This is a genomic window from Azospirillum doebereinerae (assembly GCF_003989665.1).
GTDB classification, from domain to species: domain Bacteria; phylum Pseudomonadota; class Alphaproteobacteria; order Azospirillales; family Azospirillaceae; genus Azospirillum; species Azospirillum doebereinerae.
Window position 1 is genome coordinate 1 of sequence record NZ_RZIJ01000004.1, and the last position, 221,940, is coordinate 221,940.

At 69.0% G+C, this 221,940-nt stretch carries 219 protein-coding genes, 7 tRNA genes and 2 pseudogenes (1 of these 228 only partly in view); 134 read left to right on the forward strand and 94 right to left on the reverse strand.

Going from position 1 to position 221,940, the window contains the following annotated elements; all coding sequences use genetic code 11:
* Positions 1 to 73: 73 nt before the first annotated feature.
* The 6 genes and pseudogenes from EJ913_RS06475 to EJ913_RS06495 form a co-directional block, all read right to left on the reverse strand.
* Positions 74 to 1,140 (reverse strand): IS630 family transposase gene (locus EJ913_RS06475; RefSeq protein WP_126996003.1). Its coding sequence is split into 2 segments (ribosomal slippage): positions 74 to 654 and positions 654 to 1,140, totalling 1,068 coding nucleotides; the frame shifts between segments, so codons are not numbered across the junction.
* Positions 1,141 to 1,627: 487 nt separating this feature from the next.
* Positions 1,628 to 2,467, reverse strand: coding sequence for an IS4 family transposase (locus EJ913_RS32095; protein ID WP_211098897.1), 840 nt, complete (start codon positions 2,465 to 2,467; stop codon positions 1,628 to 1,630).
* Positions 2,427 to 2,861: a hypothetical protein gene (locus tag EJ913_RS32100; protein WP_211098898.1), complete on the reverse strand. Its 435-nt coding sequence runs from the start codon at positions 2,859 to 2,861 to the stop codon at positions 2,427 to 2,429. Before EJ913_RS32100 ends, EJ913_RS32095 begins: the two co-directional genes overlap by 41 nt.
* Positions 2,858 to 3,094 carry an IS4/Tn5 family transposase DNA-binding protein gene (locus EJ913_RS32105; RefSeq protein ID WP_211098899.1) on the reverse strand — a complete coding sequence of 79 codons (237 nt, stop codon included), beginning with the start codon at positions 3,092 to 3,094 and terminating at the stop codon, positions 2,858 to 2,860. Before EJ913_RS32105 ends, EJ913_RS32100 begins: the two co-directional genes overlap by 4 nt.
* A gap of 74 nt (positions 3,095 to 3,168) precedes the next feature.
* Positions 3,169 to 3,426 (reverse strand): annotated as a pseudogene (locus EJ913_RS06490) (ISL3-like element ISAzs13 family transposase); the annotation flags it as partial.
* Positions 3,427 to 3,620: 194 nt separating this feature from the next.
* Positions 3,621 to 3,845, reverse strand: a complete 225-nt coding sequence (locus tag EJ913_RS06495; RefSeq protein ID WP_126996007.1) for a helix-turn-helix domain-containing protein — start codon at positions 3,843 to 3,845, stop codon at positions 3,621 to 3,623.
* 129 nt (positions 3,846 to 3,974) lie between these two features.
* On the opposite strand from EJ913_RS06495, the gene EJ913_RS06500 reads away from it, so the two are divergent.
* From EJ913_RS06500 to EJ913_RS06525, 6 genes are all read left to right on the forward strand, one after another.
* Positions 3,975 to 4,481: a DUF4365 domain-containing protein gene (locus EJ913_RS06500; RefSeq protein ID WP_126996009.1), complete on the forward strand. Its 507-nt coding sequence runs from the start codon at positions 3,975 to 3,977 to the stop codon at positions 4,479 to 4,481.
* 270 nt (positions 4,482 to 4,751) lie between these two features.
* Positions 4,752 to 6,059 (forward strand): site-specific DNA-methyltransferase, encoded by a 1,308-nt coding sequence (locus tag EJ913_RS06505; protein ID WP_126996011.1) that lies wholly within the window; start codon positions 4,752 to 4,754, stop codon positions 6,057 to 6,059.
* Positions 6,060 to 6,110: 51 nt separating this feature from the next.
* Complete coding sequence (locus EJ913_RS06510; RefSeq protein ID WP_126996013.1) at positions 6,111 to 6,581, forward strand: DUF5681 domain-containing protein; 471 nt, start codon at positions 6,111 to 6,113, stop codon at positions 6,579 to 6,581.
* Between the two features lie 143 nt (positions 6,582 to 6,724).
* Complete coding sequence (locus tag EJ913_RS06515) at positions 6,725 to 6,988, forward strand: DUF3489 domain-containing protein (protein WP_126996015.1); 264 nt, start codon at positions 6,725 to 6,727, stop codon at positions 6,986 to 6,988.
* The gene (locus tag EJ913_RS06520; protein WP_126996017.1) at positions 6,988 to 7,461 is read left to right on the forward strand and encodes a DUF2924 domain-containing protein; all 474 of its coding nucleotides are present in this window, start codon (positions 6,988 to 6,990) and stop codon (positions 7,459 to 7,461) included. Before EJ913_RS06515 ends, EJ913_RS06520 begins: the two co-directional genes overlap by 1 nt.
* On the forward strand, positions 7,458 to 9,104 hold the full coding sequence (locus EJ913_RS06525; RefSeq protein ID WP_126996019.1) for a recombinase family protein: 1,647 nt from the start codon (positions 7,458 to 7,460) through the stop codon (positions 9,102 to 9,104). Before EJ913_RS06520 ends, EJ913_RS06525 begins: the two co-directional genes overlap by 4 nt.
* Before the next feature lie 184 nt (positions 9,105 to 9,288).
* Here the strand turns inward: EJ913_RS06525 and EJ913_RS06530 are convergent.
* Together EJ913_RS06530 and EJ913_RS06535 are read right to left on the reverse strand one after the other, a co-directional pair.
* A tRNA-Ser gene (locus EJ913_RS06530) sits at positions 9,289 to 9,379 on the reverse strand.
* A gap of 84 nt (positions 9,380 to 9,463) precedes the next feature.
* The gene (locus EJ913_RS06535; protein ID WP_126996021.1) at positions 9,464 to 10,255 is read right to left on the reverse strand and encodes an alpha/beta fold hydrolase; all 792 of its coding nucleotides are present in this window, start codon (positions 10,253 to 10,255) and stop codon (positions 9,464 to 9,466) included.
* 64 nt (positions 10,256 to 10,319) lie between these two features.
* Here EJ913_RS06535 and EJ913_RS06540 point away from each other — a divergent pair, with 64 nt between their 5' ends.
* Together EJ913_RS06540 and EJ913_RS06545 are read left to right on the forward strand one after the other, a co-directional pair.
* Entirely contained in the window at positions 10,320 to 11,537 is a 1,218-nt protein-coding gene (locus tag EJ913_RS06540) for a glycosyltransferase family 4 protein (protein ID WP_126996023.1), read from the forward strand.
* A gap of 38 nt (positions 11,538 to 11,575) precedes the next feature.
* Positions 11,576 to 12,454, forward strand: a complete 879-nt coding sequence (locus EJ913_RS06545) for a TIGR01459 family HAD-type hydrolase (RefSeq protein ID WP_126996025.1) — start codon at positions 11,576 to 11,578, stop codon at positions 12,452 to 12,454.
* Positions 12,455 to 12,517: 63 nt separating this feature from the next.
* Here EJ913_RS06545 and EJ913_RS06550 read toward each other — a convergent pair whose 3' ends face one another.
* Both EJ913_RS06550 and EJ913_RS06555 read right to left on the reverse strand, forming a co-directional pair.
* The gene (locus EJ913_RS06550; protein WP_244939269.1) at positions 12,518 to 13,420 is read right to left on the reverse strand and encodes an NAD(P)-dependent oxidoreductase; all 903 of its coding nucleotides are present in this window, start codon (positions 13,418 to 13,420) and stop codon (positions 12,518 to 12,520) included.
* Between the two features lie 8 nt (positions 13,421 to 13,428).
* On the reverse strand, positions 13,429 to 13,845 hold the full coding sequence (locus tag EJ913_RS06555; protein ID WP_126996027.1) for a tellurite resistance TerB family protein: 417 nt from the start codon (positions 13,843 to 13,845) through the stop codon (positions 13,429 to 13,431).
* A gap of 119 nt (positions 13,846 to 13,964) precedes the next feature.
* On the opposite strand from EJ913_RS06555, the gene EJ913_RS06560 reads away from it, so the two are divergent.
* Entirely contained in the window at positions 13,965 to 14,933 is a 969-nt protein-coding gene (locus EJ913_RS06560; RefSeq protein WP_244939270.1) for an AEC family transporter, read from the forward strand.
* Positions 14,934 to 15,429: 496 nt separating this feature from the next.
* Positions 15,430 to 17,121 (forward strand): methyl-accepting chemotaxis protein, encoded by a 1,692-nt coding sequence (locus tag EJ913_RS06565; protein WP_126996029.1) that lies wholly within the window; start codon positions 15,430 to 15,432, stop codon positions 17,119 to 17,121.
* A gap of 205 nt (positions 17,122 to 17,326) precedes the next feature.
* Here EJ913_RS06565 and EJ913_RS06570 read toward each other — a convergent pair whose 3' ends face one another.
* Positions 17,327 to 20,092: an ATP-dependent DNA helicase gene (locus EJ913_RS06570; RefSeq protein WP_126996031.1), complete on the reverse strand. Its 2,766-nt coding sequence runs from the start codon at positions 20,090 to 20,092 to the stop codon at positions 17,327 to 17,329.
* A gap of 104 nt (positions 20,093 to 20,196) precedes the next feature.
* On the opposite strand from EJ913_RS06570, the gene mtgA reads away from it, so the two are divergent.
* On the forward strand, positions 20,197 to 20,871 hold the full coding sequence (mtgA, locus tag EJ913_RS06575; RefSeq protein WP_126996033.1) for a monofunctional biosynthetic peptidoglycan transglycosylase: 675 nt from the start codon (positions 20,197 to 20,199) through the stop codon (positions 20,869 to 20,871).
* Positions 20,872 to 20,878: 7 nt separating this feature from the next.
* Here the strand turns inward: mtgA and EJ913_RS06580 are convergent, their stop codons facing one another.
* Complete coding sequence (locus tag EJ913_RS06580) at positions 20,879 to 21,379, reverse strand: GAF domain-containing protein (RefSeq protein ID WP_126996034.1); 501 nt, start codon at positions 21,377 to 21,379, stop codon at positions 20,879 to 20,881.
* A 295-nt stretch (positions 21,380 to 21,674) separates the two neighbouring features.
* Here EJ913_RS06580 and EJ913_RS06585 point away from each other — a divergent pair, with 295 nt between their 5' ends.
* Positions 21,675 to 24,353 (forward strand): EAL domain-containing protein, encoded by a 2,679-nt coding sequence (locus tag EJ913_RS06585; RefSeq protein ID WP_126996036.1) that lies wholly within the window; start codon positions 21,675 to 21,677, stop codon positions 24,351 to 24,353.
* Between the two features lie 52 nt (positions 24,354 to 24,405).
* Here the strand turns inward: EJ913_RS06585 and EJ913_RS06590 are convergent, their stop codons facing one another.
* Positions 24,406 to 25,203, reverse strand: coding sequence for a DUF2189 domain-containing protein (locus EJ913_RS06590; RefSeq protein WP_126996038.1), 798 nt, complete (start codon positions 25,201 to 25,203; stop codon positions 24,406 to 24,408).
* Positions 25,204 to 25,415: 212 nt separating this feature from the next.
* The gene (locus EJ913_RS06595; RefSeq protein ID WP_126996040.1) at positions 25,416 to 25,739 is read right to left on the reverse strand and encodes a DMT family transporter; all 324 of its coding nucleotides are present in this window, start codon (positions 25,737 to 25,739) and stop codon (positions 25,416 to 25,418) included.
* 155 nt (positions 25,740 to 25,894) lie between these two features.
* Between EJ913_RS06595 and EJ913_RS06600 the strand changes: the two genes are divergently transcribed.
* From EJ913_RS06600 to EJ913_RS06610, 3 genes are all read left to right on the forward strand, one after another.
* On the forward strand, positions 25,895 to 27,463 hold the full coding sequence (locus EJ913_RS06600) for a lysine--tRNA ligase (RefSeq protein WP_126996041.1): 1,569 nt from the start codon (positions 25,895 to 25,897) through the stop codon (positions 27,461 to 27,463).
* Positions 27,464 to 27,937: 474 nt separating this feature from the next.
* Entirely contained in the window at positions 27,938 to 28,846 is a 909-nt protein-coding gene (locus tag EJ913_RS06605; RefSeq protein ID WP_126996043.1) for a hypothetical protein, read from the forward strand.
* A 225-nt stretch (positions 28,847 to 29,071) separates the two neighbouring features.
* Positions 29,072 to 30,262 (forward strand): DUF2336 domain-containing protein, encoded by a 1,191-nt coding sequence (locus EJ913_RS06610; protein ID WP_238519534.1) that lies wholly within the window; start codon positions 29,072 to 29,074, stop codon positions 30,260 to 30,262.
* Positions 30,263 to 30,320: 58 nt separating this feature from the next.
* Here EJ913_RS06610 and EJ913_RS06615 read toward each other — a convergent pair whose 3' ends face one another.
* The gene (locus tag EJ913_RS06615; RefSeq protein WP_126996045.1) at positions 30,321 to 30,791 is read right to left on the reverse strand and encodes a hypothetical protein; all 471 of its coding nucleotides are present in this window, start codon (positions 30,789 to 30,791) and stop codon (positions 30,321 to 30,323) included.
* A 269-nt stretch (positions 30,792 to 31,060) separates the two neighbouring features.
* Between EJ913_RS06615 and mdh the strand changes: the two genes are divergently transcribed.
* The 6 genes from mdh (at position 31,061) to EJ913_RS06645 (ending at position 39,527) form a co-directional block, all read left to right on the forward strand.
* Positions 31,061 to 32,029: a malate dehydrogenase gene (mdh, locus tag EJ913_RS06620; RefSeq protein WP_126996047.1), complete on the forward strand. Its 969-nt coding sequence runs from the start codon at positions 31,061 to 31,063 to the stop codon at positions 32,027 to 32,029.
* A gap of 115 nt (positions 32,030 to 32,144) precedes the next feature.
* Entirely contained in the window at positions 32,145 to 33,341 is a 1,197-nt protein-coding gene (gene sucC / locus EJ913_RS06625; RefSeq protein WP_126996048.1) for an ADP-forming succinate--CoA ligase subunit beta, read from the forward strand.
* A gap of 1 nt (position 33,342) precedes the next feature.
* Positions 33,343 to 34,218, forward strand: a complete 876-nt coding sequence (gene sucD, locus EJ913_RS06630) for a succinate--CoA ligase subunit alpha (protein ID WP_126996050.1) — start codon at positions 33,343 to 33,345, stop codon at positions 34,216 to 34,218.
* Positions 34,219 to 34,369: 151 nt separating this feature from the next.
* Complete coding sequence (locus EJ913_RS06635; RefSeq protein WP_126996052.1) at positions 34,370 to 37,276, forward strand: 2-oxoglutarate dehydrogenase E1 component; 2,907 nt, start codon at positions 34,370 to 34,372, stop codon at positions 37,274 to 37,276.
* Between the two features lie 43 nt (positions 37,277 to 37,319).
* The gene (gene odhB, locus EJ913_RS06640; RefSeq protein ID WP_126996054.1) at positions 37,320 to 38,570 is read left to right on the forward strand and encodes a 2-oxoglutarate dehydrogenase complex dihydrolipoyllysine-residue succinyltransferase; all 1,251 of its coding nucleotides are present in this window, start codon (positions 37,320 to 37,322) and stop codon (positions 38,568 to 38,570) included.
* 231 nt (positions 38,571 to 38,801) lie between these two features.
* Positions 38,802 to 39,527, forward strand: a complete 726-nt coding sequence (locus EJ913_RS06645; RefSeq protein ID WP_126996056.1) for an alpha/beta hydrolase family protein — start codon at positions 38,802 to 38,804, stop codon at positions 39,525 to 39,527.
* A gap of 60 nt (positions 39,528 to 39,587) precedes the next feature.
* On the opposite strand, the gene EJ913_RS06650 is transcribed toward EJ913_RS06645, so the two are convergent.
* Entirely contained in the window at positions 39,588 to 40,262 is a 675-nt protein-coding gene (locus EJ913_RS06650; RefSeq protein ID WP_126996058.1) for a YopT-type cysteine protease domain-containing protein, read from the reverse strand.
* Positions 40,263 to 40,710: 448 nt separating this feature from the next.
* On the opposite strand from EJ913_RS06650, the gene EJ913_RS06655 reads away from it, so the two are divergent.
* Entirely contained in the window at positions 40,711 to 41,139 is a 429-nt protein-coding gene (locus EJ913_RS06655) for a PAS domain-containing protein (RefSeq protein ID WP_126996060.1), read from the forward strand.
* Positions 41,140 to 41,205: 66 nt separating this feature from the next.
* Entirely contained in the window at positions 41,206 to 42,456 is a 1,251-nt protein-coding gene (gene frc / locus EJ913_RS06660; RefSeq protein WP_126996062.1) for a formyl-CoA transferase, read from the forward strand.
* A 203-nt stretch (positions 42,457 to 42,659) separates the two neighbouring features.
* On the opposite strand, the gene EJ913_RS06665 is transcribed toward frc, so the two are convergent.
* The gene (locus tag EJ913_RS06665) at positions 42,660 to 43,145 is read right to left on the reverse strand and encodes a hypothetical protein (RefSeq protein WP_126996064.1); all 486 of its coding nucleotides are present in this window, start codon (positions 43,143 to 43,145) and stop codon (positions 42,660 to 42,662) included.
* Positions 43,146 to 43,402: 257 nt separating this feature from the next.
* Here EJ913_RS06665 and EJ913_RS06670 point away from each other — a divergent pair, with 257 nt between their 5' ends.
* Genes EJ913_RS06670 through EJ913_RS06685 form a run of 4 tightly spaced genes read left to right on the forward strand, consistent with a single transcriptional unit; the run spans position 43,403 to position 47,049 of the window.
* Positions 43,403 to 43,855 carry a MarR family winged helix-turn-helix transcriptional regulator gene (locus tag EJ913_RS06670; RefSeq protein WP_126996065.1) on the forward strand — a complete coding sequence of 151 codons (453 nt, stop codon included), beginning with the start codon at positions 43,403 to 43,405 and terminating at the stop codon, positions 43,853 to 43,855.
* A 55-nt stretch (positions 43,856 to 43,910) separates the two neighbouring features.
* Positions 43,911 to 44,801 (forward strand): efflux RND transporter periplasmic adaptor subunit, encoded by an 891-nt coding sequence (locus tag EJ913_RS06675; protein WP_126996067.1) that lies wholly within the window; start codon positions 43,911 to 43,913, stop codon positions 44,799 to 44,801.
* A complete protein-coding gene (locus EJ913_RS06680) occupies positions 44,798 to 46,846 on the forward strand; it encodes an FUSC family protein (RefSeq protein ID WP_126996069.1) in 2,049 nt (682 codons plus the stop codon). The genes EJ913_RS06675 and EJ913_RS06680 overlap by 4 nt, the downstream gene beginning before the upstream one ends.
* On the forward strand, positions 46,843 to 47,049 hold the full coding sequence (locus EJ913_RS06685; protein ID WP_126996071.1) for a DUF1656 domain-containing protein: 207 nt from the start codon (positions 46,843 to 46,845) through the stop codon (positions 47,047 to 47,049). Before EJ913_RS06680 ends, EJ913_RS06685 begins: the two co-directional genes overlap by 4 nt.
* On the opposite strand, the gene EJ913_RS06690 is transcribed toward EJ913_RS06685, so the two are convergent.
* Together EJ913_RS06690 and EJ913_RS06695 are read right to left on the reverse strand one after the other, a co-directional pair.
* A complete protein-coding gene (locus EJ913_RS06690; protein ID WP_126996073.1) occupies positions 46,998 to 48,302 on the reverse strand; it encodes a CmpA/NrtA family ABC transporter substrate-binding protein in 1,305 nt (434 codons plus the stop codon). The genes EJ913_RS06685 and EJ913_RS06690 overlap by 52 nt on opposite strands.
* Positions 48,303 to 48,371: 69 nt before the next feature.
* Positions 48,372 to 48,752 carry a ribbon-helix-helix domain-containing protein gene (locus tag EJ913_RS06695; RefSeq protein ID WP_338019156.1) on the reverse strand — a complete coding sequence of 127 codons (381 nt, stop codon included), beginning with the start codon at positions 48,750 to 48,752 and terminating at the stop codon, positions 48,372 to 48,374.
* 220 nt (positions 48,753 to 48,972) lie between these two features.
* Between EJ913_RS06695 and EJ913_RS06700 the strand changes: the two genes are divergently transcribed.
* From EJ913_RS06700 to EJ913_RS06715, 4 genes are all read left to right on the forward strand, one after another.
* A complete protein-coding gene (locus EJ913_RS06700) occupies positions 48,973 to 50,112 on the forward strand; it encodes a hypothetical protein (RefSeq protein ID WP_126996077.1) in 1,140 nt (379 codons plus the stop codon).
* Positions 50,112 to 51,029 (forward strand): SH3 domain-containing protein, encoded by a 918-nt coding sequence (locus EJ913_RS06705; RefSeq protein WP_244939271.1) that lies wholly within the window; start codon positions 50,112 to 50,114, stop codon positions 51,027 to 51,029. The genes EJ913_RS06700 and EJ913_RS06705 overlap by 1 nt, the downstream gene beginning before the upstream one ends.
* A gap of 72 nt (positions 51,030 to 51,101) precedes the next feature.
* Entirely contained in the window at positions 51,102 to 52,199 is a 1,098-nt protein-coding gene (locus EJ913_RS06710; protein ID WP_244939272.1) for a CocE/NonD family hydrolase, read from the forward strand.
* Positions 52,200 to 52,247: 48 nt separating this feature from the next.
* Positions 52,248 to 53,429, forward strand: a complete 1,182-nt coding sequence (locus tag EJ913_RS06715) for a glycosyltransferase family 4 protein (protein ID WP_244939273.1) — start codon at positions 52,248 to 52,250, stop codon at positions 53,427 to 53,429.
* 77 nt (positions 53,430 to 53,506) lie between these two features.
* Here EJ913_RS06715 and thrS read toward each other — a convergent pair whose 3' ends face one another.
* A complete protein-coding gene (gene thrS / locus EJ913_RS06720; RefSeq protein ID WP_185909701.1) occupies positions 53,507 to 55,459 on the reverse strand; it encodes a threonine--tRNA ligase in 1,953 nt (650 codons plus the stop codon).
* 320 nt (positions 55,460 to 55,779) lie between these two features.
* Here thrS and EJ913_RS06725 point away from each other — a divergent pair, with 320 nt between their 5' ends.
* Positions 55,780 to 56,265, forward strand: a complete 486-nt coding sequence (locus EJ913_RS06725; protein WP_126996084.1) for a response regulator — start codon at positions 55,780 to 55,782, stop codon at positions 56,263 to 56,265.
* Between the two features lie 84 nt (positions 56,266 to 56,349).
* Here EJ913_RS06725 and EJ913_RS06730 read toward each other — a convergent pair whose 3' ends face one another.
* The 3 genes from EJ913_RS06730 to EJ913_RS06740 form a co-directional block, all read right to left on the reverse strand.
* Positions 56,350 to 57,555 (reverse strand): EAL domain-containing protein, encoded by a 1,206-nt coding sequence (locus EJ913_RS06730; protein ID WP_126996086.1) that lies wholly within the window; start codon positions 57,553 to 57,555, stop codon positions 56,350 to 56,352.
* A gap of 286 nt (positions 57,556 to 57,841) precedes the next feature.
* Positions 57,842 to 58,915, reverse strand: coding sequence for a quinone-dependent dihydroorotate dehydrogenase (locus EJ913_RS06735; protein ID WP_126996088.1), 1,074 nt, complete (start codon positions 58,913 to 58,915; stop codon positions 57,842 to 57,844).
* Entirely contained in the window at positions 58,912 to 59,286 is a 375-nt protein-coding gene (locus EJ913_RS06740) for a DUF952 domain-containing protein (RefSeq protein ID WP_126996090.1), read from the reverse strand. Before EJ913_RS06740 ends, EJ913_RS06735 begins: the two co-directional genes overlap by 4 nt.
* Before the next feature lie 276 nt (positions 59,287 to 59,562).
* Here EJ913_RS06740 and EJ913_RS06745 point away from each other — a divergent pair, with 276 nt between their 5' ends.
* Entirely contained in the window at positions 59,563 to 59,784 is a 222-nt protein-coding gene (locus EJ913_RS06745) for a hypothetical protein (RefSeq protein ID WP_126996092.1), read from the forward strand.
* Positions 59,785 to 59,902: 118 nt separating this feature from the next.
* On the opposite strand, the gene EJ913_RS06750 is transcribed toward EJ913_RS06745, so the two are convergent.
* Positions 59,903 to 61,024 (reverse strand): response regulator, encoded by a 1,122-nt coding sequence (locus tag EJ913_RS06750; protein ID WP_126996094.1) that lies wholly within the window; start codon positions 61,022 to 61,024, stop codon positions 59,903 to 59,905.
* Positions 61,025 to 61,209: 185 nt separating this feature from the next.
* Between EJ913_RS06750 and EJ913_RS06755 the strand changes: the two genes are divergently transcribed.
* From EJ913_RS06755 to EJ913_RS06770, 4 genes are all read left to right on the forward strand, one after another.
* A complete protein-coding gene (locus tag EJ913_RS06755) occupies positions 61,210 to 61,782 on the forward strand; it encodes a peroxidase-related enzyme (protein WP_126996096.1) in 573 nt (190 codons plus the stop codon).
* A 36-nt stretch (positions 61,783 to 61,818) separates the two neighbouring features.
* On the forward strand, positions 61,819 to 63,555 hold the full coding sequence (gene sppA / locus EJ913_RS06760; RefSeq protein WP_126996098.1) for a signal peptide peptidase SppA: 1,737 nt from the start codon (positions 61,819 to 61,821) through the stop codon (positions 63,553 to 63,555).
* A gap of 141 nt (positions 63,556 to 63,696) precedes the next feature.
* Entirely contained in the window at positions 63,697 to 64,539 is an 843-nt protein-coding gene (locus EJ913_RS06765; RefSeq protein WP_238521426.1) for a CheR family methyltransferase, read from the forward strand.
* Between the two features lie 118 nt (positions 64,540 to 64,657).
* Positions 64,658 to 66,202 (forward strand): MDR family MFS transporter, encoded by a 1,545-nt coding sequence (locus EJ913_RS06770; protein ID WP_126996102.1) that lies wholly within the window; start codon positions 64,658 to 64,660, stop codon positions 66,200 to 66,202.
* A 4-nt stretch (positions 66,203 to 66,206) separates the two neighbouring features.
* Here EJ913_RS06770 and EJ913_RS06775 read toward each other — a convergent pair whose 3' ends face one another.
* The 5 genes from EJ913_RS06775 to EJ913_RS06795 form a co-directional block, all read right to left on the reverse strand.
* Positions 66,207 to 67,280 (reverse strand): AI-2E family transporter, encoded by a 1,074-nt coding sequence (locus EJ913_RS06775; protein WP_126996104.1) that lies wholly within the window; start codon positions 67,278 to 67,280, stop codon positions 66,207 to 66,209.
* 361 nt (positions 67,281 to 67,641) lie between these two features.
* Positions 67,642 to 69,096: a HAMP domain-containing sensor histidine kinase gene (locus EJ913_RS06780; RefSeq protein WP_238521427.1), complete on the reverse strand. Its 1,455-nt coding sequence runs from the start codon at positions 69,094 to 69,096 to the stop codon at positions 67,642 to 67,644.
* On the reverse strand, positions 69,093 to 69,770 hold the full coding sequence (locus EJ913_RS06785) for a winged helix-turn-helix domain-containing protein (protein WP_126996106.1): 678 nt from the start codon (positions 69,768 to 69,770) through the stop codon (positions 69,093 to 69,095). The genes EJ913_RS06780 and EJ913_RS06785 overlap by 4 nt, the downstream gene beginning before the upstream one ends.
* Positions 69,771 to 69,851: 81 nt before the next feature.
* Positions 69,852 to 71,420 carry a DegQ family serine endoprotease gene (locus EJ913_RS06790; RefSeq protein ID WP_126996108.1) on the reverse strand — a complete coding sequence of 523 codons (1,569 nt, stop codon included), beginning with the start codon at positions 71,418 to 71,420 and terminating at the stop codon, positions 69,852 to 69,854.
* Between the two features lie 144 nt (positions 71,421 to 71,564).
* Positions 71,565 to 71,984 carry a secondary thiamine-phosphate synthase enzyme YjbQ gene (locus EJ913_RS06795; RefSeq protein ID WP_126996110.1) on the reverse strand — a complete coding sequence of 140 codons (420 nt, stop codon included), beginning with the start codon at positions 71,982 to 71,984 and terminating at the stop codon, positions 71,565 to 71,567.
* 70 nt (positions 71,985 to 72,054) lie between these two features.
* On the opposite strand from EJ913_RS06795, the gene EJ913_RS06800 reads away from it, so the two are divergent.
* On the forward strand, positions 72,055 to 72,531 hold the full coding sequence (locus tag EJ913_RS06800; RefSeq protein ID WP_126996112.1) for an SRPBCC family protein: 477 nt from the start codon (positions 72,055 to 72,057) through the stop codon (positions 72,529 to 72,531).
* A gap of 81 nt (positions 72,532 to 72,612) precedes the next feature.
* A complete protein-coding gene (locus EJ913_RS06805) occupies positions 72,613 to 73,242 on the forward strand; it encodes a nitrogen fixation protein NifQ (RefSeq protein WP_126996114.1) in 630 nt (209 codons plus the stop codon).
* 4 nt (positions 73,243 to 73,246) lie between these two features.
* Here the strand turns inward: EJ913_RS06805 and EJ913_RS06810 are convergent, their stop codons facing one another.
* The 8 genes from EJ913_RS06810 to EJ913_RS06845 all read right to left on the reverse strand — a co-directional run bounded on the left by EJ913_RS06810 (position 73,247) and on the right by EJ913_RS06845 (position 81,748).
* Complete coding sequence (locus tag EJ913_RS06810; protein ID WP_126996116.1) at positions 73,247 to 73,585, reverse strand: hypothetical protein; 339 nt, start codon at positions 73,583 to 73,585, stop codon at positions 73,247 to 73,249.
* Positions 73,586 to 73,595: 10 nt separating this feature from the next.
* The gene (locus EJ913_RS06815) at positions 73,596 to 74,000 is read right to left on the reverse strand and encodes a response regulator (protein ID WP_126996118.1); all 405 of its coding nucleotides are present in this window, start codon (positions 73,998 to 74,000) and stop codon (positions 73,596 to 73,598) included.
* Between the two features lie 163 nt (positions 74,001 to 74,163).
* Complete coding sequence (locus tag EJ913_RS06820) at positions 74,164 to 76,650, reverse strand: methyl-accepting chemotaxis protein (protein WP_126996120.1); 2,487 nt, start codon at positions 76,648 to 76,650, stop codon at positions 74,164 to 74,166.
* Between the two features lie 331 nt (positions 76,651 to 76,981).
* On the reverse strand, positions 76,982 to 78,322 hold the full coding sequence (accC, locus tag EJ913_RS06825) for an acetyl-CoA carboxylase biotin carboxylase subunit (protein ID WP_126996541.1): 1,341 nt from the start codon (positions 78,320 to 78,322) through the stop codon (positions 76,982 to 76,984).
* Between the two features lie 19 nt (positions 78,323 to 78,341).
* A complete protein-coding gene (gene accB / locus EJ913_RS06830; protein ID WP_126996122.1) occupies positions 78,342 to 78,794 on the reverse strand; it encodes an acetyl-CoA carboxylase biotin carboxyl carrier protein in 453 nt (150 codons plus the stop codon).
* Between the two features lie 40 nt (positions 78,795 to 78,834).
* On the reverse strand, positions 78,835 to 79,284 hold the full coding sequence (gene aroQ, locus EJ913_RS06835; protein ID WP_126996124.1) for a type II 3-dehydroquinate dehydratase: 450 nt from the start codon (positions 79,282 to 79,284) through the stop codon (positions 78,835 to 78,837).
* A gap of 95 nt (positions 79,285 to 79,379) precedes the next feature.
* Positions 79,380 to 80,288, reverse strand: a complete 909-nt coding sequence (locus tag EJ913_RS06840) for a substrate-binding periplasmic protein (protein WP_244939274.1) — start codon at positions 80,286 to 80,288, stop codon at positions 79,380 to 79,382.
* Positions 80,285 to 81,748, reverse strand: coding sequence for a dynamin family protein (locus EJ913_RS06845; protein WP_126996126.1), 1,464 nt, complete (start codon positions 81,746 to 81,748; stop codon positions 80,285 to 80,287). Before EJ913_RS06845 ends, EJ913_RS06840 begins: the two co-directional genes overlap by 4 nt.
* 138 nt (positions 81,749 to 81,886) lie before the next feature.
* Between EJ913_RS06845 and EJ913_RS06850 the strand changes: the two genes are divergently transcribed.
* Both EJ913_RS06850 and EJ913_RS06855 read left to right on the forward strand, forming a co-directional pair.
* A complete protein-coding gene (locus EJ913_RS06850; protein WP_185909702.1) occupies positions 81,887 to 82,522 on the forward strand; it encodes a hypothetical protein in 636 nt (211 codons plus the stop codon).
* A 546-nt stretch (positions 82,523 to 83,068) separates the two neighbouring features.
* A pseudogene (locus EJ913_RS06855) lies at positions 83,069 to 83,324 on the forward strand (helix-turn-helix domain-containing protein); the annotation flags it as partial.
* A gap of 543 nt (positions 83,325 to 83,867) precedes the next feature.
* Here the strand turns inward: EJ913_RS06855 and mepK are convergent.
* A complete protein-coding gene (gene mepK / locus EJ913_RS06860; RefSeq protein ID WP_126996128.1) occupies positions 83,868 to 84,482 on the reverse strand; it encodes a peptidoglycan L,D-endopeptidase MepK in 615 nt (204 codons plus the stop codon).
* 349 nt (positions 84,483 to 84,831) lie between these two features.
* Between mepK and EJ913_RS06865 the strand changes: the two genes are divergently transcribed.
* Positions 84,832 to 86,013: a L,D-transpeptidase family protein gene (locus EJ913_RS06865; RefSeq protein ID WP_126996131.1), complete on the forward strand. Its 1,182-nt coding sequence runs from the start codon at positions 84,832 to 84,834 to the stop codon at positions 86,011 to 86,013.
* Between the two features lie 125 nt (positions 86,014 to 86,138).
* Here EJ913_RS06865 and EJ913_RS06870 read toward each other — a convergent pair whose 3' ends face one another.
* Both EJ913_RS06870 and EJ913_RS06875 read right to left on the reverse strand, forming a co-directional pair.
* Positions 86,139 to 86,471 (reverse strand): HPF/RaiA family ribosome-associated protein, encoded by a 333-nt coding sequence (locus tag EJ913_RS06870; protein WP_126996133.1) that lies wholly within the window; start codon positions 86,469 to 86,471, stop codon positions 86,139 to 86,141.
* Between the two features lie 24 nt (positions 86,472 to 86,495).
* Positions 86,496 to 86,873 (reverse strand): DUF2934 domain-containing protein, encoded by a 378-nt coding sequence (locus EJ913_RS06875; RefSeq protein ID WP_126996135.1) that lies wholly within the window; start codon positions 86,871 to 86,873, stop codon positions 86,496 to 86,498.
* Positions 86,874 to 87,155: 282 nt separating this feature from the next.
* On the opposite strand from EJ913_RS06875, the gene EJ913_RS06880 reads away from it, so the two are divergent.
* On the forward strand, positions 87,156 to 88,736 hold the full coding sequence (locus tag EJ913_RS06880) for a polysaccharide deacetylase family protein (protein WP_126996137.1): 1,581 nt from the start codon (positions 87,156 to 87,158) through the stop codon (positions 88,734 to 88,736).
* 13 nt (positions 88,737 to 88,749) lie between these two features.
* Here EJ913_RS06880 and EJ913_RS06885 read toward each other — a convergent pair whose 3' ends face one another.
* The 8 genes from EJ913_RS06885 to EJ913_RS06920 form a co-directional block, all read right to left on the reverse strand.
* Positions 88,750 to 89,103, reverse strand: coding sequence for a hypothetical protein (locus EJ913_RS06885; protein WP_126996139.1), 354 nt, complete (start codon positions 89,101 to 89,103; stop codon positions 88,750 to 88,752).
* Between the two features lie 129 nt (positions 89,104 to 89,232).
* A complete protein-coding gene (locus EJ913_RS06890; RefSeq protein ID WP_126996141.1) occupies positions 89,233 to 89,565 on the reverse strand; it encodes a hypothetical protein in 333 nt (110 codons plus the stop codon).
* A 481-nt stretch (positions 89,566 to 90,046) separates the two neighbouring features.
* The gene (locus tag EJ913_RS06895) at positions 90,047 to 92,086 is read right to left on the reverse strand and encodes an amylo-alpha-1,6-glucosidase (protein ID WP_126996143.1); all 2,040 of its coding nucleotides are present in this window, start codon (positions 92,084 to 92,086) and stop codon (positions 90,047 to 90,049) included.
* Positions 92,087 to 92,112: 26 nt separating this feature from the next.
* On the reverse strand, positions 92,113 to 93,993 hold the full coding sequence (gene treZ / locus EJ913_RS06900) for a malto-oligosyltrehalose trehalohydrolase (RefSeq protein WP_126996145.1): 1,881 nt from the start codon (positions 93,991 to 93,993) through the stop codon (positions 92,113 to 92,115).
* Between the two features lie 223 nt (positions 93,994 to 94,216).
* Positions 94,217 to 95,923, reverse strand: coding sequence for a methyl-accepting chemotaxis protein (locus tag EJ913_RS06905; RefSeq protein ID WP_126996147.1), 1,707 nt, complete (start codon positions 95,921 to 95,923; stop codon positions 94,217 to 94,219).
* Between the two features lie 311 nt (positions 95,924 to 96,234).
* On the reverse strand, positions 96,235 to 96,489 hold the full coding sequence (locus EJ913_RS06910) for a hypothetical protein (RefSeq protein ID WP_126996149.1): 255 nt from the start codon (positions 96,487 to 96,489) through the stop codon (positions 96,235 to 96,237).
* A gap of 13 nt (positions 96,490 to 96,502) precedes the next feature.
* Positions 96,503 to 97,684 (reverse strand): zinc-dependent alcohol dehydrogenase, encoded by a 1,182-nt coding sequence (locus EJ913_RS06915; RefSeq protein WP_126996151.1) that lies wholly within the window; start codon positions 97,682 to 97,684, stop codon positions 96,503 to 96,505.
* Complete coding sequence (locus EJ913_RS06920) at positions 97,681 to 98,457, reverse strand: SRPBCC family protein (protein WP_126996153.1); 777 nt, start codon at positions 98,455 to 98,457, stop codon at positions 97,681 to 97,683. Before EJ913_RS06920 ends, EJ913_RS06915 begins: the two co-directional genes overlap by 4 nt.
* A gap of 218 nt (positions 98,458 to 98,675) precedes the next feature.
* On the opposite strand from EJ913_RS06920, the gene EJ913_RS06925 reads away from it, so the two are divergent.
* The 10 genes from EJ913_RS06925 (at position 98,676) to EJ913_RS06970 (ending at position 107,939) form a co-directional block, all read left to right on the forward strand.
* A complete protein-coding gene (locus tag EJ913_RS06925; protein ID WP_126996155.1) occupies positions 98,676 to 99,050 on the forward strand; it encodes a CidA/LrgA family protein in 375 nt (124 codons plus the stop codon).
* On the forward strand, positions 99,047 to 99,766 hold the full coding sequence (locus EJ913_RS06930; protein WP_126996157.1) for an LrgB family protein: 720 nt from the start codon (positions 99,047 to 99,049) through the stop codon (positions 99,764 to 99,766). Before EJ913_RS06925 ends, EJ913_RS06930 begins: the two co-directional genes overlap by 4 nt.
* Positions 99,767 to 100,160: 394 nt before the next feature.
* Positions 100,161 to 101,858, forward strand: coding sequence for a 2-isopropylmalate synthase (gene leuA / locus EJ913_RS06935; RefSeq protein ID WP_126996159.1), 1,698 nt, complete (start codon positions 100,161 to 100,163; stop codon positions 101,856 to 101,858).
* A gap of 74 nt (positions 101,859 to 101,932) precedes the next feature.
* Complete coding sequence (gene rfaD / locus EJ913_RS06940; protein WP_126996161.1) at positions 101,933 to 102,919, forward strand: ADP-glyceromanno-heptose 6-epimerase; 987 nt, start codon at positions 101,933 to 101,935, stop codon at positions 102,917 to 102,919.
* Between the two features lie 11 nt (positions 102,920 to 102,930).
* Positions 102,931 to 103,743: a prolipoprotein diacylglyceryl transferase gene (lgt, locus tag EJ913_RS06945; protein ID WP_126996163.1), complete on the forward strand. Its 813-nt coding sequence runs from the start codon at positions 102,931 to 102,933 to the stop codon at positions 103,741 to 103,743.
* Complete coding sequence (locus tag EJ913_RS06950) at positions 103,740 to 104,861, forward strand: class I SAM-dependent methyltransferase (RefSeq protein WP_126996165.1); 1,122 nt, start codon at positions 103,740 to 103,742, stop codon at positions 104,859 to 104,861. Before lgt ends, EJ913_RS06950 begins: the two co-directional genes overlap by 4 nt.
* A 62-nt stretch (positions 104,862 to 104,923) precedes the next feature.
* Positions 104,924 to 105,691, forward strand: a complete 768-nt coding sequence (pgeF, locus tag EJ913_RS06955) for a peptidoglycan editing factor PgeF (protein ID WP_126996167.1) — start codon at positions 104,924 to 104,926, stop codon at positions 105,689 to 105,691.
* 122 nt (positions 105,692 to 105,813) lie between these two features.
* On the forward strand, positions 105,814 to 106,248 hold the full coding sequence (locus EJ913_RS06960) for a bacteriohemerythrin (protein WP_126996169.1): 435 nt from the start codon (positions 105,814 to 105,816) through the stop codon (positions 106,246 to 106,248).
* A gap of 208 nt (positions 106,249 to 106,456) precedes the next feature.
* Positions 106,457 to 107,395 (forward strand): ribose-phosphate pyrophosphokinase, encoded by a 939-nt coding sequence (locus tag EJ913_RS06965; RefSeq protein WP_126996171.1) that lies wholly within the window; start codon positions 106,457 to 106,459, stop codon positions 107,393 to 107,395.
* A gap of 223 nt (positions 107,396 to 107,618) precedes the next feature.
* Positions 107,619 to 107,939: a hypothetical protein gene (locus tag EJ913_RS06970; protein WP_126996172.1), complete on the forward strand. Its 321-nt coding sequence runs from the start codon at positions 107,619 to 107,621 to the stop codon at positions 107,937 to 107,939.
* A 30-nt stretch (positions 107,940 to 107,969) separates the two neighbouring features.
* Here the strand turns inward: EJ913_RS06970 and EJ913_RS06975 are convergent, their stop codons facing one another.
* Entirely contained in the window at positions 107,970 to 108,188 is a 219-nt protein-coding gene (locus EJ913_RS06975; RefSeq protein WP_126996174.1) for a hypothetical protein, read from the reverse strand.
* 208 nt (positions 108,189 to 108,396) lie between these two features.
* On the reverse strand, positions 108,397 to 109,023 hold the full coding sequence (gene phaR / locus EJ913_RS06980) for a polyhydroxyalkanoate synthesis repressor PhaR (RefSeq protein ID WP_126996176.1): 627 nt from the start codon (positions 109,021 to 109,023) through the stop codon (positions 108,397 to 108,399).
* A gap of 532 nt (positions 109,024 to 109,555) precedes the next feature.
* On the opposite strand from phaR, the gene EJ913_RS06990 reads away from it, so the two are divergent.
* The 4 genes from EJ913_RS06990 to fldA all read left to right on the forward strand — a co-directional run bounded on the left by EJ913_RS06990 (position 109,556) and on the right by fldA (position 113,705).
* Positions 109,556 to 110,785 (forward strand): alpha/beta fold hydrolase, encoded by a 1,230-nt coding sequence (locus EJ913_RS06990; RefSeq protein WP_244939275.1) that lies wholly within the window; start codon positions 109,556 to 109,558, stop codon positions 110,783 to 110,785.
* Between the two features lie 111 nt (positions 110,786 to 110,896).
* On the forward strand, positions 110,897 to 112,072 hold the full coding sequence (locus EJ913_RS06995) for an acetyl-CoA C-acetyltransferase (RefSeq protein ID WP_126996178.1): 1,176 nt from the start codon (positions 110,897 to 110,899) through the stop codon (positions 112,070 to 112,072).
* A gap of 155 nt (positions 112,073 to 112,227) precedes the next feature.
* Positions 112,228 to 112,950 carry an acetoacetyl-CoA reductase gene (gene phbB / locus EJ913_RS07000; protein WP_126996180.1) on the forward strand — a complete coding sequence of 241 codons (723 nt, stop codon included), beginning with the start codon at positions 112,228 to 112,230 and terminating at the stop codon, positions 112,948 to 112,950.
* A gap of 272 nt (positions 112,951 to 113,222) precedes the next feature.
* Positions 113,223 to 113,705, forward strand: coding sequence for a flavodoxin FldA (gene fldA / locus EJ913_RS07005; RefSeq protein WP_126996182.1), 483 nt, complete (start codon positions 113,223 to 113,225; stop codon positions 113,703 to 113,705).
* A gap of 40 nt (positions 113,706 to 113,745) precedes the next feature.
* On the opposite strand, the gene EJ913_RS07010 is transcribed toward fldA, so the two are convergent.
* The 4 genes from EJ913_RS07010 to EJ913_RS07025 all read right to left on the reverse strand — a co-directional run bounded on the left by EJ913_RS07010 (position 113,746) and on the right by EJ913_RS07025 (position 116,927).
* A complete protein-coding gene (locus EJ913_RS07010; RefSeq protein WP_126996184.1) occupies positions 113,746 to 114,147 on the reverse strand; it encodes a DUF4345 domain-containing protein in 402 nt (133 codons plus the stop codon).
* A 40-nt stretch (positions 114,148 to 114,187) separates the two neighbouring features.
* Complete coding sequence (locus EJ913_RS07015; RefSeq protein ID WP_244939276.1) at positions 114,188 to 114,640, reverse strand: hypothetical protein; 453 nt, start codon at positions 114,638 to 114,640, stop codon at positions 114,188 to 114,190.
* 9 nt (positions 114,641 to 114,649) lie between these two features.
* On the reverse strand, positions 114,650 to 115,891 hold the full coding sequence (locus tag EJ913_RS07020; RefSeq protein WP_211098901.1) for an MFS transporter: 1,242 nt from the start codon (positions 115,889 to 115,891) through the stop codon (positions 114,650 to 114,652).
* A gap of 115 nt (positions 115,892 to 116,006) precedes the next feature.
* Positions 116,007 to 116,927 carry a LysR family transcriptional regulator gene (locus EJ913_RS07025; RefSeq protein ID WP_126996188.1) on the reverse strand — a complete coding sequence of 307 codons (921 nt, stop codon included), beginning with the start codon at positions 116,925 to 116,927 and terminating at the stop codon, positions 116,007 to 116,009.
* Positions 116,928 to 117,029: 102 nt separating this feature from the next.
* On the opposite strand from EJ913_RS07025, the gene EJ913_RS07030 reads away from it, so the two are divergent.
* On the forward strand, positions 117,030 to 117,500 hold the full coding sequence (locus EJ913_RS07030) for an NUDIX hydrolase (RefSeq protein ID WP_126996190.1): 471 nt from the start codon (positions 117,030 to 117,032) through the stop codon (positions 117,498 to 117,500).
* Here the strand turns inward: EJ913_RS07030 and EJ913_RS07035 are convergent.
* The 14 genes from EJ913_RS07035 to EJ913_RS07100 form a co-directional block, all read right to left on the reverse strand.
* Positions 117,463 to 118,299: an EAL domain-containing protein gene (locus EJ913_RS07035; RefSeq protein WP_126996192.1), complete on the reverse strand. Its 837-nt coding sequence runs from the start codon at positions 118,297 to 118,299 to the stop codon at positions 117,463 to 117,465. The two genes, EJ913_RS07030 and EJ913_RS07035, sit on opposite strands and share 38 nt — an antisense overlap.
* 208 nt (positions 118,300 to 118,507) lie before the next feature.
* Positions 118,508 to 119,608, reverse strand: a complete 1,101-nt coding sequence (gene ychF, locus EJ913_RS07040) for a redox-regulated ATPase YchF (protein ID WP_126996194.1) — start codon at positions 119,606 to 119,608, stop codon at positions 118,508 to 118,510.
* Positions 119,609 to 119,702: 94 nt separating this feature from the next.
* Positions 119,703 to 120,872, reverse strand: a complete 1,170-nt coding sequence (locus EJ913_RS07045; RefSeq protein WP_126996196.1) for an acyltransferase family protein — start codon at positions 120,870 to 120,872, stop codon at positions 119,703 to 119,705.
* Positions 120,873 to 120,884: 12 nt separating this feature from the next.
* On the reverse strand, positions 120,885 to 121,457 hold the full coding sequence (pth, locus tag EJ913_RS07050) for an aminoacyl-tRNA hydrolase (RefSeq protein WP_126996198.1): 573 nt from the start codon (positions 121,455 to 121,457) through the stop codon (positions 120,885 to 120,887).
* A gap of 77 nt (positions 121,458 to 121,534) precedes the next feature.
* Positions 121,535 to 122,131 carry a 50S ribosomal protein L25/general stress protein Ctc gene (locus tag EJ913_RS07055; protein WP_126996200.1) on the reverse strand — a complete coding sequence of 199 codons (597 nt, stop codon included), beginning with the start codon at positions 122,129 to 122,131 and terminating at the stop codon, positions 121,535 to 121,537.
* Between the two features lie 114 nt (positions 122,132 to 122,245).
* Positions 122,246 to 123,412: a glutathionylspermidine synthase family protein gene (locus EJ913_RS07060; RefSeq protein WP_126996201.1), complete on the reverse strand. Its 1,167-nt coding sequence runs from the start codon at positions 123,410 to 123,412 to the stop codon at positions 122,246 to 122,248.
* A gap of 285 nt (positions 123,413 to 123,697) precedes the next feature.
* The gene (locus EJ913_RS07065; protein ID WP_126996203.1) at positions 123,698 to 124,069 is read right to left on the reverse strand and encodes a hypothetical protein; all 372 of its coding nucleotides are present in this window, start codon (positions 124,067 to 124,069) and stop codon (positions 123,698 to 123,700) included.
* Between the two features lie 189 nt (positions 124,070 to 124,258).
* A tRNA-Ala gene (locus EJ913_RS07070) sits at positions 124,259 to 124,334 on the reverse strand.
* A gap of 3 nt (positions 124,335 to 124,337) precedes the next feature.
* Positions 124,338 to 124,424 (reverse strand) — tRNA-Leu (locus EJ913_RS07075).
* A 117-nt stretch (positions 124,425 to 124,541) separates the two neighbouring features.
* Positions 124,542 to 124,617 (reverse strand) — tRNA-Ala (locus EJ913_RS07080).
* A 3-nt stretch (positions 124,618 to 124,620) separates the two neighbouring features.
* A tRNA-Leu gene (locus EJ913_RS07085) sits at positions 124,621 to 124,707 on the reverse strand.
* Between the two features lie 120 nt (positions 124,708 to 124,827).
* Positions 124,828 to 125,763: a class I SAM-dependent methyltransferase gene (locus EJ913_RS07090; protein WP_185909703.1), complete on the reverse strand. Its 936-nt coding sequence runs from the start codon at positions 125,761 to 125,763 to the stop codon at positions 124,828 to 124,830.
* A 190-nt stretch (positions 125,764 to 125,953) separates the two neighbouring features.
* Positions 125,954 to 126,883 (reverse strand): penicillin-insensitive murein endopeptidase, encoded by a 930-nt coding sequence (mepA, locus tag EJ913_RS07095; RefSeq protein ID WP_244939277.1) that lies wholly within the window; start codon positions 126,881 to 126,883, stop codon positions 125,954 to 125,956.
* 159 nt (positions 126,884 to 127,042) lie between these two features.
* Entirely contained in the window at positions 127,043 to 128,176 is a 1,134-nt protein-coding gene (locus EJ913_RS07100; protein ID WP_126996209.1) for an ABC transporter permease, read from the reverse strand.
* Here EJ913_RS07100 and EJ913_RS31545 point away from each other — a divergent pair.
* Both EJ913_RS31545 and EJ913_RS07105 read left to right on the forward strand, forming a co-directional pair.
* Positions 128,139 to 128,342: a hypothetical protein gene (locus EJ913_RS31545; protein ID WP_185909713.1), complete on the forward strand. Its 204-nt coding sequence runs from the start codon at positions 128,139 to 128,141 to the stop codon at positions 128,340 to 128,342. The genes EJ913_RS07100 and EJ913_RS31545 overlap by 38 nt on opposite strands.
* On the forward strand, positions 128,339 to 128,707 hold the full coding sequence (locus EJ913_RS07105; protein ID WP_126996211.1) for a hypothetical protein: 369 nt from the start codon (positions 128,339 to 128,341) through the stop codon (positions 128,705 to 128,707). The genes EJ913_RS31545 and EJ913_RS07105 overlap by 4 nt, the downstream gene beginning before the upstream one ends.
* A 53-nt stretch (positions 128,708 to 128,760) precedes the next feature.
* On the opposite strand, the gene EJ913_RS07110 is transcribed toward EJ913_RS07105, so the two are convergent.
* The 3 genes from EJ913_RS07110 to EJ913_RS07120 are packed head-to-tail and all read right to left on the reverse strand — an operon-like array spanning position 128,761 to position 131,365.
* Positions 128,761 to 129,714, reverse strand: a complete 954-nt coding sequence (locus EJ913_RS07110) for an ABC transporter ATP-binding protein (protein WP_126996213.1) — start codon at positions 129,712 to 129,714, stop codon at positions 128,761 to 128,763.
* A complete protein-coding gene (locus tag EJ913_RS07115) occupies positions 129,711 to 130,679 on the reverse strand; it encodes an HlyD family secretion protein (protein WP_126996215.1) in 969 nt (322 codons plus the stop codon). The genes EJ913_RS07110 and EJ913_RS07115 overlap by 4 nt, the downstream gene beginning before the upstream one ends.
* Positions 130,676 to 131,365 carry a TetR/AcrR family transcriptional regulator gene (locus EJ913_RS07120; RefSeq protein WP_126996217.1) on the reverse strand — a complete coding sequence of 230 codons (690 nt, stop codon included), beginning with the start codon at positions 131,363 to 131,365 and terminating at the stop codon, positions 130,676 to 130,678. Before EJ913_RS07120 ends, EJ913_RS07115 begins: the two co-directional genes overlap by 4 nt.
* A gap of 343 nt (positions 131,366 to 131,708) precedes the next feature.
* Here EJ913_RS07120 and nifA point away from each other — a divergent pair, with 343 nt between their 5' ends.
* The 13 genes from nifA (at position 131,709) to EJ913_RS07185 (ending at position 142,576) form a co-directional block, all read left to right on the forward strand.
* Positions 131,709 to 133,568, forward strand: coding sequence for a nif-specific transcriptional activator NifA (gene nifA, locus EJ913_RS07125; protein WP_126996219.1), 1,860 nt, complete (start codon positions 131,709 to 131,711; stop codon positions 133,566 to 133,568).
* Between the two features lie 121 nt (positions 133,569 to 133,689).
* Positions 133,690 to 134,574: an adenylate/guanylate cyclase domain-containing protein gene (locus EJ913_RS07130; protein WP_238519719.1), complete on the forward strand. Its 885-nt coding sequence runs from the start codon at positions 133,690 to 133,692 to the stop codon at positions 134,572 to 134,574.
* Positions 134,575 to 134,779: 205 nt separating this feature from the next.
* Positions 134,780 to 136,339: a nitrogenase cofactor biosynthesis protein NifB gene (nifB, locus tag EJ913_RS07135; protein WP_126996223.1), complete on the forward strand. Its 1,560-nt coding sequence runs from the start codon at positions 134,780 to 134,782 to the stop codon at positions 136,337 to 136,339.
* A gap of 43 nt (positions 136,340 to 136,382) precedes the next feature.
* Positions 136,383 to 136,574 (forward strand): 4Fe-4S dicluster domain-containing protein, encoded by a 192-nt coding sequence (locus tag EJ913_RS07140; protein ID WP_126996225.1) that lies wholly within the window; start codon positions 136,383 to 136,385, stop codon positions 136,572 to 136,574.
* 150 nt (positions 136,575 to 136,724) lie between these two features.
* The gene (locus EJ913_RS07145; RefSeq protein WP_126996227.1) at positions 136,725 to 137,264 is read left to right on the forward strand and encodes a hypothetical protein; all 540 of its coding nucleotides are present in this window, start codon (positions 136,725 to 136,727) and stop codon (positions 137,262 to 137,264) included.
* Positions 137,261 to 138,073 carry a 4Fe4S-binding leucine-rich repeat protein gene (locus EJ913_RS07150; RefSeq protein WP_126996229.1) on the forward strand — a complete coding sequence of 271 codons (813 nt, stop codon included), beginning with the start codon at positions 137,261 to 137,263 and terminating at the stop codon, positions 138,071 to 138,073. The genes EJ913_RS07145 and EJ913_RS07150 overlap by 4 nt, the downstream gene beginning before the upstream one ends.
* A gap of 14 nt (positions 138,074 to 138,087) precedes the next feature.
* Positions 138,088 to 138,402, forward strand: a complete 315-nt coding sequence (locus EJ913_RS07155) for a nitrogen fixation protein NifZ (RefSeq protein ID WP_126996231.1) — start codon at positions 138,088 to 138,090, stop codon at positions 138,400 to 138,402.
* Positions 138,403 to 138,451: 49 nt separating this feature from the next.
* Entirely contained in the window at positions 138,452 to 138,760 is a 309-nt protein-coding gene (locus EJ913_RS07160) for a nitrogen fixation protein NifZ (protein ID WP_126996233.1), read from the forward strand.
* On the forward strand, positions 138,757 to 139,908 hold the full coding sequence (locus tag EJ913_RS07165) for a cysteine desulfurase family protein (protein WP_126996235.1): 1,152 nt from the start codon (positions 138,757 to 138,759) through the stop codon (positions 139,906 to 139,908). The genes EJ913_RS07160 and EJ913_RS07165 overlap by 4 nt, the downstream gene beginning before the upstream one ends.
* A gap of 53 nt (positions 139,909 to 139,961) precedes the next feature.
* Positions 139,962 to 140,171 (forward strand): putative nitrogen fixation protein NifT, encoded by a 210-nt coding sequence (gene nifT, locus EJ913_RS07170; protein ID WP_126996237.1) that lies wholly within the window; start codon positions 139,962 to 139,964, stop codon positions 140,169 to 140,171.
* A 6-nt stretch (positions 140,172 to 140,177) separates the two neighbouring features.
* A complete protein-coding gene (locus EJ913_RS07175) occupies positions 140,178 to 140,462 on the forward strand; it encodes a hypothetical protein (protein ID WP_126996239.1) in 285 nt (94 codons plus the stop codon).
* Positions 140,463 to 141,659, forward strand: a complete 1,197-nt coding sequence (locus tag EJ913_RS07180; protein ID WP_126996241.1) for a DegT/DnrJ/EryC1/StrS family aminotransferase — start codon at positions 140,463 to 140,465, stop codon at positions 141,657 to 141,659.
* 11 nt (positions 141,660 to 141,670) lie between these two features.
* Entirely contained in the window at positions 141,671 to 142,576 is a 906-nt protein-coding gene (locus tag EJ913_RS07185) for an SIR2 family protein (protein ID WP_126996243.1), read from the forward strand.
* A 275-nt stretch (positions 142,577 to 142,851) separates the two neighbouring features.
* On the opposite strand, the gene EJ913_RS07190 is transcribed toward EJ913_RS07185, so the two are convergent.
* The 5 genes from EJ913_RS07190 to EJ913_RS07210 all read right to left on the reverse strand — a co-directional run bounded on the left by EJ913_RS07190 (position 142,852) and on the right by EJ913_RS07210 (position 146,871).
* Positions 142,852 to 143,475 carry an FMN-dependent NADH-azoreductase gene (locus EJ913_RS07190; protein ID WP_126996245.1) on the reverse strand — a complete coding sequence of 208 codons (624 nt, stop codon included), beginning with the start codon at positions 143,473 to 143,475 and terminating at the stop codon, positions 142,852 to 142,854.
* Between the two features lie 136 nt (positions 143,476 to 143,611).
* On the reverse strand, positions 143,612 to 144,382 hold the full coding sequence (locus EJ913_RS07195; RefSeq protein ID WP_126996247.1) for a class II glutamine amidotransferase: 771 nt from the start codon (positions 144,380 to 144,382) through the stop codon (positions 143,612 to 143,614).
* 243 nt (positions 144,383 to 144,625) lie between these two features.
* Positions 144,626 to 145,051 carry an ArsC/Spx/MgsR family protein gene (locus EJ913_RS07200; protein WP_126996249.1) on the reverse strand — a complete coding sequence of 142 codons (426 nt, stop codon included), beginning with the start codon at positions 145,049 to 145,051 and terminating at the stop codon, positions 144,626 to 144,628.
* Positions 145,052 to 145,054: 3 nt separating this feature from the next.
* Entirely contained in the window at positions 145,055 to 145,948 is an 894-nt protein-coding gene (draG, locus tag EJ913_RS07205; protein WP_126996251.1) for an ADP-ribosyl-[dinitrogen reductase] hydrolase, read from the reverse strand.
* A 62-nt stretch (positions 145,949 to 146,010) separates the two neighbouring features.
* Positions 146,011 to 146,871, reverse strand: a complete 861-nt coding sequence (locus tag EJ913_RS07210) for an NAD(+)--dinitrogen-reductase ADP-D-ribosyltransferase (RefSeq protein WP_126996545.1) — start codon at positions 146,869 to 146,871, stop codon at positions 146,011 to 146,013.
* A 200-nt stretch (positions 146,872 to 147,071) separates the two neighbouring features.
* On the opposite strand from EJ913_RS07210, the gene EJ913_RS31550 reads away from it, so the two are divergent.
* From EJ913_RS31550 to nifK, 4 genes are all read left to right on the forward strand, one after another.
* On the forward strand, positions 147,072 to 148,388 hold the full coding sequence (locus EJ913_RS31550; protein ID WP_185909704.1) for a hypothetical protein: 1,317 nt from the start codon (positions 147,072 to 147,074) through the stop codon (positions 148,386 to 148,388).
* A gap of 386 nt (positions 148,389 to 148,774) precedes the next feature.
* On the forward strand, positions 148,775 to 149,677 hold the full coding sequence (nifH, locus tag EJ913_RS07220; protein WP_126996253.1) for a nitrogenase iron protein: 903 nt from the start codon (positions 148,775 to 148,777) through the stop codon (positions 149,675 to 149,677).
* A 172-nt stretch (positions 149,678 to 149,849) separates the two neighbouring features.
* On the forward strand, positions 149,850 to 151,289 hold the full coding sequence (nifD, locus tag EJ913_RS07225) for a nitrogenase molybdenum-iron protein alpha chain (RefSeq protein WP_126996255.1): 1,440 nt from the start codon (positions 149,850 to 149,852) through the stop codon (positions 151,287 to 151,289).
* A gap of 31 nt (positions 151,290 to 151,320) precedes the next feature.
* Positions 151,321 to 152,898 carry a nitrogenase molybdenum-iron protein subunit beta gene (nifK, locus tag EJ913_RS07230; protein ID WP_126996257.1) on the forward strand — a complete coding sequence of 526 codons (1,578 nt, stop codon included), beginning with the start codon at positions 151,321 to 151,323 and terminating at the stop codon, positions 152,896 to 152,898.
* A gap of 125 nt (positions 152,899 to 153,023) precedes the next feature.
* On the opposite strand, the gene EJ913_RS07235 is transcribed toward nifK, so the two are convergent.
* Positions 153,024 to 153,527, reverse strand: coding sequence for a hypothetical protein (locus EJ913_RS07235; protein ID WP_126996259.1), 504 nt, complete (start codon positions 153,525 to 153,527; stop codon positions 153,024 to 153,026).
* 246 nt (positions 153,528 to 153,773) lie between these two features.
* Between EJ913_RS07235 and nifE the strand changes: the two genes are divergently transcribed.
* From nifE to fdxB, 6 genes are all read left to right on the forward strand, one after another.
* On the forward strand, positions 153,774 to 155,180 hold the full coding sequence (gene nifE / locus EJ913_RS07240) for a nitrogenase iron-molybdenum cofactor biosynthesis protein NifE (RefSeq protein WP_126996261.1): 1,407 nt from the start codon (positions 153,774 to 153,776) through the stop codon (positions 155,178 to 155,180).
* 5 nt (positions 155,181 to 155,185) lie between these two features.
* The gene (gene nifN / locus EJ913_RS07245) at positions 155,186 to 156,580 is read left to right on the forward strand and encodes a nitrogenase iron-molybdenum cofactor biosynthesis protein NifN (protein WP_126996263.1); all 1,395 of its coding nucleotides are present in this window, start codon (positions 155,186 to 155,188) and stop codon (positions 156,578 to 156,580) included.
* The gene (gene nifX, locus EJ913_RS07250) at positions 156,559 to 157,029 is read left to right on the forward strand and encodes a nitrogen fixation protein NifX (protein WP_238519707.1); all 471 of its coding nucleotides are present in this window, start codon (positions 156,559 to 156,561) and stop codon (positions 157,027 to 157,029) included. Before nifN ends, nifX begins: the two co-directional genes overlap by 22 nt.
* A 4-nt stretch (positions 157,030 to 157,033) precedes the next feature.
* Positions 157,034 to 157,507 carry a NifX-associated nitrogen fixation protein gene (locus EJ913_RS07255; RefSeq protein WP_126996265.1) on the forward strand — a complete coding sequence of 158 codons (474 nt, stop codon included), beginning with the start codon at positions 157,034 to 157,036 and terminating at the stop codon, positions 157,505 to 157,507.
* 23 nt (positions 157,508 to 157,530) lie between these two features.
* The gene (locus EJ913_RS07260; RefSeq protein ID WP_126996266.1) at positions 157,531 to 157,731 is read left to right on the forward strand and encodes a CCE_0567 family metalloprotein; all 201 of its coding nucleotides are present in this window, start codon (positions 157,531 to 157,533) and stop codon (positions 157,729 to 157,731) included.
* 69 nt (positions 157,732 to 157,800) lie between these two features.
* Positions 157,801 to 158,094, forward strand: coding sequence for a ferredoxin III, nif-specific (fdxB, locus tag EJ913_RS07265; protein WP_126996268.1), 294 nt, complete (start codon positions 157,801 to 157,803; stop codon positions 158,092 to 158,094).
* A 222-nt stretch (positions 158,095 to 158,316) separates the two neighbouring features.
* On the opposite strand, the gene EJ913_RS07270 is transcribed toward fdxB, so the two are convergent.
* Positions 158,317 to 158,811 (reverse strand): hypothetical protein, encoded by a 495-nt coding sequence (locus EJ913_RS07270; protein WP_126996270.1) that lies wholly within the window; start codon positions 158,809 to 158,811, stop codon positions 158,317 to 158,319.
* Between the two features lie 309 nt (positions 158,812 to 159,120).
* Between EJ913_RS07270 and EJ913_RS07275 the strand changes: the two genes are divergently transcribed.
* The 7 genes from EJ913_RS07275 (at position 159,121) to EJ913_RS07305 (ending at position 165,080) form a co-directional block, all read left to right on the forward strand.
* On the forward strand, positions 159,121 to 159,513 hold the full coding sequence (locus tag EJ913_RS07275; RefSeq protein ID WP_126996271.1) for a HesB/IscA family protein: 393 nt from the start codon (positions 159,121 to 159,123) through the stop codon (positions 159,511 to 159,513).
* Positions 159,514 to 159,555: 42 nt separating this feature from the next.
* Positions 159,556 to 160,488 (forward strand): Fe-S cluster assembly protein NifU, encoded by a 933-nt coding sequence (gene nifU / locus EJ913_RS07280; protein ID WP_126996273.1) that lies wholly within the window; start codon positions 159,556 to 159,558, stop codon positions 160,486 to 160,488.
* Between the two features lie 14 nt (positions 160,489 to 160,502).
* Positions 160,503 to 161,717, forward strand: coding sequence for a cysteine desulfurase NifS (nifS, locus tag EJ913_RS07285; protein WP_126996275.1), 1,215 nt, complete (start codon positions 160,503 to 160,505; stop codon positions 161,715 to 161,717).
* Between the two features lie 267 nt (positions 161,718 to 161,984).
* Positions 161,985 to 163,130, forward strand: coding sequence for a homocitrate synthase (nifV, locus tag EJ913_RS07290; protein WP_126996277.1), 1,146 nt, complete (start codon positions 161,985 to 161,987; stop codon positions 163,128 to 163,130).
* Between the two features lie 32 nt (positions 163,131 to 163,162).
* The gene (cysE, locus tag EJ913_RS07295; RefSeq protein ID WP_126996279.1) at positions 163,163 to 164,011 is read left to right on the forward strand and encodes a serine O-acetyltransferase; all 849 of its coding nucleotides are present in this window, start codon (positions 163,163 to 163,165) and stop codon (positions 164,009 to 164,011) included.
* Positions 164,012 to 164,024: 13 nt separating this feature from the next.
* Positions 164,025 to 164,357 (forward strand): nitrogenase-stabilizing/protective protein NifW, encoded by a 333-nt coding sequence (gene nifW / locus EJ913_RS07300; RefSeq protein ID WP_126996281.1) that lies wholly within the window; start codon positions 164,025 to 164,027, stop codon positions 164,355 to 164,357.
* A 126-nt stretch (positions 164,358 to 164,483) separates the two neighbouring features.
* Positions 164,484 to 165,080: a hypothetical protein gene (locus EJ913_RS07305; RefSeq protein WP_126996282.1), complete on the forward strand. Its 597-nt coding sequence runs from the start codon at positions 164,484 to 164,486 to the stop codon at positions 165,078 to 165,080.
* A gap of 16 nt (positions 165,081 to 165,096) precedes the next feature.
* Here EJ913_RS07305 and EJ913_RS07310 read toward each other — a convergent pair whose 3' ends face one another.
* Positions 165,097 to 165,396 carry a hypothetical protein gene (locus tag EJ913_RS07310; RefSeq protein ID WP_126996284.1) on the reverse strand — a complete coding sequence of 100 codons (300 nt, stop codon included), beginning with the start codon at positions 165,394 to 165,396 and terminating at the stop codon, positions 165,097 to 165,099.
* 220 nt (positions 165,397 to 165,616) lie between these two features.
* Here EJ913_RS07310 and EJ913_RS07315 point away from each other — a divergent pair, with 220 nt between their 5' ends.
* Positions 165,617 to 166,048, forward strand: a complete 432-nt coding sequence (locus EJ913_RS07315) for a response regulator (protein WP_126996286.1) — start codon at positions 165,617 to 165,619, stop codon at positions 166,046 to 166,048.
* Between the two features lie 122 nt (positions 166,049 to 166,170).
* Here EJ913_RS07315 and EJ913_RS07320 read toward each other — a convergent pair whose 3' ends face one another.
* From EJ913_RS07320 to EJ913_RS07340, 5 genes are all read right to left on the reverse strand, one after another.
* A complete protein-coding gene (locus EJ913_RS07320) occupies positions 166,171 to 166,464 on the reverse strand; it encodes a ferredoxin family protein (RefSeq protein ID WP_211098902.1) in 294 nt (97 codons plus the stop codon).
* On the reverse strand, positions 166,461 to 167,762 hold the full coding sequence (locus EJ913_RS07325) for an FAD-dependent monooxygenase (protein ID WP_126996288.1): 1,302 nt from the start codon (positions 167,760 to 167,762) through the stop codon (positions 166,461 to 166,463). The genes EJ913_RS07320 and EJ913_RS07325 overlap by 4 nt, the downstream gene beginning before the upstream one ends.
* A gap of 28 nt (positions 167,763 to 167,790) precedes the next feature.
* Positions 167,791 to 168,870, reverse strand: a complete 1,080-nt coding sequence (locus tag EJ913_RS07330) for an electron transfer flavoprotein subunit alpha/FixB family protein (RefSeq protein ID WP_126996290.1) — start codon at positions 168,868 to 168,870, stop codon at positions 167,791 to 167,793.
* 25 nt (positions 168,871 to 168,895) lie between these two features.
* Positions 168,896 to 169,747: an electron transfer flavoprotein subunit beta/FixA family protein gene (locus EJ913_RS07335; RefSeq protein ID WP_126996292.1), complete on the reverse strand. Its 852-nt coding sequence runs from the start codon at positions 169,745 to 169,747 to the stop codon at positions 168,896 to 168,898.
* Positions 169,748 to 170,120: 373 nt separating this feature from the next.
* The gene (locus tag EJ913_RS07340; RefSeq protein ID WP_126996294.1) at positions 170,121 to 173,084 is read right to left on the reverse strand and encodes a hybrid sensor histidine kinase/response regulator; all 2,964 of its coding nucleotides are present in this window, start codon (positions 173,082 to 173,084) and stop codon (positions 170,121 to 170,123) included.
* A gap of 151 nt (positions 173,085 to 173,235) precedes the next feature.
* Between EJ913_RS07340 and EJ913_RS07345 the strand changes: the two genes are divergently transcribed.
* The gene (locus EJ913_RS07345; protein WP_126996296.1) at positions 173,236 to 174,081 is read left to right on the forward strand and encodes a BglII/BstYI family type II restriction endonuclease; all 846 of its coding nucleotides are present in this window, start codon (positions 173,236 to 173,238) and stop codon (positions 174,079 to 174,081) included.
* A gap of 138 nt (positions 174,082 to 174,219) precedes the next feature.
* On the opposite strand, the gene EJ913_RS07350 is transcribed toward EJ913_RS07345, so the two are convergent.
* The 3 genes from EJ913_RS07350 to EJ913_RS07360 all read right to left on the reverse strand — a co-directional run bounded on the left by EJ913_RS07350 (position 174,220) and on the right by EJ913_RS07360 (position 176,870).
* Positions 174,220 to 175,584, reverse strand: a complete 1,365-nt coding sequence (locus EJ913_RS07350) for a glutamate--cysteine ligase (protein ID WP_126996298.1) — start codon at positions 175,582 to 175,584, stop codon at positions 174,220 to 174,222.
* 43 nt (positions 175,585 to 175,627) lie between these two features.
* Entirely contained in the window at positions 175,628 to 176,416 is a 789-nt protein-coding gene (locus EJ913_RS07355) for a 16S rRNA (uracil(1498)-N(3))-methyltransferase (RefSeq protein WP_126996300.1), read from the reverse strand.
* Between the two features lie 73 nt (positions 176,417 to 176,489).
* Complete coding sequence (locus tag EJ913_RS07360; protein ID WP_238519696.1) at positions 176,490 to 176,870, reverse strand: response regulator; 381 nt, start codon at positions 176,868 to 176,870, stop codon at positions 176,490 to 176,492.
* 167 nt (positions 176,871 to 177,037) lie between these two features.
* On the opposite strand from EJ913_RS07360, the gene ubiA reads away from it, so the two are divergent.
* Positions 177,038 to 177,961, forward strand: coding sequence for a 4-hydroxybenzoate octaprenyltransferase (gene ubiA, locus EJ913_RS07365; RefSeq protein ID WP_126996304.1), 924 nt, complete (start codon positions 177,038 to 177,040; stop codon positions 177,959 to 177,961).
* A gap of 118 nt (positions 177,962 to 178,079) precedes the next feature.
* On the opposite strand, the gene EJ913_RS07370 is transcribed toward ubiA, so the two are convergent.
* Complete coding sequence (locus EJ913_RS07370; protein WP_126996306.1) at positions 178,080 to 178,913, reverse strand: CHAP domain-containing protein; 834 nt, start codon at positions 178,911 to 178,913, stop codon at positions 178,080 to 178,082.
* Between the two features lie 141 nt (positions 178,914 to 179,054).
* Here EJ913_RS07370 and EJ913_RS07375 point away from each other — a divergent pair, with 141 nt between their 5' ends.
* The 4 genes from EJ913_RS07375 to EJ913_RS07390 all read left to right on the forward strand — a co-directional run bounded on the left by EJ913_RS07375 (position 179,055) and on the right by EJ913_RS07390 (position 183,568).
* Entirely contained in the window at positions 179,055 to 179,711 is a 657-nt protein-coding gene (locus EJ913_RS07375) for a class I SAM-dependent methyltransferase (protein WP_126996308.1), read from the forward strand.
* Positions 179,712 to 179,961: 250 nt separating this feature from the next.
* Positions 179,962 to 181,473: a UbiD family decarboxylase gene (locus EJ913_RS07380; RefSeq protein ID WP_126996310.1), complete on the forward strand. Its 1,512-nt coding sequence runs from the start codon at positions 179,962 to 179,964 to the stop codon at positions 181,471 to 181,473.
* A gap of 142 nt (positions 181,474 to 181,615) precedes the next feature.
* Positions 181,616 to 182,080: a DoxX family protein gene (locus tag EJ913_RS07385; RefSeq protein ID WP_126996312.1), complete on the forward strand. Its 465-nt coding sequence runs from the start codon at positions 181,616 to 181,618 to the stop codon at positions 182,078 to 182,080.
* A gap of 132 nt (positions 182,081 to 182,212) precedes the next feature.
* Positions 182,213 to 183,568, forward strand: a complete 1,356-nt coding sequence (locus tag EJ913_RS07390; protein WP_126996314.1) for a TldD/PmbA family protein — start codon at positions 182,213 to 182,215, stop codon at positions 183,566 to 183,568.
* A gap of 37 nt (positions 183,569 to 183,605) precedes the next feature.
* Here the strand turns inward: EJ913_RS07390 and EJ913_RS07395 are convergent, their stop codons facing one another.
* The gene (locus EJ913_RS07395; protein WP_126996316.1) at positions 183,606 to 184,556 is read right to left on the reverse strand and encodes a diacylglycerol/lipid kinase family protein; all 951 of its coding nucleotides are present in this window, start codon (positions 184,554 to 184,556) and stop codon (positions 183,606 to 183,608) included.
* A 230-nt stretch (positions 184,557 to 184,786) separates the two neighbouring features.
* On the opposite strand from EJ913_RS07395, the gene EJ913_RS07400 reads away from it, so the two are divergent.
* The 11 genes from EJ913_RS07400 to EJ913_RS07450 all read left to right on the forward strand — a co-directional run bounded on the left by EJ913_RS07400 (position 184,787) and on the right by EJ913_RS07450 (position 193,507).
* Positions 184,787 to 185,608 (forward strand): UDP-2,3-diacylglucosamine diphosphatase, encoded by an 822-nt coding sequence (locus EJ913_RS07400; protein ID WP_126996548.1) that lies wholly within the window; start codon positions 184,787 to 184,789, stop codon positions 185,606 to 185,608.
* Positions 185,605 to 186,624 carry a glycosyltransferase family 4 protein gene (locus tag EJ913_RS07405; protein ID WP_126996318.1) on the forward strand — a complete coding sequence of 340 codons (1,020 nt, stop codon included), beginning with the start codon at positions 185,605 to 185,607 and terminating at the stop codon, positions 186,622 to 186,624. The genes EJ913_RS07400 and EJ913_RS07405 overlap by 4 nt, the downstream gene beginning before the upstream one ends.
* A gap of 165 nt (positions 186,625 to 186,789) precedes the next feature.
* A complete protein-coding gene (locus EJ913_RS07410) occupies positions 186,790 to 188,073 on the forward strand; it encodes a 3-deoxy-D-manno-octulosonic acid transferase (RefSeq protein ID WP_126996320.1) in 1,284 nt (427 codons plus the stop codon).
* Positions 188,074 to 188,088: 15 nt separating this feature from the next.
* A complete protein-coding gene (gene lpxK, locus EJ913_RS07415; protein ID WP_126996322.1) occupies positions 188,089 to 189,096 on the forward strand; it encodes a tetraacyldisaccharide 4'-kinase in 1,008 nt (335 codons plus the stop codon).
* Positions 189,080 to 189,976 (forward strand): LpxL/LpxP family acyltransferase, encoded by an 897-nt coding sequence (locus EJ913_RS07420; RefSeq protein ID WP_126996324.1) that lies wholly within the window; start codon positions 189,080 to 189,082, stop codon positions 189,974 to 189,976. Before lpxK ends, EJ913_RS07420 begins: the two co-directional genes overlap by 17 nt.
* Positions 189,977 to 190,003: 27 nt before the next feature.
* Positions 190,004 to 190,666, forward strand: coding sequence for a LysE family translocator (locus EJ913_RS07425; protein WP_126996326.1), 663 nt, complete (start codon positions 190,004 to 190,006; stop codon positions 190,664 to 190,666).
* 150 nt (positions 190,667 to 190,816) lie between these two features.
* The gene (locus tag EJ913_RS07430; RefSeq protein WP_126996328.1) at positions 190,817 to 191,209 is read left to right on the forward strand and encodes an NADH:ubiquinone oxidoreductase subunit NDUFA12; all 393 of its coding nucleotides are present in this window, start codon (positions 190,817 to 190,819) and stop codon (positions 191,207 to 191,209) included.
* Between the two features lie 29 nt (positions 191,210 to 191,238).
* Entirely contained in the window at positions 191,239 to 191,736 is a 498-nt protein-coding gene (mlaD, locus tag EJ913_RS07435; protein WP_126996330.1) for an outer membrane lipid asymmetry maintenance protein MlaD, read from the forward strand.
* Between the two features lie 103 nt (positions 191,737 to 191,839).
* Entirely contained in the window at positions 191,840 to 192,598 is a 759-nt protein-coding gene (locus tag EJ913_RS07440) for a class I SAM-dependent methyltransferase (protein ID WP_211098903.1), read from the forward strand.
* Positions 192,599 to 192,669: 71 nt separating this feature from the next.
* Positions 192,670 to 193,005 carry a hypothetical protein gene (locus EJ913_RS31555; protein ID WP_185909705.1) on the forward strand — a complete coding sequence of 112 codons (336 nt, stop codon included), beginning with the start codon at positions 192,670 to 192,672 and terminating at the stop codon, positions 193,003 to 193,005.
* A 73-nt stretch (positions 193,006 to 193,078) separates the two neighbouring features.
* On the forward strand, positions 193,079 to 193,507 hold the full coding sequence (locus tag EJ913_RS07450; protein ID WP_238519687.1) for a DUF2155 domain-containing protein: 429 nt from the start codon (positions 193,079 to 193,081) through the stop codon (positions 193,505 to 193,507).
* Between the two features lie 93 nt (positions 193,508 to 193,600).
* On the opposite strand, the gene EJ913_RS07455 is transcribed toward EJ913_RS07450, so the two are convergent.
* Positions 193,601 to 194,272, reverse strand: coding sequence for an alpha/beta hydrolase (locus EJ913_RS07455; protein WP_126996334.1), 672 nt, complete (start codon positions 194,270 to 194,272; stop codon positions 193,601 to 193,603).
* A 308-nt stretch (positions 194,273 to 194,580) separates the two neighbouring features.
* On the opposite strand from EJ913_RS07455, the gene cysE (EJ913_RS07460) reads away from it, so the two are divergent.
* From cysE (EJ913_RS07460) to EJ913_RS07490, 7 genes are all read left to right on the forward strand, one after another.
* Positions 194,581 to 195,303 (forward strand): serine O-acetyltransferase, encoded by a 723-nt coding sequence (gene cysE / locus EJ913_RS07460; RefSeq protein WP_126996336.1) that lies wholly within the window; start codon positions 194,581 to 194,583, stop codon positions 195,301 to 195,303.
* On the forward strand, positions 195,300 to 195,782 hold the full coding sequence (locus EJ913_RS07465) for an Rrf2 family transcriptional regulator (protein WP_126996338.1): 483 nt from the start codon (positions 195,300 to 195,302) through the stop codon (positions 195,780 to 195,782). The genes cysE (EJ913_RS07460) and EJ913_RS07465 overlap by 4 nt, the downstream gene beginning before the upstream one ends.
* Before the next feature lie 5 nt (positions 195,783 to 195,787).
* On the forward strand, positions 195,788 to 196,942 hold the full coding sequence (locus tag EJ913_RS07470) for a cysteine desulfurase family protein (protein WP_238519686.1): 1,155 nt from the start codon (positions 195,788 to 195,790) through the stop codon (positions 196,940 to 196,942).
* Positions 196,943 to 197,101: 159 nt separating this feature from the next.
* Positions 197,102 to 197,791 (forward strand): molecular chaperone DnaJ, encoded by a 690-nt coding sequence (locus EJ913_RS07475; RefSeq protein ID WP_126996340.1) that lies wholly within the window; start codon positions 197,102 to 197,104, stop codon positions 197,789 to 197,791.
* Positions 197,792 to 197,825: 34 nt separating this feature from the next.
* Entirely contained in the window at positions 197,826 to 198,155 is a 330-nt protein-coding gene (locus EJ913_RS07480; protein WP_126996342.1) for a ferredoxin family 2Fe-2S iron-sulfur cluster binding protein, read from the forward strand.
* Between the two features lie 114 nt (positions 198,156 to 198,269).
* Complete coding sequence (gene mnmA, locus EJ913_RS07485; RefSeq protein ID WP_126996344.1) at positions 198,270 to 199,394, forward strand: tRNA 2-thiouridine(34) synthase MnmA; 1,125 nt, start codon at positions 198,270 to 198,272, stop codon at positions 199,392 to 199,394.
* 91 nt (positions 199,395 to 199,485) lie between these two features.
* Positions 199,486 to 199,560 (forward strand) — tRNA-Met (locus EJ913_RS07490).
* A 56-nt stretch (positions 199,561 to 199,616) separates the two neighbouring features.
* On the opposite strand, the gene EJ913_RS07495 is transcribed toward EJ913_RS07490, so the two are convergent.
* The 3 genes from EJ913_RS07495 to EJ913_RS07505 all read right to left on the reverse strand — a co-directional run bounded on the left by EJ913_RS07495 (position 199,617) and on the right by EJ913_RS07505 (position 201,230).
* Positions 199,617 to 200,075, reverse strand: coding sequence for a hypothetical protein (locus EJ913_RS07495; RefSeq protein WP_185909706.1), 459 nt, complete (start codon positions 200,073 to 200,075; stop codon positions 199,617 to 199,619).
* A 13-nt stretch (positions 200,076 to 200,088) separates the two neighbouring features.
* Positions 200,089 to 200,928, reverse strand: coding sequence for a TIGR02587 family membrane protein (locus tag EJ913_RS07500; protein WP_126996351.1), 840 nt, complete (start codon positions 200,926 to 200,928; stop codon positions 200,089 to 200,091).
* Positions 200,929 to 201,140: 212 nt separating this feature from the next.
* Positions 201,141 to 201,230: transfer RNA gene (locus tag EJ913_RS07505), tRNA-Ser, on the reverse strand.
* Positions 201,231 to 201,438: 208 nt separating this feature from the next.
* Here EJ913_RS07505 and rplU point away from each other — a divergent pair.
* The 5 genes from rplU (at position 201,439) to EJ913_RS07530 (ending at position 205,308) form a co-directional block, all read left to right on the forward strand.
* A complete protein-coding gene (rplU, locus tag EJ913_RS07510) occupies positions 201,439 to 201,756 on the forward strand; it encodes a 50S ribosomal protein L21 (RefSeq protein ID WP_126996353.1) in 318 nt (105 codons plus the stop codon).
* 37 nt (positions 201,757 to 201,793) lie between these two features.
* Positions 201,794 to 202,081 carry a 50S ribosomal protein L27 gene (rpmA, locus tag EJ913_RS07515; protein WP_126996355.1) on the forward strand — a complete coding sequence of 96 codons (288 nt, stop codon included), beginning with the start codon at positions 201,794 to 201,796 and terminating at the stop codon, positions 202,079 to 202,081.
* A 125-nt stretch (positions 202,082 to 202,206) separates the two neighbouring features.
* Complete coding sequence (gene obgE / locus EJ913_RS07520; RefSeq protein ID WP_126996357.1) at positions 202,207 to 203,508, forward strand: GTPase ObgE; 1,302 nt, start codon at positions 202,207 to 202,209, stop codon at positions 203,506 to 203,508.
* Positions 203,498 to 204,646: a glutamate 5-kinase gene (gene proB, locus EJ913_RS07525; RefSeq protein WP_126996359.1), complete on the forward strand. Its 1,149-nt coding sequence runs from the start codon at positions 203,498 to 203,500 to the stop codon at positions 204,644 to 204,646. The genes obgE and proB overlap by 11 nt, the downstream gene beginning before the upstream one ends.
* Positions 204,643 to 205,308 carry an HAD family hydrolase gene (locus EJ913_RS07530; protein ID WP_244939278.1) on the forward strand — a complete coding sequence of 222 codons (666 nt, stop codon included), beginning with the start codon at positions 204,643 to 204,645 and terminating at the stop codon, positions 205,306 to 205,308. Before proB ends, EJ913_RS07530 begins: the two co-directional genes overlap by 4 nt.
* On the opposite strand, the gene EJ913_RS07535 is transcribed toward EJ913_RS07530, so the two are convergent.
* Positions 205,295 to 206,038, reverse strand: a complete 744-nt coding sequence (locus tag EJ913_RS07535; protein WP_126996361.1) for a sulfite exporter TauE/SafE family protein — start codon at positions 206,036 to 206,038, stop codon at positions 205,295 to 205,297. The genes EJ913_RS07530 and EJ913_RS07535 overlap by 14 nt on opposite strands.
* Positions 206,039 to 206,230: 192 nt before the next feature.
* On the opposite strand from EJ913_RS07535, the gene EJ913_RS07540 reads away from it, so the two are divergent.
* The 14 genes from EJ913_RS07540 to EJ913_RS32945 all read left to right on the forward strand — a co-directional run.
* The gene (locus EJ913_RS07540) at positions 206,231 to 207,505 is read left to right on the forward strand and encodes a glutamate-5-semialdehyde dehydrogenase (RefSeq protein ID WP_126996363.1); all 1,275 of its coding nucleotides are present in this window, start codon (positions 206,231 to 206,233) and stop codon (positions 207,503 to 207,505) included.
* 171 nt (positions 207,506 to 207,676) lie between these two features.
* Positions 207,677 to 208,294 (forward strand): nicotinate-nucleotide adenylyltransferase, encoded by a 618-nt coding sequence (locus tag EJ913_RS07545; protein WP_244939279.1) that lies wholly within the window; start codon positions 207,677 to 207,679, stop codon positions 208,292 to 208,294.
* Positions 208,291 to 208,737, forward strand: a complete 447-nt coding sequence (rsfS, locus tag EJ913_RS07550; RefSeq protein WP_126996367.1) for a ribosome silencing factor — start codon at positions 208,291 to 208,293, stop codon at positions 208,735 to 208,737. Before EJ913_RS07545 ends, rsfS begins: the two co-directional genes overlap by 4 nt.
* Positions 208,738 to 208,765: 28 nt before the next feature.
* Entirely contained in the window at positions 208,766 to 209,224 is a 459-nt protein-coding gene (rlmH, locus tag EJ913_RS07555; RefSeq protein ID WP_126996369.1) for a 23S rRNA (pseudouridine(1915)-N(3))-methyltransferase RlmH, read from the forward strand.
* Positions 209,225 to 209,292: 68 nt separating this feature from the next.
* Positions 209,293 to 210,867 (forward strand): 2,3-bisphosphoglycerate-independent phosphoglycerate mutase, encoded by a 1,575-nt coding sequence (gene gpmI, locus EJ913_RS07560; protein WP_126996371.1) that lies wholly within the window; start codon positions 209,293 to 209,295, stop codon positions 210,865 to 210,867.
* A gap of 181 nt (positions 210,868 to 211,048) precedes the next feature.
* A complete protein-coding gene (locus EJ913_RS07565) occupies positions 211,049 to 212,464 on the forward strand; it encodes a murein hydrolase activator EnvC family protein (RefSeq protein ID WP_244939280.1) in 1,416 nt (471 codons plus the stop codon).
* Entirely contained in the window at positions 212,465 to 213,937 is a 1,473-nt protein-coding gene (locus EJ913_RS07570) for a S41 family peptidase (protein WP_126996375.1), read from the forward strand.
* Positions 213,938 to 213,955: 18 nt separating this feature from the next.
* The gene (locus EJ913_RS07575) at positions 213,956 to 215,230 is read left to right on the forward strand and encodes a divergent polysaccharide deacetylase family protein (RefSeq protein WP_126996377.1); all 1,275 of its coding nucleotides are present in this window, start codon (positions 213,956 to 213,958) and stop codon (positions 215,228 to 215,230) included.
* An 11-nt stretch (positions 215,231 to 215,241) separates the two neighbouring features.
* On the forward strand, positions 215,242 to 215,733 hold the full coding sequence (locus tag EJ913_RS07580; RefSeq protein ID WP_126996379.1) for an RNA pyrophosphohydrolase: 492 nt from the start codon (positions 215,242 to 215,244) through the stop codon (positions 215,731 to 215,733).
* Between the two features lie 174 nt (positions 215,734 to 215,907).
* Positions 215,908 to 216,219 carry an STAS domain-containing protein gene (locus tag EJ913_RS07585; RefSeq protein WP_126996381.1) on the forward strand — a complete coding sequence of 104 codons (312 nt, stop codon included), beginning with the start codon at positions 215,908 to 215,910 and terminating at the stop codon, positions 216,217 to 216,219.
* Positions 216,204 to 216,581, forward strand: coding sequence for a response regulator (locus EJ913_RS07590; protein WP_126996555.1), 378 nt, complete (start codon positions 216,204 to 216,206; stop codon positions 216,579 to 216,581). The genes EJ913_RS07585 and EJ913_RS07590 overlap by 16 nt, the downstream gene beginning before the upstream one ends.
* A 32-nt stretch (positions 216,582 to 216,613) precedes the next feature.
* Positions 216,614 to 218,908, forward strand: coding sequence for a chemotaxis protein CheA (locus EJ913_RS07595; RefSeq protein ID WP_126996383.1), 2,295 nt, complete (start codon positions 216,614 to 216,616; stop codon positions 218,906 to 218,908).
* A 21-nt stretch (positions 218,909 to 218,929) separates the two neighbouring features.
* The gene (locus tag EJ913_RS07600) at positions 218,930 to 219,454 is read left to right on the forward strand and encodes a chemotaxis protein CheW (protein ID WP_238522307.1); all 525 of its coding nucleotides are present in this window, start codon (positions 218,930 to 218,932) and stop codon (positions 219,452 to 219,454) included.
* 66 nt (positions 219,455 to 219,520) lie between these two features.
* On the forward strand, positions 219,521 to 221,940 hold the 5' portion of the coding sequence (locus EJ913_RS32945; protein ID WP_126996387.1) for a methyl-accepting chemotaxis protein. 145 nt of this gene lie beyond the right edge of the window; 2,420 of the gene's 2,565 nt are visible here — the first part of the coding sequence; it begins with the start codon at positions 219,521 to 219,523; its stop codon lies beyond the right edge, outside the window.

Sequence of the window (221,940 nt, forward strand, 5' to 3'; positions counted from 1 at the left end):
CACCTCCAACTACGGTGAATCACGCCCACAAACCAAGCGCAAGCTCTCAGATTCGGATTTCAGGCGCGATGCTCTAAATGCTGACCTGCGCCCATGGCCTTGAGGCAATGGAGCGAATTCTTTCTGTCTCCTGGACGAGAGCGTTCCATGCCTTGCAGCAGGCGTGGACGATATCGTCATAGGAATCGAAGATCCTGTGTGAGAGGTGGTTCTGGCGAAGGAATTGCCAGATGTTCTCGACGGGGTTGAGTTCCGGGCAATAGGGTGGCAGGTGCAGGAGGCTGATGTTCTCGGGCACGATCAGCTTGTCGCCTGGCTGGTGCCAGCCCGCCCCGTCGAGGATAAGCACGGCATGGTGGCCTGCCACGACCTGGCGGCTGATCTCGGCCAAGTGCAGGTTCATGGCTGTGGTGTTGGCCTTGGGAAGAACCAGGGCCGCTGCCACGCCTCGGTTTGGACAGACCGCGCCGAACAGGTAGGCCCAGGTGTAGCGCTGGTCGCGCGGCGCCCGCGGTCGGCTGCCCTTGTCGGCCCATACCCGGGTCAGAGTGCCTTGCTGGCCGACCCTGGCTTCGTCCTGCCACCAGAGTTCGAGCGGCTTGCCCTTGGCGGCTTCGGGGATGGCGCCGGCGACCAGAGCGGCAAAGTTTTTTTGTGCGCCTCGAGCGCCTCGGCATCCTGTTGGGGATGCTGGGGGCGAACTGACAGACGGCGGAAACCCAAGCGCCGGAGCAGGCCCCCGACGCTGCGCTCGGCCAGGATCACCCCGAACTGGCGCTCGATCTTGCGCGCCAGATCGCAACGCCGCCACCGCACGACACCATCCTCGGCCAAGTCCGGGCCGGCGCGAACCCAGGAGGCCACCTCCGCTTCCTGGGCCGCCGACAATTTCGGTTTGGCTCCGGGAGCTTTCCGGTCCGAAAGCCCCGCCACGCCCTGGGCGTTGTAACGATGGACCCAGTCCCGCAGCGTCTGCCGGTCCATCCCGCAGGAGTGCGCGGCATCCGCACGGGACCGACCCTCCAGAACCAGCGCCAGAGCCAGAAGACGACGCGCGACGTCTGGATCGTTCACCCGCACCGCCCGACGACGCAACTCCTGCGAACCAAACTCCAAACGCGTGATCGCCAAACCCGCCATCGCGATTTTCCCCCGTGCTCAAGGGGAAAGCGAATCACGGTTCGGGGGGAAATGGAATCCAAAGGTGGCGAGTCAGCCTTCAAAGCCGTTAGTATCACATCGCTTTTGCCATGAAAAGACATTTAATAGGTCCGGACCCTAATGCTTAGCCGGTACAGGGGTACTCTACACGCAAGCAACCGGCCTTATGGAGCAATTGCCACCAAGGTTTCACTGGTCTGGCCTGCAAACGGACCTCACGTGAACAAATAACGAACATTGTGATTCACACGCGACTCTGCGAGGGATAGACTCGACTGATCCCCTGTCTGGAGATCGTCATGCCCCGTCGGCCCCAAGGTCAGCATTTCCTGCTCACGGCGGCGGCGCGCACAGTGTCGCTGGCGACGGTGATGCGGATGTCGCCCAGCGAAGCGGAGAAGCTGTTCGCCGCGATCCGATGGTCGGCAACCGGTGGACAACCATGCGTAACCGTCCGACGATGCTTTCAATTATCCACAAGCTGGGGAGCGATCTCCGCGCCCAAGGTGATGTCGATCAGGCGGGCTATGCCCCGCCACATGACAGTGTTCCCCGGTGGCGGATCACAGCCACGAGCGAGATAACCGCCGAGCTTGGCGACTTTGGTGAGATAAATTCCCAGGGTGTTGCTACCCGGCAAAGCTGGCGTCTTGTTCGGGATCAGAAAATCGAGGACCTCCTGTTCTCGCTTCGTGAAGACGATCCCCGCATCGATATCCGGCGCCGACCGATTGATCATCGTCAACCAGAAGACCCGCCAACTTACCAAGCAGTAGACGGCAATCAACTTGACGAGACGATCCGCGCTTCGCAGCCTCGCTTCCTCAGCCTTGCAGCCCGATTTCAGGATCTTGTGAAACACCTCGATCTTCCATCGGACAGCGTACCAGCGCAGCTTTTCGATGGCCGCTCCCGGGGAGAGGACGGGCAGATCGGTGAGCAACTTCCAATCGATGCGCGGCCGGTCGGCCGGTTCTTCTCGTTCCCGGGCATGCAGGACGGTCAGCGTAAGCGCCGGATAGCGCTTCTGTTTCCCGATCGGCGGCAGGATCCGCAGGCTGCGGTAGGTCAATTCGACCTCCGTCGTGCTGACGTGACCGTGGCCGTCCCGGACATCGACGGCATGCACGCCTTGGACGGCGACTTCGCCCATTACGGCATCGATGGTGGTGTCCCCGCCCAGAGCAAGCCGATCGACGCAAGTCCGGACCAGGAAGTGTGTCCCCATCTCCCGAGCCAAGCAGAAAAGTTCGTAGATGTCGCTTTCACGGTAAACCAATATGAATACAGCGGTCTGGATCGCCAAACAGTTCCGTGGTCCGGCGCAGATTTTCCAGCCAGCGGACACTCTCCTTCTGCTCGATGGGGACGCGCGTCGGATTGATCTTCTTCTTCAGAGCGGCGGTGCTCTTGAACTTCGTCCGGGTCCAGAACTTAACCGCACCAAGACCCAAGGGCAGACCATCGGTCGTGACCGCCAGACTGGCATGCATCAGCAGCCCGCACACGGTGTGCATGCGGAACCGGCCGTCCTTGTCCTGGCCGCTGTTCACCCGGCAGGTCTGGCCGATCTTCTCCGGGTGCTCGCGTTGGAAGGAGAACTCGGTGGTATCCTGAAGAATCAGGATGGGACCGGTGGTCGCGCCGACACGCTGACGTGTCGCGTCGAAGTGCCCGGAGAGGATGTCCCCTTCGCTCACCCGGTCGTTGGAGAAAACCGGTAGGCCGCCTTGGTGTTGGCCCAGTCCTGGCAAGCCAGAGGGATGCTGTCCCCCATTGCCCCGGCCATCTGATCGAGCAACGTGCTCAGGCGCCGCTCCAGCCGCTCGTCGGCAAGACGGCACCCGGCGAGTTCATCCTCGATCCAGGCGTTGGTTCCCGTGACCATCGGCACCTCCCAAACATCGTTCAGGATCAACAGACCGATGGTCACGTCGTCTGGGCTGGCAGACATTATCCCGCCCCGGCGCTGACATGTGGGTAATTGAAAGGCTCGCCGGACGCTTACAACCATGCCGCCCGTCGCCGCGATGGCACCCGCCATGAGGCCGAGACTGTGGAGGCCATGCCTGGGATGGTCTGTCGCAGAGGCCGTGCCCAGTCCCGGACCATGGTCTGCTGACCGGCGAAGCCGAGAGCCTTGATCTCCCGCCAGGGCCGTGCGGCATTGTGGCAGCCTTCGTCCCAGCGCCGCCGCAGATGATCGAGGAACGGGTCGACTTGGCTGCCTTTGGCCGGCTGGCGCCAAGGTGGTGGCTGCCCGGAAGGTATTCACGAAACCGCTTCCTCTACCGCGTGAGCGGTTTAGTCCTCTGGCGCAAAGCGGACAGTCTTTAGATGCCGTGATGGACCTTGCCTCAAGCTCTGGCTTGGACGAGCAGATGAACCGCGCCGTGAAACGTCCTGAGGTTCCCGGAGGCCTCTTTTCTTAACTGGACTGTGGCTCTGGAGAGGGCTTATTAATTTCCAACTTCATCTTGCTCAATCAACAGGTCTGCAGCTCTGATATCTAGAACGGATGCAAGGTCCTGCAGGACAAGCACCGTTGGATTGCGGATCCCTCGCTCCATACCACTCACATAAGTCCGATCCAGACGCGCTTGATGGGCCAACTCCTCCTGTGAGAGGCCGGCAGCCTTCCGATAGCGGCGAAGATTGCTGCCGACCAGCCTGCGTACATCCATCCACGCAGGCGGCCATTTTGTGGTTTATCTTACCACGGACTATAGTCCACATTTATCGTTGACTACCGGTGCACGCCAAGCCCAACTCAGGCCACCGCAGAGGCCCTGATACGAAGGAGGCTTGTACAAATGTCGTCCGCACTCACCTCGACCCAGATCGGCAAGGTCGGCGAAACCATCGTCGGAGCGCAGCTCATGCTCGCCTCGGCCGGCCGGCTGTCCCCCTTCCTGCCAATCGCCGACGATGGCGGCATCGACCTCGTCGTCCACGACAAGGTCACCGGCCGCTCCCTCACCATTCAGGTCAAGGGCCGCGTCGCCAAGGAGGAGGACACGCTCGGCTACACCCAGTTCGACGTCCGCACCGCCACTTTCCGCGAGGAGGATGGCATGTTCCTGCTTGCCGTCCTGCTCGACCTCGGCAAGGGGGGGATCCAACGCGCATGGCTCATCCCCATGGCCGAACTGGCAGCTGTGTCCATGCGCAAGGCGGAAAAGCTCACCATCACTCCCAGCCCGAACCCCGCTTCCAAGGATCGCTATACGCCTTACCGTTGCCTCGACATGGCAGACGTCGCCACACGCCTGATCGACCACTTTGACGCCGCACACCTCCCTCAGACGCCGCTGGTCTAAAAAACAGCGAGCGGCAAACTTGATGGTTTTCTTCGAACCGCGCTTATGGTTCAGTCTCAGGTGCCTGAAGTGAGACCCGGCTGGGGGGACGTGATGTCCCCTAGTGTGATGCGATACGGCGGGGAAGTAGCTTCGAGATGAGGGCGCGACGCCCGATGGGCTCGTGATCCGGTCGAGTGATTCGACCGGGGTCCGAGGTTTGCCATCGCGGGTCGCGCCATTTTTGTTTTCATTGGCGCGGTCCCGCTTAACCTCAGCGGGAGCAACCCCATGACTGCCCTGACGATTGAATACCGTTCGCTGGCTTCGTTTCTGCCACGCGAGCGCACCCCGCGCACGCACAGCAAGAAGCAGATCCGCCAGATCGCCGACAGCATCACCGCCTTCGGCTGGACCAATCCCATCCTGATCGACGGCGACGGCCGCGTCGTTGCCGGCCATGGCCGCCTCGCCGCCGCCAAGCTCCTCGGCATCGACAGTATCCCGACGATCTGTCTGTCCGACATGACCCAGGCCCAGTTGCGCGCTTACGCCATCGCCGACAACCGGCTCGCCGAGAATGCCGGTTGGGATCGTGATCTCCTCGCCATCGAGTTCCGCTACATCGCCGAGCTCGACGCCTCCTTCGACCTCCCCCTCACCGGCTTCGATCTCGGCGACATCGAGTTCATGCTCGACGGCGAGACGGTCGCGAACGATCGGGACGACGCTGTTCCCGATCCCGATTCCACCCGGCCGGCGGTGTCCCGGCCGGGTGACCTCTGGCAACTCGGTCCGCACCGTCTGCTGTGCGGTGATGCCCGCGATCCCGAGGCCTACCGCCGCCTGCTCGAGGGACGGACAGCCCAGATGGTCTTCACCGACCCGCCCTACAACGTCCCGATCGACGGCCATGTCTGCGGCGGCGGTAGCGTGCACCACGACGAGTTCATCATGGCCTCCGGCGAGATGGACGAGGCCCAGTTCACCAGCTTCCTCACCACCGTCCTGCGCAACCTCGCCGCCCACAGCCAGGACGGCTCGATCCACTATGCCTGCATGGACTGGCGCCACATCGGCGAGCTGCTCGCCGCCGGACGCGCCGCCTATGCCGAGCTGAAGAACCTGTGCGTCTGGAACAAGGACAACGGCGGCATGGGCAGCTTCTACCGCTCCAAGCATGAGCTGGTCTTCGTCTTCAAGAACGGCACCGCGCCACACATCAACAACTTCGAGCTCGGCCAGAACGGCCGCTACCGCACCAATGTCTGGGACTATCCCGGCGCCAACTCCCTCAAGGCGGAGCGGATGGAGGAGCTGCGGATGCACCCCACCGTCAAGCCGGTCGCCTTGGTGGCCGACGCGATCCGCGACTGCTCGCACCGCGGCGGGCTGGTCCTCGACCCCTTCGCCGGCAGCGGCACCACCCTGATGGCAGCCGAGCGCACCGGGCGCGAGGCCTGCGTCCTGGAGCTCGATCCGCGCTACGTCGACACCATCATCCGGCGCTGGCAGACGGCGAGCGGCCAGGACGCCGTGCATGCCGATAGCGGCGAGACCTTCGCCGGGATCGCCGATTGGCAGCGCGTGCTCGCCTGAGCCGCCCTTCCACCTTCGTAAACATTCACGAACCCAACAGGGAAAACGACCATGTCGGATAAGTACGATGTCGGCTATGGCAAGCCGCCGCGCCACAGCCGGTTCAAGAAGGGCCGCTCGGGCAATCCCGCCGGCCGTCCGAAGGGCAGGCGGCGCATCGAGCAGACGTTGCTGAAGCTGGCCATGCAGGTCTGTACCATACGCCGCAATGGAGAGATTGAGCAGGCCAACGTGCTGGAGGCGTTGTTTCATGTGATTGTTGTGCAAGCCAGCAAGGGGAACGCCGGCATCGCGATAAAGCTGACGGAACTCCTGCTCAAGGTGGAGGAGCGCGCCGAGAGCCGTGCTGCCACCACTGTATTTGCCCAGCCCACCGGGGTGCTGGTTGTTCCCGGCATGATGGAGATCGATGATTGGGAGAAGGCGGCGGAGAAGCAGCAGGCTCAGTACCGCAGCGCAGTCGGCGACCCGCCGGGAGAGGAGGCGGAACTGGAACTCGCCGACCCCGGAGAGTATCGCTGACGGCACCGGGGCCTTCGTCCCGCCGGGGCTGCGGATAGCGTCACGAGGCCCCGGATAAGGAGTGGATCGCAGCGGCAAAGAGAGCGTGTCTGGACGGAAGGGGCGGTCAGCGGGACCCCCCCCCCAACCGGAAGGACAACCTCATGCCCAGTCCCCATTCCACTGCCGTCCCGACTCCCGACGACGCGGCCGGACCGCCCAAGCCCGGCTCCAAGGAGGCGCTCCTGATCGCCCTGCTGCGCCGGGACAACGGCGCCACCCTCGACGATCTCACCGCCGCCACCGGCTGGCAGAGGCATTCGGTCCGCGGCGCCATCGCCGGCCGGATCAAGCGCCGTCTCGGTCTCGCCATCCGGTCGGAGAAGACTGAAGCGGGCCGCCGCTACCGTATCGTCGAGGCCGGCTGATGGCGAAGGTCACGCCGCTCTCCACCGAGGCGATCGACACCCTCCTCGCCAGCCTGCCCACCCTGTCGCTCGACGAGCTACGCCGGGAATGGAAGCACCACCTCCACAGCCCGCCTCCCGCCGGCCGCAGCCGCGAGCTGCTCCGCGGCCTGATCGCCTGGAAACTTCAGGATGCTGCCTTCGGCGGCCTCTCCCCTGACGCCAAGCGCCGGCTGGTTCGCCTCGCCGACAGCCTGGAGCGCAGGCCCGGCCACAGCCCGCCGCCCAAACCCACCCTCCGGCCCGGCACCGTCCTCACCCGCGAATGGCGCGGCGTCCTCCATCAGGTCCGCGTCACCGCCGACGGCTTCGAGCACCTGGGCACCCGATTCGCCAGCCTCTCCGAAGTCGCCCGCGCCATCACCGGCACCCGCTGGTCGGGACCCGCCTTCTTCGGCCTGACCGCGCCCACCAGCCGGAAAGCCAAGCCATGAAGAAACCGCCGCTGATCCGCTGCGCCATCTACACCCGCAAATCGTCGGAGGAAGGGCTGGAACAATCCTTCAACTCGCTCGACGCCCAGCGTGAGGCCTGCACCGCCTACATCGCCAGCCAAGCCCACGAGGGCTGGCGCCTGATCGATGCCGCCTACGACGACGGCGGCTTCTCCGGCGGGTCGATGGAACGCCCCGGCCTGCAGCGCCTCCTCGACGACCTCGGGCGCGGCCGCATCGACGTGGTCGTCGTCTACAAGGTCGACCGGCTGACCCGCTCGCTCGCCGACTTCGCCCGCATCGTCGAGATCCTAGACGCCCGCGGCGCCTCCTTCGTCTCGGTCACCCAGCACTTCAACACCACCTCCTCGATGGGACGGCTCACCCTGAACGTGCTGCTCTCCTTCGCCCAGTTCGAGCGCGAGGTCACCGGCGAGCGCATCCGCGACAAGTTCGCCGCCTCGCGCCGCAAGGGCTTGTGGATGGGCGGCAACCCGCCGCTCGGCTACGATGTGGCGGACCGCAAGCTGGTGGTCAACGACGAGGAGGCCGAACGGGTCCGCGCCATCTTCGAGCGCTACGCCGAGCTCGGCTCGGTGAAGCTCTTGGCCGCCGACCTCCAGGAGCGGGGCGTGACCAGCAAGCACTGGACAACCCAGGGCGGGGCAACCCGCGGCGGCGTGGCCTTCAGCCGGGGCGCCCTGTACAAGCTGCTGAACAACCGGGTCTACCGCGGCGAGGCCATGCACAAGGGCACCGCCCATCCCGGCGAGCACGCGGCCATCGTGCCGGACGCGCTGTGGGAGCGAGCACAGGCGGTGATGGAGGAGAACCGGGTGGAGCGCGAGACGGCCGAACGGGTGACGGCGCCCTCGCCGCTGGCCGGGCTGCTGTTCGACGACCGCGGCAACCCGATGAGCCCGTCGCATGCCAGCAAGAAGGGGCGGCGCTACCGCTACTATGTCAGCCAAGCAGTGCTGAACCATCGCCCGGAGGCCGCCGGATCGCTGACCCGGGTTCCGGCGCAGGCGGTGGAGGAGCTCGTGCTCGACCGGGTGTCGGCGCTGCTGACCGCCGCCGAGCAGCGGCGCTGGACGGCAGCGGCTCCGGTCGAACGGACTGAACGACTCGCCGCCCTGCTGCAGCGGGTCGAGCTTGGAAGCGACCGGGTGCGGATCACGGTGCGGCGCCTGGACGGGGTCGAGGCGCGGGCCGCGGCCCGGATCACGTCGCCGCACGACCGTCTCGTCGAGAACGGCGACACGCTGGTGCTGGAGGTGGCGGCGCGGCTGAAGACCTGGGGCGGGGAGCGGGTGATCGTCGGGCCGGATGGGCGGGAGCTCCGTGAGCAGCCGCAGGTCGACGACACGCTGATGAAGGCGCTGGCGCGGGCGCACCGCTGGTGTCGGCAATTGGCCTCGGGCGAGGTCGCCTCGGTGGCGGCGCTGGCGGAGACGGCCGGCTGCACCCCGGCCTATGTGACCCAGCTGCTGTCGTTGGCCTTCCTGGCCCCGGACATCGTGGAACTGATCCTGCGCGGCGCCCAGCCGAAGCGGCTGACGCTGGCGGCTCTGCTGGCCGCGAAGCTTCCTCTCTCGTGGCGGGAGCAGCGCCGGGTTCTGGGGCTGCCGCCGGCCCAGTAACGTTTGGCCCCGGAAACCGAAGTCTTTGGCGGACCGCCGGAGAAACGGCCGAACTCAGGGAATAAAATGGGGCTGTTTTTCGCTCCGGAACGGCGGCCGAACAGACACAGAGCGCCGACAAGTCACCGTATACACGGTGCTCTTCGGCGCTGGTGTCGATCAGAGCGAATTTGCACTGAGTTGGTGGCGGAGGGAGAGGGATTCGAACCCTCGATACGCTTTTGACGTATACACACTTTCCAGGCGTGCGCCTTCAACCGCTCGGCCACCCCTCCCCGGAGGACGGCGTTATAGCCAGCCAAGGCGGGGCACGCAAGCCCCGTTTGCGCTCCGTGCAATTTTTTTCCATCCCGGCCGGCTCACCCGAGTTCGCGGACCAAATCCTCGACGGTGCGGCACAGCAGCGTGATGTCCTGCGGACGTGACAGCCGGTGGTCGCCGTCCTTCACCAGGGTCACCCGTATGTCGTCGCCCGTCAGCGCTTCAGCCAGAGTCAGGCTGACGCGCCACGGCACGTCGGGGTCGCGCTGGCCATGCAGCAAGCGCACCGGGCCGGTGAAGGCGATGGGGCCGCGCAGCAGTAGGTGGTTGCGGCCATCCTCGATCAGGGCGCGGGTGATCGGCTGAGGTTCCGGACCATACTCGGATGGGCGGTTCCAAACGCCGTTTTCCAGGATCTCCCGTCGCACCTCCGCATCGAACAGGTCCCACATCAAGTCCTCGGTGAAGTCGGGGGCGGGGGCGATGCCCACCAGTCCCGCCACACGCTCGGGCCGGCGCAGCGCGGTCAGCAGCATCGTCCAGCCGCCCATCGAGGACCCGACCAGGATCTGTGGACCGCTCGTCACGGCGTCCAGCACCGCCAGCGCGTCGTCGGCCCACAGGCCGATGGTGCCGTCGGCGAAGTTTCCGCTGGAGGCGCCGTGCCCCTGGTAGTCGAAACGGGTGAAGGCCAAGCCCTGCGACACCGCCCAACTTTCCAGAGCCAGCGCCTTGGTGCCGGTCATGTCCGACATGAAGCCGCCCAGGAACATCACGCCGGGCCGTCCCCGTCCCGCTTCGCTGGCTGGGATGTGATGATAGGCTATGGTCGCGGCACCGTGCGTTAGGCTATGGTGCGCGCCGCCCGTGGCGGCTGCGGTTTCGTTCATGGGGTCACCTGTTGGACGGACAGCCGTGGACAAGCCGGGCCGACCCTTTCGAGCAGCCGGCGCCATGGATTTCGATCCCCAGTTTACCATCGACGACCCCGCGCGCAACGACGCCCGCCCCGACCGGGATGCCCCCTGGCCAGGCGGCCGGGCGCCGACCGTGCTCCAGGTGGTGCCGACGCTGGTCACCGGCGGGGCGGAGCGCGGCTGCATCGACATGGCGCTCGCCTTGGCCGAGGCCGGCGGCACGCCGCTGGTCGCCTCGCAGGGCGGGCCGATGGTGCGCGAGCTCGACCGCGCCGGCATCCCCCATCTGACGCTGCCGCTGGCCTCCAAGAACCCGCTGACCATCCGCCGGAACGCGCGCAAGCTGGCGCGCGTCATCCGCGAACGCCGGGTCGACATCGTCCACGCCCGCTCCCGCGCACCGGCCTGGAGCGCGTGGCTCGCCTGCAAGGAGACCGGCGCGCGCTACATGACCACCTTCCACGCTCCCTACAATTTCGGCAACGGGCTGAAGCGCTGGTACAATTCGGTGATGGCGCGGGGCGAGCGGATCGTCGCGATCTCCGACTTCATCCGCCGCCACATCCTGGACAGCTACACGGTCGATCCCGACCGCATCCGCACCATCCACCGCGGCATCGACCGCGCGGTCTTCGCCCCCGACCGGGTCAGTTCGACCCGGCTGGTGCAGTTGTCAAAGCAGTGGCGCCTGCCCGATGACCGGCCCGTGATCCTGCTGCCCGGCCGGCTGACCCGCTGGAAGGGCCAGACCGTGCTGATCGAGGCGTTGGAGAAGCTCGGCCGCAAGGACGTGGTCTGCCTGCTGGTCGGCTCCGACCAGGGTCGGTCGGCCTACCGGCAGGAACTGGAGGCGCGGGTCGCGCGCGCCGGGCTCGGCGGCGTCGTGGTGATGACCGACCATTGCAGCGACATGGCGGCGGCTTATCTGCTGTCCACCGTCGTCGTCTCCGCCTCGCGCGAGCCGGAGGCGTTCGGGAGGGTCATCGTGGAGGCGCAGGCGATGGGCAAGCCGGTGATCGTCTCGGCCATCGGCGCCTACCAGGAAACCGTCATCCCCGGCGAGACCGCCTGGGTGGTGCCGCCGGCCGACCCGGACGCGCTGGCGAATGCCCTGCGCGAGGCGCTGTCGCTGACGCCCGAGCAGCGCGACGCCATCGGCGCCCGCGCCCAGGCCTTCGTCGCCGACCGCTACACCAAGGAGCGCATGTGCGCCGACACGCTGGGCGTCTACGCCGAGCTGATGGCGGAACGCTGACGCCTTCCTTCCCTTCCCTCCGCACCCCATCGGGCATCATGGCCGACATCCAGCAGCTTTCCGGCATCGCCGCCGTCATCGACCGCTACGACGGGTTCATCCTCGACCTTTGGGGAGTCCTGCACGACGGGGAGCGCGCCTATCCCGGCGTTCCCGATTGCCTGGACCGCATGAACGCCGCCGGCAAGACGATCTGCCTGCTGTCCAACGCGCCGCGCCGCACCGGCGGAGTGATCGCCAAGCTGGACGGCATGGGGCTGGGGCGCGACCGCTACCACCACGTCATGACCTCGGGCGAGGCGACCTACGAGGCGCTGAAGCGGCGTGACGATCCGTGGCACGCGGCGTTGGGGCGGCGGCTCTACCACATCGGGCCGGAGCGCGACGTCGACGTCTTCGAGGGGCTGGGCTACACCGTCGCCGCGACGCCGGAGGAGGCCGACTTCGTGCTGAACACCGGCATCGTCGTGTTCGGCGAGACGGTGGAGGATTATCAGCCGCAGCTCGACGCCTGTCTGGCCGCCCGGCTGCCGATGATCTGCGCCAACCCGGACCTGATCGTGATGGTCGGCCCGCAGATGGTGATCTGCGCCGGGACGCTGGCCGCGCGCTACGAAACGATGGGCGGCGACGTGCGCCAGCACGGCAAGCCCTACGCCCCGGTCTACGACCGCTGCCTGTCGCTGATGGGGCTGGCCGACAAGAGCCGCATCCTGGCGGTGGGCGACAGCCTGCGCACCGACGTGGCCGGCGCCAACGCCGCCGGGCTGGACGTGGCGCTGGTCACCGCCGGCATCCATCAGGAGGAGTTGGGCGGCGCCGCCTGGGGGGAGGCCGTCGATGCGGCCAATCTGCGGGCCATCGCCGATGCGGCGGGGCATGTCCCGACCTACGCGCTCCCCAGCCTCCGGTGGTGAGGAGGGGGCGTCCGTCGCCCCCTTCCCGCTGAATGCATGGAAGGGGGAAGGACGCTTCCTCTCCTACCGCGCGAACAGCCGGTACAGCGCCGAATGGTCCAGACCGCCGTCGCCCTGGTCGGCCAGCATCTCGAACAGCTCCAGCGTCAACCCCAACGCCGGCAGGTCGATGTCGCACTGCTCGGCCAACTGCTCGGCTTGACGCAAGTCCTTGATCTGGGTGGTCACGCGGCCGCCCGGCGTGAAGTCGCCGGACACCATCCGCCCGCCGTGCAGGTCGAGGATGCGCGACTCCGCGAAGCCGCCCCGGATGGCGTCGCGCACCCGCGCCGGATCCGCGCCGGCCGCCTTGGCGAGCGCCAGCGCCTCCGCCACCGCGCCGATCGTCAGGCCGACGATGACTTGGTTGGCCGTCTTGGCGATCTGCCCGGCGCCGCTGTCGCCGACATGGGTGACGCGGCGGCCCATCGCCTGGAACAGCGGCAGGGCGCGGGCGAAGGACGCCTCCGTGCCCCCGGCCATGATGGTCAGCGTCGCCGCCTCCGCCGCGACCGTGCCGCCGGACACCGGGGCGTCGACCCAGTCGGCGCCGGCCGCGCGCACCCGCGCCGCAAGGGCGCGCGTCGCCTCCACGGCGGTGGTGCCCATGTCCACGACCAGATGTCCGGGGCGCAGGGCCGGCAGCAGCGCCTCGGTCACGCTCTCCACGGCGACCGTGTCGGTCAGCGTCAGAACGATGGTCTCGGCCTGCCCGGCGACCGCCAGGGGGCCGGTGGCGGCCAGCATGCCCTCGGCCGCCAGTTCGGCGACCGGGCCTTGGCTGCGGCTGGCGATCACCAGCGAGGCGCCGGCCCTGGCGAGCGCGCGGGCCATCGGCTTGCCCATCAGGCCCAGCCCGATGAAGCCGACGGTCTGCCCCGACAGGTCGGGGCGGAAAGTCTCGTCCGTCACGGTTCTGTCCGTCATGGCCGCCCTCACAGGCGCATGTGGCGGGCGCGGGCGCCACGCTCGATGGCGGCGGCGCACAGGCGGTCGACGCCCAACCGGTGGCGGATCATCTCCAGCATGCGCAGTTCCTCCTGCGAGGCCTTGGCGTCGGCGGCGGCGATGTCGCAGGCCACCGCGTAGGCGGTCTCGCGCAGCTTGGCCGGCACCGCCTGCTCGACGATGGTCAGCACGGTGTCCAGCCCGTCGTTGTCGGACAGCATGGCCGTGCATTCGCGGGTCGCGGCCATCACCTGATCGCCGTTGAAATCGCGGAAGATGGGCAGGTAGCGGACGTTCTCGCCGATGGTCTGGAGCTCGTCGTCGGTCATGTCGCCGTCGCAGGCCGACACCAGGACCATGACGTAGATCAGCGCGCTGTGGTGGTCGATCATTGGCTTTCTCATGGAGCGGGCCGTCCTCCGAACCGGGAGGCCCCGTCGCGGCCTATCTTGCCCGGTGGCGGCGCCCCGTCAAGGGTGCCATGCCCCAGGCGGGAGGATCGCCGGCTCGACAGGAACCGTTCGTGACTTCTATTGTCCGCGCCATGTCCGTCGTGTTCAATGTCGCTCTTCCCGTATTCGCCATCATCCTGGCCGGAGTCCTGGCCGGAAAGGCGAAGCTGCTTGGCCCCGCCGCATCGGAGGCGTTGAACAAGTTCGTCTACTGGATGGCCCTGCCCCCGGTGCTGTTCCTCGGCACCGCGCGGCGGTCGCTGCCCGAGATCTTCAACGGGCCGTTCATCGGCGCCTTCCTGGGCGCGATGCTGGCGGTCTACGCGCTGGGCGCGCTGGCCGGCCGGCTGATCCGCCGCGAGCGCACGCAGATCCACTGCATGCAGGGGCTGAACGCCAGCTTCTCCAACACCGGCTACATGGGGATCCCGCTGTTCCTGGCCGCCTTCGGGCCGGACCATCTGGCCCCCACCATCCTGGCCACCGTCATCATGAGCGCCGTCATGGTCGGCATCGCGGTGATCTGGCTGGAGTTCGCCAACAGCCACGGCAACGGGCTGGGCAAGGCGCTGCGCGACGTCGGGAGGGCGCTGGCGAAGAACCCGCTGATCGTCGCGACGGCGCTCGGCATCGCGTGGTCGGCGCTGTTGCCCGGCGTGGCGGTGCCCAAGCCCGTCGCCACCTTCTGCGAGCTGATGGGCGCGCCGGCCGGTCCCTGCGCGCTGTTCGCCATCGGCCTGTTCCTGGCCACCCAGAGGCTGACCGCCGGGCTGGCCGAGGCCGGCTGGATCAGCGCCATGAAGCTGCTGGTGCAGCCGGCCCTGACCTGGGCGCTGACCCAGACGCTGTTCCCGATGGATCCCTTCTGGACGGGATCGGCGGTCATCCTGGCGGCGCTGCCCACCGGCGCCCTGACCTTCGTGGTCGCTCAGCAGTACCAGATCTACGTGGAGCGCACCTCGTCGGCGATCCTTGTCTCGACGGTGCTGAGCGTCGTCACGCTGTCGGCGCTGCTGGCGGTCTACGCGCCCGCGGGATGAGCGGGGCCGGGCGCCTTGCCGTCCGGGGAAACCCGCATCGTCCCGCTTTGCAGATCGTGATATTTTCAGGATTCTTGCTGTTGCCAGCCTCACCTGAAAAGCAGGATGGGGAATCGCGGAAAATTTCTCGGAAGCGCTTGAAATCAATGACTCTTTCAAGAAGGAAGGCCTGTATTTTCATTAACCCTTCGCATTCATAATCTCCCATCTACCGGAGAAATATTTCTTATATTGTAGATATATAGTATTATTTTTGTTAAAATACATCTTGAGGATTTATATCAGTCATAACATTTGGGTATATCACTCCACAAACAAACTAATATGCGGAACATTTATTGACGATGTCTCGTCAATGACACATTTAGTCATAGAACCATCGTTGTGGTCGCATACCACTGTATGCTAGCAGTGCCTCACCCGCATGCCGTGAGCAGAAAATTCCAAATTCACCACGGCCTGTTAGGCACCGGCAATGAAAATTGGATTTTCGTAAATGAACAGCTTTGAAAACTTGACGATCCGGACGAAGCTCCTGGCTATCCTCGGCTCGCTCCTTTTCCTCGTCGTTGGACTTGGAGTGTTTTCGCTCGATCGTCTTTCGGTCGTCAACGATCAAGCTGCTGAAATTCGTGACAACTGGCTGATCGGCGTCGGTCTCCTGGGCGACATCCGAGCCACCACCCAGCATTACCGCTCCCAGGAAGCCACCCACATCCTCTCGATCACGCCGGCCGACCAGCAGCTTTCCGAGGAGCGTTTGGCCGGCTATGGCAAGACGGTCGAGGAAAAACAGCGGGATTACGAGAAGACCATCCTTCTTCCCCAGGAAAAGCAGCTCTACGCCAGCTTCGCGACCGCTTGGGAGGAGTACCTCAAGATCAGCCGCGAGAAGGTGATCCCGGCTTCGCAAAAGAACGAAAACGAAAAAGCCGCCGCCCTCTTCCGCACCGAATCGCGAGAAGCGATCTTCAAGGTCGTCGGTATCCTGCAGGATCTGACCGCCCTCAACACCAAGATGGGCGGCGCGGCGGCCGATCGCGGGGAAGAGGCCTACACCAACGCCGTCTTCTGGATCGCCGGCGCCATCGTGCTGGCCCTGATCCTCGGCATTGTCGCCGCCATGGCGGCGGTGGCGACCATCTCGCGCCCCATCGACCGGCTGACCGGCGTCATGCACCGCCTGTCCAAGCGCGACTACGCGGCCGAGGTGGCCGGCGGCGAGCGCCGGGACGAGATCGGCGCGATGGCTCGCGCGGTTCAGGTCTTCAAGGACGGGCTGATCGAGACCGACCGGCTGACCGCCGTCCAGGCCGCCGAGCAGGAGCAGAAGCAGCGCCGCGCGGAAGCCGTCGACCGCCTGATCCGCGGCTTCGAAGCGGAGGCGGCCGACGCGCTGCGCACCGTCGCGGCGGCGGCCACCGAGTTGGACAGCACCGCCCAGGGCATGGCGCGGACCGCCACCCAGACCCGCGAGCAGGCGACCTCCGCGTCCGCCGCCGCCGAGCAGACCAGCGCCAACGTCCAGACCGTCGCCAGCGCGTCGGAGGAGATGTCGACCGCGATCCGCGAGATCGGAACGTTGGTGACCCGCTCCACCGGGATCGCCAGCCAGGCGGTGACCGAGGCCAGCCAGACCAACGATACCGTGCGCGGCCTCGCCGACGCCGCCCAGCGGATCGGCGCGGTCGTCCAGCTCATCACCAGCATCGCCGGGCAGACCAACCTGCTGGCGCTGAACGCGACCATCGAGGCGGCGCGTGCGGGTGAAGCCGGCAAGGGCTTCGCCGTCGTCGCCAGCGAGGTCAAGGGCCTCGCCAACCAGACCGCCCGAGCCACCGAGGAGATCGCCGCCCAGATCGCCGCGATCCAGGAGGCCACCGGCGGTGCCGTGAAGGCCATCGAGAGCATCAGCGGCACGATCACGTCGATCAGCGACATCTCGACCTCCATCGCCGCCGCCATCGAGGAGCAGGGGGCGGCCACCGCCGAGATCTCGCGCAACGTCCAGCAGGCCGCCATCGGCACGCAGCAGGTGTCCTCGACCATCGGCGACGTGACCGAAGCGACCGGCGAGACCGGCGCCGCCGCCAACCAGGTGCTCGGCGCCGCCGGCAGCCTGTCGCAGCAGGCCGAGAACCTGCGCCGCGAGGTGGACCAGTTCCTGGCGGCCATCAAGGCGGCGTAGGGGTACCGCGCGGGGCGTCCCGCTGGAGCACGCCATCAGGGCAATCGCTTAGAGCCCCTCTCCCCCTGCGGGAGAGGGGTTGGGGTGAGGGGGCGCAAACGTCTCCTTCGCCTTCGGCGAACACCCCTCATCCCAACCCTTCTCCCGCAAGGGGAGAAGGGCTCTTTTCATGGTGTGGAGAGTCTTCCAGCGTCTGCCCCGGCTCTCACCAGCCCCGTAGAAACTCCGCCGTCTCCGTCACCGCCTGCTTCAGCCCGACCCGCTTGACCTCCACCCCCTCGGGGAAGGCGCCGAACAGGCGGCTCGGCATCATCGGGTCGAGCAGCACGAAGACGCCGGTGTCGTCGGCCCGGCGCACCAGACGGCCGAAGGCCTGCTTCAGCCGCAGGCGGGCGATCATGTCCTCGTAGCGGCGGCGGCCGAAGGCCTCGCGGCGGGCGCGGTGCAGGATGTCGGGGCGCGGCCAGGGCACGCGGTCGAACACGATCAGCCGCAGGGACCGCCCTGGCACGTCCACCCCGTCGCGCACCGCGTCGGTGCCGAGCAGGCAGGCGTGCTCCTCCCCCCGGAAGATGTCGATCAGCGTCGCCACGTCGAGCGGATCGACGTGCTGGGCGTAGAGCGGGATGCCGACCGCGTCGAGCGGCTCGGCGATGCGGTCGCGCACGGCGCGCAGGCGGCTGATGGCGGTGAACAGCCCCAGCCCCCCACCGCCGGCCGCCAGGAACAGCGACTTGTAGGCCGCCGACACCTGACCCAGATCGTCCTTGCGCACGTCGGTGACCACGAAGACGCGGGTGCGGCTGGGGTAGTCGAAGGGCGACGGCACCTGGGCGCGGATCGCCGGCATCGGCAGATGGGTGGCGCCGCAGCGGTCCTCCGCCGCGCGCCAGTCCTGCCCGACGTCGCCGGTGCCGTCGGTCAGCGTCGCCGAGGTCACCACCATGCCATGCGCCGGCCCGGCCAGCGCCTCGGCGAAGGGAACCGTCGGGTCGACCCAATGGCGGTAGAGGCCGACGTCCACGTCGCGCCCCTCGATGCGCTCCACCGCGAACCAGTCGACGAACTGCGACGGCGTCTCGCTCGGCAGGGTGCGCAGCATCGAGCGCCACGCCTCCACCGTCATCGTGCCGCGCCGGTGCAGGCCGCGCGACAGCGCGTCGATGCGGCGGCGCTGGTCGGATTCCAGCTCGGCCGACTCGTCCTCCAGCCGCTGGGCCAGCCGGCGCGACAACGCTTCGAGCGGTTCGGACAGGCGGACCAGCGCCTGCTCCAACTCCGCCGCCGCCTCGACCAGACCGTCCACCGGGTAGGCCTTGTCGGCCTCCAGGCTGTAGACGCCGCCCTGCCCGGCGGTGCGGGCGTAGACCTGCTGGCGGGCCAGCGTCAGGAAGCGCTCGGTCGGCCCCTGCGGGTTGTCGGCCGACAGCCGCGCCCCCCAGCCGTCCGACGGCAGCACGCGGGCGCCGATCAGCACGGCGTCGAGATGGGCCAGCGCCTCCTCGTCCCCGGCGACGATGTCCTCCAGCCGGCGCTTCAGGCCGCGCGCCCGGCTGCGCCCGGTCTCCTCGGCGCCGAGCAGCCAGCGCCGCAGCTCCTGCGTCTCGCGCCCGGTCAGGTGGCCGGCGAAGGCGCTGTCGGCGGCGTCGAAGACGTGGTGCCCCTCGTCGAAGACGTAGCGGCTGGGCAGCGTCGGTTCCTCGCCGCCGCCCAGCGCCGCCTGCACCATCACCAGCGCGTGGTTGGCGATCACCACGTCGGCGCGGCGCGCCCGGCGGATGCTTTTCTCAACGTAGCAGCGGCCGTAATGGTCGCAGGCCGAATAGATGCACTCCCCGCGCCGGTCGGCGAGGCCCAGCGTCGGCCCGCGCCCGGCGATGTCGACCAGCCAGCCGGGGAAGTCGCCGCCGGTCATGTCGCCGTCGCGGGTCGCCGCCGCCCAGCGCGACATCAGCCCGACCCCCACCGCGTGGTGCGGCTGGAAGGCCATGGCGCGGATCGCCTCCTCCAGGTTCAGCAGGCAGAGGTAGTTCTCGCGCCCCTTGCGCAGCACGACCTTGCGCGCCTTGGTCGCCGGATCGGGGTAGAGCCGGTCCAGCTCCGCGTCGATCTGGTGCTGGAGGTTGCGGGTGTAGGTGGAGATCCAGACCGTGCCGCCGTTCTTCTCCGCCCACACCGTCGCCGGGGCGAGGTAGCCGAGCGTCTTGCCCACCCCCGTTCCGGCCTCCGCCAGCACGACGGTCGGGGTGTCGGGCGCGGAGCGCGGGGCGAAGGCGGCGGAGACGGCGCTGGAGTAGTCGGCCTGCTGCGGGCGCGGCTCCGCCATCTTGCCCGGCACCGAGGCCGACAGCATGACGGCGAGACGCCGGCGCGCCTCGTCGGGATCGACCGAGTTCTGGGCCGGAGGCGGCGGCGGCGCGCCCTCCTCCCACTCCTTGATGCGGGTCCAGACGCGCAGGCCCGCGCGGCCTCCCTTGTCCGGCCCGTCCGGTTTACCGAGCGCGGCCATCACCGGCGGCGCCCAAAGCCAGCCGGCGCGCCCCATCTCCCAGGCGAAGGCGACAGGGTCGGACGCTTCCTCGCGCCCCGCCGCGCCGAGATCGCCCAGCAGGCGCCGCACCACGCGTTGCAGGGCCAGCGCCTCGGCCTCGTGGCCCTCGGGGATGGGTAGGTCGAGCGCCTCGGCCAGACCGCGCGGGGTCGGCACGCAGAAGCGCGCGGGATGCACGAAGGCGAATAGCTCCAGCGCGTCGAAGGCCGGGAAGGGCTCGATGCCCAGACGGCGGGCGAAGGCGCGGGCGTGGCAGACCAGCGGGGCCACCCGGCGGCGCACCCGCGACGCGGCGGCGGCCAGCGTCAGCTCCTCCACCTCGCCGTCGAGGGAGAGCGCCACGACCTTCCGCGCGCCGGCCACCATGGCGGGCGCGTCGTCGAGCCGGGGAAGCTGTTCGGGATCCGTGCTGATGTCCATCGCGCGCACTATAGGAGGAGGATGCCGGCCAAAGCGAGCGCCGCTTGTTGACGGACGGCGCCGCCACCCCCATTGAGAAGCGGCGTGAACGGAGCGGGGACGGCATGCGGCGCGTGTTGCGGTGGGCGTTGGTCGGGACGCTCGGTCTGGTGGCCCTGACGGTGGCCTGGGCGCTGCTCTACCGGGTGGCTCCGGTGCCCGGCACCCCGCTGATGCTGATCCGCGCGATGGGCGGGTCCGGGATGGACCGCAGTTGGGAACCGCTCGACGCGATCTCTCCCCACCTCGCCCGCGCGGTGATCGCGTCGGAGGACACCGCCTTCTGCGGCCATGGCGGTTTCGACTGGACCGCCATCGGCACCGCATTGGAGGACAACGAGGAGGGCAAGTCCTTGCGCGGCGGCAGCACCATCAGCCAGCAGACCGCCAAGAACGCCTTCCTGTGGCCCGCCCGCAGTTGGCTCCGCAAGGGCGCGGAGGCGTGGTTCACCCTGCTGATCGAGAGCCTGTGGCCCAAGCGCCGGATCCTGGAGGTCTATCTGAACATCGTCGAGTGGGACGACGGGGTCTATGGCGCCGAGGCCGCCGCCCGTCACCATTTCCGCAAGCCCGCCGCCGCCCTGACCCGGCGCGAGGCCGCCCTGCTGGCGGTGGTGCTGCCCAGCCCGCGCCACTGGTCGCCGAGCAGCCCCGGCCCCTACGTCGCCCGCCGGGCCGGGATCATCGAACGGCGGATGGCCGTCGTCGAACGCGGCGGTCTGGCCGACTGCGCGCGCTGACCCGATTTTAGGGCGACGTTTCCGAGGCCGGAAGCATCGTGCCGAGCAGCATCGCCAGGGATTGCAGATAGGCCATGTCGGCGGCGCTCCACTCCCGCATCGTGCCGGACTGCTCGCAGCACAGCACGCCGAACGGCGCGGTGTCGTGCATCAGAATGACATCCAGCAGGCTGCGCACCCCGGCCTGCTTGAAATAGCCGTCGGCGAAGCCCTTGGTGGCGGGGTGGTTGAGCGCGTCGGGAACCACCAGCCGGGCGTTGTTGGTGATGGCGCGGAAGTAATCCGGGTGATCGGCGCGGGCCAGGGTCTGGCCGGAGCTGTGCGTCCGCTCCCTGGCGTCGAAGATCGTGCGGCAGACCAGGAGATCCTGCCCGTCCTCGAAGATCCAGACGCTGGCGCGGAACACGCCGAGATCCTCGACGATGTCCTCGCAGGCCGCCTTCCAGACATCCCCGGTCGTGGCATGCCCGACGCGCAACCCGAACACCGCCGCCCGTGTCTTGTCCATTGAAACGCTCCGCCGCCTCTCTTCGGCATCTTAGGCGTCACAGTAACGGTGCAGCAATGGGTTGTTGTTGGCTGCCCTATCTTTAAGCAGATCGGCACCCGCAACCCGGTCGACTGGTTCGGCATAGACACAAGCTGGCCGGAGCCCCGGCGTGACCTTGATCGGCCCCAATGATCCTTGCGTTGCCGCGTCGGGGTGAACGAGGTAGGCTTGCCCGTCGGCACCGAAAGCACGCCAAGGTCTCGCTCCGCAACGCCCGCCCGCCTTAATCCGCACCGAAAAGTTGCAAGCACGCATGTCAAAGCCGACCGGGCATCGACCATTCCCCGTCCTTCCGCGCCTGCGGCCGGGGTTGCGCCGCGCGGTCCTCGCGCTGTGCGCCCTCGCGGTCCTCGCCGCGCCTGCCGACGCGGCGGACGTCGTGACGCCGGAGGTCCCGGCGACGGCGGCCCCGATGGCCGCCCGGCCGCCCGTCCGCGTGACGATGGACGACAACTACCCGCCCTTCAGCTTCCGCGACGCCCACGGCACCCACATGGGCCTCGTGCGCGACCTGTGGAAGCTGTGGTCGCAGCGGACCGGCGTGCCGGTGGAGTTCCTGGCGACCGACTGGGCGTTGGCCCGCAACCTGATCGAGACCGGCGGGGCCGACGTCATCGAGACCTTCTTCCGCAGCCCGGCCCGCGACCGCGTCTACAGCTTCTCGGAGCCCTACGCCACCATCGACGTGCCGATCTGGTTCAACGCCGATCTCGGCGGCATCACCGGGCCGGACTCCCTGCGCGGCTACAACGTCGGCGTCAAGGAGCGCGATCTTTGCGCCGACTGGCTGGCCGACCGTGGTCTCACCGGGTTGCGGAATTTTCCCAGCTACGAAGCGCTGCTCGACGCCGCCGCCGCCCGCGACGTGGTCGTCTTCTGCATGGACGATCAGGCCGCGCGCTATTTCATGACCAAGCGCGGCATCCAGGACCGCTTCCGCTACACCGACCCGCTCTACACCGGAAAATTGCACTGGGCGGTGCGCAAGGAGGAGACCGCGCTTCTGGCCCTGGTCGCCGACGGCTTCGCGCGGGTCACCCCGGACGAGCGCCGCGCCATCGAGGAGCGCTGGTACGGCCGCCGGATCAGCGGGGTGGTCGATTCCAACCTGCTGTCCCGTCTGGTCAAGATCCTGCTGGGGGCGCTGGCGCTGGGCGCCATGGCGCTGGTCTGGGCCGCCATGCTGCGCCGGCAGGTCGCCGCCAAGACCGAACGGCTGAGCGAGGCGATGGCGGCGCTGTCGATCGGCGAGGAGCGCTTCCGAACCATCTTCGACAACGTCAACGACGCCATCTTCATCCACGACCTCGACACCGCCACGATCATCCACGCCAACCGGCGGATGCACGAGATGTACCGGATCGGCGACCTGCCGCTCGCGGCGCTCGACATCGGGATGATCAGCTCCGGCGTGCCGCCCTACACGATGGAGGACGCCGTTGCCTGGGTGCGCCGCGCGGCGGCCGGGGAAACGCCCCTGTTCGAATGGCACGCGCGCCGGTTGGACGGCAGCCTGTTCTGGGTCGAGGTCAACATCCGCCGCGCCCTGCTGGAGGGCAGCGACCGCCGCCTGCTGGTGGTGGTGCGCGACATCACCGAACGCCGGGCCACGCAGGAGCGGATGGACTTCCTAGCCCAGCACGACCCGCTGACCCTGCTGCCCAACCGCCTGCTGGTGCGCGACCGCGCCGACCAGGCTGTGGCCCACGCCGAGCGCGACGGGGTCATCGTCGCGCTGCTGGTCTGCGACCTCGACCAGTTCAAGACGGTCAACGATTCGCTGGGCCACGCGGCGGGCGACGCCCTGCTGCGCGCGGTGGCCGGGCGGTTGACCGCCTGCGTGTGCGACACCGACACGGTCAGCCGGCCGGGCGGCGACGAGTTCATCCTGCTGCTGTCCGGCCGCCCCGACACCGACGCCGTGGTCGAGACCGTCGCCTCCCTGCACGAGGCGCTGGCCGAGCCCTTCGACGTCGACGGCACCGAGGTGACCGTCACGCTGTCCACCGGCATCGCGCTGGCGCCGGCCGACGGGCGGGACTTCGCGGCGCTGATGAAGAACGCCGACACCGCCATGCACCACGCCAAGGCGAGCGGCCGCAACACCCACCGCTTCTTCGCCGAGGCGATGAACGCCGAGGCGGTGGCCCATCTGTCGATCCGCGGCGGGCTTCGCCGGGCGTTGGAGCGGGGCGAGTTCCTGATCCACTACCAGCCGCAGGTCAACCTGGACAGCGGAATGGTGTTCGGGGCGGAGGCGCTGATCCGCTGGAACCACCCCGAACGCGGCATGATCCCGCCGGGCGCCTTCATCCCCATCGCCGAGGACAGCGGGCTGATCGTGCCGATCGGCGACTGGGTGCTGCGCGAGGCCTGCCGGCAGGCGGCGCAATGGCAGGCCGCCGGGCTGCCGCTGACGGTGGCGGTCAACCTGTCGGCGCGCCAGCTCCAGCGCCCCGATCTGGCGCGGACGGTCACCGACGCGCTGACCGACAGCGGCCTCGACCCGCTGTTCCTGGAGCTGGAGCTGACCGAATCGATGCTGATCCAGAACACCGACGCGGTGCTGGAAAACATCCGCCGGGTCAAGGCGCTGGGCGTGCAGTTGTCGATCGACGATTTCGGCACCGGCTACTCGAACCTGTCCTACATCGGCCGTCTGGCGGTGGACAAGCTGAAGATCGACCGCTCCTTCATCATGGATCTGTGCCGCAACCACGACAGCGCCCGGATCACCGCCGCCGTCATCCAGATGGCCCACAGCCTGAACCTGACCGCCGTGGCCGAGGGGGTGGAGGACGCCGAGACGCTGGAGCAGTTGCGTCAACTGCGCTGCGACGTCGCCCAAGGCTATTTCCTCGGCCGCCCCGGCCCGGCCGAGGCGGTGGAGCGCGCCGCGCGGCAGGCCAACCCGTTCCACATCGGGGCGTGAACCGGCCCGTCCACAGTCCCGCCGCGGGCCGGAGGCGCAGTCGAAGCGGGGATCACGCGTCCGGCTTCACCAGATCGCGGTAGGCGTGCCAACTGGCGTGGCCGATCAACGGCAACGCGACGATCAGGCCCAGCATCGCGGTCGCCAGCCCGATGCCGATGATCAGCACGATCAACCCCGCCCACAGCGCCATGGCGCGCGGATTCCGCAGAACCGCCATGACCGACACGAGGGCCGCCGCGAAGATGTCCTCCTGGCGGTCGAGCATCATCGGCAAGGCCGTCACGTTGGTGACGAAGGCGATGGCGGCGAAGGCAAAGCCGAGCGCCGTGACGAACAGCGTGAAGGCGATGCCGTCCAGCGTGAGGGTCTGCGCCAACAGGCTGGACACGCTCATCGACACGTAGGGGAAAAACAGCGCGAAAGCGATGACGTTGAGCCGCACCCAGATCATCATGAACAGCATCAGCACCAGCCCGGCCGTCAGGATGTGATAGGGATTGGCCCGCCACGCCATCAACGCCCGCCCGAATCGCGGCTTGCGGCCCTCCTCAACGTCCTTCGACACCTGATAGAGGCCGAGCGTCAGCAGCGGCGCCACCAGCAGAAAGGCGCCGATCATCGGCGCGATCAGATAGGCCATCCCTGCCAGCGTCAACCCCATCGTCAACGCGAAGCCGCTGGCGACGAACAGGGCGCCGTAGGCCGGGCTGACCCAGCCCGCCGTCCTCATGTCGGCCCAGCCCTTCCACAGCCAACCGACGACCTGCGAAGGCTCGATCCTGCGCACGCGGTCCTCATAGGGAAGGCCCGCCAGGGACGAAGAAGCGGTCGGTCGGGTGTTGCTCATGTCCTGTCTCCGCCAAGCCGAAGGGGTCCTCGTATTGGGAAGGAATCCGATGCGCCAGGAAAGCGCTAAAAGTCGGTATGGCGGATTATCCGTATCTCATGCTTAATGACCACCCGGCGACGGAAAGGACCGCGGCACGGCGGGCAGGTGCCGTGACGACACACCCATGCCCCGCATCGGGACTGCGGATGGACCCGTGAGCCGGCCGCTCCTTAGGCGTGCCCGCCTGCAGCGTGCAGACTGATCACCCCGGCGACGATCAGCGCGAGGCCGAGAAGCTTCATCAGGCTCACCGTCTCGCCGAAGATCAGCACGCCGATGGCGGCGATGGCGGCGGTCCCGGCCGCCGACCAAATGGCGTAGGCGATGCCGACTTCCATCGTCTTCAAGGCCTGCGCCAGCAGCGCGAAGGCCGACAGATAGCCCAGCACCACGACGACGACCGGTCCAGGGCGTGTCAGCCCGTCGGACATCTTCATCGCCGAGGTGGCGATGACCTCCAGCGTGATCGCGCCGCCCAGGTAAAGCCAGTTCATCGCACGCACCCGCTGGAAAAGCCGAAAAAGCCGGGCGAGCCTAACCGCGCCCCCTCACCACGACAAGCCCGGCGGTTGACGCCGCCCACCGCCCGCCCTAGGGTCGTTGCCCTCTTCCATTCTTTGTATTTCTTGGTGTCGAAAGGGTCCGATCCATGACCGGCGAACGGGATTTGGCGTTGCAGGCGAAGGCATGGCCGTTCGAGGAGGCGCGCAAACTGGTCGCGCGCTTCGCGAAAGCGCCGCCCGCCAAAGGCTACGTCCTGTTCGAGACCGGCTACGGCCCCTCGGGCCTGCCGCATCTCGGCACCTTCGGCGAGGTGGCGCGCACCAGCATGGTGCGCCACGCCTTCCAGACCATGAGCGACATTCCGACCAAGCTGTTCTGCTTCTCCGACGACATGGACGGGCTGCGCAAGGTTCCCGACAACATCCCCAACAAGGAGATGGTGGCGGCCAGCCTCGGCAAGCCGCTGACCCAGGTGCCCGACCCCTTCGGGACCCACGACAGCTTTGGCGCCCACAACAACGCCCGTCTGCGCGCCTTCCTGGACGGCTTCGGCTTCGAGTACGAGTTCCAGTCCTCGACCGACTGGTACAAGTCGGGCCGCTTCGACGACGCGCTGCTCGGAGTCCTGCGCCATTACGACGAGGTGATGGGCGTCATGCTGCCGACGCTCGGCGCCGAGCGGCAGGCGACCTACAGCCCCTTCCTGCCGGTCTCGCCCTCCACCGGCCGGGTCCTTCAGGTTCCGGTGTTGGAGCGCAACCTCGACGCCGGCACCATCGTCTTCCAGGACGAGGACGGCACGAAGGTCGAACTGCCGGTCACCGGCGGCCATGTGAAGCTGCAATGGAAGCCCGATTGGGGCATGCGCTGGTTCGGGCTGGGCGTCGACTACGAGATGTACGGCAAGGATCTGATCCCGTCCGCCGAACTGGCGGGGAAGATCTGCCGCATCCTCGGCGGCACCCCGCCAGAGGGCTTCAATTACGAGCTGTTCCTCGACGACAAGGGCCAGAAGATTTCCAAGTCGAAGGGCAATGGCCTGACCATGGAGGAATGGCTGGCCTACGCGCCGCCGGAAAGCCTCGCCCTCTACATGTTCCAAAAGCCGAAATCGGCCAAGCGCCTGTATTTCGACGTGATCCCGCGCGCGGTCGACGAATATCTGACCTTCGTCGACAAGGTCCATGGCGAGGAGCCGGCCCGCAAACTGGAGAATCCGGCCTGGCACATCCACAACGGCAAGCCGCCCGCCGTGCGCTCGGACGTGTCGTTCAACCTGCTGCTCAACCTGGCCGGCGCCGCCAACGCCGAGACCAAGGAGACCATGTGGGGCTTCATCCGCCGCTACGCGCCGGACGCCACGCCGGAGAACAGCCCGTTCCTCGACCGCCTGATCGGCTACGCCGTCCGCTACTACCAGGATCAGGTGAAGCCGACCAAGCGGTTCCGCGCCCCGACCGACGCGGAGCGCGCGGCGCTGGAGGCCCTGCTGGTCAAGCTCGACGACCTCCCCGCCGACTCCAAGGCCGACGTCCTTCAGAACGAGGTTTTCGAGGTCGGCAAGGCCCACGGCTTCACCGAACTGCGCGCGTGGTTCCAGGCGCTCTACGAGGTGCTGCTGGGCCAGACGACCGGTCCGCGCATGGGCTCCTTCATCCAGCTCTACGGCGTGGCCGAGACCAAGGCGCTGATCCGCGGGAAGCTGGCGGACTGACCGGCGGTTTCCGATGACCAGGAAGGGGCGCCGAAAGGCGCCTTTTTCGTTTCCGAAAGCAAACGCTCACGGCACAGTTCCAGCCGCACTCTGTTTGTCTGACCAATCAAGGGCGATTTGTCCGCCATTTGGGCAGAGAGCGGTTCAAAAGCCCAATTCCTGCGCAAAAAAAGCCCTATTGCATGCTGGGCTATGCGAACACCGCACCGCACCAATTCGAAAACCGTGGTACCGCTAACAGGGAGAAACCCATACACTCCGACTCGTTACTGCATTTTGCAGTGCGTTTCCTCCCTAGACTTCAAAGGCCGCGCCCTTCCGGGTTGCGGCCTTTTTTTCTGCCCGAACCGCCGTTCGTCCGCCCTCTGTGACCGCCGTCACAGCGTCAAATGCATAAAATACGAGATAAATTGTTTCCAGCGCCGTTGCGCTTCCGCAACCGGGCCGATCCGGCCACAGGGGGAGCTTTCCGGGATGACGACCGATCAACCGCCTTTCGCGCGCCACCACCGCACCGCCCAGGCTCTGGTCAGCACCTTCCAAGAAGCGCTGGAGCCACAATTCTCCGCAAAGGGCGCCCTGTCGCGCGAGGATTTCACCCGCGCCATGAACCTGATGATGGCGCATTGGCCGACCGTGCTGCCGCTGTTCGCCAGCATCTGCCAATCCTGCACGCAGGCGGCCGGCTGTCGGGAAGGCGCCGGATGCGGCGGTGGCTGCGTGCCGCGCGCGGTGTTCAAGCCGGATGGGCGGCGGCGGGATTTCGTGACCCGGCTGCTGTTCTCCACCGTGCGGATGAAGGTGCCGGAGATCGTCGATCCGATCAGCGGCGCGGTCTTTCCCCAGATCATTGCCGGCGGCCTCCAGACCAGCCTCAACGGCCTGTTCTACGACAAGGAATGGGAGGCGCTGAACGCCGACGCCATCGCCATCTACAACCACCTCGGCACCGACCAGGACGCCGAGGTCTGGAAGCGCATCGCCGGCCAGGACACGCTGGCGGTGCTGACCGACACCCTGTTCGTGCGGGTGATGCTGCGCTTCCGCCAGTTCCACCAGCAGCGCCAGACCTTCACGCGGCGGATGACCGACCTTCTGCGCGACAAGCGCTTCGTCTTCGCCGACGGCCATTTCGAAACCCTGTTCGACACCCTGTTCGGCCGGCTGCGCGAGGGCTTGCGGACCGAGTTGGACCGCGCCCGCCTGGACATCCATTACGGCGAGGGCACCGCCGACGCCCTGATGCGCATCTTCGACCAGTTCGACAAGCATCGTCTGGAGCAGTCGTTGCCGGTGCGGGTGCTGGGCGGACGCAGCGCGTCGCGCCCGATGCTGGCCCAGCGCAGCATGCTGGGCGCCACCCCGGCCGCCAAGCGGCGTTGACCGGAAACCCCCAGGCCGAAAAATTCGCAGGACAAAGCGCATCGGGCCGTAGCCGAATTAGTTGACCGTTAACCGAAGCTGCGGTTGCATGGTGGAAGCGTGCCATCCGTCGCCTGCCCACCCGCCAAGTCGCTGGGCTCTTCAATCGAGGTTTTTGGTTCGGTGACACACCGGCGTTCCCCCTCGCGGCTTTCCTCCGCCCCGGCCTCCCCAGCGGAACCGGCGATGGAGACCGATGGCGGCGTGGCGCCCGAACTGATGGACTATCTGTTCGACGGACCGCCCGAATCGTCCACGGCCTCTCCTGCCCCTGCTTCCAACGTGGCGCCGCCGCCCGCCCGGACGGTGACGCAACGGGTCGGCGCCGCGCTGGTCGAGTCGCGGCTGGCCGGAATGGGCGACGCCGGGGTCCGCGCCTCGCTGGCGCGCACGCTGTGCCGGCTGCTGCCCGACCTGCCGCCGGGCGGGGCCGAAACCGTCAGCACCGTCGCCATCCGCGCCCTGGAGCAGTTGGCCCGCGACCACATCGTCCGGGTGCGCGAGGCGTTGGCGACCTCGATCAAGGACGTGGCCTGCGCGCCGCCCGCCGTGGTGGCGACGCTGGCGCGCGACATCGAGCGTTCGGTCGCGGAGCCGGTGCTGCGCTGCTGCGCCGCCTTGTCCGACGAGGATCTGCTGGACATCGTCGCCAACGCCCCGGCCGGCTGGGCGCTGTCGGCCATCGCGCGACGGCACCAGGTCGCGGCCGCCCTGTCCGACGCCATCGCCGGGACCGGCGACGCGGCGGCGACCGGCGTGCTGCTCGACAACAGCGGCGCCGTGATCGCCGAACACACTTTGGAATCGCTGGTCGATGAGGCCGCCCACCACCCCGACTGGCAGGAGAAGCTGGCCCGCCGCCCCACCCTGCCCCGCCGGCTGGCGGTGCGTCTGGCCGATTTCGTCGATCTGACGGTGGTCGAGGCGCTGCGCCGCCGCCCCGATTTCGACGCCGCCACGGTGGCCGACATCGCCGCCTGCACCCGCCGCCGCATCGACTGGGCCGAGGACGCCGCCCAGGAGACCGAGACGCCGGAACGCCGCGCCGTCCGCCTGCACCGCCAGGGCAAGCTGGACGAGACCGCGCTGGGCGACGCGCTGTCGTGGAACGAGACGGGCTTCGTGCGCGCCGCCCTGACGTTGCGCGCCCGCGTGGCGCCCGACGTGGTGGATCTGATCCTCGACGCGCACGACGCGACGGCGGTGACCGCCCTGGTCTGGCGCGCCGGGCTGTCGATGCGTTGCGCCATGCAGATCCAGGCGCGCGTCGCCGCCATCAACCCGCGCGCCATGCTGAACGCCCGCCAGGGCAGCGGCTTCCCGCTGTCCCCCGCCGCGATGGCGCGGCACCTGGAACGCTACGGCGTGCGCAACTGATCGTTCCTGTGTGGGGTGGGGGCAACCGTGGCCGCACCCACCCCACTCCACTCCGCCCTTACTGCGACGTCGCGCCGCCACGCGGCATCGGCTGGCGCGGGGTCGCGCGGCCGGTGTGCGGGGCCTGGAAATCGGCGGCCGGATCCTTGTAGTACGGCCCACGGTCGGTCGGCCCCTCCATCGCCTCGGCGGGGGTGACGATCTGCTGGCCGGTGCCGCCGTCGAAGGCGATCAGGGCCTGCTTGCGCACCTCGCCGCAGGCGGCGCGCTTGTCGGCGATGCCGGGGCCGTCCGCGCCGTTGAAGGTGTAGAGCGGCAGCACCAGCCCGCTGCGCTCGCCGCCGGGGATCGAGGTGAAGACGTAGTTGGTCAGCGGCCGGCAATAGGCGACGCTGTCGGCGCTGATCGCGTCCGAGACCGGAGCCGCCGCGAGGGCCGCCTCGTAGTCCGCGACGGTTTGTCCCAGGGCGCCGCCGGCGAGCAGCGCCAGCGGCAGGGACACGGACAGGAGTGTGGTGAAACGGGCCATGGACGCTCTCCCTTGAGCCTTCGTGAAGTCGCCGAGCGACCGGATATCCTACGTATAGAACCGTCTGGTCCTGCCTTGCGCAACGAAGATCGGCATCGCGACGCTGCGCCGCAAGGACAGGCTCGCGGTCACGCTTGCTCTCCGCGACAAAACGCGCTACCAACCGTTCCGAAATCTCGGGGCGCTGGATCCCTAAGACGTTAGAATGACCATTGGTTCTAGTCTCCCGCTGAATGGGGGACGCTCAACGTTTTAGGGAACGCTCCAAAATGGCTCGCAAGAAGATTGCGCTCGTCGGTGCCGGCCAAATCGGCGGCACGCTGGCCCTGTTGGCTGCCCAGAAGGAACTGGGCGACGTCGTCCTGTTCGACATCGCCGAAGGCATGCCGGCCGGCAAGGCCCTGGATCTGGCCGAGACCGCCCCGGTCGAGGGCTTCAACGCCAGCCTGACCGGCGGCAACGACTACTCGGTCATCGAGGGCGCCGACGTCGTGATCGTCACCGCCGGCATCCCGCGCAAGCCGGGCATGAGCCGCGACGACCTGATCGGCATCAACAGCGGCGTCTGCAAGACCGTCGGCGAGGCCATCGGCAAATACGCCCCCAACGCCTTCGTCATCGTCATCACCAACCCGCTCGACGTGATGGTGTGGGTGCTGCAGCAGGCGTCCGGCCTGCCGCCGGAGCGCGTGGTCGGCATGGCCGGCGTGCTCGACTCGGCGCGCTTCCGCTTCTTCCTGGCCGAGGAGTTCAAGGTCTCGGTCGAGGACGTCACCGCCTTCGTGCTGGGCGGCCACGGCGACACCATGGTCCCGCTCGTCCGCTACTCGACCGTCGCCGGCATTCCGCTGCCCGACCTGGTCAAGCTCGGCTGGACCACCCAGGAGAAGCTCGACCAGATCGTCCAGCGCACCCGTGACGGCGGCGCCGAGATCGTCAAGCTGCTGAAGACCGGTTCGGCCTTCTACGCCCCGGCCGCCTCCGCCATCCAGATGGCCGAGTCCTACCTCAAGGACCAGAAGCGCGTCCTCCCGGTCGCCGCCCATCTGACCGGCCAGTACGGCCAGGACGACCTGTACGTCGGCGTTCCCGTGATCATCGGCGCCGGCGGCGTCGAGAAGATCATCGAGATCGAGCTGAACGACGAAGAAAAGGCGATGTTCCAGAACTCGGTCGACGCCGTGAAGACCCTGGTCGACGTCGTCAAGAAGCAGGAAGCCGACAAGGCCGCCTCCTAAGGCCGTGTTCCGCTCCCCGGCCGCAGCCCCTCGCGGGCGCGGCCGGGGAGCGGAGCTTCCTTCGCGTCAGTCGATCCGTTCTCGTCAGCCGAACCAAAAAACAGATGGACGCCCGATGAACATCCATGAGTATCAGGCCAAAAGCCTGCTGAAGAAGTACGGCGTCGCGGTTCCCCGCGGCGGCGTCGCCTACACCCCGCAGGAGGCCGAGACGGTCGCCCGTGAACTCGGCGGTCCGGTCTGGGTCGTGAAGTCCCAGATCCACGCCGGCGGCCGCGGCGCCGGTCGCTTCAAGGGCAACCCCGAGGGCAAGGGCGGCGTCCGCGTCGTCAAGTCCATCGAGGAAGTCGGCAAGAACGCCGGCGAAATGCTCAACAACGTCCTCATCACCAAGCAGACCGGCCCCGAGGGCCGCGAGGTCAAGCGCCTCTACGTCGAGGAAGGCGCCGACATCAAGCGCGAGCTGTACCTCGGCCTGCTGACCGACCGCGCCACCGGCCGCGTCACCATCATGGCGTCCACCGAGGGCGGCATGGAGATCGAGGAGGTCGCCCACAACACGCCCGAGAAGATCGTCAAGGTCGCGATCGACCCGGCGACCGGCGTCCAGGGCTACCACACCCGCAAGATCGCCTTCGCCCTCGGGCTGGAAGGCAAGCAGGTCGGCTCGGCCGCCAAGTTCATCACGGCCGCCTACAAGGCATTCATCGATCTGGACTGCGCCATCGTCGAGATCAACCCGCTGATCGTCACCGGTGCCGGCGACATCCTGGCGCTCGACGCCAAGATCAGCTTCGACGACAACGCGCTCTTCCGTCACAAGGACATCGAAGAGCTGCGCGACGAGGCCGAGGAAGATCCGTACGAGATCGAGGCGGCCAAGCACAGCCTCAACTACGTCAAGCTCGACGGCAACATCGGCTGCATGGTGAACGGCGCCGGTCTGGCGATGGCCACCATGGACATCATCAAGCTGTACGGCGGCGAGCCGGCCAACTTCCTCGACGTCGGCGGCGGCGCCACCAAGGAGCGCGTCACCGCGGCCTTCAAGCTGATCCTCTCGGACAGCAACGTCGAAGGCATCCTGGTGAACATCTTCGGCGGCATCATGCGTTGCGACGTGATCGCCGAGGGCGTGGTGGCTGCCGCGCGCGAAGTGCACCTGCACGTTCCGCTGGTCGTCCGCCTGGAAGGCACCAACGTCGATCTGGGCAAGAAGATCCTGGCCGAATCCGGCCTGCCGATCCTCTCGGCCGACAACCTCGCCGACGCCGCCGAAAAGGTGGTCAAGGCCGTGAAGGAGGCCGCGTGAAATGGCTGTTCTCGTCGATAAGAACACCAAGGTGATCTGCCAGGGCTTCACCGGAGCCCAGGGCACCTTCCACTCCGAGCAGGCCATCGCCTACGGCACCAAGATGGTCGGCGGCGTGACTCCGGGCAAGGGCGGGGCCAAGCACCTCGACCTGCCGATCTTCGACACCGTCGCCGACGCAGTCCACAAGACTGGCGCCAACGCCTCCGTGATCTACGTGCCGCCGCCCTTCGCGGCCGACGCGATCCTGGAAGCCATCGACGCCGAAATCGCTCTCGTCGTCTGCATCACCGAGGGCATCCCGGTGCTCGACATGGTGCGGGTCAAGCGGGCGCTGGCCGGTTCGGCCACCCGCCTGATCGGCCCGAACTGCCCCGGCGTCATCACGCCGGACGAGTGCAAGATCGGCATCATGCCAGGCCACATCCACAAGCGTGGCAAGATCGGCATCGTCTCGCGTTCGGGCACGCTGACCTATGAGGCCGTCGCGCAGACCACGGCGGCGGGCCTTGGCCAGACCACCTGCATCGGCATCGGCGGCGACCCGGTCAACGGGACCAACTTCGTGGACAGCCTGGAGCTGTTCGTGAAGGATCCGGAGACCGAGGGCATCATCATGATCGGCGAGATCGGCGGCGACGCCGAGGTCAAGGGCGCCGAGTTCCTCAAGGCGTCGGGCACCAAGAAGCCGGTCGTCGGCTTCATCGCCGGCCGCACGGCCCCGCCGGGCCGCCGCATGGGCCATGCCGGCGCGGTGATCTCGGGCGGCAACGACACCGCCGACTTCAAGATCGACTTCATGAAGTCGGTCGGCATCGCCGTCGCCGACAGCCCCGCCTCGCTTGGCTCGACCATGCTGAAGGTGTTCAAGGGCTGAGGAGACAGGCGGGGGACGCCGTCCCCCGCCACCCCCTGCCAAGGACCGGGGGCCCTTGGATCCCGACTCGCACCGGGTTCCAAGAGCCGGCCGGTCTTTCAGCGCACAAAAGAACCCCCATAGGGAATCGGGCGAGAGCCCGAAGTGAATCATGTCGGCAAATTTGGAGCAGACCTCGTTCCTCTTCGGATCGAACGCCGGTTACGTCGCCGAACTCTACGCCCGCTTCCTGTCGGAACCCTCCGCGGTCGATCCGAGCTGGAGCGGCTTCTTCCAGGATCTGGATGACGATTCGCGCGCCGTCCTCGACGAGCTGCGCGGCGCCTCCTGGACCCTGCGGGACGACGAGGCGAACGGGGCTGCCCCCGAGGCCGCCAACGGCAACGGTTTCGCCGGTCCCGGCAACGGCGCCATGGTGGCCCACGCCCAGCAGGTCTACGGCGGCATCAGCCCGCAGCAGCTGCGCGCGGCGACCCTCGACAGCATCCGCGCCCTGATGCTGATCCGCGTCTTCCGCGTGCGCGGCCACATGAACGCGCATTTCGACCCGCTGGGCCTGGAAAAGCGCGAGCCGCACCCGGAACTCGATCCGGCGACCTACGGCTTCGGCCCCGGCGACCTCGACCGCCCGATCTTCCTGAACTACTCGCTCGGCCTGGAAACGGCGACGCTCCGCCAGATCCTCGACATCCTGCACAAGACCTATTGCGGGACGATCGGCGTCGAGTTCATGCACATCCAGGACCCCGAAGAGAAGGCCTGGATCCAGGAGCGCATCGAGGGCGGCCGCAACCACACCGACTTCACGGTGAACGGCAAGCGCGCCATCCTGGAGCGCCTGACCGCCGCCGAGGGCTTCGAGAAGTTCCTCCAGCTGAAGTACACCGGCACCAAGCGCTTCGGCCTTGAGGGCGGCGAGTCGATGATCCCGGCGCTGGAGCAGATCCTCAAGCGCGGCGGCCAGCTCGGCCTCAAGGAGGTCGTCGTCGGCATGGCCCACCGTGGCCGCCTGAACGTGCTGACCAACTTCATGGGCAAGCCCTTCTCGGCGGTGTTCTCCGAGTTCCAGGGCAACCCGTCGAGCCCGACCGACGTCCAGGGCTCGGGCGACGTGAAGTACCACCTCGGCACCTCGTCGGACCGCGACTTCAACGGAAACATCGTCCACCTGTCGCTGACCGCCAACCCGTCCCACCTGGAATGGGTCAACCCGGTCGTGCTGGGCAAGGTGCGCGCCAAGCAGCAGCAGCGCCGCGACCTCGACCGCGAGCAGGTGATGGGCGTGCTGATCCACGGCGACGCCGCCTTCGCCGGTCAGGGCATCGTCGCCGAGACGCTGGGCCTGTCGGAGCTGCGCGGCTACCGCACCGGCGGCACCATGCACTTCATCATCAACAACCAGATCGGCTTCACCACGAACCCGACCTACTCGCGCTCGGGCGTCTACTGCTCCGACATGGCGAAGATGGTGCAGGCGCCGATCTTCCACGTGAACGGCGACGACGCCGAGGCGGTCGTCCACGTCAGCCGCATGGCCATCGAGTTCCGCCAGAAGTTCAAGCGGGACGTCGTCATCGACATGGTCTGCTACCGCCGCCACGGCCACAACGAGGGCGACGAGCCGGGCTTCACCCAGCCGCTGATGTACAAGAAGATCCGCGCCCACGCGACGACGCGCGAGATCTACGCCAAGCAGCTGGTCGACGAGAACGTCATCACCCAGGCCGAAGGCGACCAGATCAACGCCGACTTCATGAAGAAGCTGGAAGGCGAGTTCGAGGCGTCGAGCACCTACAAGCCCAACAAGGCCGACTGGCTGGAAGGCAAGTGGTCGGGGCTCCAGCAGCAGAACGAGACCACCGGTCACCGCAGCGACACCGGCGTCGCCCTGGATCTGCTGAAGGAGATCGGCCTCAAGCTCTCCCAGTACCCGAAGGACTTCGCGATCAACCCGAAGATCGCCCGCCAGCTCGAAGCCAAGAAGAAGGCCATCGAGTCGGGTGAGGGCATCGACTGGGCGACCGCCGAGGCGCTGGCCTACGGCTCGCTGGTGGTCGAGGGCACCGCCGTCCGCCTGTCCGGCCAGGACTCCGGGCGCGGCACCTTCTCGCACCGCCACGCGGTGATGTACGACCAGAACACCGAAGAGAAGTATCTGCCGCTGACCCACCTGCACCCGGAGCAGGGCGTCTTCGAGGTCCATGACAGCCCGCTGTCGGAAGCGGCCGTCGTCGGCTACGAATACGGCTACTCGCTGGCCGAGCCGCACAGCCTGACCCTGTGGGAGGCGCAGTTCGGCGACTTCGCCAACACCGCGCAGACCATCATCGACCAGTTCATCTCGTCGGGCGAGTCCAAGTGGCTGCGCATGTCCGGCCTGGTGATGCTGCTGCCGCACGGCTACGAGGGTCAGGGTCCGGAGCACTCGTCGGCCCGTCCGGAGCGCTTCCTCCAGAACTCCGCCGAGGACAACTGGCAGATCTGCAACGTCACGACGCCGGCCAACCTGTTCCACGTCTTCCGCCGTCAGTTGCGCCGGTCCTTCCGCAAGCCGCTGGTGCTGTTCACGCCGAAGTCGCTGCTGCGCCACAAGCTGTGCATCTCCGACCTGTCGGAGCTGGGGCCGGGCACGCAGTTCCACCGCGTGCTGGGCGAGACCGCCAACGATCTGGTCGAGAACGACAAGATCCGCCGCGTCGTGGTCTGCTCCGGCAAGGTCTACTACGACCTGCTGCAGGAGCGCATGAGCCGGAACATCAAGGACGTCGTCCTGATCCGTCTGGAGCAGCTGTACCCGTTCCCGAAGATCACCCTGTCCGAGGAGTTCGCGAAGTACCCGAACGCCGAGGTCGTGTGGTGCCAGGAGGAGCCGGAGAACCAGGGCGGCTGGACCTTCGTGGACCGCCGCCTGGAAGGCAGTCTGGCGGCGATCGGCCACAAGGCCGGCCGTCCGGTCTACGCCGGCCGCCCGGCCACCGCCTCGCCCGCCACAGGTCTTCTCAAGCGCCACAACCAGGAGCAGGCCAAGCTGCTGGACGACGCGCTGACGGTCCGGTAATCCGTTCACCCAAGCGACCAAAAAAAGACGAACTGAGGAAGTCATGGCTACCGAAATCAAGGTCCCCACGCTGGGTGAATCCGTCTCCGAGGCGACCATCGCCCGCTGGCTCAAGAAGGTCGGCGACGCCGTCGGCGCCGACGAGGCGCTGGTCGAGCTGGAGACCGACAAGGTCACGCTGGAAGTCAACGCGCCGGCCGCCGGCGTGCTGGCCGAGATCGTCGCCGCCGAAGGCGACAACGTCGGCGTCGGCGCCCTGCTGGGCGTGATCACCGAGGGCGCCGGCGCGGCCGCCGCCCCGGCCGCTGCGGCCCCCGCGCCGGCTCCGGCCGCCGCTCCCGCTCCCGCTCCGGCGGCGGCTCCGGCCCCCGCCGCCGCTCCCGGCAACATCGCCGCCTCCGGCCCGGCCGCCCGCAAGCTGGCCGACGAGAAGGGCGTCGACACCGCGTCGATCTCCGGCTCCGGCAAGGACGGCCGCATCACCAAGGGCGACGTGATCGCCGCCCCGGCCGCCAAGCCCGCCGCTCCGGCTCCCGCCCCGGCGGCGCCGAAGATGGTGTGGGCCGCCGGCACCCAGGGCGACCGCCCGCGCGCCGCGCAGGAGGAGCGGGTCCGCATGACCCGCCTGCGCCAGCGCATCGCCGAGCGCCTGAAGGAGGCCCAGAACAGCGCCGCCATGCTGACCACCTTCAACGAGGTGGACATGAGCGCGGCGATGGCGCTCCGCGCCGAGTACAAGGACTTCTTCGAGAAGCGCCACAAGGTGCGTCTCGGCTTCATGTCCTTCTTCGTGAAGGCCGCCATCCAGGCGCTGAAGGAAATCCCGGCGGTCAACGCCGAGATCGACGGCACCGATCTGGTCTACAAGAACTACTACGACATCGGCGTCGCCGTCGGCACGCCGCAGGGTCTGGTGGTTCCGGTCATCCGCGACGCCGACAAGCTGGACTTCGCTGGCGTCGAGGGCACCATCGCGGCGCTGGGCAAGAAGGGCCGCGACGGCAAGCTGTCGATGGACGAGCTGACCGGCGGCACCTTCACCATCTCGAACGGCGGCGTCTACGGCTCGCTGATGTCGACCCCGATCATCAACCCGCCGCAGTCCGCCATCCTCGGCATGCACAAGACCATGGACCGCGCCGTCGTCATCGGCGGCAAGATCGAGGTCCGGCCGATGATGTACCTCGCGCTGTCCTACGACCACCGCATCATCGACGGCAAGGAGGCGGTGACCTTCCTCGTCCGCGTCAAGGAGCTGATCGAGGATCCGCGCCGCCTGCTGCTGGAAGTCTGATCGGCATAAGGGAAGGCGGAACGGTTTCTGCCGCTTCCGCACCCGATCCCCAGGGGAGGATACTTCCCTGGCCCCCCTGAAGGGCGCCGCGAGGCGCCCTTTTTCTTTGACGGACCGGGTGCCCGGAAAGGCGCACGCGAAAATCAATTCATGCACAGTCGCCACGGTGCGTTGACAGCGTCCCGTTGCTCCGCTTGGCTCTCAGCCTACCCAATCGTTCGGTGGGCCGACATGCATGTGACTGTTCTGGATTTGGCGGTTGCCGCCAACACCGTCTACAACTTCAACAAAGGGCGCGGCAACGACGCCGACACCTTCGCGTCCGCAGGCACGGCGCAGCGCGCGCCCGACGGTTACCAGACCGTCCTCACCGAGGAGGAGATCGACGTCGGATTCTTCGGCGCGGTGTACCAGCGCCCCGGCGCGGCGGAATACATCCTGTCCTTTCGCGGCACCGTGGCCGGCGAGGGGTCGAGCGGCCGGCTGGTCGGCAACAAGAACATCGTCACCGACATCGGCCTCTACGCCATCGAAAAGCTGCCGTCCTGCCGCCAGGCGGCGCATCGGCTGCTGGAACACGCCCAACTCGTGCTGCGCAACGCCACGCCGATCCTGTGCGGCCATTCGCTGGGCGGCGCCATCGCCACCGTCATCGCGGTCGAGACCGCCTCGCCCTGCTGCGCCTTCAACGCGCCGACCGTGTCCAAGATGGTGCGCGGCGGCACCATCCACGGCCCCTTCGTCCGCGTGACCAAGGAGAGCCTCCCCGCCATCGAACGGCAGATCATCAACTTCAACCTGCAATGGGATCCGATCAGCAAATCCTCCAAGGCGGTCGGCAAGGTGATCAAGCTGCCGGCGACCCTGTCGGCCGGCGGCCACTCCCAGGACAAGGTCGTCGCCAACATCCGGTCGAGCTGCTACGCGTCGATGTCCTTCTTCGATCTGGTCGAGTGATCGCGGGCGGAACCGGCGCCGCCCCATCCCCGAGGATGGGCGGCGCCGGCCCGGCTTCCCTCAGGCGAACGTGATGCTCTGCACCACGAATTGCTGGACCTTGTAGTCCTTGAGCGCGCCGCTCTTCGTCTCGTAATGGCGGTAGCGGTCGATCAGCCCGTTGAACAGGTCGATGACGCTGCCGGCGGACGCCTTGAACTCGCCGTAGTTCGGGTCGAAGAAATACAGATGCGCGCCCATGCCGAACGCCTTCCCGCTCGACTTGTAACAGCAGGTCGCGTGGGAGCCGCCGTTCCGCCCTTCGAAGTTCAGCGTGATGATGTGGTAGGTGTGGGCGCCCGCCGTCGCGACGCTGATCGCCTTCAGCACCTCCTTGACGTTTTCCGGGCTTTCCACACTCACCCACTGCGTGCTGCTCGATTTGACGGACAGGCCGAGCAGCTTCAGCGCCTCGTTGCGTGAGCCGGTCTGCTCCGCGCTCTGGTCGAGCTGGTGCGACAACTCCCGGCCATAGAGCCGCTGCTTGATGCTGGCGTGCAGGATCGTGTTGTCGTTTTCGATGTAGGCGATGCGCGTCGCCGGCTTCTCGCCCTTGTTGGCCCGGTGCCGCGCGATCCACTCGCTGCTGAGCCCGAAGCAAATCCCAGCCTTCACCTCGTGATCCTCCGGAAACAGCTTCCGGATCGGGTAGCGCTGCTTGAACGGCGCCACGCAATAGCTGTCGAACGACGCCATCGGTTTCCTCGCTTGGTCGGTTGGGTCTGGTCGGTTGGCGCGGAACCGGCGGCGCCGGGTCGGGCATGCGCGCAGACTACCGCACACGAACTACCCCGTACAGGCGGACACTCCGCGCCGCGAACCGTCATGCCCTTGCCGGACGGGGCCTCTGTTCGCGTGCGCAATAGTTCGCAACACTCCCAATTCCTTGTTGCCGGCATTAGGTATCTGGTATACGGTATCGATAATGTCAGTGCGGGCGGATACGGAGCCGCCACGTCACCGGCAAGAAGTCGCTGCGGCCCCAGGGCGGCGCCCATCACAGGGCGCGACGGTCGGGGGAACCGAAAAGCGTCGAGGAGATCGGAATGAAGCCAACGCCGAAAAGCGCACGAACGCTCGGCATCACCTTGCACCAGCCCGCCTCCGTCACCGGGCCGCGTCCCCAGCAGAAACGAGGCGCGTCATGACCACGGACATCGATTACGCCCAACTGGTCGCGGCGATCGGCGACGCGGTGATCGTGTCCGACGCCGACGGCGCCATCACCCTGTGGAACGCGGCGGCCGAACGCATCTTCGGCTTCACCCCGGCCGAGGCCATGGGCCGATCGCTGGATCTCATCATTCCGGAACGCCAGCGTCAGCGTCACTGGGACGGGTACGCCAAGACCATGAGCACGGGACAGACGCGCTACGGCAGCGACGTGCTGCGGGTTCCGGCGGTGCACAAGGACGGCCACGCCCTGTCCATCGCCTTCACCGTGGCGCTGCTGCACGACGCCGGCGGGGCCGTCACCGCCATCGTGGCGGTCGTCCGCGACGAGACCGCCCGCTTCACCGAGGACCGGAAACTGCGCCGCCGGCTGGCCGAACTGGAAGCCGCCACGGCCTGAACGACAACACCCGCCGGACATTCGGCACCGCGACAACACCGAACGATCAAAGGGAGTGTAGACCTCATGAGCAAGCCACTGGACGGGATCAAGATCATCGACTTCACCCACGTTCAGGCCGGCCCGGCCTGCACGCAGCTCCTCGCCTGGTACGGCGCGGACGTCATCAAGGTGGAGCGTCCCGGCGCCGGCGACGTCACCCGCTCCCAGTTGCGCGACATCCCGGAAGCGGATGCCCTGTACTTCACGATGCTCAACAGCAACAAGCGCTCGCTGACGCTCGACACCAAGACCGCCGAGGGCAAGGAGGTGCTGGAGCGCCTGATCCGCGAATCGGACGTGCTGGTCGAGAATTTCGGCCCCGGCGCGCTGGACCGCATGGGCTTCACCTGGCCGCGCATCAACGAGCTGAACCCCGGCCTGATCGTCGCCTCCGTCAAGGGCTTCAGCGACGGGCACCATTACGAGGATCTGAAGGTCTACGAGAACGTCGCCCAGTGCGCGGGCGGCGCCGCCTCGACCACCGGCTTCTGGGACGGCCCGCCGACCGTCAGCGCCGCCGCTCTGGGCGACAGCAACACCGGCATGCATCTCGCCATCGGCATCCTGACGGCGCTGATGCACCGCACCAAGACCGGCAAGGGCCAGAAGGTCGCCGTGTCGATGCAGGACAGCGTGCTGAACCTCTGCCGCGTCAAGCTGCGCGACCAGCAGCGCCTGGACCGCGTCGGCTACCTGGAGGAATACCCGCAGTACCCGCACGGCACCTTCTCCGACGTCGTGCCGCGCGGCGGCAACGCGGGCGGCGGCGGCCAGCCGGGCTGGGTGCTGAAGTGCAAGGGCTGGGAGACCGATCCCAACGCCTACATCTACTTCACCATCCAGGGCCACGCCTGGGCGCCGATCTGCAAGGCGCTGGGCCGTCCGGAATGGATCGACGACCCGGCCTACAACACCGCCCAGGCCCGCCAGGACAAGATCTTCGACATCTTCGCCTTCATCGAGGAGTGGCTGTCGAACAAGACCAAGTTCGAGGCGGTGGACATCCTGCGCAAGTTCGACATCCCCTGCGCCCCGGTGCTGTCGATGAAGGAGATCGCCAATGACCCGTCGCTGCGCGCCAGCGGCACCGTGGTCGAGGTCGACCACAAGCAGCGCGGCAAGTACCTGACGGTCGGCAGCCCGATCAAGTTCTCCAACCTGTCGGTCGAGGTCACCGGCTCGCCGTTGCTCGGCGAGCACACCGACGAGGTGCTCGGCGGGCTGGGCTACAGCAAGGACCAGATCGCGGCGATGCATGAGGCGCGCGTGGTCTGAGGAGGCGCTTGCCCCCACCCTAACCCTCCCCCGCTGGGCGGGGGAGGGGACTGCCGCAGCATTCCGGCAAGGTTCCTACCCCCTCCCCCGCTCAGCGGGGGAGGGATGGGGTGGGGGCACGTGGCAGAATCTCACCACCATGCAGACACGAAAACGGCGCCCCACCCCCGGAGCGCCGTTTTCTTTTTCCAAAACCCACCCCGTCAGGACGCCTTGCGCAGCCCCGCCATCCCCGTCATCGACCGCGCCGGGAACGCCACCACCGTGCCGGCCGGGACGCCATGGGCGTGGCACGGCTCCGTGCCGTTCAGCGTCCAGCCATAGGCCGCCGCAATCTGCACCCGGTCGCGGCCTTCCACCGCCAGCACGCGCAGCTTGCGCCCCGGATCGCGCCCGCCGGACGCCTGCCCGAAGCGCTCCGCCTGCCCGTCCTCCGCCGCGATCACCGCGCCGCGCTCCAAATCCGGGCGCTCCGCCAGTTCGGTCAGCGCCGCCGCGACGGCGGCTCCCTCGGCCGGGGTCAGCGCGCGGATGTCGGCGATCACGCCCCAGCGACGGCCACTGGCGCCGCAGCGGACGGCGGCCTCCCGCAGGGCGGTCTGCCAGCCGGTGAGTTCGGCGGCGCCCAGGCCCTTGTGGAGAACGGTGTGGATGCCCCACGCGTTGCCGGCGATTGAGAAGCCCGTCACGATCCCATCTCCTCGACTGTCCCGTGGGCGGACCGCCGCCCCTCTTGCGGGTGTTGGAATACGGGGCTTCGATGTCACCCCGATGTCGGTCGCATCAAGAATTGAAAACATTGGATTTCGCGGTTGACACGCGGCCCGTGCCACGGCCCCCGCGATGCCGCCCTCGCGGGACAGGCATGCGGCCTTGCTTCCCAGGATCGGGCAAATCCCCGACGTTGACTCTTGCAAAAAACCGATAGCAAACCTATCAAATAGGGATGCTACCGAATGACGCACCCGATCTCTCCCCCAGCTTCGGCATCCATTTGTTCCGCGCCGCCCGGCTGTGGCGGCGCGAGGCGAACAAGGCGCTGGCCGATTGCGGCTTCTCCTCCTCGGTCATCACGCCGTTGATGCTGCTCGCCGAACTGGGCGACGGCATGCGCCAGCGCGAACTGGCCGAGGAGATGGGGGTGGAGGGGCCGTCCGTGGTCCGGCTGCTCGACAGCCTGGAAGCCGCGAAGCTGGTCGAGCGCCGCGAGGCCCCGGACGACCGGCGGGCCAAGACCCTGCACCTGACCGACCAGGGTCGCGACCTTCTGGTTCAGGTGAACCGCGCGCTGAACGGCCTGCGCCGCCGCCTGCTGGCGGGCACCGACGCGGCGGACATCGACGCCTGCCGCCGCGCCATGGCGGTCATTGAAACCAACGCCAAGAACGAACAGCCGTAACGGATGCCGGCCCATCGCCGTTGATCGTCCTGCCCGGCCTCTCAGGAACCATATTTTGAAAACCCTTTCCCTCCTGTCCCGCTTCGCCGTCACCCTCACCGTCGTGGCCGCCGCCGCCCTGGCCGGCGCGTGGCTGTGGGACTACTACATGAACGAGCCCTGGACGCGGGACGGCCGGGTGCGGGCCGACGTCGTCCAGGTCTCGCCCGACGTGGCCGGTCTGGTCACCGAGGTCCGGGTCGCCGACAACCAGCCGGTCCGCAAGGGCGACGTGCTGTTCGTGGTCGATCCCGGCCGCTACCGGCTCGCCGTCGAACAGGCCGAGGCCAATCTGCAAAGCGCGCAGGCGGAACTCAGCTTCCGCAAGGCCGATTCGAACCGTTACGAGCAGTTGGGCAGCGGCGTCGTCTCCACCGCGCAGCGGCAGGAGGTCGCCTCGGTGATGGCGAAGGCCGCCGCCGCCGCGCGTCAGGCCGAATCGGCGCTCGACCTCGCCCGCCTGAACCTGGAGCGGACGGAGATCAAGGCGGTGGTCGACGGCTTCGTCACCAACCTGCAACTGCGGCCCGGCAACTACGTCTCGGCGGGACAGGCGGTGATCGCGCTGATCGACCGGCATTCCTTCTACGTGATGGGCTATTTCGAGGAGACCAAGCTGCGCCGCATCCGCATCGGCGCGCCGGTCGCCGTCACCATCATGGGCGCCTCCGCCCCCCTCAAGGGCCATGTCGACAGCGTCACCCAAGCGATCGTCGACCGCGACCGCACCGAGGGGACCGGGTTGCTGCCCAACGTCAACCCGACCTTCAACTGGGTCCGGCTGGCCCAGCGCATCCCGGTGCGCATCGCGCTGGAAGGCGACATCGACCCCGCCGATCTGGTCGCCGGCCGCACCGCGACGGTCGAGGTGCTGGGGGATCGGCCGCCGCGCGTGGCCGGGCTATGAAACCGCCCAGCCTGGCCGAGGCCGTTTTCTCGGTGAAGTCCTTCGCGGCCTCGATGGCGGCGCTCTACATCGCCTTCGGGATGGGGCTGCCCCGGCCCTTCTGGGCGATGATGACCGCCTACGTCGTCTCCAGCCCGCTGTCCGGCGCCGTACGCTCCAAGGCCGTCTTCCGGGTCGCCGGCACCGTGCTGGGCTCGGCGGCCTCGGTGGTGATGGTGGTGGGGCTGGTCAACGCGCCGGAGCTGCTGGTGCTGGCGGTCGGGCTGTGGGTGGCGGGTTGCCTCTACCTGTCGCTGCTCGACCGGACGCCGCGCAGCTACGTCTTCATGCTGGCGGGCTACACCGCCGGCCTCGTCGCCTTCCCCGGCGTCGCCGATCCAAGCGCCATCTTCGACACCGGGCTGGCCCGCGTCGAGGAGATCGTGCTCGGCATCGTCTGCGCCACCGTCGTCCACAGCGTGGTGCTGCCGCGCGGCGTCGGCCCGGTGCTGCTCGCCCGGCTCGACGCCACGCTGCGCGACGCGGAGCGCTGGACGCTCGACGCCCTGTCGGGAAGCGGCGACGCCAAGACGGCGGTCGACCGGCAGAAGCTGGCGCGCGACCTGACCGAGTTGCGGGTGATGGCGACGCATCTGCCCTACGACACCTCCGAGGTGCGCTGGATGACGCGGCCGGTCCGCGCCCTGCAGGACCGCATGACCTATCTGTTGCCGGTCCTCGCCGCCGTCGACGACTGGATGGCATCGGTGCGCGGGCCGGACGGCGCGCTGCCGCCCGACCTCGTCCCGGTCGTCGAGAACCTCAAGCGCTGGATCGCCGACGACGAATCGGTCGGCGGCGCCGAGGCCCAGCGTGCGGCGCTCGACGCGCTGGCCCCGGCGGTGAACGCGGACTCGACGTGGCGCGACGCGACCCGGCTCGGCCTGCTGGCCCGGCTGCGCTCGTTGGTCGACATCCACCAGGATTGCCGGGAACTGCGCGCGCACATCCGCTCCGGCGACCGCCGGCTGCCCGAGCGGCTCGACCCACTGACCCGCAGCCGGTCTCGCGGCGTCTTCCACCTCGACCACGGCATGGCGCTGTGGTCGGGGGCCTCGGCCATCCTCGGTCTGGCCGTCATCTGCGCGTTCTGGATCGCCACCGGATGGTCGTCCGGGGCGGCGGCGGCGATGATGGTGGCGGTGTTCTCCTGCTTCTTCGCCTCCTTCGACGACCCGGCGCCGGGCATCCGGATGTTCCTGGTCTTCACGCTGCTGTCGCTGCCGGTCGCGGCCTTCTACCTGCTGATCGTGCTGCCCTCCTTCGACAGCTTCACCATGCTGGCCGCCAGCCTCGCCCCGACCTTCCTGCTGCTGGGCGCCTATGTGGGGAGGCCGGCGACCTTCGGGCAGGCGATGGCGCTGCTGTTCGGGGTCGGCGGGGCGCTCAGCCTGCTCGACACCAGCACCGCCGATTTCGCGTCCTTCCTGAACAGCAGCATCGGGCAGATCGTCGGCATCGTCACCGCCCTGATGGTGACCCGGCTGTGCCGCTCGGTCGGCGCGGCGTGGAGCGCCCGGCGCCTGCTGCGCGCCGGCTGGCGGGAGATCGCCACGTTGGCCGATTCCCGGTCGGCCCCGCCGCGCGGCAACTTCGAGAACCGCATGCTGGACCGCGTCGGCCTGCTCTCCACTCGTCTGGCCCAGGCCGGACCGCAGGACGATTTCGCCGTCGCCGACGCGGTGAACGACCTGCGGGTCGGGCTGAACGTCGCCGATCTCCAGCGGGTGCGGCCGATGTTGGGCAAAAGCTCCGAATCGCTGGTGGGCGCGCTGCTCGCCGAGGTGGGGCGGCATTACCGCGGCCTGTCGACTCGACGCCTGGAGCCGCCCCGGCCCGGCGTGCGCCGCGCGATGGACACGGCGCTGGCCGGCATCGCCGCATCACCGCCGGCCCCGGAGCGGGACCGCGCGGTGATCGCCCTGGTCAGCCTGCGGCGTAGCTTGTTCCGCGAGGACGCAACCCCCGGCGCCACCCCCGCCCTTCCCGAACTGGTGACGACATGATCGGTGACATCGACGTCTACGGGCTGTTCCTACCCCCGCTGCTGATCCTGGCCATCCTGGCCTGGATGCTGTCGGGGCTGGTTCAGCGGGGTTTGCGCGCCGCCGGGCTCTACAAATGGGTCTGGCACCCGCCGCTGTTCGATCTGGCGCTCTACGTGCTGCTGCTTTGTGGTTTGACAGCGCTGTCGTCGCTGCTGCGCTGACCGGAGGCGCCCGGCCGTAGCCTCGCCAGCGGCGCGCCGGGGTCGAAGAGCGAGCGGTCGAAAAACAGGTCCGGCCCCATCGGGATCGGCGCCGTCGCCTCCTCCAGCAGCCAGGGCGCGGCGTGGGCACCCTCCAGCTTGGTGTCGATCAGCGGCACCGCCCCGCCCAGATCGCGCTGGGCCTGCCGGTGAAGCTCGGCGTCGTAGACCCCGGCGGCCAACGCCTGCAGATCGGCGGCGGGGTCGAGTTGGCCCCAGCGCACCATCTGCGCGAACAGCCACAGCGCGTGCGAGCGCCACGGAAAGCTGGCGGCGTAGCGGTGGAAGACGTGGAAGTCCGGCAGTTCCACCGCTGCCTCCCCCGGTCCGAAGAGGAAATGGCCGGTCAGCGAGCGCTCCAGCACCGCCTGCGGCAGCCCGAGATAGCGCGGCTGCGCCAGCAGGGCCGCCGCCTCCATCCGGTTGGCGGGGTCGGCGTCCAGCCAGGCCTGCGCTTGGATCAGCGCGCGGACCAGCGCGCGGTGGGTGTTGGGGTGCGCGTCGGCCCAGGAGGCCAGCACCCCCAGCACCTTTTCCGGCCCGTTGTTCCAGAAGGCGTGACCGGTCAGCAGGACCCGCCCCACCCCCTCGGCCACGGCCAGGCTGTTCCACGGCTCGCCGACGCAGAAGCCGACGATGTCGCCGGCCTTCAGGCTCGCCACCATGCGCGGCGGCGGCACGGTGATCAGGCGCACGTCGCGGTCCGGGTCGATGCCGGCCGAGGCCATCCACGCGCGCAGTTGATAAGCGTGGTTGGCGACCGAGAAGACCACCCCGAAGACCGGCGGCGGCAGACCGGCGGCGCGGTCGGCATCGATCCCCCGTTTCAGCGCGCGGGCGGTCATCGGCTGTTCCGCCATCGCCGCCGGATCGGCGGCGGCCATCCGCTCGTGCAGCGCGGCGGACACGGTGATGGCGTTGCCGTTCAGGCCCAGCGCGTGGGCGGTGCGGGTCGGCGTCGGGAAGGTGCCGACTCCGGCCGTCATCGCCAACAGCAGCCCGGTCAACGCGTGGGCGCCGTCGAGCAGCCCGACCATCAGCTTGTCGCGGATGTTCGACCAGGACGGCTCGCGCGACAGCGTGACCTCCAGCCCCTGGGCCGCGAAAAAGCCCTTCTCCACCCCCACGGCCAGCGGCGCGCAATCGGTCAGCGGCACGAAGCCGAGGGTCAGCGCGGTCTTTTCCAGCGGATCGGTGCGGCGGGCGGCGGGCATGGCGAACTCCCTGATCGGGAGCCATTGTACCGCAAGCGCGCGCCCTGCCAACCGGGCAAGGGCGCCCCCTCAATCCTCCAGCGGGACGGCGTCGTCCAGGGCCTTGCGCAGGATCGGCGACGGGCCGTCGTCCTCGGCGAAGCCACGACTGCCGATGGCGGTGCGGTAATAGCTGACGATGAAGACGCGAATCGACGCCGTCAGGTTGGCCTCGCCGCGCCGCTCGTCGATCCGTGTGCAGACCTCGTTCAATGTCAGCCGTTCGCGCTCGCAGATTTCCTTCAGCGAGTCCCAGATGTACGGTTCCATGCGCAGACTCGTGCGCCGCCCGTTCACCTTTACGTTACGGCAGACCAGGGCCGGCCCCTCCCTACCCTCGCCAGTGCCCGCCATGTGACGTCCTGATCCCCATCGTTGCGAAGCCGCCGCCCCCTCGTGGCGAGCATACATCCATTTGTATGAGGATATTGCAAGAAGCGTGTGCCATCCAAGCCAATTTCGACCACTGGTCGCGAAGCGACGCGACAAAAGGGCGCATTCGGGAAAGCTCTTTTCGGTTGTGCCGGTTGCGTGCGGCCAAAACCCGCTTCCCTTCCCAACCGCTTCGCGATACCAGTGCCCGAAAGGGTGGCGGCCTCCCAGGGGCGGCCGGCAGGGGAGAGAATCGGTTATGATGCGACCGGCGAGGGCACGATTCGCGGCGGCGCTGGCGATGGGAGTCGCGGCGGGGCTCGCCACGATGACGCCGTCCGGCCCGGCCCGCGCGGCCGAACCCTTCTCCGAAGAGGCGATCCACGCCGAGATCGTCCGCCTCGCCGGGCCGCTGTGGCGCCTGGAATCCTTGACGATGGAAACGCTCACCGTACCCGGCAGGGATTCCGGCCAGCGCGCCGCCGCGCGGATCGCCGCGCGGATGACACTCGCCGTCCCCACCTTCGTCGTGGACAGCAGGGAGGGCGCCGTCACCTTCCTGCGCCCGGCCGCCGAGACCGGGCTGGAAAAGACGCTGACCGCCATCGCGCTCGCCGCCCGCAGCGGCGCCGGCTGGACCGTGAAGATCGAGCCGCAGAACCCGGAGATCCTCGACGGCGTCGGCAAGCCGGCCGCCGAGCTGCCCGGCCGCACCGTGCTGGCCGGCTCGGAGGAGGCGCGGAGCCTGCGCGAACAGCTCGACCGCGAGGCGCAGCAGCGTCTGGCCGACGAAACCGCCCGGCGGACGCGGGCGGAGGAACTGCTGGCCCAGCAGGCCGCCACCGCCAAGGCGGAGGTCGAGCGCGCCGAGCGGGGGCGCGCCGCCGTGGACGCGCGCGCCACACAGATCGCCGATCTGCGCGCCAAGCTGCTGGGTCCGGACCGCCCGGCCCGGATCGCGGCCTACGAGGCGGCCCTCGGCGGCAACGACGCGGCGCTGCGCCAACTGGCGATCGAGGCGGCGTTGCAGAGCCGCGACCCGGTGCTGGCCAATCTGGCGCTGAAGGACTGGATCGCCCGGCGCCGCGCCGTGCCGGTGCAGATCTTCGCCACCAAGGAGGATCCCAGCTCCGAGGCCGTTGTCCAGAATCTGGGGCCGATGACGCTGGAAATCGAGGGTTTCAACCCCGCCGACGGCGCCGTGGCCGGCCGGCTGGGCGCCCCCGGCTACAGCATCGCCAAGCCGTCGAGCATCATCGGCACGCTGGCCCAGACGGAACTGGCGCTCAACTCCTACGGCTGCGCGCTGACCTTGCGCCTGACCGAGCATCGGACGCTGGACGGGCTGCTGCGCTGCCAGACCCTGCCGACGCTGATCGCCCGGATCACCCTGGACTGATGGGCGCGGCGATGGCCTGGACGGACCGCCCCACCCGCCGCCGGAGCCGTCCGTGGGCGCTCCTCGCCGGGGCGGCGCTGCTCGCCGCGATGGCGCTGCCCTGGCCGGACGCCGCCGCGCAGAAGCCGAACGAGCGCTTCACCCCCCTGCCCGCCCCCACCGTGTCGCTGCCCCGCCTGACGCCTTCGGGAAATGTGCAAGTCCAGGGGCTGGCGCCCGGCGCGGCCTTGCGACCGGCCCCGGTCGTCACCCCGCTCCTGTCGGCGATCCAGGGTCCCGGCGCGCCACCCACCGCCACACCGCCCCAGCCCGCCGCGAGGACGGAGCCGGTTCCGCCGCCGTCCGCTCCGCCAATGGCCGCTCCAGAGAAACCCGCTCCGGAGAAGCCCTCCACATCGCCCCGGACCGCGACCGCCACGGTCGTCACCACCGCCGGGGTCAGGCTGCGCGCCGCTCCCAAGTCCGGCGCGAGGGTGCTGGACACGGTCGAGCGCGGCGAGACGCTGGAGGCGTTCGGCCCACCGGCCGATGGCTGGGTGCGGGTCGGGCGCGGCGGCAGGCCGCTGGGCTACATCGCCGCCGACCACCTCGCGGAGACCGGCGCCGGCAAGGCGGACCACCCGGCATCCGGCCGCTACGCCAAGGCGGCGCCCGAGGATCGCGGCTGCGCCCTGCCCGACGATCTGCCGGGGGAGACGCGCCGCCCGCTTCTGCCCGCCGGCACCGTCGCCCGCGTGCTGGCCGACGCCAACCTGCGCGTGGCCCCGGCCTGCGACGCCAAGGTCGAGGACGTGCTGGAGCGCGGCGAGCGCGTCACCGTGCAGGACTCCACCGGGTCCTGGTACCGGGTCGGTCGCGAGGGACGGAGCCTGGGCTATGTCGGGGCGGCGCTGCTCGTCCCCGTCAAGGGGCGCTGACCCCGACTGGCGAAGCCCGCGCCGAGCACGTAGTAAAGATCCCCTCATCCGCCGATCCGGGAAATGCGCGTCATGATCTTGCGCCTTTTGGCTCTTCTGCTTCCCCTGCTGTGGATGGCCGCGACGGCCCGTGCCGACGGTCTGATCCAGACGCCGACGCCGGTTCCGGCCAGTTTCGACGGCGGCGGGAGCGTGACGCTGGAAGGGCTGTTGATCCGCCCGAACGGCCCCGGCCCCTTCCCCGTCGCCATCGTCACCCACGGCGCCCCGCGCGACCCGGCGGACCGGCCGGGCATGACACCGCTGCGGCTGGCGCCCCAGGCGCGGGAGTTCGCCCGGCGCGGCTGGGCCACGCTGGTGGTGATGCGGCGCGGCTACGGCGGATCCGGCGGCCCCTACGCCGAAAGCAGCGGGGCCTGCAACAACCCCGACTACATCCAGGCCGGCGAGCGCAGCGCCGAGGACATCCGGCAGGCCATCCGCTTCATGGCGCGCCAGCCCTTCGCCGACGCCAGCCGCGTCATCAGCGTCGGCGTGTCGGCCGGCGGCCTCGCCAGCGTGGCGCTGGCCGCTAACCCGCCGCCGGGCCTGCGCGCGGTGATCAGCTTCGCGGGCGGACGCGGGTCGCGCGGCGACGACGACGTCTGCACCGCCGACCGGCTGGTCGCCGCCTTCGGCAACTTCGGACGCGGCTCGCGCCTGCCGAATCTGTGGATCTACGCGGAGAACGACCTGTTCTTCGGCCCGGCGCTGGCCCGGCGCTTCCACGAGGCCTTCACCAAATCCGGCGGCCGGGCGGAGTATGCGCGGATGCCGGCCAACGGCAAGGACGGGCACTTCCTGTTCTCGGCCGACATCGCGGCCTGGACGCCGGTGGTCGACCGCTTCCTCGCCGAGCAGAAGCTGGCGCCCCGCTCGGCGCCCATCGCCCTGCCGGTGTCCGCTTTGGCCCCGCCCTCCGAGCTGTCGGAACGCAACCGCGCCAGCTTCAAGGACTACGTCGCCGCCCCGGACAACAAGGCCTTCGCCGTGTCGCCCGACGGCGCCTTCGGCTGGAAGTCCGGCCGACGCGACGAGGCGGAGGCGCGCCAGGGCGCGCTGGAGAACTGCGGGAAGCACACGCAGAAGACCTGCCGGATCGCCATCGTCAACGACACCCCGGTCCGCTGAGACCGAACCGCACAGCCCCATGGGGGCAGCCTGAAAGGAAACGCCATCTTGCCGAACCTGGCGCTCACCTGGCAGCTCAGCGAAATCCATGGATGGGGTCTGGTCGGCGTCCACACCGCGCTCCATCTGGCCGCGCGGGGGTGCCCGCCGCTTTTGCTGGAAGCCCCCGCGATGGACACGCTGCGCCCGGCGAACCGGGCCGCGCTGCACGGGCTGGAGGAAAGCCACCGGCACGTCATGGAGTTGGCCGCTTCGCACGCCGGAAAGCTCCTGCACCTGGAAGGCTGGGACGTGTTGCACGGCCTGGGAACCGACTTCGGCGCCGGCCCCGCGTCCGAACGGTTCCGCGGACGGGCCAACATCGGCGTGGTCGCCTATGAGGACACCCGGTTCGACTCCGCCGTGCTGGAGCGCGCGCGCCGCTACGACAAGCTGGTGGTCCACTCCACCTACAACCACCGGCTCCTGGCCGAGCAGGGCTTCGCCAACGTCGGCTTGGCGTTCCAGGGCATCGACCCGGAGGAGATCGGGCCACGGCCGCCGAGCGGGCGCTTCGGCGACCGCTTCGTGGTGTTCTCGGGCGGCAAGCTGGAGTTCCGCAAGGCGCAGGACGTGGTCCTCACCGCCTTCCGCCTTTTCCAGAAACGCCATCCGGAAGCGCTGCTGGTGACCGCTTGGCACAACCCGTGGCCGGCCTCGGCGCAGACCATCGCGGAATCGCCGCTGACCCGCCTTCCGCCGGAAATCGGGAGCGACGGGCTCCTGCGGATCACGGACTGGGCGCTGCGCTACGGCGTCCCGGCCGACGCCTTCGTCGATCTTGGCTTTCTCGGCCGCGACCGGATCGCCCCGCTCCTGGCCGACTGCCACGCCGCCGTCTTTCCCAACCGCTGCGAGGGCGGAACCAACCTCGTCGCCATGGAGGCGATGGGCTGCGGCGTGCCGGTGGTGCTGTCGGCCAACACCGGCCACCTCGACCTGATCGGCCCCGGCCCGGACGGCGCCCCGCGCTGCTGGCCGTTGACCCGGCAGACGCCGCTGTTCAACCCCGGCCGGAACCGCGCCGGCTGGCGCGAGTCCTCGGTCGAGGAGCTGGTCGAGGCGCTGGAGGCGATCCATCGCGACCGCGCCGAGGCCAAGGCGCGGGCCGACCGCGCGCTCGCCTTCATCCACGGCGAGCGGACGTGGAGCGCCTTCGCCGAAAGCTTCGTGGCGGTCTGCGCGGTTTGAGGGAACGGCTCCGGGTGCGGCCTCGTCCGCCCCCACCCTGACCCTCCCCCGCTGGGCGGGGGAGGGGACTGGCCCGATCAGAACGACAGGTCGTTCGCCGGCTCGCCGGCGGGCGAGCGGGTCTCGGCGACCAGCTTCGCCACGGCGGCGTCCAGCGCCATGACCTCCTGGTCCTTGCCGCCGAGCACGCGGAGCGCCACCGTGCGCTCCTCCGCCTCGCGCTTGCCGACCACCAGCATCAGCGGCACCTTCTTCAGGCTGTGCTCGCGGACCTTCAGGTTGATCTTCTCGTTGCGGATGTCCAGCTCGACCCGGATGCCCTTGCGCTTCAACAGCGCCGCGACCTCGGTGGCGTAGTCGTTGGCCTCGCTGGTGATGGTGGTCACCACCGCCTGGACCGGCGACAGCCACAGCGGGAACTTGCCGGCGTAATGCTCGATCAGCATGCCGATGAAGCGCTCCATCGAGCCCAGGATGGCCCGGTGCAGCATGATCGGGCGGTGCCGCGCCCCGTCCTCGCCGATGAAGCTGGCGTCGAGGCGTTCCGGCAGGTTGGGGTCGTACTGCAGCGTCCCGCACTGCCAAGTGCGGCCGATGGCGTCGGTCAGGTGGAACTCCACCTTGGGACCGTAGAAGGCGCCCTCGCCCGGCAGCTCCTCGTACTCAAGGCCCGCCTCGCGCAGCGCCTGGGCCAGCCCCTGCTCGGCCCGGTCCCACAGCTCGTCGGAGCCGGTGCGCACGTCGGGACGCAGCGCCAGCTTCACCGAAATCTGGTCGAAGCCCAGATCCTTGTAGACGCCGAGCTGGAGCTTGAAATACTCCGCCGCCTCGGCCGGAACCTGCTCCTCGGCGCAGAAGATGTGGGCGTCGTCCTGAGTGAAGGCGCGCACGCGCATGATGCCGTGCAGCGCGCCCGAGGGCTCGTTGCGGTGGCAGGCGCCGAACTCGGCCATGCGGATCGGCAGGTCGCGGTAGGAGCGCAGGCCGTGCTTGAAGATCTGGACGTGGCCGGGGCAGTTCATCGGCTTGACGCCGAGCATCTTCTCGCCGCCGTCGGCCTCGACCTTGAACATGTTGTCACCGTACATGTCCCAGTGGCCCGACGCCTTGAACAGCGAGCTGTCGATCAGCTGCGGGGTCTTCACCTCGACGTAGCCGGCGGCCTGGAGCTTGGTGCGGATGTAGGTCTCCAGCGTCCGGTAGAGCGTCCAGCCCTTCGGGTGCCAGAACACCGAGCCGACCGCCTCCTCCTGCACGTGGAACAGGTCGAGTTCCTTGCCGAGCTTGCGGTGGTCGCGCTTCTCGGCCTCCTCGATCTGGTGCAGGTAGGCCTTCAGCTCCTTCTCGTCGCGCCAAGCGGTGCCGTAGATGCGCTGGAGCATGGGGTTGCGGCTGTCGCCGCGCCAATAGGCGCCGGCCACCTTCATCAGCTTGAAGCCCTGGCCGACCTTGCCGGTGGTGGGGGCGTGCGGCCCCCGGCACAGATCCAGCCAGTCGCCCTGGCGGTAGATCGACACCGGCTCGGCCTGCGGGATCGCCTCGATCAGCTCGGCCTTGTAATGCTCGCCGAGGTTCTTGAAGTAGGCGACCGCGTCGTCGCGGCTCCACACCTCGCGCACCAGCGGCACGTCGGCGGCGACGATCTCGCGCATCTTCGCCTCGATCTTCTCCAGATCGTCGGGCGTGAACGGCTCGTCGCGGGCGAAGTCGTAGTAGAAGCCGGTGGCGATCGACGGACCGATCGTCACCTGCGTGCCGGGGTAGAGCTTCTGCACGGCGTCGGCCAGCACATGGGCGGCGTCGTGGCGGATGACCTCAAGCGCGTCGGGATGGCTGCGCGTGACGATCTCGATCTTGGCGTTGGTGGTGACGGTGGTGGTGAGGTCCTTGACCTCGCCGTCGATCTTGACGGCTAGGGCATCTTTTGCAAGGCGCGGCCCGATGGAGAAGGCGATTTCCGCCCCCGTTACCGGCCGGTCGAACTCCCGCACGCTGCCATCGGGAAGCGTGATGGCGATGTTGGACGTCACCGAAGTCACCGTATCTTAAGTGTTGCGTTGCACCCGGCACCAAACCGGGAACGCGAAACTTCCAATGGGACATGGGCGGCTGTCAAGCGTGGCGGCGACCGCTCGCAGGCCGCGGACACCGCAACCCAGCCCTTCCCCGGGCGCCGAGGCTCGAACGCGCGCAAGCCCCGGCGAGACTGTTCGGCATCCAGGCTATGACAAACCATCCATTAAGAGAGACTTAATTCAAACGAACGATAATACAGGGTGGTGAGAAAGCGCAGGCAGATAGGGATGCTGGACAGCCTCCGATTTGCAATGCTGGGAATCAGGGGTGAACAATGACAATGATCTTAGAGGAAACGGTCTGCACAAGAAGCTGCAACCTGAAAGAAGCCTGCGTTCTCATTGTCGACGACAACGCCCCGACCGCGTCTCTCATCGAGAAGATCGTTCAAAGAATGCCGGTCTCGAAAACGCGAATTGCGACCTCCGTGAAAAACGCGCTCGCAATCATGTTCCAGGAGCGGATCGACTTCATCATAAGCGACTACAAGATGGACCTGATCGACGGCCTTTCCTTCTTGAGATTGCTGCGATCCGGCGCCTCATCGGATCCCCAAACCAAGATGAAGCTTCAGCCATACAGGAACGTGCCGTTCCTTATCCTCACAGGTTACGCGACGAAGGACGTCATTGACTCCGCCCTCGACTGCGGAGCCTTCGCCGTCATGTCGAAACCCGTGATGCCAGCCGTTCTCCTCGAAAGGATGAAGAGCATCTTTTATGTTCATTGTTCGACGAATTGTTTTCACATGACGCGATGACGGCGAACCGGCTTGGGAGTTCCAACCATCGCGCCTTCGTGTTTGGGTGGCTGAAACCCCTTTTCCATTCGACGGCGACCGGCGTCACCCCGGCTTGCGGCTGAGGCGCGGTTCGCCGAACAGGTAGCCCTGGCCGAAGTCGAAGCCGGTGTCGAGCACCTCGATCAACTGGTTCTCGGTCTCGATCTTCTCGACGATCAGGTCGATGCCCTCGGCGGCGAAGCGGCGGCGTAGGTCCTTCACCCGCGCGGTCTGGTCGGGGTCGAGCACCAGCGCGCGGTCCAATTTCACGTAGCGGAACTGGTGGCGCAGCAGCATCTCCACGTCGATGTCCAGGCTGGTCACCTGATCCATCGAGAAGTGGAAGCCCAGCCGCGACAGCTGCGACAGGATGCCCAGAGTCACCGCGCCGCCGGTCCGCAGATCCTCCTGGCTCAGTTCGAAGACCAGCTTGGGCACAAGCGCCTGGTTGCGGGTCATCAGCTCCAGGAAAGGGCGCATGAAGTCGCCGTCGCTCAGCGTCGCGGCGGAGATGTTGGAGAAAAAGACGATGGAGTGCTGGCGCCGCTCGGTCTCGCGGATCAATTGGATGCAGCGGACCAGCAGCAGGTTGTCGATGGTGGCGATCAGCCCCTCGCGCTCGGCGATGTCGAGGTAGCGGTCGGGCATGATCAGCTGCCCGTCGGCCGAGCGCACGCGCGAGAACACCTCGTAGAAGCGGTGCTTGCGCTGCGGCAGGCTGACGATGGGCTGGAGGTAGATGTCGATGCGGTCGGCCCCCAACGCGTCGCGCACCGCCTCCAGCACCGAGCTGTCGTTCATCGGCCCGGCGGCTTGCACCGGCGGCGGGGCGGGCGCCAACGCCTCTCCGCTGGCCGGGGCGCGGCGATCGCCCGCGGCCAGCCCGGCGGGCGGGCGCGGCGCGCGGCGTTCGGTCAGGCGGGTGACCAGCGATTGCAGCAGCTTCACCTCCTGCATCACCGCGTCGTAGCCCATCGCGGCACCGTGCCGCTCGCCCTCCTCGGCCACCGTCGCGCGGTGGCGGGCCAGCTCCTCGGCCAGCGCCTCGACGGTGGCGTGCAGGCGGTGGATGCGGCGCGAGGCCAGCCTTTCGCGCTCCAGCCGGGTGACGACGTCGTGGATCAGGGCGCCGCCCAGGATCGTGACGACGCCGGCCAGCCAGCCGAGCAGCGGGTCGCTCGCCGGGAGGACGATCGGCAGTGTCACCCCGATGGACAGCCCGGCCACGATGTAGGCCAGCGCGTAGACGATGTGCGTCAGGACGGTCATGGGCCTCACGGAAATCGGCGGGCGGTTCGAGGGAGTTTGCGGAAGGGTGTTATGCCAGAAGCTCTGAACGCGCTCAGTTAAAGCCCTTCTCCCCTTGCGGGAGAAGGGTTGGGATGAGGGGTATTCCGCCAAAGGCGGAAAGATTTGCTTTCCCCCTCACCCCACCCCCTCTCCCGCAAGGGGAGAGGGGCTAAGTTGGTGCCTGTACACCTTCGCGCTGACGGGCGCAGAGTTATTAAGGGTTCACAGCCGCTGGTGTTACGGCAGAGCCCCGCCCGCCCTGCGATCAGCGGTGGTCGGCCCCCACCGCCTCGGCGACCGACTCGAAGCCGTCGCGGCGCAGCAGCCCAGCCAGCTCGTCGCGGATGCGGTGGACCAGCGCCGGACCGCCATAGACCATCGCGGAGTAGAACTGCACCAGCGAGGCGCCGGCCCGGATCTTCGCGTAGGCGTCGGCCCCCGACGCGATCCCGCCCGCCCCCACCAGTGGCAGCTTGCCGCCGGTCAGGCCGTAGATCTCCTTCAGCACCGCCGTCGACGGCCCGAACAGCGGACGGCCCGACAGGCCGCCGGCCTCGGCGCGCAGCGGCTCGGGGATCTCGGCGGGCCGCGCGATGGTGGTGTTCGACACGATCAGCCCGTCGATGCCCGATTCCAGCGCCACGGCGGCGATGTCGGCCTTGTCCTCGGCGGTCAGGTCGGGGGCGATCTTGAGGAGCAGCGGGGGGTTGCGCGCCAGCTTGCAGGCCGCCCGCGCGTCCAGCACCCGGCCCAGCAGTTCGCGCAGCGGCGCGCGCCCCTGGAGCGCGCGCAGGCCCGGCGTGTTGGGGGAGGAGACGTTGACCACCAGATAATCGGCCAGCGGCGCCAGCCGGCGCGCGCCGATCACGTAGTCGTCGGCGGCGTCCACCGTGTCCTTGTTCTTGCCGAGGTTGGCGCCGACGATGCCGGCCGCGCGGCGCGGGTTGTCGCGGCGTCGCTCCAGCCGTTCGGCGAAGGCGTCGAGCCCCTGGTTGTTGAAGCCCATGCGGTTGATGACGGCACCCTGCTCCACCAGCCGGAACAGGCGCGGGCGCGGGTTGCCGGGCTGCGGGCGGGGCGTGACGCTGCCCGGCTCGACGAAGCCGAAGCCCAGCCGCAGCATGGCGTCCACCACCTCGGCGTTCTTGTCGAAGCCGGCGGCAAGGCCGACCGGGTTGGTGAAGTCCAGCCCCCAGACGCGGCTGCGCAAGGACGGCTCGTCCCGGCCGCGCGGCGCCGGGACCAGCCCGGTCTTCAGCGCCTTGATGGTCAGCCCATGCGCGGTTTCCGGATCGAAGCGGAACAGCAGCGGAGCGGTGATGGGGAACAGGTCGATCACGACGCGAAATCCTCGATGGCGAAGGGAAAGCCCTGGGGGAAGACGTGGCGCCCGTCGGGGCCGAGCGGCAGCGGGTCGGCGCGCAGCACCGCCCCCACCGGCAGCGCCGCGTAGAGATGCGGGAAGAGCTGCCCGCCGCGCGACGGCTCCCATCTCAGGGCCTCGCCCAGCCGGTCGGTGTCGACCGTCAGCAGCACCAGCCCGTCCTGGCCGGCGCGGTGCTTGGCCGCGCTCTCCCCGACCTGGGCGGCGGTGGAGAAATGGATGAACCCGTCCTTCGCATCCTGCGACGAGCCGGGGTAGGAACCGGCCGAGCGGGCGGCGTCCCACTCGTCCGCGCGGCACATGTGATGGATGATTCGGTCGGTCATGATGCGCGGACACTAGCCGAAGCCAGTCCCAGCGGCCAGCGCTTCGCCGAATGCGACTCCCCGAATGCAACGAAACGGTGGAGAGCTTTGCATTTTGCAAACGACCAACGAAATTAAACGGCATTTTGCAGGTATTTTCGCTTTCTCAAGCGAGAGGAAAGGAGGCGATTCCAGGGCTTTCTCCGCCGCACCCCTTGCAAGCCCTCGATTCCCACGTCGCAGCTTCGGTTGGCACCGCTTTTGCTGATGGGAGGACAACGCAACGGAGTGCCCGTCATGAACGCGATTTCGATGAGCCCGCTGATGAAGACCCGCCAGCCGCTGGACAGCACGATCAACGCCTCGGTGACTGCCATGGGCGCCCTGTGCGAGCCGGGTCACACGACGGTCCCGCTCAAGCCCAGCGCCACCATGCTGGCGGCCGGCGCGCGGGCCGGCGGCGTGTCGGTCGAAGTCGCGTGGAAGATCTACCAGGCGATGATCCATCACGTCGACTGAGCGCAGCCTTTTGGAACAGGCGGCCCGGACACCGGCTAGGGGCCGACCGCCTCCCTTCCGGCTTGCACCGACGCCGGCCGGGCGTTGCGAAGGGTAGGCCCGCCGAACCCGCAGCGCCTCACCCCCCGGCGCCGTTCCCGTCCGTCTTCGCGTATTTCCGCTTCGCCACCTCCAGCGACGCCAGCAATTGCTGGCCGGTAACCCCGCCGTCGCCGCTGATGCGGGCGTTCATCACGGCGCGGATGGCGTCCACATGCGCCTTGAACAGCTGGTGTTCGTTCGCCGTCACCGCTCCGGCCACGCCGCCGCGCGTGGCCTCGTAGAGCGACTTGGCGACCTGGGTGATCAGCGGGTAGCCGAAGATGCCGCCCTGCCCGCGCATCTCGTGCGCCGCGCGGTTGACCTGGGCCAGCAGGCCCGTCACCGCGTCGGGCTCGCGCACCAGACGGTCGATGCGGCGGCTCATCTCCTCGACCTCCCCGGCGATCCAGCTGGCGTAATCGCCGGCCCGGTTCAGGATTTCCTGTTCGGCGGCGGCCAGCACGTCGGGCGGCAGGGTCGGGACCGGCCCCTTGGGCGCGATGCCGATCTTCGGGCCCAGCCGGTTGGGAAGCTCGAAATACACCACCGGGAAGCGGTCGATTCCCGCCGCCTTCGAGGCGCTGTGGACCACCAGGATCTCCGACCCGCCGGTCATCCGGCAATCCAGGGCGACCGGCTTGTCGGTCCGCCGCCGGTCGGGGCCAAAATACCCCGCCGCCAGCACGAAGCGGCGCGGCCTTGCGACCGCGAACAGCAGCCGGCTGGCGATGGTCTGCGCGGAAAAGGGCTTGGCGATGAAGTCGGTGGCGCCCAGGTCGCGGGCCTGCTCCACGTATTGGCGGTCGGCGGCGCCCGACAGCATCAGCACCGGCAGGAACTTGTCGGGGCTCCGGGGGCTGGCGCGCAGCCAGCGCAGCAGCATCAGCCCGTCCACCTCGGGCATCACCAGATCGGAGATGACCAGATCGACCGGCGCGGCGCTTGGCGCTGCCCCCGGAGGCCGCCCGGCGCGGCGGCCTTCGAAAAACCGGATCGCCGCCGCCCCGCTGGTCACCGCGTGGACCGTGCCGACGCCGATGGCGCGCAGCGTGGCGGTCAGGACCGTGCGGATGAACGCGCTGTCCTCCACCACCAGCACCGACAGCAGGCCGAGCTTCGGCACCCCCGACACCGCAGCGCCGGCCACCCCTCGAGTCATCGCGAACGCCATATCCCCGCATGCATCACGCCCGTTTTGGCACGTCCGCCGCCGGTTTGCGAGAGTCAACCGCGTTCATCGGGCGCCGGAGCCGTGCCGGCGCGACTTGGCCGCAAGGGGGGCTTTCCGTCGCGTGCCGGCGCGGTTACGCTCGGCGGCAACGACAACCGGAGGAACCCCGAGCGATGCCGCAGCCCGATCACGTCATGGCCCTGCCCGTGCCCGACCCGTCCAATCTCGACGCCGACATGGCCGCGCTGTTCGACAAATGCACCGAGAAGCTGGGCTTCGTCCCCAACGTCCTGCAGGCCTACAGTCTGCGCCAGAAGAAGCTGCGCAACTTCGCCCTGCTCTACAACGAGCTGATGCTGGGCGAGAGCGGCCTGTCCAAGCTGGAACGCGAGATGATCGCGGTCGTCGTGTCCTCCGCCAACCATTGCTACTACTGCCTCGTCGCCCACGGGCAGGCGGTGCGCAAGCTGTCGGGCGACCCGCAACTCGGCGAGATGCTGGTCGCCAACTACCGCGTGGCGCCGCTGGAGCCGCGCCAGCGCGCCATGCTCGACTTCGCCTGGAAGATGACCAAGGAGCCGTGGACGATGGGCGAGCCCGACCGCGAGGCCTTGCGCGCCGTGGGATTCAGCGACGCCGACGTCTTCGACATCGCCGACACGGCCGGCTTCTACAACATGTCCAACCGGGTGGCGACCGCGGTGGACATGATCCCCAACCCCGAGTACCACAAGCTGGACCGTTAAAAGCCCTTTCGCCGTACAACCGACCGGAGCGCCGGAATGCTGAGGTTCCTCGTCCGCCTGTTCGCCACCATCGGCCTGTTGGTGGTGATCGCCCTGGTCGCCGGCGTGACGCTCGCCGTCCGCCACCAGCCGAGCCTGCCCGACGCGGTGGTGCTCGACCTCGACCTGACCCGCTCGTTGTCGGAGGGCGGGTCGGACCGGCTGGGCGGGCTGCTCGGCCACGAGGCGAGCTTCCGCGAGGTGCTCGACGCGCTGGAGCGCGGGCGGGGCGACCCGCGCGTGAAGGGCGTGCTGGCCCGGCTGGGCGGCGATTCGGTCGGCTTCGCCCAGACCCAGGAGCTGCGCGCGGCCGTCGAGCGCTTCCGCGCGTCCGGCCGCTTCGCCGTCGCCTTCTCCGAGAGCTACGGCGAGGGCGGGGCCGGCAACCGCGCCTATCTGCTGGCCAGCGCCTTCGACGAGGTCTGGCTGCAGCCGCTGGGCATGGTCGGGCTGACCGGCCTGTCGGCGGAGGTCCCGCTGGCCCGCGCCGCGCTCGACATGCTGGGGGTGCAGCCACAGCTCATGCAGCGGGAGGAGTACAAGAGCTTCGCCGAGACCTTCACCCGCAGCGAGCTGACCCCCGCCAACCGCGAGATGCTGCAAGGCTTGGTCGGCGACCTGACCGAGCAACTGGTGGACGGTGTCGCCAAGAGCCGCCGCCTGCCCCCCGCCACGGTGCGCGCCGCGCTGGACCGCGCGCCGCTGCTGGAGGGCGAGGCGCTGGAGCTGAAGCTGATCGACCGCATCGGCTACGCCGACCAGGCGCGCGACGCCGCCGTGGCGCGGGCCGGCTCCGGGGCCGAGGCGCTGGAAGTCGCCGATTACCTGAACGCCGCCGGCGGGCCGCACGACAGCGGGCCGACCGTGGCGCTGATCCACGCGGTCGGCACCATCACCGGCGGCAAGAGCGGCCGCCCGGCGCTGGGCGAGGTCACCGCCGGGTCGGAGACCATCGTCCAGGCCATCGAGGAGGCGGTGGACGACCCCGACGTGCGCGCCATCCTGTTCCGCATCGACAGCGGCGGCGGCTCGGTCTCCGCGTCGGAGGCGATTTACCGTGCCTTGGCCAAGGCACGCGAACGCGGCAAGCCGGTGATCGCCAGCATGGGCGACGCCGCCGCGTCGGGCGGCTACTGGATCGCGCTGGCGGCCGACCGCATCGTCGCCTCCCCGGCCACCATCACCGGCTCCATCGGCGTGGTCGCCGGCAAGATGAGCTTCGCCGGGCTGTCCGAGAAGGTCGGCGTCCAGTGGGGCCGGGTGGCGGCGGCGCGCAACGCCGGCATGTGGTCGCCGATGCACCCCTTCTCGCCCAGCGAGGAGGAGCGGATGACTGCCATCATCGACGCCACCTACGCCAGCTTCCTCAAGCGGGTGGCCGACGGGCGCAAGCTGACCGCCGAGCAGGCCCGCGCCGCCGCCAAGGGCCGCGTGTGGAGCGGCCAGCAGGCGCGCGAGCTTGGGCTGATCGACGCGTTCGGCGGCCAGGAGGAGGCGCTGACGCTGGCCCGCACCGCCGCCGGGCTGGCCGCCGACGCCGAGGTCACGCTGACCCCCTACCCCGCGCCCAAGTCGATGACCGAGGAGTTGCTGGGCCTGCTGTCCGGCAAGGGCGAGCTGGTCGGCGCGCTGGCCGCCGTGGCGGAGCTGCGGCCGCTGGCGGCGTCGCTGCGGCCGCTGCTGGGCGGTGAGGGGGTGCGGGCGGCGATGCCGGCGCTCGATCTGGGGCGTTGAGGCTGTCAGGCAAACCTGTGAAAGTCCCGGCAGGCTTGCCCCCACCCCGGCCCTTCCCCGCTGGGCGGGGGAGGGGGACTGTGGGAGCTTTGCCGAAATGCGGCGGCAGTCCCCTCCCCCGCCCAGCGGGGGAGGGTTAGGGTGGGGGCAAGCGGAGCGAGGGGCCTCGACGACCCGCTGGCCCGGATCGTCGGCGCGGTCCGCGCCGCCACCGGCGTGGATTTCTCGCATTACACGCCCGCCACGCTGCGGCGCCGGATCGAGCGGCGGATGCGCGCCGCCGGGCTGACGACGATGGACGGCTACGCCGCCCTGCTGGACCGCGATCACGGCGAGGCGGCCGGGCTCTGCAAGGAGATGCTGTTCGCCGTCACCCGCTTCTTCCGCGACGAGGCCGCCTTCCGGGTGCTCGCGGGCCGGGCGGTGGAGGGGCTGATGGCTGGCCGGGAAGGCCCCGGCGCGATCCGCGTCTGGGTCTGCGGCTGCGCCACCGGGGAGGAGGCCTATTCCATCGCCATCCTGTTCGCCGAGGCGCGGGAGCGTCTGGGCCGCGACGACGGCGTGACGATCCTCGCGACCGACATCGACCGGCGCGCCCTCGAACTGGCCAGCCTCGGCGCGTATTCGGACGCCATCGCCGAGGAGGTCTCGCCGGAACGGCTGGCCCGCTTCTTCGTGCGGCAAGGTGAACGCTACACGGTCGCGCCGGACATCCGCCGCACGGTGGATTTCGCGCCCCACGACGTCACGCGCGACCCGCCCCTCACCGGGATCGCTCTGGTGAGCTGCCGCAACCTGTTGATCCATAGGGACCCGCCCGAGCGGCGCGGCATCCTGGAGCGGTTCCGGCAGGCGCTGCGACCGGACGGGTTCCTCTTCCTGGGCACCGGCGAGACGCCGGACGGCCTCGAACCGGACTTCCACCTTCTGGAACCCCGCGCCACGCTGTTGCGAAGGTCACCACCGCCCCCGCCTTCGTCCTGACCGCCGCGACGAAGGCCGGGCAGCCCGCCCAGAAACGCGGGGCTCCGCCCTTGCGCCGAATCCTCCGCCGACTATGGTGGGGCGCTTTCCGGATCCGTTCCACCGAGACGCCGCCGCCATGCCCGACACCGCCCCGCCCGTCTTCACCCACCGGGAAATCCTCCAGGTCTTCAGCGGGGTGGCGCTCGCCATGCTGATGGCGGCGATGGACCAGACCATCGTCGCCACCGCTCTGCCGACCATGGCCAGTGAATTCGGCGGGCTGGACCTGCTGCCCTGGGTGGTCACCGCCTATCTGCTGGCCTCGACCGCGACGACGCCGATCTACGGCAAGCTGTCGGACCTCTACGGACGCAAGCGGGTGCTGCAGGTCGCCATCCTGCTGTTCCTCGCCGGGTCGGTGCTGTGCACGGCGGCGCAGAGCATGACGCAGATGATCGTCTTCCGCGGCATCCAGGGCCTGGGCGGCGGCGGGCTGATGTCGCTGGCCTTCACCATCATCGGCGACGTGGTCGCGCCGCGCGAGCGCGGGCGCTACCAGGGGATGATCGGCGGCGTCTTCGCGCTGGCCAGCGTCGCCGGGCCGCTGCTGGGCGGGGTGTTCACCGAGACCATTGGCTGGCACTGGATCTTCCTGATCAACCTGCCGCTGGGCGCGGCGGCCCTGGTGATGACCCACCGGGCGCTGGACCGGTTGCCGGCCGGGCGGGCGAAGCCCCGCATCGACCTTCTCGGCGCGGCGCTGCTGGCCGGGGCGGTGACCAGCCTGCTGGTGGTGGCGACGCGCGGCGGCGGCCCCGGTTTCGGCTGGACCTCGTCCGGCTGCCTGGGGCTGGCGGGCCTGGGGGCCGTCCTGCTGGCGGTCTTCCTGTGGCACGAGCGGCGGACGGAGGAGCCGATCTTGCCGATGCATCTGTTCCGCCTGCCGGTGGTCGCAATCGCCAACCCGGTGGTCGCGGTCTCGGCGATGGTGCTGTTCGCCGGGATCGTCTTCCTGCCCTTGCACCTGCAATTGGTGCAGGGCGCCGGCGCCACGGCGTCGGGCCTGTTGCTGCTGCCGCTGGTGCTGGGCATGACGCTGGGCTCCGTCGGCTGCGGGCGGCTGATCGCCCGGACCGGGCGCTACAAGACGTTCCCGCTGGTCGGGCTGACGCTGGCGGCGGCGATGTATCTGGTGCTGGGGCTGTTGCCGGCCATCGCCGGGGACGGGCTGTGGTCCACGCTGGTGCTGGTGCCGCTGGGGATGGGGCTGGGTCTGGTCATGCCGGTGATGACGGTCGCCGTGCAGAACGCGGTGGCCCAGCGCGATTTGGGGGCGGCGACGGCGTCGGTCGGGTTCTTCCGCTCGCTGGGCGGGTCGGTCGGGGTGGCGCTGTTCGGCGCCGTCTTCAACACCGCTGTGTCGGGAGAGCTGGAGAGCGCCGGCCTGTCCGGTCGCGCTGTGCTGGAGCATGGCGCGGCGGCGCTGAACGGCCTGCCCGCCGAGGCCAGGGCCGGGGTGACCGCCACGCTGGAGCGGGGCTTCGCCACGCTGTTCCTGCTGGCCGCCGCGCTGGCGGTGGTCGCCTTCGCGCTCACCCTGTTCCTGAGGGAGGTGCCGCTGCGCTCCGCCGCCGCGGGCAGGGAGCCGCCGGGCAAGGATCAGCCCGCTGGAGCGGCGTAGGCCCTTATTCCTTCCTAGGGTCGGGGAAGTGGCGCTCCTCCCCCAGCTTGTCCTCGATGTAGAGCATGTTGACCATCACCAGCGCCACCACCGCCAGCGGCGTCGCCAGGAACATCCCCATCAGCCCGAACAGCACGCCCCCGGCGGCGATGGCGCCGATGGTGACGACGGGGGGCAGATCGACCACGCTCTTCTGGAGCAGCGGGGTGATCAGGTTGCCCTCGACCTGCTGGATGACGAGGTAGAGCCCGGCGACCCACAGCGCGTCCTGCGGCGACTGCGCGAAGGCGATCAGCACCGCCGGCACCGCCGCCAGGAAGGGGCCGATCAGCGGCACGAACTCCAGGATCCCGGCGACCATGCCGAGCGCCGGCGCCGCCGGCATGCCGAGCAGCCACAGCCCCGCCGTCGTCATGACGCCGACCGCCGCCATGGCCGCCATCTGGCCGAGAAGCCAGCGCCACAGCGCGTTGCCGGTGACGTCCAGCACCTCGCGCGCCCGGTCGTGGCCGCGCGGCGGCACCAGCAGCACCACGCCGCGCCGGTAGACGCCGGGCGAGGCCGCGAGGTAGATCGCCGCGAACAGCACGACGATGGCGTCGCCGATGAAATAGGCGACGCCGGAGGCGACGCTCTGCAGCCGCGTCATCCAGGGCCACTGCTTGCCCTGCTCGACCAACTGGTCGTGGATCGGCGCCGGGAGCTGGCCGATGGCGTGGGTGACCTGCTCGCGCAACTGGTCGACCTGCGACGCCACCGACTGGCCGAGCAGGAAACCGCCGCCGCCGATCAGCGCCACCAGCGCGACCAGCACCACGGCCAACCCCCAGCCCTGCGACAGCCCGGTGAAGCGCCGCACCAGCCCGGCCAGACGTTGCAGCAGAATGGCGAACAGCACGCCGGTGAAGATCAGCAGCAGCGCGTCGGCGACGCGCCACGCGAACAGCGCCAGCGCCGCGACCCCGGCGACGATCAGCACTTTCCAAGTGAAGACCGCCAGCTCGCCCCGGCCCGCGCGGGCGGGCGGATCGCCGCCGATGCGGATCGCCGCCTCCGCCGCCTGCCGTGTGCTGTCCATAGCGCGTCCTCCGTCTTCCGCAACCAGGATGCAACGCGGCGCAGGCACGGCGGTTGCCGGACGTCGAGAGCCTAGGCCGTCGGCGGTACTCCGAAGTTCGGAATGGTGGATGCGATTTCGCGCCCCATATCAGGTTGGACGCCAAGGAGTCATTCTCGCTGATGTCACCTTCAAGCCCGCCGCAAGGCGGGCTTTCTTTTTGGGGGTGCGTTGGGACGTGCGAGGCTGGCGATGCCCCCACCCTGACCCTCCCCCGCTAACGCAGGGGAGGGGAGTGCCGCTGGATTTTCACAAGGGTCCGGCCTCCTCCCCCGCCCAGCGGGGGAGGAATGAGGTGGGGGCAAACCACCCGCCGCACCCTCTACCCCCCCGCCGCCTCTGCCGCGAACACCAGCGCCACCTTCAGCCCCGGCTCGTTGTCCGACAGCTCCAGCCGGGCGCCGTGCAGCGTCGCCACCGCGTCCACCAGGCTCAGCCCCAGCCCGTTGCCGGGCGAGGCCCGCGCCGTGTCGAGGCGGACGAAGCGTTGCAGCACCTTGTCCCGCGCCTCGGCCGGGATGCCGGGACCGCTGTCGGCCACGGTGACGCGCGCCGCCTGCCCCGGCCCGGCGCCGTCGAGCACCAGGTCGATTCGCCCACCTTCCGGCGTGTACTTGATCGCGTTGTCGAGCAGGTTGGACACCGCCTGCGCCAGCAGTTGCCCGTTGCCGCGCACCGTCGCGCCTTTGCGGATCTCCATGGCCAGCGTCTGCCCGCGCTCCTCCGCCACCGGCTCGTAGAGGTCGGCGGCGAGCTGCACCACCTCGGTCAGGTCGACCGGCTCGAAATCCTGGCGCTTGGCCCCGGATTCGGCCTCGGCGATGGAGAGCAGCGCGGTGAAGGTGGCGAGCAGCCGGTCGGCCTCGGCGATGGTGTCCTGCAACACCCCGCGGTAGACCTCCGGATCCTCGGTCTCGTGGATCAGCGCCAGCTCGATGCGCGAGCGCAGGCGGCTCAACGGCGTGCGCAGGTCGTGGGCGACGCTGTCGGTCACTTGCCGCATGCCGGTCATCAGCCGTTCGAGGCGGTCGAGCATGGCGTTCAGGTTGCCGGCCAGCCGGTCGATCTCGTCGCCGCCGCCAAAGCGCGGCACCCGGTCGCTGAGGTCGCCGGCCATGATCTGGCGGGTGGTGCGGTTGATCGCCTCGATCCGCCGCATGGCGCCCCGGCTCAGCAGCAGCCCTCCCCCCAACCCCAGCATGGCGGTGACGCCCAGGATCCAGCCCAGCGAATGCACCATGCGGTCGCGCAACTGGTCGATCTCGCTCATGTCGCGGCCGACCAACAGGCGGAACTGCCCCGGCAGGGTGAAGGTCACCGCCTGCGCGGTGGAGGGGCGTTCGGTGGTGCCGCCGTAATCGGCGACCTTGAAATGGGTCCAGCCGCTGGCGCTCGGCACGGCGCTGGGCCAGCCCGACAGGTTGCCGGCGAGGATGACGCCCTGCGGCGTGGTCAGCAGGTAGATGGAGTTGTTGCCGGCGACCGCGCTGCGCCCGCGCACCACCTCGACCAGCCCGGTCAGCCCGTAGCCCCGGTAATGGTCCTGAAGCCCGGCGACCTCCAGCGCGATGGTCTCGCCGATCTCCTGCTCCAGGAACCCGGCGGTGGTCCGGTAGACGACCAGCAGGATGACGCCGACCGACAGCACGAACAGCGCCAGATACAGCAGAGCCAGCCGGAAAGCCGTGGTGCGCAGCAGCCGCGACCCCACGGCGACGCAGGCGGCCAGCCGGCCGTGGGGGCCGGTGGTGCCGGCCTCCTCCGCCGTCGCGGTCACTCCGAGGCCCGCAGGCTGTAGCCGGCCCCGCGCACGGTGTGGATCAGCGGGGTGGGGAAATCCTTGTCGATCTTCTGGCGCAGCCGCGCGATGTGCACGTCGATGACGTTGGTCTGCGGGTCGAAGTGATAGTCCCACACGTTTTCCAGCATCATGGTGCGGGTCACCACGCTGCCGGCGTTGCGCATCATGTATTCGAGCAGGGCGAACTCGCGGGGCAGCAGCTCGATCGTCCGGCCCGCCCGCTTGACGCTGCGCGACAGCAGGTCAAGTTCCAGGTCGGCGACGGCCAGCCGGGTCTGCGGCTGCGCGGCGCCCCGGCGGCGGACCAGCACCTCGATGCGCGCCAGCAGTTCGGAGAAGGCGAAGGGCTTGGTCAGGTAGTCGTCGCCGCCGGCCTTCAACCCCTTCACCCGGTCGTCGACACTGCCCAGCGCCGACAGGAACAGCACCGGGGTGTCGTTGCCGGCGGCGCGCAGCACCTGGACCAGCGAGAGCCCGTCGCGCCCCGGCAGCATGCGGTCGACGACCATGACGTCGTAATGCTCCGCCCCGGCAAGGTACAGGCCCTCCTTCCCGTCGTTGGCGACGTCCACCACGTTGCCGGCCTCCTTCAGCCCCTTGGCGAGGTAGCTGGCGGCCTGCTGATCGTCTTCGATGACAAGGATCTTCATGTCCAACACTGTAACCTCCCGGAACGGTCCGGCCAAGGGCGGGGGTTCACCCCGCCCTCGGGACCGGACGCGCCCGCGCGCTCAGGCGTGACCCAGCTTCAGGGCGACGAAGGTCTCGTTGCCTTGGCGGTTGATCAGCACCAGCACCGCCTTCTGCCCGGCCTTCTCGGCCTCCGCCACCTTGCGGGAGACGTCGGCCGGGGTCTTCACCGTCTCGTCGCCGACCCGGACGATGACGTCGCCGGGACGGATCGGGGTCTCGGTCTTGGGCGCCAGGCCGGTGACGACGACGCCCTTGACCGCCTCGTCCATGCCCAGCCGCTTGCGCGCCGCCTGGTCGAGCGTCGCCAGCTTCAGCCCCTTCACCGCCTCGGCGGCGGAGTTTTCCGCCTTGCCGCCCTCGGCGGAGGCGACCTGGGTGGCGTCGGCCAGACGGTCGATATGGACGGACACGGTCTTTTCGCGGCCCTGGTGCAGGATCTTCAGGTCGACCGTGCCGCCGGCCTTGGTCTCGGCGACGCGGCGGGTCAGGTCGCGCAGGGTATCCACCGGCTTGCCGTCGTAGGACAGCACCACGTCGCCCTGGCGCAGGCCCGCCTTGGCGGCCGGGCTGTCGGGGGTCACCTCGGCGACCAGCGCGCCCTTGGCGCCGGGCAGGCCGACGCTGTCGGCGATCTCCGGCGTGACCTCCTGGATCTTCACGCCGAGCCAGCCGCGCTCGACCTTGCCGTTGTCGCGCAGCTGCGCCACGACCTCCTTGGCGAGGTTGGAGGGGATGGCGAAGCCGATGCCGACCGAACCGCCGTTGGGCGAGTAGATCGCGGTGTTGATGCCGATCACGTTGCCGGCGAGGTCGAAGGTCGGCCCGCCGGAATTGCCCCGGTTGATCGCCGCGTCGAGCTGGAAGTAGTCGTCGTAGGGGCCGCTGTGGATATCGCGGCCGCGCGCCGAGACGATGCCCTTGGTCACCGTGCCGCCCAGACCGAACGGGTTGCCGACCGCCATCACCCAGTCGCCGACGCGGGTCTTGGCGCTGTCGGCCCAGTCGACGGCGGGCAGCGGCTTCTCGGACTTCACCTTGAGCAGGGCGATGTCGGTCTTGGCGTCGCGGCCGACCAAGGTGGCGGGCAGCGCGGTGCCGTCCTGGAGCGTCACGGTGATCTCGCTGGCGCCGTCGATGACGTGGTTGTTGGTCACCACGTAGCCCGACGCGTCGATGATGAAGCCGGAGCCGAGCGCCCCGGTTTTGCCGCGCGGGCTCCCTTGCGGGGGCGCGCCGTCCTCGTCGTCGTCCGGCGCGTTCTGGCCCTGGGGGCCGCCTTGCGGATTCTGGAACTGGCGGAAGAACTCCTCGAAGGGCGAGCCGGGCGGGAAGGCCGGCATGCCGCGCGGCTGGGCGCGCTCGGGCTTGGCCTCCTGCGTCGCGGCGATGTTGACGACGGCCGGGCTGACCTTGGCGGCGAGGTCGGCGAAGCTGGCCGGCGTGTCCTGCACCATGGTCACGGCGGGCGGGGTGGCCTGCGCGTGGGAGGCGGACAGGCCCGAGAGCGCCGATCCCGTCAACACCGTCGTGCCGAGCAGCACGGCGGCGATCGTCCGGCGCAGACGGCGCGTGCGCGACGGACGGGCGGTGGAGAGGGTGGTGGTCATGCGGAGGCACTCCATGGCGACGCTCCGAGAGCGGGGCCGGAAAGAAATTGGCGTCCCGGCGATGCTGCCAATCTAGGGAACGGCCGCTCACCGGGGCCTTGCGGATGGATGAAAACTTTGTCAGGGAAGGGGCAAGCGTGGCCACTACTCGCCCAAAAAATGCAGGGCCAGTTCGCGCCGGTGCGGGCGGGCGCGGTGCTCGAACAGGTAGAGGCCCTGCCATGTGCCCAGCGCGGGCGCGCCATCCAGCACCGGGATCGACAGGCTGACCCCGGTCAGGGCCGAGCGGATGTGCGCCGGCATGTCGTCCGGCCCCTCGGCGGTGTGGGCGTAGAGCGACGGGTCCTCCGCCACCAGGCGGCGGAAGAAGCGCAGCAGATCGGCCTGCACGTCCGGATCGGCGTTCTCCTGGATGGTCAGCGAGGCCGAGGTGTGGCGGCAGAACACCGTCAGCAGGCCGGTCTCCATCCCCTGCTCCGCGACCCAGCGGCGGACCGGGCCGGTGACCTCGACCAGCCCGGCCCCACGGGTCGGCACGGTCAGCGTGGTGGCGGCCTGTCGCATGACGCTCTCCTTCTCGCTTGGCGGCAGCGGGTATGCGTACCAAATCTGGAGCCGAGAGGGAGGATCGTCCATGGAATTGACCGGCACCCACAGCGTTCCGGGATCGCGCGACCGCGTCTTCGCCGCCTTGTGCGACCCGGAGATCCTGCTGCGCTGCATCCCCGTGCTGGAGGAGATCGACCGGCTGTCGCCCACCGACTACGCGGCGCGGGTGCGCGCCTCGGTCGGGCCGCTGAAGGCGCGCTTCGCCGGCCGCCTGACCCTGGAACCGGAGGACGCGCCGCGCCATTACCGTCTGCTCGCCCAGGGCAGCGGCGGGCTGGCCGGCGCGGTGAAGGGCGAGGCGCGGGTGACGCTGGAGGAAGCGGACGGCCGCACCCATCTGACCTACCGCCTGTCGGTGGCGCTGGGCGGCGCGGTCGGTCGGCTGGCGGCCGGGCTGGTCCAGGGCAAGACCGACCGGGTGATCGCCGCCTTCTTCGACCGCTTCGCCATCGAGATCGGTGAGAGCGCCGAGCCGCGTGACGAAATGCCGCAGTCCGGATGAGGGCCGAGCGTCTTTCGCACATGCAGCATGCTGAGTCACGATGCGGGAGCGACGACCTCCCCCCGTGACGGAGCGCAAGCCATGGCCGACCCTGCCGGGGTTCCCGCCCCTCTCGACGCCGTTGCCGATCCGGCCCCCCTTGCCGACGATCCCGCGCTCGACCGAATGATCTTCGGGCGCATCCTCGATCTGGCGGCCAACGACCCGCTGCGCAGCCTGCCCCAGGCTCTGGCCCTGACGAAGAAAGAGCTGGCAACGCTGGCCGCCCGCCACGCCCCCGGCCACGCGCCGGCCGTCGCGGCGCTGCCGGACGCCGCCGCCGACACCGGGGAGGAGGCCATCGAGGAGGCGGATCTCCGCGCCTACATCGCCGAGCACGGCGCGCGCGGGTCGACGGAGGAGCGCTGGCTCGCCGCCGTCCTGGCCCGGCGGTCGCTGGAGCCGAACCATCTCTGGCAGGACATGGGCTTCCACGACCGGGGGGAGCTGAACGCCATGTTCCGGCGGCATTTCCCTGCGCTGGTCGCGCAGAACGCCAACGACATGAAATGGAAGAAGTTCTTCTACCGCCAGCTCTGCGAGCGCGAGGGGATGATGCTGTGCAAATCCCCCAACTGCGACGTGTGCGAGGACGTGACGCTCTGCTTCGAGGAGGAGTCCGGCGATCCGCTGAACGCGCTGGCCCGGCTGGCCAACGGGAAGGCGGCGTGAGGCGTCAGCGCGGCTGGGCGCCCAGATCCTCGAAGGTCAGGCCCTTGTCGCCGCTGGTGAAGCGGCCCTTGCCGTTGACCGTCATCGGCGGCTGGCCGGGCTGGGGCACGAAGGTTGCCGCGTAGTAGCAATCGAACTGGCCGCTCTTGCCGGTCTTCTTCGCGGCGTCGACGCAGCCCTGCTTGCGGAAGACGTCGAAGGCCTGGAAGCCGCCCTGCCCCTGGCGCTCCAGCGCGCGGCGGGTGTGGGTTTCCACCAGCCGGCGCATGTCGGCCTCCGACGGCTCGCCCGAGCAGCCGGCCAGAAGGGGCAGCAGGCCGAGGACCGCGAGCGCGCGCTTCATCGCCCGCGCGTCACCGGCCGCCGAGCAGGCGGTCCACCCGTTCCTTCAGCGCGGCGAAGGAGGGCGGCTTGACGACGAAGCCGTTCACCCCCAGCGCCATCGCCTGCTTCACGATTTCCGATTCGGTGTGGTTGGTCAGGAAGACCACCGGCGCGCGCGGGTTCGCCGCCTCGGCGCTGGAGCGCAATTGCTCCAGGAATTGCAGGCCGGAGACCGGCTTCATGTCGATGTCGCAGACGATCAGGTCGGGGTTGGTACGGATGCATTCCCGCATGCCGGTCTCACCGTTGTCCGCCTCGGCGATCTCCTGGAAACCGATCTGCATCATGATCTGCATGATGGTCCGGCGGACGAAGGGCTGGTCCTCGATCACGAGGATCCGGTACCGCGCGTAATCGACCGGCTGCTTGTCCATCGTCGCTCCCCGTTTCGGCTGTCAGGACTTCTTCGTGTCCACCGACGCCAACCACTGATACTGGTTGGCGCGGCGACGAGCAACCGTCACCGGATTGCAACCACATGGAATGTGTGTTGGGTTTAAGGAGGAACGGCGGCGCGGGTCCGCCGCCTTCTCTCCCCTACGCCGCGACGTCCACCGGCGTCATCCCCTTGGTCGCCGCTTCCACGGCGCGGGCGAACTCCGCCGGCACGTCGCCGTTCTGGCCGAAGGCGAGGTGGACGCGGTTGTGCTCCACCGCCTTGACCAGGGCCGGGGTCTCGGCGCCGAAACGGTCGAGCCGCAAGTGCCCCGGAAGCCCGCCCGACAGCAGGCCCTCGGCCCCGGCGATCGGGTCGATCGACGCGCCGCCCAGCGACAGGTTGCGAACGGTGACGGCGTGGCGGGCGCCGCCGACGGTCAGCGTCCCGGACTCCTCCACACGGAAGCGCGGCTTGCGGCGGCGGTCGGCGTCGCTGGTCGAGGTGCGGACGACGCGCACCAGCACCTGGCGCAGGTTCTCGATGGCGCGGGCGACCTCGACGGAGCCGAGCTTCACGTCGCCGGCCTGCTCGCCGGTGTGGTCGGCCTCCTCGGAGACGGCGGCGATGCGGCGCGAGACCTCCTGCGCGGCGGTCGAGGTCTCGACCACGTTGCGGCTGATCTCCTGGGTGGCGGCGGTCTGCTCCTCCATCGCGGCGGCGATGGAGCCGGAGATGTGATCGATCTCGGCGATGGTGACGCCGATCTCCTCGACCGCCGCGACCGCCTTGGCGGTCACCTCCTGGATGGCGGCGATCTGGCGGGTGATCTCCTCGGTCGAGGCCGCCGTCTGGTTGGCGAGGTTCTTGACCTCGCTCGCCACCACGGCGAAGCCTTTTCCAGCTTCGCCCGCGCGGGCCGCCTCGATGGTGGCGTTGAGCGCCAGCAGGTTGGTCTGGCCGGCGATGGACTGGATCAGGTTGACCACCTCGCCCACCTTGGCGACGGTCTCCGACAGCGAGCGGATGGTAAGCTGGGTGTGCTCGCCGCTTTCCACCGCCCGGCGGGTGACCGCGCTGGAATGGGCGACCTGCGCGGAGATCTCGCGGATCGACGCCGCCAGCTCCTCGCTGGCCGCCGCGACGGTCTGGGCGTTGGCCAGCGCGATCTCCGCCGCCGACGACACGGTCTGGGCGTTGGTGCTGACCCGCTCGGCGGCGCCGGCCATGCCCTCGGCGTCGCTCGCCATGGTGCCGGTGCGGCTGGCGACCTCCTCCACGGCGCGACCGGCCTCGCGTTCCACGGTGGAGGCCATGTTCTCGAGCGCGCTGCGGCGTTCCTCGTCGGCGTGGCGGGCGCGCTCGGCGCGCTCCTGCACGGCGTAGCCGAGCCGGGCCTTCAAGCCGCGCAGTTGGGCGGTCAGCGGCTGGAACTCGGCCGCCGCCGGCAATTCGATGATGTGGGTCTGGTCGTTGCGGGCGATGGCGTCGAAATCGACGCTGAAACGGTCGAGCGGCCGGCGCACCGTGCGCAGCAGCGCCAGCCCGCCCAGCAGCGCCAGCAGCAGGATGCCCAGCCCGGCGGCGCCGATGAAGGCCAGCTGCTTGCGGAAGGCGGACGCTGCCCCCTCATACTCCTCCTTCGCCACGCGGAGTTGGAGCGCAAGCAGCTCGCGGTTGGTGGCGTAGGCGGCGTCGAACAGCGGGCGGGCGGTGTCGCGGACCAGCACCTCCAGCCGCAGCGAATCGCCGGCCTTGGCGAGGCCCAGCGCCGGGGTCAGCGCGTCGTTCTGGAAGGCGGCGCGCTGGGCCGCGAAGCGGTCGGCCAGCGCCTTCTCCTCGGGCGTCAGGGCGGTGGCGAGGAACTGCGCCCATTGCCCGTCCATCGCCTTGGCGTCGGCGGCGATGCGGGCCTCGCGCGTGTCGGTCACCTTGCGGTCGGCACCGTCGCGGGCGTCGAGCACCAGGGTCTGGAGCGTCTGCACCTGGTCGCGCAGGTGGTCGAGGATGTCACCGATCTGCACCGCCGGAACCGTGCGGTCCTCGTAGACCGTCTTCAGCGAGGCGTTGGAGTCGGCCATGCCGCCGAGCGTCACGCCGCCGACCGCCATCACCGCGACGACCATCGCGGCGAAGACGACCGACAGCCGCCCGGTGACGCTGGCCGACCAGCGTCGCAGGCCCGCGACCGCGCCCAGCCGGACCGCCTGCCCGTTGCGCACCGCCAGATGCGGCGCGCGGCCCTCGCGGATGTCGGCGTAGAGCGCCTCCGCCCCGGCGATCTGCGCGCGCGACGGCTTGGTGCGGATGGAGATGTAGCCGGTGACCTGCCCGTTCTCGACCACCGGCGTGACGTTGGCCCGCACCCAATAGAAGTCGCCGGTCTTGGTCCGGTTCTTTACCAGCCCTTCCCACGGGCGTCCGTCCTTCACCGTCGCCCACAGGTCGGCGAAGGCCGCCTTGGGCATGTGCGGGTGGCGGATCAGGTTGTGCGGCGACCCGATCAGCTCCGGTTCCGCAAAGCCGCTGATGTCGATGAACGCCTTGTTGACGAAGGTGATGCGGCCGCCCGTGTCGGTGCGCGAGACCAGCAGGACGCCGTCTTCCATCTCGATTTCGCGGTTGGTGATCGGTTCGTTCAGGCGCATGGGGGCGTCTCGCAGATCGAAGGGGTACGAGCGGCGCAAGCCGGGCGGAAAACGGGCATTGGACAAGCAGTCGTATGCATTTTGGTCAGGGCGGGCGCCGGGTCGCACTGACGTGGATCAAATTTTAGGAAAAGACGCTTCATAATGAGAAATGTGCGCCCGACCGAATATCAGGATATGCGCGGAATTGCGTTTGTCTTCCTCTCCCGCCCCGGGAGAGGGCTTTGTCGCCTCCCCGCACGCGCCCCCAAAGAAAAAGCCCTCCGTCCGGCGAGGACGAAGGGCTTCTTTTGACCGAAACGACCGGAAACCGCCGCAGGGACGGCCCCGTTCAGGACTTCGCCATCAACTGTTCGAGCCAGTGGATGTCGTAGTTCCCGTCGATGAAGGCCTGCTCGGCGATGATGCGCTCGTGCAACGGCAGCGTGGTCTGGATCCCGCCGATGACGTACTCCTCGATGGAGCGGCGCAGGCGCATCAGGCACTCGTTCCGGGTGTTGCCGTGGACGACCAGCTTGGCGATCAGGCTGTCGTAGTGCGGCGGCACGCGGTAGCCGTCGTACAGCGCCGAATCGACGCGCACGCCCAAACCGCCCGGCGCGTGGTAGCCGTCGATCTTGCCCGGCGAGGGCAGGAAGGTCTCCGGGTTCTCGGCGTTCACCCGGCATTCGATGGCGTGGCCCTCGAAGCGGATGTCGGCCTGCCCGTAGCCCAGCGGCGCCCCGGCGGCGACGCGGATCTGCTCGCGCACCAGATCGACGCCGGTGATCATCTCGCTGATCGTGTGCTCGACCTGGAGGCGGGTGTTCATCTCGATGAAGTAGAACTGCCCGTCCTCGAACAGGAACTCCATCGTGCCGACGCCGCGGTAGCCGATGGCCGCCGTGGTCTTGGCCGCCAGCTCGCCGATGAAGCGGCGCTGCTCGGCGTTCAGCGCCGGGCTCGGCGCCTCCTCGATGACCTTCTGGTGGCGGCGCTGGACCGAGCAGTCGCGCTCGCCGAAATGCACGCAGTTGCCGTGGCTGTCGGCCAGAAGCTGGATCTCGATGTGGCGGGGCCGCCCGAGATACTTCTCCAGATAGACCTCGTCGTTGCCGAAGGCGGCGCGCGCCTCGGCACGGGCGAACTGGTAGGCCTCCTTCAGCTGGTCGGGGTTGCGGGCGACCTTCATGCCCTTGCCGCCGCCACCCGCCGCCGCCTTGATCAGCACCGGGTAGCCGGTGGCGTGGGCGACCGCCTCGGCGTCCTCCAGCGTCGTCACCGGACCGTCGGAGCCGGGCACCACCGGCAGCCCCTGCTCCATCACGGTCTTCTTGGCCGTCACCTTGTCGCCCATGATCCGGATGTGCTCCGGGGTGGGGCCGATGAAGGTGAAGCCGTGCTCCTCCACCATCTCGGCGAAGGTGGCGTTCTCCGAGAGGAAGCCGATGCCGGGATGGATGGCGTCGGCGTTGGTGATCGACGCCGCCGACAGGATCGCCGGGATGTTGAGGTAGCTCTCGCGGGCGGACGCCGGACCGATGCAGACGCTCTCGTCCGCGAGGCGGACGTGCATGGCGTCGGCGTCGGCGGTGGAGTGCACCGCGACGGTCTGGATCCCCATTTCGCGGCAGGCGCGGTGGATGCGGAGCGCAATCTCACCACGGTTCGCGATCAGGATCTTTTCGAACATGGCCAAGGGTTTGCCCCGTTCACTCGATGATGAGAAGAACTTCGCCGAACTCGACCGGCTGGGCGTCGGAGATCAGGATCTCGGTCACGGTGCCGCTGCGCGGCGCCTTGATCGGGTTCATGACCTTCATCGCCTCGATGATCAGCACGGTCTGCCCGGCCTTGACGGCGTCGCCGGGTCGCACGAAGGGCGTGCCGCCCGGTTCCGCCGCCAGATAGCCGGTGCCGACCATCGGCGAGGTCAGGGCGCCCGGATGGTTGACCGGCCGGCCGGCCGGGGCCGCCGCGGCGACCGGGGCCGGAGCGGCGGCGGCGACCGGGGCCGCGTGGACCGCGAGCGCCTGCGGCGCCGTGGGGCGGGTGACGCGGATGCGCTTCTCGCCCTCGGCGAATTCGATCTCGCTCAAGCCCGTCTCACTCAGGAGTTCCGCCAGCTTGCGGACCAGATCGCCGTCGATGTCGAAGCTCGCCATGATGTCAGTCGTTCCCGTTTCCTTAATCGCGCCCGGTGACTCAGTCGCGGCCGATGATGGTCGCGACGGCGTCGAGCGCCAGTAGATAGCCGTGCGGCCCGAACCCGCAGATCATGCCCGTCGCCACCGGCGAGATGTGGGAATGATGACGGATCGGCTCGCGCTTGAAGATGTTGGACAGGTGAACCTCGACGACCGGCAGCTCCGACAGGATCAGGGCGTCCATGATCGCGACCGAGGTGTGGGTGTAGGCGCCGGCGTTGATGACGATGCCGTCGTTCTCCGTCCGGGCCTGCTGGATCCAGGAGACCAGCTCGCCCTCGTGGTTCGACTGCCGGAAGTCGACGGTCAGGCCGAGCCGCTCCGCCCGCTCGTGGCAGGCGGCCTCCAGTTCGTCGATCGTCGTCGAACCGTAGATTTGCGGTTCGCGCACTCCCAGCATGTTCAGATTGGGTCCGTTCAGGACCAGAATCGACGCGTCGATGGCCACGCCCCGCGCCCCTTTTCCAAGATCGAAACCGCGCGTTTATAGCATGACGCACCGTCCTGTCCATGGCGACGGGGTCCGGGCCGCCGGAAATCCTCTCAACGCGGCGTTTTGGGCGGCGCAATCGCGGTGTGACGCGCCACCGTCTCGTCGTACGCGCCGCTCTCCTTCAGGTTTTTCAGCCCTGCGTTGAACGCGTCGATGACTCCGGTGGCGCCGGGGGTGCCGCGGCCGACGATCAGGTGTTCGGTCACCACGGCGTAGGGCTTTTCGGCGGCGCGGACGCTGTCCTGCGCCTCGGCCTGCGCCACGGCGGCGTTGCCGGCGTGCTCGTTGATGACGAAGGCGTCGGCCCGCCCCAGCGCCACCATCCGCACGCAGGCGCTCAAGCTCGACGGCGTCTCGCGCGTCAGCGCGCCCTGGCGGAACAGCGCGTCCAGCTCGGCCGGCAGGGCGTAGCCGCCGGGCGCGCAGACCACCCGTCCCCGGAAATCGGCCGGGCCGTTGAACGCCATGCGCGGCTTGGCGGACAGGTAGACGAGCTGGCGCATGGTGATCACCGGCTCGGAGAACAGCGCGTCGCGCTCCCGCTCCGGGGTGCGGACATAGGGGAAGGTCGCCAGGAAGCGCCCCGACACCACCCCGTCGTAGCCGCGCCGCCACGGGATGAAGCGCAGCTCGTGGGTCTGCCCGACCGCCGCGAAGGCGCGCTGGACCAGTTCGGTGATCAGCCCGCCGTTGGGCAGGTCGTCGCCGGTGAAGGGCGCGAAGTCGGTGCCGGTCACCAGATCCAGCTTGGCGCCGGTCCGCCGGCCCTCGTCGGCGCGGTCGGACTTGTCCGCCGGCTCGGGCTTGTCCGCCTTGTCGGGCGCGTCCGCCCCCTGTTCCGGCCCAGCCTGAGCCGAGGCCGGGTGGATCGGGAAGGCCGCCAGCCCGGCGGCCAGCCACAGGGCACAGAGGGCGCCCGTCCAGCGCCGCGTCGGACCGAAGTCGTGAAGATGGGTCACAGCGGCGCCCCCTCCCCGGCCTTCCGCCGACCGGCGGGATCGGTGTAGAGGTCGTTGATCCGCTGGACATGCTCGGCCAGGGACTCGCGGATCCCGAAGATCTTGCGCTTGGCCCGCGCGCTCCAGCCCGAGGGGTTCTTGGCAAAAACGCTGCGGAAGAAGCGCGTGTTCTTCAGGAAGCCGTGGCGCAGGTTCAGCTCCACGTCGCCGAAGCGCTCGGGCAGCGCCGCCGCGACCCGGCGGGCCAGCACGCCGCGCAGCCAGAAATGCCCGGCCAGGAACAGCCCGCCGAACACGGCGACCACTCCCGCCAGCCCCATCGGCACCACGCCGAACAGCGGCGGCGACAGGAGCAGCCCGCCGACGAAGGTCAGGACCCCGTCGGCGACGATCTGCCCGATCCCGACGAACAGCAGCAGAAGCAGCGCCGCCAGCACCCCGTCGCCGATCAGGACCAGACGGCGCCAGCGGGCCATCGCCTCGCGCAGCTTGGGCACCACCTCGCCCTCCAGCTCCTTCACGAGGCTGTCGATGGAGCCGACGACGCGATAGGCGCGCGCGACCTCGACCTCGTTGATGCGGGTGTGGATCTCGGCGAGGTCGGCGTCGCGCCGCGCCTCGTAACGGGCGCGGCGGGCGTCGTCCTCGATGGCGACGGCGGATTTCGAATCGTAGATGGCGTAGAAGCGGCCCGACACCAGACCGGCCTGGGCGATGGCGCGCTGCCAGGCGCCGAACACCGCCTCCAGATTGTCCTCCTTGGCAGTGGTGTCGACCTGGTTCAGGATGTAGCAGACCTTGCGCGCGTCGGCCCGGTTCACCGTCTTGGCGACCAGATGGCGCAGCGTGTCCTGCATCGCGCCCGGCTCCGGGTGGCGGCCGTCGAAGAAGACCAGCACCAGATCCGACAGCTCGACGATATGGTCGACCAGACGCAGCACAGAGCGGCGCTGGTCGTCGGCGTCGAAGCCCGGCGAGTCGATGAAGATCTTGCCCTTGGCGCGCGGTCCGCTCAGCGTCTTCAATTGGAGGTAATTGTCGATGCGCTTGCCCTCGCCGGCCGACACCTTCTCGATCTCGTCGGAGATGCGGTAGAAGGGAAAGCGCGGGTCGGCGTTCAGCGCGGTGCCGGGCAGCGCCTCCTTGCGGGATTGCGGGCCGTGGCAGATCACGGTGAACTTGTCGTCCACCGCCTGGTTGCCGGTGCTCTGCAGCGGCTCGCCGAGATAGCCGTTGAGAAAGGTCGACTTGCCGGCCGAGAAGGTGCCGAGCACCGCCACCATCGGCCACCACGGAATCCGCGTGGTCAGCGATTCGTAGGGGCCGATCAGGCCCAGCCCGGCCAAGAGCCGGTCGAAGGCGCGGAAGGTCGGAAGAACCGGCAGCAGGTTCGGGTTTTCCGCGCGCAGATGCGCGTCCAAAGCCGCAAGACGCTGCTGAAGGGCTTGCCTGGGGGTCATGGCCGAGGATGGTCCCACATGGTTCGGCGAAGAAACGTCACGCCTTCTCTAGCACGGTGGGCGCGGCCCCTGACCAGGAAATCGCGCCCCCGCCCCCGTGGCCGGGAGCAAACGCCACGCGCGCGCGTTTGAGGCGTCATGGGCAAGCACAAGGAACCGCCGGAACCCGACGCCGACGTCGCCGTCCCCGAGGACGCGCGGCTGACCGCCGACGAGCTGGCCTTCCTGCTGCGCGATCCGGCCGACCAAGCCCGCAAGGCCGAGCGCGCCGTCCGCGCCAACCAGGCCCGCACCGAACGCCGCCAGGACGACCCCGCCTACGCCGAGCGCCTGCGCATCGCCGACCGCGAACGCCAGCGCCGCCGCCGCGCGCGCGCCGCCATCGGGCGGGACGAGGTGCCGGAGGCGGCTCCCGCCGCCCTGCCCGACCTGAGCACGGAGGCGGCGGCGGAGCGGCTGTCCAAGCATCTCGACCGCAGCGCGTCGCCGCAGGCCGCCCAGCTGCGGGGCCGCCCGGACCGCATCCAGGGCTACGCCGAGGCGTTCACCGTTTACCGGACGCTGGCCGAGGACGGCGCGCGCCCGACGCGGGGCGCCATGGCCGCCATGCTGAAATCCCGCTTCGGCCGCAGCCTGACGCCCTCGCAGATCCAGAAGCTGCGCGACCACATCGAGGGCTTCGCGGTGGCTGGCGGCCCATGGCACGCGGGGCGGCCGGCGGGGCGACGGCCGGGCGATACAGTGAGTCACGCACCCGCCCCGAATCGTGGCTGATCCCCCTCGCCGGACGGCGTTCAGACCCCCCCAATCATGGTTAATAATACATTAATGATGCGCGGACGGACGAATCGGCCCGCCGGAGCCGCAGCAAAAGCCGCGTGACGCGGTGTATCGGCCTTAACCCATGATGAAAATTTCTGGGCATCGGTTCGAATATTTGCTTCGACCTTGACGTTTCTAAGTCTCGCAAGGCTTTCAAGAGAAACAATCCGAACTCGGCCACATGGTGGTAGGCGACCCGAAAAATTCAAAATTGTAACAATTCGCACCGGAAGATATCGAAGCAATGACCATGCGCGGCATAGCCGATCCAGGGATCATGCATCGCATACAAATCAAAATTCACGCCAGAATAATTCAATTCTGTAATGCGATTACGACCACCGAATGTTGCTCTCTCGCCCCAGACCTATCGGAATATGACCAGGAATGCTGAATACTCGTGAGTTTCCTCTTGAAAGCCACCAAAGGACGTGCAAACAATCCTTCCGTCCTTGCAAAGAGCTGGTGACTGTTTCAAAGCATTGGAGACCTAGGGAAATGAATGGCCCGACGGCGCGCAAGAGAGGGCGACGCGGATCGCCGGAATCCTGGTCCGTGGACGCCCACGTGGGGCAGCGGGTGCGGATGCGACGCACGCTGCTGGGGATGAGCCAGGAAAAGCTGGGCGAGGCGATCGGCCTGACGTTCCAGCAGGTCCAGAAATACGAACGCGGCTCCAACCGGATTTCCGCCGGCACGCTCTACCGGCTCGGCCAGGTCCTGGACGTTCCGGTCAGCTTCTTCTTCGATGCCTACGACGACGACGCCACGTCGCACCGGAACGCGCGCACGGACGATTCCGCGCCGTCGACCGACAGCCAGATCAGCCGGCGCGAAGCGCGGTTGCTGCGCTTGTGGCGCGCCGCGCCGACCCATGTCTCGGACGAATTGCTGTTGCTGTTGTCCTCGCTGTCCCCCAACCTGGATGAGCCGACGGACGGTCCCGGGGAGGCGGCGGCGGACGAGGACCAGAACGACCCGTCCGAAACGGACGGCAGTGGCGACGACGCCGTCGCGCCGCCGGCATCCCTGGAGGGGGCCGGTCGCTCATCGCGGCACAACCGCGCCAAGCCGGCGGCAATGGATGGGGGCAACGGCAAGCCCCGACGTCGCCACGGGGCCGTCTGGGATCCGACCGACATCGTCCGCGCCTCGAAGAACACCCCGCGCGAGGGATAAGGCGCGGGTCCGGCCGGGCCGCAAACGAGCCGGGCGCCACCGATGGCGCCAACGACAAAAGGGGACCGGCCCCGCCTCAAAGCGTCAAAAAGCTCACGGCGTCAAAGCGGACCGGCGATCACCAGCTCCGCACCGGCCCCACGTCCAGATGCACGAAGCCGCTGCGCGGGTAGAACCCGACGCCGCCGCCGTGCATGCCCTTCGCCGTCTCGGAGATGGCGCGCAGTTGCGTGTCGGGCAGGCGGATGTCGATGGCCATGCCGCGCGTGTGATAGCTTTCCTTGGCGACCCCGCGCGAGCGGCGGCGCGCCATCGCGTTGGTGCGGCGCGAACGGAACCCGCAGATCACCTCGAAAGGATCCTCGGAATCCAGCGTCTGGTGGACGCGCGCCAGAAGGTCGAAGAGGCGCGGATCGTAGCGGCAGACCTGCTTGGCGCGGTGGTCGCGCAGCAGAACGTCCAGCTTCTTGAGCGCGTCGGGCTTATAGTTGCCGTCGGCCCAGTAGACCCCGTCGAAGCGTTCGTTGGTGTTGATGTTGTGCAGCGCAAGGCGCCGCACCCCGCCGGCCAGGGGAGCCGCCTCGACCGGTGACGATCCCAGCAGGACCGGAGCCACCGTCGCGACGCTCGTCATCACCGGAACCGTCGCGACCGACAGGGCCGCTGCGGCAAAACCCAGGAACCCGCGCCGCCCCATCACCGGAGCGGCACGCTCGTCATCCCCAAAAAGCATCCCCGAACCTCTTTTTATGCGTCTTTTGGCGAGCCGCAGGCGCTTTGCACCGGCCTGCGGCCGACGGTCTCAACGCCTTTCCGGGTGTTCCTGATGGGCGAAACTTCCCCGGACGGTTATTCGTATAGGGAAGGGTTAGGGCCTCCGCAATCGAAAAATTTTCCAACTGTGTTCGAAATGCATAGGTCCGCATAGGCGATCTGGCAGGAAGGTCACACAAGAGGAAAGATCACGCGAAATTCGCGTTCTACGCCTCGCCATCGCCGCGTGCGATGCATAGATTGAGTGAAACGCTTTGTTTTTAAGGGTTCCGCCCCCGCCCTAGCACCCGGTTGAGAAGGACAGCTCCATGACCGCAGCCGCCCCTGCCCGCAAGACCCGCGCCCTCGCCACCCTTCTGCTGGCGGCCTCGGCCTTCGTGGGATCGGCCGTGGCCTTCCTTCCGGCGGGCGCGGAGGCGGCGCCCTACCGCGACACCTTGACCCAGTGGTCCGACCGCTTGGACACGGTCGCGGCGGAGCTCGACAGCGCGGCGGCCCCGCTGTCGCCGCGAATCGGCAGCGGCACCCTCCTGAAGAAGGGCAGTTCGGGCGAGCGCGTCGGGCGGCTGGCCCAGCGCCTGATCGAACTTGGACTGCTGGCCCCCGAACAGGCGACCGACCAGTTCACCGAGGCGGTGGACGCCGGCGTGCGCGCCTTCCAGGTTTCGCAGCGGATGAAGCCCGATGGGCTGGTCGGCGGCGGCACCCGCGCCGCGCTCGACCGCAGCCCGGCCGACGCCGCGGCGCAGATGCGCCAGACCGCCGCCGCGATGCGCGGCTTCCGCGACACGGCGCCCGACACGGTCGTGCTGGTCAACCTGCCCGACCAGACGACCACCTTCGTCCGCGCCGGGGAGACCGCGCTGCACATGCGCGCCATCGTCGGGCGCCCATCGCGCGAGACTCCGCTGCTGCACGACCAGATCACCCATGTGATCGTCAACCCGACCTGGACCGTTCCGCCGACCGTGATGAAGGAGGACAAGCTCCCCATGCTGCGGTCGCGCGGCACGCCGGGCATCCAGCACGCCGTCGTCTATCTGGACGGGGCGGAGGTCGCGCCCGAGACGGTCGACTGGAACGGCGTCACGCCGGGCCGGGTGCGCATCGTCCAGCAGCCGGGCGACCACAACGCGCTGGGGCGGTTCCGCTTCAACCTGACCAACCCCTACAACATCTACCTGCACGGCACCAACGAGCCGCGCCTGTTCGACCGCGAGGTGCGGACGATCAGCTCGGGCTGCGTGCGGTTGCAGGACGCGCGGCAGATGGCGGAAGCGCTGCTGGCCGACACCACCGTCACCCCGCAGCGGATCGACCGCATGCTCGACAAGCCCGAGCCGCAATGGGTCAAGCTGGCCCGGCCGGTGCCGGTCGAGTTCGTCTATTGGACCGCCACGGTGGAGGAGGACGGCAGCGTCCGCCTGCATCCCGATGTCTACGACCGCGGCGATGAGACCGCCGCCGCTCCGGCGGGGTCGCGGGCGTAAAATCCTCGTCCGGCCTCGGCCGGACCTCTCGAAGCCGCATGTCCGGAAAGGTGTCCCTTTCCAGCCACGCGGCTTTCGTCGTTTCAAGTCACGGCGTTGCCATTGCCAGCCGCGAGCGGCCGTGGTCAGCGCTTCCGCTCCTTGTAGTCCTTCAGCCGCCGCTCCGCCGCCTCGAAGGCGTCGCGCACCGAGGTCAGGGCGTCGGGGCTGGCGTGGCGCTCCCTGGCGTGGTGGGGCGGGCGGCTGACCACCAGTTCGTCGCCCGGCACCCTCATCTCGATGTGAACGTCGTAGAGGTTGCCGGTGCGGTGCTGGCGATGCTGGCTTTCCACCGCCACCCGCAGGCCGACCATGCGGTCGTACAGGCGCTCCAGCTTTTCCGCGCGCTCGCGGATGCAGCTCTCCACATCCGGCAGGGGAGTCATGTTGTGGAAGGTGATTTCCAGATTCGTGTCCATGGGGGCTCCTCGGCCTGAGGACGATCAGGCGCCGCGACGCCCACGGCGACCGCCACGAGCCGGCGGCGTCGAGGGAGCGGTGGCTTCGGCCGGTTCCGGCCATGGTTCCTCGGAAGCGCCGGGAACGTGGAAATCCTCGCCCTGGTCGGCAAGGCCGGGCTGCTCGCCCTGGTTCGCCATGGCCAGCGCCGGCTCCACCGGTTCGGTGTGTTCCGCGACGTCGTCGGGACCGTGCGACGGGTTGGGCTTCAGCGTGGCGGCGTAGTTGTCCTCGACGGCGATCTCCTCGCTCGCCAAGCCCCAATGGGCGTCTTCCCGACCCTCGGGGCGGCCTTCCCGCTCCCAGATCGCGTGGGCACGCTGGCGGATGCGCTCGTTCAAAGCCTCGAAATCAATGGCCATTCGGCTCGTCTCCTCCGCTGCGGCTGTGTGGGCGGCGGGGATGCCCCCGCCTCGTCCGCTCAACCGCCGTGGCAAGGCTTGGTTCCCTCGGCCCCCGTTATCGGCCACAGACTTCACCCGCGCCGGGCAGCGTTCCACAAAGGCCACGCTCGTCCGGGAAATCGCCATGATTGCCCCGGTTTTGCCGCTTGTCGTTTGAATTAGTACCAATGGGGTGGTATTGCACCGACACCTTATGAGCGGTCCTGCGGATAGTGGCTGGGCCAGCAGATGGGACACAACATGTTGCGTATTCCCGCGTCGGCCGCCCCGTTGACCCACCGCCGGCCCGGCCGTGCGGCGCTGCGACGCTCGGTTGCGGCGACGGTGCTGGGAGTTCTGCTCGCCCTGCCCGCGCTGTCGCCGGACGCCACGGCCCAGACGCGGGGCCCAGACAAGAAACCAGTCCAGACCCAGACGGCGGCGAAGCCTTTCCCGCCGCCAGCCGAGAAGCCCGGTGCCAAGGCGGCCGGGCCGGCCCTGCAACTCGGCCTGTTCCCGCGCGAGAGCGACGCGTGGCTGGCCTGGGAGACGCTGCAACGCCGCCAGCCGGAGTTGACCAAGGGGCTGAACGCGGCCGTCTCGCGGCTCGACGGCAAGACCGAAGCCGGCGGCATGGTCCTGCGCGCGACGCTCGCCGAGGGGATTGACGCCCAGCGCCTGTGCCGTCGCATCGTCGGCGCCGGCTTCGGCTGCCTGATCATCGACACGCCACCCGCCACCACCGCCAAGGGTGACCCGGCCAAGCGCGAGACCGCCGCCCCGGCAGCCGCCGCAGCGGCGGTTCCGACGGCTCCTCCGGTGGCCCCCGCTCCAGCCGCCCCGGTCACCGTCGCGGCGGCGCCGCCGAGCGCGCCCGTGGCTCCGGTGGCGCAGACGGCGGTGACGGCCCCCGCCCCCGTCGCGGCGATGTCGGCCGTGTCGGCGCTGGCCCCCATCGGGTCGGCCGCCGCCGCGCCGGCCGTGCCGCCGCCGCTGTCCGCCGCCAACGCGGTGGCGCCGGTCGACGGCTTGGTGATCTACACCGAGGAGGACGCCCGCACGATGGCGGACATCGAGCAGCACAGCCGCCGCAAGGGCCGCCTGCGCTCGGTGATGCCCAACGCGCGGCTCGACGTGATGCCGGCGACGCTGAAGCTGGAGAACTGGAACCTCTGCGCCCTGACCTTCGACGACGGTCCCCACCGCACCGTGACCCGGCAGGTGCTGGACGTCCTGAACAAGGAGGGCGTGCGGGCGACCTATTTCCCGGTCGGCAAGATCGCCCAGAACTACGGCGACCTGATCCGCGACTTCGTCGCTGGCGGCCACGAGATCGGCAACCACAGCCTGACCCATTCCGATCTGCGCGCCATGGACGCCGAGGGGCAGCGCTACGAGATCGCCGAGACCAACCGCATCCTGCGGAGCTTCGGCGCCAACCCGGTGCTGTTCCGACCGCCCTACGGCCGTTACTCCAACGAGATGCTGAACGTCGCCCGCGAGGAGCGGATGGGTTCGGTGCTGTGGACGGTGGACACGCGCGACTGGAAGGTCCGCGACGCCGACAAGATCGTCCAGCACATCAAGACGGCCGGCGGCACCGGCAACGTCTTCCTGATGCACTCCACCTACCCGACGACGGCGCTGGCCCTGCCCCGCGTGATCGCCGAGTTGCGCGCCAAGGGCTGCGAGTTCGTCACCCTGTCGGAATGGCTGGAGCGCCTGCAGACGCTGGCCCTGCCCAAGATCGTCAACGCCGGCATGCCGACGCCGTCCCCCATGCCCGTCTCCGCGACGGCAAATCTAACCGCCGTTGTTCCGGCCTCCGTCACGCGGAACTGACCGCGCGGCGGGCTTATTTTCCGGCCTGCTGCGCGCGCAGTTGGGCGTATTTGCGGATCACGCCGTCCACCTCGGTCGGCAGGATGGTCCAGGTGCCGACCAGCTTGGACCCGGCGGTGTCGGCCACGGTGATGGTCGCGGTGAAGGTGAACTTCCCGGCAGGATCGTCCACCCGCACGGTCACGCGGGCGTTCTGCCCGGCGATCAACGACCCGTCGAAGCTTTTGGTGACGAAGCCCTTGGTGGTGAGGGAAGCCAGCGGAAAGCTGCGGCCGTCGAACTCGACAATGCTGACCGGCATGCGCTGCGCGGGCTTGGACGGCTTCTTTTCGGGCACCGCGACCTTGAGAAAATCGAAAAGGCCCATTCATCCGCTCCAACGCTGCGCCATCGCCACGGCGCGACGCCGCAGGTTCGCGGATTAAACCCGCAAGCCGCCATGGGGAGCAACCGAAACCGGCCAAGCAATCGAATCAGCCGGGCAACCCAAACCGGCTCAGCCCAGGCGACGACGCTCCGGCGCCGGCCAGTCGGCGGACCACGCCCGCTGCGCGCGGCGCGCCCACAGCACGGTGAAGGGAAGCAGCGTGACCAGAACCGCCGCCATCCCGACCAGCACCGACACGGCGCCCAGCGCATCGGCCACCGGCAGAAGCAGCGCCAGCTCCGTCAGCAGATGAAGAATCAAGGCCGTCGCCACCGTCGCCGCCAGCGCGGGCGCGACGAAGGAAGCGACTCGGCGTCGTTCGCCCACCGGCCGGGCCCGCATCCAGCGATTGCGGCCCGGCACGCCCACCATGCCGGCGACGTCCTGCATCGGCACCTCCATCAGGGCACCTCCGGCACGGCGGGGTCGCGGCACCGGAAAAAGCAGGGTGAACTATAGGCCCGTTTTGCGGATTGAACTAAAATCCAAACTGTTTAATCCATTGGGCGCAATCTCGCGCCAAAGGGCCTGCCACCATAGGCATACCGCAGTGCGGCGAGACTCTCTCCACAGACTCTGTGGATAAGTGTGTTGAAAAGACCGTGGTATGTCCGATTCGCCACAGGGGATTCAAGGGTCAGGGGGTGTTTGCCTGTTTTCTAGGCAAACATATTAAGCCATTGATCTGCATGGAAAAACCACCTTTAGCCCTGCCCCGGCCACCCCAGACGTGTCAATCGGATTCTGGACCACACCCCACAATGTGAAGATTCAGAGTCACACTGTGCCCTGTTGACAACTGTGGACGGAAGGCATTCCACCAACGGCCCAGTTTTTCCGGACCGTCGGCGGAAGGCTATGACGTTCGAATTGCCCCCTTCGTTTACGTCGGTTCGGTCTTCACCCAGCAGCGCAGAACCTCCGCCACGCTCCAAGCCTGCGAGATGCAGCCGCGCGGCTGGAACGGCGCCTCGGCGTCGAAGATCTCGCTGATGGTGCCGATGCCGGCCTCGTCCAGATGGGGCAGGAAGCCTTCCAGGAAGCCGCGCGCGCCCGCCTTGTCCTCCGGGTGCAGCTTCAGCCACGCGTCCACGAAGGGGCCGATCAGCCAGCCCCAGACGGTGCCCTGGTGATAGGCGGCGTCGCGGGCGCGCAGGTCGCCGAAATACTTGGCCTTGTAGTCCCGGCAGCCGGGCGCCAGGGAGCGCAGGCCGAGCGGCGTCAGCAGCCGGCTCCGCACCGTCTCCACTACCGGGTCCCAGCGCTCGCGGTCGAGCACCGGGTTGTCGAGCGACACCGCGAAGATCTGGTTGGGGCGGCAGGCCACGTCGTTGCCGTGCTCGCCGTCCACCACGTCGAACAAATGGCCGGCGGACGCGCACCAGAAGCGCTCGTTGAAGGACACCCGCGCCTGCTCCGCCATGCGGTCGAGCGGCTGCGCCTCGTCCTCGCGGCCCTCCTCGCGCAGCCAGCCGGCCATCAGGCGCAGGGCGTTGTACCACAGCGCGTTGATCTCCACCGCCTTGCCCCGGCGGGGCGTGACCACCCAGTCGTCGACCTTGGCGTCCATCCAGGTCAGCTGGTAGCCCTCCTGCCCCTGGCGCAGCAGCCCGTCCTTGGAATCGACGCCGATGCCGAAGCGGGTGCCGCGCCGGTGGTGCTCGATCACGTCCAGCAGCTTCGGGATCAGCAGCCGCAGCGTGTCGCGGTCGCCGGTGGCGCGCAGGTAGCGGTTCAGCGCGTGGAAGAACCACAGCGTCGCGTCGGCGGTGTGGTAAAGGCCCCGGTCCTTGCCGTCGGGGAACATGTTGGGGATCAGCCCGTCGCGGATGTAATGGGCGAAGGTGCGCAGGATCCAGCCGGCCTCGCTCTGGCGGCCGGTGGACAGCGTCAGCCCCTCCAGCGCGATCATGGTGTCGCGGCCCCAGTCGGTGAACCAGTGATAGCCGGCGATCACCGTGCGCACCTCATCGCCCTCGGCGCGCGCGCGCATCTGGTCGGCGACGCGGCCGGCGGGCACGAACAGGAAGCTGTCGGCCGACAGCACCAGCTCCGCCATCGGGCCGTGGCGCAGGGCCGGGTGGGCGTTGGCGGCGATGCGGCGGCGCCGCTCCGCCTCGAAGCCCAACACGTCGGACGGCGGCAGCGCCTCCAGCCGCCACCACTCCTCGGTCGCGGCGGCGAAGGTGATGCTCTGGCCGGCGGCGATCTCGCCGCTGAAATAGCCTGGCGTCCACAGCGACCCGTGCGAGGTGTAGCCGCGCTCGGCCTCGACGCTGTAGAACACCTCGCGCCGGATGCCGCCGTCCAGCGTCATCGGAAAATCGGCACCCTCGATGATCATGCGCAGCACCGGCAGGTCGGGACCGGCCGAGACCTCGTAGCGCTGCCCGGCGGCGGTCACCCGGTAGTCGCGGGCCAGCGGGTGGTCCACCGCCGATTCCAACGCGCGGAAGGCCAGCACCGGGCGCAGGCGGAGCTGCACCGGCTTTTCCGCCTCGATCACCCGGTAGGTGACGTGGACGATGTTCTGGCCGTGCGGCAGGACGATCTGCTTCTCGATCACCGCCCCGTCGGCGCGGAAGCGCCAGACCGGCAGCCCTTCCTCCATGCGGAATTCCAGCAGGGTGGCCGGCTTCTCCACGGCGCGCGGGTCGGGGCCGGGGTCGTGGCCGCTCAGCCAGTATTCGGAGCCGTCGGCCTCGACCACGATCTCGCTGAGCTGGCTCAGCATCAGCACGCGGCCGAGCGGCGCCGGGAGGGCGGCGACCAGCAGCCCGTGGTAGCGGCGCGTCACCGCCCCCGACACGGCGCCGGAGGCGTAGCCCCCCAGCCCGTTGGCGACCAGCCACTCGCGGGTCTGCGCGGCCTCGGGACCGGCGGTCAGGACGTCGCGCGACAGGGTACGAACGAAATCAGCCATGATGCTCCCGCTTCGTTGTGGCGAGTTCAGGGGGTGGGGGTAGCCTGCACGACCGGCACCAGAACGAGAGCGGCGTGGCCCGGCAGACGCCAGGACCGATCCTCGCCCTCCAGCGGCGCCGCGCCGCAGCCGCCGTAATCCGGCGCCTCGCTGGACCACAGCAGCGACCAGCGCTTCCCCAACGGCGGCGCCAGCAGCGGCTCGGCCAGGACCCGGAGAATCAGGTCGCGACCGAGATTGACCAGCAACAGCCGGTCGCCCGCATCCTCACGGTCTTCGCTGCCCCCGAAGAAACGCAGGACGAAGGCCTCCTCCCCCAGAACCGCGCCGTCCAGCCCGCCGGGACGCTGGGCGGCGAAGGCCGGATCCTCCCGGCGCAGGCGCAGGAGGTCGCGGTGCAAGGCCCAGGTCTCGGCGTGGGCGGCGCGTTCGCCATGGTCGATCTTGGAGCGGCGGAAGCTCTCCTCGGCGGCGGGCGGCGCCAGCCGGGCCTGCATCTCCGGGCTGGACAGGCTGGGGAACTGGGTCAGGAACTCGGCGCGGCCCTTGGCGACCAAGGCGGCCAGCTCGGGCGTGTGGTCGGCGAAGTAAAGGAAGGGCGCGCTGGCAGCGAACTCCTGGCCCTGGAACAGCATCGGCGTGCCGGGGCCGAGCAGCGTCAGCGCGGTCATCGCCCGCAGCCGCCCCGGCGAGGTCAGCGCGTGCAGGCGCAGGCCCCGGCCGGAGTTGGCGATCTGGTCGTGGTTCTGCAGGAAGGTGACGAAGGCCGGGCGCGGCACCCCGAAGGCCGGCATGCCCCGGTCCTGCTTCTGCCAGCCGTACCATTGGCCCTGGAAGAGGAAGCCGTGCTTCATCGCCGAGACGAACTCCTGCGGCGTGCCCCGGTAGTCGCTGTAATAGGCCTCGCTCCGCCCGGTCAGGGCGACCATGGCCGAGTGATGGAAGTCGTCGTTCCACAGCGCGTCCAGCCCGCAGCCGCCGTCCTCCACCGGCCGGACCAGGGAGGCGTGCTGCGGCTCGTTCTCCCCCACCAGCAGGGTGGCGCGGCGGCCGGCGGCCCTGCGCACGGCGCGGGAGATCTCGGCCATGATGTTCGGGGTGCCGCTGTCGAAGATCTGCTGCGTGGCGTCGAGCCGCAGACCGTCGAGGCGGTACTCGTCGATCCAATAGGCCGCGTTGGCGATGAAGTACTCGCGCACCGGCCCGGAATCGGGGCCGTCGAAGTTGATCGCCTCGCCCCATTCGTTCTTGTAGCGGTCGGAGAAATAGCCCTCGGCGAAGCATTTCAGGTAATTGCCGTCCGGCCCGAAGTGGTTGTAGACGACGTCCAGGATCACCGCGAGGCCCAGCCCGTGCGCCGCGTCGACGAAGCGCCGCATCGCGTCCGGATCGCCGTAGAGCCGCGTCGGCGCGAAGAGGTTGACCCCGTCGTAGCCCCAGCCGAAGCGGCCGGGAAACTCGGACACCGGCATCAGCTCCAGCACCGTCACGCCCAGCTCGGCCAGCGCCGGCAGCTCGCGCAAGGCGGCGTCCCAGGTGCCTTCGGGCGTGAAGGTGCCGATGTGCATCTCGTAGACGACCTGACCGGCGATGGAGCGGCCGGACCAATCGCCGTCGGTCCAGGCGAAGCCCGCCGGATCGACCAGTTGCGAGGGGCCATGCGGCCCGTCCGGCTGGAAGCGCGAGGCCGGGTCGGGGTAGAGCGTGTCCTTGCCGTCCAGGCGGAAGCGGTACAGCCCGCCCACCGGCAATCCTGGAACCGGGCCGGCGAAATATCCGTCGCTTTCGGGATTCAGGGCGACGGCGCTTTCCTCCTCCCCGCCCTTCCCTTCCACGACCAGATCGACGCGCCTGGCCTTGGGCGCCCAGACGCGGGCGTGGACGGTACCACCGGGCAGAATTTCCACGCCGATGGGCCGGCGACGGATCGCCGGCCCCGATGTGGCGGAAGTCTCTCGAACGGGCGACGCGACGGGGGAGCGATCCACGGGGGCTTGACCTTCGTTGGGGGGTGCCCGCCGATGGGAGAACGGCGCGTCACCGGTTCCCCACAACAGGCGCCAACCGCCGAAGGTCTCGCTTGTCCCGGAATCTCCTTATGATATCCGTCCGGTAGGCCAATCGGCCCGGTCAGGCGGCTCGGATGCGCGCGACGAAGCCGTCCAGTTCGCTGGTCAGGCGCTCGGCGTCGCGGCTCAGGCTGTCGGCGGCGGTCAGCACGTCGGACGAGGCGGCGCCGGCGTCCTCCGCCGCGCGGCTCACCCCGGTGATGTTGTTCGCCACCTCCTGGGTGCCCTGGGCGGCCTGCTGGACGTTGCGGCCGATCTCGCGGGTCGCGCCGGCCTGCTGCTCGACCGCCGTGGCGATCATGTTGGCGATGCCGTTGACCCGCACGATGGTCTGGCCGATGCCCCGGATCGCGCCCACCGCCCCGCCGGTCGCGGTCTGGATGCCCGACACCTGGGTGGCGATCTCCTCCGTCGCCTTGGCGGTCTGGCTGGCCAGCGCCTTGACCTCGTTGGCGACCACGGCGAAGCCCTTGCCGGCCTCGCCGGCGCGGGCGGCCTCGATGGTGGCGTTCAGCGCCAGCAGGTTGGTCTGGGCGGCGATGTTCTGGATCAGGCTGACCACGTCGCCGATGCGCTGGGCGGCGGCGGCCAGCCCCTCCACCGTGCTGTTGGTCTGCTCGACCTCGTGGACCGCGTCCTGCGAGATGCGCGAGGATTCCGACACCTGACGACTGATCTCGGTGATCGAGCAGCCCATCTGCTCCGAGGCGGCGGCGACCGTCTGCACGCTGGCCGAGGCCTGCTCGGTCGCGCTGGCGACGGCGGAGGATTGCCGGGCGGTCTCCTCGGCGGTCGCCGACAGCGATTCCGCGTTGGCCTGGAGCTGCGTCGCCGCCGCCGAGACGGTCTCGGCGATGCCCTTGATGCTCGCCTCGAACTCGTCGGCCAGCGTCTTCATCATATGGCGGCGTTCGATCTCGTTGCGGCGGGCGGTCTCGGCGGCGTCGGCCTCGAGCTGGCGGTTGCGCTCCAGGTTCTCCTTGAAAACGGTCATCGCGCCGGCGATGGCGCCGACCTCGTCCCCGCGCCCGGCGCCGTAGACCGCCACCGAGGACTCGCCCGACACCAGACGGCGCAGGCAGTCGACCGAGGCGGCCATCGGCTTGGCGATGGTGAAGCGGGCGATCGACCAGCCGGCCAGCCCGCCCCCCAGCACCCCCAGCCCCGCGACCATCAGCATCAGCCGGTAGGTGTCCTCGGCGGTGCGGTGGGCGGCGGCGGTCACCTCGTCGCTGAAGCTGTCGGCCTTGTCGGTGTAGGCGCGCATCACCTTCACCAGCTCGTTGGCGAGCAGCCGGCTGCGCATCACCGCGTCGCGGATCGTCTTTTGGGCGTCGTTGTTCTCGGCCTGGGCGCCGAGTTGGCGGCTGACCCGCAGCGATTCCTCCAGCGCCGGGACATAGGCGTTGTAGGCGGTCTCCAGCGCCGCGATCTGCTGCATCTGGCCGGCGTCGGCGGTGGTCTTCAGCGTCGCCACGCGCTCGGCGATCTGCTTGCGCTGGTCGTCGATGACCTTCTGCACGTCGGCCACCTGCTCGGGCGAGGGATCGAGGGCGAGGCGGAACTCGTTGCGGCTGATCGACAGGATGTTCTGGCTGAGGCGGGCGCCGAGCACGGCCTCGCTTCCCGCCACGTTGATCTCCTCGGCGGCGTTGCCGAGCCGGTCGACGCCGCCCAGCCCGACCGCGCTGACCAGCGCGATCACCGCCGTGAAGACACCGATAAGAAGATAAAGCTTCTGCGCAATAGACCAGTTGGTGATCGCCATGGAGGTCCTCCGCTGCATTCCAGCGTATGCAGTCGCATTCGGCCGAATTGTTCGGTTCTTCGGCCGGCCACGACAAGAATGGGTGGTGATGATTCGATCATTACCGCCAATTCTTTCGAAAGGATTACCCTCTTGCGTTGCGGCGTCCGAAAATTACGAGGGCCGGCAAGAAAAAATACCGCGAAAATGGAGATTGTTTCGGAGCATCCCTCCATTTTCCACGGCAAATCAGATCGTTAGAACAACCAATGGGACTCTATGACGCAGCCATTAGGGGAAACCCTATCGGGGCTGCACGCTCACACACCCGCTCAGAACCGCTCGCCGAAGCTGTGGGCCGCCGCGTCGATCACCAGCGGGTGCGCCCTCAGCGCCTCGAGCGCCGCCTCGGCGCGGTCGTCGTTGACCTCCAGCGTCACGAACACGTCGGTGCGGTCGCCGTGCTCGGCGTCGCGCTCCTCGCGGGCGGTCTGGGCGACGGCGCCGAAGCGGTCGCGCAAGGTTCCGACGATCTCGGCTTCGACGCCCTGGCCCTTCTCGGCGGGATAGGCGTAGATCAGATCCATGGTTTCCCCTCCGTCACGCGTGCGGCGCGAAGACCACCCGCAGGCAATCGTCCGCCTTGTCCTTGAACATCCGGTAACCCTTCGGCCCGTCGTCGAGCGACCAGCGATGGGTCATCAGGTAGGACGGGTCCAGCTCCCCCTTCACGATGTGCCCGAACAGGCGCTCGGCGTAGCGCTGGCCGTTCTGCTGGCCCATGCGGAAGGTCAGGCCCTTGTTCATCGCCGCGCCCATCGGGAACTTGTCGATGACGCCGCCGTAGACGCCGACGATCGACAGGGTACCGCCCTTGCGGCAGGCCTCGATCATCTGGCGCAGCACCGCCGGACGGTCGCTTTGCAGGCCGACCACCTGTTTGGCGCGGTCGTAGAGGTCCTCCAGCGCGTTGGCCCCGCTGTCGGCCTCCATCCCCACCGCGTCGATGCAAACGTCGGGGCCGCGTCCGCCAGTCATCGACTGGAGCGCGTCGAACACGTCCACACGGGTGTAGTCCAGCGGCTCGGCCCCCGCCTTCATCTGGGCGGCGCGCAGCCGGTCGGGGAAGCGGTCGATGCCGATGACCCGCTCGGCGCCCAGCAGATAGGCGCTGCGCATCGCCATCTGGCCGACACCGCCGCAACCCCACACCGCCACCACGTCGCCCGGCTTGATGCCCGCCATGTCGGCGGCCATGTAGCCGGTCGGCACCGCGTCGGACACGAAGACCGCCTGCTCGTCGGTGATCCCTTCCGGCACGCGGAAGCCGTTGAAGTCGGCGTAGGGGACGCGGACGTACTCCGCGTGGCTGCCGGCGTAGCCGCCGAAGGCGTGGCTGTAGCCGAAGATGCCCGCCCCGCAATGGCCGTAGGCGGCGCGCGCGGCCTCCGGCTTGGGGTTGGAGTTGTCGCACAGCGAGGAGTCGCCGTGCTGGCAATGCCCGCAATGGCCGCAGCCGATGATCGACACGGTGACGATGCGGTCGCCCCGGTTGAGGTAGCGGACCTCCGGCCCCTTCTCCACGATTTCGCCGAGGAACTCGTGGCCGATGATGTCGCCCGGCTGCATGGTCGGCACGTAGCCGCCCAGCAGGTGCAGGTCGGAGCCGCAGACCGACGACAGCGACACCTTGACGATCACGTCGTGCGGGTTGACCAGCACCGGGTCCGGCACGCGCTCCACCCGCAGGTCGTTGGTGCCGTTCCAGCAGAGCGCCCTCATTCCACCCCCCCGAGGCGGGAGGCCGGGTTGAGGCCGAGCCCCCGGTTGCCGTGCGGCTGGCGGTCCAGGGTGGAGAGCTCGCCGGTCTCGATGCGCTGCTTCAGCCGCAGCAGGGCGTCGTGGGCTTGGCGTTCGGGCGTCAGGCCCAGCAGGCGGGCGACCTCGGCCGGCGGGTGGCGGTGGACCAGGGTCAGACGCACCTCGGTGCCGCGGTCGCCGGGGGCGGGCTTGAGCATCAGCGAGGCGCGGTGCGGCAGCGGGGTCTCGCCCGCGGTGTGCCACGTCAGCAGTTCGTTCTCGTCGACGCGGTCGAGTGCCACGCGCCAGCGCACCGGCTCGCCGTCCGTGCCCTTGGCGATCCACTGGCTCTCGGTCGCCGACAGCACGTCGACCCGGTCGAGCCACGGCATCAGCTTGGGCAGGTTCGCGAAGTTGCGCCAGAACCGGTAGACCTCCTCCGCCGGGGCGGCGATGGTAACGACGCTCTGGGTGCGCTCGGGCGTGCGGTGCGGGCGACGCCGGGGCAGGATCCCGGCCGGAAGCACTACGGTCGGCAAGGCCAGGGGTCCGCCGGTCGCCCCGGCCAGGAACAACCCGGCCCCGACCGCGCCCAGCGCGATGCCGCCCCAACCGCCGCGCCGCGCGCCGAGCAGCCCCAACGCCGTGCCGCCCAGCATCGCGGCCCAGCGCCCCGCCATCCCGGCGCGGCCGGATGCGCGCAACGCCGGCCCAACGGCCGCTCGATGCGACGCGGACAGACTGTTCGACGCCATGCCATTCTCCCTCTGTCAGCCTTCAATCCCTGCGGATGAAGAACAACAGCCGGGCTGCGGCTTCGTTTCCCCGATTTCGCGGCGGCACCCCCGACGAAGCCGCCGAAACCGCATGGCTGATCGACCGGCGGCGGGACGGTCCGCCGGTGCAACGGCGGCCGGTTGCGGTGCAATATCGTCCGCATCCCCCGCCAGCCAGCCCCCGGAGCCCGCCGCCCATGCTTGGAACCTTGACCATTCTGCTGCTCTGCCAGTTGGCGGGGGAGCTGATCGCCCGCGTGGCGCATCTGCCGGTGCCGGGGCCGGTGCTGGGCATGCTGATCCTGTTCGCCGGGCTGATGCTGCGCGGCGGCGTGCCGAACGCGGTGCAGGAGACGGCGGGCGGCATCCTGCGCCACTTGTCGCTGCTGTTCATCCCGGCCGGCGTCGGCGTCATGGCCCACATGGAGCGCCTGGGTGCCGAGGCCCTGCCCATCGTCGTCGCCCTGTTCGGCAGCACGCTGTTCGGCGTCGCCGTGACCGCGAAGGTGATGGCGGCGCTGGTGCGGCCCACCCCCGATGCCGAGACGAGCGCGACGGAGGACCGGCCGTGAACGGCGACCTCTACGAAATCTGGGTCTACATGTCGGCCAGCCCGCTGGCCGGGCTGACCGTCACGCTGGTCGCCTATCAGGCGGGGCTGTGGGTGTTCGAGCGGTTCGGCCGGCGCCCGGTGCTGAACCCGGTGCTGATCGCCGTTCTGCTGCTGGCGCTGGCGTTGAGCGTCTCGGGGATCGACTACCGCACCTATTTCGCGGGCGCGCAGTTCGTGCATTTTCTGCTGGGACCGGCGACGGTCGCGCTGGCGGTGCCGCTCTACAACCAGTTCCGCGAGGTCCGCCGCTCCGCCCTGGCGATGGCGGTGGCGCTGCTGGTGGGGTCGGCCGCCTCGGCGCTGAGCGCGGTGGCGCTGGCCTGGGCCTTCGGGGGGTCGAAGGCGACGCTGCTGTCGATGGCGCCGAAATCGGTCACCTCCCCCATCGCCATGGGCGTGGCCGAGCAGATCGGCGGCCTGCCCTCGCTGACCGCCGTCTTCGTCATCCTGACCGGGATCATCGCCGCCACCTTCGGCACCTGGGTGCTGAACCTCGTGCGGGTGAAGGACTGGCGGGCGCGCGGCTTCGGCATGGGGGTGGCGGCGCACGGCATCGGCACCGCCCGCGCGCTCCAGGTCAACGAAGTGGCCGGCGCCTTCGCGGGGCTCGGCATGGGGCTGAACGGGCTGGCGACGGCGCTGCTGCTGCCGACGCTGTATCACCTTTTCTGGTGACGCTCTTTTCCGGCAATGATTGGCGAAGCCCGCAATCCGGCGCTTGACAGCGATGCCGCACCTGCGCACAGTGCGCGCCATGACCTGCATCGACCGCACGACCGCTCTTCTTCTTACCTGCCCGGCGCTCTGAAGCGTCCGGGTAAGCGCGTTCGTCCTCCTGCCGTCACTGGTCGAAGTTCTTCCATATCATGAGCGATCCCCGCACCCGCTCCGCCCGGCCGAGGCCGGGGCTGCGACTTAGCAGCGGTCGTTGAGCCACACCCGGCGGCTCGACGGCCGTACGCCTCGCCGGCCCCAACCTTTTCCGCCGAAGACGCCCCGTCCGATCCGCACCCCAGGACACAATGATCCGGGCACCGCGATCCGGGGCACACAGGAGCCAGACGCCATCATGACCGCCACCACCGCCTTCGCCGCTCCCAAGACCAAGTCCGCCGACAAGTACACCCCCTTCGCGCCCGTGCCGCTGACCGACCGCCAATGGCCGTCGCGCGTGCTGGACAAGGCGCCGGTGTGGTGCTCGGTCGACCTGCGCGACGGCAACCAGGCGCTGATCGAGCCGATGGGGCCGGACCGCAAGCGCGCCATGTTCGACACGCTGCTGCGCATGGGCTTCAAGGAGATCGAGGTCGGCTTCCCGGCCGCCTCGCAGACCGATTTCGACTTCTGCCGCGAGATCATCGACGGCGGCAAGATCCCCGACGGCGTCACCATCCAGGTGCTGACCCAGGCGCGCGAGGAGCTGATCCGCCGCACCTTCGAGGGCATCAAGGGCGCCAAGCGCGCCATCGTCCACCTGTACAACTCAACCTCCGAGTTGCAGCGCCGCGTCGTCTTCGGCATGGACCGCCAGGGCATCGTCGACATCGCCGTCCAGGGCGCCAAGCTGATCAAGCAACTGGCCGACGAGACGCCGGAGACCGAGATCGTCCTGCAATACTCGCCGGAAAGCTTCACCGGCACCGAGCTGGACTTCGCCGTCGAGATCTGCGAGGCGGTGATGGCGGTCTGGCAGCCGACGCCCGAGCGCAGGATCATCCTGAACCTGCCCTCGACGGTCGAGATGTCGATGCCGAACGTCCACGCCGACCAGATCGAATGGTTCTGCAAGACGATGAAGAACCGGGAGAGCGCCATCATCTCGCTGCACCCGCACAACGACCGCGGCACCGGCGTCGCGGCGGCCGAGCTGGGCCTGCTGGCCGGCGCCGACCGCGTCGAGGGCACGCTGTTCGGCAACGGCGAGCGCACCGGCAACGTCGACGTGGTCACCCTGGCGCTGAACATGTTCACCCAGGGCGTCGATCCGGGCTTGGCCATCGACGACATCAACGAGATCGTCCGCGTCTCGGAATACTGCACGCAGCTGCCGGTCCACCCGCGCCACCCCTACGCCGGCGAGCTGGTGTTCACCGCCTTCTCCGGCTCGCACCAGGACGCGATCAACAAGGGGCTGAAGGCGCTGACCAAGTCCAACACCGGCAAGTGGGAGGTCCCCTACCTGCCCATCGACCCGCAGGATCTGGGCCGCAGCTACGAGGCGGTGATCCGCATCAACAGCCAGTCGGGCAAGGGCGGCATCGCCTACGTGCTGGAGAAGGACTATGGGCTGCAGATCCCGCGCCGTCTGCAGATCGAGTTCTCCAAGATCGTCCAGCGCGTCGCCGACGAGACCGGCAAGGAGCTGTCGCCGACCAACATCCACGCCGCCTTCAAGGCCGAGTACCTGGACGCCGAGACCCCGCTGGCCCTGATCGAGCATTCGACCGAGCCGCGCGGCCCCAACTCCGGCCCGCGCGTGCTGAACGCGGTGGTGGAGCGCGACGGCAAGGTCTCGACCATCAAGGGCTCGGGCAAGGGGCCGATCGACGCCTTCGTGGACGCGTTGCGCCAGGGCTGCGGGCTGGACCTGCACGTGCTGGACTACCGCGAGCACGCCATCGGCGAGGGCGAGGACGCCCAGGCCTGCGCCTATGTCGAGGTCAAGACCGGCGACGACCGCACCCTGTTCGGCGTCGGCATCGACGCCGACATCGTGACGGCGAGCCTGCGCGCGCTGGTCAGCGCGGCGAACCGGGCGGTGCGGTAAGTCCGGCAGCGGTTGCCCCCACGCCCCGCCCCGCCTATAAGACCCCGAAGCGTCAAGCAACAGCGGGCAGCGGCATGATCGTGGTCACCGGCGGGGCCGGCTTCATCGGCTCCAACCTCGTCGCGGCGCTGGCGGCGCGCGGGATCGTCAACGTCGCGGTGGTCGACCGTTTCCGCGACGGCGACAAATGGCAGAACCTCGCCAAGCGCGAACTTGCTACCCTGGTCCGGCCCGAGGACACCCTGGCCTTCCTCGACCAGCACGCCGCCGAGATCGACACGATCTTCCACCTCGGCGCCATCTCCGCCACCACCGAGCGCGACGTCGACAAGATCGTCGCCAACAACGTCGCTCTTACGCTGGATCTGTGGCGCTGGTGCGCGTGGCGCGGCTGCCGGCTGATCTATGCCTCCTCCGCCGCGACCTACGGCGACGGCTCGGCCGGCTTCGACGACGACGGCTCCTGCGAGGGGCTGGCGAAGCTGCGCCCGCTCAACGCCTATGGTTGGTCCAAGCACCTGATCGACCGCCGCGTCGCCCGCACCGTGGCCGAGGGCGATCTGGTGCCGCCGCAATGGGCCGGGCTGAAGTTCTTCAACGTCTACGGCCCCAACGAGGCCCACAAGGGCGACATGATGAGCGTGGTCGCCAAGCTGCACCCGCAGCTCGTCGCCGGCCAGCCCGCCCGCCTGTTCAAATCGCACAAAGACGGCTTCGCGGACGGCGGCCAACTGCGCGACTTCATCCACGTGGACGACTGCGTGGCGGTCATGCTTTGGCTCTACGACCACGCCGACGTCAGCGGCCTGTTCAACGTCGGCACCGGAAAGTCCCGCAGTTTCAAGGACTTGGCCTTGGCGACCTACGACGCATTGGGGATCCCCCCCCGTGTGGAGTACTTCGACATGCCCGAGCATCTGCGCGGCAAATACCAATATTTCACGCAAGCGAAGACGGAGCGTCTGCGCGCCGCCGGATTCGACCAGCCCTTCACCGAGCTGGAAGAGGGCGTCCGGCGCTACGTGCAGGATTTCCTGTCGCAACCCGACCCGTACCGCTGAGCGGAGTTTCCATGCTGGCCATCCCGTTTCCCGCCATCGACCCGGTCGCCCTCGCGGTCGGGCCGGTCGTCATCCGCTGGTACGCGCTGGCCTATCTGGCCGGCTTCGTGCTGGGCTGGCGCTACTGCCTGCGTCTGGCCCGGCTCGACGACGGCAAGCCCTCGCCGGAGGATTTCGACGACTTCCTGACCTGGGCGGTGATCGGCACCATCCTGGGCGGCCGGCTGGGCTACGTGCTGTTCTACAACTTCCCCTACTACGCGGCGAACCCGCTCGACGCGCTCCAGGTCTGGCACGGCGGCATGTCGTTCCACGGCGGGATGACCGGGGTGCTGCTCGCCATCGCGCTGTTCTGCTGGCGCCGCAAGGTCTCGGCCTTCGTCTTCGGCGACATCGTCGCCGCCTGCGCGCCCATCGGGCTGTTCTTCGGCCGCATCGCCAACTTCATCAACGGCGAGCTCTACGGCCGCCCGGCCCCCGATTTCGCCTGGGCCATGGTGTTCCCGCGCGATCCGCTCCAGGTGCCGCGCCACCCCAGCCAGCTCTACGAGGCCGGGCTGGAAGGGCTGGCCCTGTTCATCCTGCTGGCAATCGCCATGCACACCCCGGCGATCCGCCACCGCCCCGGCACGGTGGGCGGGCTGTTCTTCATCGGCTACGGCCTGTCGCGCATCGCCGTGGAGTTCTTCCGCGAGCCCGACCCGCAGCTGGGCTTCCTGTTCGCCGGGGCGACGATGGGCCAGATCCTGTCGCTGCCGATGCTGGCGGTCGGGCTGTGGCTGGTGCTGCGCAACGGGCGCCGCGGCACCCCGCTGCCGGCATGAGCGGCGAGACGCTCGCCCGGCTGCTGGCCCGCCGGATCGTGGTGGACGGGCCGCTCAGCGTCGGCGCCTTCATGGGCGAGGCGCTGGGGCACCCGCGTTTCGGCTACTACATGCGCCAAGACCCCTTCGGGGCGGGCGGCGACTTCACCACCGCGCCGGAAATCAGCCAGATGTTCGGCGAACTGGTGGGGCTGTGGTGCGTCGACACCTGGGCGCGGCTGGGCGGCCCCGCCCCCTTCCACCTGATCGAGCTCGGCCCCGGACGCGGCACCCTGATGCGCGACGCGCTGCGCGCCGCCGCCATGGTCCCCGCCTTCGCCCAGGCCGCCACGGTCCATCTGGTCGAGACCAGCCCGAGCTTGCGCGCCCGCCAGCGCGAGACACTGAGCGGAGTCGCGGTCCACTGGCACGACCGGCTGGAGGACGTGCCCGAGGGCCCCACCCTGCTGGTCGCCAACGAGTTCTTCGACGCCCTGCCGATCCGCCAGATCCAGAAGACCCCCCATGGCTGGTTCGAGCGGCTGGTCGATCTCGACCCGGCCGGGACGGAGGACGCTCCCCGCTTCCGCTTCGTGCTGGAGGCCTTCGGCAGTTCCGGCAACCGGCTGGTGCCCGAATCCCTGCGCGACTCGCCCGACGGCAGCGTCGTCGAGGTCTCCCCCGCCTCGCTCAGCGTCGCCGGCACCATCGGCGCACGGCTCGCGGCGCATCCCGGCGCGGCGCTGGCCATCGATTACGGCTACACTCACGGGCCGGCGGTGGGCGACACGCTCCAGGCATTGCGCCGCCACGCCTACGCCCCGGTGCTGGACGATCCCGGCGAGGCCGACCTGACCGCGCATGTCGATTTCGCGGCGCTCGCCGCCGCCGCGCGAGCGGCCGGGGCCGACGCCTTCCTGCCGGTGGACCAGGGGGAGTGGCTGGAACGGCTCGGCATCCGCCAGCGCGCCGCCGCCCTGTCGGCCAGGGCGACGCCGAAGCAGGCGGCCGACATCCGCGCCGCACTGGCCCGCTTGATCGAACCGGAACAAATGGGCAAGCTGTTCAAAGCGCTCGCTTTTGCCACACCCGGCCTGTTCGCCCAGGGGAACGCCCCGGCGGGCTTCGCGTTGGCCTGAGGGAAGCCGAAACGGGGGGCCGAGGCAATCGGCTCCGGGACTGACAGGGAAGGACGGCGTTCGTGATCACACTCGGCGCGCTGAACGACATCACCCACATCCGCCACGCCTTTTTCACCCGCACCGGCGGGGTTTCGACCGGGCTCTACGCCTCGTTGAACTGCGGCCTCGGCTCCTCCGACGCGCCCGCCGCCGTGCATGAGAACCGCGCCCGCGCCGCGACCCGGATGGAGGTGCCGCCCAGCCACCTCGTCACCTGTCATCAGGTCCACAGCCCGACCTGCGTCGTGGTGGACGAGCCGTGGGCTCCCGATTCCGCGCCGCGCGCCGACGCCATGGTGACCCGCCAGACCGGCATCGCACTGGGCATCCTGACGGCCGACTGCGCGCCGGTGCTGTTCGCCGACACCAAGGCCCGCGTCATCGGCGCCGCCCACGCCGGCTGGAAAGGCGCCAGGGGCGGCGTGCTGGAGGCGACCGTGGCGCAGATGGTCGAACTGGGCGCCAAGCCCAACCGCATCGTCGCCTGCATCGGCCCCTGCATCGCCCAGCGCTCCTACGAGGTCGGCCCCGAATTCCCCGCCCCCTTCCTGGAGGAGGACGAGCGCAACCGCGACTATTTCGCCCCCGCCCGCAAGCCGGGGCATTTCCTGTTCGATCTGGCCGCCTACGTCACCCGGCGGCTGGGCGACGCCGGAGTCGCGGTGGTCCAGCGCTGCCCCAACGACACGGTGGCGGAGGAGGACCGCTTCTTCAGCTACCGCCGCTCCTGCCTGAAGGGCGAGGCGGATTACGGGCGCGGCCTGTCCTCCATCGTGTTGCAGGCCTGACGCCGGCCCGCTGTCGTTCGGCATATTAGCAATAGGCGTTTCAAGCGATTGCGACCCATCCGGTTTCGCGCGATGATGCGGGTCTGCCGCATCCTGCGCGATGCCGGACGGGAGGGCCGTGGATGCTGGAATGGCGCGACGCGATGTCCATCGACCGGGGCGCCCTCGATGACGACCACCACCGGCTGCACGAGCTGATCCGCCATTTCCTGGCCCTGCCCGGCGAGGACGACCAGCGCCTGCGGGCCGTGGCGCTGCTGGAGCGGATGCGCGACCTGTCCTTCCGCCATTTCGAGCGGGAGGAAAAGCTCCAGACCGTCATCCGCTACCCCCAACTGGCCGAGCATCGCATGCAGCATCGCCGGCTGATCGTGCTGCTGGGCGACATCATCGCGCAGGTCGAGGCGCGGGAATCGGCCTTCGCCTTCGGCTACGCCAAGGGCAAGGCGGACCAACTCCTGCCGTTCTGGTTCATGGATCATTTCGTCAAGGGCGACCTGCCGGTGAAGCGGTACATCGCCAGGACACCGGGACTGATGCAGGCGCTCTGCCGATAAGCGGAGCCGGTAACCGACCGCACCGCCCGGCCGGCGGCCGGCCATGCCGCCGACGCAGGGCGGCATCCTTCGCCCGACCCGCGCGCACCGTCATGGAACGTTTACATAGGCACCACCCTTTGTTATGGTCCGCCCCGTTTTCAAGGGGCGACGGCGCGGCAGCGGCGGGCGCACTTGAGCCGTTTCCCTGCAAAGAGAGCCGACTCCGATGAAGGTGCTTGCCGGCAACAGCAACCGTCCGCTGGCCGAGGCGATCTCCACATGTCTGGGCGTCCCGCTGACCAAGGCCAGCGTGCGTCGCTTCTCCGACATGGAGGTGTTCGTCGAGATCCTGGAGAACGTGCGCGGCGAGGACGTGTTCGTCGTCCAGTCGACCTCGTTCCCGGCCAACGACAACCTGATGGAACTGCTGGTGACCATCGACGCGCTGCGTCGCGGGTCGGCCCGGCGCATCACGGCGGTCATTCCCTATTACGGCTACGCCCGCCAGGATCGCAAGACCGGCCCGCGCACGCCCATCTCGGCCAAGCTGGTCGCCAACCTGATCACCCAGGCCGGCGCCAACCGCGTGCTGACGATGGATTTGCACGCTGGCCAGATCCAGGGCTTCTTCGACATCCCGACCGACAACCTGATGGCCGCCCCGGTCTTCGAGAAGGACATCCGCCAGTCCTTCGAAGGCAACGTGGGTGAGGTCACCATCGTGTCGCCGGACGTCGGCGGCGTGGTGCGCGCCCGCGCGCTGGCCAAGCGCCTGGACGCCGACCTCGCCATCATCGACAAGCGGCGCGAGCGCGCCGGCGTGTCGGAGGTGATGAACATCATCGGCGACGCCAATGGCCGCCGCTGCATCCTGATCGACGACATCGTCGATTCGGGCGGCACGCTGTGCAACGCCGCCGTCGCGCTGATGGAGGCCGGGGCCAAGTCGGTCCACGCCTACTGCACGCACGGCGTCCTGTCGGGCGGTGCCGTCGCCCGCGTCGCGGTGTCGCCGCTGGAGAACCTGATCACCACCGACAGCATCCAGGCGACCGAGGCGGTGCGCGTGTCGCGCAACACCCGTCAACTGACCATCGCCCCGCTGATCGCCGAAGCCATCGCGCGCATCAGCGAGGAGCGTTCGGTGTCGAGCCTGTTCTCGTAAACCGTTCGTTTCCTCGCCAGTTCAAGCGGCCCCTCCTCCCCACGCCGGGGAAGAGGGGCCGTTTTCTTTTGGTTACGAAGCAATTGCCGTAAATCCCGATTGCGGCGGTTCGATTGTATGGAAGACAATCGGTCCCGGACCTGTTCATCCGTTGAACAAGCCGACGAGGACCGGACCCATGCGCTTCAGAGCACTCACCATCGTTGCGCTTACGGCCTCCTTGATGACGTCGGCCTGCGCGAACAACGGGTCCGACGACACGGCCGGAGCCCTGCTGCTCGGCGCGGCCGTGGTCGGCATCGGGCTGCTGGCGGTGACCGCCGGCGATTCCGACGACGACGACAACCGCTACGACCGGCGGGATTACGGCCACCGCAAGGGATACAGCGGCGGCTACGGCCGTGAGCGGGACTACCGGGACGAGCGGCGCTACGCCAACAACGGGCAATGCGACGACCCCGGCTACCGCACCTCCAACGGCGGCCGGGCCGAACGGGGAAGCGACGAGCGCGACTGCCGCCGCTACGGCGACGGCCGGAAGTAACCGCGTCCCGGACGCAATCGGACCGGCGCTTTACGGCGCGAACGGATTTTTCAGGCTGGGGCCGAAGGCCTCCTTGCGGGCGGCGCGCCAGACATGCGCGTTCGCCGCCTCGCCGCCCGGCTCGGCGACGGCCATGCCGGTCACCCCCGGCTGCCGTGCAAGCCAGTCGCGCAACGCGTTCTCGAACCGGCTGGCGGCGTGCGGGTCGTCGGATTGCAGGCTGATGGACACGGTGAGTTCGGTGGTCATGATCGGTTCCTTCTGGGTACCGGCGTCCGCCGCCGGTCTCTTCGACCGACAACAGCGCGTGGAAGAAAACGCTGCCCCTGTGCCCGAACGCTGCGCCGATGCCCTATCCCGCGCAACAAAAAAGGCGGGGTATGATCCCCGCCTTCGCTCGTGCCCCCGGCCGTGACCAGGATCACACCAGCCGATTCCGCCCCCGCCTGAAAACCGGCTATTTCGTGTCGGTCTTGACCGGCTTGGCGATGCTGGCGATCTGCTTCTGCAATTCGTCGATCTGCTTCTGAAGCTCATCGAAGGTGTGGCCGCCAGCCGTCGTCGGCGGGGCGGCCGGACGGGCGGCGCCGGGGGCCGCTGGCGGATCCTCCGAACCGGCGACGCCGAAGGGGGTGAACATGCGCATGGCGCGCTCGAACAGCGCCATGTTCTGCTTGCTCACCTCGTCCAGCCGGCCGAAGGGGAACATGCCGCCCAGCGTGTTCTGGAAATAATCGCGCACCTGCTCCTGGTTGCGGGAGAAGGCCTGCATCGAATATTCCAGATAGCGCGGCACCACCGACTGCATGTTGTCGCCGTAGAAGCCGATCAACTGGCGCAGGAAGCTGATGGGCAGAAGGTTCTGGCCCTTGCTCTCTTCCTCGACGATGATCTGGGTGAGCACCGAACGGGTGATGTCCTCCCCCGTCTTAGCGTCGTAGACCACGAAATCAAGACCGTCCTTGACCATCTGGCAAAGATGGTCGAGCGTCACGTAGCTGCTGGTCGCCGTGTTGTAGAGCCGGCGGTTGGCGTACTTCTTGATCGTGATCAGAGCGGACTTCTGGTCTTCCTTGTCGGCCATCGCGGAGTCTTTCAAGAAGGGACGTTCGGCGGAAATCGTTCCGTGCTTAGGACTACTCGAAGGGATAGCAATTTGTCCAGCGTTGCGCCGCCACATGGGGCGTGCGGTCGCACCCGCCCAGGCTTTTGCCAGACTTTTGTATGACGGTTGTGGGTCGCTCGATGCGACGCTGGTCAAGTTCACACCGCATTGCCTATACTGATGGTCATGGCCGACCCGTCCGATCCCGACCTCCCGTCCCTGGAAACGCTGGCGCGCCGCTATCTCGACCTCTGGCAGGACCAATGGTCGGCGACCGCCGCCGATCCCGAGACGGCGGACATGATGGCCCGGCTGTTCCAGATGATGGGCCAGGGAGCGGCGGCGCTGGCGCCCCTCGCCTTCGGACCGGCGGGTTTCGGCCTTTCCGGAACGCCCGGAACCGGCTGGGACCCGCGCCCGCCCGTCAACCCAGCGCCGTACCACGCATGGCCGCAGACCACACCACACCCCGCACGGGAGGAGGCCGCACCGGCGGCCAAAGGGCAACCCGATGACGGCGCAGCCGCGGCGGCTCGGTCCGCGCCCGCTCGGCCTGCACCTGAATCTGGTGATGGCGACGCTGCTCAGCTCCTCGGGCGGATTGCCGCTCTTGAGGAGCGGCTCGCTGCCATGGAAGCCGCCGCTGCGCGGCCGGGCGGAGGAACTGCGCCGCCAGATCGCCCAGCGGGAAAGCCGGCCCGGCGCCGCCGAGGATCTCAACCGGGCGGTTGACGCCGAGACGCGGCGGCGGATCGACGCCTTCCTGACCGGGATCGAGCGTTACCGCCACCACCCCTACCGCCGCGACCTGCCCGACCCGCCGGTGCTGTGGACGGAGGGCGCCACCCGGCTGCTCGACTACGGCCCGCCGTCCGGGCGGCCGGTGCTGTTCGTGCCCTCGCTGGTCAACCGCCACTACATCCTCGACCTGTCGCCGGGCAAGAGCCTGATGCGCTGGCTGTCGGGCCGGGGTCTCCGCCCGCTGCTGGTCGACTGGGGCACGCCGGGGCCGCTGGAGCGCCGCTACACCCTGACCGACTACATCGCCGGCCGGCTGGAGCGCGCGCTCGACGTCGTGGTCGAGATGCATGGGCGCCCGGTGCCCATCGCCGGCTATTGCATGGGCGGGCTGCTGACCGCTGCGCTGGCCCTGCGGCGGCCCAAATCGGTCGCCGGGCTGGTGCTGCTGGCGACGCCCTGGGACTTCCACGCCGAGGACGCCGCCACCGCGCGCCGCGCCGCCGCCTTCTTCCAGCCCTACGGCCCGGCGCTGGAACGCTGGGGGGAGCTGCCGACCGACGCGCTCCAGGCCCTGTTCGCCCAGCTCGACCCTCTGCTGGCGCTGAAGAAGTTCGCGCAGTTCGCCCGCATGGACCCGGCCAGCCGGGGCGCCCAGGGCTTCGTCGCGCTGGAGGACTGGCTGAACGACGGCGTGCCGCTGGTCGCCGGGGTGGCGCGCGACGCGCTGGCCGGCTGGTACGGGCGCAACGACACGGCGGCGGGCAACTGGCTGGTCGGCGGGCTGCCGGTCGATCCGACCCGCATCCGGGTCCCGACGCTGGCGCTGATCCCGGAAAAGGACCGCATCGTTCCGCCGGCCTCGGCGATGGCTCTGCCAAAGGTCATACCCGGTGCGCAAGTCCTCGTGCCGCCACTGGGACACATCGGCATGGTGGTGAGCGCCGGCGCCGAGACGGGAGTGTGGCGACCTCTTGCCGATTGGCTGACTGCGACAGGATAGCCGCCCCCTTTCTGGCACCTTGCATTGGGCGGGTTGAGCGTCTTAAGGTGGATGCACTCCGAGCGTCCAATCAGCGCCATAATAAAACTGTCCCATTTGAGGAGCGTTACCATGACCGAGGTCGTCATTGCCGGTGCCGCGCGCACGCCCGTCGGCAGCTTCAACGGCGCGCTGAGCAGCGTCCCCGCCCATGTCCTGGGCGAGGTCGCGATCCGTGAGGCGCTCGCCCGCGCCAAGACCGACGCCGCGGAGGTGGATGAGGTCATCCTGGGGCAGATCCTGACCGCCGGCCAGGGCCAGAACCCGGCCCGCCAGGCCGCCGTCAACGCCGGCATCCCCGTCGAGGCGACCGCCTTCGGCATCAACCAGCTCTGCGGCTCCGGCCTGCGCGCGGTGGCCCTGGGCTATCAGGCGATCAAGAACGGCGACGCCGAGGTTCTGGTCGTCGGCGGCCAGGAGAGCATGAGCCAAGCGCCGCACGTCATGCACCTGCGCAACGGCACCAAGATGGGTTCGGCGGAGCTGCTGGACACCATGCTGAAGGACGGCCTGACCGACGCCTTCAAGGGCTACCACATGGGCACGACGGCGGAGAACGTCGCCACCAAGTGGCAGCTGACCCGCGACGAGCAGGACGCCTTCGCGGCCTCCTCGCAGCAGAAGGCCGAGGCCGCCCAGAAGGCCGGCCGCTTCAAGGACGAGATCGTCCCGGTCACCATCAAGGGCCGCAAGGGCGACGTCGTCGTGTCGGAGGATGAGTATCCCAAGCACGGCACCACCGCCGAGAGCCTGGCCAAGCTGCGCCCGGCCTTCTCCAAGGACGGCACCGTGACCGCCGGCAACGCCTCCGGCATCAACGACGGCGCCGCCGCCCTGGTGCTGATGAGCGCGGAGAACGCGGCCAAGCGCGGCGTCACCCCGCTGGCCCGCATCGTCTCCTGGGCCACGGCCGGCGTCGATCCGTCGATCATGGGCACCGGGCCGATCCCGGCCTCGCGCAAGGCGCTGGAAAAGGCCGGCTGGACCGTCGACGACCTCGACCTGATCGAGGCGAACGAGGCCTTCGCCGCCCAGGCGCTGTCGGTCAACAAGGATCTCGGCTGGGACACGGCCAAGGTCAACGTCAACGGCGGCGCCATCGCGCTCGGCCATCCGGTCGGCGCGTCCGGCGCCCGCGTGCTGACCACGCTGCTGTTCGAAATGCAGAAGCGCGACGCCAAGAAGGGCCTCGCCACGCTGTGCATCGGCGGCGGCATGGGCATCGCCCTCTGCGTCCAGCGCGACTGATCTGACGATTTGGGCCGCCTGCCTCCCAAAGACGGGCGGGCGGCCCCGACGGAACGCCGGGGCCGCAGCGTGACGGTGACCGGCGGGGCGCAAGCCCGAACCAAGAGCAAGAAAAAACCAACCAAAACAGACCGTTTACACTGGGGAGAAACACAATGGCTCGTGTTGCAGTCGTCACGGGTGGCACCCGCGGCATCGGCGAGGCTGTCGCCGTCGCCCTGAAGGGCGCCGGCTATGCCGTCGCCGCCACCTACGCCGGCAACGACGAGGCGGCGAAGGAATTCACCGCCCGCACCGGCATTCCGGCCTACAAGTTCGACGTATCGAGCTTCGACGCCTGCAAGGACGGCATCGCCACGATCACGGCCGATCTCGGCCCGGTCGACGTGCTGATCAACAACGCCGGCATCACGCGCGACGGCGTCATGCACCGCATGACCTACGAGCAGTGGGAGGCGGTGATCCACACCAACCTGTCCTCCTGCTTCAACATGTGCCGCAACGTCATCGACGGGATGCGCGAGCGCAATTTCGGCCGCATCGTCAACATCGGTTCGGTGAACGGCCAGGCCGGCCAGTACGGTCAGGTCAACTATGCCGCCGCCAAGTCGGGCATCCACGGCTTCACCAAGGCCCTGGCGCAGGAAAGCGCCGCCAAGGGCATCACGGTGAACGCCATCGCCCCCGGCTACATCGACACCGACATGGTGCGGGCGGTTCCGGCCAACGTGCTGGAGAAGATCGTCGCCCGCATCCCGGTCGGCCGTCTCGGCCGCGCCTCGGAGATCGCCAAGGCGGTGTTGTATCTGGTGGACGACGACAACGGCTTCATGACCGGCTCGACCCTGTCGGTCAACGGCGGCCAGCACATGTACTGATCCCGGCGTCTCCGCGCACGCGCGGGGTACCGGGTTCCACAGCGACACTCGACCTTCGAAGCCCCTTCCCCGCGCCTTGCGGGGGAGGGGTTTTTTCTTGGCCGGATCGAAGCGCCGCGCCGCCACCAGATGCCGCCCACAGCATCCATAATTTTCTTAAGGATATTTATTGCGACTGACTCGCACTTGCATTATTGTCAAGAGGTCGGCGCCGCTCCGAGCCTCGACCGCGCCGCATCCGCCCGACAACCTCTGTGCAGAGAGAGCAAGGTATGAGCATCACCGTGATTTACGGGTCCGATTCCGGCGCGACCAAGCAGGTTGCCTCCCGCATCGCCAAGAAGATCCAGGGCATCGCGCTGGACATCAAGGCGGCGAGCGTGTCGGATTTCGAGAACAGCGACCTGCTGATCCTCGGCGCCCCCACCTACGGCAACGGCGACCTGCAATCGGATTGGGACGCGAATCTGGAGACGCTGAAGTCGGCCAACCTGACCGGCAAGAAGGTGGCGCTGTTCGGCACCGGCGATCAGGTGAACTACCCGGAGTCCTTCGTGGACGCCATGGGCATCCTCTACGACCACGTCGTGGCGCAGGGCGCCGTCGTCGTCGGCTTCACCGACACGGACGGCTATGACCATTCGGCCTCGACAGCCGAGCGCGACGGGCGCTTCGTCGGCCTGGCGCTGGACCAGGACAACCAGTCCTCCAGAACCGACAAGCGGATCACGGCATGGATCGGCCAGTTGACGTGAACCCGGCGACGCTGCGGTCGAGGGGGCCGGCGCGACCCCTTCAGCGCTTGGCGGCGACGCGCGCCTGCCACAGAACGAGCAGCGGCGTCACAACCAGTTCGAGACCCAGCCCGGCCAGATGCGGTGCCGAGGGCGCCCCGGTCTGCGCCAGGGACAGGGCGCGGGCGAGGCCGCCGACGACCACCAGAGCGGCGGCGAGGCGGAAGCGGCCGGTGGACCGCTCGATGGTCGGAACCGTGGAGACGAACAGCAGCCCGACCCCCAGGAAGATCCCCGACAGATAGCGGAAATGGCTGTCGAGATCGGCGAAAGGCGCCGGATCGGCAGTGGCGGTGAGGTTCGGGAACACGAATCCCGGCCCCAGGACCACACCGGCGGCCCCCGCGCTCAGAGGGACGAGGCACAGCAGCGCCACCACCACCTGAAGAATCCGCCTCTCCATCTTTTCCTCAACCAAAGAGGTCAGGCTTCCTCAACCGCCCTCACTGCAACTTCGTCGCGGCGAGCGCCGCCGTGTCCACCGGCATCGCGGCGCATCCGCCGAGCGTTGGGCCGACCGGCAGCTCCCCAAACGCGGCGAGCGCGCCCTCCGCCTTCAGCCGGCCGACGAAGCCCGGCTCCAGCCCGCGCGCGACATAGGCGAAGCCGAGCCACGTCGTGCGCACCGGCTCGCCCCCGGCCCGCACCATGGCGGTGAAGGCCTCGGCGTCGCTGGTTCCCGGATGAAAGACCGCCAGCATCAGTCCGGCGGTCTCCTCCGGCAGGGCCGCCTGCCGCAGGGACACCCCCATCATCGCCGCCCACACCGCCAGCACCACCGCGAAGAAGGCAGCCGCGAGTCCATGGCCGGCACCGAAGCCGGAGCTGGAGCTGGAGCTGGAGCTGGAGCTGGAACCAGGCGGGGAAGGTGTGGAGGGGGTGGGATTTTCCATCATGGCGACAGCTTACGCCTTTGCCTCGGCCGCCGCCAGAGACGGCGCGGGCTTTTCGGCGATCGGCCAATGGACGATGGTCGCGAACATCGCCAGCGCCACGCCCAGCCACCACACCACGTCGTAGGACCCGGTCCGCTCGTACAGCACGCCGCCCAGCCAGACGCCGAGGAAGCCCCCGACCTGATGGCTGAAGAAGGCGAAGCCGTAGAGCGTGCCCATGTAGCGCGTCCCGAACATCAGCGCGACGAGGCCGGAGGTCGGCGGCACGGTGGACAGCCACAGCAGCCCCATCATGGCGGCGTAGATCAGGACCGTCGCCGGGCTGATCGGCAGCAGGATGAAGGCCGCCGTCGACACGCCGCGCAGGAAGTAGTTGGCGCAGAGCAGGTAGCGCTTGCTCATCCTCCCGGCCAGCACGCCGGACGCGTAGGATCCGACGACGTTGAACAGCCCGATCAGCGCCAGCGCCCAGGCGGCCAACGACGGGCTGATGCCGGCGCCGACCAGATAGGGCGGCAGATGGGTGGTGATGAAGGCCAGTTGGAAGCCGCAGACGAAGAAACCGGAGATCAGCAGCACGTAGCTGCGGTGCTGGAACGCCTGCCGCACCGCCGCCGCGAAGCCGATGTTGGCGCCGGTCACCGCCGGGGCGGTCGCGTTCGACTCCTTGGCTCCGGGAAAGACGCCGGCCAGGACCGGCACCAGCAGCATCGAGCCGCCCATCAGCATCAGCGCCGTCTGCCAGCCGAAGCCGGCGATGAAGGCTTGGCCCAGGGGCGCGAACAGGAACTGGCCCATCGATCCGGCGGCCGTCGCGATGCCGATCGACCACGTGCGCTTCTCGGGCGGCAGCAGCCGGGTGAAGCCGGCGATGATGGTGCCGAAGGACGCGCCGGCCAGCCCCAGCCCGATCATGACGCCGGCCGTCAGATAAAGGCCCGCGTGGGTTTCGGCGTAGGGCATCAGCGCCAGCCCGGCGGCGTAGAGCAGCCCGCCGCCCGCGATCACCGGGGCCGGGCCGTAGCGGTCGGTCAGCGCCCCGGCGAAGGGGCCGCCGGCCCCCCACAGCAGGTTCTGGATGGCCATGGCGAGCGCGAAGACGTCGCGCCCCCATCCCTTGGTCTCGGACAGCGGGCCGATGAACAGCCCCATGCTCGACCGCGGACCGAAGGCCAGCATCGAGATCAGGCAGCCGCAGACGACGACGAGGGCCGGTGTGCGCCAGGACGGCGCGGAAGAAGCGGTGGTCAAGGGTCCCTCCATCGGGCGCGCTGTGCGGCACGGGTGCGTGCGTGCCGCCGCGTTGGTCATCGGGGGACGATAGGCGTGCCTCAACAATCCGACAAATTCATAATCGGCACACGGGTCATTCCGCGGCGGAATGCAGCCCCGCCGTCCGCGCGGTCAGGTGCCGGCCCAGGCTGTCCTCCAGCCGGTCGAAAACCGGGCCGATGCGCCCGACGACCCGCGCCCGCACCAGCCACACCGTCACCGTCAGGTTGAAGCCGGGCAGGTCCACCGGCTGGAGCGGCGCGGCGGCCTCGACCGGAGCGATGAGCCGCATCGGCGCCAGACCGAAGCCGACCCCGCGCGCCACCAGCGAGGCCAGCAGCGTCTGGTCGTAGGCCTCGACCGTCACGTTGGGCCGCAGCCCGAGCGGCGCCAGCGCCAGCCCCAGCGCGTTGCGATACTTGCAGCCGTCCGGCTGCAGCACCCAGCCGACGGCGTTCATGGCGGCGAGGCTGCCGGGACCGGCGGCGGCCCGCTCGGCCGAGGCGACGACGCTGACCTCCTCGCGGCTCAGCAGGCGGGACGGCAGGTCGTCGGGCGGCGTTTGCCCCTCCCCCAGCAGCACCACCGCCCCGTCGAGCGCTCCGGCGCGGAGCTGCTCGATCAACGGCGCGCTCCAGTCGGAATGGATGCGCACGGTCAGGCCGGGGAAGCCGGCGCGCAGATCGTCGAGCGGGCAGCCGGCGGCCAGCGCGGTCAGCACATGGGCGACGCCAAGCCGCAACAGCCCCTTGGGCTCGGCCGAGCCGGCGAAGGCGTCGGAGAAATCGGTCGCGGCCCCCAGGATGCGGCGCGCGTGGGCCAGCGCAACCTCGCCGTCGCGGGTCAGGGCCAGCGGCTTGGTCTGGCGGTCGAACAGGGTGACGCCCAGTTCGGCCTCCAGCCGCTGGATCAGGCGCGACACCGCCGACTGGGTCAGCCCCAGCCGGTTGCCGGCCTCCTGCACCGACTGCGCCTCGGCCACCGTGACGAAGGTGCGGATCTCGTTGAGCTTCATGGTTCGGCGCTTTGCAAGGGGCTGACCTCTGGTGCGCAAGTCTCGAACTGCGGTAGCGTCCGGTCAAGCCAGACCCGATCGACCCGGAGAGGAGTCGCCGACATGACCGCCATCCAGCCCTCCCCCCTGCCCGACCGCTCCAGCCGCGAATACCCCGACCGCCCCTGGGTCGGGGTGGGGGTGATCGTCTGGCGGGGCGACCGGGTGCTGCTGATCCGGCGTGGCAAGGCGCCCCGGCTCGGGCAATGGAGCCTGCCGGGCGGCGCCCAGTCCGTCGGCGAGACCGTGTTCGAGACCGCCGCGCGCGAGGTGCTGGAGGAAACCGGGTTGGTGGTGGTGCCGACCGGGATCGTCACCGTGGTGGACGCCATCACCCCCGACGCCGAGGGCCGCGTCCATTACCATTACACGCTGGTCGAGGTCTCGGCGGAAAGCGCGGAGGGCGAGCCGGTCTGCGCCGACGACGCGCTGGAGGCCGTCTGGGCGACGCCCGACGAGGCCGGGGAACTGACGGAGTGGGACGAGACCCGCCGGGTCATCGCTCTGGCGGCGGCACGGCGTTCCGCTGGATGAAGTCCGGCACCTCGCCCGCCGGCAGCGGGCGCGCCAGCCAATAGCCCTGCAGCCGGTCGCAGCGGTAGGCCTGGAGGAACAGCCGCTGTTCGGGCGTCTCCACCCCCTCGGCGACCACGCTGAGGCCCAGCGCGTGGGCGAGCGCGACGATCGCCTGGACGATGGCGGCGGCGTCACGGTCCTCGACCATCGCTTGGGTGAACTGCTTGTCGATCTTCAGGCTTTCCACCGGCACCCGCCGCAGCAGCGCCAGCGAGGAATAGCCGGTGCCGAAATCGTCCAGCACCAGCCGCACCCCGGCGCCGCGCAATTGCATCAGCGTCTCGCGCGCTTGGGCGTTGTGGTCGTAGAGCGCGGTCTCGGTCAGCTCCAGCTTCAGGTTGGCGGCGGGCAGGCCGGTCTCGGCCAGGATGCGCAGGACCGTCCGCGCGAAGGCCGGATCGTCGAGCTGGCGGGGCGACAGGTTGACCGCCACCGGCGCGTCGGTCAGGCCGGCGTTCATCCAGCCCGCCGCCGCCGCGCAGGCGGTGCGCAAGGCCCATTCGCCCAGCACGTGGATCGCCTCGCCGGTCTCGGCCATCGGCACGAAGACGTCGGGCGGGATCATGGTGCCGTCGCCCAGCCGCCAGCGGGCCAGCGCCTCGAAGCCGGTCAACCGCCCGGTCGCGACGTCGGCCTGGGGCTGGTAGGCCAGCGACAGCTCATCCTGCGCGATGGCGTCGCGGACGCGGTCGGCGAAGCCCTCGTCGGTCAGCGCCGCTGTGCCGCCGCCCTGCGCCACTGTCTTCTCCGCCGCCATGCCACCTCCCTGGAACCGGCCGGTCCAACCAACCGCCTCCCCGCCATAACACCACAGGAAAGGATTTGTTAACCATGTTCCAAAAGATCTTGGCGGATTTGATTTGGTTACGAAAGGATTAACGACGCTGCCCGCGGTGACAAGAAAAAGGCCGGCGCTCCTGGTGGAGCGGCCGGCCCTTGCCCTCGTCTTGGGGTCTCTTGAAGGATCAGACGTTGAAGCGGAAATGGAAGATGTCACCGTCCTGGACGACGTATTCCTTGCCTTCCTGGCGCATCTTGCCGGCGTCCTTGGCGCCCTGCTCGCCGCCCAAGGTGACGTAGCTGTCGTAATCGATGGTCTCGGCGCGGATGAAGCCGCGTTCGAAGTCGGTGTGGATGACGCCGGCCGCCTCGGGGGCCTTGGCGTGGCGGCGCACGGTCCAGGCGCGCGCCTCCTTCGGGCCGACGGTGAAGAAGGTGATCAGGTCCAGCAGCTTGAAGCCGGCGCGGATCAGCTTGTTCAGGCCGGTTTCCTCCAGCCCCATCGATTCCAGGAACTCGGCCTTCTCGGCCGGGTCGGTCAACTGGGCGACCTCGGACTCGATGGCGGCGGAGATCACGACGACCTCGGCGCCCTCGGCCTTGGCCTTCTCGGCAACCTTGGCGGTGAAGGCGTTGCCGGTGGCGGCCGAGGCCTCCTCGACGTTGCAGACGTAGAGCACCGGCTTGTCGGTCAGCAGCATGAACTGCTTGAAGACGAACTTCTCGTCCTCGGCCAGCTCGACGACGCGGGCGGGCTTGCCGTCCTGGAGCACCTTGAGGGCGCGCTCCATCAGGTCGGCCTTGACCTTGCTGTCCTTGTCGCCGCCCTTGGCCTTCTTCTGGAGGCTGTTGATCTGGCGTTCCAGGCTTTCCATGTCGGCGAGCATCAGCTCGGTCTCGACCACCTCGGCGTCGCGCAGCGGATCGACGTTGCCCTCGACATGGGTGATGTCGTCGTCCTCGAAGCAGCGCAGCACGTGGACGATGGCGTCGACCTCGCGGATGTTGGCGAGGAACTGGTTGCCCAACCCTTCACCTTTCGACGCGCCGCGGATCAGGCCGGCGATGTCCACGAACTCCAACTGGGTCGGGACGGTCTTCTGCGACTTGGCGATCACCACCAGCTTGTCGAGCCGGGGGTCGGGCACGCTGACGCGGCCGACGTTCGGCTCCTTGGTGCAGAAGGGGAAATTTGCCGCCTCGGCCGCCTGGGTGGCGGTCAGCGCGTTGAACAGGGTCGACTTGCCGACGTTGGGCAGGCCGACGATGCCACAATTGAAGCCCATGGTTGGGTGCTCGCCGTCGGAAAAATTCTGGAATCGAGCCGCTTTATCCTACGGGAAGGCGCAAAGCGCAAACGCGAAGTGGGAGGAGGGTGGGTCAGCCGGCCTCGGCGAGGCGCGCCGGCCGTCGCCGGTTCGCCAGATCGTTGAACAGGCGGCGGCCCGGTTCCTCGATCCAACGGTGGGTGATCGCCGCCAGCGCGAGGACGCACAGCACGTACAGCGCGGTCACCGCGTCGGCCAGCCAGACATCCCGATGGAACAGGACGATCATCTCGGTCTTGCCCGCCATGGTCTGCCCGAACAGCGGCCGGCCGAGGGATTTCTGCGCCATGCTCGTGCCCAGCCACAGAACGAAGACCACGATCATGTGCACCATGTAGATCGAGTAGGACCGGGTGCCGAGCCAGCGGGCGGGCGCCGACGACAGGAGCCGCGACAACGGACCGGCCTCGAAGGAGAAGATCAGCACGATGGCGGCGAAGGCCGGAGGCGACGCCAATCCACCGGCCTCAAGGTCGGGAACCGACAGGCCGGCGATCAGCAGCCCGACGCCGGCGACCTCCAGCAGCGGCAGGACGCGGAACGCCGTCTGCCGGAACCCTGGCCACTCCGTCACCGCAAGGTGGACACGGTGAACGAGATGCCCGAGGAAGAACCCACACAGGCAGCGGAAGAATCCATAATCATAGGTGGCGCCCATGTAGCGGGGGGACAGGATCGCTACCGCCAGCCATCCGCTCAGCGCAATCACGGCGGCCAGGATCGCCAGATGACGGCGCGCGGTCAGAACGAGCAGGCCGAACAGAAGGCAGACGTAGAACTCGGTGCTGATCGACCAGCTCGGTCCGTTCCAGGTGTTGTTGTCGTGAACGCCGAGCGCGTGGATCAGGGCGAGGTTGGTCGGTATGGCTTCGGCCGCCGTGATCCCGGTGAAGGGGGGTGTTCCGAAAGTGATCCCGAGCCCCTGCCCCGCCAGCAGCTTGCACAGTTCGATGAGCACGAACACGCCGAGCGTGACCGCGTGCAGCGGCCACAGGCGGCCGAAGCGCCGGATCGCGTAGCCGGTCAGGGCAGCGAGGTCGGTCAACCGGCGGCCGTAGGCGTGGGTGATGACGAAGCCGCTGAGAACGAAGAAGAAATCCACGAACAGGTAGGCGTTGCGCAGCAGCGGAAGATGGAACAGGTGCCCAAAGGCCGGAAAATGCAGCAGCGCCACCAAAAGCGCGCACACCCCCCGCCAACCGTCCAGCACCTGAAAGCGCATCCCCGTCTCCGCCTACCGCCCCTGCGTGGCCAGCGCCACCTTGTTCATGAAAGTCTCGGGCTGGCCTTCGGCCATCAGCGGGAAGGCGTCGCAAACGGCGTCCAGCAACGGGTCGACCCAGACCTGTTCCGCCTTGGCGAAGTCGTGCAGCACGTAGCCGCTGACCAGATCCTTGTTGCCGGGATGACCGATGCCCAGGCGGATGCGCCAGTAGTCCTTGCCGATGTGGCTGTCGATGGAGCGCAAGCCGTTGTGGCCGCCATGCCCGCCGCCCTTCTTCACCCGGATCCTGCCGGGTGGAAGGTCGAGCTCGTCGTGGATGACGACGACGTTCTCGGGCTTGAGCTTGTAGAATTGCAGCGCCGCGACCACCGACTGGCCGGACAGGTTCATGAAGGTCGCCGGTTCCAGCGCCAGAACCTTGTCGCCGCCGACGACGCCCTCGGCGGTCAGTCCCTGGAAACGCTTCTTCCAGGGGGTGAAGCGGTATTGCCGGGCGATCGCCTCGGCGGCCATGTAGCCGATGTTGTGGCGGTTGCGCGCGTATTCGGACCCAGGGTTGCCCAATCCGACCAGCAGCAGCATGAAAACGCCTCTCCGCACAAACGAAGCGGGGGGCCGAAGCCCCCCACCCGATACGCCATCGAAGACGGGAAACCGCTTTAGGCGGCTTCGCCACCCTCGGACTTCAGGCCCGACGGGGCGATGATCGTCGCGATGGTGAAATCGCGGTCGGTGATCACCGAGGTCACGCCTTCCGGCAGGTTCACCGCCGAGATGTGGATCGAGTCGCCGACGTCGTAGCCCTCGCACGAGATCGTCACGTGCTCGGGGATGTTGTCGGCCGGGCACTCCAGATCCAGCTCGTGGCGAACGATGTTCAGCACGGCGCCGCGCTTCAGGCCGGGCGACTTGTCCTGCGAGACGAACTCGACCGGGACGTGCACGACGACGCGGGTGTCGCTGGAGACGCGCAGGAAGTCCACGTGCAGCGGAACGTCGGTCACCGGGTGGAACTGCACGTCGCGCGGCAGGACGCGGTGGGCGGCGCCGTCGACGGTCACGTCGAACAGGTGCGTGAAGAAGCCCGGCTGGTGCAGGACGCGGGTGAACTCGAACTTCTCGAGCGAAATGGTCACGGGCGCCTGCTTGCCACCGTAGATGACGGCCGGAATGCGGCCGTCACGACGGGTTTGGCGGGCGGTCCCCTTGCCGGCCCGTTCGCGCCCTTCGGCGCCGAGCGGAATGATCTTGGTCATGACGATGCTCCAAAACGAAAAGGGCGCCGGCCTCCAGGGGTGCCGACGCTGTGCGCGGGCTCATTACGGCAAAGCGCCCGCAACGTCAAGGGCGACCGCGCCGGCGCGCCGGCCTCAGCCCCGGAACAGGTGCGGGACCACCGCCGAATCCACGCCGACGCGCGGATCCTGCGATTCGCGCACCGACATGCCCAGGCACTTGTCGCCGACGATCCAGGCGTGCAGCACGGCGCGGGTGTCCTCCTCGCGGAAGCCCGGCGGCGTCTCCAGCCACACGGTGCCGTGCGAATCGACGCCCTCGCCGTCGTCGGCGACCACCGCGCCCTGCTCGACGATGCGCTGCGGGGCCGCGTCCAGCCCGTACAGCGCGCGCCCCGTCACCATGTCGCACGGCCCCAGCGTGGCCGAATCCAGCGCGGCGCGGCACAGGTTGGGGTGGCGCGGGTAGAGGTGCGAGAGCACCGCCAACAGCCCGTGGTTCGACCACAGCCAGCACCACAACGGCGACAGCACGCTCATGCCGCCGCTGCGCAGCCGGTGCAGGAAGGCGTCCTCGGTCAGCCCGTCCCAGGGGTAGAGCTTGGCGAGCCAGGAGATCGCCCGCCCCTCGTCGTCGAGGAAACGGCGCCCGTCCCAGCCGATCGTCTGCAAGGGCAGCAGCCGGGTCTCGATGCCGGCCTCCGCCGCCGTGGCGGCCAGATAGACCAGCTCGCCCTCGCGCACCGGGTCGGGGGTGGCGCAGGTCAGGTGGATCAGCCCCCGGCCGGGCTGCCCGGCGGCCAGTTCCTCCCAGCGCTCGACCAGCGCCTCGTGCAGGCCGTTGAACTGGTTGGCGTCGGCGGCCATCGCCTCGCGCCAGTTGCGCTGGACCAACGAGGCGGCGAACAGCCCCTCCGTCGTGTCGTAGTTGCAGGCCAGCAGCTTGACGCTGTCGCGGCCATCGTAGGACAGGGTCAGGCGCCCGGCCAGACCGCCGGCCCGCTCGTTCGGGCGGCCACCCGACCAGTAATCGGTCCAGGACGCCTCCAGCACGCGCGCGGCCTCGCCACGGATGCCCAGCGCGCCGAACAGCTTGTTGTCCACCACATGGCGCACGGCGGTGCCGATCATGGTGTGCAACTCGTCGGCGACGCTCTCGATCAGGTCGATCTGCGAGGCGGTGAACTCATAGCAGGCGTCCTCCCGCCAGCCCGCGCCGGCGGACATGGCGCGGACGCCGTAGGGATACTTGCGAAGGCCCGGACGCCAGTCGGCGCGCGGCTTCATTGTCGTTCTGCGCATGGGGAACCCGGTCCGTCCGTATCAGCGGGGTGTCGGCTCGGACTCCGCCGAAGCGGCGGGAACGGCGGCGGGGACGGGGGACGGCGGGAAGGCGACGGGCGGCGGGCTGGTCAACGGTCCTCTCCGAAGGGCTTCGGGGATCCCCCTCGGGGGTTCGGTCGCGCATGGTCCCGAATCCGGCGGGATGGCGCAATACGCACCGCCCCGTATGTAACCCGCAACCGCGCGGACCGCCATACCGCATGCGGCGTAGACGCCGCAACCCCGCCCCCGGCGCAGGTGGCGTCAGACCAGCGCGGCGCCGGGGCGCGACAGCGACCGCATGGCCCAGGCGGCCAGCCGGCCGCGCCGCAGACGCAGGGAGGCGCCGGACAGCGCGGCGTCGGCGGGGCCGGGAGCGGAACCGGGCGAGGTCCGCAGAGGGGCGTCGGGCAGCAGGATGGCGCGGCGGGTGCGGCGGGCGGCCAGGAGAACGCGCATGACCTCCTCCTCCGACACCGTGCGGCGCGCCGGAGCGGAGGCGAGGCTGGCGGTTTCGCGCAGCGCGGCCATTTGTCCGAGGGTTCCGGTCAGGCCCTTGGTCGCCGCGGTCAGGGCGGCTTCGTCGTACAGGGCGAGAACAAGCGTCCTCAACCCGGCCTCAATCCGAATGGACATGGGCGCGCTCCAGAAATCAGGGGGTGACGTGTTGGAGCCCCGATTATCCGTGCGCGGCCCCCTTCGGGCCATGCTCGCCAAGGGAGTAACACCTTGGGCGCGGCCTGCTGATGCGGCAATGCCACACCGGGGTGCTCAGAAAGACTTGGGAGGACGCTGGGAAGTCCCGCGTCAAGGCGCGGGAAGAAATGGTGGAGCCGAGGGGGATCGAACCCCTGACCTTCGCAATGCCATTGCGACGCTCTCCCAGCTGAGCTACGGCCCCATTTGGTGCGCTTGGAGGGAGTCGAACCCCCACGGCCTTTCAGCCACTAGGACCTGAACCTAGCGCGTCTACCAGTTCCGCCACAAGCGCGCACCGTTACCCTGGTAGCAACCGGAACGCGACATCCGGGGTGAAAACACCACAGTGAAGCGTTCAGGAAGTATAGACTTTACTCTAGAACATCTCCTCCCGGAGTCCGGGAAGAAATGGTGGAGCCGAGGAGGATCGAACTCCTGACCTTCGCAATGCCATTGCGACGCTCTCCCAGCTGAGCTACGGCCCCGTTTGGTGCGCTTGGAGGGAGTCGAACCCCCACGACCTTGCAGTCACTAGGACCTGAACCTAGCGCGTCTACCAGTTCCGCCACAAGCGCGTCCCGCGTTACTTGGGGTCACGCGGGGCGCTCTATGTACCCAGAGGAACCGCCGCGCTCAAGAGAAAAATCGCGCCCCCGAAAGATTTTTCCGGGCGCGCCCCTTTTCCCTCGCCAGCCCTATTCCGCCGGCTTGATCGCGTAGAAGCGGAAGACGCGCATTCCGGCCTCGATGGCGGCGACGCGGCGCACCCACATCTCGACCTCCTCCATCACCGCCAGCTTGGTGGGGACGTCCAGATGGTGCTTTTCCAGATGCTCGACCAAGCCCTGGATGGCGACCAGGATCAGGTTGCGGTGGGTGTCGGAGATGTCCTCGGAAATGCGCAGGTCGAGGTTCCGCTGGGCGAACGCGTTGGCCATGCGCTCCTTGTCCCACAGATGCGGCTGCATCGGCTCCTTGTCGCACCAGGACTGGATCGCCTTGGCGCCGATCTTGTCGGCTTCGGCGATGTAGTCGGTGATCAGCAGATGCCCGCGCGGCTTCAGGACGATCTCCATCCCGTCGAACATCTGCTCCTTGTCGCGGACCGAGAACAGCCCTTCCTTGTAGACGATGGCGTCCACACGCTTGGGATAGCCGAAATGCTCGGGGTTGAAGGTCTCGACCGGCGCCTTCTTTTCCAACCCGGCCTTGAAGGAGCGCACCATGCCCTCCTTCGCCATCAGGTCGGACGCCTCCAGCCCGGTCACCCAGCAGCCGTATTTGCCCGCCATGGTCCGGCTGGTGCCGCCGAGACCGGCCGCCAGATCGAGCACGCTCATCGCCGGGTTCAGCCCCAGCGGCTTCACCAGATAGGGGATGTGGTCGGCGCCGCCGGGCGTGTTGAAGCCCTCACCCCACAACTTCTCCGCCACCTCGATGCGGGTCGCGGTCCACAGGGGCTTGCCCCAGCGGTTGATGCCCGGCCCCGGACCCGACGGCGGCTCCGGCGGGGGGGGCGGCGCCTCGTCCTTCCTGCCCTTCTTCTTGCCGGAGAGGTCGTAGCCCTCCCACCAGGCATGAAGGCGCGTCTTCAGGTTCGGCCCCTGGCCGTCGTCGTTTTTGTCCGTCATCGCCACCCGCCGCCCCGCTCGCCGATCGCCGCGTCTTCGGAGCCCGGCACCGTGATGCCGGCCGTGCGCGGCCTGTTTGTCCTGCGGTCGATGGATCCCATCATGAAACATCCCCCGCAAGAAACGTTCACACCCTCAGGCTATCCAAGCGCCAAGTCCAAGCAAGCGGAAAATCGCCGCCCCGCCCCGGTCATCGGGTCGCGGGGGCAGCCGAATCCGTCAGGGAATCAAGGGGAAGCGACGCCACCCGCGTGCCGGCCGCGCGCAGCACCGCTTGGCAGGACGGCGGCACGTTGGCGACACGCGGACCGGGCGGGCGCGGCTTGGGCGGGGTCGCGTGCGGGCGCTCCACCGCCGGGGTGGCGCGGTCCAGCCAGGAGGCGACCTCCTCGCCGCAGCCGTCGCCTTCGGGCTGGGCGGCCTGGTCCTCGCATTGCGGGCTGCCGGGCGGGCAGCTCAGGCGGATGTGCATGTGGCCGTCATGCCCGTACCAGGGACGCAGCTTGTTCAGGAAGGAGCGGTCCGGCCAGGAGCGGCCGCACATCGCCTGCTTGATCGCCGGGTTGACGAAGATGCGGGACACGCGCGGGTCGCTGGCGGCGATCTGGACCAGCCGCGCCTGCCGCTCCGACCAGCCGTTGCCGATGGTCATCCGGTCGTAATCGACGTATTTGACCTCGTCGAGCCGCTCGCGCGCGGTCCGCGCCATCGGCGGCAGGTCGAGCCGCAGCCAGACGTCGGCGTCCAGCCCGATCTGGTGGCTGGCGTGGCCCATCGGCATCGGGCCGCCGCGCGCCTGCCCCATGTCACCGATCAGCGCGGTGCCCAGCCCGGCGGCGGCGACCTTGCGGCCGAAATCCTTCAGGGTGTCGATCAGGAGCGGGTGGCCGTAGTTGCGCTGGCGCGACAGCCGGATCACCTGATAGCCGACGCCTTCCGCCGGCAGCGCCCGCGCCCCGGCGATGCAGCCCGCGGCATAGCCGCCGATGGATTGCGCCACGCCCAGCGACGGGCCGGGCACGGCGGCCCAGGCGACGCTGGTGGTGTAATCGGGGGGCTTGCGGGCGGTCTTCTTGCGGGTCTCGGCCCCGGCGGCGCCCGTCAGGGCGACAGTCGCCACGACACACGCGAGCACCCCAACGGCAAGACGCTTCATGGTTTCCCCTTCACCCGCAGCCGGCTGTTCCGGTGTAGCGCAGGGAGGGTTAAGGAATGGTGGAGGTCAAGAACGGTTCTCAATCCTCTCCCATCAGTCCAGCCTCCGTCAGTCCAGTGCCCATCAATCCAGGGTCTGGCGGTAGCGCTTCAGGGCGATCGCGGTGACCACCGCCAGGAACAGCGCCAGCGCCGCGACCTCCCCCGCGATCTCGGCCGCCCCGTTGCCCTTGAGCAGGATGCCGCGCACGATGCGCAGGAAATGGGTCAGCGGCAGGATCTCCCCCACCGCCTGCGCCCAGCCGGGCATGCCCCGAAAGGGAAACATGAAGCCCGACAACAGGATCGACGGCAGGAAGTAGAAAAACGACATCTGCATCGCCTGCAACTGGTTCTTCGCCAGGGTGGAGAAGGTGAAGCCGACCGCGAGGTTGGCGGCGATGAACAGGACCAGCACCAGCGACAGCAGCGTCAGGCTGCCCAACAGCGGCACGTCGAACAGCAGTTTCGCCGCCCCCAGGATCAGCACCACCTGGAGATACCCGACGCAGACGAAGGGCACGATCTTGCCCAGCATTACCTCGAAGGGGCGGACCGGCATCGCCAGCAGGTTCTCCATCGTGCCGCGCTCCCGCTCGCGGGTCACGGCCAGCGCGGTCATCATCACCATGGTCATGCTCAGCACCACCCCCATCAGGCCGGGCACGACGTTGTACTGGGTGATGCCCTCCGGGTTGTAGCGGCGGTGGACCCGCAGCTCGACCGGGTCGGGGGTGGAGCGCAGCGGCGCCAGCGGCCCGGTCAAATCGGGGTCGAGCGCCTGCCGGGCGATCACCGCCAGCGCCGCCAGCGCGTTGCTGGTGGCGGCCGGGTCGGTGGCGTCGGCCTCCACCAGCAGGACCGGGCGGGTGCCGCGTTGCAGGTCGCGCCCGAAGCCGGCCGGAACGGTGACGGCGAACTGAACGCTCCCCTCGGCCAGCAGGCGGTCCAACTCGGCCTCCCCCGCCACGGCGCGGGTGATGTCGAAATACCCGGAGTTGTCCAACGCCGCGACCAGCGTGCGGGCGAAGGGGCCGGGGTCGGCGACCAGGACGGCGGTCGGCAGTCGCTTGGGATCGGCGTTGATGGCGAAGCCGAACAGGACGAGTTGCAGGATCGGCACCCCCACCATCATGGCGAAGGTCAGCCGGTCGCGCCGCATTTGTATGAATTCCTTAACCATGACCGCAACAAAGCGGGCAACCGACACGCGAGTCATGGAAAACCCCTATGACTTGGAAAGTAGAAAAAACACGGCTTTCGGCAGAAAGAAAAAAACCGGAAAGGGACTTTTAATTTTTTTTATTCGTTCTATTGACAGGGTCATGTTTCTTATGGAGAAGATTGGGAACTTACTCAATATTGTCCCTGGAGACATCCCGTGAAGGCTTTCGTTGCCAAGAGCACCCTGTTTGCCGCCGCTCTCTTCCTGACGCAGGGCGCCGCTCTGGCCGGGCAGCAGGATTTCACCATCGTCAACAAGACCGGCTATCCGCTGAAGCACATCTTCGTGTCGGAGTCCAAGAGCAACAGCTGGGACGAGGACGTGCTGGGCCGCGACGTGCTGAACGACGGTGAGGAATTCGAGCTCTCCTTCGGGAAGTCCGAGAGCACCTGCAAGTGGGACATGAAGGTCGCCTACGACGACGGCGAGACCGCCGTGTGGGAGAACCTGGACCTCTGCAAGATCTCCAAGCTGACGCTGAAGTGGAACAAGAACACCGGCGTGACCTCCGCCCTGAAGGAGTGAGGACCACGGGGGCGCCGCGCCCAGGCCGTCGCGCCGCGGCGGCGCCCCCGCCTTCATGAAAAGTTGTCCGTGCTGCGGTTCATCAGGTGGATGAAGACGTCCTCCAGGGTCGGTTCCGTTTCCACCACCCGCACAGCCTGGCCGTCCATCCAGGGGCCACCCATCCAGGGCTTCAACGCCGCATCCAGCGCCGCCGCGTCGGTTCCGCTGACGTGCAGGCGGCTGCCGAACACCGCGACCATCTCGACGCCCGGCTTGCCCTCCAAATCCGCCGCGATCCGCCGTGGATCGCCGCCCTCGACCAGCCGGGTCCGCAAGCCCGACTCCGCCACCACCCGGTCGACCGGCCCGTGCACCATCAGCGTGCCGTAGGCGATGTAGGCGATCTCGTGGCAGCGCTCCGCCTCGTCCATGTAATGGGTGCTGACCAGCACGGTCAGGCCCTCGCCGGCCAGCCGGTGGATCTCCTCCCAGAACTCGCGCCGCGCCTTGGGATCGACCCCCGCCGTCGGCTCGTCGAGCAGCAGCAGCTTGGGTTCGTGCAGGATGCAGGCGGCCAGCGCCAGACGCTGCTTCCAGCCGCCCGACAGCTCCCCCGCCAGTTGCGCCCGCCGGTTGCCCAGCCCCAGCCGCTCCAGCGCGGCGGCGACCTTGCGCCTGCGGTCGGGCACGCCGTACATGCGGGCGACGAAGTCCAGATTCTCGGCGATGCTCAGATCCTCCCAGAAGCTGAACTTCTGGGTCATGTAGCCGACCTGCCGCTTGATCGCCGCGCTCTGCGTGCGGATGTCGAGCCCCAGGCAGGTGCCCTCCCCCGCATCCGGCGTCAGCAGCCCGCAGAGCAGCCGGATCGTCGTCGTCTTGCCCGACCCGTTGGGGCCGAGGAAGCCGTAGATTTGCCCCTGCCCCACCCGGATCGACACGTCGTTGACGACCGTCCTGGTTCCGAAGCGCTTGACGAGGCCGCGCACGTCGATGGCCGGGGGAACCGCTGGGGTGGGCGTCATGGCGCCAGCTCCACGTCCACCGGCAGGCCGGGATTGAGGGCGAAGTCCCGAGCGGCGTCGGGAACCGCCTCGACCCGGAACACCAGCTTTTCCCGGCTGCCGACGCTGTAGATCACCGGTGGGGTGTATTCCGCCCTCGACGCCACAGACGTCACCCGCGCGCCCAAGCCCGCCGGGCAGCCGTCGCAGCGCACCCTCAGCGCGGTGCCCGGCGCCAGACGCGCGACGGCGGTCTCGGGCACGAAGAGCACCAGCTTGACCCGGTCCGGCGGCAGCAGGGCGACCACCGGCGATCCCGCCGGCACCCATTCGCCGGGGTTGTAGAGCGTGTCCTCGACCAGTGCCCCGGCCGGCGCCGCCGGGGCCAGATCGGCCAAGCGGCGTTCCCCCTGCGCCAGCGCGGCCTCCGCCTGGGCGACCGCCTCGTCGGCCGCCCGACGCTGATCGGGACGCCCCGCCAAACCGGCCACCGCGAGCTGCGCCTGCGTCTCGGCCAGCCGGCCCCGGTCGCGGTCGAAGGCGGCGCGCGCGGTGTCGAGCTTGTCGGGGGAGCTGACCCGGCGGGCGACCAGCGCCGACTGCCGCTCCAGCTCCGCCGCCGACAGGCGCAGCGCCGCCTCCGCCTGGGCCTTCTGGGCGGCGACGACCGCCACCTCCTCCGCCCGCCTGCCGGTGTCGAGGTCGGCACGCTGCGCCCTCGCCTGGGCCAGCGCCGCCGCCAGCCGGTCGCGCTCCGCCGTGGCGGTGGCGCGGTCGACGACGAACAGCGCCGCCCCCGCCGCGACCCGCTCGCCGCGCCGCACCAGCAGTTGCTCCAGCGTGCCGGCGGCCGGGGCGGCGATGCGCAGATACTCGCCCTCGACATAGCCATGCGCGAGCGGCGGCGGCGGCCCGCCCCAGCCGGGGCCGAGCGGCAGGCCAAGCCACAGCGCGGCGGCCGCCAGACTTTCCGTCCAACCGCTCACGGTGCGTCCCCTTCCGCGACGAGGACCCGGCGCAGATGGTCACGGTGGGTGGCGACCAGCGCCGCCACGTCGAGCGGTTCCGTGCCGTCCACCCGGTCGAAGGCGGTGCGCCAGATGGCGCTCAGCAGCAGCGGCGCGACGATCAGGCGGACGGTGTGCTCGACGTTCACCGGGCGGAACTCGCCCCGGTCGATGCCCCGTTGCAGCAGCGCCGCCAGCAGGCCGAAGCCGCGCCGGATCACCTCGCGGTGGTAAAAGGCGGCGAGTTCGGGGAAGTTGCCGGCCTCGGCGATCACCAGCTTGGGGATCACGGCGGCGCGGGTGGTGGCGATCACCTCGGCCACCATCGCCAGCAGCCGTTCCAGCAGCGCGAAGGACGGCTCCGGCACCTCGGCGATCATCCGCTCCGCCCGCTCCAGATTGGGCAGGATCGCGGCGCGGATCACCGCCTTGAACAGCTCCTCCTTGCTGGGAAAGTACAGGTAGAGCGTGCCCTTGCTGACCCCGGCGCGCGCGGCGACCTCCTCCAGCCGGGCGGCGGCGAAGCCGCGCTCGGCGAAGACGTCCATCGCGGCGGCGACGATCTCCTGCGGGCGGGCGCCCTTGCGGCGGCGCCAGCGCGGGGCATCGCCATCCGATGAAGACGGGGCGGGCGGGGGGGAAACGGGCGGATCGGGGTCCGGCATCGCGCCATCCTATTTACTGACTGGTCAGTTATTAACACGATGTCCGCTTTTCCGCCATTCCCCTTCCGTGCGACTCTGGGACGCGGCCGAAGGTCATTGTGCAACGCAGTGTAGGCTATGCGAAAAGGCTTGCCTTTCTGCGGACAGTCGCGGAAACTTTCTATCGGCCGGTCGCGCGCGTTGCGGCGCACCGTCGTTGTCAATCGGAAAAAAGGCTGCCGGATCAACGGTCGCCGCTCCGTCGGGAGGAAAGGTTCAAGGCGCTGCCGCCGGGACCTTCGGTGTCGTGCCGTCCGTACGGCTTTCGCCGAGAAAGGCCCCCTGCCTTAGCGAGGGATCGACCATGCCGAGTGCCGCGCGTTCCATCCAGCCCGCCTCCTCGTCCAGCCTCGAACTGCTGACGATCTACGAGGTCAGCAAGATTCTCGGTTCGTCGCTGGATCTCGAACAGACCCTGCGCGAGGTGCTGCGGGCGCTGTCCTACCAGCTCCAGATGCAGCGGGGCCGCGTGTACCTCCAGGGCGAGGACAACACGCTGCGCCTGGTCGCCGCCCACGGCCTCTCGAAGGACGCGCTGGCGCAGGAGATCGACGTCCAGGCAGGCGAGGGCATCACCGGCCGCATCCTGAAGACCGCGATGCCGGTGGTGATCCCCAACCTCGCCGAGGAACCGCTGTTCCTCAACCGCTCGGGCGGGCGCGACGACCTGGACGAGCAGGTCGCCTCGCTGGTCGGCGTGCCGATCAAGGCGGCCGGCACCGTCGTCGGCGTGCTGACCATCGACCGCATCTCCGACGAGGGGACCGGGGGCCATTTCGGCTCCGACGTGCGGTTTCTGACCATGGTCGCCAACCTGATCGGCCAGACCGTGCGCCTGCACCGCACCGTCGCGGAAGAGCGCCGCTTCATGATGCGCGAGACCTTCCGCGTCCAGAAGGAGCTGCGGCCGGTCGTGGCCCCGGTCAACGACGTGGTCTGCACCAGTTCCAACATGGTCGACGTGCTGGCCCAGGTGCACCGGGTGGCGCCCTTCAAGTCGACCGTGCTGATCCGCGGCGAGAGCGGCACCGGCAAGGAGCTGATCGCGCGCGCCATCCACAACATGTCGCCGCGCAAGGACGCGCCCTTCATCCGGGTGAACTGCGCCGCCCTGCCCGAATCCCTGCTGGAATCGGAACTGTTCGGCCACGAGAAGGGCTCTTTCACCGGCGCCCAGAAGGACCACAAGGGCCGGTTCGAGCTGGCCTCGGGCGGCACGCTGTTCCTCGACGAGATCGGCGACATCTCGTCGAACTTCCAGGGCAAGCTGCTGCGCGTGCTGCAGGAGCAGGAGTTCGAGCGGGTCGGCGGGTCGAAGACGATCAAGACCGACGTGCGGCTGATCTGCGCCACCAACCTGAACCTGGAGGAAGCGGTCGGCCACGGCAAGTTCCGCGCCGACCTGTATTTCCGCATCAACGTGGTGACGATCCACCTGCCGCCGCTGCGCGAGCGGCGCGGCGACATCGCGCTGCTGGCCCGGCATTTCGTCGCGAAGTTCGGCAAGGACAACGGCCTCAACCTGGGCATCGACGGCGAGGCGCTGGAGGTGCTGAACCGCTGCACTTGGCCCGGCAACGTGCGCGAGCTGGAAAACTGCATCGAGCGCGCCGCCACCCAATGCCGCAACGGCACCATCCGCTTGCCGGACCTGTCGTGCAGCATGAACCTGTGCAACTCGTCGGTGCTGTTCCAATACCGCACGATGGGCGCGGCGGTCGGCGGCTTGGCGCCCTCGACCAGCAACACCCCGACCAACCCGAACATCGCCCGCGCCCCCCAGCCGGCCTCCATGCCCAGCGCGGTTCCGGCCCCGGCCGTCAACGTCGCTTGGCCGTCCTGCGCCAGCGGCTGCGCCGCCAGCGCCCCGCCGGGATGCAGCGCGGTCAAGCCGGTGCCGATGCCCCCCAGCGCCATCCTGCCGCTGCCGACCCCCGAACCGGCCGGGTCGTCTCCGTCCGCCCCGTCGGCGCCCGCCCCGCAGCCGGGCTCCGCCGACCTGCCCGTCGACGAGCCGGATTCGGGACCGCTGCGCGACCGCTTGCTGTGGGCGATGGAGCGTACCGGCTGGGTGCAGGCCAAGGCCGCCCGCCTGCTCGGCATGACGACCCGGCAGGTGAGCTACGCCTTGCGCAAGTACAACATCGAGATCAAGCGGTTCTGATCGGCTCCGACCGGGCGGGGAGCGGCCGGCCTCCCGCGAGCGTATGCACACCACACCCCTAAAGAAAGTGTGCTATAGCTCGCTCCAGACCGCCGTCCTCCCCGTTCGAACGGATCCGGCCTTGTCCGCTCTGGAAAAGCCTCTCGCCCTGCTCTTCGTCGACATCGCCGACAGCACCATGCTGTACGAGCGCATCGGCAACGTCACCGCCGCGATCCTGACCCAGAAGGTCCTGGCCCATCTGCGCCGGCTGGTCGAAACCACCGGCGGCGGCGTCGTCAAAAGCTCGGGCGACGGCCTGCTCGGCGCCTTCCCGTCCGCCGACGACAGCGCGCGCGCCGCTTTGGCGATGATGGCGATCCAGGAGGAATACGGGATCCGCCTGCGCATCGGCATCCATTTCGGCCCGGTGATCGAGGGCGCCGGCGATCTCTACGGCGACGCCTGCAACGTCGCGGCGCGCGCCCAGCAGATCGCCCGCCCCGGCGAGATCCTGGCGACCGAGGCGGTGGTCCAGCTCCTCTCCCCGGCCCTGCTGGCCCGGAGCCGGATCCTGAGCAACGTCGCGATGAAGGGCAAGGCCACGCCCATCCGCGTCCATCAGATCCGCACCAGCAACGACGCGGACGAGTCGCTGGACAGCACGACGCTGGGCGTCTTCGCCGCCACCGCCATGGTGACCCTGCACCTGTCCTACCGGGGCCAAGCCATCCTGATGAGCCGCGCCCTGACCCGCGTCACCATCGGGCGCGAGGACAGCAGCGGCCTGCGCATCGTCTCGCGCCAAGCCTCGCGCCAGCACGCGGTCATCGATTTCAGCCGGGAAAGCTTCCTGCTGACCGACCATTCGACCAACGGCACCTTCATCCGCAGCGGCGGCTCGCCGCCGGTGGCGCTGCGCCGCGATTCGACCAAGCTGGTCGGCAGCGGCCTGATCGGCTTCGGCGCCGAGGCGCTCGACGAGGCGCAGGACCACGTCGTCGCCTTCCGGGGCGAGTTGGCCTGATCCGTCCGTTCCACCATGTCGGGTCCCCGACAGCGCTTGGCCTTTGTCGCAATGCCGACAGCGGCCGGAAATCGGACAATGCGCCGTAACACTTTGTAAAATTTCATTTCTTCCTGTTGGCCCCGAACTTGCTTTTACCCCTGCGACCAACGGTGTCGTCAGGCGGTCGGGCCAAGCGCCATCCGGCGCGGCAGGGAAGGAGTGGATGATGGGCAACGTGATTGCGCTCGACAGCATTCTCGGCTTGGGCGAGTTGAAGGCTCCGGCCGAATCCACGCCGGTGGAGGCGTCCGGCTGCACGACCTCGTCCTGCGGATCGTCCGACGGACCGGCCGACATGGATCCGGCGGTGTGGGAGAAGGTGAAGAACCACCCCTGCTACTCGGAAGAGGCGCATCACTACTTCGCCCGCATGCACGTCGCCGTCGCGCCGGCCTGCAACATCCAGTGCAACTACTGCAACCGCAAATACGATTGCTCGAACGAGAGCCGTCCGGGCGTGGTCTCCGAAAAGCTGACCCCCGATCAGGCGATCAGGAAGATCCTCGCCGTCGCCCAGGAAATCCCGCAGCTGTCGGTGATCGGCATCGCCGGCCCCGGCGACAGCCTCGCCGCCGGGGCGAAGAACACCTTCGCGACCTTCGAGCATCTCCAGAAGAAGGCGCCCGACCTGAAGCTGTGCCTGTCCACCAACGGGCTGGCCCTGCCGGAGACCGTCGAGCGCATCGCCCAGTACAACATCGACCATGTGACCATCACCATCAACATGGTGGATCCGGAGGTCGGCCAACACATCTACCCGTGGATCTTCTACAAACACAAGCGTTGGACCGGCCTGGACGCCGCGAAGATCCTACACGAGCAGCAGATGCTGGGCCTTGAGATGCTGACCGCGCGCGGCATCCTGGTGAAGGTCAACTCGGTGATGATCCCCGGCATCAACGACGCGCATCTGCTCGACGTGAACAAGGCGGTGAAGTCGCGCGGCGCCTTCTTGCACAACATCATGCCGCTGATCTCCGACCCGGCGCACGGCACCCATTTCGGCCTGACCGGCCAGCGCGGCCCGTCGGCGCAGGAGTTGAAGGTCGTGCAGGACGCCTGCGAGGGCGGCGCCAAGCTGATGCGCCATTGCCGCCAGTGCCGCGCCGACGCGGTCGGGCTGCTGGGCGAGGACCGTGGCGAGGAGTTCACCGCCGACAAGGTCGAGGCGATGGGCGAGATCCACGACGACGGCGACGCCCGCCGCACCTACCGCGAGCATGTCGAGTCCGAGCGCGCCGGCCGCCACGCCTCGAAGGAAGCGGCCAAGGCCGAGGTCCAGGAGACGGTGGGCACGCAAGCCGACCCGATCCTGATCGCCGTCGCCACCAAGGGCGGCGAGCGCATCAACGAGCATTTCGGCCACGCCAAGGAATTCCAGATCTACGAGGTCGGCCCCAAGGGCGCCAAGTTCGTCGGCCACCGCCGCGTCGACCAGTATTGCGAGGGCGGCACGGGCGACGGCGAGACCCTGGACACCGTCCTGTCGGCGATCAACGACTGCGCGGCGGTGTTCGTCGCCAAGATCGGCGGCTGCCCGTCCAAATCGCTGGAGGCCGCCGGCATCGAGCCGGTCGACCGCTTCGCCTTCGAGTACATCGAGGAATCGGCCCTGTCCTACTTCAAGGACTACGCCGAGCGCCTCGGTCGCGGCGCGGTGCGGTCCCGCGCCGGCCAGGACGCGGTGATCCGCACCGGCGCGCTGACCGCCCGCCGCGCCTGAGTTTTTTCCCCACAGCCATCCCTATTTTTCAAAGGAGAGAGCCATGGCCTACAAGATCAAGTCCGCCGAATGCACCGTCTGCGGCGCCTGCGAGGCCGAGTGCCCGAACATCGCCATCGGCTTCAAGAAGGGCACCTACGTCATCGACCCGGCCAAGTGCAGCGAGTGCGAAGGCCAGTTCGACAGCCCGCAATGCGCCTCGGTCTGCCCGGCCGACTGCTGCGTCCCGGCTTGATAGCGGAGGGCCGTGCCCCCTCCCTGACCCTCCCCCGCCTTCGGCGGGAGAGGGGACTGCCGCTGGACCGTTGCAACGCTCCTGCCCCCTCTCCCGCGAAGCGGGGGAGGGATGGGGAGGGGGAAAAGCGAGACCTTCCGGAGCGCCGCCATGCTGGACGAGGTGGATGAAGACTGGCTCGCCCGCCGCTACTACGGCGGCGACCTGCCCGCCGAGGCGGAGCGGTGCCTGCATCTGGCCGCCGCCAGCTACGCCGACCGGGAGGCCGCACTCCACCACCTCGCTTGCGCGGCTGAGGCGGCGCCCGGCCACCGGCTGGTCGATCTCGGCCACTACAAGTTCCACTTCTACAAGGCCGACCTTGCCGAAGCCTTGGGCTACGGCGAGCGCATGATCGGCCACGCCATGGCCGCGCTCGGCGTCAACCACAGCGATTGGCGCACCGTCACCCCGGCCACCGCCGACTTCACCGGGCTGGAGCCGGCCCCCCGCCTGTTCCTGTTCGCGCTGGTGGCGCTCGGCTACCTGAACCTGCGGCTGGGCGACCTGCCGCAGGGGCGGGAGGCGCTGACCCTGGTCCGCGCCCTCGACCCCGCGGACCGCTTCGGCGCCTCCCGCCTGCTGGCCGTCGCCGACCGCCGGGAGCGCGACGAGGCCATGACCGACGCCTATGAGGAGGCCGGCGCATGAGCGACGACGCGATCCTCGACACCCTCGACTGGCGCGGCGAACCGGTGGATTGCGGGGCCTGCGCCCACCAGGACCGCCGGACCGGCGCGGAGTCGCACACGGTCCCCGGCGGAATCCTCACCGGCCATTGCCAGCCGCGCCGGGCCTGCGTCCACGACCGCTACGCCAAGCGCATCCAGCGCTTCTTCGAGTGGAACCCGGATCTGGCCGCCCAGCATCTCGACCACCCCTATTTCGAGGTGCGGGCCAACGCCGCGCGCTTCGCTCCGATCTTCCAGATCCCGCGCCTGATCGGCGACCCGGACGAGACGGTGCGCGCCACGCTGGCGCGCCGCCTGCCGCGCCGGCTGCTGCTGAAGCTGCGCGACGACCCCGACCGCGAGGTCCGCATCGCCGTCGCCGTCCGGTTGGAGGACGCCGACCTCGCCCCGCTGATGCGCGATCCCGACGGTGCGGTCCGGCTGCGCGTCGTCCGCCGCATCCCGGAAGGCATGCTGCCGGCGATGATGCACGACGAGGACCCGGAGGTCCGCGTCGAGGTCGCCCGCCGCGTCGCCATGGACTGGCTGCCCAGCCTCGTCTGGGACGACAGCCCGCGCGTCCGGCTGGTGGTGGCCCAGCGCCTGCCCGCCGCCAAGCTGCACGTCCTGGCGCGGGACGCCGATTGGATGGTGCGGCTGGCCGTCGCCGGCCGGATCGATCCGGACCAGCTCGATCCCCTGCTCGACGACCCGGAGGACGAGGTCCGCGCCATCGCCCGCCAGCGCCGCGAGGGCGTCCTCATCGCCAACGACCTGCCACCCCTGTGAACGGAGCCGTCCGCATGCAGCCTCAGCAATCCCGCCGCGAACGCGCCCGCGACCCCAACGAGCCGATCGAGCTGGAAGGCCCGGCCGCCTTCGACCAGGGCCACAAGGTCCGGGCGCTGAAGGACGTGCGCAACGACGGCACCTACCCCGGCTGCCCGGTCGGCGAGTACCTGATCCGCGCGGGCGACGTCGGCTACGTCATCTCCATCGGGACCTATCTCCAGATGTATTACATCTACGCCGTCGATTTTTACGAGAAGCGGGTGGTCGTCGGCATGCGCGCCAAGGAACTGGAAATGATCGACGCGCGCTGCAACGACCCGCAATGACCGCCCTGGGACCGTCACTCCCCCTGCCCCTCCGGAAGGAGCCTCGCCGATGACCGAAGCCGCCACCCCCGCCAAGCCCGGTTTCACCCCGCCGCGCGAACCGCTCTACGACTGGGGTCTGCGGGTCACCGTGGTCGAGGATCTGCTGAACGACGGCAGCCACCCGCAGAGCGCCCCCGGCGCGCTGCTGGCGCCGCGCGGCACGCCGGGCGTCATCGTCCGCGTCGGCCACACCGAGGAGGGCCACCTGCCGGTCTATCTGGTCGAGCTTCCCGGCGGCACCGTGGTCGGCTGCCTGGAGGAGGAGATCACCCCGTCGGACGGCTCGCGCCGCAACGTGCCGGGGGTGATGTCGTGACGATCTACCTCGACAACAACGCCACCACCGCGCTCGCCCCGGAAGTGCGCGAGGCGATCCTGCCCCATCTGTTCGGGGAGTTCGCCAACCCGTCCAGCCCGCACGGCCCCGGCATGGCCGCCCGCCGCGCGGTCGGCGAGGCCCGCGCCCAGATCGCCGCGCTGATCGGCGCCAAGCCGGCCGACCTCGTGATGACCGGCGGCGCCACCGAGGCGACGCACACCGCCATCCTCGGCGCGCTGCGCACGCTGGAGGAGACCGAGCACACCCGCAGCCACATCGTCACCACCGCGGTCGAGCACCCGGCGACGCTGGCGCTGTTCGAGGATCTGCGGCAGCAAGGCTGGCGGGTCACCATCCTGCCGGTGGATGCCGATGGTGTGCCCTCGCTGGCCGCGCTCGGCGCCGTGGTGACCGAGCGCACCGCGCTGGTCTCCATGATGTGGGCCAACAACGAGACCGGCGTGCTGATGCCGGTGGCCGGCGCCTCAGCCATCGCGCACGCCCACGGCGCGCTGTTCCACACCGACGCGGTGCAGGCGGCGGGCCGGGTGCCGGTCGATTGCGGCATCGCCGACTACCTCACCCTGTCCGCCCACAAGATGCACGGCCCCAAGGGCATCGGCGCGCTCTACGTCCGCAAGGGCGCGCCCTTCCGCCCGCTGATCCACGGCCACCAGGAGCGCCGCCGCCGGGGCGGGACCGAGAACGTGCCGGGCATCGTCGGCTTCGGCGCCGCCGCCTCGCTGGCCGATCTGTGGATGGACGAGAACGGGCTGACCGTCTTCCTGCGCGACCGGCTGGAGAGCGGCGTGCTGGCCCGCTGGCCCGGCGCGCGGGTCAACGGGGCCGGCGCGGCGCGGCTGCCCAACACGACCAACATCCGCTTTTCCGACGCCAAGGGCCGCCCGGTCGACGCCGAGGAGCTGCTGATCCGGCTCGACCGCGCCGGCATCGCGGTGTCGATGGGTGCCGCCTGCTCCTCCGGCGGCAACGAGCCGAGCCATGTGCTGACCGCCATGGGCCTGACCGGGGCGGAGGCGGCGGCCAGCCTGCGCTTCTCGCTCAGCCGCTACACCACGGCGGCCGAAGTGGACGCGGTGCTGTCCGAGCTGCCGGCGCTGCACGCCCGTCTGGTGACGGCGTAACGAACGCAACAAACGCGACAACGACAACAAGACGACACTCTGGAGCAGAAGACATGAAGGTCATGATCCGCAAGGCCGGCGAACAGTTCACCATCTACGTCGCCAAGAAGGACCTGGAAGAGCCGATCGTCGAGATGGAGAAGCCGGATCTGTGGGGCGGCTGGATCAAGGTCGCCAACGGCTGGACGCTGGATCTGCCGGACCTGCCGGCCGACACCCGCCTGCCGATCACCGTCGACGCCAAGAAACGCGGCGCGGAGTAAACGGCCATGGCCCTGTCCCACGAACGGATCGACGGCATCGCCGCGCTGGCCAACCGGCTCTTCGCCGAGGGCGGCCGTCTCGACGACGTGGCCCGCGCGGTGCGCGCGGCCAACACCGATTTGAAGACCGTGACCACCGCGCACGCCTCGGTGATGGCGGAGGATCCGTTCCGCGAGGAGGCCGGGTTCGACCTGCATCTGGTGGACGGCAACAACCATTGCTGGGTCATCACCGACAAGCCGGAGCTTGCCACCGGCGTCGTGATCGCCCAACGGGACGCGGAGGACTGAATGACCGACTCCACCCCGGCAGACGGCGCTGACAACGACGAGGATGGCGAGTTCGAGGACTACATCACCCAGACCGATCCCGACCTCTCGCAGGCGGAGGTCGAGGTCCTGACCCGCGTCCTGACCTCCGGGGGATTGGGCGACGGGCGGATGACGCGGGCCTTCGAGACCGCCTTCGCCGCTTACGTCGGCCGCGCCCACGCGGTCACGGTGTCCAGCGGCACCATGGCGGCGCTGCTGCTGCTCAAGGCGCTGGGCGTCGGCCCCGGCGACGAGGTGCTGTGCAGCCCCTTCGGCTGGCACCAGACGCAGCACGCGGTGGCGTTGAGCGGCGCCACCCCGGTGCTGGTCGACATCGATTACTGGCAGCACACCATCAACCCGGAGAAGGCCGCCGGCCTCGTCACCCCGGCCACCAAGGCGATCCTGGCCGGCAACGTCAACGGCCACCCGGCCCATTGGGACGAGCTGACCGCGCTGGCCAAGGCCTACAACCTCACCCTGATCGAGGATTCGAGCGAGGCCATCGGCTCGACCTACAAGGGGCGGATGGTCGGGACCTTCGGCGACGCGTCCTACTTCGACTTCTCCGAGCCCGGCATCCTGCTGGCCGGCGAGGGCGGGATGGTCGTCACCGACGACAAGGATCTGGCGCACCGCCTGCGCTACCTGCGCCACCGCGAGACGGAGCACCGCAACACCGTGGTCATCACCCGGACCGTGCCGTGGCAGGCCCGGATGAGCACCCTCGGCGCCGCGCTGGGCCTCGTCCAGTTGAAGCGGCTGCCGGAGATCGTCGCGCGGCGCAACCGCGTGATCGGCTGGTACGACGCGGCGATGGCCAGCTTCGAGGGCATCAAGCCGCCCTACCGGGGGCCGGGGGCCGGGACCGTCAACCCGATGGTCTACAGCGTCCATCTCGGCACGCGCTTCACCGCGTCGGGGCGCAAGGCGATCATCGAGGATCTCGACGGGCAGGGCATCGACGCCTCGGATTACGGGCAGTCGTTGCACACCCAGCAATATTACCAGGAACGCGGCGCCACCCGCGCCGACTGCCCCGTCTGCACCAAGACCGGCGACCGGGTGCTGGCCCTGCCGCTGCACCACAAGGTCACCGAGGACCAGATCGCCTTCATCGTCGAGACGCTGAAGGACGCTACCGTCAACACCGGGGCCGGCGCGGCCATCTACTGAAGGGACTTCGCATGACCGACACCGCACTGGCACCCAAGACGGACGCCGACGCCGATTCCGTCACGGTCGCCGACACCGCCGCCGCCATCGCCGACATCGCCGCCGCGCTGAAGGCCCGTCGGGCGGTGCCCTTTCTGGGGCCGGGCGCCTTCGCGCTGCTGCCGCCCGACGATTGCCCGATCCCGCGCAATTCGGCGGAGCTGACCCAGCGGCTGAACGCCAAGGTGACGGCGCCCGGCCGGTTCCGCACCAACCTGACCGCCGTCGCCCAGTTCATCGAAACCCGCCGCCACCGCAAGACGCTGGAGGCGATCCTCAACGAGATCTTCCGCCAGACGGTGCCCTCGACCCCAGTCCACCGGCTGCTCGCCGCGATCCCGGCGCCGGCGCTGATCGTCGACGTGTGGTACGACGACGTGCTCGACACGCTGCTGAGCGGGCACAAGGACCGGAGCTGGGGCCAGATCCAGGGCCTGTCGCACCCGCAATCGACCGGGGAATGGGTCAAATACTACGCCCCCGGCGGCGCCGAGGTGACGGCGGAGGCGGCGGCCGGCTGGGAGACCGCGCTCTACAAGCCGTCGGGCGCGGTGACCCCGGCCGGAAACTATCTGATTTCCGACAGCGACTACGTCGAGCTGCTGACCGAGATCGACATCCAGACGCCGATCCCGCCGCTGGTCCAGGAGCGCCGCGCCGGGCGGCATTTCCTGTATCTGGGCTGCCGCTTCGACCACGAGATCCAGCGCACCTTCGGCCGGCAGATCGCCAAGCGCTCGTCGGACAGCCACTGGGCGGTGATCCAGGGCGAGCTGTCGCGCAACGAGGAACGGTTCCTGTCCCAACACGGCATCAAGCGCCTCGAGCTGACGCTCGACGTGGCGGTGGAGATGCTGGAAGAGGCGATGAACGGCTGACCTCTTCGCCCGCCGACCAAGCCCTCTTCCCCCCGGGGAGAGGGTCGGGTGAGGGGGACGCACGGCGACCGACAAGCACTGGAAACCACTCGGCGTTTTTCTTCCGGCCTACCGGCCGTAACGCCCCCTCACCGGCCCTTCGGGCCAGAGGTCGCTCGCAAGTCTCGCGACCGCGCTCCACCTCTGGTCACCTTCGGTGCCCAGCCGGCCTGCGGCCGTCGGTTCCACGCCTCTCCCCGGGGGAGGAGAGGATTTTTTGCCCTGGGTAAGGCTTTTTACGCCGCCGTGAACAGCGCCTCGATCTCGCGGTCGGCGCTCTCGAAGGCCTTCGCCTTGGCGTCCGGACCCATGCCGACGCCCTCGGCGCGGACGAAGGTCACGTCGGTGACGCCGAAGAAGCCCAGCACCGTGCGCAGATAGGCCTCCTGGTGGTCCAGCGCGACCATCACCGGGTTGGTCGAATAGACGCCGCCACGGCCCGACGCGACGATCACGCGCTTGCCGCCGGCCAGACCCTGCGGGCCGGTCTCGGTGTAGCGGAAGGTGCGGCCGACCTGGGCCAGACGGTCGATCCACGCCTTCAACTGGGTCGGGATCGAGAAGTTGTACATCGGCGCGCCGATGACCACGACGTCGGCGGCCAGGAACTCGTCCACCAGCTCGTCGGTCAGCGCCAGCTCGGCCTTCTGGCGGTCGTTCAGGCCGTCCAGGTTGCGGAACTTCACGACCTGGAGCAACTCGCCCGACAGGTGGTCCGGCGGGTTGGCGGCGACGTCGCGGTAGGCGACCTCGGCGGCCGGCTCGGCCTTGCGCAGGGCCTCGACGACGGAGGCGGTCAGCTGGCGGGTGACCGACGCGGCGCCGAGCGGGCTGGAGTCGATGTGCAGGATCTTGGTCATGACGCGCGAAGCCTCTTCGTTGGTTGCGGCCGGCGGTCGCGCCGGTCTGTTTCTGCCAACGAACATGCGCCACGGACAATGGCGCGAGAAGCCAAGGAGTTGGCGACAGATCGTCGCGCAAAAAGCAACAATCAGGTCAGCGCGTCACCGTCTCCCCGCCCCGGAACACCACCATCTCGCCGGGCTTCATGACGGTCCACGCCTCGTCTCGGGTGAGCGGCCGGGTGGCGACGACGGTGACCACGTCGTTCGGGGTGGTTTCCTTGGAGAAATCGACGCTCATGTCGGCGTCCAGCAGGGTCGCCGCGCCGAAGGGCGCCTTGCGGGTCAGCCAGGCGAGGTTGGTCGTGCAATGGCACCACAGGTGCTTGCCGTCGCTCAGCAGCATGTTGAAGACGCCGAGCGTTCCCAGATCGGCCGCCAGATGCCGGATCAGCTTCATCAGTCCGGCGGTCTTGCGCGGCGGCTCCGGGTACTGCATGCGGATCTGGTCGAGCAGCCAGCAGAAGGCGTGCTCGCTGTCGGTGCTGCCGACCGGCTCGTAGAAGGTCAGCAGCCGGTCCTTGATGCCCTTGAGCTGGCCGTTGTGGGCGAAGGTCCACACCCGGCCCCACAGCTCGCGCGTGAAGGGGTGGGTGTTCTCCAGCGCGACGCGGCCCCGGTTGGCCCGGCGGATGTGCGAGATGACCGTGCAGGACTTGATGGAATAGCGGCTGACCAGCTCGGCGATTTCCGATTCGCAACTGGGCGCGGGGTCGTGGAAGGTGCGGCAGCCCTTGCCCTCGTAGAAGGCGATGCCCCAGCCGTCGCGGTGCGGTCCCGTCTGGCCGCCGCGCCGCATCAGGCCGGCAAAGCTGAAGCAGATGTCCGTGGGCACGTTGGCGCTCATGCCCAGGAGTTCGCACATGGTGTCCTCGTGACCGCTCGTGGCCGGGATGCTTGGGGCGGACAACCTACGACACCCGATGCGGAAGGTCACGCTTTTGCGCGCTCTCTCCCGCCCCGGGAGAGGGAGGGGACCCTTGCGACAGCATGGGGAGGGGGAGGGGCTATCGGAACATGGATTTCGTACCACGCCCGATAGCCCCTCACCCTTCCCACCGCTGCGCGGCGGGCCCCTTCCCTCTCCCGGGGCGGGAGAGGGAAAACCTCACCCCTCTGGCGTCGGGCAAGGCGGCATGTCCGGACGCAGACACCCTTCCAGCCGCCCTTCCGGCGCATCTGCCGACAGCCCGATCCAGGAATTCACCCGCTCGGTCTCGAAGCCGCAGTCCCAGCGCTCGCCGACCTGCATCAACGGCCGGCGGATCAGCAGCGGGCGTTCGACCATCGCTGCCAATGCCGACGCCTCGTCCATCGCCTCGGGCACGACCTCGCCGCTCTTCACCGCCGGGGCGGCGCGGTTGAACCAGTCGGCCACCGGGCGGTCGCCGAAGAAGGGGCGCAGGCGGTCCGCCGTCCACGGCTCGGCCAGCAGGTCGCGGGCCAGCACGCGGTGGCCGGCGCTCTCCAACAGCGCCTTCTGCCGGGCGTTGCCGCCGCAGCCGGGTTTCTCGAAGAAGATCACGTCGGCCATGGCTCAGTCCTTTCCGAAATGGGGGGCACGCGCCAACAGCGCGTCGGTTTGCTGACAAATCTCGTCGTAGACCTCGCGGTCCAGCTTGCGCAGCCAGCGCGAGGGTATGTCCTCCACCCCGTAGGTGGCGCCGGCCAGCATGCCGGCGATGGCCCCGGTGGTGTCGGCGTCACCGCCCTGGTTCACCGTCTCCACCACGCAGGCCTCCACCGAATCGGTCTGGAAGTAGTAGTGGAAGACCGTCTGCACGGTATCGACCACGAAGGCGGTCGCCAGCCCCCGGTAGGGCTCGAACTTGAATTGGCGCTGCGCCGCGACCAGCGCGTTGGCCTCCTCCCGCGCGGCGCGGATGCCGCCGCCCAGCACCAGCCGCTGCACCATCCGCCCCAGCGCCAACACCGCCGCGTCGGACACCGCGTTGCAATGGGTGATGCGCGACTGCTCGCGCGACCAGCGCGCCAGCGCCGCGTCGTCGCCGATGGTCGCCAGCGCCACCGGCAGGTTGCGCATCGCCGCGCCGTTGCCGGCGTGATACTCGGTCTCCGGCTCCTCCAGCGTGCCGTGCATGATGAAGCGGCGGATGCCGCGCCGTGTCGTGTCCCCGACATCGACCGGCACCCCTTTCAGCCAGGCCGCGAACTCCTCGGCGGCGCGGCGGGCGTCCCACTCCGGGCCGGACAGGATGGCGCGGCCCAGGTGCAGGGACATCTCCGTGTCGTCGGTGACCTGGCCCGCCGCCAGCTTCAGCCAGCCGCCGCCCTTGATGTGCTTGTGGACGCCGTACTGGTGGGCGATCTCGCCCTTGGTCAGGAACTCCACGGTCGCGCCCAGCGCGTCGCCGCAGGCCAGCCCCAGATAGGCCCCCAGCGCGCGGGATCGTATCGTCGGATCGATCATGCCTTGAGCGGCGCCAAGGCCGCCCCTTTCTGCTGCGCCCGGACGGATTCGGGCTTGTGGTTTCAGAGCAGCGACACTCCCACCCGGTAATCCCCGCCGACGACCAGATACTCCCCCTCGCCCCGGAACGGGTAGCGGGGCAGCAGGTCGCGGAAGAAGACGAGCTTCGGCACGGGCACCCAGGCGTCGAGGATGTAATCCCCGAACTGCCCGGCGATGTCGCGTTGGATGGAGAAGGACGAAAGGTTGTTCAGCCGCAGCACCGCCGTCCTCTTGTCGGGACGGGCGACGATGTGGTGCTCCTCAAAATTATTGACGCCGCGGTAGAGCCGGATGTGCGAGGCCCAGTTGGGCATCGGCGCGTCCGGCCAGCCGCGCCGGATGGTCCACTGGCAATACTCGTAGAGAAGGTCGAGCTGCAGGTGGATGTTGTTGTTGTGGAAGCGGGTGGACAGCTTCTCCTCGCCGTAGGCCGTCCAGGCGTCGGAGGCGAAGCGGCGCAGCGGTTCCTTGTGGTGGGTCGGCAGCAGCCCGAAGCGGCTTTCCACCCAGCCCTTCAGAACGGCGCCCTCCGCTTGGTTGCTGTCGAACATCCAGCCTTTGAGCAGGCGCAGGTAGCTGGCGCGGAACCGCCGCTTGCCGTCCGGCCCCTCCGATCCCGAGAAATCCGGGTTCACCCCGAAGGTTGCGGCCATGTGGCGCTGAAACAGGTCGGCGGCGGTCAGGGCGTCCGGGCTTTCGTCGAGCGCCTCGAACAGGGCGGCGTGCTCGCGCCGGGTGTCGCCGATGCGCAGGCGGCGCGGCTCGTCGTTGTAGGCTTCGCCGCACAGCACGGTGGCGGGAATATTCAGCAGGTTGGTGCGATGGCCGCGCAGAGCCAGCGGCGAGTCCGGATCGACCACCCGCCCGTTCGCGTCCCGCATCGTCGCCCCGTCCGCCGCCACGCCGCTCTCCCCGGTCCGGTCAAAGACATTATTTTTTGTATGGATAATCCGGAACCGCCGCCGCGCCAAGCGGCGCGTGCGTCCTGCGACATCGGATGTCACGTCTTTGTCGGTTTACAGCCCGACCCGACGCTCCCCATAGTATGGTATGGCAGCGCTCACGATGGGGCGGATCGGGCATGGCCGTATGGCCGACCAAATACGACGACGGTCACCGGTCCCGCGGCAAGACGCCGCCGGTCAAGCCCCGGATCGCCCCGCCGCAGCCCTCCCCGCCCAGGCCCCAACCCCAGCATTCCCCGCCTGACGCCGGCCCCCCGCGCGGCATCGACGAGGCACGCGCCGCCGTCCGCCTCGCCCAACTGCTGCGCGGCACCATCACGCCGCTGCGCGCCGACGACGTGCTGGCCCTGGTGGAGCCGCACCGCCCGCGTCTGGTGCCCAAGCCCGTCAACCCGCTGTCCGGGATGGCCGGGCAGCCGCAGGGGCGGATGCTCGACGCGCTGCTGCGGCCGATCGGGCAGATCATCACCGACGTGCTGCTGCCCGGCGCGCGCGACCATCTGATCGACCGGCTGGTCGCCGGCCGCACCCTGCACGAGGACAGCCTGCCCAGCGCCATGGACATCGCCGAGGCGATGCGGTCGCTGATCGCGCGGGTCCACGGCGGCGGGCGCGGCACGCTGCTGGCCGTCGTCGCGGCGGTGCAGGCCGACGCGCGGGCCACCGCCGACAAGCTCACCCGCGAGACCGCCCGGATCGACGCCGGCGGCATCGACCGGCTGGCCCGCGCCCTGCTGCGCTTTGAGGTGCGGCGGATGGTGCTCGACAGCGTGGGCGGCGGGGCGGCCCAGCAGGACGTCGTCTATCAATCGAGGCGGCTGGCCCGCTACTGCCTGCGCCGGGCGACCGAGGCCATCGACGGCTTCGTCGCCGACCGCGGGCTGAAGAGCCTGCACGCCAGCCTCGCCACGCTGGCCCAGGCCGACGGGCTGATCGTCATCGCGCTGCGCAACCTCGACGACCAGGAGGAGACGCAGGAGGAGTCCGGCCCCTTCGTGGAGCCGGCCGACCGCAAGGCGATGAACGACTGGCTGTCGGCCGCGTGGCGGCTTTCCGACACATTGTTCGATCTGGTCGAAAAGGCCGCCGCCGGCGGTGAGCTGGCCGACCTGCTGTTCGAGGCGCTGCTGCGCCAGCTGCGCAGCCTGCATCACTTCTGCGCCGATCTCGCCCACGCCGGACGCCCGGCGGCGGTGGACACGCTCAAGCAACGCCTGATCGAGCGCAGCGACGCGCTGGCCGGGATCATCGGCGAGCGGCTGGTCGCGGCGCTGCTGGCGCGTCCGGCCGACCCGGCGCTGGCGCGGCGGCTTCTGACGCGCGGGCGTTTCCTGGCGCAGCTGCTCTACGACATGGGGCGCGACGAGGCGGTGGAGGGCTTGGCCCTGCGTCTGGTCATCGCCGCCGAGGCGCTGGAACAGGGCGGGCGGTAGAGGCTCATTCTCCGTTTGCCCCCTCCCCATCCCTCCCCCGCTTGCGCGGGAGAGGGGGCAGGAGCTTTGCGGAAGAGCGGCGGCAGTTCCCTCTCCCGCGCAGCGGGGGAGGGTTAGGGAGGGGGCATCGGAGCGGAAACCTCCCCATCCCACCCTTCCCCCACGAAAGACCAGACAAAATGTCGGGCTTTGTCGTGTGTGTCACGACCCCGACAAACGAACCATCGCTCCCCTTATCTCAATAAATCTTTCTATTTCAATGACTTGGAGTTTTTCCTCACTCTGGCACGCTCCGTGCAATCCAGTAAAAACGAAGCGGCCGACGATGGGGCCGCCCCGAAATCCAAGCACACCCATTGCAGTCCAAAGCACAGGAGCGACACCCCATGAGCAAAGCGCCTCTGCGTCAGATCGCCTTTTATGGCAAGGGCGGTATCGGCAAGTCCACCACCTCGCAGAACACGCTGGCCGCGCTGGTCGAGCTGGATCAGCGGATCCTGATCGTCGGCTGCGACCCGAAGGCCGACTCGACCCGACTGATCCTGCACGCAAAGGCCCAGGACACCGTCCTGCACCTGGCCGCCGAGGCCGGTTCGGTCGAGGATCTGGAGCTCGAGGACGTGCTCAAGATCGGCTACAAGAACATCAAGTGCGTCGAGTCGGGCGGCCCGGAGCCGGGGGTCGGCTGCGCCGGCCGCGGCGTCATCACCTCGATCAACTTCCTGGAAGAGAACGGCGCCTACGACGACGTGGACTACGTGTCCTACGACGTGCTGGGCGACGTGGTCTGCGGCGGTTTCGCGATGCCCATCCGCGAGAACAAGGCCCAGGAAATTTACATCGTCATGTCCGGCGAGATGATGGCGCTCTACGCCGCCAACAACATCGCCAAGGGCATCCTGAAGTACGCGCACAGCGGCGGCGTCCGCCTCGGCGGCCTGATCTGCAACGAGCGCCAGACGGACAAGGAATGGGATCTGGCCGACGCGCTGGCCAAGCGCCTGGGCTCCAAGCTGATCCACTTCGTGCCGCGCGACAACATCGTCCAGCACGCCGAACTGCGCCGCATGACGGTCATCGAGTACGCCCCGGACAGCAAGCAGGCCGGTGAGTACCGCGCGCTCGCCAACAAGGTGCACAACAACTCGGGCCAGGGTTGCATCCCGACCCCGATCACCATGGAAGAGCTGGAAGACATGCTGATGGACTTCGGCATCATGAAGTCCGAAGAGCAGCAGCTGGCCGAGCTGGCCGCCAAGGAAGCCGCCAAGGCCGCCGCCAGCGCCTGAGCGTAAGGCACCGCGTACCCCCCGCCCCCGGTCTCCGGGGGCGGGGCTTGAACACTGACCCTGTCCCCAGCCCCGCACAACGTCGACCCAACATCCATAGGGGCGTCCGCGAGGGAGGGAGGGGATCGGTCCCGCGCTGTAGGGGCGCGACGAATCACGCAGGAGGCCGGCCATGAGCCTGTCCGAAAACACCCCAGTCGATCTGAAGGCCCTCGTCAACGACGTCCTCGAAGCCTACCCCGAAAAGTCCCGCAAGCGCCGCGCCAAGCACCTGAACGTGCTGGAGGCCGAGGCCAAGGATTGCGGCGTCAAGTCGAACATCAAGTCGATCCCCGGCGTCATGACCATCCGTGGTTGCGCCTACGCCGGTTCCAAGGGCGTGGTGTGGGGTCCGATCAAGGACATGATCCACATCTCCCACGGTCCGGTCGGCTGCGGCTACTACTCGTGGTCGGGCCGCCGCAACTACTACATCGGCGACACCGGCATCGACAGCTGGGGCACGATGCACTTCACCTCGGATTTCCAGGAGAAGGACATCGTCTTCGGCGGCGACAAGAAGCTTCACAAGGTCATCGAGGAAGTCAACGAGCTGTTCCCGCTGGTCAACGGCATTTCGATCCAGTCGGAATGCCCGATCGGCCTGATCGGCGACGACATCGAGGCGGTCTCCCGCCTGAAGTCGGCGGAAATCGGCAAGCCGGTCATCCCGGTGCGTTGCGAAGGCTTCCGCGGCGTCTCGCAGTCGCTGGGCCACCACATCGCCAACGACGTGATCCGCGACTGGGTGTTCGACAAGACCGAGCCGAAGCCGGGCTTCGTCTCAACCCCCTACGACGTCACCATCATCGGCGACTACAACATCGGCGGCGACGCCTGGTCATCGCGCATCCTGCTGGAGGAGATCGGCCTGCGCGTGATCGCCCAGTGGTCGGGCGACGGCACGCTGGCCGAGCTTGAGAACACGCCCAAGGCCAAGGTCAACCTGATCCACTGCTACCGCTCGATGAACTACATCGCGCGCCACATGGAAGAGAAGTACAACATCCCCTGGATGGAGTACAACTTCTTCGGGCCGTCGCAGATCGCTGAGTCGCTGCGCAAGATCGCCGCCCTCTTCGACGACACCATCAAGGAGAACGCGGAGAAGGTCATCGCCCGTTACCAGCCGATGGTCGACGCGGTGATCGCCAAGTACCGCACCCGCCTGGAAGGCAAGAAGGTGATGATCTACGTCGGCGGCCTGCGCCCCCGTCACGTCGCCGACGCCTACCACGACCTGGGCATGGAGATCATCGGCACGGGCTACGAGTTCGCCCACAACGACGATTACCAGCGCACCGCCCACTACGTGAAGGAAGGCACGCTGATCTACGACGACGTGACCGCGTTCGAACTGGAGAAGTTCGTCGAGGCGCTGCGCCCCGATCTCGTCGCCTCGGGCATCAAGGAAAAATACGTGTTCCAGAAGATGGGCCTGCCGTTCCGCCAGATGCACAGCTGGGATTACTCGGGGCCGTACCACGGCTACGACGGCTTCGCGATCTTCGCGCGCGACATGGACCTCGCCATCAACAACCCCGTCTGGGGCGTGATGAAGGCCCCGTTCTGACCAACGGCCTCTGGAACAGGAGAATTTGACGATGTCCGATAAAGAAGTTTCCCAGAGCGCCGTTTCGCAAAGCGCCGACAAGGTTCTCGACCACTTCACCCTCTTCCGCCAGCCCGAATACAAGGCGATGTTCGAGCGGAAGAAGGCCGAGTTCGAATACGGCCATTCCGACGAGGAGGTCGCCCGCGTCGCCGAGTGGACCAAGACGGAAGAGTACAAGGCCAAGAACTTCGCCCGCGAGGCGGTCGTCATCAACCCGACCAAGGCCTGCCAGCCGATCGGCGCGATGTTCGCGGCCCAGGGCTTCGAAGGCACGCTGCCGCTGGTCCACGGCTCGCAGGGCTGCGTCGCCTATTACCGCACCCATCTGACCCGCCACTTCAAGGAGCCCAACTCGGCGGTCTCCTCGTCGATGACGGAGGACGCGGCGGTGTTCGGCGGCCTGAACAACATGATCGACGGCTTGGCGAACGCCTATTCGCTGTACAAGCCGAAGATGATCGCCGTGCTGACCACCTGCATGGCCGAGGTCATCGGCGACGATCTCCAGGGCTTCATCGCCAACGCCAAGACCAAGGACAGCGTCCCGGCCGACTTCCCGGTGCCCTACGCCCACACCCCGGCCTTCGTCGGCAGCCACATCGTCGGCTACGACAACATGATCAAGGGCGTGCTGAGCTACTTCTGGGGCGCGTCGGAGAAGTACGACACGCCGAAGAACGAGACGATCAACCTGATCCCCGGCTTCGACGGCTTCGCGGTCGGCAACAACCGCGAACTGAAGAAGATCGCCGGCCAGTTCGGCATCAACCTGCAAATCCTGTCGGACGTGTCCGACAACTTCGACACGCCGATGGACGGCGAGTACCGCATGTACGACGGCGGGACGAAGATCGAGGACGTGAAGGCGGCGGTCCACTCCAAGGCCACCATCTCCATGCAGGAGTACAACACGCCCCAGACCTTGCAGTTCATCAAGGAAAAGGGCCAGGAGGTCGCCAAGTTCAACTACCCGATGGGCGTCACCGCCACCGACGAGCTGATCGTGAAGCTCGCCGAACTGTCGGGCAAGGCGGTTCCGGACTCCTTGCGGCTTGAGCGCGGCCGTCTGGTCGACGCCATCGCCGACAGCCACACCCACCTGCACGGCAAGCGCTTCGCGGTCTACGGCGACCCCGACTTCTGCCTCGGCATGACCCGCTTCCTGCTGGAGTTGGGCGCGGAGCCGGTCCACATCCTCTCGACCTCGGGCTCGAAGAAGTGGGAGAAGCAGGTCCAGAAGGTTCTGGACGGCTCGCCCTTCGGCGCCTCGGGCAAGGCCTACGGCGGCAAGGATCTGTGGCACCTGCGCTCGCTGATCTTCACCGACAAGGTCGACTACCTCATCGGCAACAGCTACGGCAAGTATCTGGAGCGCGACACCAAGGTGCCGCTGATCCGCCTGACCTACCCGATCTTCGACCGCCACCACCACCACCGCTACCCGACCTGGGGCTACCAGGGCGCGCTGAACGTGCTGGTGCGCATCCTCGACCGCATCTTCGACGACATCGACGCCAACACCAACACCGTGGGCCAGACCGACTACTCCTTCGATCTGGTTCGCTGACCGGTCTCCGCGACCCCGGCGGGGTGGGGTGTCCATCCCCCTGCCCCGCCGGTCAACTGCCAAAACCGGAGAGCGCCACGCGACGGCGCTCTCCGGTCTTTTTTGTTTGTGGGGGGCGGTCAGGTTCAGCGGTCGCGCAGGATGAAGTCGATCATCCGCTTCAGCCCGTGCCGCCCGCGCTCCTTCCACCCGTCGCCGGCCAGCTCGACCGGGATCGGCGGCAGGCCGGTGCTCGGGGCGAGTTGGCCGTCGCGGATCGCCATCGTGCGCAGCAGGACGCGCGGGTGCTCGCCGCCGGCCCAGGCCGGGCGGGTTTCCATGGCGATCAGGATGACCGGCCCGTCGATGCCGGGCGGCTCCTCAAGCATCATTCCGAAGCGCACCACCGATTTTCCGAGGCCGGACAGGCGTTGTTCCACGATGTCGCCGGCGTCGGCGCACAGCGATTCCATGCCGGGCGTGGCCGGGGCCTCCGCCTCGTCGAAGACGCGGCACAGCACGCCGATCTGCCCGCCCGTCTCCGCCGCAAGGACGATCGGCTTGGCAAGGACGGGCGTCGCCAGCAACCCGGCGGCCACCGCAACGCCGATCATCACCGGCCCCATCGGCCCTCTCACCATTCCGCCCATTCTTCGCTCCCTCCACTGCGCAACCCTGCGCGACATCCGCTGATACGCAGCATTCCGGCTTTTCCTGCATCGTGTGGGACTCCCGACAATGGCCGACCCGCTCACCACTCGCCCACGCCGATTGTCGGGTATCGGACAGCCACGCCAAAACGAACAATTCCATATTTTCAATAACTTGATCGATGGCATGCGCCCTGCATTGCTCCATCCCATAAGCCATTTCGGCGTCAAGCTGGGAGAGCGGGCATGCTCCAGGACAAGATCCAGGACGTCTTCAACGAGCCGGGTTGCGCGACCAACCAGACCAAGTCGGCCAAGGACAAGAAGAAGGGCTGCACCAAGTCCCTGAAGCCGGGGGCCGCCGCCGGCGGCTGCGCCTACGACGGCGCGATGATCGTGCTCCAGCCCATCGCCGACGCCGCCCATCTGGTTCACGGCCCGATCGCCTGCCTGGGCAACGCCTGGGACAACCGGGGCACCAAATCCTCCGGTTCGCAGCTCTACCGCACCGGCTTCACCACCGATCTGTCGGAGCTGGACGTCATCAACGGCGGCGAGAAGAAGCTCTTCCGCGCCATCAAGGAAATCGTCCAGCAATACGACCCGCCGGCCGTCTTCGTCTACCAGACCTGCGTGCCCGCGATGACCGGCGACGACATCGGCGCCGTCTGCAAGTTCGCCTCGGCCAAGCTCGGCAAGCCGGTGATCCCGGTCGACGCGCCGGGCTTCGTCGGTTCCAAGAACCTCGGCAACAAGCTGGCCGGCGAAACCCTGCTCGACCACGTCATCGGCACGGTGGAGCCGGACTACACCACCCCCACCGACGTCTGCATCATCGGCGAGTACAACCTCGCGGGCGAACTGTGGCTGGTCAAGCCGCTGCTCGACGAGATCGGCATCCGCCTCTTGTCCTGCATTTCCGGCGACGGCCGCTACAACCAGGTCGCCCAGGCCCACCGGGCGCGGGTCACCATGATGGTGTGCAGCCAGGCGCTGGTGAACGTCGGCCGCAAGATGGAGGAGCGCTACGGCATCCCCTATTTCGAGGGCTCCTTCTACGGCGTCTCCGACATGTCCGACACGCTGCGCACCATGACCCGCATGCTGGTGGAGCGCGGCGCCGACAGCGCGCTGATCGACCGCGCCGAGGGCGTCATCGCCCGCGAGGAGAGCCGAGTCTGGCGCCGGCTGGAGCCCTACAAGCCGCGCTTCGAGGGCAAGCGCGTGCTGCTGTTCACCGGCGGCGTCAAGAGCTGGTCGATGGTCAGCGCGCTGGAAGGCGCCGGGCTGACCATCCTCGGCACCTCGACCAAGAAGTCCACCCCGCAGGACAAGGCCCGCATCACGAAGATGAAGGGCGACGAGTTCCACCAGTGGGACGACCTCAAGCCCCGCGAGATCTACAAGATGCTGGCCGAGGACAAGGCCGACATCATGATGTCGGGCGGGCGCTCGCAGTTCATCTCGCTGAAGGCCAAGGTTCCCTGGCTCGACATCAACCAGGAGCGCCACCACGCCTACGCCGGCTACGACGGGATCGTCAACCTCTGCGAGGAGATCGACAAGACCCTGTCCAACCCGATCTGGCGTCAGGTCCGCCTGCCCGCCCCATGGGACCCCGCCCCGGCCTCCTCCCTGCTGGCCGCGGAGTGAGCGCCATGTCGCACATCCAACGCTTCCCCAACGCCGCCAAGGCCGCCTCGACCAACCCCTTGAAGATGAGCCAGCCCTTGGGCGCGGCGCTCGCCTATCTCGGCGTCGACCGCTGCCTGCCGCTGTTCCACGGCTCGCAGGGCTGCACCGCCTTCGGGCTGGTCCTGCTGGTCCGCCATTTCCGCGAGGCGATCCCGCTCCAGACCACCGCGATGGACCAGGTCTCGACCATCCTCGGCGGCTACGAGAACCTCGAACAGGCGCTGCGCACCATCGTCGAGCGCAACAACCCCGCCATGATCGGCGTCGCCACCACCGGCGTCACCGAGACCAAGGGCGAGGACATGGGCGGGCAGTACACCCTGTTCCGCCAGCGCAATCCGGAGATGGCCGACACCGCCCTGGTCTTCGCCAACACCCCCGATTTCAGCGGCGGCTTCGAGGACGGCTTCGGCAAGGCGGTCACCGCCATCGTCGAACGTCTGGTCGAGCCCTCGCCGGCCACGGTGAAGACCCAGATCAACGTGCTGGCCGGCGGACACCTGTCGCCGGGCGACGTCGAGGAGTTGCGCGACGTCATCGAATCCTTCGGCCTGTCGCCGATCTTCCTTCCCGACCTGTCGCTGTCGATGGGTGGCCGCCAGCCGGCCGACTTCACCGCCACCTCGCTGGGCGGAGTGACGGTGGACCAGATCCGCTCGATGGGTGCCTCGGTCGCGACGCTGGTGGTCGGCGAGCACATGCGCATCGCCGGCGCCGCGCTGGAGTTGAAGACCGACGTGCCGAGCCATTTCTTCAGCCGCCTGACCGGGCTGGAGGCGTCGGACAAGCTGATCCGCGTGCTGGCCGAGATCTCCGGCCGGCCGGTCCACCCCAAGCTGCGGCGCCAGCGCGAGAGCCTGGTGGACGGCATGCTGGACGGGCATTTCTTCTTCAGCCGCAAACGCATCGCGGTGGCGCTGGAGCCCGACCTGCTCTACGCGGTGACCAGCTTCCTGGCCGACATGGGCGCCAAGGTGGTCGCGGCGGTGTCGCCGACCCAGACTCCGGTGCTGGAGAAGCTGACCGCCACCACGGTGATGGTTGGCGACCATTCCGACGTCGAGACGCTGGCGCGCGACGCCGACCTGATCGTCTCGAACTCGCACGGGCGGCAGGGGGCGGCGCGAATCGGCGTGCCGCTGCACCGCATGGGGCTGCCGATGTTCGACCGGCTGGGCGCCGGGCTGAAGGTCAGCGTCGGCTATCGCGGCACCCGCGAGCTGATGTTCGAGATCGGCAACCTGTTCCTGTCGCGCGAGATGGACCACGACCACCACCCGGCCGCGTCCCATGAGGGGCATGAGGATCGGACCGGTCAGGACTGCGGAGGCGGATCATGCGGATGCAGCGCCGTCTGAGCGTGGTGGGCGCGGCCCACCCGAACCAAGACCATCCCAATCGCGGAGGATCGATGAAGGTCGCTTTCTGCACCCAGGACATGCAGCACGTCGACGCGCATTTCGGCTGGGCCAAGAACATCGCCGTCTACCGGGTCGACCGCGCGGGCCACGCCTTCGTGGAGACCTTCCAGTTCGGCGGCTCGATGTTCGAGGACGGCAACGAGGACAAGCTGATCCCCAAGCTCGACGCCCTCGCCGACGTCGCCATTCTCTACCTGTCCGCGATCGGCGCCTCGGCGGCGGCGCGGGTGGTGGCGAAGAAGATCCATCCCGTCAAGGTCGAGGCCACCGAGTCCATCCCGGCCCTGCTCGACAAGCTGGTCGTCACCCTGAACGGCAACCCGCCGCCCTGGCTGCGCAAGGCGCTGGGCGACACCCCCGAACTCAATTTCGACGAAGAGGACTAGGACCATGGCCGATGTTGTCGCCGCCCCCGTGGCGGCCGAGGTCGATGTTGCCGACCAGTTCCTGAAGACCCTGGTGCTGCTGTTCCGTGCCGAGGACAGCTACGGCGCCTGGGAAGGCAAGGCCGACGAGGTCCTGCTCGCCCCCTTCGTGCTGGACAAGGAGGCCCGCGCGGCGATCCCGATCATGGGCGATCCCGATCCGGACACGCTGTGGCGCCTGGAGCTGTTCTACAAGGCCGTCGGCATCACCATCGAGAAGCAGACCGGCCTGATGGCCTCGCCGATGATGAAGATCAGCCACGAGGGCTTCGGCCGCATGATCCTGACCACCGGCCGTCTGGTGGTGATCTCCAAGAGCCTGCGCGACGTCCACCGCTTCGGCTTCCCGACCGTCGAGAAGCTGGGGGCCGACGGTGCCAAGCTGGTCGCCGACGCGGTCGGGCTGATCCGGAAATACCCCGAGGTCGCCAACCTCTGACCGCCTTTGGAGAGGACCCCCGCATGAGCGACATCGCCGCCCTGAAGGACGAGGTCAAGAAGCTGAACGCCCGCGCGACGAAGATGAAGATGGACCTGCACGACCTGTCGGAGGAACTCCCGCAGAACTGGCAGAGCATCCTGGCCGTCGCGCAGGAGACCTTTGAAGCCTACCAGGCGCTGACCGAGAAGCGCGCCGCGCTGAAGGCGCTGGAGCAGGCCTGACCACCGCGACACCCAACCCAAGGCTTAGGCGCCCCCCTCCCCCTCCGCGCCATTCGAGAGGAGCATCCCATGGCTGAATTCGTGACCGGCACCACCCGCGGTGGCCAGATCTGGACGCCGAAATTCGTCGAATCCATCGACCAGAAGCAATGCATCGGCTGCGGCCGCTGCTTCAAGGTCTGCGGGCGCGGCGTGCTGGACATGATCGGCATCACCGAGGACGGAGACATCGTCGACGCCTTCGACGACGAGGCCGAGAAGAAGATCATGACCGTCAAGGAAGCCGCCAACTGCATCGGCTGCGAAAGCTGCTCCAAGGTCTGCTCGAAGAGTTGCATCACCCACAAGGCGGTGGCGGCCTGAGGGGTCGCTTCTGGTTCCTTGCAAGAGAAAAGCCCGGCGCCGAGAGGCGGCCGGGCTTCTTGCTGTTGATGTGTTGAAGTGGTTGCTCCGCGCTGCCCCCTCCCCGACCCTCCCCCGCTTCGCGGGAGAGGGGGCCAGGACGCTTGTCGAGGGCGGCGGCAGTTCCCTCTCCCGCCGAAGGCGGGGGAGGGTCAGGGAGGGGGCAAACGCAACCTTCCCCCCCTACTCCCCCAGCCCCTTCGCCAGCGCCGCGATGGTGCCGTAGCCGACTTGGTCCACCGGGTCGATCTCCGCCATCTTGCTCAGGATCGCCAGCGCCTTGCTGCTGTTGTGGCGGCGCAGCTCGATGAAGGCGAGCGCCTTCATGGTGAACAGGAAGAATCGCGGCGCCCCCTGCGCAGCCCAATCGGTGGTCTCCACCGTCAGTTGGCTCCAATCCGCCGGAAAGCCGCCCTCGCGCGCCGCCGCGTCCAGCCCGATGCGGGCGACCCGCTCGGCGTCGGCCAGACGCTTGCGGTTGAAGTAGAATTTGTAGAGCGCGTAGTAGACCGGCAGCACGCGCGGCGCCGCCCGGTGAGCCTCCCACAGGATCGCCTCGCATTGTTCGGGCAGGTCGCGCGCCTTCACCGCCTCCTGCAGAAGCTCGTCGATGTGCTCGGGCACGTCGCCAAAGGCCATCCGGCCGTTGGACATGCGCAGCTCGATCGGCTGGTCCATTCCCGTCAACCCTCCGTTTTGTGTTTCAACCATCCGACGCACCGACGACGCGACCATCCTGCCGCGCGCAAAGCCCGAGCGAAAGACCGCAATATTTTTGTGCGGCGAAGTGTCGCGGCTGTCACGAACCCGACACGCCCCAAACCCGACAAATTCATACGTCTCCAAAACATTGTCGGAATCGCGCCACCCCATTTCGGCCTGACAATCATTAAAAATCAACGATCTAACGAGTTGGCCCGCCTCTTGCTTTATCGAATTGCAGAACGGCCGGCGATCCCGGCGGGGCTGTGAACGAGGAGGCGGGACATGGTGATTCTGACCGACGCGGCGGTTTCCACCCTGGAGCAAGTCTTGGCGAAGTCGGGCGGCGCCGCCGCCGGCCTGCGCATCGCGGTGACCGACGGCGGCTGCGCCGGCATGAAGTACCAGATGGGCCTGGAGGCCGCGGCCGGCGACGACGACGCCGTGCTCAGCTTCGGCCCGGTGACGATCTTCGTGGACTCCGGCAGCCAGCCCTACCTCGACGGCGTGGTGGTCGATTTCGTCGAGGGCATCGAAGGCTCCGGCTTCAAGTTCGACAACCCCAACGCCACCAGCAGCTGCGGCTGCGGCAAGTCGTTCTCGGCCGGGGGCCCAGGCGGCTCCTGCTCCACCGCCTCCTCGGGCTGCGGCCCGTCCCCCTCTTCGACCACGCACTGAACGCTCCTCACGGCGCTTACCCAGAGAAAAGGCAGCAGCGACATGTGGAACTACACCGACAAGGTCAAGGAACACTTCTTCAACCCGAAGAATTCCGGCGTGCTGGACACGGCCAACGCGGTGGGCGAGGTCGGCTCCATCACCTGCGGCGACGCGCTGCGCCTGATGCTGAAGGTCGATCCCGACACCCAGATCATCCAGGACGCCAAGTTCCAGACCTTCGGCTGCGGCTCGGCCATCGCCTCCTCCTCGGCGCTGACCGAGATGATCATCGGCAAGACGGTGGACGAGGCGCTGGTCCTGACCAACCGCGACATCGCCGACTACCTCGGCGGGCTGCCGCCGGAGAAGATGCACTGCTCGGTCATGGGCGCCGAGGCGCTCCGCGCCGCCATCGCCAACTACAAGGGCGAGGCGTGGGAGGACGACCACGAGGAAGGCGAACTGGTCTGCAAGTGCTTCGGCATCGACGCCGCGATGATCGAGCGCGCGGTGACGGTGAACGGCCTGACCTCGCTGGAGGAGGTCACCCACTACACCAAGGCCGGCGGCTCCTGCCAGACCTGCCACGAGAAGATCGAGGAGGTGCTGGAGGCCGTGATGGCCAAGACCGGAATCCTCAAGCCCGCCGCCAAGCATTCGCCCACCGGCGTGGTCGGGCTCGACGCCATCCAGCCGCTCGCCGCCAAGCCGGCCGAGCCGGCGGCGGCCGCGTCGAAGCTGACCAACGTGCAGCGCATGCAGGCGATCATGGGCGCCATCGAGGCGATGCGTCCGCAGATCCAGCGCGACGGCGGCGACGTGGAGCTGGTGGACATCGACGGCAAGGACATCTACGTGCGGCTGACCGGCGCCTGCTCGGGCTGCTCGCAATCGGCCGGCACCATGATGGGCGTGCAGATGAAGCTGGTCGAGACGCTCGGCGAGTTCGTCCGCGTCAAGCCGGCCTCCCTGATGCCCGCCCACGCGAACTGAGGGGAACGACAGCCATGACCATCCCCAACAGCGGCGTCTACCTCGACAACAACGCGACGACCCGCGTCGATCCCGAGGTTCTGACCGAGATGCTGCCGCTCTTCACCGAGCATTTCGGCAACCCGTCCTCGATGCACGCCTTTGGCGCCGCGGTCGGCGGCAAGATCGAATGGGCGCGCAAGCAGGTCCAGGCGCTGCTCGGCGCCGGCTACGACAGCGAGATCGTCTTCACCTCCGGCGGCACGGAAAGCGACAACACCGCGATCCTCTCGACCATCGAGGCCTACCCGAAGAAGAAGGAGATCGTCACCAGCGTGGTCGAGCACCCCGCCGTGCTGGCGCTCTGCGATTACCTGGAAAAGAAGCGCGACTACAAAATCCACCGCATCGGCGTGGACAGCAAGGGCAACCTCGACATGGACGCCTACAAGGCGGCGCTGTCGGACCGGGTCGCCATCGTGTCGATCATGTGGGCCAACAACGAGACCGGGACGATCTTCCCGATCGAGGAGCTGGCCCAACTCGCCAAGGCGGTCGGCGCGATCTTCCACACCGACGCGGTGCAGGCGGTCGGCAAGATCCCGATGAAGCTCGCCGACAGCGCGGTCGACCTGCTGTCGCTGTCCGGCCACAAGCTGCACGCCCCCAAGGGCATCGGCGCGCTCTACGTCAAGCGCGGCCTGCGCTTCCGCCCGATGATGCGCGGCGGCCACCAGGAACGCTCGCGCCGCGCCGGAACCGAGAACGCCCCGGCCATCGTGGGCCTGGGCGCCGCCGCTCACCTCGCTTTGACCCACATGGCCGAGGAGAACACGCGGGTGAAGGCCCAGCGCGACCGGCTGGAGCAGGCGATCCTCGCTGCCGTGCCGTCCTGCTTCGTCACCGGCAACCCAGACAACCGGCTGCCCAACACCTGCAACGTCGCCTTCGAGTACATCGAGGGCGAGGCGATCCTCCTCCTCCTGAACGAGCAGGGCATCGCCGCGTCCTCGGGGTCGGCCTGCACGTCCGGCTCGCTGGAGCCCAGCCACGTCATGCGCGCCATGGGGGTTCCCTACACGGCGGCGCACGGGGCGACGCGCTTCTCGCTGTCGCGCGACACCACCGACGCGGAGATCGACCACGTCATCGCGGTCGTCCCCGGCATCATCGCCAAGCTGCGCAGCCTGTCGCCCTATTGGGAGCAGAGCGCCGGCAAGGCCAAGGACTTCGCGCCCGTTTATTCCTAACACCGGAATCGCAGACCGGGTCGGGGGTCCGTCCCGACACCCCGCCCGACGACACCCCGTCGGGGCGGGCTCCCGGCCCGGTCTGCGACACCAAGGTCGAGGGGGCATGTCCATCCACCATGCCCCCTCCCTAACCCTCCCCCGCCGTTGGCGGTGGAGGGAACTCCGTCGCCTTCCCCAAGGCCCCCTCTCCCGCGACGCGGGGGAGGGTCGGGGAGGGGGCAAACGGTCTCCCCGCAAACGGTCTCCCCATTGGGAAGGCATCCCATGAAGCCGCTGGCCATCATCAACGACACAACGCTGCGCGACGGCGAACAGACCGCCGGGGTGGCCTTCACGCTCGACGAGAAGATCGCCATCGCCCGCGCGCTCGATGCCGCCGGCGTGCCGGAGCAGGAGATCGGCATCCCCGCCATGGGCGAGGAGGAGCGCGAGGGCATCCGCGCCGTGGCCGCGCTCGGCCTCAAGGGCCGGCTGATGGTGTGGTGCCGCATGCACGACACCGACCTGAAGGCGGCGCTGTCCTGCGGCGTCGGCTTCGTCAACCTGTCCATGCCGGTCTCCGACATCCACATCACCAGGAAGCTCAAGCGCAGCCGCGCCTGGGCCTTGTCGGAGATCGAGCGCAAGGTCAAACAGGCCCGCGACCACGGGCTGGAGGTCAGCGTCGGCGGCGAGGATTCCTCCCGCGCCGACATGGATTTCCTGGTCGCCGCCGTCACCGTGGCGCAACAGGCCGGTGCCCGCCGCTTCCGCTTCGCCGATACACTCGGCGTGCTCGACCCCTTCCAGACGCGCGCCTGCATCGAGCGGCTGCGCCGGGCCACCGACCTGGAGATCGAGATCCACGCCCACGACGACCTCGGCCTCGCCAACGCCAACTCGCTGGCCGCCGTGCTGGGCGGCGCCACCCACGTCAACACCACGGTGAACGGCCTGGGCGAGCGCGCCGGCAACGCGCCGCTGGAGGAGGTCGTGGTCTCCCTCAAGCACCTCTACGGCATCGACAGCGGGGTGGACACGCGTTCGCTCGCCGGCATCTCCGCCCTGGTGGAGCGCGCCTCCAACCGGCCGGTGGCGGTGAACAAGTCGATCGTCGGCGACGCGGTCTTCACCCACGAGGCCGGCATCCACGTCGACGGGCTGCTGCGCGACCGCGCCACCTACCAGAATTTCGACCCGGCCGAGGTCGGGCGCGAGCATCGGATCGTGCTGGGCAAGCATTCCGGCACGGCGGCGGTGAAGATGGCCTATGACGGGCTGGGTCTGGCCTGCGACGACGCCGTCGCCCAGGCCGTACTGCCCCAAGTCCGCGCGCTCGCCACCCGCGCCAAGCGCGCGCCCACCCCGGACGAGCTGCGCGCCTTCCACGCCGCGCTCCACCCAGTCTCGCTCCACACGGCCGCGCACTGACGCCGCCGATGCGATTCGATGAGGGAACGCCCATGGCCGCCATCGACGCCGACCAATCAGACCGTCCGGCTCGCCACCCCGGCATCCTGGCCCTGCTGCGCGAGGACGTCGCCTGCGTCTTCGACCGTGATCCGGCGGCGCGCAACCTGCTGGACGTGCTGACCTGCTATCCGGGCATCCACGCGCTGGCGACGCACCGGCTCGCCAACGCGGCGTGGCGGCGCGGCCTGCGCTGGCCGGCGCGCTTCCTGTCCTATCTGGGGCGCTGGGCGACCAACATCGACATCCACCCCGGCGCCACCATCGGCCGCCGCTTCTTCATCGACCACGGGGCCGGCGTCGTCATCGGCGAGACGGCGGAGATCGGCGACGACGTGACGCTCTACCACGGGGTGACGCTGGGCGGCACCTCCTGGACCAAGGGCAAGCGCCACCCGACGCTGCTGGACGGCGTGCTGGTCGGGGCCGGCGCCAAGATCCTGGGGCCGATCACGGTCGGGGCCAACGCGCGGGTCGGCGCCAACTCGGTCGTCACCAAGAGCGTGCCCGGCGGCATGACCGTGGTCGGCATCCCCGGCCGCATCGTCCAGCCCGAGACCCAGCGGCGCTTGAGCGCCCACGGGATCGACCTGGAGCATCACCTGATGCCCGACCCGGTCGGCAAGGCGATCGCCTGCCTGATCGACCACATCAACCGCATCGAGGCGCGGCTCGAAGCCCACACCGCGTCCGAACGGACCATCGCCGAGCTGGCCCGCCCGCCGCTGTCGGATCTCCGCTTGGCGGACATCCGCCTGGACGGCGTGGCTTGCCAGTCCTGCGGCGACCTTTGCGACCAGGAGGGCTGCGCGCCCTCCCCTTCCACCCAGCAGCAGGCTTGAGGAGTTTCCGACGATGAGCGATTTCACCGACGATCTGGACGATCTGGAGACGGCGGAAGACTTCCTGCGCTTCTTCCAGGTCGGCTACGACCAGCGCGTGGTCAACGTGAACCGCCTGCACATCCTGCAACGCTTCCACGACTATTTGTCGGCCGACACCGGGCTGGAGGGGCTGGACGACGAGGGCACGGCGACCCGCTACCGCGTGCATCTGGAGCGCGCCTATCAGGATTTCGTGCTGTCCAACGCCATCGCCGAAAAGACCTTCAAGGTCCACAAGGACGAAGCCCGCAAGATGGCCGACCGCTTCGTGCCGCTGGACAGCCTGCTGGGATCGCCGGTGTAACCTTCATGTCCTCCACGACACCGGAATGGAATATTTTAGCAATATCCCACTGAAATGGTCATGTTAGTCCTACGGGGGTATGGCGCCTCACCGTGACGGCGCCCCCTCCGATGGATGGACCAACCGATGCCGCGCATTCGCACGTTCGATGCCTTGAAAACCCTGCTCGGTCCGGTCGGGACGGGGCGGTCCGAGGAGCGGCACCGGGTGTTCTGCTGGTCCGCCAGCAGCGGCGTCTGGGATCCCGCCACCTTCCTGTGCTGGCAATGCGTCCAGCAATATCAGGCGGCGCCGAGCAAGCGGAAAGCCATCTTCATCTACGACACCTTCCTGACCGCGAAGTCCGGCACCGCCGACGAGTTCAGCGCGGCCAGCGACGTCCTCGGCACCATCAACCTGGGCGGCTCCGGCGACGGCGTCGCCAACCCGGCCAAGGCCCTGAAGGACGACATCGCCAACATCAAGAAGGTGAAGACCTGGTGGGGCAAGATCAACAACACCGGGCTGGTCGACCGCTACAAGAATCCCACCGCCGATTTCCTCGACGGCCTGGAACGCATGCTGTCCCTGTCGATCACGGATCTTCTCAAGCCCGAATCGGGATACAACTCGGACAATACCTACCGTTACGACGGCAAATTCTCCAAGAACATCGCGTCGTCCCGCAAGTCGCTGACCGACGCCTCCTTCAGCCCGGACGCCGCCGGGCTGTGGGGAGGCTGACGGTCCGCGCGGATCCTCAGTGGATTTTGCGCTCGTTGCCGGTGTCGCGGCGGTAGACGTGGACGTGGTAGGCCGCCATCGGGTTGTCGTCCAGATAGGTCAGCAGCGCGCTCTCCGTCTTCGGGGAGGCGTTGCGGATCAGCACCTGCCACGCCGGCTCCATGGTCGCCCGCTGGGTCTCGTCGTGGGGCAGCATGATGAAGCCGGCCCATTCGGGCTCGAAATCCGCCAGATAGCTCTTGGCGTAGTGCTGCATCATCGTCGCGTCGTTGACGTTGACGCTCTCCTTGTTCTCGAAGCAAACGCGCAGGTCCATGGCCGGTCTCCTCAAAAAGAAGGGGTCGGGTGATTCGGGCGGGCGGCAAGCGCACCCTGCTCCGGAAACAGCGCTAACGCTGAGATGGTACGCCCCACCCCCCAACGGCAAGGCCTGATCGCCCGTACGCCCCTGCTCTTGGTCATAGGGACGCGAATCTTCCTGTGCGCGCGCCATGTCCAGCCTGTAGAATCACAGTGATATCCAGCAGGCATCCGTAATGAACGACGATCCGCCCACCCCCGCTCCCCAGCCACGCATCCTGATCGTCGAGGACGAAAGCCTCGCCGCGATGGCGTTGGAGGAGATTCTGGGCATGCTGGGTTACAGCGTCTGCGAGATCGCCGACAACGCCGACGACGCCGTCGCGGCGGCCGAGCGCCACCGGCCCGACATCGTGCTGATGGACATCCGGCTGCACGGTTCCAAGGACGGCATCGAAGCGGCGGCGGCGATCCACGCGCGGTTCGGCATCCGCTGCGTCTTCATGTCGGCCTTCGGCGACCCGGACACCCGCCGCCGCGCCGAGGACTGCCATCCCTTCGGCTTCCTGAAGAAGCCCTATTTCCCCAACCAGCTCGACCGCGTCCTGGCCGACGCGGTGCGCCAACTGGCGCACGCCGCCGAGACACCGGAACCGACCCCTCCGTAATCACCAGCCCCCATAAGAAAAGCCCCTCCGCCGAAGCGAAGGGGCTGATGAGTCGTTGGGGATCGGGAGAGGGACGGCGATGCGGGACCGCGAAGCCCCGCAACGCCCTCAGGGGAAATCCCTCACCCGAACTTATAACTGATGCCGTAACCGCCCCTTGGGTAGTCCCATTCGATGTTTCCGCTGTCCTGGCAGATCACACGGCAGGTGCCGCACTCCAGGCAGCCGTCCGTCGCCAGCGTCACGCCGCCCGCCTCGTTGGTCGAATAGCAGCCGGCCGGGCAGCAGACGGTGCAGGCCTTGCTGGTGCAGGCGGCGCAATGCGCCTCGTCCTTGATCCGGATATGCGGCCGGTTCTCGTCGACGATGTAGCGGTTCTGGTACAGCTTCTCTTCGATCTTCACCATCATGTTCATCGCATCGCCCTCACCAGCTTGATTGCGTCACCGACCAGACCGAACACCGAGCGGCGCTTGACGAAGGCCTTCAGGATGTCCTTTTCCTTCGTCCGCTTGTCCACGCTGTCCACGGTGAACCAGTTGTGCGCCGCCTGCGTGATCTCGTCCGGGTAGGCGCCGAAGAACTGCTTGTTGGAATGCATGATCCCCGGCAGCTCGCGGTACTTCTTCAGGTCCTTGATGACGAAGCTCTCGTCGAGCTTCTTCTTGTAGGTGGCGAGGTTGCCGGCGCCGAAATCCTTGCCGGCGGCCTTCAGCTCGATCACCGTCTCCGCCGCCATCCGGCCCGACGCCATGGCGAGGTTGGAGCCCTCGCGGTGGGCGGCGTTGTTGAAGTGGGCGGCGTCGCCGACCACCATCCAGCCGTCGCCGTAGAGCTGCGGGATCGCCTTGAAGCCGCCCTCCGGGATCATGTGGGCGCAGTATTCCTTCATCTCGGCGCCTTCGATCAGCGGCTTGATGACGGGGTGGTTCTTCAGGTCCTCCAGCATCTTGTAGGGCGGGCACTCGCCCTTCTTGAAGTCGGAGATCAGGCAGCCGATGCCGATCGTCAGCGATTCCTTGTTGGTGTACAGGAACGCGGTGCCGACCATGCCCTTGGTCACCTTGCCCATGATCTCGATGACGACGCCCTCGTCGTCCTTGATGCCGAATCGCTGCTGGATCAGTTCGGGGTCGATGAACAGGATCTCCTTGACCGCCAGCGCCACGTTCTCCGGTGCCGCTTCCTTCTGGAAGCCGGTGCGCTTGGCGAGCAGGGCGTTGACGCCGTCGGCCATGATGACGACGTCGGCGAGGATCTCGCCGCCCTCGCGGTCGGTGCGGACGCCGATCACCTTGCCCGACGCGTCGCGGATCAGCTCGGTCACCGTCGTCTCGCAGATCTGCAGGCCGCCGATGGCCCGGATCTTCTCCGAGAACCATTTGTCGATGTTGGCGCGGATGATGGTGTAGCGGTTCGGCGCGTCGGTGTTGTACGCCTCCGACCGGTAATTCGTACCGATGTAATTGTCGTCGCCCAGCAGCCAGATGCGCTGTTCGATGATGTGACGCTCGGTCGGGCAATCGTCCCTGAAATCCGGGATGATCTTCTCAAGCTCGTGGGCGTACAGGATGCCGCCCTGGACGTTCTTGGCCCCCGGATACTCGCCGCGCTCCAGTTGAAGGACCTTCAACCCTTGCTTGGCGAGCGTGTAGGTGGCGGCGTTGCCGGACGGACCGGCACCGATGACGATGGCGTCGAACTTTTCGACCATGTCCTGAGGCTCCTTTCGCGTCCGGGGGTCAGCCGGCCATCCGGTTGACCGACAGGCGGCGACCGAAGGCGTCGGTCAGCGCCGGGAGGATCGTCAGCGCGTCGCCGACCAGCCCCAGATGGGCGAAGTCGAAGATCGTCGCGTTGGGATCGGTGTTGATCGCCAGGATCAGGTCGGACTTCTCCATGCCGACGCGATGCTGGATGGCGCCGGAGATGCCGGCGGCGATGTAGAGCTTGGGGCGCACCGTCTTGCCGGTCTGCCCGACCTGCCGGTCGTTGCCGACCCAGCCGGCCTGGACCAGCGGGCGGGTTACCCCGACCTCGGCGCCCAGCACCTTGGCCAGATCGAAGACCAGTTTCAGGTTCTCCGGCTTGCCCAGCCCCTTGCCGCCCGACACGATGACGTCGGCAAACGCCAGCTGCGCCTCGTTCTGCTCGCGGTCGGCGATGAAGTTCAGCACCTTGGTGACGACGCTCTCCTCCTGGAGGTTGGGGAAGACCTCCTGGACGCGGCCGGTGCGGCTGTCGTCGCGCTCGGGCATCGCCATCACGCGGGGGCGCACGGTCGCCATCTGCGGCCGGTAGGCCAGCGTCTGGATGGTGCAGAGCAGCGTGCCGCCGAAGGTCGGGCGCGTCGCCGCCAGCGACCGGTTGTCCATGTAGATGTCCAGCTCGGTGCAGTCGGCGGTCAGGCCGGTGACCAGCGTGGTGGCGATGGCGCCGGCCAGATCCCGGCCCAGCGTGGTGGCGCCCAGCAGCACGATCTCCGGCTTGAAGGCGTTGACCACGTCGGTCATCACCCGGCAGTAGGGATCGGTGCGGTAGTCGGTCAGGACCGGGTCGGTCACCTTGTAGACGATGTCGGCGCCGTAGCCGATGGCGTCGCCGCAGATGCGGTTCAGGTCGGGGCCCTCGGCGCCCAGCACCACGGCGCCGACCTCGACGCCCAGCTTGTCGGCCAGCTTGCGGGCCTCGCCCAGCAGCTCCAGCGAGACGGAATGGACAACGCCGCGCTCCTGCTCGACGATCACCCAGACGTTCTTGTAGACCTTGAGGTGTTCGGGAAGCTGGAACTTGCGGCCCTGGGGCTTGCTCGGTTCGCTCATCGTCGGGTCTCCGGCGGAAAGATCGTCAAAGCCCGGCCGCGGCGCGGGCGAGCAGGTCGTCGGCCAGCTTGGGCTGGGCGGCGAAGATGGCGTCGATGGCGGCGGCGGCCAGCGCGTCGGGCGAGGTGCCGTCGGCCTTGATCATCTTGGCCTTCTCCGCGCGGGGCTTGGGCACGAAGACCTTCGACACCACGGTCGGCGAGCCCTTGAGGCCGACCTTGGCCTCCTCGGCGCCGGTGAAGTCGCGGCTCCAGGTCTTCAGCTCGTAGCGCGCGGCGCGGAACATGTCGTCCATCTTGCCGAAGCGCATCGTGTTGGTGCCCTCCAGCATGGTGATCATGCAGGGCAGCTTGGTTTTCAGCACCTGCACGCCGCCCTCGGAGCGGCGCTGCACCACGATCTCCTTCGAGCCGAGGCTGATGTCCTCGATCTTGGTGATGTAGGTGAGCTGCTCGAACCCGAGGCGGGTGGCGATGCCGGGGCCAACCTGGGCGGTGTCGCCGTCCACCGTCTGCTTGCCGCAGAAGACGATGTCGACCGGGTCGCTCTCCGACAATTTCAGGATCGCCGAGGTCAGCGCGTAGGAGGTCGCCAGCGTGTCGGAGCCGGCGAACTTGCGGTCGGTCAGCAGCACGGCGTCGTCGGCGCCCAGCGACAGGGCCTTGCGCAGCGAGGCCTCGGCCATCGGCGGCCCCATGGTCAGCACGGTGACGCGCGCGCCCACCTTGTCCTTCAGCCGCAGCGCCTCTTCCAGCGAGAACAGGTCGAAGGGGTTGATGATGGCCGGGACGCCCTGCCGCATGATCGTGTTGGTCACGGGATGGATGCGGATCTGGGCGCTGTCGGGCACCTGTTTGATACAGACGACGATGTGCATCCCGGTCTCCTTGAAAACGCTGGGCGCTGCGTGAAGGGGGGCCGGCGGGACCGGCGCATGCTCCCTCACAGCAAGGGGCGTGCCAGCGACGGAGAGCGCGGAAATTTCGTGGATTCATAAGGAGTTATGGGAGATTTTTTAGAGGCTCGCGAGGTTGTCGCAAAGGCGACAAAGCCCGGCCATGTCGGGTTCGTTACAGCTTGTGGAGGTGGTGTCGGGAGAAGGGGAGGTGCGGCACGCGGAGCCCCCTCCCCATCCCTCCCCCGCCTTTGGCGGGAGAGGGGGGCGGATCCTTGCCGGCGTTCGGCGGAGTTCCCTCTCCCGCTGACAAGCGGGGGAGGGTTAGGGAGGGGGCATCGGAGCCGAGACGCCCTCAGACCGCCGCGATGTACGCCACCACCCGCTCCAGTTCATCCCCGACACGCCGCACCATGACGTCCATCCCCTCAAGCCGCCCGCCGAGCGCCGCCAGTTCCACCGCGTCGGCCGCCGCCGCCAGATCCCGCGCGCCCACCGTGCGCGAGGAGCCGGCCAGCTTGTGCGCCGCCTGCCGCACCTCGTCCCAAGCGGCGCCCGCCAGCGAATCGACCAGCCATCGGTGCGACGCCGTGTTCGACGACACGAACTCGCCGAGCAGTTGCCGGACGAACTCCGTGTCGCCGTCGAACAGACCGGACAGCGCCTCAATGTCCAGCGGCGGAATCCCGACATTCGGCGCCGGCACCGCCGGCATATCCTCCGCCACGCCCTCCGCCTCGACCGCCACCCCGTCCTCCGGCGGCAGGAAGCGGTCGATCACCCGGCGCAGTTGCCCCAGGTCCACCGGCTTCGACACGCTGTCGTCCATGCCGGCGGCCAGCGATTTCTGCACCTCACCCTCCAGCGCGTTGGCGGTGACCGCGACGATGGGCAGACGCGCGCCATTGCCCGAAGCCGCCTCCTCCGCCCGGATGGCGCGGGCCAGTTCGAGCCCGTCCATCTCCGGCATCTGGCAGTCGGTCAACAGCAGGGCGTAGCGGCGCGACCGCCACATCGCCAGCGCCTGCACGCCGTTCTCCGCCATCTCCATGGCATGGCCGAGCAATGTCAGTTGGCGCTGGATGACGCGCCGGTTGGTCGGGTGGTCCTCCGCCACCAGGATCAGGCGCCCGCCGGCCAACGCCTCCTCCACCGTGGGCACGCGCGCCGCCCGGCGGATCGAGCCGCCAGCACGGTCGGTGGGATCCTCCGCCGGCACCGCGCGGCCGACCGCCCCCAGCACGGCGCGGACCAGATGCGCCCGGCGCAGCGGCCACGCGATCGGCACCACCCCGGCGGGCGGCTCCTCGCCCGGCCGGCCGAGCCAGACCCGGCCACGCACCCGGCCGCGCGAGTCACCGTCGAGAGCGCGCGTGTCGACCTCCGAGGCGACGACCAGCGCGTCGCAGGCGGCGGTCGGCAGCAGCGTGCGCAACGCCGTCTCCGCGTCGGGCGCGTCGACCACCAGCGCGCCGTCGCTGTTCAGGTAACGGGCGAGGAAGCCGCGCTCAGCCTCGTCGGGCGCGATCAGCAGCACGGTGACGCCCTCCAACGGCGGCGACGCCTCCGCGCTCACGTCCTCCGCCAGATCGGCGGCGAAGGTGAACCAGAAGGTCGAGCCGACGCCCGGCTCGCTGGCGACACCGATCTCGCCGCCCATCAGCTCGGCCAGCCGCCGACAGATCGACAGCCCCAGCCCGGTGCCGCCGAAGCGCCGGGTGGTGGACGCCTCGGCCTGGGTGAAGGGGTGGAACAGGCGGGATTGGGTGTCCGGCGGGATGCCGATGCCGGTATCGCTGACCGCGATGCGGATGGCGACCCGGTCGCCCTCGAAGCGGGCCAACCCGGCGGTCACCGTGACCGACCCGCTCTGGGTGAACTTCACGGCGTTGCCGGCGATGTTGAACAGCACCTGCCGGATGCGCACCGGATCCCCCATCACCGTCGCCGGCAGATCGGGATCGACGAAGGTGATCAGCGACAGCCCCTTGGCCCTGGCGCCGGGGGCCAGCGTGTCGGCCACCCCCTCGACCACGGAGGACAGCGAAACCGGCACCCGCTCCAGATCCAGCCGCCCGGCCTCGATCTTCGAGAAGTCGAGGATGTCGTTGATGATGGTCAGCAGCGAGCCCGCCGAATCGCGCACCACCTCGACCAACTCGCGCTGGTCGGGGGTCAGCGCGGTGTGCTCCAGCAGTTCCAGCATGCCCTGCACCCCGTTCATCGGCGTGCGGATCTCATGGCTCATGGTGGCGAGGAACAGGGACTTCGCCTGGTTGGCCGCCTCAGCCGCCTCGGTCGCGGCGACCAGCGCGCGGGTGCGGTCGGCGACCTGCCGCTCCAGGCTGCGGTTCAGCTCGGTCAATTCCTCGTAGAGGTGGACGTTGTCGAAGCCGATCGCGACCTTGGAGCAGAAGACCTCCAGCAGCCGCCGCTCGTCCGCCGTCAGCGCCCGCGCGTGGCTGAGGTAGAAGGCTGTCTCGTAACGACGCGAGGCGGATCGGAAGACCAGCACGCTGTGCGTCCGCTCGTAGCGGTTCCACCCCTCGGCCAGCCCGGCGGTGATGGCGGCGGCCTCGGCGGGCAGGCCGGCGCGCAACGGCCGACCCTCCGTTCCGGCATGGATTCCGGCGCCGCCCAGCACCAGCGGTTCGGTGGCGGCGCCATCCTCGCGGATCAGGCGCCCGACCAAGGCCACCCCGTCGCCCGGCGGGCAGAGGCCGCCGATCTGCCGCACCGCATCGCCGACGAAAGCCGCCATCGTCCGCTTGTCGAACAACGAGGAGGAGGCGTCGAGGATCCGCTCCAGCCCCTCGCGGTGGTCCTCGATGGCGGTGATGTCCTGGTAGCCGCGCAGCGCCGCGACGACCGAGGTGAACAGCTTCTGCGCGGTCAGCTCGGTCTTCGACTTGTAGTCGTTGATGTCGTAGCTGAGGATCACGTCGCGTTCGGGCGCCTGCCCCGGCTGGCCGGTGCGCAGGATGATGCGGACGCGGCGGTTCCGCATCTCGCTGCGGATGTGGCGGACCAGCCGCAGCCCGGCGTCGTCGGATTCCATCACCACGTCGAGCAGGACCACGGCGATGGCCGGGTTGTCGCGCAGCACGTCGCGCGCCTCCGCCGCCGTGCCCGCCGATAGGAACAGCGCCGGCCGCCCTTCGAAGGCGAAGCCGCGCAGCACCATCTTGGTGGTGGCGTGGATGGCGGGATCATCGTCGACGATCAGGATCAGCCAGGGCTCGACCGGTTCCGGCGGGGCGAGGGCCGCCGCAGCCTCGACGGCCGGCTCCTCGTCGGCGAACAGAAACTCGTCGCTCATCCCCGCCCCCAGCCTTGCGCGTGCCCGCGACGATAGCACAACCGGCCGAGCGCCTGCCATCCGTGCCCAAGCCCTCCATGGAAAGGGTAGATTTGCCGTTCCGCAACCGCCATGGTGGCGGCCGCTCCTCCCCCCTTCCCGCGATGCCGTCATGAGCCTGCTGAGTTGCCTCCACGACACCGCCCCGATCATCGAAGCCAAGGACGCCGACCTGGGCGACCTGTTTCCGCCCGGCTTCCTCGATCTCTACGAGGTGCACAGCTACCGCAACGCCGCCCGCATCCTGGCCTACGCCTGCACGCCCGAGTTCCAGGAGATCGTCGCCCGGCTGATGGAATTCCGCATCCGCACCGAGGACATCGTTGCGTCCGGCGGCAACAAGTCCCAGATCGCCAAGTCGATGGAGCTGATGCTGAACCCGCTCGGCTGGCACGAGACGCGGATCCGTGGCGACCTGTTCATCACCAAGGAGATCATCACGCATGGGGAAAAGCGCCTCGTCTCCGGCAAGAACCGGGGGCGGACGGTGGTGGAGCACCGCCAGCGCGACGAGATCTACAAGGTGAAGGGCTTCATCGACGGCCACAAGATCGACTTCGTGAAGGGGCGCGTGTCCTTCGACTTGGAATGGAACAGCAAGGACCAGACCTTCGATCGCGACCTCTACGCGGCGCGGACCTTCTACGAATGCGGCATCATCGGCGCCGGCGTGCTGCTGACCCGCAGCGCCGAGCTGGCCCCGCTGTTCACCGAGGTGGCGCGTCGGGTCGAGATGAAGAACTTCCAGAACAAGTACGGCGCCAGCACGACCTGGATGAAGAAGCTGCTCTACCGCCTGGACGCCGGGCGCGGCGGCGGCTGCCCGATCCTGGCGCTGGGCATCCGGCCGGCGCTGGTGTCGGACTTCGACGACTGGAAGGCGAAACACCCAGTCATCCGGCAGCAGGCCGTGTTCGAATTGGACGACACCGGGGAGGACGAGGACGATCTGGGGTGAGGTTTCGGCTCCGATGCCCCCTCCCCGGCCCTCCCCCGCTTCGCGGGAGAGGGGGCAGGAACTTTGTCAGGGTTCGGCGGCAGTTCCCTCTCCCGCCAAAGGCGGGGGAGGGTTAGGGAGGGGGCAAACGCCCTCCCCTCAATATGCGTAATCCTTGAACACCGGATCGACGCTGCCGCCCCACTCGCCTTCGAACTTGGCGAGCATCTCGTCCGCCGGGCTGCGGTTGGACTCGGCGATGGCCTGGAGCGTGTCGAGGAAATGCGTCTCGTCGTCGCCCCAGTTGTCGTTGCGGGCGCGGCGGGCCAGACCGTCGCGGGCGATGGCCACCGTCTCCAGCGCCACGTCGCGCACGGTACGGTCCCGGAACGGCGTGCGCAGGCCCTGGCGCGGAACCTCGGCGCGCAGATGCGCGCGCTCCTCCGTCGTCCAATCCTTCACCAGATCCCAGGCGGCGTCCAGAGACTGGCTGTCGTAGAGCAACCCGACCCACAGCGCCGGCAGGGCGCACAGGCTGCGCCACGGGCCGCCGTCGGCGCCGCGCATCTCCAGATACTTTTTGAGGCGCACCTCCGGGAAGGCCGTCGTCGTGTGGTCGGCCCAGTCGGTGATCAGCGGCAGTTCGCCCGGCAGGGCCGGCAGCTTGCCGTCGAGGTAGTCGAGGAAGGACTGCCCGGCCGCGTCGATGTAGGTCCCGTCGCGGTAGACGAAGTACATCGGCGTCTTCAACAGATAGTCCACGTAGCGCTCGAAGCCGAAGCCGTCCTCGAACACAAAGGGGATGTCGCCGGTGCGGTCCGGATCGGTGTCGGTCCAGATGTGGCTGCGGAAGCTCTGGAAACCGTTCGGCTTGCCTTCGGTGAAGGGCGAGTTGGCGAACAGCGCCGTCGCGATCGGCTGGAGCGCCAGCGACACGCGGAACTTCTTGACCATGTCGGCTTCGGACGCGAAGTCCAGATTGACCTGCACGGTGCAGGTCCGCAGCATCATGTCGAGCCCCAGGCCGCCGACCTTGGGCATGTAGTCGCCCATGATCTTGTAACGGCCTTTGGGCATCCACGGGATCTCGTCGCGCTTCCATTTCGGCTGGAAGCCCAGCCCCATCATGGCGATGCCCAGCTCGCCGCCGACCTCCTTGACTTGACGCAAGTGGCGGTGGACCTCGGCGCAGGTCTGGTGCAGCGTCTCCAGCGGCGCGCCCGACAGCTCGACCTGCCCGCCCGGCTCCAGCGTGATGTTCGCCATGCCCTGGACCAGCGCGATGACGTTGCCCTTCTCCTCCACCGGCTCCCAGCCGAAGCGGGTCAGGCGGGTCAGCAATTCGCGGATGCCGTCCGGACCGTCATAGGCCAGCGGGCGCAGATCGGCGGCGCGGTAGGCGAATTTCTCGTGCTCCGTCCCGATGCGCCACGCCTCGGGCGGCTTGCAGCCCGATTCCAGATAGGCGACCAGTTGGCGGCGGTCGGTGATGGGTTCGCCGCGCGTTGTCGGGGGTGCGGACATGAAAGCTCCCGCGGGTATGGGATTGACTATCGAACGGCCAAAATCAGGCGGCCGGATCGGCCGGTGAACGGAAGGGAGGGCGGGTGTCGCCGCCGCCGGCCGTCCAGTCCCCGGCCAGGGACTGCCAGCAGGCCAACGCCGCAACAACCGCCGTGTCGGCCCGCAAGATGCGGGGTCCCAAGCCCACCGGCACAACAAAGGGGAGTTTGGCGATTTCGTCAAGTTCCGACTGGTCGAAGCCCCCCTCCGGCCCCACCAGCAGCGCGGCGGGGCTGGACCCCGCCGAACGCATGGCTTCGGCGATCGGCCGCGCGATCCCCGCCTCGGCGCAGAGGTAGAGCGTCCGCCCCTCCGGCCAGTCGGCCAGGGCGCGGGCCAGCGGCACCGGATCGGCCAGCTCCGGCACGGTCAGCCGCTCGCACTGCTCGGCCGCCTCTACGGCGTTGGCGCGCAGCCGGTCCATGTTGACCCGGTTGGGGTCGGTGCGGCGGGTGAAGACCGGGCACAGGCGCGACACGCCCATCTCCGTCGCCTTCTCCGCCACGAAATCGATGCGGCCCTTCTTCAGGGGCGCGAAGACCAGCCACAGGTCGGGAACAGTGTCCTGCGGGCGGCGCTGCGCCTCCACGGTCAGCGAACACCAGCCCTTGCCGAAACCGTCGATGAGCGCCAGCCATTCGCCGTCGCGGCCGTTGAACACGGCCACCGGATCGCCGCGATCCAGCCGCAGCACATGGCGCAGGAAATGGGCGCGCTCGTGGTCCAGCCCGACCGTTTGGCCTTCGGCCAGCGGGCTGTCCACGTAGAGGCGGGTCTTGGGCTGTTCGGCCATGGCGTCGGGTCTCCGCGAAACGGAGCCGACTATAGCGGCCCGCTCGGGATTCCGTCAGCCTTTCAACGCCGGATCAGGCGGCGTCCATCAGCCGGTCGATCTCCCGGCGCAGTTCGGCCGGCAGCACCGGCTTGTGCAGGATGGTCAGCCCGTCGCGCTGGGCGTCGGCGACCAGCGCCGCCCCGGTGTCGCCGGTCAGGATGATGGCGGGCACCGTGGCCCCGGCGGCCTCGCGCAGGGCGCGGACGGCGTCCACCCCCGTCCCGCCGTTGCGCAGCCGGTAGTCGGACACGATCACCGCCGGGCTGGGAGCCGTCTCCAGCGCCTTCAGCGCCGTGACGGCGTCCTCGGCGGCGACGACGCGGAAGCCCCAGGTCTCCAGCATGATCTCCATGCCGGCGAGGATGATCGCTTCGTCGTCGATGACGACGGCAAGCCGTTCCTGAGGTTCCATCGATCCCATTTTAGGTTGAAAACCGTTTGAATTGGCACTTCGAAGCAGTATCGATTCAAAACCGCCGAGCGCAAGATCTTTTCGCATTTTCCCCAGCGGCTTGCCGTGACATCGGACGCCCGATAGTTTGACGCGCCGCCCGACACACATCAGGGTCGAAACCCACCATGACCAGCACCGCCAAACCGGATCCCACCGACTTCACCGACATCCGCCGGGATGGCTGGATCGGCCGCTGGGCACCCGCACCGTTTCGCCCCTATCTGACGCTGGCGCGACTCGACCGGCCCATCGGCACGTGGCTGCTGCTGTTCCCCTGCTGGTGGAGCGTGGCGCTGGCGGCCCCGCGCTGGCCCGACCTGTGGATGATGGCGCTGTTCGCCATCGGCGCCGTGGTGATGCGCGGGGCCGGCTGCACGGTCAACGACATCCTCGACCGCAAGTTCGACGCCATGGTGGAGCGCACCCGCTCGCGCCCGATCCCCTCGGGCCAGGTGTCGGTGCGCCAGGCGCTGGCCTTCCTGGTCTTCCAGCTGCTTCTGGGGCTGGTGGTCCTGCTGCAATTCCCGCCGGCCGCCATCGGCCTGGGGGTGCTGTCGCTGGCGCTGGTCTTCACCTACCCGCTGATGAAGCGCATCACGTGGTGGCCGCAGGCGTTCCTGGGGCTGACCTTCAACTGGGGGGCACTGATGGGCTGGGCCGCCGTGCGCGGCGACCTCGACTGGCCGGCGGTGGTGATGTACGTGACCGGCATCGCCTGGACACTCGGCTACGACACCATCTACGCCCACCAGGACAAGGAGGACGACGCGCGCATCGGCGTGAAATCGACCGCGCTGCGGCTGGGCGACACCAGCAAGATCTGGATCTACGGCTTCTACACACTGACCTACGCCGGGCTGGGACTCAGCGGGCGGCTGGCGGGTTTGAGCGGGCTGTACCTGATGGTGCTGTCGCTGGCCGGGCTGCATCTGGCGTGGCAGGTGGCGACGTGGCGCCCGGACGACCAGAACGATTGCCTGGACAAGTTCAAGTCGAACCGCTGGTTCGGCTGGCTCGTGCTGGCGGCGATTTTGGCGGGGAAGCTGTAGGGGAAAAGCTCAGGTTTCCCCAACCTTGTGCCTTACAGGAAAGCGTCTGCCTGAAATGCAGATGTCTCGAAGGAAATCCGGCTGCGAAGCGACGCGAAGGCGCGATCCGCGCCGCCGGTCAATGCTCGTCGCTGTCCGCCACTTGAGCGACGGCGGTGCTGGAGCCGGGCTTGCGGCCGGGCAGCAGGGTGCGCAGCCCTTCGACCGAAGCGACCAGCCCCTTGGCGGCCGCAGCGGCGGCACCGCCGATCGCCGTCGGCTTGCGGGCGGGCAGAACCGCCACGTCCAGGCGCTCCGGCTTTTGCGGGGCCTGGAGCGCCGCCATGAGAACCTGCGGCTTGCGGCCGGGCACGCCGACCGAATGACCCTTCGCCGCCTTGTTGGCGAGCGAGGCCTCGACGATGCGCGGCTGCTTGCCACGGCCATGCGGCGAAACGGTGAAGCCCGAGTCCATGCCGCGGTCGCCGGCGTCCAGCACGCGGCCACGGCTCGGCTCCTCCTCGCCTTCCGGCATGATGAAGCCGTAGGCGGTGTAGACGCGCATGCCCAGCTGGTCGGTCGGCTCGTGCCAGACGCGGACGGCGGACCAGTCGTTGCGCGAGGAGACGTCGACCACCCGCATGCCGCGGCGCAGACCGTCGCCGTCGATCCAGGTGTGGTCCACCTCGATGGTGCGGCGGTCGATCACCGCGCTGACCAGCGAGACGTGGCCGCGCCGCATGTGGCCGGTGCGCTTGAAGACGAGGACGGAACCGATGGCGGGGTGGTTTTCCCGGTCGTACTGCCCGGCGGCGGTGTTCCACCACGTCCAGGCGTCGCCGCGTATCGTGAAATCGGAGATCGCCCGCACGGTGCGCACGCAATCCTGGGCGGCGGCCGTCGAGACGGAAAGGGGGCTGAGCGCGAGCAAGGCCGCGAACGAAAGGCTGACGGCAAGACCGCTCGGCCGCATGATTCCCCCATTCCCTTTGTCTTTCCCCAGTCGAACGGGTAACACGGGTTCTTACCTGTGTCTACACCGTTTGAATTATGTAACCGTGATGAACGGCCGGCAATCGTCGCTGACCCTGCGGAACCTCGTGAGAATCCAAGCATGAACAACCCGTCTCCGCTCGACTTCGTCCGCGACAACACGACGCTGGCAACACCCCCTCTGCTGCCCGAGATCCAGCTTCATCTTGCCACCGAAGTCACTCCGCTGTGGGAAGCCACCGAGGAGACCTTGGCCGAGAAAAATCTCCCACCTCCGTACTGGGCCTTTGCCTGGCCGGGGGGGCAGGCGGTCGCCCGGCTGATGCTCGACCGGCCCGATCTGGTGGCCGGCAAGTCGGTGCTGGATTTCGCCGCCGGCACCGGAGTCGTGGCGGTCGCGGCGATGATGGCGGGGGCGGCGCGCGTGCAGGCCTGCGACATCGACCGCTTCTCGCTGGCCGCCATCGCCTTGAACGCAAAGGCCAACGGGGTGGAGGTGAAGGCGGTCAGCGTCGATCTGGTCGGGCGCGAGCTGCCGGGCATCGACGTGGTGCTGGCAGGCGACGTCTGCTACGAGCGGCCGATGGCGGAGCGGGTGACGGCGTGGCTGCGCACCGTCGCGGCAACCGGCACTCTGGTTCTGCTGGGCGACCCCGGCCGCGCCTATGTGCCCGCCCACGGGCTGGAGAAGGTCGCGACCTACACCGTCCCGACCTCGCTGGAACTCGAGGACCGCACGACCCGTGAAACGACGATCTGGCGCCTGCTGGCGGAGTGAGGGGTCGGGAACAAGGTATGTTTTACACGGATGAACACGGATTTCGCAGAGACACGGCGCATTCGGTCCCCGAAACCGACCGTACTTTGAGCGTCCAGGAAAACGTCTTGGAACCGATATCTTTTTTATCCGTGTTCATCCGTGTCTTGATCCATGTTCCTCCGTGTAAAAATCCTCCTCCCCTCTTGACGCCTTTCATGCCGCGCGGAACCTTACGCGCCCTCGCAGAGTTCTGACGGAAGCCCATCCCATGCCTTACACCTCGTTGCGCGACTTCATCGACCGGCTGGAGAAGGCGGGGCGGCTGGTGGTGGTGAAGGAGCCGGTCTCCGCCATGCTGGAGATCACCGAGATCCAGACCCGCCTGCTGGCTGAGGGCGGCCCGGCTGTGCTGTTCGAGAACGTGATCAAGGCCGACGGCACGCGCTCGGAGATGCCGGTGCTGGTCAACCTGTTCGGCACGGTGGAGCGGGTCGCCTGGGGCATGGACCGCGAGCCGCACCAGCTCCGCGCGGTCGGCGAGACGCTGGCCTTCCTCAAGCAGCCCGAGCCCCCCGGCGGCTTCCGCGAGGCGCTGGAACTGATCCCGCTCGCCAAAACAGTGATGTCGATGAAGCCGAAGACCGTCGGCTCCGCTCCCTGCCAGGAGGTCGTGCTGACCGGCGACCAGATCGACCTCGGCCGCCTGCCGGTGCAGGGCTGCTGGCCGGGCGAGCCGGCGCCGCTCATCACTTGGCCGCTGGTGGTGACCAAGGGGCCGACCGGAAAGCGTGAGGACGACTTCAACCTCGGCATCTACCGCATGCAGGTGCTGGGGAAGAACAAGACGATCATGCGCTGGCTGAAGCACCGCGGCGGCGCCCAACACCATCACCGCTGGCAGGCCAGTGGAAAGCGCGATCCGCTGCCCTGCGCCGTGGTGCTCGGCGCCGACCCCGGCACCATCCTCGCCGCCGTGACGCCGGTGCCCGAGACGCTGTCGGAATACCAGTTCGCCGGGCTGCTGCGCGGCAAGAAGGTCGAGCTGGTCGACTGCAAGACCGTGCCGCTGAAGGTCCCGGCCCAGGCCGAGATCGTGCTGGAAGGCCATGTCAGTCTGGACGAATACGCCGACGAGGGGCCCTACGGCGACCACACCGGCTACTACAACTCGGTCGAGTCCTTCCCGGTCTTCACGATCACCGCGATGACCATGCGGCGCAACCCGATCTACCTGTCCACCTTCACCGGCCGACCGCCCGACGAGCCCTCGGTGCTGGGCGAGGCGCTGAACGAGGTGTTCATCCCGCTGCTGGTCCAGCAATTCCCCGAGATCGTCGATTTTTGGCTCCCGCCGGAGGGCTGTTCCTACCGGATCGCGGTGGTCAGCATGAAGAAGGCCTATCCGGGCCACGCCAAGCGCGTGATGATGGGCGTCTGGTCCTTCCTGCGCCAGTTCATGTACACGAAATGGGTGATCGTCGTGGACGACGACATCGACGCGCGCAACTGGAAGGACGTGATGTGGGCGATGTCGACCCGCATGGACCCGGCGCGCGACATCACGGTGATCGAGGGAACGCCCATCGACTACCTCGACTTCGCCAGCCCCGAATCGGGGCTGGGCGGCAAGGTCGGGCTGGACGCCACCAACAAATGGCCGCCCGAGACTAAGCGCGAATGGGGTCAGAAGATCGCTATGGACCAAGACACGGTTAATCAGGTCAGCCGCAAATGGGACCTCTACGGCCTGCCCGGCAGCGGCAAGCCGATCTGGAAGTGACCGGCTATCAATTGGTCATCGTTGCTTTTATAGGGACAATCCATCGCAAAAACGTTGGATTATCGTTTTGACAGAAACGCGTAATCTCCTCTTCAGACGAACCGCCCACCACCGGGCCTCACCCGAAGAGGAGATCACGATCATGACCAACACCACCGCCAGCACTGGCATCGACGCCCGCACCGCCCCCTACGCCGCCTTGATCCTGCGCGTCGGCCTCGGCCTTCTGTTCCTGGCCCACGGCCTCGTGCTGAAGGTGATGACCTTCGGGATCGCCGGCACGGTCGGCTTCTTCGAGAGCCTCGGCTACCCCGGCGTCTTCGCCTATCTGGTCATCCTCGGGGAGATCGGCGGCGGGCTGCTGCTGATCGCCGGCGTGTACACCCGATGGATCGCGCTGGCCCTGCTGCCGATCATGATCGGCGCCACCCTCCAGCACGTCGGCAACGGCTGGGTGTTCAACGCGCCGAACGGCGGTTGGGAGTTCCCGGCCTTCTGGACCGCGCTGCTGGCGGTGCAGGCCCTGCTGGGCGACGGCGCTTTCGCGGTGAAGGTCCCGGCCCTGAACGCCCCGGTCACCGCCGCCCGCCGGCCGGAAATCGCCTGACCCACCGCCACGCAGGACGGCGCACAAAGCGGTCTGCGGCGGCACGGGACGGGGGAGGGACAAAATGCCCCTTCCCCGTTTCGTGCCGCCGCCCCATTTGCTAGACAAGTCGGAGACCAACCGGAGACGCTGATGCCCGCCCCGCAGAACGACCAGCCCGATGTCCTCAACCTGCTGGACGACCTGATCGCCAAGGCTCGCAAGGCCGGGGCCGATGCCGCCGACGCGGTACTGTTCGACAGCGCGTCCGTGTCGCTCAGCCAGCGCCTGGGCAACCCGGAGAAGCTGGAGCGGTCGGAATCGGGCGATCTCGGCCTGCGGGTCTTCATCGGCAAGCGCCAGGCCATCGTCTCCTCCACCGACCGCAGCGCCGAGGCGCTGGCCGCCCTGGTGGAGCGTGCGGTCGCCATGGCGCGCGTCGTGCCGGAGGATCCCTTCACCGGGCTGGCCGACCCCGAGCAGCTCGCGCGCAGCCTGCCCGCGCTCGACATCCTCGATCCCGAGGAGCCCGCCACCGACGTCCTGATCGAGCGAGCCCGCCGGGCGGAAGAGGCGGCACTGGCGGTGGCCGGGGTCACCAACTCCGAAGGCGCCGATTCGGGCTGGAGCCGCTCCACCATCGCCATCGCGGCGTCCAACGGCTTCGCCGGCAGCTACGGCGTGTCGCGGCAGTCGCTGTCCGCCTCGGTGCTGGCCGGCACGGGCACCGGCATGGAGCGTGACTACGACTACGACAGCAAGGTCTACGGCAGCGACCTGCGCGACGCCGCCGAGATCGGGCGCGAGGCCGGCGAACGCGCGGTGCGCCGCCTGAACCCGCGCCGGATGAAGGGCTGCAAGGTGCCGGTGGTGTTCGACCCGCGCGTGTCGCGCGGTCTGCTCGGCCATCTGACCGGGGCGATCAGCGGCCCCGGCATCGCGCGCGGCACCAGCTTTCTCAAGGACAAGATGGGCGAGCGCATCTTCGCCGACTCCGTCACCATCGTCGACGATCCGCACGTGAAGCGCGGCCTGCGCTCCCGCCCCTTCGACGCCGAGGGGGTGGAGGTCACCCGCCGCACCCTGATCGAGGACGGCCGGCTGACGACCTGGCTGCTCGACCTGCGCTCGGCCCGGCAGCTCGGGCTGACGACGACCGGCCACGCGGCGCGCGGCACGTCCGGCCCTCCCGGCCCGGCGCCGGCCAACGTCTACATGGCGGCGGGCAAGCGCAGCCGCGCCGACATCCTGGCCGAGATCAAGGACGGCTTCTACGTGACCGACCTGATGGGCATGGGCGTCAACGGCGTGACCGGCGACTACAGCCGGGGGGCCGGCGGCTTCTGGATCGAGAACGGGGAGATCACCTTCCCGGTCAACGAGATGACCATCGCCGGCAACCTCAAGGAGATGTTCCTGAACATGGAGCCGGCCGACGACCTGGAGCTGCGCTTCGGCATGGACGCCCCGACCGTGCGCATCGACGGGATGACCATCGCCGGACTGTGAGGGGCTTGAACGGGCGAGGCGCCTTCGGGCGCCGCGCTCACCCCAGAAGAGCCGGCCCCACCAGAACCGGCAGGGTCCAGCCCGCCAGCGCGATCTCCACCGGCAGGCGCGCCACCACGTCCCCGTCGCCCTGCACCGCGTCGCCCGCCGGTCCCTCGATGACGACCCGCCGGGCCGTCACCACCCGGTAATCCGGGAAGCGCGCCAGCCGGCCGGCGGTGACTCCCCAGACATAGCGGAGCGCGTTCCACCGCCCGGCCCTGGGAAACAGGCAGACGTGCAGCTCCGGCTCGGTCAGCCGGGCGTCGGGGGCGCAGACGAAGCGCCCGCCGTAGAAATGCCCCTTGGCGACGATCACCGCCGCGACCTCCTCGACGGTGGTGTCGTCCAGCGTCACGCGGTAGCGGTGCCCCGGCCGCACCGCCAGTTGCACCAGCGTTTCCGCGACGTAAGCGCCCTTGCCGATCAGGCGCTTCAGCCGGGGGTTCACGCGCTCCACCACCCGCGCGTCCAACCCGGCCCCGGCCATCAGCGAGAACACCCGCCCGTTGGCGAGCGCCGAATGGATCGCCACCGTCCGGCCGCCGGCCAGTACCCGCGCCATCCCCTCGGCGTCGCTCGGCAGCCCCAGTTCGCCCGCCAGCACGTTCGCCGTACCCATCGCGACGACGCCCAGCGGCACCGGCGTGCCGGCGGCGGCGTGGACGGCGAGCCCGTTGATCACTTCGTTGATCGTGCCGTCGCCGCCGGCCGCGACCACGGCATCGACGCTGCCCGGCGCCACCGCGCGGGCGAAGGCCTCCGCGTCGCCCCGCCCGCCGGTCGAGCGCACGGAGACGGCGACGCCGTGCACACTTTCCAGCCGCTCGACCACCGCGCGCAGACGCCGCGCGCGCCGGCCGCCGGCAACCGGGTTGTGGATCACCAGAAGCCGCCGGATCGCCACCGCCCCGGCCCGCTCCCCCACTCCTTCGATTGAGTCCAGCACCGATCGACTCCCGTCCGGCGGGCTTGGCCGCCGTGTTTGTTTCAGTATAGTGACGCTTAATTTAAGAATAAATTTCAGATCAAAGACAGTTTTACTGTCTATCTCATAAAAGAATTCGCCGACAGATGCGGTTTGTTCTATTTATTGTCAAGAAGAGAGATTGCGATTATACCCAGTCTGTCTTCAAGATCAGCTTGACGATCCTTGTCACGGCGACGATGGAGCGGATGATGGACGGCGCCCATGCGGTCAAGCGATACCGCAGCATCTGGATCTCCGACGTTCATTTAGGAACGCGCGGCTGCCAAGCCGAGCTTCTTCTCGATTTTCTCAAGCACACCGAATCGGACCACCTGTTCCTGGTCGGCGACATCGTCGACGGCTGGCGCCTGAAGAAGAGCTGGTACTGGCCCCAGGCGCACAACGACGTGGTGCAGAAGATCCTGCGGCGCGCGCGCAAGGGCGTCGGGGTCTACTACATCCCCGGCAACCACGACGAGGCGGCGCGCGAGTACATCGGCCTGCAATTCGGCGGCGTGCAGGTGGTCGACGAGTGGATCCACACCACCGCCGACGGAAGGCGCCTGCTGATCACCCACGGCGACCGCTTCGACGCGGTGGTGCGCTACGCCAAGTGGCTGGCCCTGCTGGGGGACCAGGCCTACGTGGTCCTGCTCCAGGTCAACACGCTGTTCAACCGGGTGCGGCGGCGGCTGGGCTTCCAGTACTGGTCGCTGTCGGCCTACCTCAAGCACAAGGCCAAGACCGCCGTCGAGTTCATCGGCAACTACGAGGCGGCTCTGGGCGAGGAGGCTCGCCGCCGCAAGGTGGACGGCGTCGTCTGCGGCCATATCCACAGCGCCGAGATGCGCGACATCGAAGGGATCCTCTATTGCAACGACGGCGACTGGGTCGAATCCTGCACCGCCTTGGTCGAGCACGACAGCGGAGCCCTGGAGATCATCCATTGGGCGGAGGTCATGGCCCAACGCACGGCGTCCCGGACCACGGACAAGGCGACCGCCAAGACGACCGAGAAGGCGGCGGCGTGAACATCCTGATCGTCAGCGACGCGTGGCACCCACAGGTCAACGGGGTCGTCCGCACCATCGGCACCGTCCGCCGGGAACTCGAAGCGATGGGCCAGACGGTCGAGGTCATCGGCCCCGACCGCTTCCGCACCGTCGCCATGCCGAGCTACCCGGAAATCCGTCTGGCGGTCGGGGCGAGGCGGCGGCTGTGGACGATGATCGAGGCGATGCGTCCCGACTGCATCCACATCGCCACCGAGGGGCCGTTGGGCTTCGCCGCCCGCGCCTACTGCCTGAAGCACGGCAAGCCCTTCACCACCGCCTACCACACGCGCTTTCCCGAATACCTGCGCGACCGCGCCCCGATCCCGCTGGCGCTGTCCTACGCGGTGGTCCGGCGCTTCCACAGGCCGTCCTCGGCGGTGATGGTGGCGACCCAGACCATCGAGGACGCGCTGACCGGCCGGGGCTTCGCCAACATCAAGCGCTGGACGCGCGGGGTGGACACGGCGCTGTTCCGCCCGCGCGACAAAGGTTTTCTCGATCTACCGCGCCCGGTGTCGCTCTACGTCGGGCGCGTCGCGGTGGAGAAGAACCTGGAGGAGTTCCTGAAGCTCGACCTTCCCGGCACCAAGCTGGTGGTCGGCGACGGCCCGGCCCGCGCCGAGCTTCAGCGCAAATACCCCGAGGTGCAATGGGCCGGAGCCAAGCACGGCGAGGATCTGGCCCGCCATTACGCGGCGGCGGATGTGTTCGTCTTCCCCTCGCGCACCGACACCTTCGGCCTCGTGCTGCTGGAGGCGATGGCGTCCGGAATCCCGGTGGCCGCCTACCCGGTGCCGGGACCGCTGGACGTGGTGAACGGCTCCGGCGCCGGTTGCCTGGACGAGGATTTGAAGCGCGCGGTGGAGACGGCGCTGACCATCCCGGCGGAGATTTGCCGGGATCACGCGCTGGGCTACTCGTGGCGGCGCTCGGCGGAGCAGTTCCTGTCCAATCTGCGGCCGTTCGGCCACGCGGAGTTGCCTCCACCCTAACCATCCCCCGCCCAACGGGGGGAAGGCCGGGGTGGGGTCCAGCGCGACGGAAAGGCCGTACCCGCATCCCCATCGCGCCGCCCGCGCTGCCGTGCTAAGGTGCGGCCCGTCGCGCGGCCGGGAAACCGGCGGCGCGTTTGCCGTCACGTCCCAGTTCCGAGCCGCATGCTGCACACCCTCTACCGTGGCCTGACGACCGTCGCCGGGCCGGCGGTGCGCCTCTACCTCGACCGCCGCGGCGCCGCCGGCAAGGAGGACCCAGCCCGACGGGCGGAGCGGTTCGGCGAGGCGTCGCGCGCGCGGCCCGACGGGCGGCTGGTCTGGATCCACGCGGCCAGCGTGGGCGAGGCGAACTCGGTCCTGGTCCTGGTCGGCCGGCTGCTGGCCAACGCGCCCGGCCTGACCGTGCTGATGACCACCGGCACCGTCACCTCCGCCGAGTTGATGGCCCGCCGCCTGCCAGAGGGCGCGATCCACCAGTATGTCCCGGTCGACCTGCCGGCGGCGGTGGACCGCTTCCTCGACCATTGGCGGCCCGACGCGGTGCTGTGGACCGAATCGGAGATCTGGCCGAACCTTCTGGCCGGCATCCGCGCCCGCGCCATCCCGGCCGCCCTGGTCAACGCCCGCATGTCGGAGCGCTCCTTCGGCCGCTGGCGCAACGCGCCGGGGCTGATCGGCGGGCTGCTCTCCACCTTCCAGGTCACGCTGGCCCAGACGGAGGGCGACGCCGACCGCCTGCGCCGGCTGGGCGCCCCCGGAGTGGCCAGCGTCGGCAACCTGAAATTCTCCGCCGAGCCGCCGCCCGCCGCGGACGAGCCGATGGCGGCGCTGGGCGCGGCGCTCGCCGGCCGCCCGGTCTGGCTGCTCGCCAGTTCCCACCCCGGCGAGGATGAAATCGCCGCCGCCGTCCACGCGGCGCTGGCCACCGCCCTGCCCGGCCTGCTGACCGTCATCGTCCCGCGCCACGCCCACAGGGGCGAGGCCATCGCCGAGCTGATGCGCACGCGGGGCCTCGCCGTCGCCCGCCGGTCGGCCGGCGGCCTGCCGGGGCCTGGGGACGCGGTCTACGTCGCCGACACCATGGGCGAACTCGGGCTGTTCTACCGCGCCGCGCCGGTTGTGTGCATGGGGGGCTCCTTCATCCCGCATGGCGGGCAGAATCCGGTGGAGCCGGCGCAGCTCGGCTGCGCGGTGCTGTACGGCCCGCACATGTTCAATTTCGGCGAGATCACCCACATGCTGGAGGCGGCCGGCGGCGCCCTGCCCGTCGCCGACGCCCCGGCCCTGACGACGGCCGCCCGCCGGTTGCTGACCGACGACGGCGCCCGCGCCCGCGTGGTCGCCGGGGCCGCCCGCGTGACCGAGGACAACCGGCGCATCGTGGACCGGGCGCTCGGCGCGCTCGGCCCCGTGCTGGGTGCCGCCGGCATCCGCCCGGCGGCGTGACGCGGCGGTGACGGCGTGAAGACCCCCGCCTTCTGGTACCGCCCGCCGGGCTTGGCGTCGGCGGCGCTGGCGCCGCTGGGCGCGCTCTACGGCTTGGCCGGACGGCGGCGGATGGCGGCGGCGGAGCCGCACCGGGCCGGCACGCCGGTGGTCTGCGTCGGCAATCTGGTGGCGGGCGGGGCCGGCAAGACTCCGGTCGGGCTGGCCGTCGCGGCGGCCCTGCGGGCGCGCGGAGTCGCGGTCCACGCCCTGACGCGCGGCCATGGTGGGCGCGAGCGTGGTCCCGTGCTGGTCGATCCCGCGCGGCACGGCGCCGATGACGTCGGCGACGAGGCCCTGCTGCTGGCGGCGGACATCCCCTGCTGGGTCGCCCGCGACCGCGCCGCCGGGGCCGACGCCGCGGTCGCGGCCGGCGCCGAAATCCTTGTCATGGATGACGGCTTCCAGAATCCCGGTCTGTTCAAGGATGTGTCGCTGGTCGTCGTCGATGGCGCGGTCGGCTTCGGCAACGGGCGCGTGATCCCCGCCGGCCCCTTGCGCGAACGGATCGCCGACGGCCTTGCCCGCGCTGACGCGCTGGTGATCCTGGGCGACGACCGCGCCGGAGTCGCGGCCTTGGCGCAAGGGCGTCCCGTGCTGCGCGGCCGGTTGGAGCCGTCCACCGACTCCGCCGAACTGCGCGGCCGGCGCGTCCTCGCCTTCGCCGGGATCGGCCGACCGGAAAAATTCTTCGCGACGCTGGAGTCGCTCGGTGCCGACCTCGCCGCCCGCGTCCCCTTCGCCGACCACCACCCCTACCGCCCGGCCGAGGTCGCCGCCCTGTTGGAGCGCGCGGCGGCGCTGGACGCCCTGCCCGTCACCACCGCCAAGGACGCCGTGCGCCTGCCCGCAGCCTTACGAGCGCACATCCGCGTGCTGCCGGTGGCGGTGGCCTGGGAGGATCCCAGCGCGCTCGCCCGTCTGCTCGACCGTCTGCCACCCACTTGCCCACCCGAGGGAGGCTCGCATGGCGAAGCCGCGTAGCCCGCTGTCCAAGTGGCTGCTCCGCAAGCTCGGCTACCCGGCCGAGGCCGTCCTCGTCCATGGCGCCAACGCGCTGTTCCGCTCGCTGCCGCTCGACCGCGCCTCGGCGCTCGGCGGCTGGATCGGGCGGGCGGTCGGTCCCCGGCTGTCGGGCAGCCGCACCGCCCGGCGCAACCTGACCCGTGCCTTTCCGGAGAAGTCACCGGCGGAGGTCGAAACGATCCTGCTGGGCATGTGGGACAACCTCGGCCGCACCGTCGCCGAATACCCGCATCTCGACCGGATCGGTGCCGAGCGGGTGGAGGTCATCGGGGGCGAGCACGCCGACGCCCTGCGCGACGACGGCAAGGGCGGCATCATCGTGGGCGGGCATCTCGGCAATTGGGAGGTCCAGACGATCGCCGCCCGCAAGCGCGGGCTGGAGGTCGCGGTGATCTACCGCGCGCCCAACAACCCCTATGTCGACGATCTGCTGGTCGCGCTGCGGGGTGCCGCGACCGACACCCAGATTCCCAAAGGGCCGAAAGGCGCCCGCGCCCTGCTGCGCCTGCTGGCCGATGGCGGGCATGTCGGCATGCTGATCGACCAGAAGATGAACGACGGCATCCCGGTGCCCTTCTTCGGCCGCGACGCGATGACGGCGCCCGCCGCCGCGCAGTTGAGCCTGCGCTTCGGCATCCCGCTCTGCGTGGTGTTTACCGAACGTCTGAACGGTGCGAACTTCCGCGTCACCGTCCTTCCCCCACAAGCATGCCCGACCAGCGGCGACCGCAACGCCGACAGCCGGATTCTGATGGAACGGCTGAACCGGGTGCTGGAAGATTGGATTCGCGAGCGCCCGTCCCAGTGGATGTGGCTGCACCGGCGCTGGCCGGATTGATCCGGAACCCTTGAGAGTATCCCCGCGATGTATCTGCCGCTCGATCCCCACCTGGTTCAGCTCTACCTGATCGCCGTCTGCGTCCTGGTGCTGGCGCCGGGGCCGGATTCCCTGCTGGTCCTGACCCGCAGCGTCGCCGACGGGCGGCAGGCGGGCGTCGTCGCCACGCTGGGCATCTCGGTCGGCAACGTCATCCACGCGCTGCTTGCCGCCGCCGGCATCTCGGCCCTGATCGCCGCGTCGCCGGCCCTGTTCGACGTGCTGCGCTACGCGGGCGGCGGCTACCTCGCCTGGATCGGCGCGCGGTCGCTGTGGAGCGCCTGGGCCAGCCGGAACCAAGCGGCGGACGCTCCCAAGGCGGCCCCCGATTCGGCCCCGCTGCGCGCCGTCTTCACCCAGGCGCTGCTGACCAACCTGCTGAACCCGAAGGTCATCCTGTTCCAACTGGCCTTCGTGCCGCAGTTCATCGCCCCGGATCTCGGCCATGTGGGCGTGCAGATCTTCATCCTCGGCAACATCATCACGGCGCTGGGCGCGCTCTATTTGGCCGGAGTCGCGGCCCTCAGCGCCGGCGCGGCGCGGCGTGTTCTGTCCAGCCCGCGCGTCCGCGCCGCGCTGGACGGCGTCGCCGGGGTGCTGTTCCTCGGTTTCGCCGTGCGGTTGCTGCTGACCGAGCGTAAGTTCGCCTGACGCCGGAGCCGTCCCCGGCGCCCTGCCACGCCCCCGGCGCCCGCCTGTCGGCGGGTGTGGACGTGGGCTCGGCGGGGTGTCATAGTGCGGCCCGCATTCGACCGGCCCACCCGAACGGGGCGGGTCGGCCTCCCGCACTCGCGAGCGACGATGAGCCAGCCTCTCTCCCTGTTCACCAAGTTGGCGAACATCCACATCCGTTACGTGACGTGGCGCATCGGCGCCAAGGTCGGCAGCGACCGTTTCGGCAACGTCTATTACCGCAGCAAGACCACCAAGGCCGGCACGCGCGAGCGCCGCTGGGTGATCTACGCGGGCGAGCCCGACGCTTCGCTGATTCCGCCGGAATGGCACGGATGGCTGCACCACACCACCAAGGACCCGCTGCCCGAAGGCAACAGCGCCTTCCACAAGCCCTGGCAGCAGGAACACCTGCCCAACCTCTCCGGTTCCGCCCAGGCCTACCGGCCGCCGGGCCATGTGCTGGCGGGCGGGCAGCGCGTTGCCGCGACCGGCGATTACGAGCCCTGGACTCCGGCCTGAACGGCCGGATGTCGCATTAGGATCAGCCCATGCGCCGGAACGTGATCGAAACCGTGCTTGGCGGCGTCGTGCTCGCCGTGGCCGCCGTCTTCCTTGCCTTCGCCTACAAGAGCGCGGATCTGCGCAAGGTCGAGGGCTACGCGTTGACCGCCAATTTCTCCAGCATCACCGGGCTGCAGAGCGGCGCCGACGTGCGGATCAGCGGGGTCAAGGTCGGCTCGGTGTCGGCACTGACGCTCGACCCGAAGAGCTACCAGGCGGTCGTCCACCTGTCGCTCGACAACACGGTCAAGCTGCCCCGCGACACCGCCGCCGTGATCGCCTCGGAAAGCCTGCTGGGCGGCAAGTTCCTGTCGCTGGAACCCGGCGGCGACCCCGACACGATCAAGCCCAACGGCCGCATCGAGTACACCCAAAGCACGCCGGGCCTGGAACAGCTTCTCGGGCAGGTCATCTTCTCGCTGCAGAGCATGAGCAAGCCGGCCGACCAGGCGGCGGGCGGGCAGCCGGCCACGCCCAAGATGTGAGGTCCGGCCTCGCCTTACCGAGACATCAAGCAAAGGGAGCCCGTTCGGCTCCCTTTGTCGTTTCAGAACCGGATCGTTCCGGCAAATGGAGGATGCGACAGACATGAGCGCCACCGATCAACGCTGGGAAGCCGGCGGCTACAAGCACCACGCCGGGTTCGTGCCGGAACTGGGGATGCCGGTGGTGGAGTTGCTCGACCCGCGCCCCGGCGAGCGTATTCTCGATCTGGGCTGCGGCGAGGGCACACTGACGGAACGGTTGGCGGCGCTCGGCTGCGACGTGGTCGGCGTGGATTCCAGCCCCGAGTTCATCGAGACCGCCAAGGCGCGCGGACTGGACGCGCGGGTGGTCGACGCCCACGCCCTGCCCTTCGCGGCGGAGTTCGACGCGGTCTTCTCCAACGCGGCTCTGCACTGGATGACCGGCCCCGACGCCGTGGTCGCCGGGGTGGCCCGTGCGTTGCGGCCCGGCGGGCGCTTCGTCGGCGAGTTCGGCGGGGCCGGCAACGTCGGCCGCATCGTCGCGGCGCTGGAAGCGGCGCTCGTCCGCCGGGGGCTGGACGGGCGCGCGGCCAACCCCTGGTATTTCCCGACGCCGGAGGAGTACCGCGAAAAGCTGGAGGCCGCCGGGTTCCGTGTCCGCAGCATCGCCCTGATCCCGCGCCCGACGCCGCTGCCGACCGACATGGCGGGCTGGCTTGCCACCTTCGCGCAAAGCTTTCTCAACCGCGTTTCGGAAGCGGAACGACCGCCCCTGGTCGCCGAGGTGCTGGAGACCGTGGCGCCGGAGCTGCGCGACGCCGAGGGCCGCTGGACCGCCGACTACGTCCGGCTGCGCTTTTCCGCCGACAAGCCGGCGTAGGCCGGGCGGAACCAACGGCCACGCTTGCGCGTTTCCTCCGGCAATCGTTGTCAAGAATGCAGGAGGATAGGATGCGCGTCTCTGTTCTGGCCGTTTTGGGCCTGGGGCTGCTGACCACCGCGTGCGGCAACACCATGGAAGAGAAATCCTCGACGGGCGCGCTCGGCGGGGCCGCCGCCGGCGCGGTGGTCGGCGGCCCGGTCGGTGCCGTGGTCGGCGGCGTCGCCGGCGCCGGCGCCGGCGCGGCGACCCAGAAGGTCGAGGAGCGCAACGACGGTTCGGGCACCTCGGGCAAGGCCGCCCACCGCGACGTGAAGCGCAAGCCGGTGACCAGCACCTCCAGCACCACGACCGGCACCTCGGGCAACAGCTGGGACGCCCCGCGCGGCAACGGCTCCGCGCAGTAGACGGCGGCACCGCTTCCGCGATAGAAGGCGTGGCGTGTCAAAACGCCGCCCGAAACCACGGAAGCGATCCGACGTGACGAAGTTCACAACGCCGTTTTTTCCGCTGAAGAGCGCGGCCCTCGCGGCCGCGCTTTTGTTCGTGCCCCTCGCCACGACGCCCCTCGTGCCGGCCATTGCCGCCCCGGCGCCCGAGCAGATGATCGTGCGCGGCGCCGCCAAGCTGCAATGGCTGGACAAGGTGACCGCCCGCACCTCCACCTTCACCATCGCGGTGGGGGAGACGAAGACGATGGGCAGCCTGCGCATCAGCTTGCGCGCCTGCAGGGAGAACCCGCCGATCGAGCCGCCGGAATCCGCCGCCTTCCTGGAGGTGGTCGAGATGAAGCCGGGCGAGCAGGCCGAACCGGTGTTCAGCGGCTGGATGTTCGCCTCCAGCCCCGCCCTGTCGGCGATGGAGCACGCCATCTACGACGTCTGGGTCCTGTCCTGCACCGGACAGTGAACGGACGCCTTTGACCGAATGGAAAAGCCGCCGTCGGGGTGACGGCGGCTTCGCGATCAGGGCGCTTCGCAACGATGGAACCGCAACCGGTCCCTAATCGGCGACCGCCGCCACCGGGTTGATCGGGTTGCCCAGAGCCTTCTCCAGGTAATCGTCGACCTGGATCGCCAGATCGTCGGTGCGGTTCAGGAAGAAATGGTTGGCGCCCGGCACGACCCGGTGGTCGATGCGGATGTCCTTTTGGTGCGACAGCTTGGTCACCAGCTTGGTCACCGCCGCCTGCGGCACCAGCTCGTCCTTGTCGCCGTGGACGATCAGGCCCGAGGACGGGCATGGCGCCAGGAACGAGAAGTCGAACAGATTGGCCGGCGGCGACACCGACACGAAGCCGTCGATCTCCGGCCGCCGCATCAGCAGTTGCATGCCGATCCAGGCGCCGAACGACACGCCGCCGATCCAGCAGAGCGGGGCGTTGGGGTTGTAGGTCTGCAACCAATCCAGCGCCGCCGCCGCGTCGGCCAGTTCGCCCTCGCCCTTGTCGTAGGTGCCCTGACTGCGCCCGACCCCGCGGAAATTGAAGCGCAGGGTCGAGTAGCCGCGCTTCGTAAAGGACTGGAACAGGGTGAAGACCACCTTGTTGTTCATCGTCCCATTGTGCTGCGGGTGGGGATGCAGGATCAGCGCGACCGGGGCGTTCGGCTGCTTGCCATGGGTGTAACGGCCTTCCAGGCGACCGGCGGGACCGTTGATGAGCACTTCAGGCATGGGAGCGACGATCCTGACGCGAACAAAGGGTTGTCGAAACCGCCGCGGCGCCGAAGACCGGCCGCCCCGGCACGCTGACGGATTTTCCCGTCATGGAGTGGGGGTTTTCGCACACAATTCTTGACCATTTTGCTTGGTCATCATATATGCGTCGCAGTGTCCTCCGAGGCAACCCGCTTGTCCGCACCCGTGAACCCGCCCGCGAGGGCCGGCCGATGGGGTGTTCCGATCGGGACGTCCCGATTGGGAACTCGTGAAAGATCGCTCTTCCAGCGAGAGCGGCGGACTATACCACGGCGGGTGATGGCGTGTTCAAGCATCTTCGCGAAGAGATCGACGGGATCATGGCGCGCGACCCCGCCGCGCGGTCCCGGCTGGAGGTGGCCTTGTGCTACCCCGGTCTCCACGCGATCCTGCTGCACCGGGTGGCGCGGCGCTGCCGCGACGCCGGCTGGCCTCTGGCCGCACGGCTCGTCTCGCAGGTCGCCCGCTCGCTGACCGGCATCGAGATCCACCCCGGCGCCACCATCGGCCGCCGCTTCTTCATCGACCACGGCATGGGCGTCGTCATCGGCGAGACGGCGGAGATCGGTGACGACGTGATGCTGTACCACGGCGTCACGCTGGGCGGCACCTCGCTCAATCCCGGCAAGCGCCACCCGACGCTGGGCGACGGCGTCATCGTCGGGGCCGGCGCCAAGATCCTCGGCGCCATCACCATCGGCGAGGGCGCCCGCATCGGCGCCAACGCGGTGGTGGTGGCCGACGTGGCCCCCGGCGTCGCGGTGGTCGGCATCCCGGCCAAGCCGGTGAGCGCGCGGATTCCGCCGACGCCCCAGCCCTTCCTGCCCTATGGCACGCCCTGCGGCGACACCCCCGACCCCGTGGCCCGCGCCCTGTCCGGCCTGCTCGACCACATGACGGCGTTGCAGGCCCGCGTCGCGGCGCTGGAAACCACCGACACCCCCCATTCCGAAACGATCATCCCCCGCAACGGCGGGATTCGGGAAGCGCAAGGAGACACGCGATGAGACTGAGCACCAAGGGACGTTACGCCGTGATGGCCATGGTCGATCTGGCCGCGACCAGCCAGGGCAGCCCCGTCGCGCTCGCCGACATCGCCGAACGGCAGGAAATCTCCCTGTCCTACCTGGAACAGCTCTTCGCCAAGCTGCGCAAGGGCGGTCTGGTCAAGAGCGTGCGCGGCCCCGGCGGCGGCTATCTGCTGGCCCACCCGGCGGACGCGACCCGCGTGTCCGACATCATCCTGGCGGTGGACGAGCCGATCCGCACCACCCGCTGCGCCAACGGCACGCCGCAGGGCTGCCGCACCAACCGCTCGCGCTGCCTGACCCACGACCTGTGGGAGGAGCTGGGCAACCAGATCCACATGTATCTCAGTTCGGTCACCGTCGCCGACGTGGTGGAGCGCCGGATCATCGGCACCAGCGGCCTGCTGCTGGGCGGCCGTCCGCTGCCCGCCGCCGACACGGCCGTCGCCGCCGAGTGAGTGTCGTGAGCCGGGCGCCCAGCGGGGCGGCGGTGTCCCGCGACGGCCGCGTCTACCTGGACCACAACGCCACCACCCCGCTGAAGCCGGCGGTGAAGGCGGCGATGGTCCAGGCGATGGATCTCGTCGGCAACCCGTCCTCGGTCCACGCCTTCGGGCGCACCGCCCGGCGCGCGGTCGACGAGGCGCGCGCCGCCGTGGCGGCTTTGGCCGGCGTCAAGCCGGCGCAGGTGCTGTTCACCGGCAGCGGGACGGAGGCCAACAACCTCGCGCTGCGCGGCTTCTCCGGACGGACCGTGCTGGTCTCGGCCATCGAGCATGATTCGGCCCTGGCGGCGGCTCCCCTGACGGAGAGCCAGGACACGCAGCGTCTGCCCGTCCAGCCCGACGGCACCGCCGATCTGGCGGCGCTGGAGCGGATCCTGGCGGACACGGCCGGTCCCGCCCTGCTGTCGCTGATGCTCGCCAACAACGAGACCGGGGTGATCCAGCCGGTGGCTGACGCCGCCGCCCTCGCCCACGCGCGGGGCGCGCTGCTGCATTGCGACGCGGTGCAGGCGGCCGGGCGGCTGGCCTTCTCCTTCGGCGCGCTGGGCGCCGACCTGATGACGCTGTCCGCCCACAAGCTGGGCGGGCCGGCGGGAGTCGGCGCGCTGGTGCTGGCCGAGGGGCTGGAGCCCGACGCCCTGATCCGGGGCGGCGGGCAGGAGCGGCGCAAGCGCGCCGGCACCGAGAACCTGCTGGGGATCGTCGGCTTCGGCGCGGCGGCCCGGCTGGCGCTGGAGGAGATCGCCGCCGCCGCCGACCTCGCGGCCCTGCGCGACCGTCTGGAACGCGAGGCCCTGGCCGCCGTGCCGCAGGCCCGCGTGATGGGGGCCTCGGCCGCGAGGGTCGCCAACACCAGCTGCCTCGTGCTGCCCGGCGTTCCCGGCGAGACCCAGGTGATGGGGCTCGATCTGGCCGGGGTCGCGGTCAGCGCCGGATCGGCCTGCTCCAGCGGCAAGGTCAAACCGTCGCATGTGCTGGCCGCGATGGGCGAGGACGCCACCGCCGCATCCTCGGCGATCCGCGTCAGCCTGGGCTGGACCAGCGACGACGAGGCGGTCGACCGCTTCCTGGCGGCCTGGATCACCGTGGCCCGGCGGAGCGGCCGGGCGTGACCCGCCCCGCACCTCTTCGCCATGCCCATGGCCGCCCGGCCGCGCCGTGCTGAATTCGCACATTGCGCCGGCTCGCGGTTCTGGGTATGACGCGGCTGGAGCACCGACGAGCGGCCTGTCGTGTGGCCGATCGTCTTGGCGTTTCGATGGACAGCACGCATGACCCGTTCCGAATCCGGTCCCCCCGGCCCCCGCGCGGGCGGCAGCCCCGGCAGCATCGCCGGCGATCTGGAACCGTGCTGGTCGTGCGGCGCCCCGGTGGCCCAGCGCGCGCTGTTCTGCCACGCCTGCGGCGCGATCCAGCCGCCGCGCGCGCTCGATCCCTTCGCGCGGCTGGGGATGGAGCGCCGCTTCGACCTCGACCCCGCCCAACTGGCCCGCCAGCACGCCGGCTTCGGCCGCGCCCTGGATCCGCAGCGCTTCGCCGCCAAGGGCCTGCGCGAGCAGGCCAACGCCAAGGCGCAGGCCGACGCGCTGCATGAGGCCTTCGAGACGCTGCGCGACCCGGTCCGCCGCGCCCACGCCCTGCTCGCCCTGCTGGGCGGCGCGTCTTCGGCCTCCGGCGAGGCCGATCCCGACGACGACGTGGCCACGCTGACCGACGCCCTATCGGCGGCGGCGGCCGACGGCACCGCGCTGGACCGGCTCGGCCTGGACATCGCCGGCCGGATCGAGTCCTGCATCAAGTATCTGGGACCGGCCTTCGCCAAGGCCCTGGCCGATCCCGAGAAGCCCGCCCCCGCGAAGACCGGGGCCGCCGCGCGCATCCTGGCCCGGCTGGAAGGGTTGGAGGCGCTGGCCGCCGAGGCCGCCGCCCGCCGCGCCATCCTGTCGGCGCCCCGCACCTGAACCCGCGCCCCCACCCAACGACACGAGGATTCCCATGCCAAAGATGACGTTCATCGAGACCGACGGCAACCGCCGCGAGGTCGAAGCCCCGCTCGGCCTGTCCGTGCTGGAGATCGCCCACAAGCACAGCCTGGACCTGGAGGGCGCCTGCGAGGGCTCGCTCGCCTGCTCCACCTGCCATGTGGTGATCGAGCCGGAATGGTACGACGTGCTGCCCGACGCGGCGGAGGACGAGGAAGACATGCTGGATCTCGCCTTCGGCCTGACCAAGACCTCGCGGCTGGGCTGCCAGATCATCATGACCGAGGAACTCGACGGTCTGGTCGTCCGCCTGCCGGGCGGCAGCAACAACGCGCAGAAGTAAGGCCGGGACGCGGGTGGCCCGAACCGCCGGGGCGCCGCACCGTTTTCCGGTGCCGTGCAGGCCCTGGCGGCGACGCCCCTACCCCCGCCCGGCGCGCTCTCCATATAAGGCGCCATGAACTCCCTCGGTCTCTCCAAACGCCCCCAGGACACCCGCGTCGTCGTGGCCATGTCCGGCGGGGTGGATTCCTCCGTCACCGCGGCCGTGCTGCGGGAGGAGGGGTACGACGTCGTCGGCATCACGCTTCAGCTCTACGACCATGGGCTGGCGGTGCAGAAACCCGGCGCCTGCTGCGCGGGCCAGGACATCTACGACGCCCGTCAGGTGGCCGAGCGCATCGGCATCCCGCACTACGTGCTGGATTACGAGGGCCGTTTCTCCCAGGATGTGATGGACGATTTCGCCGACAGCTACCTGCGCGGCGAGACCCCGATCCCCTGCGTGCGCTGCAACCAGCGCGTCAAGTTCCGCGACCTGCTGAACACCGCCCGCGACCTCGGCGCCGAGGCGCTGGCGACCGGCCATTACGTGCGCCGCGTCGAGGGTACCCACGGCGCGGAGCTGCACCGCGCCATCGACCCGGCCAAGGACCAGAGCTATTTCCTGTTCGCCACCACGCGCGAGCAGTTGGACTTCCTGCGCTTCCCGCTTGGCGGCCTGACCAAGCCGGAGACCCGCGCGCTGGCCGAGCGCCACGGGCTGGAGGTGGCGGCCAAGCCCGACAGCCAGGACATCTGCTTCGTCCCCAACGGCGACTACGCCGAGGTGGTGGCCAAGCTACGCCCCGGCTCGGTCGAGCCCGGCGACATCGTCCACGTCGACGGCCGTGTGCTGGGCCGGCACCGGGGCGTCGTCCATTACACGGTCGGGCAGCGCAAGGGGCTGGGCATCGGGGGCTTGCGCGGCGAGGAGGAGCAGGCGCTCTACGTGGTGCGGCTGGAGCCGGCGCGCCGCCGGGTCGTCGTCGGCCCGCGCCGCGATCTGGCGCGGTCGGTGGTGACGCTGCGCGAGATCAACTGGCTCGGCCCCGCCCTTCCCGAGAGCGAGGGGCTGGAGGTGTCGGTCAAGCTGCGCTCCGCCCAACCACCCGCCGCCGCGACCTGGAGCGTCGGCCCGGACGGCACCGCGCGGGTGGACCTGCACGAGCCGCAGCACGGAATCGCCCCCGGCCAAGCCTGCGTCGTGTACCAGGGTGAACGCGTTCTGGGGGGCGGCTGGATCGCCGCGACGGCCTCTTAGAAAAAGCCGAAAAAACTTCATTTCGGACGCTTGACAGGAAACGGCACCCTGTCCTATAGAAGCGGCCCGGCCGGAAACGACCGGGCACGATGGCAGCGTAGCTCAGTGGTAGAGCAGGGGAATCATAATCCCTTGGTCGGGGGTTCAAATCCCTCCGCTGCTACCATCAGGAAAGCCGGTCGGTCTCTGGATCGACCGGCTTTTTCTTTGCCGAGCTTTCGCTCAAGGCACCGCGTAGCCCAGCACGCGCAGGCGCACCGGGTTGGTCTCGGCGTTGCGGTCGAAATACAGGCCGCCGCGCTGGGTCGAGCCAGCGGGCAGATAGTCAAAATCGGCCTCCGCCGTTTCCAGCACGGAATCGCCGGACATCAGTTCGCCAACCACCCGGACGCGGGCGGCGGTCCCTTCCCCGGTGTTCTCCACCCGGATGCGGGCGTGCCAACGGTTTCCGTCGTGGCGCACGCCCTCGACGGCCAAGGCGATCACCGGGTCGCCGCCGCTGCGGAACAGCCCGTCGTAGCCGAGCACCCCGACCGACCCCAGGAAGAGCACCAGCCCGACCGCCGACGCGATCCGCGCCAGCCAGGAGACGGACGCCGATTCGTTTCCGGACTCCCGGTCGGAGGGAGCGTCGGAGGCGGTGTCGGAAGCGACGCGGTCCCGCCGGCCGATGTCGGTCATGGCAAACCTCCCTTCATATGATCAGCCGGGCCGTGGCGGCGCCCAGCGCCGCGGGGAATCCCAGCACCACGATGGCGGTCACCAACTCCGGCAGCGACAGGCCGCCCACCCGCTCGAACGTCCACAACAGATAGAAGCTCATCAGCAGGGCCACGCCGTAGCCGGCCACCGTGAAGCGCAGGAAGACGCGGCCGAAGCCGTCCCGACCCCGGCTCTCCTGCCCGGCGAAGCCGACCGTGTAGACAAAGAGGTGGAGCAGGACCACCGACAGGACCGCCAGGGCCAACGCGTGCCACGGCGTCATCTTGTAGGCGATCAGGATCATCTCCTCGGTCGGCGCGACGTTGAAGCCGACGAACAGCGCGCCCGCCGCCATCAGGAACAGCTCACCGGGGTAGGAGCACCGTCGCTTGCGCTCCTCGTCCTCCTCCTTCTGCTGGCCCAACTGCGTGCGGGCCACCATGGCGCCGACGCTGGCCGGCACGGCCTGCAGCGCGATCTTGCCGACGATCTGGGACAGGGGCAGGTCGGTTGTCAGGATCCCGAACACCAGCAGCAGCGCGGCCGACACCAGGAAGCCGACGCCGAACGCGGTCAGCGCGTCGATCAGGTCGTCCTGCCAGCAGAAGGTCTCCTCGAAGCCCGAGAAATAGGACAGGCCGAACAGGAGCGGCAGTGTCAGCAGCAGGAACAGCGCCAGCCGCAGCCGGTCCATGTAGAAGCCGAGCTCCCACATCTCCATGGTCATCAGCATCGGAAAGGCGAAGATCACCGCCCCGGCCGCCGCGCGGGTCAGGTTGCGGGCGAAATGCCCCTGATCGTGGAGGACGGCGTGCTGGCGGGTCGTTTCCATGGGCAGGGTAATGCCTGGAAGGACCCTGTGTTCCTTGAGCGGTGCCGGGAAAAACGGCTGGGACGGCGGCGCGAAAGCGCCAAAAGCCCGACGGCGCTTCGTTCGAAGCGTCCGGCCGGGCAAAGCGTCAACCAGGAGCCGTCAGCATGCTGAGACAGCAATCCAGTGAACCGTTTGCATCGAGGTCGATCGACGCCGTCACCGGGATGTTTTGGCGGAGGAGGAGAGATTCGAACTCTCGATACCCTCACAGGTATGCCGCATTTCGAGTGCGGTGCAATCGACCACTCTGCCACCCCTCCGCGCCCCCGTTTCCGGGGTGGCGAGAACCTAACCAAACGGTTTCGGGCACGCAAGCCCTTTTTTGCGGAAAAATGCGAACAATCCTGTTGCCTAGCCTGTTGACTCGCGGCGTTACCTGCGTATAGATCCCCGCTCCCATGAACGGGCTTGCGCATCGAACGGTGGGCGAGCGGCCCGCCGTTTGTTTTGACATAGGCAGTGACGACGATGTTTGCAGTGATCCGCACCGGCGGCAAGCAGTACAAGGTCGCCAATGGCGACGTGATCCTTGTTGAAAAGATTGAAGCCGAAGCTGGCGCTTCCATCACGCTCGATGACGTGCTGATGGTCGGCGACGCCGGCAACACGACGATCGGCACCCCGACGGTGGCCGGCGCCGCGGTGGTGGCCGAGGTGGTCGCCCAGGATCGCGGCCCGAAGATCATCGTCTTCAAGAAGAAGCGCCGCCAGAACTACCGCCGTAAGAACGGCCACCGCCAGGACCTGACCGTCCTGCGCATCACCGGGATCAACGGCGCGGCCTGATCGGCCGGCGTCGCTTCAGGACAGGAGTTAACACCTCATGGCACATAAAAAGGCAGGCGGTTCGTCCCGCAACGGCCGCGATTCCGCTGGTCGCCGTCTCGGCGTGAAGCGTTTCGGCGGCGAGAACGTCATCTCCGGCAACATCATCGTCCGCCAGCGCGGCACGAAGTTCCACCCGGGCGAGAACGTCGGCCTCGGCCGCGACCACACCATCTTCGCGATGGCCGACGGTCAGGTCTTCTTCAAGCACAGCTCGAACGGCCGGACCTACGTCAACGTGGTCGAAGCCGCCAACGATTCGGCCCCGGCGGTCGCCGCGGAGTAACCGGGTCGTCGCGCTGCCGGTTTACCAGGCGCGCACGGTTGTGGGATAAAGTCGGGGACCGGGCGACCGGCCCCCGATTTTTGTTTTTGGTTTCCTGTTTTTTCGCTGACGGGCAAGGTCCCACCATGAAGTTCCTCGATCAGGCCAAGGTGTTCTTGAAGAGCGGCGACGGCGGCCCCGGCGCCGTGGCGTTCCGCCGCGAAAAGTACATCGAGTTCGGCGGCCCGGATGGCGGCGACGGCGGTCGCGGCGGCGACGTGGTGATCGAGGCGGCGGACGGCCTGAACACGCTGATCGACTACCGCTACAAGCAGCATTTCAAGGCGCAGCGCGGCCATCACGGCATGGGCGCCAACCGCAACGGCGCGCGCGGCGAGGACGTCGTCCTGCGCGTGCCGGTGGGCACCCAGATCCTCGACGAGGACCAGCAGACCGTGCTGTGCGACCTGACCGAGGCCGGCCAGCGCCGCGTCTTCCTGCGCGGCGGCGACGGCGGGCACGGCAACGCCCACTTCAAGACTCCGACCAACCGCGCGCCGCGCAAGTTCCACCCCGGCTGGCCGGGGCAGGAGCAGTGGGTGTGGCTGCGCCTCAAGTTGATCGCCGACGCCGGGTTGCTGGGCCTGCCCAACGCCGGGAAATCGACCTTCCTGGCCGCAACCACGGCGGCCAAGCCGAAGATCGCCGACTACCCCTTCACCACGCTGGCCCCCAACCTGGGCGTCGTCCGCGCCGGCGAGGAGGAGTTCGTCATCGCCGACATCCCCGGCCTGATCGAGGGCGCGCACGAGGGGCATGGGCTGGGCGACCGGTTCCTCGGCCATGTCGAGCGCTCGCGCATCCTGCTGCATCTGGTCGACGGCACGGCGGACGACGTCGTCGCCTCCTACCGGACGATCCGCAACGAGCTGGAAGCCTATGGCGGCAACCTCGCCGACAAGCTGGAGGTGATCGGGCTGAACAAGGCCGACGCCCTGCTCGACGAGGAGATCGAGGAGAAGAAGGCGGCGCTGGAGGAAGCCTCGGGCGCCGAGGTGATGGTGCTGTCCGGCGCCACCGGCCAGGGCGTGCACAAGGTGCTGTACCGCCTGCTGACCGTCATCAAGGAATCGAAGGAAGAGGAGCCGGAGGTCATCCACGCTCCGGCCACCCGCTCCATCCCGCGCCCGCCGGTCGGCCAGAAGCTGCCGGACGACGAAGGCGGCATGCGGTGGGACGAGGAACTCGGCGAGTGGGTCGGCGGCGAGGACGAAGACCTGGAAGCGGATGAATCCGAGGACGACGCTCTCGACGAGGAGTTGTCGGACGAGGAGGCGCTGGAGGACGGCGACGACCTCGACGAGTCCGAAGAGGACGAGTCGGAGGAGGAGGCCGGTTCCGAAGGCAAGGACAGCGACAAGGACGGAACCGGCCGCCATGGTGCTTGAGTCCCTTCAGTCCCCCACCCTGCTCGATTCGCGCCGGCTGGTCGTCAAGATCGGCTCGGCCCTGCTGGTGGACGGCGAGACGCGGCAAATCCGCCGCGACTGGCTCGACGCGCTGGCCGACGACGTCGCCGCCTGCCGCAAGCGCGGGCAGGAGGTGGTGATCGTCACCTCCGGCGCCGTGGCCTGCGGGCGCGAGCATCTCGGCCTCGTCGGCCGCGCCTTGAAGCTTGAGGAGAAACAGGCGGCGGCAGCCACCGGCCAGATCCGCCTCGCCCACGCCTATCAGGAAACGCTGGCCCGCCACGACGTGACCGTTGCGCAAGTGCTGGTGACGCTGGAGGACACCGAGGAGCGGCGGCGGCACCTGAACGCCCGCAGCACCATCGACACCCTGCTGAAGCTGGGCGCCGTCCCGGTCATCAACGAGAACGACACCGTCGCCACCGCCGAGATCCGCTTCGGCGACAACGACCGTCTGGCCGCCCGCGTCGCCCAGATGATCAGCGCCGACACGCTGATCCTGCTGTCGGACATCGACGGGCTCTACACCGCCGACCCGCGCAAGGACCCGGACGCCACCCACATCCCGACGGTGCGCGAGCTGACCCCCGCCATCGTCGACATGGCCGGCGAGCCGCCGCCGGGCTACAGCAGCGGCGGCATGGTGACGAAGATCGCGGCGGCGCGGGTGGCGCTCGCCGCCGGCTGCCGCATGGTCATCGCCAAGGGCAAGCGCATGAACCCGCTGGCCGCGCTGGAGAAGCGCCCGGAGGACGGTGGCGCGCTCTGCACTTGGTTCCTGCCCTCGGCCGAGCCGTCGAGCGCCCGCAAGGCGTGGATCGCCGGGCACATGAACACCGCCGGGGTGCTGACCGTGGACGAGGGCGCCCTGCGCGCGCTCAACCACGGCGCCAGCCTGCTGCCGGCCGGGGTGACCGCCGTTTACGGCGAGTTCGACCGGGGCGACGTGGTGGTGGTGCGGGCGCTGGACGGGCGCGAGGTGGCGCGCGGCCTGACCGCCTACGCCGCCGAGGACGCCCGGCGCATCGCCGGCCGCAAGAGCCACGAGATCGAGGACGTGCTGGGCTACCGCGGCCGTGACGAGATCGTGCACCGCGACGATCTGGTGGTCCGGTGAGCGTTTCGGAACGCCCGCCGATCCGGGCGGTGCTGTGGGACATCGACGGCACGCTGATGGACAGCGAGCCGTGGCACCATCGCGCCATGATCGACGTCTGCCGGGGCTACGGCCATGAGCTGACCGAGGAGGAGTGCGCCGCCTCGGTCGGCGTCGCCTTCCGCGACTATTACCTCCAACTCCACGCGCGGCGCCCCCTGCCGGTCGCGATGGAGGATTGGGCGAACGAGATCAACGCGCTCTACGTCACCCGTGTCGCCGAGGTGCGCCCGCGCGACGGCGCCTTCGCGCTGGTGGAAGCCTTCGCGGCGCGCGGGCTGGCGCAGGCCTGCGTGTCGAACAGCGGGCGCGCGGTGGTCCAGGCCAACCTCGCGGCGATGGGGCTGGGGCATTTCCGCTTCGGGCTCAGCCGCGAGGACGTGGTCCACGGCAAGCCGCACCCGGAGCCCTACCTCAAGGCCGCCGGGATGCTGGGCCTGCCGCCGGAGGCCTGCGCGGTGATCGAGGACAGCCCGACCGGCGCCCGCAGCGCCATGGCGGCGGGCATGCTGACCATCGCATGGCCGCAGAGCCCGGCGGTCGTCTTCGACGCCGTGGACCATCTGGTGGAGGACCCGGCGTCGCTCGACTGGGACGCACTGTGCCGCCTCAGCCTTTCGTGACGAAGAAGTAGACCGTCATCGCCGCGCCGACGAGGATGACGAACTTGCGCAGCACCGGCGGCGGGATGCGGCGGGCCACCGCCGCCCCGGCGTAGCCGCCGGCCATCGCCGCGACCAGCATGATCAACGCTTCGTTCCAATAGACGGCCCCGCCCAGCACGAAGGCCACCACCGCCACCGCGTTCAGGCAGCCCGACACCAGGGTCTTCAGCCCGTTCATCGCGTGCAGGTCGGTCAGGCCGAAGACGCCCAGCGTCGCCAGGATCAGAATGCCGATCCCGCCGCCGAAATAGCCGCCGTAGACGGCGATGAAGAACTGCGTCACCAGCACCGCCGTGTGGCCGACCGTGCAGTTGCGCCGGATCCAGGCCGACGCCGTCGGGCCGAAGGCGAACAGCACGGTCGCGAACAGCAGCAGCCAGGGCACCACCGCCTCGAAGGTCCGCTGCGGCGTCCACAGCAGCAGCAAGGCCCCGATCAGCCCGCCGACCAAGCTGACGCCCAGGAAGGACGGCAAATGGACCTCGCGGATCTTCCCCAGCTCGCGCCGGTAGCCGTAGGCGCTGGCCAGCGCGCCCGGCGCCACCGCGACGGTGCTGGTGGCGTTGGCGTTCAGCGGCGGCACCCCGGCCAGGACCAGCGCCGGAAAGGTCAGGAAGCTGCCGCCGCCGGCCACGGCGTTGAGCACGCCGGCGAAGAAAGCGGAGACGATCAGCAGCAGCGTCAGCATCGGAGAACCCTGTCCGGCGGGGAAGCGGCGGCGACTATGCCCCAGCCCGCGCCCTCCGGCCCATTGTGTTTTCGTCGCAGCGGCCCCCCGCCCGCATGAGAGGAATTCGCCCGTGCCGCTTTCCCATCCGCGAACAATTCGTTAAGGTTCGCGTCCCTTTGACGGGCCATACCCTTTCACCAAGAGAGCGCCATGTCCGCCCTGCTCGACACCACCGACGCCTTGCACGATCAGATGCTGTCCCTCGGCCGCGCCGCTCGCGCCGCCTCGGCCGCGCTGGCGACCGTGCCAGGACCGGACAAGGATCGGGCACTACGGGCGGCCGCTGCGGCCATCCGTGCCCGTGCCGGCGCGATCAAGGCCGCCAACGAGGCCGACCTCGCCAACGCCCGCGACCTGTCCGGCCCCTTGCGCGAACGCCTGACGCTGGACGACAAGCGGATCGAGGCGATGGCCAAGGGCCTGGAGGACATCGCCGACTTCCCCGATCCCATCGGCGGCGTGCTGGCTGACTGGACGCGGCCCAACGGCCTGAACATCCAGCGCGTCCGCGTGCCGCTGGGCGTCGTCGGCATCATCTACGAGAGCCGGCCCAACGTGACCGCCGACGCGGGCGGCATCTGCCTGAAATCGGGCAACGCCGCCATCCTGCGCGGCGGCTCGGAAAGCGTGCGTTCCTCGCGCGCCATCGCGGAATGCCTGACCCAGGGCTTGCGCGAGGCCGGGCTGCCGGAGGCGGCGATTCAGCTCGTCCCCACCACCGACCGCGCGGCGGTCGGGCACATGCTGAAAATGCGCGACTTCATTGACGTGATCATCCCGCGCGGCGGCAAGTCGCTGATCCAGCGCATCGCCGACGAGAGCCGGGTGCCGGTCATCAAGCATCTCGACGGCAACTGCCACGTCTACGTCGACGCCGCGGCTGATCTGGAGAAGGCGCGCAAGGTCGTGCTGAACGCCAAGATGCGCCGCACCTCGATCTGCGGCGCCGCCGAGACGCTGCTGGTCGACCGCGCCATCGCCGACACGGCGCTGCCGCTGCTGGTGAAGGACCTGCTGGACGCCGGCTGCGCGGTGCGCGGCGACGAGGCCTCCCAGGCGGCCGACCCGCGCGTGACGCCGGTGGACGCAGCCGACTGGGACACCGAGTACCTCGACGCCATCATCGCCTGCGGCGTGGTGGACGGGGTGGACGGCGCCATCGACCACATCAACCGCCACAGCTCGCACCACACCGAGTCGATCCTGACGGAAGACGCGGCGACGGCCGAGCGGTTCCTCGGCCGGATCGACAGCGGCATCGTGCTGTGGAACGCCTCGACCCAGTTCGCCGACGGCGGCGAGTTCGGCATGGGCGCGGAGATCGGCATCTCCACCGACAAGTTCCACGCGCGTGGGCCGGTGGGCGCGGAGCAGTTGACCAGCTACAAGTATGTCGTGCGCGGCGATGGCCAGACGCGGCCGTAGTGAAAACGCCCTCTCCCGCCCCGGGAGAGGGAGGGGACCCGCCGCGAAGCGGTGGGAAGGGTGAGGGGCTATCGGAACATGGATTTGGTACCACAACCGATAGCCCCTCACCCTTTCCATGCTCCGCATGGGCCCCTTCCCTCTCTCGGGACGGGAGAGGGAAAAGCCGCAGTGGCAAAAGGGCCGGGCCTCTACTCCGGCCCCCATTGCGCCGGGTTGACCGTCGGCCTGCTCGGCGGATCGTTCAACCCGGCCCACGCCGGGCACCGGCACATCAGCCTCTTCGCCCTGAAGGCGCTGGGCCTCGACCGGGTGTGGTGGCTGGTCAGCCCGCAGAACCCGCTGAAGCCCGCCGCCGGCATGGCCGCCCTGCCCGAGCGTCTCGCCGAGGCGCGCCGGGTCGCCGCCCACCCGCGCATCGAAGCCACATCCATCGAGACCGCGCTCGGCACCCGCTACACCGCCGACACGCTGGCGGAGCTGACCCGCCGCTTCCCGAAAACACGCTTCGTGTGGTTGATGGGCGCGGACAATTTGCGGCAGATCCCCCTTTGGCGCCACTGGACGCGAATCTTCGAGTCGGTGCCGGTTGCGGTTTTCGCCCGTCCGACCTATTCTTTGAGTGCGTTGAGCGGCCAGGCCGCCCAGCGTTACATCCGTCGGCGGGTGTCCAAGCATGGGGTCAAGGGGCTGGCGCGCCGCAAGCGGCCGGCCTGGGTGTTCTTCCGAAACCCCCTGCACACGGCCTCGGCGACGGCGATCCGGCAGGCACGCGCCGCCGGACCGTGACACCGTTGCAAGAGGTTGGAACCATCACCACGCACACCGAAACGGCCGCGTCCGCTCCGCGGCCAGCCGCCGTTCCCCAGGTCCTGGAGCCCCAGGATCTGAAGGCGCTCATCGAACAGTCCCTCGGCGACGACCAAGCCGACGGCGTCACCGTCATCGACCTCGCCGGCAAGACCACCTTCGCGGATTACATGATCGTCGCCTCGGGCCGCAACACGCGGCACATCGGCGCCATGGCCGCCAAGCTGGCCGAAAAGCTCAAGCAGGCCGGTCTGCGCCGGGTCGAGATGGAAGGTCTCGAACAGGCCGACTGGGTGCTGGTCGATGCCGGGGACGTCATCGTCCACCTGTTCAAGCCCGAGGTCCGGACCTTCTACAACATCGAGAAGATGTGGGGTCTGGAACTGCCGACGCCGTCCGACACGGCCCGGCTGAGCGCCTGACGAACGACCGGGCGGAGGGCCGCGTTCCATGCGTCTGTGGCTCGCCGCCGTCGGGCGGTCGCGGGGTGGACCGACGCGCGACCTGTTCGACGAGTATGTCGGACGGTTGAGCTGGCCGTTCACCCTGAAGGAGGTCGAGGTGAAGAAACGCCTCTCCTCCGACGAATTGAAGCGGCAGGAGGCGGAACTCCTGCTCGCCGCCATCCCCGCCGGGGCCGTCGTCGTGGCGCTGGATGAGCGCGGCAAGGCGCTGCCCAGCGAGGCCTTCGCCGCGAAGATCGGCGACTGGCGCGACCGGGGGGCCGGCGACATCGCCTTCCTGATCGGCGGGGCCGACGGGCATGGCGACGCGGTGCGGGCGCGCGCCGATTTCCTGATGGCCTTCGGCCCGATGACCTGGCCGCACATGCTGGTGCGCGGCATGCTCGCCGAACAGATCTATCGGGCGCAGCAAATCCTGGCCGGACACCCATATCACAGATCCTGACGACCGAACGGCGCCGCCACGACGCGCCGAACCCCAACGCTCAAACCGTCCGCAAGAGGCACAACGCGATGACCGAAACGAACCGCCCCTCGACTCCCCCCAAGCCCGTCGTCCTCTGCATCCTGGACGGCTGGGGCTACCGCGAGGACCGGGACGACAACGCCATCGCGCAAGGCAACACGCCGCACTGGGACCGCCTGTGGGCCGGCGAGCCGACCGCCTTCCTCGACGCCAGCGAGGAGGAGGTCGGGCTGCCCAAGGGCCAGATGGGCAATTCCGAGGTCGGTCACATGAACATCGGCGCCGGCCGGGTCGTCCGCCAGGACCTCGTCATGATCGACCACGCCATCCTCGAAGGCGACCTGGAGCGCAACCAAGCGCTCTACGATCTGGTCAAGACGCTGCAGAAGACCGGCGGGCGCTGCCACCTGATGGGGCTGCTGTCGCCGGGCGGCGTCCACTCGCACCAGGAGCACATGGCGGCGCTGGCCGCGATCCTGTCGCGCGAGGGCGTGCCGGTCGCCATCCACGCCTTCACCGACGGCCGCGACGTGCCGCCCCAGAGCGCCAAGGATCAGGTCGCCGAATTCATGGCCGACGTGTTCGAACTGCCCGGCGTCGAGGTGGCGACGGTGATCGGCCGCTACTACGCGATGGACCGCGACAAGCGCTGGGACCGCGTCGCCAAGGCCTACGCCGCGATGACCTTCGCGCAAGGGGAGCGCGCCGCCGACCCGATGGAAGCCATCGAGCAGAGCTACGCCGCCGGCCAGCACGACGAGTTCATCCTGCCGACGATCGTCGGCGACTATGACGGGATCAAGGACGGCGACGCCATCCTGATGGCGAACTTCCGCGCCGACCGGGCGCGCGAGATCCTCGCCGCCTACGTCGAGCCGGCCTTCGACGGCTTCGACCGTGGCGCGCTGCCCAGCCTGTCGGCGGCGGTCGGGATGGTCGAGTACTCCTCGGGCCTCGCCAAGCTGATGACCACCCTCTTCCCGCCCAAGACCCTGACCAAGGTGCTGGGCGAGGTGGTGTCCGACGCCGGCCTGAAGCAACTCCGCATCGCCGAGACCGAGAAGTACCCGCACGTCACCTTCTTCTTCAACGGCGGCGAGGAGCGGGTCTACCCCGGCGAGGACCGCATCCTGGTCCAGTCGCCCAAGGTCGCGACCTACGACCTCCAGCCCGAGATGTCGGCGGCCGAAGTCACCGACAAGCTGGTGGCGGCGGTCGATTCGGGCAAGTACGACCTGATCGTGGTGAACTATGCCAACCCCGACATGGTCGGCCATTCCGGCATCCTCGCCGCCGCGATCAAGGCGGTCGAGGCGGTGGACGCGAGCGTCGGCCGGCTGGAGGCGGCGGTGCGCCGCGCCGGTGGCGCCATGCTGATCACCGCCGACCACGGCAATTGCGAGCTGATGAAGGACCCGGAGAACGGCGGACCGCACACCGCCCACACGCTGGACAAGGTGCCGCTGGTGCTGGTGAACGGCCCGGCGGGCGCCCGCATCGGCAGCGGCCGTCTGGCCGACCTCGCGCCGACGCTGCTGGACCTGCTGGGCCTGCCTCAGCCGGCCGAGATGACCGGCCGCAACCTGCTGACCCGCGACGCCGCCCGCGCGGCGGCGGAGTAAGGACGGCATGGCGGGTCCCCAGGACCTGTGCCCTCTCCCGTCCCGGGAGAGGGAGGGGACCCATGCGGAGCATGGGGAGGGTGAGGGGCTATCGGGCGTGGTACGCAATCCATGTTCCCATAGCCCCTCACCCTTCCCGCTTCGCGGGCCCCTTCCCTCTCCCGGGGCGGGAGAGGGAGTCATGGCCGGGATCGTCGTCGCGCTGACCCTTCTGACCACCCCCGCCCACGCCCAGACCGAAGCGCCCGGCGCGGCGCTCAAGCGGGTCGAGCAGGAACTCCAGGCCGACACCCAGCGCCGCAAGGATCTCGACCTCCGTTCCCAAGCGCTGCAGAAAGAACTCGACGGCCTGCGCGGCCAGTTGATCGGCCTCGCAGACCAAGCCCGCGCCCAGGAGCGCGACCTCGACGCCCTGGAGGACTCCCTCGCCGCCCTGGAGGCCGAGGAGCACGACCGCAGCGCCCGGCTCGACGGTGAGCGCCAGCAGATCGCCTCGCTGCTCGGCGCCCTGCAACGGCTGGCCCGCGTGCCGCCGGAAGCGGCGCTGGCCCGCCCCGACAATCCCGTGGATACGCTGCGCTCCGCCCTGCTGCTGCGCGACACCGTGCCAACGCTGCGCGCCCGCGCCGACGCGCTGACCGCCGCCCTGACCGCCTTGTCGGAGACCCGCGAGAAGCTGGTCGCCCAACGGGCCAAGGCGCTCGCCACCCGCACCGCGCTGGCCGGCAAGCAGGCCGAGATGGCCCGGCTCGTCGCCCGCCGCGAGGCGCTGTCGCGCCAGACCGAGGAGGAGCGCGTCCAGGTCGCCCAGCGCATGGGCAGCCTCGCCGGTCAGGCCACCGACTTGCGTCAACTGATGGACCGCATCGAGGCCGAGCGCCGCGCCGCCGCCGAGGCCGCCGCCAAGCGCGAGGCCGAACGCCGCGAGGCGGAAAGGCGCGAGGCCGAGCGCCGCCTCGCCGAAAAACGCGAGGCCGAACGGAAACTCGCCGCCCAGAAGGAGGCCGAGCGCAAGGAGGCCGAGCGCAAGCTGGCCGAGCTGCGCGCCGCCGAGCAGAAGGCCGCCGCGCTGAAAGCCGCCGAGGAGCAGCGCGCCAAGGACGAGGCCGCCAGGGAGGCCGCCCGCGAGGCCAGCGAACGCGCGTTGGCGGCCCGCCGTGCGCCGGCCGCTCCGCCCTCCTCACCCTCCGGCGACGCTCCTCCGGCCATCGCCGGGATGACGCTGCCGGCCGGCGGGCGGCTGACCACGCGCTACGGCGAGACCGACCGATTCGGGGCGTCCAGCCGGGGCGTCACCGTGCAGACCCGCGCCGGAGCGACCGTCGTCGCGCCACAAAGCGGGTCGATCATGTTCGCTGGACCCTTCAAGGGGTATGGGCTGATCTTGATCGTGGAACACGGCAATGGATATCATAGTTTGATTGCGGGTTTGGGCCGGATCGACACGGCCGTCGGCAAACGGGTCGCCACCGGGGAACCGGTGGCGGTCATGCCGGCGGACGGCAGTCCGGATCTCTATTTCGAGCTGCGACGAAACGGTCAGCCGATCAATCCGCAGCGCGGGTTCGGCGTCCCCGAGGGGAAAGGACAAGGGTAGATGAGGATGATCAAGCGTGCCGCCACGGCGGCGGCCCTGGTGTTTCTGGGAGCCGGCGTCGCCACCGTCACCGCGCAGTCCAGCAATTCGTCGGAGACCTACCGGCAATTGAACCTGTTCGGTGACGTCTTCGAGCGCGTCCGTGCCGAATACGTGGAGCAGGTCACCGACGAACAGCTGATCGAATCGGCGATCAACGGGATGCTGACCTCGCTGGATCCGCATTCGAGCTATCTGAACAAGAAAAGCTTCCAGGACATGCAGGTGCAGACCCGGGGCGAGTTCGGCGGGCTCGGCATCGAGGTCACGATGGAGAACGGCCTCGTCAAGGTCGTCTCGCCCATCGACGAGACGCCGGCCTTCCGCGCCGGGCTGCAGCCGGGCGACTACATCGTCCAGCTCAACGGCGAGGCGGTCATGGGCCTCAGCCTGAACGACGCGGTCGAGAAGATGCGCGGGCCGGTGGGCAGCGAGTTGAAGGTGACGATCCGCCGCGGCGACGCCGGCGAGCCGTTCGAGGTCTCGCTGACCCGCGCCGTCATCAAGGTGCAGTCCGTCCGCTTCCGCACCGAGGGCGACATCGGCTACATCCGCATCACCAGCTTCAACGAGCAGACCCAGAGCGGGCTGGAGAAGGCGCTGACCTCCCTCCAGCAGCAGCTCGGCGACAAGCTGAAGGGCTACGTGCTGGATCTGCGCAACAACCCCGGCGGCCTGCTCGACCAGGCGGTGTCGGTGTCGGACACCTTCCTCGACAAGGGCGAGATCGTGTCGACCCGCGGCCGCAAGTCGGAGGAGGGCACCCGCTTCAACTCCAAGGCGGGTGACCTCGCCAAGGGGCTGCCGATGGTGATCCTGATCAACGGCGGCTCGGCCTCGGCGTCGGAAATCGTCGCCGGCGCGCTGCAGGACCACAAGCGCGCCATCGTCATGGGCACCCAGTCCTTCGGCAAGGGGTCGGTGCAGACCATCATCCCGCTGCCCGGCCACGGCGCCATGCGGCTGACCACGGCGCGCTACTACACGCCGTCGGGCCGCTCGATCCAGCAGCTCGGCATCACCCCGGACATCGAGGTGCACGTCGCCAAGCTGGAGGATCTGGAGGCCAACGCCGCCGCACGGCGCCGCGAGGCCGACCTGAAGGGCGCGCTGCGCAACACCGACCCGGCCAACCAGAACCGGGCGCCCAGCCCGGCGACGACCAAGCCGCCGGCCGGCGCGCCCGGAGGCCCCGCGACGCCGGGCACCCCCGGTGCCAGCAACACCACGCCCGCCACCCCGCCCGCACCGGGCGCCGCCGCTCCGGCGCCGGGGGCCGCCCCCGCCACGCCGCCCGCCGCGGCTCCGGTCGATCCGGACGCCCCGGTTCCGGCGGCGGCGAACGGGCAGCCGCCCTTCGACTTCCAGCTCGCCCGCGCGCTGGATCTGTTGCGCGGCGTGGCGCTGTTCCAGTCGCGCGCCGCCGCGCGCTGACCGGAAGGAAGGACCGACGTGAAGGCTCCCGCCCTGCTCGGCCGCCTGAAGTTCGACGTCCGGGGCGGTTTCCGCCCCGGCGCCGGCTGGCTGGCGCGTCTCCGGCGCAGGCGGGATCCCCACGCCGACCTGGGTGACGACGACGATGACGCCCCGCGCCGGCCACCGCCCAAAGCCTTGCTGGGCGCCGTGGCGGGTGTGGTGCTGGCGTTCGGCGGTCTCGCCGGATGGCTGGCGCTGAACGGCGCCGAGACCACCGAGGCGTGGGAGGCCGGAATCCCCAAGGTGACGGTAGCGGTCAAGCCGGCCGCGCCGTCCCCGACGAAAGCCCCGGCAACTCCCCCGGCCCAGACACAGGCTCAAACGCCGGCCCAAGCTCAACCGCCCGCTCCGTCGGCCGCGCAGACGCCGGCCCAGCCGGCCGTCCCGCCGCCGCCGCTGACCGCCGCCGCCCCGCTGGCGCTGCCCGACGCGGCGGCGCCGAACGTCGTCCTGACGCCCGCCCCGGTTCCGGGACTGGTCGAGGACAGCCGCAACGGCCCGCTGCCGAAGATCGCCCAGGACGGGCGCCTGCCCTGGCAGGTCTACGCCCGCCCCTTCCCGGCCGCCGATAAGCGCCCGCGCATCGCCATCGTGATGGCCGACATGGGCATCAGCGGCGTCACCACCAACAACGCCCTGGCCAAGCTGCCGGTCGGCGTGACGCTGGCCTTCGTGCCCTACGCCGAACGGCTCGACAACTGGGTGGAGCGCGCCCGCACCAAGGGGCACGAGGTCATGCTCGCGGTCCCGATGGAGCCGCAGAACTACCCGCGCGACGATCCCGGCCCCAACGCGCTGCTGACCATGCTGGCCCCCGACCGCAACCTGGAACGGCTGGAATGGTCGCTCGGCAAGGCGGTCGGCTATGTCGGCATCACCAGCACGACGGGCAGCAAGTTCACCGCCAACCAGAACGCCGTCCAGCCGATGATCGACGCCTTGAAGGCGCGCGGCCTGCTGTTCGTGGACGCCCGCGCCAACCCCAAGAGCATCGCCGGCCCGCTCGCCACCCTGGCCGGGGTGCCGCGCGCGCTGGCCGACCGCACCATCGACCGCGACCTGTCGCGCGGCGCCATCGACGACCAGCTTCGCGAGCTGGAAGGGCTGGCAAAGGCGAACGGCGCGGCGGTCGGCATGGCCTCGCCCTACCCCACCACCATCGAGCGCATCAACCTGTGGATGACGGCGCTGTCCGACCGGGGCTTCGTGCTGGCCCCGGTGTCGGCGGTGGTCAACATCCAGAAGCAATAAGAAGAGCCGCCATGAAGACGCCGATCGCCCGCGACGCTTTGCCCTACCGCCCCTGCGTCGGGATCATGCTGCTGAACGACGCGGGCCGGGTCTTCGTCGCCCGCCGTTGCGGCTCGGAGGCCGACTGGCAGATGCCCCAGGGCGGCATCGACACGGGCGAGGACGCCCGCACCGCCGCCTTCCGCGAGCTGGAGGAGGAAATCGGCACCGCCAAGGCCGACTTCATCGCCATGACCGCCGCGCCGCACCGCTACGACCTGCCCGACGACCTGCTGGGCAAGGTGTGGAAGGGCCGCTGGCGCGGGCAGGAGCAGATGTGGATGCTGGCCCGTTTCACCGGCGCCGAATCGGACATCCGCCTCGACACCGACCATCCCGAGTTCGACGCGTGGAAGTGGATCGATGCCGAGGAACTGCCCGGCCTGATCGTCGCCTTCAAGCGCCCCGTCTATGAATCCGTGCTGGCCGAGTTCCGGCCCCTGATCGCCGTGCGGAAGGCCTGAACCGGCGGGACGCTCAAACCCTTGTCCCAAAAATGATTGCGGTTCGTCCCGAGTTCCAAGACCCTTCTCCGTGTGGCAGAGTTCCGGACTTAACGAATCCTTGAGTCCGATCTGGCACCGTCCGGATCCGGCGCAGGACCTGGGACCGGGTGTCCGGAAGAGCGGAGAGGTGGCGTGACCCTGATCAAATGGAGCGAAGAGGGCGGGCGGGTGCGCCTGGGCCTGCCCAGCGACCTCGATTTGCCGATGGCGCAGCCCCTGCTGGACAGCCTGCGGGCCGGCTTCGCCGCGTCCGCCGACGTGACCGTCCAGGCCGACGCGGTGGAGCGGGTCAGCGCCGCCTGCGTGCAGGCGCTGGTCGTGGCGTCTCGCGACGCGTCGGGGCGTGGAGCCGCCTTCGCGGTCGCCGGCCCGTCCGAGGTTCTGACCGAGGCCTGCGAGGATTTGGGCCTCGCGGCGTGGCTGAAGCAATGGAGCGCAGCGTGAAGAAGAAGGTTCTGACGGTCGACGATTCCCGCACCATGCGCGACATGGTGGCCTTCACGCTGAAGGGTGCCGGCTACGAGGTGGTGGAGGCGGCGGACGGCCAGCAGGCGATGACCGCCATCGCGGCCAACAAGGTCGATCTGGTCATCACCGACCTGAACATGCCGGTGATGGACGGGCTGACCCTGATCCGCAAGCTGCGCGCCATCCCGGCGCACCGCACGCTGCCGATCCTGATGCTGACCACCGAGGCCGACGACAAGAAGAAGGCCGAGGGACGCTCCGCCGGGGCGACCGGCTGGATCGTCAAGCCCTTCAACCCGGACAAGCTGGTGTCCGTGGTGCAGAAAGTGTGCGGCTGACCCGGCTTAAGCGGGCGACGGGGGAAAGCTCCATGGACGATCTGAGCCGGTTCAAGCAGACCTATTTCGACGAGAGCGCCGAGCTGCTGGCGGTCGCCGAGGCCGGGCTGCTGCGCCTTGCCCCCGGCGACGTGGACATGGACGAGGTCAACGCGATCTTCCGCGCCGTCCACTCCATCAAGGGCGGCGGCGGCGCCTTCGGCTTTTCCGAGCTGGTCGCCTTCGCCCACGAGTTCGAGACGGTGATGGACGGCGTGCGCAACGCCACCATCCCGGTCAGCACCGCCCTGGTGGACACGCTGATCCGCGCCAACGACGTGCTGGGCCAGATGCTGGGCTACGCCGGCGAGGAGGTCGAGGCGCCGCCCGGCACCACCGACGCCTCGGTCGCCGCCCTGCGCCGTTACCTGGAGGCCCACCCGGAGCCGGAGGCCGCCGCTGAACCCGCCGCCCCGGTCGCTGCCCCGGCCCCGGCTATCAGCCTTCCCGACGACGAGGACGACGAGGCCGGCATCTTCGGCGACGCGCTGGCCGCGATCAGCGCCGCGCGCGACGCCCAGGCTCCCGCCGCCGACGCGGTTCCGCCCGGCAAGGTCCGCTGGACCATCGTCTTCCGCCCCAAGGCCGAGCTGCTGCTGTCCGGCAACGAGCCGACCTTCATGCTGCGCGCGCTGCGCCGGCTGGGCGAGGCCGAGATCGTCTGCCACCTCGACCGGTTGCCGACCCTGCGCGACCTCGACGCCGAGCTGCTGTACCTGTCCTGGACGGTGACCCTGATCGCCGACCCGGCTATCGGGCGCGACCGTATCGACGACGTGTTCGAGTTCGTCGCCGACGAATGCGACATCCAGATCGTCGCCGAGGCTCCGCTGCCGGCGGTGGTGGAGCCCGCCGCCCCGCCCGAGCCGGTCCAGCCGGCGCCGTCGGTCCCCGCCGTCGCCGCTCAAGCCACGCCTCCGGCCGCCCCGGCGAACGTCGAGCCGGCCACGACCTCCGTCCCGCCGGGCGCCAAGCCCGCCGATCCGGCCAAGCCGCGGTCCGCCCCCGGCGGCAACGGCGGCGAGCACGCCGGCCCGGCCCACCAGACCATCCGCGTCGATCTGGAAAAGATCGACCGGCTGGTCAACATGGTCGGCGAGATGGTCATCACCCAGGCGATGATCGCCGAGCATGTCCGCGACCTGCCCCCCGGCCAGTTCCAGGAACTGATGGAAGGGCTGGAGCAATTGGCCCAGCACACCCGCGAGCTGCGCGAGAGCGTGATGTCGATCCGCGCCCAGCCGGTGTCGAGCGTCTTCTCGCGCATGCCGCGCCTGGTCCGCGAATGCGCCGCCGTGACCGGCAAGGAGGTGATGCTGGTCACCTCGGGCGAGAACACGGAAGTGGACAAGACGGTGGTGGAGAACCTCGTCGATCCGCTGACCCACATGATCCGCAACTCGATCGACCACGGGCTGGAAAGCCCCGACGAGCGCGAGCGCGCCGGCAAGCCGCGCGCCGGCACCGTGCATCTCTCGGCCCAGCACCGCTCCGGCCGCATCGTCATCGAGATCACCGACGACGGGCGCGGCATCAACCGCGCCAAGGTGCTGTCCAAGGCCATCGAGAAGGGGCTGGTCCAGCCCGGCGCCAGCATGACCGACGAGGAGATCGACCATCTGATCTTCCTGCCCGGCTTCTCCACCGCCGACCAGGTGTCGAACCTGTCGGGGCGCGGGGTGGGCATGGACGTGGTGCGGCGGAACATCTCGTCGCTCGGCGGGCGGATCGGAGTCTATTCGACGCCGGGCGAGGGCTCGCGCTTCGTGCTGTCGCTGCCGCTGACGCTGGCGGTGCTCGACGGCATGGTGGTCTCGGTCGGCGAGGAGCGCTTCGTCCTGCCGCTGACCAACATCGTGGAGAGCCTGCGGCCCAAGCCCGCCGACCTGCACGGGCTGGTCAACAAGTGCGATGTCATGATGGCGCGCGGCGAATACGTCCGGCTGGTCCACCTGCACCGGCTGTTCGGCATCCCCGGCGCCATCGACGACGCCACCCAGGGGCTGGTCGTGCTGGTGGAGACGGAGGACGGCTCGCGCCTGGGGCTCGTGGTCGACGAGATCCTCGGCCAGCAGCAGGTCGTCATCAAGAGCCTGGAATCGAACTTCCGCCGGCTCGACGGGGTCGCCGCCGCGACCATCCTGGGGGACGGGCGTGTCGCCCTGATCCTGGACGTCGCCGGCCTGCGGGAGATGAGCCGGCACACCGGCGACACCGGCTCGCGCCCGCCCGCCCCGGCGGCGGCGCTGCCGGCACCCGATCACACGCGTCAACGCCAAACGGTCTGAGGCCCAGCGATGAGCAGTTCCATGGCACTCGCCACCGTCGGGGGCAGCCGCACCGACGCCCTGTCCCTCAACGGGACGGAGGACCAGTACGTCACCTTCACCGTCGGCGCCGAGGAATACGGCGTCAACATCCTGGCAGTTAGGGAAATCCGCGGCTGGACACCGGAAAGCCGGCTGCCCAATCTGCCGGACTACGTGCGCGGCGTCATCAACCTGCGCGGCATCATCATCCCGATCTTCGACCTGCGCGCCCGTTTCGGCGGCGGGGCCACCGACGTGACCAAGCGCCACGTCGTCGTGGTCATGCAGGTGGGGGAACGCACGCGCGGCATTCTGGTGGACGCGATCTCGGACATCCTGGCCATCGGCCAGGACGCGATCAAGCCGCCGCCGGACGTGGACAGCGGGCTGATCGACGCCGAATACCTCAGCGGCCTCTACACCGCCGAGAGCCGCATGGTGACGCTGCTGAACGTGGACAAGCTGTTCACCAACGAGCATGGCGAACAGGACACCGGCAACAAGGCGGCCACCGCCACCGACTGAGGGCGTCCCGACGCCGGGGTCCGGTGCGCGGGTGGGCGCGAAAACAGGCGAAACGGGAGGCTCCCCATGGCCATGAACACGACCACCGGCGCCGGATCCGTCCTGCGCAACCTGGGAATCGCCAAGCGCCTGTGGCTGGTCTTCGGCCTGCTGCTGGTGCTGATCGCCGCCCAGTCGGCCATCGGGGTCTTCGGCCTGACCGGGCTGAACCGGCAGGTCGAGACGGTCACCGCGTCCGGCGAGCTGGCGGTCTTCGCCAAGGATCTGGAAACGCGGTTGGCCAACCAGCGCATCCAGGGCCGCGACTACCTCGCCACCGGCAACGTCGAGTCCCTGAACCGCCAGCGCGCGCTGCGCGCCGACTTCGACCAGGCGATGGCCGACCGGCAGGCGCTGCTGAAGGCGTCGTCCCAGGCCGCCGCCTTCGCCGATCTGGCCACCCAGCACGCCGACTACCACAACCAGTTCGAACTGATGCGCGAGCTGCGCGACCGGGCCGACCGCACCCTGCACGAGCGCATGGACCCGCTGGGCGCCCGCGTGACCACGACGCTGGACCAGTTGGTCGACGTCATCCGCGCCACCGGCGACAAGGACGCGGCGCTCCAGGCGCAGGACATCGAGAAGGACTGGATCACCACCCGCTTCGCCGCCAACCGGGCGCTGGGCCTGAAGGACGCCGCCGCCGCGACCCAGGTCGAGGTCCAGGGCAAGGAGATGGACAGGGATCTAGCCGATCTGCTGCCCCTGTTCCGCACCAACGCCGCCATCGCCGCGCCCCTGCGCGAGGTCGAGGCGCGCTCGGCCGAGTACCGCGCCGCCTTCCAGGAGGCCATCGCCGCCAACGCCGCCATCGGGCAGCGCTCGGCCGAGGTTGGAAAGGTCATCACCCGCATCAACGACACCATCAACGGCATCGTCGCCGCGATCCAGGCCGACCAGACCGCCGTCCAGGCCGCCGCCGCCCATGAGGCGACCTTCGACATCCGCCTGACGCTGGGGCTGGGGCTGCTGTCGCTTCTGATCGGCGTGGTGGCGGCCAACCGGATCGGCGCCTCGATCACCGGCCCGGTGACCGGCATCCGCGCCGTGATGGCCGAGCTGACCGCCGGCAAGCTGGCCGTCACCGTCCCCCACACCGACGCCCGCGACGAGCTGGGCGACATGGCCCGCGCGGTCGAGGCGTTCAAGGACGAGGCGGTCGCCGCCGTCCGCTCGCGCATCGCGCTGGACAGCGTGTCGGCGAACATCATGATGGCCGATCCCGATGGCCGCATCCTCTACGCCAACGCCGCCATCCTGGACATGTTCGCCAGCGCCGAGGCCGACCTGAGGAAGGACCTGCCGGAGTTCGACGCCAAGACGCTGATCGGCCGCGACTTCGACCTGTTCCACCGCGACCCGGGCCACCAGCGCCGCCTGCTGGCGAACCTGACCCAGACCCACCGGGGCCTTGCCAAGGCCGGCGGGCGCACCTTCCAGGTCGTCGCCAACCCGGTGGTCAGCCGCCGGGGCGAAAAGCTCGGCACCGTCGTCGAGTGGCGCGACCTGACCACCGAACTCGCCATCGAGGCCGAGATCGGCGCCATCGTCGAGCAGGCGGTGCGCGGCGATTTCAGCCGCCGCCTCGACCTCGCCGGCAAGACCGGCTTCTTCCGGCTGGTCAGCGAGGGCATCAACCGCCTGTCCACCAACGTCTCCGGCGTGACGGAGGAGCTGGCCTCCACCCTGGAATCCCTGTCGCGCGGCGACCTGACCCGGCGCATCGACAAGCAGTACGAGGGCGTGTTCCAGCGCCTGAAGGACGACTTCAACAACACCGTCGTCCAGCTCTCCGGCATCGTGACGCGGATCGACACCGCCGCCGACTCCATCGCCGTCGCCAGCCGCGAGGTCGCCGCCGGCAGCCTCGACCTGTCCGAGCGCACCGAGCAGCAGGCCTCCTCGCTGGAGGAGACCGCCGCCAGCATGGAACAGCTCGCCGCCACCGTCCGCTCCAACGCCGAGAACGCCCAGCAGGTCAACAGCTTCGCCACCGAGGCACGCGCCGCGGCATCGCGCGGCGGGCAGGTCGCCGAGAGCGCGGTCGAAGCGATGCGCAAGATCGAGGGGTCGTCGCAGAAGATCTCCGACATCATCGGGGTGATCGACGAGATCGCCTTCCAGACCAACCTGCTGGCGCTGAACGCGGCGGTGGAGGCGGCGCGGGCCGGCGACGCGGGCCGTGGCTTCGCCGTGGTGGCGCAGGAGGTGCGTCAACTGGCCCAGCGCTCCGCCCAGGCGTCCAAGGAGATCAAGGCGCTGATCCTCGACAGCGGCGCCCAGGTGCGCGACGGCGTCGATCTGGTGCGCTCGGCCGGGAGCGCCCTGACCGAGATCGTCACCGGCATCGGCCGCGTCGCCGATCTGGTCGGCGAGATCGCGCGCGCCACCGCCGAGCAGGCGTCGGGCCTGGACGAGGTCAACACCGCCGTCGCCCAGATGGA

Excerpts from the sequence above, each read along its gene's own strand:
- EJ913_RS06495 (WP_126996007.1), bottom strand. The coding sequence starts at position 3,845 with ATGGATGTACGCAGGCTGGTCGGCAGCAATCTTCGCCGCTATCGGAAG.
- EJ913_RS06500 (WP_126996009.1), top strand. The coding sequence starts at position 3,975 with ATGTCGTCCGCACTCACCTCGACCCAGATCGGCAAGGTCGGCGAAACC.
- EJ913_RS06505 (WP_126996011.1), top strand. The coding sequence starts at position 4,752 with ATGACTGCCCTGACGATTGAATACCGTTCGCTGGCTTCGTTTCTGCCA.
- EJ913_RS06510 (WP_126996013.1), top strand. The coding sequence starts at position 6,111 with ATGTCGGATAAGTACGATGTCGGCTATGGCAAGCCGCCGCGCCACAGC.
- EJ913_RS06515 (WP_126996015.1), top strand. The coding sequence starts at position 6,725 with ATGCCCAGTCCCCATTCCACTGCCGTCCCGACTCCCGACGACGCGGCC.
- EJ913_RS06520 (WP_126996017.1), top strand. The coding sequence starts at position 6,988 with ATGGCGAAGGTCACGCCGCTCTCCACCGAGGCGATCGACACCCTCCTC.
- EJ913_RS06525 (WP_126996019.1), top strand. The coding sequence starts at position 7,458 with ATGAAGAAACCGCCGCTGATCCGCTGCGCCATCTACACCCGCAAATCG.
- EJ913_RS06535 (WP_126996021.1), bottom strand. The coding sequence starts at position 10,255 with ATGAACGAAACCGCAGCCGCCACGGGCGGCGCGCACCATAGCCTAACG.
- EJ913_RS06540 (WP_126996023.1), top strand. The coding sequence starts at position 10,320 with ATGGATTTCGATCCCCAGTTTACCATCGACGACCCCGCGCGCAACGAC.
- EJ913_RS06545 (WP_126996025.1), top strand. The coding sequence starts at position 11,576 with ATGGCCGACATCCAGCAGCTTTCCGGCATCGCCGCCGTCATCGACCGC.
- EJ913_RS06550 (WP_244939269.1), bottom strand. The coding sequence starts at position 13,420 with ATGACGGACAGAACCGTGACGGACGAGACTTTCCGCCCCGACCTGTCG.
- EJ913_RS06555 (WP_126996027.1), bottom strand. The coding sequence starts at position 13,845 with ATGAGAAAGCCAATGATCGACCACCACAGCGCGCTGATCTACGTCATG.
- EJ913_RS06565 (WP_126996029.1), top strand. The coding sequence starts at position 15,430 with ATGAACAGCTTTGAAAACTTGACGATCCGGACGAAGCTCCTGGCTATC.
- EJ913_RS06570 (WP_126996031.1), bottom strand. The coding sequence starts at position 20,092 with ATGGACATCAGCACGGATCCCGAACAGCTTCCCCGGCTCGACGACGCG.
- mtgA (WP_126996033.1), top strand. The coding sequence starts at position 20,197 with ATGCGGCGCGTGTTGCGGTGGGCGTTGGTCGGGACGCTCGGTCTGGTG.
- EJ913_RS06580 (WP_126996034.1), bottom strand. The coding sequence starts at position 21,379 with ATGGACAAGACACGGGCGGCGGTGTTCGGGTTGCGCGTCGGGCATGCC.
- EJ913_RS06585 (WP_126996036.1), top strand. The coding sequence starts at position 21,675 with ATGTCAAAGCCGACCGGGCATCGACCATTCCCCGTCCTTCCGCGCCTG.
- EJ913_RS06590 (WP_126996038.1), bottom strand. The coding sequence starts at position 25,203 with ATGAGCAACACCCGACCGACCGCTTCTTCGTCCCTGGCGGGCCTTCCC.
- EJ913_RS06595 (WP_126996040.1), bottom strand. The coding sequence starts at position 25,739 with ATGAACTGGCTTTACCTGGGCGGCGCGATCACGCTGGAGGTCATCGCC.
- EJ913_RS06600 (WP_126996041.1), top strand. The coding sequence starts at position 25,895 with ATGACCGGCGAACGGGATTTGGCGTTGCAGGCGAAGGCATGGCCGTTC.
- EJ913_RS06605 (WP_126996043.1), top strand. The coding sequence starts at position 27,938 with ATGACGACCGATCAACCGCCTTTCGCGCGCCACCACCGCACCGCCCAG.
- EJ913_RS06610 (WP_238519534.1), top strand. The coding sequence starts at position 29,072 with ATGGAGACCGATGGCGGCGTGGCGCCCGAACTGATGGACTATCTGTTC.
- EJ913_RS06615 (WP_126996045.1), bottom strand. The coding sequence starts at position 30,791 with ATGGCCCGTTTCACCACACTCCTGTCCGTGTCCCTGCCGCTGGCGCTG.
- mdh (WP_126996047.1), top strand. The coding sequence starts at position 31,061 with ATGGCTCGCAAGAAGATTGCGCTCGTCGGTGCCGGCCAAATCGGCGGC.
- sucC (WP_126996048.1), top strand. The coding sequence starts at position 32,145 with ATGAACATCCATGAGTATCAGGCCAAAAGCCTGCTGAAGAAGTACGGC.
- sucD (WP_126996050.1), top strand. The coding sequence starts at position 33,343 with ATGGCTGTTCTCGTCGATAAGAACACCAAGGTGATCTGCCAGGGCTTC.
- EJ913_RS06635 (WP_126996052.1), top strand. The coding sequence starts at position 34,370 with ATGTCGGCAAATTTGGAGCAGACCTCGTTCCTCTTCGGATCGAACGCC.
- odhB (WP_126996054.1), top strand. The coding sequence starts at position 37,320 with ATGGCTACCGAAATCAAGGTCCCCACGCTGGGTGAATCCGTCTCCGAG.
- EJ913_RS06645 (WP_126996056.1), top strand. The coding sequence starts at position 38,802 with ATGCATGTGACTGTTCTGGATTTGGCGGTTGCCGCCAACACCGTCTAC.
- EJ913_RS06650 (WP_126996058.1), bottom strand. The coding sequence starts at position 40,262 with ATGGCGTCGTTCGACAGCTATTGCGTGGCGCCGTTCAAGCAGCGCTAC.
- EJ913_RS06655 (WP_126996060.1), top strand. The coding sequence starts at position 40,711 with ATGACCACGGACATCGATTACGCCCAACTGGTCGCGGCGATCGGCGAC.
- frc (WP_126996062.1), top strand. The coding sequence starts at position 41,206 with ATGAGCAAGCCACTGGACGGGATCAAGATCATCGACTTCACCCACGTT.
- EJ913_RS06670 (WP_126996065.1), top strand. The coding sequence starts at position 43,403 with ATGCTACCGAATGACGCACCCGATCTCTCCCCCAGCTTCGGCATCCAT.
- EJ913_RS06680 (WP_126996069.1), top strand. The coding sequence starts at position 44,798 with ATGAAACCGCCCAGCCTGGCCGAGGCCGTTTTCTCGGTGAAGTCCTTC.
- EJ913_RS06685 (WP_126996071.1), top strand. The coding sequence starts at position 46,843 with ATGATCGGTGACATCGACGTCTACGGGCTGTTCCTACCCCCGCTGCTG.
- EJ913_RS06690 (WP_126996073.1), bottom strand. The coding sequence starts at position 48,302 with ATGCCCGCCGCCCGCCGCACCGATCCGCTGGAAAAGACCGCGCTGACC.
- EJ913_RS06695 (WP_338019156.1), bottom strand. The coding sequence starts at position 48,752 with ATGTATGCTCGCCACGAGGGGGCGGCGGCTTCGCAACGATGGGGATCA.
- EJ913_RS06700 (WP_126996077.1), top strand. The coding sequence starts at position 48,973 with ATGATGCGACCGGCGAGGGCACGATTCGCGGCGGCGCTGGCGATGGGA.
- EJ913_RS06705 (WP_244939271.1), top strand. The coding sequence starts at position 50,112 with ATGGGCGCGGCGATGGCCTGGACGGACCGCCCCACCCGCCGCCGGAGC.
- EJ913_RS06710 (WP_244939272.1), top strand. The coding sequence starts at position 51,102 with ATGATCTTGCGCCTTTTGGCTCTTCTGCTTCCCCTGCTGTGGATGGCC.
- EJ913_RS06725 (WP_126996084.1), top strand. The coding sequence starts at position 55,780 with ATGACAATGATCTTAGAGGAAACGGTCTGCACAAGAAGCTGCAACCTG.
- EJ913_RS06730 (WP_126996086.1), bottom strand. The coding sequence starts at position 57,555 with ATGACCGTCCTGACGCACATCGTCTACGCGCTGGCCTACATCGTGGCC.
- EJ913_RS06740 (WP_126996090.1), bottom strand. The coding sequence starts at position 59,286 with ATGACCGACCGAATCATCCATCACATGTGCCGCGCGGACGAGTGGGAC.
- EJ913_RS06745 (WP_126996092.1), top strand. The coding sequence starts at position 59,563 with ATGAACGCGATTTCGATGAGCCCGCTGATGAAGACCCGCCAGCCGCTG.
- EJ913_RS06750 (WP_126996094.1), bottom strand. The coding sequence starts at position 61,024 with ATGACTCGAGGGGTGGCCGGCGCTGCGGTGTCGGGGGTGCCGAAGCTC.
- EJ913_RS06755 (WP_126996096.1), top strand. The coding sequence starts at position 61,210 with ATGCCGCAGCCCGATCACGTCATGGCCCTGCCCGTGCCCGACCCGTCC.
- sppA (WP_126996098.1), top strand. The coding sequence starts at position 61,819 with ATGCTGAGGTTCCTCGTCCGCCTGTTCGCCACCATCGGCCTGTTGGTG.
- EJ913_RS06770 (WP_126996102.1), top strand. The coding sequence starts at position 64,658 with ATGCCCGACACCGCCCCGCCCGTCTTCACCCACCGGGAAATCCTCCAG.
- EJ913_RS06775 (WP_126996104.1), bottom strand. The coding sequence starts at position 67,280 with ATGGACAGCACACGGCAGGCGGCGGAGGCGGCGATCCGCATCGGCGGC.
- EJ913_RS06785 (WP_126996106.1), bottom strand. The coding sequence starts at position 69,770 with ATGAAGATCCTTGTCATCGAAGACGATCAGCAGGCCGCCAGCTACCTC.
- EJ913_RS06790 (WP_126996108.1), bottom strand. The coding sequence starts at position 71,420 with ATGACCACCACCCTCTCCACCGCCCGTCCGTCGCGCACGCGCCGTCTG.
- EJ913_RS06795 (WP_126996110.1), bottom strand. The coding sequence starts at position 71,984 with ATGCGACAGGCCGCCACCACGCTGACCGTGCCGACCCGTGGGGCCGGG.
- EJ913_RS06800 (WP_126996112.1), top strand. The coding sequence starts at position 72,055 with ATGGAATTGACCGGCACCCACAGCGTTCCGGGATCGCGCGACCGCGTC.
- EJ913_RS06805 (WP_126996114.1), top strand. The coding sequence starts at position 72,613 with ATGGCCGACCCTGCCGGGGTTCCCGCCCCTCTCGACGCCGTTGCCGAT.
- EJ913_RS06810 (WP_126996116.1), bottom strand. The coding sequence starts at position 73,585 with ATGAAGCGCGCGCTCGCGGTCCTCGGCCTGCTGCCCCTTCTGGCCGGC.
- EJ913_RS06815 (WP_126996118.1), bottom strand. The coding sequence starts at position 74,000 with ATGGACAAGCAGCCGGTCGATTACGCGCGGTACCGGATCCTCGTGATC.
- EJ913_RS06820 (WP_126996120.1), bottom strand. The coding sequence starts at position 76,650 with ATGCGCCTGAACGAACCGATCACCAACCGCGAAATCGAGATGGAAGAC.
- accC (WP_126996541.1), bottom strand. The coding sequence starts at position 78,322 with ATGTTCGAAAAGATCCTGATCGCGAACCGTGGTGAGATTGCGCTCCGC.
- accB (WP_126996122.1), bottom strand. The coding sequence starts at position 78,794 with ATGGCGAGCTTCGACATCGACGGCGATCTGGTCCGCAAGCTGGCGGAA.
- EJ913_RS06845 (WP_126996126.1), bottom strand. The coding sequence starts at position 81,748 with ATGACCCCCAGGCAAGCCCTTCAGCAGCGTCTTGCGGCTTTGGACGCG.
- EJ913_RS06850 (WP_185909702.1), top strand. The coding sequence starts at position 81,887 with ATGGGCAAGCACAAGGAACCGCCGGAACCCGACGCCGACGTCGCCGTC.
- mepK (WP_126996128.1), bottom strand. The coding sequence starts at position 84,482 with ATGCTTTTTGGGGATGACGAGCGTGCCGCTCCGGTGATGGGGCGGCGC.
- EJ913_RS06865 (WP_126996131.1), top strand. The coding sequence starts at position 84,832 with ATGACCGCAGCCGCCCCTGCCCGCAAGACCCGCGCCCTCGCCACCCTT.
- EJ913_RS06870 (WP_126996133.1), bottom strand. The coding sequence starts at position 86,471 with ATGGACACGAATCTGGAAATCACCTTCCACAACATGACTCCCCTGCCG.
- EJ913_RS06875 (WP_126996135.1), bottom strand. The coding sequence starts at position 86,873 with ATGGCCATTGATTTCGAGGCTTTGAACGAGCGCATCCGCCAGCGTGCC.
- EJ913_RS06880 (WP_126996137.1), top strand. The coding sequence starts at position 87,156 with ATGTTGCGTATTCCCGCGTCGGCCGCCCCGTTGACCCACCGCCGGCCC.
- EJ913_RS06885 (WP_126996139.1), bottom strand. The coding sequence starts at position 89,103 with ATGGGCCTTTTCGATTTTCTCAAGGTCGCGGTGCCCGAAAAGAAGCCG.
- EJ913_RS06890 (WP_126996141.1), bottom strand. The coding sequence starts at position 89,565 with ATGGAGGTGCCGATGCAGGACGTCGCCGGCATGGTGGGCGTGCCGGGC.
- EJ913_RS06895 (WP_126996143.1), bottom strand. The coding sequence starts at position 92,086 with ATGGCTGATTTCGTTCGTACCCTGTCGCGCGACGTCCTGACCGCCGGT.
- EJ913_RS06905 (WP_126996147.1), bottom strand. The coding sequence starts at position 95,923 with ATGGCGATCACCAACTGGTCTATTGCGCAGAAGCTTTATCTTCTTATC.
- EJ913_RS06910 (WP_126996149.1), bottom strand. The coding sequence starts at position 96,489 with ATGGATCTGATCTACGCCTATCCCGCCGAGAAGGGCCAGGGCGTCGAA.
- EJ913_RS06915 (WP_126996151.1), bottom strand. The coding sequence starts at position 97,684 with ATGAGGGCGCTCTGCTGGAACGGCACCAACGACCTGCGGGTGGAGCGC.
- EJ913_RS06920 (WP_126996153.1), bottom strand. The coding sequence starts at position 98,457 with ATGGCGTCGAACAGTCTGTCCGCGTCGCATCGAGCGGCCGTTGGGCCG.
- EJ913_RS06925 (WP_126996155.1), top strand. The coding sequence starts at position 98,676 with ATGCTTGGAACCTTGACCATTCTGCTGCTCTGCCAGTTGGCGGGGGAG.
- leuA (WP_126996159.1), top strand. The coding sequence starts at position 100,161 with ATGACCGCCACCACCGCCTTCGCCGCTCCCAAGACCAAGTCCGCCGAC.
- rfaD (WP_126996161.1), top strand. The coding sequence starts at position 101,933 with ATGATCGTGGTCACCGGCGGGGCCGGCTTCATCGGCTCCAACCTCGTC.
- lgt (WP_126996163.1), top strand. The coding sequence starts at position 102,931 with ATGCTGGCCATCCCGTTTCCCGCCATCGACCCGGTCGCCCTCGCGGTC.
- EJ913_RS06950 (WP_126996165.1), top strand. The coding sequence starts at position 103,740 with ATGAGCGGCGAGACGCTCGCCCGGCTGCTGGCCCGCCGGATCGTGGTG.
- EJ913_RS06960 (WP_126996169.1), top strand. The coding sequence starts at position 105,814 with ATGCTGGAATGGCGCGACGCGATGTCCATCGACCGGGGCGCCCTCGAT.
- EJ913_RS06965 (WP_126996171.1), top strand. The coding sequence starts at position 106,457 with ATGAAGGTGCTTGCCGGCAACAGCAACCGTCCGCTGGCCGAGGCGATC.
- EJ913_RS06970 (WP_126996172.1), top strand. The coding sequence starts at position 107,619 with ATGACGTCGGCCTGCGCGAACAACGGGTCCGACGACACGGCCGGAGCC.
- EJ913_RS06975 (WP_126996174.1), bottom strand. The coding sequence starts at position 108,188 with ATGACCACCGAACTCACCGTGTCCATCAGCCTGCAATCCGACGACCCG.
- phaR (WP_126996176.1), bottom strand. The coding sequence starts at position 109,023 with ATGGCCGACAAGGAAGACCAGAAGTCCGCTCTGATCACGATCAAGAAG.
- EJ913_RS06990 (WP_244939275.1), top strand. The coding sequence starts at position 109,556 with ATGACGGCGCAGCCGCGGCGGCTCGGTCCGCGCCCGCTCGGCCTGCAC.
- EJ913_RS06995 (WP_126996178.1), top strand. The coding sequence starts at position 110,897 with ATGACCGAGGTCGTCATTGCCGGTGCCGCGCGCACGCCCGTCGGCAGC.
- phbB (WP_126996180.1), top strand. The coding sequence starts at position 112,228 with ATGGCTCGTGTTGCAGTCGTCACGGGTGGCACCCGCGGCATCGGCGAG.
- fldA (WP_126996182.1), top strand. The coding sequence starts at position 113,223 with ATGAGCATCACCGTGATTTACGGGTCCGATTCCGGCGCGACCAAGCAG.
- EJ913_RS07010 (WP_126996184.1), bottom strand. The coding sequence starts at position 114,147 with ATGGAGAGGCGGATTCTTCAGGTGGTGGTGGCGCTGCTGTGCCTCGTC.
- EJ913_RS07015 (WP_244939276.1), bottom strand. The coding sequence starts at position 114,640 with ATGATGGAAAATCCCACCCCCTCCACACCTTCCCCGCCTGGTTCCAGC.
- EJ913_RS07025 (WP_126996188.1), bottom strand. The coding sequence starts at position 116,927 with ATGAAGCTCAACGAGATCCGCACCTTCGTCACGGTGGCCGAGGCGCAG.
- EJ913_RS07030 (WP_126996190.1), top strand. The coding sequence starts at position 117,030 with ATGACCGCCATCCAGCCCTCCCCCCTGCCCGACCGCTCCAGCCGCGAA.
- EJ913_RS07035 (WP_126996192.1), bottom strand. The coding sequence starts at position 118,299 with ATGGCGGCGGAGAAGACAGTGGCGCAGGGCGGCGGCACAGCGGCGCTG.
- ychF (WP_126996194.1), bottom strand. The coding sequence starts at position 119,608 with ATGGGCTTCAATTGTGGCATCGTCGGCCTGCCCAACGTCGGCAAGTCG.
- EJ913_RS07045 (WP_126996196.1), bottom strand. The coding sequence starts at position 120,872 with ATGCGCTTTCAGGTGCTGGACGGTTGGCGGGGGGTGTGCGCGCTTTTG.
- pth (WP_126996198.1), bottom strand. The coding sequence starts at position 121,457 with ATGCTGCTGCTGGTCGGATTGGGCAACCCTGGGTCCGAATACGCGCGC.
- EJ913_RS07055 (WP_126996200.1), bottom strand. The coding sequence starts at position 122,131 with ATGACCAAGATCATTCCGCTCGGCGCCGAAGGGCGCGAACGGGCCGGC.
- EJ913_RS07060 (WP_126996201.1), bottom strand. The coding sequence starts at position 123,412 with ATGCGCAGAACGACAATGAAGCCGCGCGCCGACTGGCGTCCGGGCCTT.
- EJ913_RS07065 (WP_126996203.1), bottom strand. The coding sequence starts at position 124,069 with ATGTCCATTCGGATTGAGGCCGGGTTGAGGACGCTTGTTCTCGCCCTG.
- EJ913_RS07090 (WP_185909703.1), bottom strand. The coding sequence starts at position 125,763 with ATGACGGACAAAAACGACGACGGCCAGGGGCCGAACCTGAAGACGCGC.
- EJ913_RS31545 (WP_185909713.1), top strand. The coding sequence starts at position 128,139 with ATGACCGCAACAAAGCGGGCAACCGACACGCGAGTCATGGAAAACCCC.
- EJ913_RS07100 (WP_126996209.1), bottom strand. The coding sequence starts at position 128,176 with ATGACTCGCGTGTCGGTTGCCCGCTTTGTTGCGGTCATGGTTAAGGAA.
- EJ913_RS07110 (WP_126996213.1), bottom strand. The coding sequence starts at position 129,714 with ATGACGCCCACCCCAGCGGTTCCCCCGGCCATCGACGTGCGCGGCCTC.
- EJ913_RS07120 (WP_126996217.1), bottom strand. The coding sequence starts at position 131,365 with ATGCCGGACCCCGATCCGCCCGTTTCCCCCCCGCCCGCCCCGTCTTCA.
- nifA (WP_126996219.1), top strand. The coding sequence starts at position 131,709 with ATGCCGAGTGCCGCGCGTTCCATCCAGCCCGCCTCCTCGTCCAGCCTC.
- nifB (WP_126996223.1), top strand. The coding sequence starts at position 134,780 with ATGATGGGCAACGTGATTGCGCTCGACAGCATTCTCGGCTTGGGCGAG.
- EJ913_RS07140 (WP_126996225.1), top strand. The coding sequence starts at position 136,383 with ATGGCCTACAAGATCAAGTCCGCCGAATGCACCGTCTGCGGCGCCTGC.
- EJ913_RS07145 (WP_126996227.1), top strand. The coding sequence starts at position 136,725 with ATGCTGGACGAGGTGGATGAAGACTGGCTCGCCCGCCGCTACTACGGC.
- EJ913_RS07150 (WP_126996229.1), top strand. The coding sequence starts at position 137,261 with ATGAGCGACGACGCGATCCTCGACACCCTCGACTGGCGCGGCGAACCG.
- EJ913_RS07155 (WP_126996231.1), top strand. The coding sequence starts at position 138,088 with ATGCAGCCTCAGCAATCCCGCCGCGAACGCGCCCGCGACCCCAACGAG.
- EJ913_RS07160 (WP_126996233.1), top strand. The coding sequence starts at position 138,452 with ATGACCGAAGCCGCCACCCCCGCCAAGCCCGGTTTCACCCCGCCGCGC.
- nifT (WP_126996237.1), top strand. The coding sequence starts at position 139,962 with ATGAAGGTCATGATCCGCAAGGCCGGCGAACAGTTCACCATCTACGTC.
- EJ913_RS07175 (WP_126996239.1), top strand. The coding sequence starts at position 140,178 with ATGGCCCTGTCCCACGAACGGATCGACGGCATCGCCGCGCTGGCCAAC.
- EJ913_RS07180 (WP_126996241.1), top strand. The coding sequence starts at position 140,463 with ATGACCGACTCCACCCCGGCAGACGGCGCTGACAACGACGAGGATGGC.
- EJ913_RS07185 (WP_126996243.1), top strand. The coding sequence starts at position 141,671 with ATGACCGACACCGCACTGGCACCCAAGACGGACGCCGACGCCGATTCC.
- EJ913_RS07190 (WP_126996245.1), bottom strand. The coding sequence starts at position 143,475 with ATGACCAAGATCCTGCACATCGACTCCAGCCCGCTCGGCGCCGCGTCG.
- EJ913_RS07195 (WP_126996247.1), bottom strand. The coding sequence starts at position 144,382 with ATGTGCGAACTCCTGGGCATGAGCGCCAACGTGCCCACGGACATCTGC.
- EJ913_RS07200 (WP_126996249.1), bottom strand. The coding sequence starts at position 145,051 with ATGGCCGACGTGATCTTCTTCGAGAAACCCGGCTGCGGCGGCAACGCC.
- draG (WP_126996251.1), bottom strand. The coding sequence starts at position 145,948 with ATGATCGATCCGACGATACGATCCCGCGCGCTGGGGGCCTATCTGGGG.
- EJ913_RS07210 (WP_126996545.1), bottom strand. The coding sequence starts at position 146,871 with ATGCGGGACGCGAACGGGCGGGTGGTCGATCCGGACTCGCCGCTGGCT.
- EJ913_RS31550 (WP_185909704.1), top strand. The coding sequence starts at position 147,072 with ATGGCCGTATGGCCGACCAAATACGACGACGGTCACCGGTCCCGCGGC.
- nifH (WP_126996253.1), top strand. The coding sequence starts at position 148,775 with ATGAGCAAAGCGCCTCTGCGTCAGATCGCCTTTTATGGCAAGGGCGGT.
- nifD (WP_126996255.1), top strand. The coding sequence starts at position 149,850 with ATGAGCCTGTCCGAAAACACCCCAGTCGATCTGAAGGCCCTCGTCAAC.
- nifK (WP_126996257.1), top strand. The coding sequence starts at position 151,321 with ATGTCCGATAAAGAAGTTTCCCAGAGCGCCGTTTCGCAAAGCGCCGAC.
- EJ913_RS07235 (WP_126996259.1), bottom strand. The coding sequence starts at position 153,527 with ATGGGCGGAATGGTGAGAGGGCCGATGGGGCCGGTGATGATCGGCGTT.
- nifE (WP_126996261.1), top strand. The coding sequence starts at position 153,774 with ATGCTCCAGGACAAGATCCAGGACGTCTTCAACGAGCCGGGTTGCGCG.
- nifN (WP_126996263.1), top strand. The coding sequence starts at position 155,186 with ATGTCGCACATCCAACGCTTCCCCAACGCCGCCAAGGCCGCCTCGACC.
- nifX (WP_238519707.1), top strand. The coding sequence starts at position 156,559 with ATGCGGATGCAGCGCCGTCTGAGCGTGGTGGGCGCGGCCCACCCGAAC.
- EJ913_RS07255 (WP_126996265.1), top strand. The coding sequence starts at position 157,034 with ATGGCCGATGTTGTCGCCGCCCCCGTGGCGGCCGAGGTCGATGTTGCC.
- EJ913_RS07260 (WP_126996266.1), top strand. The coding sequence starts at position 157,531 with ATGAGCGACATCGCCGCCCTGAAGGACGAGGTCAAGAAGCTGAACGCC.
- fdxB (WP_126996268.1), top strand. The coding sequence starts at position 157,801 with ATGGCTGAATTCGTGACCGGCACCACCCGCGGTGGCCAGATCTGGACG.
- EJ913_RS07270 (WP_126996270.1), bottom strand. The coding sequence starts at position 158,811 with ATGGACCAGCCGATCGAGCTGCGCATGTCCAACGGCCGGATGGCCTTT.
- EJ913_RS07275 (WP_126996271.1), top strand. The coding sequence starts at position 159,121 with ATGGTGATTCTGACCGACGCGGCGGTTTCCACCCTGGAGCAAGTCTTG.
- nifU (WP_126996273.1), top strand. The coding sequence starts at position 159,556 with ATGTGGAACTACACCGACAAGGTCAAGGAACACTTCTTCAACCCGAAG.
- nifS (WP_126996275.1), top strand. The coding sequence starts at position 160,503 with ATGACCATCCCCAACAGCGGCGTCTACCTCGACAACAACGCGACGACC.
- nifV (WP_126996277.1), top strand. The coding sequence starts at position 161,985 with ATGAAGCCGCTGGCCATCATCAACGACACAACGCTGCGCGACGGCGAA.
- cysE (WP_126996279.1), top strand. The coding sequence starts at position 163,163 with ATGGCCGCCATCGACGCCGACCAATCAGACCGTCCGGCTCGCCACCCC.
- nifW (WP_126996281.1), top strand. The coding sequence starts at position 164,025 with ATGAGCGATTTCACCGACGATCTGGACGATCTGGAGACGGCGGAAGAC.
- EJ913_RS07305 (WP_126996282.1), top strand. The coding sequence starts at position 164,484 with ATGCCGCGCATTCGCACGTTCGATGCCTTGAAAACCCTGCTCGGTCCG.
- EJ913_RS07310 (WP_126996284.1), bottom strand. The coding sequence starts at position 165,396 with ATGGACCTGCGCGTTTGCTTCGAGAACAAGGAGAGCGTCAACGTCAAC.
- EJ913_RS07315 (WP_126996286.1), top strand. The coding sequence starts at position 165,617 with ATGAACGACGATCCGCCCACCCCCGCTCCCCAGCCACGCATCCTGATC.
- EJ913_RS07320 (WP_211098902.1), bottom strand. The coding sequence starts at position 166,464 with ATGAACATGATGGTGAAGATCGAAGAGAAGCTGTACCAGAACCGCTAC.
- EJ913_RS07325 (WP_126996288.1), bottom strand. The coding sequence starts at position 167,762 with ATGGTCGAAAAGTTCGACGCCATCGTCATCGGTGCCGGTCCGTCCGGC.
- EJ913_RS07330 (WP_126996290.1), bottom strand. The coding sequence starts at position 168,870 with ATGAGCGAACCGAGCAAGCCCCAGGGCCGCAAGTTCCAGCTTCCCGAA.
- EJ913_RS07335 (WP_126996292.1), bottom strand. The coding sequence starts at position 169,747 with ATGCACATCGTCGTCTGTATCAAACAGGTGCCCGACAGCGCCCAGATC.
- EJ913_RS07340 (WP_126996294.1), bottom strand. The coding sequence starts at position 173,084 with ATGAGCGACGAGTTTCTGTTCGCCGACGAGGAGCCGGCCGTCGAGGCT.
- EJ913_RS07345 (WP_126996296.1), top strand. The coding sequence starts at position 173,236 with ATGAGCCTGCTGAGTTGCCTCCACGACACCGCCCCGATCATCGAAGCC.
- EJ913_RS07350 (WP_126996298.1), bottom strand. The coding sequence starts at position 175,584 with ATGTCCGCACCCCCGACAACGCGCGGCGAACCCATCACCGACCGCCGC.
- EJ913_RS07355 (WP_126996300.1), bottom strand. The coding sequence starts at position 176,416 with ATGGCCGAACAGCCCAAGACCCGCCTCTACGTGGACAGCCCGCTGGCC.
- EJ913_RS07360 (WP_238519696.1), bottom strand. The coding sequence starts at position 176,870 with ATGGAACCTCAGGAACGGCTTGCCGTCGTCATCGACGACGAAGCGATC.
- ubiA (WP_126996304.1), top strand. The coding sequence starts at position 177,038 with ATGACCAGCACCGCCAAACCGGATCCCACCGACTTCACCGACATCCGC.
- EJ913_RS07370 (WP_126996306.1), bottom strand. The coding sequence starts at position 178,913 with ATGCGGCCGAGCGGTCTTGCCGTCAGCCTTTCGTTCGCGGCCTTGCTC.
- EJ913_RS07375 (WP_126996308.1), top strand. The coding sequence starts at position 179,055 with ATGAACAACCCGTCTCCGCTCGACTTCGTCCGCGACAACACGACGCTG.
- EJ913_RS07380 (WP_126996310.1), top strand. The coding sequence starts at position 179,962 with ATGCCTTACACCTCGTTGCGCGACTTCATCGACCGGCTGGAGAAGGCG.
- EJ913_RS07385 (WP_126996312.1), top strand. The coding sequence starts at position 181,616 with ATGACCAACACCACCGCCAGCACTGGCATCGACGCCCGCACCGCCCCC.
- EJ913_RS07390 (WP_126996314.1), top strand. The coding sequence starts at position 182,213 with ATGCCCGCCCCGCAGAACGACCAGCCCGATGTCCTCAACCTGCTGGAC.
- EJ913_RS07400 (WP_126996548.1), top strand. The coding sequence starts at position 184,787 with ATGGACGGCGCCCATGCGGTCAAGCGATACCGCAGCATCTGGATCTCC.
- EJ913_RS07410 (WP_126996320.1), top strand. The coding sequence starts at position 186,790 with ATGCTGCACACCCTCTACCGTGGCCTGACGACCGTCGCCGGGCCGGCG.
- EJ913_RS07420 (WP_126996324.1), top strand. The coding sequence starts at position 189,080 with ATGGCGAAGCCGCGTAGCCCGCTGTCCAAGTGGCTGCTCCGCAAGCTC.
- EJ913_RS07425 (WP_126996326.1), top strand. The coding sequence starts at position 190,004 with ATGTATCTGCCGCTCGATCCCCACCTGGTTCAGCTCTACCTGATCGCC.
- EJ913_RS07430 (WP_126996328.1), top strand. The coding sequence starts at position 190,817 with ATGAGCCAGCCTCTCTCCCTGTTCACCAAGTTGGCGAACATCCACATC.
- mlaD (WP_126996330.1), top strand. The coding sequence starts at position 191,239 with ATGCGCCGGAACGTGATCGAAACCGTGCTTGGCGGCGTCGTGCTCGCC.
- EJ913_RS07440 (WP_211098903.1), top strand. The coding sequence starts at position 191,840 with ATGAGCGCCACCGATCAACGCTGGGAAGCCGGCGGCTACAAGCACCAC.
- EJ913_RS31555 (WP_185909705.1), top strand. The coding sequence starts at position 192,670 with ATGCGCGTCTCTGTTCTGGCCGTTTTGGGCCTGGGGCTGCTGACCACC.
- EJ913_RS07455 (WP_126996334.1), bottom strand. The coding sequence starts at position 194,272 with ATGCCTGAAGTGCTCATCAACGGTCCCGCCGGTCGCCTGGAAGGCCGT.
- EJ913_RS07465 (WP_126996338.1), top strand. The coding sequence starts at position 195,300 with ATGAGACTGAGCACCAAGGGACGTTACGCCGTGATGGCCATGGTCGAT.
- EJ913_RS07475 (WP_126996340.1), top strand. The coding sequence starts at position 197,102 with ATGACCCGTTCCGAATCCGGTCCCCCCGGCCCCCGCGCGGGCGGCAGC.
- EJ913_RS07480 (WP_126996342.1), top strand. The coding sequence starts at position 197,826 with ATGCCAAAGATGACGTTCATCGAGACCGACGGCAACCGCCGCGAGGTC.
- mnmA (WP_126996344.1), top strand. The coding sequence starts at position 198,270 with ATGAACTCCCTCGGTCTCTCCAAACGCCCCCAGGACACCCGCGTCGTC.
- EJ913_RS07495 (WP_185909706.1), bottom strand. The coding sequence starts at position 200,075 with ATGACCGACATCGGCCGGCGGGACCGCGTCGCTTCCGACACCGCCTCC.
- EJ913_RS07500 (WP_126996351.1), bottom strand. The coding sequence starts at position 200,928 with ATGGAAACGACCCGCCAGCACGCCGTCCTCCACGATCAGGGGCATTTC.
- rplU (WP_126996353.1), top strand. The coding sequence starts at position 201,439 with ATGTTTGCAGTGATCCGCACCGGCGGCAAGCAGTACAAGGTCGCCAAT.
- rpmA (WP_126996355.1), top strand. The coding sequence starts at position 201,794 with ATGGCACATAAAAAGGCAGGCGGTTCGTCCCGCAACGGCCGCGATTCC.
- obgE (WP_126996357.1), top strand. The coding sequence starts at position 202,207 with ATGAAGTTCCTCGATCAGGCCAAGGTGTTCTTGAAGAGCGGCGACGGC.
- proB (WP_126996359.1), top strand. The coding sequence starts at position 203,498 with ATGGTGCTTGAGTCCCTTCAGTCCCCCACCCTGCTCGATTCGCGCCGG.
- EJ913_RS07535 (WP_126996361.1), bottom strand. The coding sequence starts at position 206,038 with ATGCTGACGCTGCTGCTGATCGTCTCCGCTTTCTTCGCCGGCGTGCTC.
- EJ913_RS07540 (WP_126996363.1), top strand. The coding sequence starts at position 206,231 with ATGTCCGCCCTGCTCGACACCACCGACGCCTTGCACGATCAGATGCTG.
- rlmH (WP_126996369.1), top strand. The coding sequence starts at position 208,766 with ATGCGTCTGTGGCTCGCCGCCGTCGGGCGGTCGCGGGGTGGACCGACG.
- gpmI (WP_126996371.1), top strand. The coding sequence starts at position 209,293 with ATGACCGAAACGAACCGCCCCTCGACTCCCCCCAAGCCCGTCGTCCTC.
- EJ913_RS07565 (WP_244939280.1), top strand. The coding sequence starts at position 211,049 with ATGGCCGGGATCGTCGTCGCGCTGACCCTTCTGACCACCCCCGCCCAC.
- EJ913_RS07570 (WP_126996375.1), top strand. The coding sequence starts at position 212,465 with ATGAGGATGATCAAGCGTGCCGCCACGGCGGCGGCCCTGGTGTTTCTG.
- EJ913_RS07580 (WP_126996379.1), top strand. The coding sequence starts at position 215,242 with ATGAAGACGCCGATCGCCCGCGACGCTTTGCCCTACCGCCCCTGCGTC.
- EJ913_RS07590 (WP_126996555.1), top strand. The coding sequence starts at position 216,204 with ATGGAGCGCAGCGTGAAGAAGAAGGTTCTGACGGTCGACGATTCCCGC.
- EJ913_RS07595 (WP_126996383.1), top strand. The coding sequence starts at position 216,614 with ATGGACGATCTGAGCCGGTTCAAGCAGACCTATTTCGACGAGAGCGCC.
- EJ913_RS07600 (WP_238522307.1), top strand. The coding sequence starts at position 218,930 with ATGGCACTCGCCACCGTCGGGGGCAGCCGCACCGACGCCCTGTCCCTC.